General features: G+C 37.9%; 197 protein-coding genes, 1 tRNA gene, 1 other RNA gene and 1 pseudogene (2 of these 200 only partly in view). 102 read left to right on the top strand and 98 right to left on the bottom strand.

The window, feature by feature from the left end; genetic code table 11:
* From JEP40_RS01295 to sbcD, 3 genes are all read right to left on the bottom strand, one after another.
* Positions 1-265, bottom strand: partial view of a nitroreductase family protein gene (locus tag JEP40_RS01295; protein WP_109408025.1) — the 5' portion only. It extends 335 nt beyond the left edge of the window; only the first 265 of its 600 coding nucleotides appear in the window; its start codon is at positions 263-265; its stop codon lies off the left edge, out of view.
* 130 nt (positions 266-395) lie between these two features.
* Positions 396-4,124, bottom strand: a complete 3,729-nt coding sequence (locus tag JEP40_RS01290) for an AAA family ATPase (RefSeq protein ID WP_198622099.1) — start codon at positions 4,122-4,124, stop codon at positions 396-398.
* Positions 4,121-5,353: an exonuclease subunit SbcD gene (gene sbcD, locus JEP40_RS01285; RefSeq protein ID WP_198622098.1), complete on the bottom strand. Its 1,233-nt coding sequence runs from the start codon at positions 5,351-5,353 to the stop codon at positions 4,121-4,123. Before sbcD ends, JEP40_RS01290 begins: the two co-directional genes overlap by 4 nt.
* A gap of 220 nt (positions 5,354-5,573) precedes the next feature.
* Here sbcD and phoB point away from each other — a divergent pair, with 220 nt between their 5' ends.
* The 3 genes from phoB to brnQ all read left to right on the top strand — a co-directional run bounded on the left by phoB (position 5,574) and on the right by brnQ (position 9,405).
* Positions 5,574-6,263, top strand: a complete 690-nt coding sequence (gene phoB, locus JEP40_RS01280; RefSeq protein WP_036932936.1) for a phosphate regulon transcriptional regulator PhoB — start codon at positions 5,574-5,576, stop codon at positions 6,261-6,263.
* A 23-nt stretch (positions 6,264-6,286) separates the two neighbouring features.
* Positions 6,287-7,585: a phosphate regulon sensor histidine kinase PhoR gene (gene phoR, locus JEP40_RS01275; protein WP_198622097.1), complete on the top strand. Its 1,299-nt coding sequence runs from the start codon at positions 6,287-6,289 to the stop codon at positions 7,583-7,585.
* A 476-nt stretch (positions 7,586-8,061) separates the two neighbouring features.
* Positions 8,062-9,405 carry a branched-chain amino acid transport system II carrier protein gene (brnQ, locus tag JEP40_RS01270; protein WP_198622096.1) on the top strand — a complete coding sequence of 448 codons (1,344 nt, stop codon included), beginning with the start codon at positions 8,062-8,064 and terminating at the stop codon, positions 9,403-9,405.
* 68 nt (positions 9,406-9,473) lie between these two features.
* Here the strand turns inward: brnQ and ydhT are convergent, their stop codons facing one another.
* The 9 genes from ydhT to JEP40_RS01225 all read right to left on the bottom strand — a co-directional run bounded on the left by ydhT (position 9,474) and on the right by JEP40_RS01225 (position 19,839).
* Positions 9,474-10,445: a protein YdhT gene (ydhT, locus tag JEP40_RS01265; RefSeq protein ID WP_198622095.1), complete on the bottom strand. Its 972-nt coding sequence runs from the start codon at positions 10,443-10,445 to the stop codon at positions 9,474-9,476.
* Between the two features lie 25 nt (positions 10,446-10,470).
* Entirely contained in the window at positions 10,471-11,268 is a 798-nt protein-coding gene (phsC, locus tag JEP40_RS01260) for a thiosulfate reductase cytochrome B subunit (RefSeq protein ID WP_198622094.1), read from the bottom strand.
* Positions 11,265-11,936: a 4Fe-4S dicluster domain-containing protein gene (locus JEP40_RS01255; RefSeq protein ID WP_109408017.1), complete on the bottom strand. Its 672-nt coding sequence runs from the start codon at positions 11,934-11,936 to the stop codon at positions 11,265-11,267. The genes phsC and JEP40_RS01255 overlap by 4 nt, the downstream gene beginning before the upstream one ends.
* A gap of 66 nt (positions 11,937-12,002) precedes the next feature.
* Positions 12,003-12,716 (bottom strand): YdhW family putative oxidoreductase system protein, encoded by a 714-nt coding sequence (locus JEP40_RS01250; RefSeq protein ID WP_232799113.1) that lies wholly within the window; start codon positions 12,714-12,716, stop codon positions 12,003-12,005.
* 20 nt (positions 12,717-12,736) lie between these two features.
* A complete protein-coding gene (locus JEP40_RS01245) occupies positions 12,737-14,839 on the bottom strand; it encodes an aldehyde ferredoxin oxidoreductase (RefSeq protein ID WP_109408015.1) in 2,103 nt (700 codons plus the stop codon).
* Positions 14,840-14,892: 53 nt separating this feature from the next.
* Complete coding sequence (locus tag JEP40_RS01240) at positions 14,893-15,522, bottom strand: ferredoxin-like protein (protein ID WP_006535141.1); 630 nt, start codon at positions 15,520-15,522, stop codon at positions 14,893-14,895.
* 611 nt (positions 15,523-16,133) lie between these two features.
* The gene (gene ggt / locus JEP40_RS01235; RefSeq protein WP_198622092.1) at positions 16,134-17,894 is read right to left on the bottom strand and encodes a gamma-glutamyltransferase; all 1,761 of its coding nucleotides are present in this window, start codon (positions 17,892-17,894) and stop codon (positions 16,134-16,136) included.
* Positions 17,895-18,195: 301 nt separating this feature from the next.
* Entirely contained in the window at positions 18,196-18,798 is a 603-nt protein-coding gene (locus JEP40_RS01230; RefSeq protein ID WP_109408013.1) for a peroxiredoxin C, read from the bottom strand.
* 453 nt (positions 18,799-19,251) lie between these two features.
* Positions 19,252-19,839 carry an ACP phosphodiesterase gene (locus JEP40_RS01225; RefSeq protein ID WP_198622091.1) on the bottom strand — a complete coding sequence of 196 codons (588 nt, stop codon included), beginning with the start codon at positions 19,837-19,839 and terminating at the stop codon, positions 19,252-19,254.
* Between the two features lie 106 nt (positions 19,840-19,945).
* Here JEP40_RS01225 and queA point away from each other — a divergent pair, with 106 nt between their 5' ends.
* From queA to thiL, 10 genes are all read left to right on the top strand, one after another.
* Positions 19,946-21,019, top strand: a complete 1,074-nt coding sequence (gene queA / locus JEP40_RS01220; protein ID WP_198622090.1) for a tRNA preQ1(34) S-adenosylmethionine ribosyltransferase-isomerase QueA — start codon at positions 19,946-19,948, stop codon at positions 21,017-21,019.
* 183 nt (positions 21,020-21,202) lie between these two features.
* Positions 21,203-22,345, top strand: a complete 1,143-nt coding sequence (tgt, locus tag JEP40_RS01215) for a tRNA guanosine(34) transglycosylase Tgt (RefSeq protein WP_109408011.1) — start codon at positions 21,203-21,205, stop codon at positions 22,343-22,345.
* 85 nt (positions 22,346-22,430) lie between these two features.
* On the top strand, positions 22,431-22,766 hold the full coding sequence (gene yajC, locus JEP40_RS01210; RefSeq protein WP_006535133.1) for a preprotein translocase subunit YajC: 336 nt from the start codon (positions 22,431-22,433) through the stop codon (positions 22,764-22,766).
* Between the two features lie 32 nt (positions 22,767-22,798).
* Entirely contained in the window at positions 22,799-24,646 is a 1,848-nt protein-coding gene (gene secD / locus JEP40_RS01205) for a protein translocase subunit SecD (RefSeq protein ID WP_198622089.1), read from the top strand.
* 10 nt (positions 24,647-24,656) lie between these two features.
* Positions 24,657-25,625, top strand: a complete 969-nt coding sequence (gene secF, locus JEP40_RS01200) for a protein translocase subunit SecF (RefSeq protein ID WP_194951853.1) — start codon at positions 24,657-24,659, stop codon at positions 25,623-25,625.
* Between the two features lie 116 nt (positions 25,626-25,741).
* Positions 25,742-26,191 carry a transcriptional regulator NrdR gene (gene nrdR / locus JEP40_RS01195; RefSeq protein ID WP_006535128.1) on the top strand — a complete coding sequence of 150 codons (450 nt, stop codon included), beginning with the start codon at positions 25,742-25,744 and terminating at the stop codon, positions 26,189-26,191.
* A 70-nt stretch (positions 26,192-26,261) separates the two neighbouring features.
* The gene (ribD, locus tag JEP40_RS01190; protein ID WP_198622088.1) at positions 26,262-27,416 is read left to right on the top strand and encodes a bifunctional diaminohydroxyphosphoribosylaminopyrimidine deaminase/5-amino-6-(5-phosphoribosylamino)uracil reductase RibD; all 1,155 of its coding nucleotides are present in this window, start codon (positions 26,262-26,264) and stop codon (positions 27,414-27,416) included.
* Between the two features lie 212 nt (positions 27,417-27,628).
* Complete coding sequence (gene ribE / locus JEP40_RS01185; RefSeq protein ID WP_036932916.1) at positions 27,629-28,099, top strand: 6,7-dimethyl-8-ribityllumazine synthase; 471 nt, start codon at positions 27,629-27,631, stop codon at positions 28,097-28,099.
* 28 nt (positions 28,100-28,127) lie between these two features.
* Positions 28,128-28,544, top strand: coding sequence for a transcription antitermination factor NusB (nusB, locus tag JEP40_RS01180; protein WP_198622087.1), 417 nt, complete (start codon positions 28,128-28,130; stop codon positions 28,542-28,544).
* A 105-nt stretch (positions 28,545-28,649) separates the two neighbouring features.
* The gene (gene thiL, locus JEP40_RS01175) at positions 28,650-29,633 is read left to right on the top strand and encodes a thiamine-phosphate kinase (protein WP_198622086.1); all 984 of its coding nucleotides are present in this window, start codon (positions 28,650-28,652) and stop codon (positions 29,631-29,633) included.
* 95 nt (positions 29,634-29,728) lie between these two features.
* On the opposite strand, the gene JEP40_RS01170 is transcribed toward thiL, so the two are convergent.
* From JEP40_RS01170 to xseB, 10 genes are all read right to left on the bottom strand, one after another.
* On the bottom strand, positions 29,729-30,064 hold the full coding sequence (locus JEP40_RS01170; RefSeq protein WP_198622085.1) for a zinc ribbon domain-containing protein YjdM: 336 nt from the start codon (positions 30,062-30,064) through the stop codon (positions 29,729-29,731).
* A gap of 383 nt (positions 30,065-30,447) precedes the next feature.
* On the bottom strand, positions 30,448-31,458 hold the full coding sequence (rbsR, locus tag JEP40_RS01165) for a ribose operon transcriptional repressor RbsR (RefSeq protein ID WP_198622084.1): 1,011 nt from the start codon (positions 31,456-31,458) through the stop codon (positions 30,448-30,450).
* A gap of 4 nt (positions 31,459-31,462) precedes the next feature.
* On the bottom strand, positions 31,463-32,389 hold the full coding sequence (gene rbsK, locus JEP40_RS01160) for a ribokinase (RefSeq protein ID WP_198622083.1): 927 nt from the start codon (positions 32,387-32,389) through the stop codon (positions 31,463-31,465).
* Positions 32,390-32,467: 78 nt separating this feature from the next.
* Positions 32,468-33,358 (bottom strand): ribose ABC transporter substrate-binding protein RbsB, encoded by an 891-nt coding sequence (gene rbsB / locus JEP40_RS01155; RefSeq protein WP_196556155.1) that lies wholly within the window; start codon positions 33,356-33,358, stop codon positions 32,468-32,470.
* Between the two features lie 41 nt (positions 33,359-33,399).
* The gene (gene rbsC / locus JEP40_RS01150) at positions 33,400-34,365 is read right to left on the bottom strand and encodes a ribose ABC transporter permease (protein ID WP_036932908.1); all 966 of its coding nucleotides are present in this window, start codon (positions 34,363-34,365) and stop codon (positions 33,400-33,402) included.
* A gap of 1 nt (position 34,366) precedes the next feature.
* Positions 34,367-35,875 (bottom strand): ribose ABC transporter ATP-binding protein RbsA, encoded by a 1,509-nt coding sequence (gene rbsA / locus JEP40_RS01145; RefSeq protein WP_198622082.1) that lies wholly within the window; start codon positions 35,873-35,875, stop codon positions 34,367-34,369.
* 7 nt (positions 35,876-35,882) lie between these two features.
* Complete coding sequence (rbsD, locus tag JEP40_RS01140) at positions 35,883-36,302, bottom strand: D-ribose pyranase (protein ID WP_198622081.1); 420 nt, start codon at positions 36,300-36,302, stop codon at positions 35,883-35,885.
* Between the two features lie 547 nt (positions 36,303-36,849).
* A complete protein-coding gene (gene dxs / locus JEP40_RS01135; protein WP_198622080.1) occupies positions 36,850-38,715 on the bottom strand; it encodes a 1-deoxy-D-xylulose-5-phosphate synthase in 1,866 nt (621 codons plus the stop codon).
* Between the two features lie 66 nt (positions 38,716-38,781).
* Entirely contained in the window at positions 38,782-39,705 is a 924-nt protein-coding gene (gene ispA, locus JEP40_RS01130) for a (2E,6E)-farnesyl diphosphate synthase (RefSeq protein WP_198622079.1), read from the bottom strand.
* Positions 39,706-39,969 carry an exodeoxyribonuclease VII small subunit gene (xseB, locus tag JEP40_RS01125; protein WP_198622078.1) on the bottom strand — a complete coding sequence of 88 codons (264 nt, stop codon included), beginning with the start codon at positions 39,967-39,969 and terminating at the stop codon, positions 39,706-39,708.
* A gap of 201 nt (positions 39,970-40,170) precedes the next feature.
* On the opposite strand from xseB, the gene thiI reads away from it, so the two are divergent.
* Positions 40,171-41,622 carry a tRNA uracil 4-sulfurtransferase ThiI gene (thiI, locus tag JEP40_RS01120; RefSeq protein ID WP_198622077.1) on the top strand — a complete coding sequence of 484 codons (1,452 nt, stop codon included), beginning with the start codon at positions 40,171-40,173 and terminating at the stop codon, positions 41,620-41,622.
* Between the two features lie 71 nt (positions 41,623-41,693).
* Here thiI and yajL read toward each other — a convergent pair whose 3' ends face one another.
* Together yajL and panE are read right to left on the bottom strand one after the other, a co-directional pair.
* Positions 41,694-42,311, bottom strand: a complete 618-nt coding sequence (gene yajL, locus JEP40_RS01115) for a protein deglycase YajL (RefSeq protein WP_198622076.1) — start codon at positions 42,309-42,311, stop codon at positions 41,694-41,696.
* Complete coding sequence (gene panE / locus JEP40_RS01110) at positions 42,280-43,200, bottom strand: 2-dehydropantoate 2-reductase (protein ID WP_198622075.1); 921 nt, start codon at positions 43,198-43,200, stop codon at positions 42,280-42,282. Before panE ends, yajL begins: the two co-directional genes overlap by 32 nt.
* 229 nt (positions 43,201-43,429) lie before the next feature.
* On the opposite strand from panE, the gene JEP40_RS01105 reads away from it, so the two are divergent.
* On the top strand, positions 43,430-43,921 hold the full coding sequence (locus JEP40_RS01105; RefSeq protein ID WP_072063676.1) for a YajQ family cyclic di-GMP-binding protein: 492 nt from the start codon (positions 43,430-43,432) through the stop codon (positions 43,919-43,921).
* 78 nt (positions 43,922-43,999) lie between these two features.
* Here the strand turns inward: JEP40_RS01105 and JEP40_RS01100 are convergent, their stop codons facing one another.
* The 7 genes from JEP40_RS01100 to JEP40_RS01070 all read right to left on the bottom strand — a co-directional run bounded on the left by JEP40_RS01100 (position 44,000) and on the right by JEP40_RS01070 (position 51,576).
* Positions 44,000-45,370, bottom strand: a complete 1,371-nt coding sequence (locus JEP40_RS01100; protein ID WP_198622074.1) for an MFS transporter — start codon at positions 45,368-45,370, stop codon at positions 44,000-44,002.
* Between the two features lie 173 nt (positions 45,371-45,543).
* Positions 45,544-46,428, bottom strand: a complete 885-nt coding sequence (cyoE, locus tag JEP40_RS01095; RefSeq protein WP_198622139.1) for a heme o synthase — start codon at positions 46,426-46,428, stop codon at positions 45,544-45,546.
* Positions 46,429-46,439: 11 nt separating this feature from the next.
* Positions 46,440-46,772, bottom strand: coding sequence for a cytochrome o ubiquinol oxidase subunit IV (locus JEP40_RS01090; RefSeq protein WP_036932891.1), 333 nt, complete (start codon positions 46,770-46,772; stop codon positions 46,440-46,442).
* Positions 46,772-47,383 (bottom strand): cytochrome o ubiquinol oxidase subunit III, encoded by a 612-nt coding sequence (locus JEP40_RS01085; RefSeq protein ID WP_072069390.1) that lies wholly within the window; start codon positions 47,381-47,383, stop codon positions 46,772-46,774. Before JEP40_RS01085 ends, JEP40_RS01090 begins: the two co-directional genes overlap by 1 nt.
* Positions 47,383-49,365, bottom strand: a complete 1,983-nt coding sequence (gene cyoB / locus JEP40_RS01080; protein WP_198622073.1) for a cytochrome o ubiquinol oxidase subunit I — start codon at positions 49,363-49,365, stop codon at positions 47,383-47,385. The genes JEP40_RS01085 and cyoB overlap by 1 nt, the downstream gene beginning before the upstream one ends.
* Before the next feature lie 4 nt (positions 49,366-49,369).
* Entirely contained in the window at positions 49,370-50,320 is a 951-nt protein-coding gene (gene cyoA / locus JEP40_RS01075) for a cytochrome o ubiquinol oxidase subunit II (RefSeq protein WP_198622072.1), read from the bottom strand.
* A gap of 494 nt (positions 50,321-50,814) precedes the next feature.
* Complete coding sequence (locus JEP40_RS01070; RefSeq protein WP_198622071.1) at positions 50,815-51,576, bottom strand: outer membrane protein OmpK; 762 nt, start codon at positions 51,574-51,576, stop codon at positions 50,815-50,817.
* Positions 51,577-51,944: 368 nt separating this feature from the next.
* Here JEP40_RS01070 and dbpA point away from each other — a divergent pair, with 368 nt between their 5' ends.
* Positions 51,945-53,318, top strand: coding sequence for an ATP-dependent RNA helicase DbpA (gene dbpA, locus JEP40_RS01065; RefSeq protein WP_198622070.1), 1,374 nt, complete (start codon positions 51,945-51,947; stop codon positions 53,316-53,318).
* Positions 53,319-53,427: 109 nt separating this feature from the next.
* Here dbpA and ampG read toward each other — a convergent pair whose 3' ends face one another.
* A complete protein-coding gene (gene ampG / locus JEP40_RS01060) occupies positions 53,428-54,948 on the bottom strand; it encodes a muropeptide MFS transporter AmpG (protein ID WP_198622069.1) in 1,521 nt (506 codons plus the stop codon).
* A gap of 55 nt (positions 54,949-55,003) precedes the next feature.
* The gene (locus JEP40_RS01055; RefSeq protein ID WP_198622068.1) at positions 55,004-55,582 is read right to left on the bottom strand and encodes a YajG family lipoprotein; all 579 of its coding nucleotides are present in this window, start codon (positions 55,580-55,582) and stop codon (positions 55,004-55,006) included.
* 339 nt (positions 55,583-55,921) lie between these two features.
* Here JEP40_RS01055 and bolA point away from each other — a divergent pair, with 339 nt between their 5' ends.
* The 9 genes from bolA (at position 55,922) to JEP40_RS01010 (ending at position 66,924) form a co-directional block, all read left to right on the top strand.
* Positions 55,922-56,236: a transcriptional regulator BolA gene (bolA, locus tag JEP40_RS01050; protein ID WP_198622067.1), complete on the top strand. Its 315-nt coding sequence runs from the start codon at positions 55,922-55,924 to the stop codon at positions 56,234-56,236.
* A 321-nt stretch (positions 56,237-56,557) separates the two neighbouring features.
* Positions 56,558-57,862 (top strand): trigger factor, encoded by a 1,305-nt coding sequence (gene tig, locus JEP40_RS01045; RefSeq protein WP_198622066.1) that lies wholly within the window; start codon positions 56,558-56,560, stop codon positions 57,860-57,862.
* 257 nt (positions 57,863-58,119) lie between these two features.
* Complete coding sequence (gene clpP / locus JEP40_RS01040) at positions 58,120-58,743, top strand: ATP-dependent Clp endopeptidase proteolytic subunit ClpP (RefSeq protein ID WP_004245088.1); 624 nt, start codon at positions 58,120-58,122, stop codon at positions 58,741-58,743.
* Between the two features lie 144 nt (positions 58,744-58,887).
* Complete coding sequence (gene clpX, locus JEP40_RS01035; protein WP_036932880.1) at positions 58,888-60,159, top strand: ATP-dependent protease ATP-binding subunit ClpX; 1,272 nt, start codon at positions 58,888-58,890, stop codon at positions 60,157-60,159.
* A 260-nt stretch (positions 60,160-60,419) separates the two neighbouring features.
* The gene (lon, locus tag JEP40_RS01030) at positions 60,420-62,780 is read left to right on the top strand and encodes an endopeptidase La (RefSeq protein ID WP_109407980.1); all 2,361 of its coding nucleotides are present in this window, start codon (positions 60,420-60,422) and stop codon (positions 62,778-62,780) included.
* A gap of 214 nt (positions 62,781-62,994) precedes the next feature.
* On the top strand, positions 62,995-63,270 hold the full coding sequence (gene hupB, locus JEP40_RS01025; RefSeq protein ID WP_036911695.1) for a nucleoid-associated protein HU-beta: 276 nt from the start codon (positions 62,995-62,997) through the stop codon (positions 63,268-63,270).
* 464 nt (positions 63,271-63,734) lie between these two features.
* Positions 63,735-65,612 carry a peptidylprolyl isomerase gene (ppiD, locus tag JEP40_RS01020; protein WP_198622065.1) on the top strand — a complete coding sequence of 626 codons (1,878 nt, stop codon included), beginning with the start codon at positions 63,735-63,737 and terminating at the stop codon, positions 65,610-65,612.
* Positions 65,613-65,906: 294 nt separating this feature from the next.
* Entirely contained in the window at positions 65,907-66,272 is a 366-nt protein-coding gene (locus tag JEP40_RS01015) for a ComEA family DNA-binding protein (protein WP_420094334.1), read from the top strand.
* 247 nt (positions 66,273-66,519) lie between these two features.
* Complete coding sequence (locus JEP40_RS01010) at positions 66,520-66,924, top strand: acyl-CoA thioesterase (protein WP_198622063.1); 405 nt, start codon at positions 66,520-66,522, stop codon at positions 66,922-66,924.
* A gap of 148 nt (positions 66,925-67,072) precedes the next feature.
* Here JEP40_RS01010 and queC read toward each other — a convergent pair whose 3' ends face one another.
* Entirely contained in the window at positions 67,073-67,771 is a 699-nt protein-coding gene (gene queC / locus JEP40_RS01005) for a 7-cyano-7-deazaguanine synthase QueC (RefSeq protein WP_198622062.1), read from the bottom strand.
* A 158-nt stretch (positions 67,772-67,929) separates the two neighbouring features.
* Between queC and JEP40_RS01000 the strand changes: the two genes are divergently transcribed.
* The 5 genes from JEP40_RS01000 to amtB all read left to right on the top strand — a co-directional run bounded on the left by JEP40_RS01000 (position 67,930) and on the right by amtB (position 73,845).
* Positions 67,930-68,391 carry an Lrp/AsnC family transcriptional regulator gene (locus tag JEP40_RS01000; protein WP_036911686.1) on the top strand — a complete coding sequence of 154 codons (462 nt, stop codon included), beginning with the start codon at positions 67,930-67,932 and terminating at the stop codon, positions 68,389-68,391.
* Between the two features lie 55 nt (positions 68,392-68,446).
* The gene (locus JEP40_RS00995) at positions 68,447-70,192 is read left to right on the top strand and encodes a SmdA family multidrug ABC transporter permease/ATP-binding protein (RefSeq protein WP_198622061.1); all 1,746 of its coding nucleotides are present in this window, start codon (positions 68,447-68,449) and stop codon (positions 70,190-70,192) included.
* A complete protein-coding gene (locus tag JEP40_RS00990) occupies positions 70,179-71,966 on the top strand; it encodes a SmdB family multidrug efflux ABC transporter permease/ATP-binding protein (RefSeq protein WP_198622060.1) in 1,788 nt (595 codons plus the stop codon). The genes JEP40_RS00995 and JEP40_RS00990 overlap by 14 nt, the downstream gene beginning before the upstream one ends.
* A gap of 235 nt (positions 71,967-72,201) precedes the next feature.
* Positions 72,202-72,540, top strand: coding sequence for a P-II family nitrogen regulator (locus JEP40_RS00985; protein WP_072069375.1), 339 nt, complete (start codon positions 72,202-72,204; stop codon positions 72,538-72,540).
* Between the two features lie 12 nt (positions 72,541-72,552).
* Complete coding sequence (gene amtB / locus JEP40_RS00980) at positions 72,553-73,845, top strand: ammonium transporter AmtB (protein WP_198622059.1); 1,293 nt, start codon at positions 72,553-72,555, stop codon at positions 73,843-73,845.
* Between the two features lie 44 nt (positions 73,846-73,889).
* Here amtB and tesB read toward each other — a convergent pair whose 3' ends face one another.
* A complete protein-coding gene (gene tesB, locus JEP40_RS00975; RefSeq protein WP_198622058.1) occupies positions 73,890-74,765 on the bottom strand; it encodes an acyl-CoA thioesterase II in 876 nt (291 codons plus the stop codon).
* A gap of 320 nt (positions 74,766-75,085) precedes the next feature.
* On the opposite strand from tesB, the gene ffs reads away from it, so the two are divergent.
* An RNA gene (ffs, locus tag JEP40_RS00970) (signal recognition particle sRNA small type) lies at positions 75,086-75,182 on the top strand.
* Positions 75,183-75,540: 358 nt separating this feature from the next.
* On the opposite strand, the gene JEP40_RS00965 is transcribed toward ffs, so the two are convergent.
* The 4 genes from JEP40_RS00965 to JEP40_RS00950 all read right to left on the bottom strand — a co-directional run bounded on the left by JEP40_RS00965 (position 75,541) and on the right by JEP40_RS00950 (position 81,143).
* Complete coding sequence (locus JEP40_RS00965; RefSeq protein ID WP_006535062.1) at positions 75,541-75,744, bottom strand: HHA domain-containing protein; 204 nt, start codon at positions 75,742-75,744, stop codon at positions 75,541-75,543.
* A 46-nt stretch (positions 75,745-75,790) separates the two neighbouring features.
* Positions 75,791-76,153 carry an Hha toxicity modulator TomB gene (gene tomB / locus JEP40_RS00960; RefSeq protein ID WP_198622057.1) on the bottom strand — a complete coding sequence of 121 codons (363 nt, stop codon included), beginning with the start codon at positions 76,151-76,153 and terminating at the stop codon, positions 75,791-75,793.
* Positions 76,154-76,785: 632 nt separating this feature from the next.
* Positions 76,786-79,935 carry an efflux RND transporter permease subunit gene (locus JEP40_RS00955; protein WP_198622056.1) on the bottom strand — a complete coding sequence of 1,050 codons (3,150 nt, stop codon included), beginning with the start codon at positions 79,933-79,935 and terminating at the stop codon, positions 76,786-76,788.
* Positions 79,936-79,949: 14 nt separating this feature from the next.
* A complete protein-coding gene (locus JEP40_RS00950; protein ID WP_198622055.1) occupies positions 79,950-81,143 on the bottom strand; it encodes an efflux RND transporter periplasmic adaptor subunit in 1,194 nt (397 codons plus the stop codon).
* A gap of 124 nt (positions 81,144-81,267) precedes the next feature.
* On the opposite strand from JEP40_RS00950, the gene acrR reads away from it, so the two are divergent.
* From acrR to mscK, 3 genes are all read left to right on the top strand, one after another.
* On the top strand, positions 81,268-81,912 hold the full coding sequence (gene acrR / locus JEP40_RS00945) for a multidrug efflux transporter transcriptional repressor AcrR (protein WP_198622054.1): 645 nt from the start codon (positions 81,268-81,270) through the stop codon (positions 81,910-81,912).
* 28 nt (positions 81,913-81,940) lie between these two features.
* Positions 81,941-82,294: a DsrE/DsrF/TusD sulfur relay family protein gene (locus JEP40_RS00940; RefSeq protein WP_072069368.1), complete on the top strand. Its 354-nt coding sequence runs from the start codon at positions 81,941-81,943 to the stop codon at positions 82,292-82,294.
* A 126-nt stretch (positions 82,295-82,420) separates the two neighbouring features.
* Positions 82,421-85,843: a mechanosensitive channel MscK gene (gene mscK / locus JEP40_RS00935; protein ID WP_198622053.1), complete on the top strand. Its 3,423-nt coding sequence runs from the start codon at positions 82,421-82,423 to the stop codon at positions 85,841-85,843.
* On the opposite strand, the gene rsmS is transcribed toward mscK, so the two are convergent.
* Together rsmS and priC are read right to left on the bottom strand one after the other, a co-directional pair.
* On the bottom strand, positions 85,840-86,007 hold the full coding sequence (rsmS, locus tag JEP40_RS00930) for a pleiotropic regulatory protein RsmS (RefSeq protein ID WP_198622052.1): 168 nt from the start codon (positions 86,005-86,007) through the stop codon (positions 85,840-85,842). The genes mscK and rsmS overlap by 4 nt on opposite strands.
* Before the next feature lie 11 nt (positions 86,008-86,018).
* Positions 86,019-86,561 carry a primosomal replication protein PriC gene (gene priC / locus JEP40_RS00925; RefSeq protein ID WP_198622051.1) on the bottom strand — a complete coding sequence of 181 codons (543 nt, stop codon included), beginning with the start codon at positions 86,559-86,561 and terminating at the stop codon, positions 86,019-86,021.
* A gap of 137 nt (positions 86,562-86,698) precedes the next feature.
* On the opposite strand from priC, the gene apt reads away from it, so the two are divergent.
* The 11 genes from apt (at position 86,699) to yjiA (ending at position 99,882) form a co-directional block, all read left to right on the top strand.
* Positions 86,699-87,250, top strand: a complete 552-nt coding sequence (gene apt / locus JEP40_RS00920) for an adenine phosphoribosyltransferase (RefSeq protein ID WP_036932856.1) — start codon at positions 86,699-86,701, stop codon at positions 87,248-87,250.
* 251 nt (positions 87,251-87,501) lie between these two features.
* A complete protein-coding gene (dnaX, locus tag JEP40_RS00915) occupies positions 87,502-89,475 on the top strand; it encodes a DNA polymerase III subunit gamma/tau (RefSeq protein ID WP_198622050.1) in 1,974 nt (657 codons plus the stop codon).
* A 53-nt stretch (positions 89,476-89,528) separates the two neighbouring features.
* On the top strand, positions 89,529-89,858 hold the full coding sequence (locus tag JEP40_RS00910; RefSeq protein WP_036932854.1) for a YbaB/EbfC family nucleoid-associated protein: 330 nt from the start codon (positions 89,529-89,531) through the stop codon (positions 89,856-89,858).
* Positions 89,858-90,463 (top strand): recombination mediator RecR, encoded by a 606-nt coding sequence (gene recR, locus JEP40_RS00905; protein WP_072069364.1) that lies wholly within the window; start codon positions 89,858-89,860, stop codon positions 90,461-90,463. The genes JEP40_RS00910 and recR overlap by 1 nt, the downstream gene beginning before the upstream one ends.
* A 243-nt stretch (positions 90,464-90,706) precedes the next feature.
* Positions 90,707-91,375, top strand: a complete 669-nt coding sequence (locus tag JEP40_RS00900; RefSeq protein WP_227336451.1) for a vWA domain-containing protein — start codon at positions 90,707-90,709, stop codon at positions 91,373-91,375.
* A complete protein-coding gene (locus JEP40_RS00895) occupies positions 91,375-92,130 on the top strand; it encodes a PP2C family serine/threonine-protein phosphatase (RefSeq protein WP_198622049.1) in 756 nt (251 codons plus the stop codon). Before JEP40_RS00900 ends, JEP40_RS00895 begins: the two co-directional genes overlap by 1 nt.
* Complete coding sequence (locus JEP40_RS00890; RefSeq protein ID WP_198622048.1) at positions 92,124-93,599, top strand: DNA-binding protein; 1,476 nt, start codon at positions 92,124-92,126, stop codon at positions 93,597-93,599. The genes JEP40_RS00895 and JEP40_RS00890 overlap by 7 nt, the downstream gene beginning before the upstream one ends.
* A 15-nt stretch (positions 93,600-93,614) precedes the next feature.
* Positions 93,615-96,125, top strand: coding sequence for an energy transducer TonB family protein (locus JEP40_RS00885; protein WP_198622047.1), 2,511 nt, complete (start codon positions 93,615-93,617; stop codon positions 96,123-96,125).
* A gap of 336 nt (positions 96,126-96,461) precedes the next feature.
* Positions 96,462-98,612: a carbon starvation CstA family protein gene (locus tag JEP40_RS00880; RefSeq protein ID WP_198622046.1), complete on the top strand. Its 2,151-nt coding sequence runs from the start codon at positions 96,462-96,464 to the stop codon at positions 98,610-98,612.
* Between the two features lie 60 nt (positions 98,613-98,672).
* Positions 98,673-98,879, top strand: coding sequence for a YbdD/YjiX family protein (locus JEP40_RS00875; RefSeq protein ID WP_004245057.1), 207 nt, complete (start codon positions 98,673-98,675; stop codon positions 98,877-98,879).
* A gap of 22 nt (positions 98,880-98,901) precedes the next feature.
* Positions 98,902-99,882, top strand: a complete 981-nt coding sequence (yjiA, locus tag JEP40_RS00870; protein ID WP_198622045.1) for a GTPase — start codon at positions 98,902-98,904, stop codon at positions 99,880-99,882.
* A gap of 183 nt (positions 99,883-100,065) precedes the next feature.
* On the opposite strand, the gene JEP40_RS00865 is transcribed toward yjiA, so the two are convergent.
* The 3 genes from JEP40_RS00865 to pepT all read right to left on the bottom strand — a co-directional run bounded on the left by JEP40_RS00865 (position 100,066) and on the right by pepT (position 104,612).
* Entirely contained in the window at positions 100,066-101,388 is a 1,323-nt protein-coding gene (locus JEP40_RS00865; protein ID WP_198622044.1) for a serine dehydratase subunit alpha family protein, read from the bottom strand.
* Positions 101,389-101,994: 606 nt separating this feature from the next.
* Positions 101,995-103,362 (bottom strand): C4-dicarboxylate transporter DcuC, encoded by a 1,368-nt coding sequence (gene dcuC / locus JEP40_RS00860; protein ID WP_198622043.1) that lies wholly within the window; start codon positions 103,360-103,362, stop codon positions 101,995-101,997.
* On the bottom strand, positions 103,359-104,612 hold the full coding sequence (gene pepT, locus JEP40_RS00855; protein WP_198622042.1) for a peptidase T: 1,254 nt from the start codon (positions 104,610-104,612) through the stop codon (positions 103,359-103,361). Before pepT ends, dcuC begins: the two co-directional genes overlap by 4 nt.
* Positions 104,613-105,151: 539 nt before the next feature.
* Here pepT and JEP40_RS00850 point away from each other — a divergent pair.
* Positions 105,152-106,141 carry a hypothetical protein gene (locus JEP40_RS00850; RefSeq protein ID WP_198622041.1) on the top strand — a complete coding sequence of 330 codons (990 nt, stop codon included), beginning with the start codon at positions 105,152-105,154 and terminating at the stop codon, positions 106,139-106,141.
* Between the two features lie 57 nt (positions 106,142-106,198).
* Here the strand turns inward: JEP40_RS00850 and JEP40_RS00845 are convergent, their stop codons facing one another.
* Entirely contained in the window at positions 106,199-107,539 is a 1,341-nt protein-coding gene (locus JEP40_RS00845) for an MATE family efflux transporter (RefSeq protein ID WP_198622040.1), read from the bottom strand.
* A gap of 200 nt (positions 107,540-107,739) precedes the next feature.
* On the opposite strand from JEP40_RS00845, the gene JEP40_RS00840 reads away from it, so the two are divergent.
* Positions 107,740-108,639, top strand: a complete 900-nt coding sequence (locus tag JEP40_RS00840) for a diaminopimelate dehydrogenase (protein WP_198622039.1) — start codon at positions 107,740-107,742, stop codon at positions 108,637-108,639.
* 86 nt (positions 108,640-108,725) lie between these two features.
* On the opposite strand, the gene JEP40_RS00835 is transcribed toward JEP40_RS00840, so the two are convergent.
* Together JEP40_RS00835 and JEP40_RS00830 are read right to left on the bottom strand one after the other, a co-directional pair.
* Positions 108,726-109,553: a phosphoenolpyruvate hydrolase family protein gene (locus tag JEP40_RS00835; protein WP_072069350.1), complete on the bottom strand. Its 828-nt coding sequence runs from the start codon at positions 109,551-109,553 to the stop codon at positions 108,726-108,728.
* A 16-nt stretch (positions 109,554-109,569) separates the two neighbouring features.
* Positions 109,570-110,781 carry a Tm-1-like ATP-binding domain-containing protein gene (locus tag JEP40_RS00830; RefSeq protein ID WP_198622038.1) on the bottom strand — a complete coding sequence of 404 codons (1,212 nt, stop codon included), beginning with the start codon at positions 110,779-110,781 and terminating at the stop codon, positions 109,570-109,572.
* Positions 110,782-111,012: 231 nt separating this feature from the next.
* Between JEP40_RS00830 and JEP40_RS00825 the strand changes: the two genes are divergently transcribed.
* Together JEP40_RS00825 and JEP40_RS00820 are read left to right on the top strand one after the other, a co-directional pair.
* Positions 111,013-111,645 (top strand): TetR/AcrR family transcriptional regulator, encoded by a 633-nt coding sequence (locus tag JEP40_RS00825; RefSeq protein WP_072069348.1) that lies wholly within the window; start codon positions 111,013-111,015, stop codon positions 111,643-111,645.
* A 64-nt stretch (positions 111,646-111,709) separates the two neighbouring features.
* Positions 111,710-112,342, top strand: coding sequence for a helix-turn-helix transcriptional regulator (locus tag JEP40_RS00820; protein ID WP_006535016.1), 633 nt, complete (start codon positions 111,710-111,712; stop codon positions 112,340-112,342).
* A gap of 254 nt (positions 112,343-112,596) precedes the next feature.
* On the opposite strand, the gene JEP40_RS00815 is transcribed toward JEP40_RS00820, so the two are convergent.
* Complete coding sequence (locus JEP40_RS00815; RefSeq protein WP_198622037.1) at positions 112,597-113,007, bottom strand: GNAT family N-acetyltransferase; 411 nt, start codon at positions 113,005-113,007, stop codon at positions 112,597-112,599.
* 111 nt (positions 113,008-113,118) lie between these two features.
* Between JEP40_RS00815 and JEP40_RS00810 the strand changes: the two genes are divergently transcribed.
* Positions 113,119-114,171, top strand: coding sequence for an AbrB family transcriptional regulator (locus JEP40_RS00810; protein WP_198622036.1), 1,053 nt, complete (start codon positions 113,119-113,121; stop codon positions 114,169-114,171).
* A gap of 129 nt (positions 114,172-114,300) precedes the next feature.
* On the opposite strand, the gene JEP40_RS00805 is transcribed toward JEP40_RS00810, so the two are convergent.
* The gene (locus JEP40_RS00805) at positions 114,301-114,651 is read right to left on the bottom strand and encodes a YacC family pilotin-like protein (RefSeq protein WP_198622035.1); all 351 of its coding nucleotides are present in this window, start codon (positions 114,649-114,651) and stop codon (positions 114,301-114,303) included.
* Between the two features lie 213 nt (positions 114,652-114,864).
* Here JEP40_RS00805 and cueO point away from each other — a divergent pair, with 213 nt between their 5' ends.
* Together cueO and hpt are read left to right on the top strand one after the other, a co-directional pair.
* Entirely contained in the window at positions 114,865-116,445 is a 1,581-nt protein-coding gene (gene cueO / locus JEP40_RS00800; RefSeq protein WP_198622034.1) for a multicopper oxidase CueO, read from the top strand.
* Positions 116,446-116,604: 159 nt separating this feature from the next.
* The gene (gene hpt / locus JEP40_RS00795) at positions 116,605-117,147 is read left to right on the top strand and encodes a hypoxanthine phosphoribosyltransferase (RefSeq protein WP_198622033.1); all 543 of its coding nucleotides are present in this window, start codon (positions 116,605-116,607) and stop codon (positions 117,145-117,147) included.
* 71 nt (positions 117,148-117,218) lie between these two features.
* Here the strand turns inward: hpt and can are convergent, their stop codons facing one another.
* Entirely contained in the window at positions 117,219-117,872 is a 654-nt protein-coding gene (gene can / locus JEP40_RS00790; RefSeq protein ID WP_072070989.1) for a carbonate dehydratase, read from the bottom strand.
* 849 nt (positions 117,873-118,721) lie between these two features.
* Here can and JEP40_RS00785 point away from each other — a divergent pair.
* The 4 genes from JEP40_RS00785 (at position 118,722) to JEP40_RS00770 (ending at position 122,113) form a co-directional block, all read left to right on the top strand.
* Positions 118,722-119,657: an ABC transporter ATP-binding protein gene (locus JEP40_RS00785; RefSeq protein ID WP_198622032.1), complete on the top strand. Its 936-nt coding sequence runs from the start codon at positions 118,722-118,724 to the stop codon at positions 119,655-119,657.
* Entirely contained in the window at positions 119,654-120,424 is a 771-nt protein-coding gene (locus JEP40_RS00780) for an ABC transporter permease (RefSeq protein ID WP_109407947.1), read from the top strand. The genes JEP40_RS00785 and JEP40_RS00780 overlap by 4 nt, the downstream gene beginning before the upstream one ends.
* Before the next feature lie 187 nt (positions 120,425-120,611).
* Complete coding sequence (locus JEP40_RS00775; protein WP_198622031.1) at positions 120,612-121,844, top strand: MFS transporter; 1,233 nt, start codon at positions 120,612-120,614, stop codon at positions 121,842-121,844.
* Between the two features lie 86 nt (positions 121,845-121,930).
* The gene (locus tag JEP40_RS00770) at positions 121,931-122,113 is read left to right on the top strand and encodes a DUF2526 family protein (protein WP_109407946.1); all 183 of its coding nucleotides are present in this window, start codon (positions 121,931-121,933) and stop codon (positions 122,111-122,113) included.
* A gap of 98 nt (positions 122,114-122,211) precedes the next feature.
* Here JEP40_RS00770 and htpX read toward each other — a convergent pair whose 3' ends face one another.
* From htpX to JEP40_RS00745, 5 genes are all read right to left on the bottom strand, one after another.
* Positions 122,212-123,177 carry a zinc metalloprotease HtpX gene (gene htpX / locus JEP40_RS00765; protein WP_198622030.1) on the bottom strand — a complete coding sequence of 322 codons (966 nt, stop codon included), beginning with the start codon at positions 123,175-123,177 and terminating at the stop codon, positions 122,212-122,214.
* Positions 123,178-123,254: 77 nt separating this feature from the next.
* The gene (locus tag JEP40_RS00760; RefSeq protein WP_198622029.1) at positions 123,255-123,815 is read right to left on the bottom strand and encodes a LemA family protein; all 561 of its coding nucleotides are present in this window, start codon (positions 123,813-123,815) and stop codon (positions 123,255-123,257) included.
* A gap of 290 nt (positions 123,816-124,105) precedes the next feature.
* On the bottom strand, positions 124,106-124,924 hold the full coding sequence (locus JEP40_RS00755; RefSeq protein ID WP_198622028.1) for a dimethyl sulfoxide reductase anchor subunit family protein: 819 nt from the start codon (positions 124,922-124,924) through the stop codon (positions 124,106-124,108).
* A 2-nt stretch (positions 124,925-124,926) separates the two neighbouring features.
* Positions 124,927-125,478: a 4Fe-4S dicluster domain-containing protein gene (locus JEP40_RS00750; RefSeq protein WP_198622027.1), complete on the bottom strand. Its 552-nt coding sequence runs from the start codon at positions 125,476-125,478 to the stop codon at positions 124,927-124,929.
* Positions 125,479-125,480: 2 nt separating this feature from the next.
* Positions 125,481-127,817 carry a molybdopterin-containing oxidoreductase family protein gene (locus JEP40_RS00745; protein ID WP_198622026.1) on the bottom strand — a complete coding sequence of 779 codons (2,337 nt, stop codon included), beginning with the start codon at positions 127,815-127,817 and terminating at the stop codon, positions 125,481-125,483.
* Positions 127,818-128,048: 231 nt separating this feature from the next.
* Between JEP40_RS00745 and JEP40_RS00740 the strand changes: the two genes are divergently transcribed.
* Positions 128,049-128,738 (top strand): IclR family transcriptional regulator, encoded by a 690-nt coding sequence (locus JEP40_RS00740; RefSeq protein WP_198622025.1) that lies wholly within the window; start codon positions 128,049-128,051, stop codon positions 128,736-128,738.
* 65 nt (positions 128,739-128,803) lie between these two features.
* On the opposite strand, the gene efeB is transcribed toward JEP40_RS00740, so the two are convergent.
* From efeB to JEP40_RS00710, 6 genes are all read right to left on the bottom strand, one after another.
* Positions 128,804-130,069 (bottom strand): iron uptake transporter deferrochelatase/peroxidase subunit, encoded by a 1,266-nt coding sequence (efeB, locus tag JEP40_RS00735; protein ID WP_198622024.1) that lies wholly within the window; start codon positions 130,067-130,069, stop codon positions 128,804-128,806.
* Positions 130,059-130,982 carry an EfeM/EfeO family lipoprotein gene (locus tag JEP40_RS00730; protein WP_198622023.1) on the bottom strand — a complete coding sequence of 308 codons (924 nt, stop codon included), beginning with the start codon at positions 130,980-130,982 and terminating at the stop codon, positions 130,059-130,061. The genes efeB and JEP40_RS00730 overlap by 11 nt, the downstream gene beginning before the upstream one ends.
* Positions 130,972-131,808, bottom strand: a complete 837-nt coding sequence (locus JEP40_RS00725) for an FTR1 family iron permease (RefSeq protein ID WP_198622022.1) — start codon at positions 131,806-131,808, stop codon at positions 130,972-130,974. Before JEP40_RS00725 ends, JEP40_RS00730 begins: the two co-directional genes overlap by 11 nt.
* 2 nt (positions 131,809-131,810) lie before the next feature.
* On the bottom strand, positions 131,811-132,158 hold the full coding sequence (locus JEP40_RS00720) for a cupredoxin domain-containing protein (RefSeq protein ID WP_109407937.1): 348 nt from the start codon (positions 132,156-132,158) through the stop codon (positions 131,811-131,813).
* Between the two features lie 69 nt (positions 132,159-132,227).
* Positions 132,228-132,785, bottom strand: a complete 558-nt coding sequence (locus JEP40_RS00715) for an iron transporter (protein WP_198622021.1) — start codon at positions 132,783-132,785, stop codon at positions 132,228-132,230.
* A gap of 302 nt (positions 132,786-133,087) precedes the next feature.
* Positions 133,088-133,375: a helix-turn-helix domain-containing protein gene (locus JEP40_RS00710; RefSeq protein ID WP_036932801.1), complete on the bottom strand. Its 288-nt coding sequence runs from the start codon at positions 133,373-133,375 to the stop codon at positions 133,088-133,090.
* Between the two features lie 598 nt (positions 133,376-133,973).
* On the opposite strand from JEP40_RS00710, the gene gss reads away from it, so the two are divergent.
* Positions 133,974-135,851: a bifunctional glutathionylspermidine amidase/synthase gene (gss, locus tag JEP40_RS00705; RefSeq protein ID WP_198622020.1), complete on the top strand. Its 1,878-nt coding sequence runs from the start codon at positions 133,974-133,976 to the stop codon at positions 135,849-135,851.
* Between the two features lie 90 nt (positions 135,852-135,941).
* Positions 135,942-136,295, top strand: a complete 354-nt coding sequence (locus tag JEP40_RS00700) for a hypothetical protein (RefSeq protein ID WP_198622019.1) — start codon at positions 135,942-135,944, stop codon at positions 136,293-136,295.
* Positions 136,296-136,383: 88 nt separating this feature from the next.
* On the opposite strand, the gene JEP40_RS00695 is transcribed toward JEP40_RS00700, so the two are convergent.
* The gene (locus JEP40_RS00695) at positions 136,384-137,040 is read right to left on the bottom strand and encodes a hypothetical protein (protein ID WP_198622018.1); all 657 of its coding nucleotides are present in this window, start codon (positions 137,038-137,040) and stop codon (positions 136,384-136,386) included.
* A gap of 16 nt (positions 137,041-137,056) precedes the next feature.
* Positions 137,057-138,001 (bottom strand): DNA-binding transcriptional regulator DsdC, encoded by a 945-nt coding sequence (dsdC, locus tag JEP40_RS00690; protein WP_198622017.1) that lies wholly within the window; start codon positions 137,999-138,001, stop codon positions 137,057-137,059.
* A gap of 223 nt (positions 138,002-138,224) precedes the next feature.
* Here dsdC and dsdX point away from each other — a divergent pair, with 223 nt between their 5' ends.
* Together dsdX and JEP40_RS00680 are read left to right on the top strand one after the other, a co-directional pair.
* Positions 138,225-139,562: a D-serine transporter DsdX gene (gene dsdX / locus JEP40_RS00685; protein WP_109407932.1), complete on the top strand. Its 1,338-nt coding sequence runs from the start codon at positions 138,225-138,227 to the stop codon at positions 139,560-139,562.
* A gap of 12 nt (positions 139,563-139,574) precedes the next feature.
* On the top strand, positions 139,575-140,903 hold the full coding sequence (locus tag JEP40_RS00680; RefSeq protein ID WP_198622016.1) for a D-serine ammonia-lyase: 1,329 nt from the start codon (positions 139,575-139,577) through the stop codon (positions 140,901-140,903).
* A 242-nt stretch (positions 140,904-141,145) separates the two neighbouring features.
* Here the strand turns inward: JEP40_RS00680 and fbpC are convergent, their stop codons facing one another.
* The 14 genes from fbpC to sfsA form a co-directional block, all read right to left on the bottom strand.
* Positions 141,146-142,186, bottom strand: a complete 1,041-nt coding sequence (gene fbpC, locus JEP40_RS00675) for a ferric ABC transporter ATP-binding protein (RefSeq protein ID WP_198622015.1) — start codon at positions 142,184-142,186, stop codon at positions 141,146-141,148.
* Positions 142,187-142,201: 15 nt separating this feature from the next.
* A complete protein-coding gene (locus JEP40_RS00670) occupies positions 142,202-144,280 on the bottom strand; it encodes an ABC transporter permease (protein WP_198622014.1) in 2,079 nt (692 codons plus the stop codon).
* Positions 144,281-144,354: 74 nt separating this feature from the next.
* The gene (locus tag JEP40_RS00665; RefSeq protein WP_198622013.1) at positions 144,355-145,386 is read right to left on the bottom strand and encodes an ABC transporter substrate-binding protein; all 1,032 of its coding nucleotides are present in this window, start codon (positions 145,384-145,386) and stop codon (positions 144,355-144,357) included.
* A gap of 2 nt (positions 145,387-145,388) precedes the next feature.
* Positions 145,389-146,741: an MFS transporter family glucose-6-phosphate receptor UhpC gene (gene uhpC, locus JEP40_RS00660; protein ID WP_332873022.1), complete on the bottom strand. Its 1,353-nt coding sequence runs from the start codon at positions 146,739-146,741 to the stop codon at positions 145,389-145,391.
* A 67-nt stretch (positions 146,742-146,808) separates the two neighbouring features.
* Positions 146,809-148,365 (bottom strand): MASE1 domain-containing sensor histidine kinase, encoded by a 1,557-nt coding sequence (locus JEP40_RS00655; protein WP_198622011.1) that lies wholly within the window; start codon positions 148,363-148,365, stop codon positions 146,809-146,811.
* Between the two features lies 1 nt (position 148,366).
* Positions 148,367-148,999 (bottom strand): response regulator transcription factor, encoded by a 633-nt coding sequence (locus JEP40_RS00650; RefSeq protein WP_072070962.1) that lies wholly within the window; start codon positions 148,997-148,999, stop codon positions 148,367-148,369.
* A gap of 226 nt (positions 149,000-149,225) precedes the next feature.
* Positions 149,226-149,606, bottom strand: a complete 381-nt coding sequence (panD, locus tag JEP40_RS00645) for an aspartate 1-decarboxylase (protein WP_064719124.1) — start codon at positions 149,604-149,606, stop codon at positions 149,226-149,228.
* A 25-nt stretch (positions 149,607-149,631) separates the two neighbouring features.
* A complete protein-coding gene (gene panC, locus JEP40_RS00640) occupies positions 149,632-150,486 on the bottom strand; it encodes a pantoate--beta-alanine ligase (RefSeq protein WP_198622010.1) in 855 nt (284 codons plus the stop codon).
* A gap of 42 nt (positions 150,487-150,528) precedes the next feature.
* Positions 150,529-151,320, bottom strand: coding sequence for a 3-methyl-2-oxobutanoate hydroxymethyltransferase (panB, locus tag JEP40_RS00635; protein ID WP_198622009.1), 792 nt, complete (start codon positions 151,318-151,320; stop codon positions 150,529-150,531).
* A gap of 363 nt (positions 151,321-151,683) precedes the next feature.
* A complete protein-coding gene (gene folK / locus JEP40_RS00630) occupies positions 151,684-152,178 on the bottom strand; it encodes a 2-amino-4-hydroxy-6-hydroxymethyldihydropteridine diphosphokinase (RefSeq protein ID WP_198622008.1) in 495 nt (164 codons plus the stop codon).
* Positions 152,171-153,508: a polynucleotide adenylyltransferase PcnB gene (pcnB, locus tag JEP40_RS00625; RefSeq protein ID WP_232799117.1), complete on the bottom strand. Its 1,338-nt coding sequence runs from the start codon at positions 153,506-153,508 to the stop codon at positions 152,171-152,173. The genes folK and pcnB overlap by 8 nt, the downstream gene beginning before the upstream one ends.
* Positions 153,509-153,818: 310 nt before the next feature.
* A complete protein-coding gene (gene gluQRS / locus JEP40_RS00620) occupies positions 153,819-154,730 on the bottom strand; it encodes a tRNA glutamyl-Q(34) synthetase GluQRS (RefSeq protein ID WP_198622006.1) in 912 nt (303 codons plus the stop codon).
* A gap of 54 nt (positions 154,731-154,784) precedes the next feature.
* Positions 154,785-155,240 (bottom strand): RNA polymerase-binding protein DksA, encoded by a 456-nt coding sequence (gene dksA / locus JEP40_RS00615; RefSeq protein ID WP_023580786.1) that lies wholly within the window; start codon positions 155,238-155,240, stop codon positions 154,785-154,787.
* Positions 155,241-155,436: 196 nt separating this feature from the next.
* Positions 155,437-156,147 carry a DNA/RNA nuclease SfsA gene (gene sfsA, locus JEP40_RS00610; RefSeq protein WP_198622005.1) on the bottom strand — a complete coding sequence of 237 codons (711 nt, stop codon included), beginning with the start codon at positions 156,145-156,147 and terminating at the stop codon, positions 155,437-155,439.
* Positions 156,148-156,232: 85 nt separating this feature from the next.
* Between sfsA and hrpB the strand changes: the two genes are divergently transcribed.
* Both hrpB and mrcB read left to right on the top strand, forming a co-directional pair.
* Complete coding sequence (hrpB, locus tag JEP40_RS00605; protein WP_198622138.1) at positions 156,233-158,665, top strand: ATP-dependent helicase HrpB; 2,433 nt, start codon at positions 156,233-156,235, stop codon at positions 158,663-158,665.
* Between the two features lie 116 nt (positions 158,666-158,781).
* A pseudogene (mrcB, locus tag JEP40_RS00600) lies at positions 158,782-161,100 on the top strand (bifunctional glycosyl transferase/transpeptidase); the annotation flags it as partial.
* Positions 161,101-161,193: 93 nt separating this feature from the next.
* Here mrcB and hemL read toward each other — a convergent pair.
* Entirely contained in the window at positions 161,194-162,480 is a 1,287-nt protein-coding gene (gene hemL, locus JEP40_RS00595; protein ID WP_198622003.1) for a glutamate-1-semialdehyde 2,1-aminomutase, read from the bottom strand.
* A gap of 275 nt (positions 162,481-162,755) precedes the next feature.
* On the opposite strand from hemL, the gene erpA reads away from it, so the two are divergent.
* Complete coding sequence (gene erpA / locus JEP40_RS00590; RefSeq protein WP_006534944.1) at positions 162,756-163,100, top strand: iron-sulfur cluster insertion protein ErpA; 345 nt, start codon at positions 162,756-162,758, stop codon at positions 163,098-163,100.
* A gap of 278 nt (positions 163,101-163,378) precedes the next feature.
* On the opposite strand, the gene btuF is transcribed toward erpA, so the two are convergent.
* Positions 163,379-164,206 (bottom strand): vitamin B12 ABC transporter substrate-binding protein BtuF, encoded by an 828-nt coding sequence (btuF, locus tag JEP40_RS00585; protein ID WP_198622002.1) that lies wholly within the window; start codon positions 164,204-164,206, stop codon positions 163,379-163,381.
* Positions 164,207-164,309: 103 nt separating this feature from the next.
* Positions 164,310-165,005, bottom strand: a complete 696-nt coding sequence (mtnN, locus tag JEP40_RS00580; protein ID WP_198622001.1) for a 5'-methylthioadenosine/S-adenosylhomocysteine nucleosidase — start codon at positions 165,003-165,005, stop codon at positions 164,310-164,312.
* Between the two features lie 127 nt (positions 165,006-165,132).
* On the opposite strand from mtnN, the gene dgt reads away from it, so the two are divergent.
* The 7 genes from dgt to JEP40_RS00545 all read left to right on the top strand — a co-directional run bounded on the left by dgt (position 165,133) and on the right by JEP40_RS00545 (position 176,766).
* Positions 165,133-166,641, top strand: coding sequence for a dGTPase (dgt, locus tag JEP40_RS00575; RefSeq protein ID WP_198622000.1), 1,509 nt, complete (start codon positions 165,133-165,135; stop codon positions 166,639-166,641).
* 389 nt (positions 166,642-167,030) lie between these two features.
* Positions 167,031-168,356 (top strand): 23S rRNA (uracil(1939)-C(5))-methyltransferase RlmD, encoded by a 1,326-nt coding sequence (gene rlmD / locus JEP40_RS00570; protein WP_198621999.1) that lies wholly within the window; start codon positions 167,031-167,033, stop codon positions 168,354-168,356.
* Between the two features lie 55 nt (positions 168,357-168,411).
* Positions 168,412-170,649 (top strand): GTP diphosphokinase, encoded by a 2,238-nt coding sequence (gene relA, locus JEP40_RS00565; protein WP_198621998.1) that lies wholly within the window; start codon positions 168,412-168,414, stop codon positions 170,647-170,649.
* 102 nt (positions 170,650-170,751) lie between these two features.
* Complete coding sequence (gene mazG, locus JEP40_RS00560) at positions 170,752-171,549, top strand: nucleoside triphosphate pyrophosphohydrolase (RefSeq protein WP_198621997.1); 798 nt, start codon at positions 170,752-170,754, stop codon at positions 171,547-171,549.
* A gap of 511 nt (positions 171,550-172,060) precedes the next feature.
* Positions 172,061-173,698, top strand: coding sequence for a glutamine hydrolyzing CTP synthase (gene pyrG / locus JEP40_RS00555; RefSeq protein ID WP_072070733.1), 1,638 nt, complete (start codon positions 172,061-172,063; stop codon positions 173,696-173,698).
* Positions 173,699-173,760: 62 nt separating this feature from the next.
* Entirely contained in the window at positions 173,761-175,062 is a 1,302-nt protein-coding gene (eno, locus tag JEP40_RS00550; protein WP_072070732.1) for a phosphopyruvate hydratase, read from the top strand.
* Between the two features lie 321 nt (positions 175,063-175,383).
* Positions 175,384-176,766, top strand: a complete 1,383-nt coding sequence (locus JEP40_RS00545; RefSeq protein ID WP_198621996.1) for an SLC13 family permease — start codon at positions 175,384-175,386, stop codon at positions 176,764-176,766.
* Positions 176,767-177,001: 235 nt separating this feature from the next.
* Here JEP40_RS00545 and mltD read toward each other — a convergent pair whose 3' ends face one another.
* The gene (mltD, locus tag JEP40_RS00540; RefSeq protein WP_198621995.1) at positions 177,002-178,336 is read right to left on the bottom strand and encodes a murein transglycosylase D; all 1,335 of its coding nucleotides are present in this window, start codon (positions 178,334-178,336) and stop codon (positions 177,002-177,004) included.
* A gap of 75 nt (positions 178,337-178,411) precedes the next feature.
* Positions 178,412-179,167: a hydroxyacylglutathione hydrolase gene (gene gloB / locus JEP40_RS00535; RefSeq protein WP_198621994.1), complete on the bottom strand. Its 756-nt coding sequence runs from the start codon at positions 179,165-179,167 to the stop codon at positions 178,412-178,414.
* Between the two features lie 38 nt (positions 179,168-179,205).
* Here gloB and JEP40_RS00530 point away from each other — a divergent pair, with 38 nt between their 5' ends.
* Entirely contained in the window at positions 179,206-179,922 is a 717-nt protein-coding gene (locus JEP40_RS00530) for a methyltransferase domain-containing protein (protein ID WP_198621993.1), read from the top strand.
* 6 nt (positions 179,923-179,928) lie between these two features.
* Here JEP40_RS00530 and rnhA read toward each other — a convergent pair whose 3' ends face one another.
* Positions 179,929-180,414, bottom strand: coding sequence for a ribonuclease HI (gene rnhA, locus JEP40_RS00525; RefSeq protein WP_198621992.1), 486 nt, complete (start codon positions 180,412-180,414; stop codon positions 179,929-179,931).
* A 65-nt stretch (positions 180,415-180,479) separates the two neighbouring features.
* On the opposite strand from rnhA, the gene dnaQ reads away from it, so the two are divergent.
* The 13 genes from dnaQ to fbaA all read left to right on the top strand — a co-directional run bounded on the left by dnaQ (position 180,480) and on the right by fbaA (position 191,486).
* Positions 180,480-181,232, top strand: a complete 753-nt coding sequence (gene dnaQ, locus JEP40_RS00520) for a DNA polymerase III subunit epsilon (protein ID WP_198621991.1) — start codon at positions 180,480-180,482, stop codon at positions 181,230-181,232.
* Between the two features lie 123 nt (positions 181,233-181,355).
* Positions 181,356-181,432: transfer RNA gene (locus JEP40_RS00515), tRNA-Asp, on the top strand.
* Between the two features lie 174 nt (positions 181,433-181,606).
* Positions 181,607-182,002, top strand: coding sequence for an immunity 22 family protein (locus JEP40_RS00510; RefSeq protein ID WP_198621990.1), 396 nt, complete (start codon positions 181,607-181,609; stop codon positions 182,000-182,002).
* Positions 182,003-182,035: 33 nt separating this feature from the next.
* A complete protein-coding gene (locus tag JEP40_RS00505; RefSeq protein ID WP_198621989.1) occupies positions 182,036-182,581 on the top strand; it encodes a nuclease in 546 nt (181 codons plus the stop codon).
* Between the two features lies 1 nt (position 182,582).
* On the top strand, positions 182,583-182,936 hold the full coding sequence (locus tag JEP40_RS00500; RefSeq protein ID WP_198621988.1) for a hypothetical protein: 354 nt from the start codon (positions 182,583-182,585) through the stop codon (positions 182,934-182,936).
* Positions 182,933-183,262: a hypothetical protein gene (locus JEP40_RS00495; protein ID WP_198621987.1), complete on the top strand. Its 330-nt coding sequence runs from the start codon at positions 182,933-182,935 to the stop codon at positions 183,260-183,262. The genes JEP40_RS00500 and JEP40_RS00495 overlap by 4 nt, the downstream gene beginning before the upstream one ends.
* Positions 183,263-183,276: 14 nt before the next feature.
* A complete protein-coding gene (locus JEP40_RS00490; RefSeq protein ID WP_198621986.1) occupies positions 183,277-183,627 on the top strand; it encodes a hypothetical protein in 351 nt (116 codons plus the stop codon).
* Between the two features lie 72 nt (positions 183,628-183,699).
* A complete protein-coding gene (locus JEP40_RS00485) occupies positions 183,700-184,158 on the top strand; it encodes a hypothetical protein (protein WP_198621985.1) in 459 nt (152 codons plus the stop codon).
* Between the two features lie 33 nt (positions 184,159-184,191).
* Entirely contained in the window at positions 184,192-185,277 is a 1,086-nt protein-coding gene (locus tag JEP40_RS00480) for a hypothetical protein (protein WP_198621984.1), read from the top strand.
* 544 nt (positions 185,278-185,821) lie between these two features.
* The gene (tkt, locus tag JEP40_RS00475; RefSeq protein ID WP_198621983.1) at positions 185,822-187,816 is read left to right on the top strand and encodes a transketolase; all 1,995 of its coding nucleotides are present in this window, start codon (positions 185,822-185,824) and stop codon (positions 187,814-187,816) included.
* Between the two features lie 257 nt (positions 187,817-188,073).
* Positions 188,074-189,093: an erythrose-4-phosphate dehydrogenase gene (gene epd, locus JEP40_RS00470; protein WP_198621982.1), complete on the top strand. Its 1,020-nt coding sequence runs from the start codon at positions 188,074-188,076 to the stop codon at positions 189,091-189,093.
* 86 nt (positions 189,094-189,179) lie between these two features.
* Positions 189,180-190,343 (top strand): phosphoglycerate kinase, encoded by a 1,164-nt coding sequence (gene pgk / locus JEP40_RS00465; RefSeq protein WP_198621981.1) that lies wholly within the window; start codon positions 189,180-189,182, stop codon positions 190,341-190,343.
* A 63-nt stretch (positions 190,344-190,406) separates the two neighbouring features.
* Positions 190,407-191,486, top strand: a complete 1,080-nt coding sequence (gene fbaA / locus JEP40_RS00460; protein WP_198621980.1) for a class II fructose-bisphosphate aldolase — start codon at positions 190,407-190,409, stop codon at positions 191,484-191,486.
* Between the two features lie 261 nt (positions 191,487-191,747).
* Here fbaA and dtpB read toward each other — a convergent pair whose 3' ends face one another.
* Together dtpB and hpaC are read right to left on the bottom strand one after the other, a co-directional pair.
* Positions 191,748-193,235: a dipeptide/tripeptide permease DtpB gene (gene dtpB / locus JEP40_RS00455; protein WP_198621979.1), complete on the bottom strand. Its 1,488-nt coding sequence runs from the start codon at positions 193,233-193,235 to the stop codon at positions 191,748-191,750.
* A gap of 598 nt (positions 193,236-193,833) precedes the next feature.
* Complete coding sequence (gene hpaC, locus JEP40_RS00450; protein WP_198621978.1) at positions 193,834-194,352, bottom strand: 4-hydroxyphenylacetate 3-monooxygenase, reductase component; 519 nt, start codon at positions 194,350-194,352, stop codon at positions 193,834-193,836.
* 592 nt (positions 194,353-194,944) lie between these two features.
* Here hpaC and hpaR point away from each other — a divergent pair.
* Positions 194,945-195,382 carry a homoprotocatechuate degradation operon regulator HpaR gene (gene hpaR / locus JEP40_RS00445; RefSeq protein ID WP_198621977.1) on the top strand — a complete coding sequence of 146 codons (438 nt, stop codon included), beginning with the start codon at positions 194,945-194,947 and terminating at the stop codon, positions 195,380-195,382.
* Positions 195,383-195,448: 66 nt separating this feature from the next.
* Here hpaR and betT read toward each other — a convergent pair whose 3' ends face one another.
* Together betT and JEP40_RS00435 are read right to left on the bottom strand one after the other, a co-directional pair.
* Positions 195,449-197,452: a choline BCCT transporter BetT gene (gene betT / locus JEP40_RS00440; RefSeq protein WP_198621976.1), complete on the bottom strand. Its 2,004-nt coding sequence runs from the start codon at positions 197,450-197,452 to the stop codon at positions 195,449-195,451.
* Positions 197,453-197,817: 365 nt separating this feature from the next.
* A complete protein-coding gene (locus JEP40_RS00435; protein ID WP_198621975.1) occupies positions 197,818-198,453 on the bottom strand; it encodes a hypothetical protein in 636 nt (211 codons plus the stop codon).
* A gap of 267 nt (positions 198,454-198,720) precedes the next feature.
* Here JEP40_RS00435 and JEP40_RS00430 point away from each other — a divergent pair, with 267 nt between their 5' ends.
* Positions 198,721-199,395 carry a DUF421 domain-containing protein gene (locus JEP40_RS00430; protein ID WP_198621974.1) on the top strand — a complete coding sequence of 225 codons (675 nt, stop codon included), beginning with the start codon at positions 198,721-198,723 and terminating at the stop codon, positions 199,393-199,395.
* Between the two features lie 85 nt (positions 199,396-199,480).
* Here the strand turns inward: JEP40_RS00430 and rnz are convergent, their stop codons facing one another.
* Together rnz and rtcR are read right to left on the bottom strand one after the other, a co-directional pair.
* Complete coding sequence (gene rnz, locus JEP40_RS00425) at positions 199,481-200,398, bottom strand: ribonuclease Z (protein WP_198621973.1); 918 nt, start codon at positions 200,396-200,398, stop codon at positions 199,481-199,483.
* A gap of 9 nt (positions 200,399-200,407) precedes the next feature.
* Positions 200,408-202,000, bottom strand: a complete 1,593-nt coding sequence (gene rtcR / locus JEP40_RS00420) for an RNA repair transcriptional activator RtcR (protein ID WP_198621972.1) — start codon at positions 201,998-202,000, stop codon at positions 200,408-200,410.
* 552 nt (positions 202,001-202,552) lie between these two features.
* Here rtcR and JEP40_RS00415 point away from each other — a divergent pair.
* Positions 202,553-203,692: a slipin family protein gene (locus JEP40_RS00415; protein WP_420094333.1), complete on the top strand. Its 1,140-nt coding sequence runs from the start codon at positions 202,553-202,555 to the stop codon at positions 203,690-203,692.
* Positions 203,689-204,912 carry an RtcB family protein gene (locus tag JEP40_RS00410; RefSeq protein ID WP_198621970.1) on the top strand — a complete coding sequence of 408 codons (1,224 nt, stop codon included), beginning with the start codon at positions 203,689-203,691 and terminating at the stop codon, positions 204,910-204,912. The genes JEP40_RS00415 and JEP40_RS00410 overlap by 4 nt, the downstream gene beginning before the upstream one ends.
* 435 nt (positions 204,913-205,347) lie before the next feature.
* Here the strand turns inward: JEP40_RS00410 and mrpI are convergent, their stop codons facing one another.
* The gene (mrpI, locus tag JEP40_RS00405; protein WP_198621969.1) at positions 205,348-205,908 is read right to left on the bottom strand and encodes a phase variation DNA invertase MrpI; all 561 of its coding nucleotides are present in this window, start codon (positions 205,906-205,908) and stop codon (positions 205,348-205,350) included.
* 676 nt (positions 205,909-206,584) lie between these two features.
* On the opposite strand from mrpI, the gene mrpA reads away from it, so the two are divergent.
* The 10 genes from mrpA to JEP40_RS00355 all read left to right on the top strand — a co-directional run bounded on the left by mrpA (position 206,585) and on the right by JEP40_RS00355 (position 216,312).
* Positions 206,585-207,112, top strand: coding sequence for an MR/P fimbria major subunit MrpA (gene mrpA, locus JEP40_RS00400; RefSeq protein WP_109409403.1), 528 nt, complete (start codon positions 206,585-206,587; stop codon positions 207,110-207,112).
* A 95-nt stretch (positions 207,113-207,207) separates the two neighbouring features.
* Positions 207,208-207,756 carry a fimbrial protein gene (locus tag JEP40_RS00395; RefSeq protein ID WP_198622137.1) on the top strand — a complete coding sequence of 183 codons (549 nt, stop codon included), beginning with the start codon at positions 207,208-207,210 and terminating at the stop codon, positions 207,754-207,756.
* A 21-nt stretch (positions 207,757-207,777) separates the two neighbouring features.
* A complete protein-coding gene (locus tag JEP40_RS00390) occupies positions 207,778-210,393 on the top strand; it encodes an outer membrane usher protein (RefSeq protein ID WP_198621968.1) in 2,616 nt (871 codons plus the stop codon).
* A 55-nt stretch (positions 210,394-210,448) separates the two neighbouring features.
* Entirely contained in the window at positions 210,449-211,207 is a 759-nt protein-coding gene (locus JEP40_RS00385) for a fimbria/pilus periplasmic chaperone (protein ID WP_198621967.1), read from the top strand.
* A 13-nt stretch (positions 211,208-211,220) separates the two neighbouring features.
* Entirely contained in the window at positions 211,221-211,766 is a 546-nt protein-coding gene (locus JEP40_RS00380; protein WP_198621966.1) for a fimbrial protein, read from the top strand.
* A gap of 11 nt (positions 211,767-211,777) precedes the next feature.
* Positions 211,778-212,263, top strand: a complete 486-nt coding sequence (locus JEP40_RS00375; RefSeq protein WP_198621965.1) for a fimbrial protein — start codon at positions 211,778-211,780, stop codon at positions 212,261-212,263.
* A 10-nt stretch (positions 212,264-212,273) separates the two neighbouring features.
* A complete protein-coding gene (locus JEP40_RS00370; protein ID WP_072070702.1) occupies positions 212,274-212,822 on the top strand; it encodes a fimbrial protein in 549 nt (182 codons plus the stop codon).
* A gap of 21 nt (positions 212,823-212,843) precedes the next feature.
* The gene (locus JEP40_RS00365; RefSeq protein WP_198621964.1) at positions 212,844-213,671 is read left to right on the top strand and encodes an adhesin; all 828 of its coding nucleotides are present in this window, start codon (positions 212,844-212,846) and stop codon (positions 213,669-213,671) included.
* Positions 213,672-213,692: 21 nt separating this feature from the next.
* On the top strand, positions 213,693-214,013 hold the full coding sequence (locus tag JEP40_RS00360) for a helix-turn-helix domain-containing protein (RefSeq protein WP_109409410.1): 321 nt from the start codon (positions 213,693-213,695) through the stop codon (positions 214,011-214,013).
* Between the two features lie 724 nt (positions 214,014-214,737).
* On the top strand, positions 214,738-216,312 hold the full coding sequence (locus JEP40_RS00355) for an AbgT family antimetabolite efflux transporter (RefSeq protein WP_198621963.1): 1,575 nt from the start codon (positions 214,738-214,740) through the stop codon (positions 216,310-216,312).
* Positions 216,313-216,366: 54 nt separating this feature from the next.
* On the opposite strand, the gene JEP40_RS00350 is transcribed toward JEP40_RS00355, so the two are convergent.
* Positions 216,367-216,756, bottom strand: coding sequence for a DUF1992 domain-containing protein (locus JEP40_RS00350; protein WP_198621962.1), 390 nt, complete (start codon positions 216,754-216,756; stop codon positions 216,367-216,369).
* Positions 216,757-216,889: 133 nt separating this feature from the next.
* Between JEP40_RS00350 and JEP40_RS00345 the strand changes: the two genes are divergently transcribed.
* Positions 216,890-217,228 (top strand): carboxymuconolactone decarboxylase family protein, encoded by a 339-nt coding sequence (locus tag JEP40_RS00345; RefSeq protein ID WP_198621961.1) that lies wholly within the window; start codon positions 216,890-216,892, stop codon positions 217,226-217,228.
* Between the two features lie 363 nt (positions 217,229-217,591).
* Positions 217,592-219,238 carry a lipid IV(A) 4-amino-4-deoxy-L-arabinosyltransferase gene (gene arnT / locus JEP40_RS00340; RefSeq protein WP_198621960.1) on the top strand — a complete coding sequence of 549 codons (1,647 nt, stop codon included), beginning with the start codon at positions 217,592-217,594 and terminating at the stop codon, positions 219,236-219,238.
* A gap of 461 nt (positions 219,239-219,699) precedes the next feature.
* On the opposite strand, the gene JEP40_RS00335 is transcribed toward arnT, so the two are convergent.
* The 6 genes from JEP40_RS00335 to JEP40_RS19025 form a co-directional block, all read right to left on the bottom strand.
* Positions 219,700-221,049, bottom strand: a complete 1,350-nt coding sequence (locus JEP40_RS00335) for a TolC family outer membrane protein (protein WP_198621959.1) — start codon at positions 221,047-221,049, stop codon at positions 219,700-219,702.
* 2 nt (positions 221,050-221,051) lie between these two features.
* Positions 221,052-222,380, bottom strand: a complete 1,329-nt coding sequence (locus JEP40_RS00330) for an HlyD family type I secretion periplasmic adaptor subunit (RefSeq protein ID WP_232799109.1) — start codon at positions 222,378-222,380, stop codon at positions 221,052-221,054.
* 13 nt (positions 222,381-222,393) lie between these two features.
* Positions 222,394-224,133: a type I secretion system permease/ATPase gene (locus JEP40_RS00325; RefSeq protein ID WP_198621958.1), complete on the bottom strand. Its 1,740-nt coding sequence runs from the start codon at positions 224,131-224,133 to the stop codon at positions 222,394-222,396.
* 165 nt (positions 224,134-224,298) lie between these two features.
* Entirely contained in the window at positions 224,299-225,726 is a 1,428-nt protein-coding gene (locus JEP40_RS00320; protein WP_198621957.1) for a serralysin family metalloprotease, read from the bottom strand.
* A 335-nt stretch (positions 225,727-226,061) separates the two neighbouring features.
* A complete protein-coding gene (locus tag JEP40_RS00315; protein ID WP_198621956.1) occupies positions 226,062-227,855 on the bottom strand; it encodes a M10 family metallopeptidase C-terminal domain-containing protein in 1,794 nt (597 codons plus the stop codon).
* Positions 227,856-228,034: 179 nt separating this feature from the next.
* Positions 228,035-228,229, bottom strand: coding sequence for a hypothetical protein (locus JEP40_RS19025; RefSeq protein ID WP_232799108.1), 195 nt, complete (start codon positions 228,227-228,229; stop codon positions 228,035-228,037).
* 568 nt (positions 228,230-228,797) lie between these two features.
* Here JEP40_RS19025 and JEP40_RS00305 point away from each other — a divergent pair.
* Positions 228,798-229,682 carry a helix-turn-helix domain-containing protein gene (locus JEP40_RS00305; protein WP_198621955.1) on the top strand — a complete coding sequence of 295 codons (885 nt, stop codon included), beginning with the start codon at positions 228,798-228,800 and terminating at the stop codon, positions 229,680-229,682.
* Here JEP40_RS00305 and JEP40_RS00300 read toward each other — a convergent pair.
* Positions 229,676-230,686, bottom strand: the 3' portion of a protein-coding gene (locus JEP40_RS00300) for a Zn-dependent hydrolase (RefSeq protein WP_198621954.1). It continues 246 nt past the right edge of the window; the window shows 1,011 of its 1,257 coding nt (coding positions 247-1,257); its start codon lies off the right edge, out of view; its stop codon occupies positions 229,676-229,678. The genes JEP40_RS00305 and JEP40_RS00300 overlap by 7 nt on opposite strands.

Raw genomic sequence — 230,686 nt, 5'->3', positions numbered from 1 at the left:
AGCTATTAATTTTTGCTTCAGTTGCACTAAATGCTTCTGCTGGTACTAATTTTTTCAGGGTATTTTTAACGATATCCCACAGCTTTTGATGTTGTTCACCAAACAGAACAACAACACGAGATGTTTGTGAGTTAAATGCAGTTGGGCTCTCTTTAACCGCTTCTTTGATAATCGCCGTGACTCTGTCTTCGCTAATTGGAAGTTGATTACCTAAATGATAAATTGTTCTACGTTTTTTCATTAAATCAGTAAATGCGTTAGACATGATGTCTCCTTGATAAATTTAAGCGCTTAAAGCGTGTCTTAGCTTGGGCTAATCTATGGACATACTATAGGGGCTATTGGTGATTTATTGATATATAAAAAATTTAATCAGTTACGTCAAAATATTCGACCTAGTTTTTAACTGCTTGATTTAGATTCTGTTTATCTTCATATCTAAACTCAGGAGCAAGCTGGCTAATACCTAATCCACCGGCTTTCTTCACTTTGATCTGTACCGGAATACGTTCTTTCATGGCTTCTACGTGACTAATCACACCTATAATTTTGCCAGAAGCATTAAGGCTATCGAGAGCATCTAGTGCGATATCTAGCGTATCAGGATCGAGTGTGCCAAAGCCTTCATCTAGAAATAGCGATTCAATCTGTGTCTTATTACTGACTAAATCTGAAAGTGCTAAGGCGAGCGATAAACTGACTAAGAAACTTTCTCCGCCAGAGAGAGTACGTGTATCTCGCAACGCATCTGCTTGCCATGTGTCTGCAATTTGCAGTTCAAGGCTTGCTGGTGTTTTACGTTGTAAGAAATAACGTCCATGCAGTTTTTCTAAACGGCGATTGGCTAAATAAATCAAATGATCGAGCGTTAATCCTTGAGCAAAACGACTAAATTTATCCCCTGAGGCAGAACCCACCAACTCGTTTAAATAACTCCAGTCATCAAAGTGAGCCTGCTGCTTAGCAATATGGCTAAGTAGGCTTTGTTGCTCTTTACGCTTTTCTTCATCAGTTCGCAGTTGCTCTTGAATACGAAATTTTGTCTCTTGTAATTGAGTTATTTGTGTTTCTAACAGCAATAATTGAGCATTAATTTGTTCGATATTTTGCTGTGTTGCCAATAATGGCTGTTGTGATAAATGTTGTTGATATGACTTTTCTTGTGTATCCAAACGTGTTTTTTCTTGCAGTAGCTTATCAAGTCTTTGTTTTTGTTGCTCTTGTAAACGATTTCTTTCTTCGACTGATAACAAGGATACTAAAAATGCATTTTCGTCATCAAAGGGGCTATTTTTTAACGTATTGTGATATTGTTCAATAATGCTTTGTGAAAGTGTATAAAGCCGTTGTAATGATTTTTTGTTTTCTTGATATTGACCAATAAGTTGATTTAGACGAACTTCGAGTTGGTTTTTTTCTTCGCTATATTGCTCAATATGTTTTTGTAATAACTGACTTTTTTGCTCTAATTCATTACGTGCATCTTCAGTGGATTGTGTCCCGAATAAAGCTTGGCGTTGTACTTTCAACTGTTCTTGTTGTTGATGCAGTTGTTTAAAGAGAATTAAAACACTCTCAAATTCTTTTTGAGTTTCAGCTAAATAGCGTTTTCTCTCTTCTTGCGTTAATGACAATTCACGAATTATTTGCAGTAATTCCTGATGTGCTTTTAATGTCGATTGATATTGTTGACTCTCTGTTTTACGCGCACTAAGCCATTGTGTTTTTTCTTCGAATTGGCATAACTGATAGCCTTGTTGCTCAACACGAGATTGGATCTCTTGTGCTAATTGTGTCTGTTGTTGCAGATATTGCGCTGTTTGTTGCTGTTTATTGGTGACTTCTTTTTGTTGTTGAGTAAATTCATTTTGTTGATGAAGAATAGCTTGCTGTTGTTGACTAAACTGCTCCTTAGTATCAGATAACAGTTTGTATTCTTGCTGAATTTTGGTTTCTAATGCGTCATAACTGGATTTTTTTTGTGTTAGTAAAGTCTCTTCTGTCTCAAGCTTCGCTTCTAATTTAGTCAAAGCATCTTCTTCGCAGTCCGCATCAGGCAATGCGTGTGTTTGTGCTAAGATCCGCCATTGTTGTTTTAATGTCGCTATATCTTGAGTGAGTTGTTCACAGTCTTCATTGAGTTTTTTGTTTTGAGCTTGATAACTAGCGCATTGTGTTTTTTGTTCCACTAACTCTATTGTTAATGCATGAACTTGTTGCGTTAAAATATCTAATCGTGTTTTTGTTTCGTCTGGTTTAATTTCTTTATATTTTTCAACATAAGGATGTTCCGTTGAACCGCATACAGGACATGGGTTGTCTTTAACTAAACGTTGTCTCTCTTCTTCGTATTCTGCTAACTTTCGTATTAAGAGATAATTATCATTTAAATCTTTAAGATGTTGTTCTTTCTCTTTTAAAATAATGTCATTTTTGTGGATACTTTCAGTCAGCATAACTATTTTTTGCTGATTTTCTGACTGAATTTTTTTATGTTGATGTTCTGTTTTTATCGCTCTCTGTAATTGGGCGTATAATCCCATTAGTTTGGCGAGGGCATTTCTTTGTTGTGATATTTGCTGTAAACGAGAGGGGATATCTGTAATTGCATCAGCTTTATTTTGTTGCTCAAGTTGTGTTTGTAACTCTTTTAATTGCTGTTGCTGTAAATTGAGACTGTGCTGTTGTTGCTCTAGTGCTTTAGTTGCTTTTTCTAAGGCGAGTTTGAGAACGTGTTCTTTTTCTTGCTCTGTATTTTCACTCTTTTGGCTAATAAGATATTTTTCAGTGACTTCATCATATTGCTCAAAATAGCGTTGCCACAAAGGTAGATTTTCAGCAAGTTGAGCATAAGTCGTATGTTGGCTTAAATAATCATTTAATTCACTGGCTTGTTTTTGTGATGTTGTTAGTTGGTGTGCTGTTGATTGAATTTTTTCCAGATATTCTGATTGTGTCTTTTCGAGTGCATTTTTTTGTTGTGTTTTTGCTGAAATATCTTGTTGTAGCAAGGCTAATTGATTATCTAATGGCGCCACTTTTTCACGAATAAGTTGTAATATTTGCTGTTTCTTCTCATCGTGTTGTTTAAATGTGTCACGTGCTTCGATTAAATGCTGATTAATGGGTTGGCTTTGCTGCTCAATAAGCTGTTTTTCTGCTTTTAGTGCTGAGAGTTGTGACTCAATATAGGCTTGTTCTTTTAATAGGCGATTTTTTTCATCATAAATTGGGCGAATTTTCTCTGCAGGCTCGCTATTTTCAAGTCGTTGAATATCAGGTTTTGCAGCAACTAATGCTTCTTGTGCTAAGTTAACCTCAGTTTGCGCTAGCGCTTTGTTTTTATTGAGTTCAATTTCTTTTTCTTGCCACTGTTTTGCTACTTGATATTCCTGTTGTTCTTTTTGTAATAGGCTTTCTTTGGCAAAAAGATCTGTTTGTTCTGTTAATAAAGCTTGGCGGGCATTTTCATCTAACAATGCCATCATTTCAGCCTGTTGCTTGAGTGTTTTTAACGCTTGCTCTTCTTCACGCCAATGTTTAAAGATTGATTGGGAAATATGACGATAAATATCTGTACCAGTGAGTTCTTCGAGTAACTCTGCGCGAGATTTGTCATCTGCATTAAGAAATGCTGCAAATTGTCCTTGTGAAAGCAACATTGATTTAGTAAATCGGTCAAAATCCAGCCCTGTAATATTAATGATCATCTCTTTTACTTGGCTTATCTTACTCGCTAATATTTTGTCTTCACCTCCAGTGATATCTATTTTGACGAGTTCAGCCTGTGGTGCCTGAAGATTGCCATCTTCTTTATAGTTAGCACGGCGTTGCTCCCAAAATGCACGATAAGGGATACCTTTGACTTCAAATTCAACTTCCGCCAAACATTCCGCAGTATGGCGTGTCATTAATTCATTTTGAGATTGTGTGACTTTATCTAATCGTGGCGTTCTATGATAAAGCGCTAAACTAATGGCATCTAAAAGGGTTGTTTTTCCCGCACCGGTAGGGCCTGTAATCGCAAACAATCCGTTGCTAACAAAAGGCTCTTGGTTAAAGTTAATTTTCCATTCACCTTTTAAGGAGTTAATATTTTTAAAGCGCAGACTTAAGATTTTCATTTTGCTTCGTTATCCTCTTGTTCTGCCATTTCAACTGCTTGTTTAAACAATGTGGTTAATCGCGTTTTAGTTTCTTCGGAATCAAACTTATGCTGTTCTAAACGTCTTTCAAAAACATCATAGACCGTTAATTCTGTCAGTGTTTCTTTTTCATTTTTAGTGAGAATTTGGCGTTGTTTTCTGGATCTTCTTAATAAAACCACATCAAAAAGTGGGTCGTTAGTTAGCTCTTGAATTCGAGTTTGTATATCACTGAGATAATCTTGTGTAGAAACTTCGATATCCAACCAGATGGTTGTATCTGGTTCAGCATATTGTTTTTTTAAATTTTCAAGCTGTGTGGCTATTTCCTTTAATGAGCCTGTAATTGTGCGTAATAGCTGAAATTCGGGAATAGGGAGTAGCGTAAGCTCGGCTAATTTATCTTGCTCAAAATTGATGAGGCAGACACTTTTTTGTTGCCCACTTTCATCAAAACTCAAAGGAATAGGCGAACCACTGTAGCGAATATGTCCTGATTTATTCACCACTTGAGGACGATGAATATGGCCAAGAGCAATATAATCAAATTCAGGAAACAGGGTTGCAGAGAAGGCTTCTAAAGTACCAATATATATTTCACGTACAGAATCGGTCACACTTGCACCAATCGTTGTTAGGTGACCTGTCGCAATAATAGGGATCTTGACGTTCAATTGTTCACGTAAATCAAAAGCTGCTTGATATTGAACTTGATAATAATCAGCAATCGCTTCTTTTAGGGCGTTTTGTTTTTCAGCACCGGATTGCCCACTTCGGCTAGTTATCATATCTCTAGGACGTAGATAGGGGATTGCACACAGTAATGCTCCTGGTGCGTTATCTTTTTGACGAAGAATTAGCGGTGCTTGTGGTGTTTCGGTATGAACATTGGCAATAACAGTGGTATTTAAACACGCCAATAGTGATTTAGATTCATTGAGTGTTGCGACAGAATCGTGATTGCCACCTAAAATAATCAATTGGCATTGTGTGTCTCTCATTGCAACAACAAAGCGGTTATACAGCTCTCTGGCATAACTTGGGGGCGAACCAGTATCAAATATATCACCAGCAACAATTAGGGCATCGACTTGATGAACCTTGATTTGTAATAATAGCCAATCAAGAAATTGTTGATGTTCTTGTGCGCGGGTTTTAGTGAAAAAATATTGCCCTAAATGCCAGTCTGAAGTGTGAATAATCCGCATTGCTATCCCTCTTTTTTATTTGCTCAGAGTATAGCGCACCTTGCTTTTTTAGTGAAAACTCAACAATAAGCCTTTTTTTTGAGCCATATCTCACCGAAAAATGATTTATTTACCTTAACAACACAGTGGTATTTCAGTAATGTTAAGGTTAGTCATAAATCTGTCATAAAACTGCATCATAATCATTTTGACCCTCTATATACATTACACAGGATAGAGTATGGCAAGGCGTATTCTTGTTGTTGAAGATGAAACCGCAATTCGAGAGATGATCTGTTTTGTTTTAGAACAAAATGGTTTTCAACCAATTGAAGCAGAAGATTATGATTCTGCATTGAGTTTTCTTATCGATCCTTACCCTGATCTGGTTTTATTAGATTGGATGATCCCCGGAGGCTCCGGTTTACAGGTAATAAAACAGATGAAGCGAGAAAGTAATACTCGTGATATTCCTATTATTATGTTAACGGCAAAAGGGGAAGAAGAAGATAAAGTCCAAGGCTTAGAAACGGGTGCTGATGATTATGTTATCAAGCCCTTTTCACCTAAAGAGCTTGTCGCCCGTGTGAAGGCGATTTTACGGCGTTTATCACCAATGTCAGCGGAGGATATCATTGAATTCAATGGATTAGCACTTGATCCCGTTTCTCATCGAGTAACTAGTCAAGATAAGCCGATTGATATGGGGCCTACCGAATTTAAACTTCTGCACTTTTTTATGACACATCCTGAACGCGTGTATAGCAGAGAACAACTGCTAAACTATGTTTGGGGAACGAATGTTTATGTCGAAGACCGTACTGTGGATGTGCATATTCGTCGTTTACGTAAAGCCATTGAAGAAGATGGTCATGACCGAATGATACAAACAGTACGTGGAACGGGATATCGCTTCTCTGCCCGTTTCTAAGTCAATATGGGAGTAATCGTCAGGTGTTAGAACGACTATCATGGAAAGCCCTCGTTTGGGGGCTATGTCTATTTTGCTTACCTGCCTTTGTATTATCGCTTTTTATCGGGCATCTTCCTTGGTTGCTGGTGGCATCGCTACTCAGTGCGCTTGTGTGGCATGCTTATAACTTGATGAAATTGTCTAAATGGTTATGGTTAGATCGCTCTGTATTACCACCTGAAGGAAGAGGGGGATGGGAGCCTATTTTTTATGGAATTCGACAAACACAGAAACGCAATCGTAAACGACGTCGAGAATTAGGAGACTTAATTAAGCGCTTTAGAAGTGGGGCTGAAAGCTTACCCGATGCGGTTGTAATGATGACAAATGAAGGTAATATTTTTTGGTGTAACAGCTTAGCTCAACATCTATTAGGTTTCCGATGGCCGGAAGACAACGGGCAAAATATTTTTAATTTATTACGTTACCCAGATTTCTTACACTATTTTACCGCAGGCGATTTTAGTCACCCTTTAACGATTTCTCTTAATAATAGCTCTATTGTGGAATTTCGCGTGATGCCATACAGCGAGGATCAGCGTTTAATGGTGGCGCGAGATGTGACAGAAAAAAATAAACTAGAAAATGCACGACGTGACTTTTTTGCCAATGTGAGCCATGAATTAAGAACACCTTTAACCGTTATTCAAGGCTATCTCGAAATGATGGAAGAAAATAGTGCAGAAAACCCCGCAGAACATAAAGCGATAATGACAATGCAGGGACAAGCTAAACGGATGGATACGTTAGTAAAGCAGCTCTTACAACTTTCCCGTATTGAATCAGCCCCTCATATCGATTTAAATAAAATTGTTGATATACCTGCTATTTTAGCCTTATTACAACAAGAGGCAAACTCGTTAAGCCAAGGCCAGCATCACATTACCTTTGATATTGATGAACACTGGGCTGTACGTGGTAATGAAGAGCAGTTGCGTAGTGCCGTTTCTAATTTAGTCTATAACGCGATTAATCACACAGAAGAAGGTACTACAATAAAAGTCAGTTGGAAAAAAATTCCTCAAGGTATGTTATTTAGTGTCTCTGACAACGGTTCAGGGATCAGTGCTGAACACTTAACACGTTTAACCGAACGTTTTTATCGTGTTGATAAAGCACGCTCTCGCTATTCTGGTGGTACAGGATTAGGGCTGGCAATTGTGAAAAAATCACTGCTTCATCATCATTCTCAATTGAATATTGAAAGTAAAGTTGGAAGTGGAAGTACGTTTTCTTTTATTTTGCCTCAAACCTTACTATCTGCTCAAAAAACACACTAATCAGCTTTTCTATTTAAAGCCTTTATCACAGAACGTTTAATCAGTGATAAAGGCTTTTGTCTCTATCACTTTTCTCGATGTCAATAAAAACTAATATCGTAGCGTTAAATTTTAATATTATTAATTAATAAGAACTTTAAATATTGCTGATGACCAATATTATTGGTGATAAAATGCACAAATCATATCATGTATATTCGGTGATATATGATAGTTATAACTAGCGCTGAAAAATAGTTTAGATGATTATTCTGGTTTTTGGATTGGCTATTGCCTTTTTTCATTATAAAAGTTTTACTTGTGCCTAGTTATCGGCGATTTTTTCTATTTGATACCTAATTGCTCTGCATGAAATGATTATATATGGATATTATCCTGAATAATGATGATATGAGCTCAAATAGATATTGTTGATTTTATGTTGCGCCATCTTGGCGCTATTTAACCATTATTGTAACTACATATTAACAAAACTTATGGCACATAGATTAACTTCCAGAGATATTCTGGCATTAGGGTTTATGACCTTTGCCCTTTTTGTCGGTGCTGGCAACATTATTTTTCCTCCCATGGTGGGATTACAATCCGGTGAATTTGTTTGGACAGCCGCAATTGGCTTTCTTATTACTGGTGTTGGTTTACCTGTATTAACCATTGTTGCATTAGCTAAAGTCGGTGGTGGCATTGAAGCATTAAGCACACCTATTGGTAAATCAATGGGGCTGTTATTAGCAATTGTTGCTTATCTTGCTGTTGGCCCTCTTTTCGCAACACCACGTACTGCAACCGTCTCTTTTAAAGTGGGTATTGCTCCTTTAGTGGGTGATACTGAAATGTCATTGTTGATTTATAGTATTGTCTATTTTTTAATTGTTATTGGTATTTCGCTTTATCCGGGGAAATTACTAGATAGCGTTGGCCATATTTTGGCACCGATTAAAATTTTGGCATTAGCGGTATTAGGTGTTGCCGCAATATTTTGGCCTGCTGGTGGTGCTATTCCTGCTACTGAAGCTTATCGAGATATGGCATTAACTCAGGGCTTTATTAACGGTTACCTCACCATGGATACATTGGGGGCTATGGTTTTTGGTATCGTGATTGTTAATGCCGCTCGCTCTCGAGGTATTGATAATTCATCACTATTGACGCGTTACACTATGTGGGCGGGAATTATTGCAGGTATATTATTAACTGCGATTTATTTGAGTTTATTTAAATTAGGCTCTAGCAGTGGCAGCATTATTCCGGGTGCACAAGATGGTGCTGATATTTTACATGCCTATGTTCAATATACGTTCGGTAACTTTGGTAGCTTCTTCTTAGCCGTACTGATTTTCTTAGCCTGTATGGTGACAGCTGTCGGGTTAACCTGTGCATGTGCGGAGTTCTTTAGTCGCTATTTACCTATCTCTTATCGTACATTGGTGTTGATTTTAGCGATATTCTCAGCTGTTGTTTCAAATTTAGGATTGAGCAAACTGATCGCGTTTTCTATCCCTGTGCTGATTATGATTTATCCACCTTGTATTGTGATTATTTTAATGAGTTTCACATTACGATTGTGGAATAATCCAAGCCGTATTATCGCACCTGCAATGGCGGTTAGTTTGTTTTTCGGTATTTTTGATGCCATTAAAGCCTCTGATTATTTGAAGCATTTATTACCAGAATGGGCGACAAAACTGCCGTTAAGTGAGCAAGGTTTAGCTTGGTTGATCCCAGTATTAGTGACGATTGTTGTCTGTGGCATTTACGATAAAGTGGCAGGCTCACAGAGTAAAAAAGTGATCCATACTGAAGCTATCAATAAGCAATAAAGCACATTGATTTGAAAAGTAAAAAGGGAAACGAAAGTTTCCCTTTTTACTGGTATATTTTTGAGATATTAATTAATAGAAGTAGAGCTCTGTTTTATATCCGCAATAGGATGCTGATCTTCATCTAAATAGTAATGAACTCCAGCGACAATATTATCTTCACCTTCATAGAAGATCTTAAAACGAGTACGATTGCCATCATGATAAGCAATCACAGCACTACCGCCTTTTCCTAAGCAGAATTGATGAAGATGACCTGTTGAGATACAAATACTGTTGTCACCAGATACCGTGACTTTACAGTTATCGCCTGTATTAATTGCAACAGAGTGTTTTCCAGTAACATTGATTTGCGCTAAATCACCTGTATTAGTGACTTTTGCTCGATCTTGAGAAGCTGTAATAAAGTTACGCATACCGCTATTGGCGATATGAACACCATTGCCTGAGGCATAAATTTTGACATCATTGCCACTATTACAAATGCGAGAGCGTCCACCTAAACTACCAATACGACACTGATTACCCGTATTGCATACTTTTCCTGCAAAACCCGTATTCATTAATTGGTTGCTATAACCAGTGTTGGAAATGCTGTTTTCATCACCAGAAAAAGCCACGATGTTATTATTACCACACAAAGCGAGATCTGTGCTTAATTGCTGGCTTTTTAAGATCAATTGATGCCATTCGGTAGAAAATTGAATATTTTCAGAGGTTGGCAAAGTATTGTGATAGGGCAGACGTTGTAATGTCACGCCTTGCTGTTGCTCATTGCCGAGCAGGAACAAGATGTTTTCCATCACTTCTTGTTCCTGTTTGGCAAAGGATGCTTCACTAAAATGACGTAAATAAATATATTGAATAAAGCTTTCTATCCACTGTGTACGGCGCTGTTTTATTAACTCACTATGAATAGCACTGTAAGTGCCTCCATCAGGAAAATAACGTAAAAACCAACGATAAAGCGAAGTTGAAACATGCAGTTGTCGTAAGTCTTCTTTTGTTAATCTGATATCTTCCTTTGAAGGGACTGACATATAAGCTCCTTAATCCATGTATTAATTAGTGTCTATGGTAACCGTCAACCATACTGCGAAATGTTTGGAATGGTGTTTTTCCTGTTGTACACAGATAAAGGTGACCAATGATAAAAAAGACACTACATACAGCTAATATTTGGTGTGCAATTAATAACCAAGCTTTAAACATTACGGCATCAGCAGGAATAAACGCTGGGTTTTGAAGTAAAACACCCGTTATCAAAAGCAGTGGAACTAACGCATACATCACACCTAAATAAGCCATTTGTTGCAGTGGATTAAACTTAACATTAGGTGTTGCTGGGAAGGGATGGCCTTCTCCTTTGATAATACCGTAGAGATAAAAACGAGTTTGCATAAAGGCGCGTTGAAACCAGTTTTTGCTATCAATGCGGTAAAACTTGCCATTACCACCAACAAGATTAATAAGAACAAAGGACAACCAGCAAACCAAGAGTAGATAACCACAGATTTCATGCACACTGACTAATAACGCGGTATCGTGGGCTGAAAGTAGGGCGAAATGGTTAATGCCACCACTTAGAAGTAACAGAATAAATAAAGAGGCATTACTCCAGTGCCACAAACGAACAGCTTTAGAGTAAAGATAGAGTTTCTCTTCTTTATGCGATTCACCATGAGGTGTGGCAAAGCGATAACGTAAAAAACCATGCAGTGCGAGAACAAGTAGCATGCCAATAAATAATACGCCTGCAACAATGAGCCAAAGAGGTAAATAGTCAGGTGTATAGATTAAAACATACTCTTTTAGTGCGGCTTGGAACTGAGCACTGTCTGGCATTGTATTGACGATACTCATACTTTACCCTCCTCTTGAACATGAGGCCCTACACGGCGATAGAGATGGGGCTTTCCTACACCATCAAGTTGATAAATATAATAATCGTGTGTTTTAAGCCATTCTTGAATTTGAGGGCTGTCTTCTCTACCAAATAACAAGGCATTTTGTGGACAAGCACTCACACAAATTGGTGGGAAACCTTTTTGTAATCGAGATTCAAGACAAAAATCACATTTATCAGCAACATGTGTCACAGGGTTAAGATAACGTACTTGGTATGGACATGCTGATATACAGTAGCTACAGCCAATACATTTCTCTTTATCTACACGCACAATGCCGTTGGTTTCATCACGCCAAGACGCACCTGTAGGGCATACAGGAATACAAGGAGCGTCTTCACATTGCTGGCAAGAGTGTCTAAAGAAATGGTACTTATCGTTGTCTTCTTTTAGGCTCAATGGAATATGAGCAATATCCATTCTTGCCATTCCAGTTGGAACTTTATTTAATCGACGGCATGCAGTGGCACAAATATTACAGCCATTACAAAGTGTCTCATCATGGATCATGGCGTAACGGATTGGTTTCTTTTCAGCAGTTGCTGCAAGTGCGCTTCCTAATGGCGCACTGAAAAAAATGACCGATCCCATGCCTGCTACAAATTTACGGCGAGAAACACGCATTATTTTTGCTCCTCAGTCTGATGATGTTGTAATACCCACATGACATTTCGTGGATAAGATAGAACGTTAAGGATTTTCATGTTGTTCTACCTCTATCCATTCAGTTAAGCCTCGTGCTTTGCCATAACTCATTAACGTATTGCTAAAGAGATAAGGGGCATCGTTAGATGCTAAAACTTGCTGAATATCTTGAAAGTCAGGGTGGTTTTTCATCAGTGTCAGCGCATCTTCAATCTCTGAAGCCGTGTAATGAAAGGGTTCAGACATCAACATGCTTTGTTTCAATGGACGAGGATAGGTTTCGCACTCAAATCGAACAACACCTGCAATTGCGGTGCAAATATCAGCGTGACGATTTAATAATTGCAGTTGTGCGAAGTTATCTGACATAAATTCATCAGAGTAAAAATAATCCTCACCATTGAGACTTAAATGGGCGATATCAATAAACTCGTCGCTTTTTAACGCGGTTTCTAACTGCACAATATCTTCTTTAGTCAGAGAATAGGGCGCATCATACAGCGTTGAAATAGCTAGCAGTTCACCTTCTTTTGAACATTGACGTATTGCATTCGCTAGATGTTGTTCAGCAGATAATTCTGCGATTTCTTCAACTTGTTCTTCCTTAAGCGCCGTTGTGGTGTTAGCACTGCGTCCAACACCTGTTTCTGATAGTGGCAGTAGCCAACGGCGACGAGAAATATCAGGTTGCTCTAACGCAATATCTGCATCATCAGCAATATCGGGTGGTATAGAAGCTGATGCATTTTGTTCTATCATCATTATCTCCTTTTTACCGATTAACTTGGTAATAAACCACGAGATGCTAAATCGTCAGCAATATCTTGCAATCCAAGGCGAACCAACGTTTCTTTTGTTGGGCAACCTAACTGCGGATCCCAGCCCATTTCTTCATAGAACATGGTGAGAGAAAGCTGCATATCTTCTCTGTCCATTTTATCTGTACCTTCAGTAAAGACAGGAATATCAGGATCTTTATCGAATACCCATGAGCAAATTTGGTCATGTTCGTTACGCATATCCATGGTATTCATTAATTTAACGGTATAAGCACGGTGTAAAGTGAAGATACGCTCCGAAGCTAAATCCAGATCTTTAGAGGTTGTCGGTTCACCTGTAATAGCGGTAAAGAATTTAGCTTCCATTTCTAAGTCGCCACGATAATTGCGGCTTTTATGAGGTGAAACCGTCATTGGCCAGACCCAGTTACATAAAGTGACTGCATCATGTAAGCAACTACGTAAAATTGTCCATTTGGTGTAAGCAATTTTTGCTTTATTGATTGGTGTGTAGTTTTTGGTTTCATCAAAGGCATCACCAGAACCAAATAGCTCACCCGCAATCTCTTTTTGCAGTTTCAGAGGTAAACCACTGCCAATATAGTTGATATGGGTATGTGTCATCGCATCGCGGTTAAACATACAGTTAACGATAGAACCGACTTGGGCAGAGGCTTCATTGGCATGATGAATAGGGAAACCCATTGGTGACCAGAGTTTATTTTTCTTGTTCGCCCAATACTCTTCACCTAAGTTCCAGCGTTGTGCAATTAGGTAAGAGCCATCAGCTAGGTGACTAAATTCACCTTTACGATGTGCTAAGCGATAATAGAAATCTTTGATAAATTCAGGATTGCCTTCTTCAAGCTTATCCCAAGGAATATCATTATATTCCTCTTCAGAAAGAACGCGTTTAAAAACACCGTGCGTGTAGCAATAAGTGAAGTCACGGTGAAGTTGGCCGTAGTTGCACCATAAACCCATATCATCAAAAATATTAAGACCCACTAAGTTACCAACAACGTTACCATCCCCTTTTTTCTCTACATCTTTAGGGCCATTAGGGAAGATAGTTGTGTGGACAAAGTTAGCGACACAAGTGTTACCACCTGTTTGTGGCACACCAAATTTTTTCGCTTGTGGAACGTTAAGTTGAGCCATACAACGGATAGGGCAAGAGTGACATCCCCCCATTTTCACAGTATATTCTTCTGCTTCAGGGCCTAAGTCGAAGGTGGACTTCATGGTTCTGAAGCCGACAGTATTGATATCACCTGGAGGAATTTCACCTGTTTCAATTGGGCCACCTTCAGCAGCTCCCCAATACAGTCCTTTACGTGCAGTCCAACGAGAGCCTGGATCTGAATATTCAGCCCAAGATTGTGGTGTACTTGGTACAACGTGGTTGTTATTAGAGCCAATTAGTTGCGTCATCATGTAGTCGTTAAGCTCTTTTAATGCTTTACGATCAGCAACGTTAACGCCACGACTACCTTCTACCACAATGGCTTTTAATTTTTTAGAACCTAATACGGCACCCACACCAGCACCACCACTGTGGTTACGGCTATTAATAATGCCAGATAAAGGCACGAGGTTTTCACCTGCGGGGCCAATGGTTGCAACACAAGCTTCTGGGCTTGTTTGAGCACATAACTCTTCTGTGGTTTGACGAACGCCTTTACCCCATAAGAAAGAGGCATCTTCAATAGAAACTTGGTCATCATCAATATGGATCCAAACAGGCTTATCTGATTTACCTTCAATAATCAGAGAGTCGTAGCCTGCAAATTTCATCCATGCTGCAAAAAAGCCACCCATATGAGCATCAACAACAAGATTGCCACGAGTAAAAGTGGAAAGAGAGGTGATATTGACGCGAGAGCTACAAGGTGCACCTGATCCAGTTAAAGGCCCCACAGCGAAGACAACTTTGTTTTCTTCATCAAAAGGTTTAACTCCAGGACCAACTTCGTCATACATAATTTTATAACCAAAGCCCATACCACCAATTAAGGATTTAAATTTACTTGAGCTTTCACGAGTGATGGCACCGGTAGTTAAATTGATTCTTAGAATATTTCCAGTCCAGCCGTTAATCATAATATTGCTTCCTAATCTAAATGTGGTTCAGTGATGTGATTGTATGGATTTTATTAAACAGTAATTTCTTTCCATTCAATGATTTGCAACGCACCTGTTGGGCACGCTGATGCACACTCACCACATAAATTACATTTGCCGGATTTTTTAGTTTGTGGATTGACAGTTGCCATCATCCACGGGCAAGCCGTTGTACAGGCAGCACACCCAATACAGCGACGTGTATCTACGACAATACAGCCAAACTCTTCTTGATAACGGATAGCTTTTACAGGACAAACCTTCATACATTCCGGATCTTTACATTGACGACAAGTATCCGTTGTAAAGTTTAAATCGCCATAAAGCCCACCACCGGAGCCAATACCTTTATCACCAAAATAGAAATGGCGATGAATTTTTGTTCGAGAGAAGAAGGAACCAACACTTCCATCATTCCATGTTGTACATGCTGTCTCACAACGGTGGCAGCCTGTACAGCGTGCTCGATTAGTGACTAAAACGCCTTTAGGTGTTGTGGTTAATTGAATGATGCCGCTGTCTATTTCTTCTTGCTTACAACCTAAAAGAGAAAGCAATGCGGGTGCTATAGTGATCCCTGCAAGCCCTTTACCGGATATTCGCAGAAACTCTAGTCTTGATAGCCCAATATCTAATATTGGACGATGATGTGTATCAGACATTAATATTTATCTCCGCTTAACTAATTTAATAAGAAATAAGTTGTGATGATAAATTATTTATTTATCCGCTTGCCTTACCGTTATATAAAAAATATAATAACGATATCATTAAGGGATACATTATAAATTTCAACTCTTTTTATGAAAAAAATATATTATGATGAAATGTTAAATATTTGTATTTACAATGTGTTATCTCCACTTTTTACGTATTTTTATTATCCTCTTTGATAGTGTGGGTATTAATAAATTAATTCTGTGACTGCTATCATAGAAATAAAAATAGCGAGTGTTATTAATTTAATTTGATTAAATGATTATTATTTTTATCTGTAATTAAGAAAGAGAATAAATACCATTTATATATATTCTATTATTGAAATTAAATTAAAAGTTATTTGCTCTTATATTCTATCTAATATTATTTCTTTAATAATAAATTGATATTTGATGTTAATTATTTATTTAATCAAAAATTGATATTGATTATTATTAATAGAATAATATATGAATAAATTGTAAAACCGTGATTAGATCATTTTTATAAAAAAAGAAACCTTTTCTAATTAAGAGAAGGTTTCTTTTTTCAGTTATATCATGTGGTTTTATGGTTAGTAACCTACGGCTTTACCTGCTGGGCGACGAACATCATTTGATCCATAAAGATAACCTTCACGTACCGCGCCAGAAACAGCAGAATCATTACCTGATGATGTAGGGATAACACCCTCTTCTCCTGGAAGCCCAACCATAATAAGTTCAGCAGCTCCCCATGGGGTTTGTTCTACCATTTTATATCCCATGGCAGAGAGTTTTTCTAAAGTGTCTTTTGATAATCCTCGTTGCTCATAATAAACCTCATCTGGTAACCATTGATGGTGAATACGAGGGCTATTAACCGCTTCTTGTGGGGACATACTAAACTCGATGATATTAAGTGCCGTTTGTAAGGTGATTGAGATAATACGTGAACCTCCCGGTGATCCTAAAATGAGGAAAGGTTTGCCTTCTTTAGTCACAATAGTTGGACTCATTGATGATAGTGGGCGTTTTAATGGTGCAATGCTATTGCGTTCGCCTTGTACTAAACCATAGAGATTTTTTTCACCGACTTTGGTTGTAAAATCATCCATCTCATTATTGAGAAAAAAGCCTGTGCCAGGGGCAATAACAACAGCACCAAAACGACCATTAATGGTGTAAGTGGTCGAAACTGCATTGCCATCTTTATCCATAACAGAATAGTGTGTTGTTTCAGGGCTTTCATGAGGCGCAATGCCGGGTTGTACATTTTCTGATAGTGTTGCTTTATTTGGTTTAATTTGTTGGCGAAGTTCAGTGGCGTAGGCTTTACTTAACAACTTTTCTGTTGGGTTTTTAATAAATTGAGGATCACCAAGAAAGGTGTTTCTGTCCATATAAGCATGGCGCATTGCTTCTGTCAGAGTATGAACATATTCAGCGGAGTTAAAGCCCATCGATTTAAGATCGTAACCTTCTAAAATATTCAACGTTTGGCAGATAGTGACGCCTCCTGAACTTGGAGGTGGTGCAGATATAAATTCATAACCTCGATAAGTACAGGTAATAGGTTTGGTTTCTGCGATCGTGAAGTTAGCAAAATCTTCTTGAGTTAACAGACCATTATGTTGTTTCGATGCTTCTTCAACTTTTTTAGGTATTTCACCTTGATAGAATGCATCAGCACCTTGGTTTGCAATTAGTTCAAGTGTATTGGCTAAGTCAGTTTGAATTAGACGATCACCTGGTTGCCATGGTGTTCCATCTGGTTTTAAGAAAATTTTTGCCGATTCAGGATCTCGCTTAAAGCGCTCTGTTGTCGTTTCTAATACATCCGTATCAGCACGCGTTAAAATATAGCCTTCTCTTGCAAGCTTAATGGCAGGTGCCATGACTTCTTGGCGTGAGAGTGTACCGTATTTTTCTAACGCATAATCAAGGCCTTTGACTGTACCGGGTACGCCTGACGCAAGATAACCGTATAAACTGGCATCTTTAATTAAATTGCCTTCTTTATCTAAATACATATTTTTAGAAGCCGAAGTTGGTGCTGTTTCCCTAAAATTAATAAAGGTATTTGTGCCATCAGCAAGGTGTATTGTCATAAAGCCACCGCCACCAATGTTACCACAGCAGGCATTTACCACAGCTTGTGCATAACCAACTGCAACGGCCGCATCAATTGCATTCCCTCCTTTTTGTAAAATACCACTTCCTACTTGAGATGCTAAATGTTGAGAAGAAACAACCATACCATGTTGTGCTTCAACTGCAGGCTCATAGGCTGCATAAAGTGAATGTGAAAAAAGGGCAGTGAGTAACAGAAGGTGAGTTCTTTTTATAATAATCATTATTATCTCCATTAATAACAGTAAGTTATCTTGAATAGAAACAAGTAAAATAGGAGTGTTATACGCTGTTATTAATATTAATTAACAATTGCGTAACAATAAGTATAGAGAGCGGTTATTAGTGAGGAGATTTTTTTTTGATGTGATGATCACAAAATTCTCTTTAAGCAGGCAAATAATAAGATTATGAATAATTGGTAATGATAATGAGGGAATGATCCAAGAATAGGTAAGTGCTGCAATAATAAATAAAAAAGCCTGTTTTCACAGGCTTTTAGAAATGCTTTAGCTTACTGTTAAATTACAGTTTTCCAGAGTTTGCTTTCAGGTATTTAGCAACACCGTCTGGAGATGCGCCCATACCTTCTTGGCCTTTTTCCCACTGAGCAGGGCAAACTTCGCCGTGTTCTTCGTGGAATTGTAGTGCGTCAACCATACGGATCATTTCATCAATGTTACGACCTAATGGTAGATCGTTAACAACCTGGTGACGAACAATACCTTCTTTGTCAATCAGGAATGAACCACGCAGTGCAACACCAGCTTCTGGGTGTTCAATACCATAAGCTTTGATGATGTCATGTTTGATATCAGCAACCATTGGGTATTTAACTTCACCAATACCACCGTCATCAATAGGGGTTTTGCGCCATGCGTTATGAACAAATTCTGAGTCCATAGAAACACCGATGATTTCAACACCACGTTTTTTGAATTCTTCAAAACGGTGATCAAATGCAATCAGCTCTGAAGGGCAAACAAAAGTAAAATCCATTGGCCAGAAGAAAATAACAGCAGGTTTGCCTTTGATAAATGAATGCAGGTTGAAATCATTAACAATTTCGCCATTACCTAAAACGGCAGCAGCGGTGAAATCAGGGGCTTTGCGAGTAACCAGAACCATAATGTACTCCTGTAAATTGAAAGAGTTTATACTCGTCATATTTCAAGTTGTAGCGTTGTTGACTACGTTCATTCGCACTAGTCACATACTTTTGTATGCTTCCTAGCGACTCATTTACTTGTCGCCTAGCTACACCTCGACTATTTAGAGTAAATTCAGGGGGTATATCCTGTTTTTAAATGATACATACAGCATAAATAATCAATCGCTATTGATAAAGTTAAACAGAACAATCTATTTGATAGATTATAGCTATCAACTTAATACAACAAAGTAGGATTATTTATGACTCCTGTATAACCATTCATTCTAATCAACTTTGAAAATGAATACTATGCTTGTTAACAAATCGTTACGAATAATATGATAAATTGACTTAGCATCTCTTTGATATATCAAGTGTAATCCTATGATATGACAAAAAGATGAAACTCAAAATAGCGTTTAAATGTATCAGTTATCAAGTCGATGATGCTGTGCTCTTTCTAGCAATTGTGGATAAAATTGCCAGAAAATCTCACTTAATTCATCATAATGAGTTTCAAGTGCAATATAAGAGCCGGCTAGCGCACTTAATCGTGGCCTTCTTCTCGCCATTCCTTTTAATGTTTGAGCAATATAAGCTTTATCAGCGTAACGAATTAACCAAGATTGTGACCACAAATATTCGTTGAGTTCTTGGAATTTTTCAGGTGTTTGCCATAAATCGGGCTCAATAATATTTCGTGTTTTAGTGATAAATTCAGTTAAAGATATGTTTGATTCGAATTGAGCCCAATTCAAGGATAGGAAGTGATCCCAAAAAATATCTAAGGTTATAGGGGCGACTCGGCGATATTCAGCAGGGAATAACAGACGTGCTTGTTTAACTAACGGGTGAGAATCAGTGAGCACATCGATGCGCCTATGCATACGAATGCCCTCAATAACAGCTTGGCTGTAATCAGAGCTAGGCGTACCTTTGACGTAATCTGCCATCATATTGCCTAATAAAGAGCTTTTTGCTCTAAAGGCCAGATGTAAGTGAGCGAGATAATTCATTGCATCATCATAGCGCTTTTTGAATAAAAAAGGGCTTCTTTGTTGCACTGATAAGCTGGCAGCACTAGACTAGTCCGCCTGTTTTTATGAAAGTAGTCGTTTAATTATGCGTGTATCAGACTTTACATTTGAATTGCCAGAAGCCTTGATTGCTCACTACCCACAACCTCAACGCAGTGGTTGTCGTTTGCTCTCTTTAGACGGTGAGACTGGTGCTTTATCACACGGTATTTTTACCGATGTGTTAGATAAAATAAATACCGGTGATCTGCTGGTTTTTAATAATACTCGCGTGATCCCTGCGCGTATTTATGGACGTAAAGCGTCAGGCGGTAAAATCGAAGTGTTAGTTGAGCGTATGCTTGATGAACATCGTGTGCTTGCCCATGTTAGAGCCTCTAAATCGCCGAAAGAAGGCGCAGCTCTCGTATTAGGTGAGGATGAAAGTGTACAAGCAACTATGGTTGCACGTCATGATACGCTTTTTGAAATTCGTTTTGATGACGAAAGAGATATTCTCACTATCCTGAATAGCATTGGGCATATGCCTTTACCTCCTTATATTGATCGTCCTGATGAAGAATCGGATAAAGAACTTTATCAAACGGTCTATAACGAGCGACCAGGTGCTGTTGCTGCGCCTACTGCGGGACTACACTTTGATGAACCATTACTTCAAGCCTTAAAAGAAAAAGGTGTGGAGATGGCATTTGTCACACTGCATGTTGGTGCAGGGACTTTCCAACCCGTGCGTGTTGATAACATTGAAGAACACACAATGCATTCTGAATACGCAGAAGTACCACAAGACGTGGTTGATGCTGTATTAGCGTGTAAAGCGCGCGGTAATCGTGTGATTGCGGTAGGTACAACTTCTGTTCGTTCATTAGAAAGTGCCGCCAAAGCAACAAACGATGCCTTAATTGCTCCTTTCTTTGATGATACTCAAATCTTTATTTATCCGGGTTACCAATACCAAGTTATTGATGCGTTGATTACTAATTTCCATTTACCCGAATCAACATTAATCATGCTGGTTTCTGCTTTTGCTGGGTATAAAAATACCATGAATGCTTATAAAGAAGCTGTTGAGCAAGAGTATCGTTTTTTCAGCTATGGTGATGCGATGTTTATTACGCGTAACCCTTTAGCTATCAATGAAAAAGTCGGACAAGAATAAAGATTTATTATTCTTTTTAACGATTTTCTTCATTTTATGAAGTGTTATTTCAATTTTATGGCTTAATCTCTTTGATTAAGCATGTGTTTTTGTTGAAGTAACATATACAGCCGTCTAACAAATGATTAGAATATGCTGTTTTTTATTACGCATTGGACTGTTTTTCTGATGCTTGGAGGATGAGTGAAATACGAATTAGATAAAACCGACGGTAATGCTCGTCGCGGTCGCCTTATTTTTGAACGTGGTGTTGTTGAAACACCTGCATTTATGCCAGTGGGCACTTACGGTACTGTAAAAGGAATGACGCCTGAAGAAGTAAAAGCGACAGGCGCACAAATTCTTTTAGGTAATACCTTCCACTTATGGTTACGCCCAGGCCAAGAAATCATGAAATTACATGGTGATTTACATGATTTTATGCAATGGCAAGGCCCTATTTTAACAGATTCGGGTGGTTTCCAAGTCTTTAGTTTAGGCGCAATGCGTAAAATTAAAGAAGAAGGAGTTCACTTTCGTAACCCTATTAACGGCGAAAAGATTTTCTTAAGTCCAGAAAAATCAATGGAAATTCAATACGATTTGGGCTCTGACATTGTGATGATTTTTGATGAATGTACGCCATATCCTTCAGACTGGGATTACGCAAAAAATTCAATGGAAATGTCATTACGTTGGGCTAAACGTAGTCGTGAACGCTTTGATGAACTCAATAACAAAAATTCATTATTCGGTATTATTCAAGGTGGTGTTTACGAAGATTTACGCGATATCTCCGTAAAAGGGCTAGTCGAAATTGGTTTTGACGGTTACGCTGTCGGCGGCCTTGCAGTAGGTGAACCTAAAGAAGATATGCATCGTATTTTAGAGCATGTTTGCCCTCAAATTCCTGCAAATAAACCGCGTTATTTAATGGGTGTTGGTAAGCCAGAAGATTTAGTTGAAGGTGTGCGTCGCGGTATTGATATGTTTGACTGCGTTATGCCAACACGAAATGCACGAAATGGTCATCTGTTTGTGACTGATGGTGTGATTAAAATTCGTAATGCAAAACATCGTTCAGATACATCAACATTAGATGAACATTGTGACTGCTATACTTGTAAAAATTATAGCCGTGCCTATTTACATCATCTTGATCGTTGTAACGAAATTTTAGGCGCAAGGCTGAACACTATCCACAACTTGCGTTATTATCAGCGTTTGATGGCTGAAATTCGTCAGTCTATTGAAGACTCGCGTTTTGAAGAGTTTGTACACGAATTCTACGAACGTATTGGAAAACCCGTACCACCGCTAAATGGCAGTGCGAGTAAGTGTGATTAATGTATACGAGAAAGCCCAATTCTGTGTATGATATTGGGCTTATAACTTGAATATCGTCGATATCGACAACAATGAGGAAAAGTGAATGAGTTTTTTCATTTCTGATGCTGTTGCTTCTGCTGGACAAGCAGCACCTGAAGCTAGCTTTATGTCTATTTTACCGATGTTAGTGATCTTTATTCTGATTTTCTATTTTATGATCCTACGTCCACAGCAAAAACGTACTAAAGAACATCGTAAACTGATGGATTCTATTGGTAAAGGTGATGAAGTTTTAACAACGGGTGGTTTAATCGGTCGTGTTGTTAAGGTTTCAGATAACGGCTATATCGTTGTTGCTCTGAATGAAACAACTGAAGTAACTATCAAACGTGACTTTGTTGCCGCTGTATTACCTAAAGGCACAATGAAAGCTATTTAATTACATTTCCCCAAAGGGAAAAGGGAACTGCCGTGCTAAACCGTTATCCTTTGTGGAAGTACCTGATGTTGATAGCCGCTATCCTCATCGGTCTGCTTTACGCACTTCCTAACCTATATGGTGAGGATCCGGCTGTTCAAATCACTGGCGCGCGGGGAACCGCCGCCAATGAGCAAACACTGGATCAAGTTCGATCTTTATTAGATAAAGAAAACATTGAAGCGAAATCTATTGCACTTGAAAATGGTGCGATTTTGGCTCGTTTCGGTAACCCTGACATTCAGTTACGTGCTCGTGAAGTGTTGTTGCCTGCATTAGGCGACCAATTCATTGTTGCGCTTAACCTTGCACCGGCAACACCAAAATGGCTAGAAGCTATTGGCGGTGAGCCGATGAAGCTAGGGCTAGACTTACGTGGTGGTGTTCACTTCCTAATGGAAGTTGATATGGAAACTGCGTTAGGTAAACTTCAAGAACAAAATGTTGAAAGTCTACGTACATTATTACGCGACGAAGGCATTCCGTATTCTTCTATCCGTAAAACGGATAGCTATGGCGTTGAAATCCGTTTCCGTAACTCGGATGATCGCTCTAAAGCTTCAGATTACCTGACTCGTCGTAACCAAGATCTCATTTTTAGAGATGGCGCAAATAACTCATTGAGAGCTATTTTTACTGACGAACGTTTACGTGATGCGCGTACTTATGCGGTACAGCAAAATATTACTATCTTACGTAATCGTGTTAACCAGTTAGGGGTTGCCGAGCCATTAGTTCAACGCCAAGGCGCTGACCGAATTGTTGTTGAATTACCGGGTATCCAAGATACCGCACGCGCTAAAGAAATTTTAGGTGCAACAGCAACATTAGAATTCCGCTTAGTTAATACTACCGTTGATCCTTCTGCTTTAGAGACTGGCCGTATTCCGGGCGACTCAGAAGTGAAATATACCCGTGAAGGTAGACCAACTATTCTTTATAAACGCGTTATTTTAACGGGTGACCACATTACTGATTCAACCTCTCAGGCTGATGAATATGGTCAACCTCAAGTGAATATTTCACTTGATAGTGCGGGTGGTTCTATCATGTCTAACTTTACGAAAGATAATGTCGGTAAGCCGATGGCGACTCTTTTCGTAGAGTATAAAGACAGCGGTAAACGTGATGAGAACGATCGCGCAGTATTGGTGAAAAGTGAAGAAGTTATCAACGTTGCGAACATTCAAAGTCGTTTAGGGAATAGCTTCCGTATTACAGGCATTTCGAATGCGAATGAAGCACGTCAGTTATCACTGTTATTACGTGCTGGTGCGTTGATTGCACCTATTCAAATCGTTGAAGAAAGAACGATTGGACCAACCTTGGGTCTGCAAAATATTACCCAAGGTTTAGAGGCATGTTTATGGGGTCTGATTGCATCTGTTGCCTTTATGATAATTTATTATCGTAAATTTGGTGTGATTGCGAGTACGGCATTAATGGCAAACCTAGTGTTAATCGTTGGGGTAATGTCACTATTACCTGGCGCAACACTCACCATGCCAGGTATTGCAGGTATCGTCTTAACACTTGCCGTCGCCGTCGATGCCAACGTACTGATAAACGAACGTATCAAAGAAGAGTTACGTAATGGTCGCTCAGTACAACAAGCAATCCATGAAGGTTATAAAGGCGCCTTCTCCAGTATTATTGATGCGAACTTAACCACACTGATCACAGCGGTGATCCTTTATGCAGTCGGTACCGGCTCGATTAAAGGCTTTGCTATCACCACTGCTATCGGGGTTGCAACTTCCATGTTTACCGCTATCGTCGGTACTCGTGCGATTGTAAACCTGCTGTATGGTGGTAAACGCGTTAAGAAACTGTCTATTTAAGGAGCACGTTGTGGCACAGGATTATACTGTTGAACAATTAAACCATGGTCGTAGAGTCATTGACTTTATGCGTTGGGACAACGTCGCCTTTAGTATTTCGTTTCTGCTTTTGATAGCGTCAATTGCTATCATTTCCGTGAAAGGATTTAACTGGGGACTGGATTTTACAGGTGGTACAGTAATTGAGATTAATCTCAGTCAACCAGCCGACCTTGATAAAATGCGTGATAGCCTAGATGCTGCAGGCTTCAAAGATCCTCTGTTACAAAACTTTGGTAGCAGTCGCGATATTATGGTGCGTATGCCTCCTGTTGAAGGACAGGCTGGCCAAGAATTAGGTAAGAAAGTTATCGATGTTATCAATGCTGAAGTTGATAACGATGCTGTGGTAAAACGTATTGAATTTGTTGGGCCAAGTGTGGGTAGTGAATTGGCTCAAACAGGTGCAATGGCGTTATTATCTGCACTTATCTGTATTCTTATCTATGTTGGATTCCGTTTTGAGTGGCGTTTGGCACTAGGTGCTGTTATCGCACTTGCGCATGACGTAGTTATTACGCTGGGTGTGCTTTCACTGTTCCATATAGAGGTCGATTTAACCATTGTGGCATCATTGATGTCTGTTATCGGTTACTCACTGAACGATAGTATCGTAGTATCAGACCGTATTCGTGAGAACTTCCGTAAAATTCGTCGGGGTACTTCATATGAAATTATGAACGTTTCACTGACACAGACATTAAGCCGTACCATCATGACATCAGCAACAACATTATTGGTTGTATTAATGCTGTATATCTTTGGTGGTTCAATGCTTCAAGGTTTCTCTTTAGTTATGTTAATCGGTGTTTCAATCGGTACTATTTCTTCTATTTATGTGGCTTCTGCATTAGCACTGAAAATGGGAATGAAACGTGAGCACTTGATTGTACAAAAAGTGGAAAAAGAGGGTGCAGATCAGACAACACTCTTACCATAATAGAGCGTTTTTCTGATAAAACATCGCAAACACCCTGCCAGTGTATACTGACAGGGTGTTTTTTGTTCATTGAACAGGTACACTGTTTATGAGTATTGTCAAAAGTAGGAATAACTATGCATTGCCCATTTTGTGGAGCCGTAGATACCAAGGTAATTGATTCCAGACTTGTTGGTGATGGTTCACAAGTGCGCCGTCGTCGCCAATGTCTTGTTTGTCATGAACGTTTTACTACCTTTGAAGTAGCAGAGCTTGTGATGCCTCGTGTTGTGAAAAGTGATGAAATACGGGAACCTTTTGATGAAGAGAAACTTCGTCGAGGTATGCTTAAAGCATTAGAAAAACGTCCTGTTAGCTCGGATGATGTCGAAGCTGCGATAAGCCATATCAAATCACAATTAAGGGCAACAGGTGAAAGGGAAATACCTTCAAAAGAAATTGGCAATTTTGTTATGGAACAACTAAAGAAACTCGATAAAGTGGCTTATATTCGCTTTGCTTCTGTTTATCGTAGTTTTGAAGATATTCGTGATTTTGGCGAAGAAATTGCAAAATTACAGGATTAATATATTAATACTGTGCTTTATTTAATGATTTGAAAAATAACGATAAATAATAAAATAACATGTAATTATTATGACAAATAACAACAGCAACAACCAACACGAAAATGAAAGCCTAAACGATGAATACTACATGCGCCGAGCTATTGAGCTTGCTGCATTAGGTCGCTTTACAACATCACCTAATCCGAATGTAGGCTGTGTGATTGTTAAAGAGGGAGACATTGTTGGCGAAGGTTATCATCATCATGCTGGTGGCCCACATGCAGAAGTTAATGCGTTGAAAATGGCAGGTGATAAAGCAAATGGGGCAACAGCTTATGTTACGCTTGAGCCTTGTAGCCATTTCGGTAAAACACCACCTTGCGCTGATGCTTTGATTAATGCCGGGGTAAAACGTGTTGTTGCTGCGATGCAAGATCCTAATCCTCAAGTTGCAGGTCGTGGATTGCACAAATTACTATCAGCGGGAATTGATGTCTCACATGGCATATTAATGCAAGAAGCTGAAAAATTGAATGTTGGTTTTTTCAAACGTATGAGAACAGGTTTCCCTTATATTCAGTTAAAACTTGGTGCATCTTTAGATGGTAAAACAGCATTAGCATCAGGTGAAAGCCAATGGATAACATCTAAAGCATCCCGCCGAGATGTGCAAAATTTCAGAGCTCAAGCAAGTGCTATTTTAACCACTAGCGCGACAGTATTAACAGATGATCCCTCCATGAATGTGCGTTGGGATGAGCTTTCAGATGAAATCAAAGCTATTTATCCTAAAGAAACACTACGCCAACCTATTCGTATTGTCACTGATAGCCAAAATAGAGTAACTGACAATCATAAAATTACTCAATTGGAAGGTGAATGCTGGTTAGCGCGTACAAAATCACAGCCAAGTGATTGGCAAGGCAACGTATCAGAAATTCTATTACCAACGAATGGTAAAAATAGTGGCGTAGATTTAGTATTACTAATGATGCAATTAGGGCGACGTAATATTAATACTGTATGGGTTGAAAGCGGGGCACAATTTGCTGGAGCCTTATTGGAATCCGGGCTTGTTGATGAACTTATTATTTATATCGCACCTAAAATTTTAGGGGATGATGCACGAGGTTTATTTGCACTTTCTCCCCTTTCATCATTATCCGAAGCTCCTGAATTTACAGTAGATTCACTTCAACAAATTGGCTCTGACATCAGAGTTTGTTTAAAACCTCGTTATTAATAGACGCAAATAAGTGTGTCTACGGCGCTATTTGTAGTAAAATAGCGCCGTGTGTGTTATTTCCTGTCGTTACGACATCGTTATCAGCCAACTAAATGCCTTGATTTATCAAGGGTTTTTGGCTCCTTTACTGTGTAATAATAAAACAGAGCGCAGTAAGGGAAAGAATATGATAAAATCCGCGCCCCGCGGATAGGAGAAAAAGGTAACCTATGAACGTAATCAAAGGTGTTGTCGCGGCGCCAAACGCACGCGTAGCAATTGCAATTGCCCGTTTTAATAATTTCATCAACGACAGCTTATTAGAAGGTGCGGTTGATGCATTAGAACGTATTGGACAAGTTTCCTCTGAAAATATTACCGTCGTTTGGGTTCCAGGTGCTTACGAGCTACCGTTGACAGTTAAAGCTTTAGCTGAAAGCGACAAATACGATGCAGTTATCGCGTTAGGTACTGTTATCCGTGGTGGAACCGCACATTTTGAATACGTTGCTGGCGAATGTAGCTCTGGTTTATCTCAAGTTGCAATGCAAAGTGAGATCCCTGTGACTTTTGGTGTTTTAACCACTGAAAATATTGAACAGGCTATTGAACGCGCAGGGACCAAAGCGGGCAACAAAGGTGCTGAAGCTGCAATGACAGCACTTGAAATGATCAATGTACTTAAAGCCATAAAAGGCTAATCATCTGTTTTAACTAAAGGGGAATTTTGTGAAACCTGCTGCTCGTCGTCGTGCTCGTGAGTGTGCTGTTCAGGCTATCTACTCATGGCAATTATCCGGAAATGACATCGCGGATGTGGAATTGGAGTTTTTATCCGAGCAGGATACCCAAGGTGTAGATATTGCTTATTTTCGTGAGCTTTTAGTGGGTGTTGCCATTAATGCAACACGTTTAGATAAGGCAATGGAGCCTTATTTATCCCGCCAACTTGAAGAGCTTGGTCAAGTTGAAAAAGCAATTTTACGTTTAGCAATGTTTGAACTAAGCTTCCGCGAAGATGTTCCTTACAAAGTTGCGATTAACGAAGCGATTGAACTGGCTAAGGTATTTGGTGCTGACGATAGCCATAAATTTGTTAATGGCGTGCTTGATAAAGCGGCACCAACAGTACGACGTAAAAAATAACGTTTTTCACGTTTCCTCTATGGTAAATAATTCAAGGCCGGTATTTTTCCGGCCTTTTGTTTAATAAAACGAGTTTAGTAGGCACAGCTAAATAGGAAATTGATAATGCCTTGTGGTGAATTCTCCCTTATCAAACAATATTTCACGTCACAGCCAGTAAAACGAAAAGACGTAAGTACAGGTATTGGTGATGACTGCGCAATATTGACAGTACCTGAAAAGCAGCAAGTTGCGATTAGTACCGATACTTTAGTCAGTGGCATCCACTTCCTTCCTTCTATCTCACCTGAAGATTTAGCCTATAAAGCGTTGGCTGTAAATATTAGTGATTTAGCTGCCGTAGGAGCTGATCCCTCTTGGGCATCGTTAGCATTAACATTACCTGATACAAACAGTGAATGGCTTGAGGCTTTTAGTCGTTCTTTCTTTGCATTAGCAGATTATTATGCAATTCAGTTAATTGGTGGTGATACCACTCGAGGTCCTTTAAGCTTAACAATCACAATACAAGGACTGGTTCCTCAAGGAACCGCATTATTGCGCTCCGGTGCTAAAATTGGCGATTGGATTTATGTTACTGGCTTTTTAGGTGATAGCGCCGCAGGGCTTGCCATACTACAAAATAGATTACAACCAACAGAAAAAGAACATAGCGACTATTTTGTCGCAAGGCATTTGCGCCCTCAGCCTCGTTTATTACAAGGTCAAGCATTGCGCCATTTAGCGACATCTGCGATTGATATTTCTGATGGACTTATTTCTGATTTGAACCATATTCTTACGGCAAGTGGTTGTGGTGCGCGCTTAAATTTAGACGCATTGCCTTACTCGCCAGCGATGAAAGCGCAAGTGAGCGAAGAACAAGCGGAGATTTGGGCATTAAGTGGTGGCGAAGATTATGAATTATGCTTTACGGTGCCTGAAATCAATCGTGGCGCGCTAGAGATTGCATTAGCGCATACTGGAGCCGATTTTCATTGTATAGGGCAAATTATGCCGATTGCTGAAGGGATCCGTTATTTACGTGATGGTAAAGATGTACACCCTAATCTTAAAGGGTTTGATCACTTTAGTGACGTTAACGAGTAGCTTAGCTTGAATTTTAAAGGCGCTTTGTTAGCGCCTTCGATGGTATTGATAATATCTAACACTATGTTTAAAAAGATTATTAATAATCTATTATCTTAGCTCTTTTTCACAAATTCAGATTTCAATTTCATTGGTCCAAAACCATCAATTTTACAATCAATATTATGGTCGCCCTCCACTAAACGGATACCTTTTACTTTAGTACCGATTTTTAGCATAGTTGAGCTACCTTTGACTTTCAGATCTTTAATTACAGTCACTGAATCGCCATCAGCTAATAAATTGCCGTTAGCATCTTTAACTACTAACTCATCGGTATCAATGACAGGTTCTGCATCGTTCCACTCATGAGCACATTCAGGACAAACATACATTGCACCGTCTTCATAGGTGTACTCTGAATTGCACTTAGGGCAAGAAGGTAATGACATAATAATACTCTCAAATTTTATCAAAATGGGAAGTGATTAATCGTCAAAATGAGGATAACACTTGCCCCATAAATTAAAGGACACATTATCGTTTAAGCATGAAAATTTTAAAGTAATGCCTTAAATGACTTAGCATCAGATAATGCGAAAGGGCGATAGTATAATAGATTTTATGAAAATTTGCATCTTTCACTAGTTATGACATAACGAATGAGAAAAAGTAGGTTAAATATAGAGAATTAAATAAGGAAAAAAGATAAATAGGTGTAGTTTGATTTTTATTTAACTTATTGATATTAATTGTTTAATCTTATATAGATAACTAAAAATAAATGCCCTCACCTTAAAAGAGAGCATCAGCAATAATAGTATTAATCTTCTTGTTATGACTTTACAAAATTACTCACTGATCCACGCTCTATAAGTTTGGGGGTAAGAACCAAAACATTGTCATCAGCATCGATATTTTTCATACGATGTAATAATTGGCTGACAGCAAGTTTACCTAATTCATCTTTAGGTTGGTGAATAGTAGAAAGAGGAGGGATCATATAAGTGGCTAGATCGATATCGTCATAACCCATGACGGAAATATCATCAGGTACGCGCAAGCCTTTTTGATAAATGGCTTGATAAGCACCAACAGCCATCGCGTCATTACAGGTAAAAACCGCTTGTGGTAATACAGGAAGTGAGAGTAATTTTTGCATGGCGCTAAACCCACCTGCAAATTCAAAATCACTGGTTAACACAAACTCTTCTCGAATAGTGAGTCCAGCTTTTTGCATCGCATTGTAATAGCCTTGCAAACGATGTTTGGCTGGGAGTTTATCTTGTGGGCCTGCAATACATGCAATTTCTGTAAAGCCTTTTTCAATCAGATAATTGGTGGCGATTTCTCCTCCAAGTAGGGAGTTATCTTGTATAATATCTCCGCCGTATTCAAACGGAGACCAATCCATCATGACCATAGGTAAACGAGGATAACGATTTAGCACCTCATGAGAGGGCGCTCTAGCTTCTGTTGACATCAATAATAAGCCATCGACACGTTTTTGTAGCAAGGTTTCAAGGCTACTATCCATACGTTCGTAATCCCCTTCGGTATTACATAGGATCAAACTATAGCCTTTTTCATAGCAACTACGTTCAACACCTCGCACAACTTCTGCATAGAATGGGTTGCTACTGGCTGTCACTAGCATACCAATAGTGTGAGTACAGTTCATTTTTAAACTGCGCGCTAAAGCAGAAGGCGCGTAATTTAAGGTTTCGATAGCATCGTTAACCTTTTTACGAATACCTTCGCTAACATAACGATTGTTATTGATAACGTGAGAAACAGTTGATGTCGAAACGCCCGCCAAACGGGCGACATCTTTCATTGTTGCCAAAGTACTATGCTCGCTCTGCTAAAAATGATTCGATTTCATGACGCCAAGGAACAGATGATTGCGCACCATGACGTGTAACTGCAATGGCAGCTGCTGCGTGAGCAAAACGGATAGCCTCAACGGAAGGCTTCCCTTCTAATATTGCAGTGACAAATGCACCGTTAAATGTATCACCTGCGGCAATGGTATCAACAGCTTCAACACGAAACCCAGGAATTATTATGCCTTTCCCTTGTTCACTAAACCATACACCACGGCTACCCAAAGTGATAAGCACTTGTTTGATACCTTTTTGATGTAAAATATCGGCAGCTTTTGCTGCACCCGCTTCATCATGCACAGAAACGCCGGTTAATATTTCGGCTTCCGTCTCATTTGGAGTGATAACATCAATAAAACTCAGAAATTCATCAGATAAAGGTTGAGCTGGCGCTGGGTTTAAAATGACTTTTGTATGATGTAATTTTGCCAGTTTAGCGGCTTCAAATACAGTATCCAACGGTGATTCTAACTGCATTAATAAAGCATCAGAATGTTCAATAACGTGATGATATTGCTGAAAAAGTATAGGCGTTAGTGCGCCATTTGCACCTGCAACAATGCTAATTACGTTTTCACCTTGTTCATTAACAAGGATCATTGCAACACCGGTTGGTGTTTGTGGAATAATGCTAATTGCATCAATATGAATATTATCTGTTTTAAGTTGTGAGATTATCTCACTGCCAATCGCATCATCACCGACACAAGCAATAAAGGTAATATCGGCGCCACTGCGACCACAAGCAACGGCTTGGTTTGCACCTTTACCACCAAAGGCTATTTTGTATTGATGACCAATAATGGTTTCACCTGGTTTTGGAAATTGTGAAATATTCATAATGTGGTCAACATTAATGCTACCTAGAACAGCAAGGCGAGGTGTTGTCATAGCCTTTATCCTTGTGAAAACGTGTTTTAATGATCAAATCCACCACGGAGCAACATCACTCCGTGGTATTTATTGTTGTTATTTCTTAATAACTAACTCAAGTTCGACAGGGATTGTTGCATCCACTTTTTCGCCTTTGAGAATTTTATCTGCTGTTTGAATGCCGATAATACCAATTTGATCTGGGCGCTGAGCGATGGTTGCACCTAACATGCCACGGTTTACCGCTTTAATACCATCGTCAGTGCCATCGAAACCAATCACTAATACATCGGTACGACCCGCAGTTTGCAATGCACGCAATGCACCTAATGCCATTTCATCATTTTGTGCGAAAACAGCTTGGACAGCAGGGTAAGCTGTTAATAGATTTTGCATCACGTTAAGACCTTTAGTGCGGTCGAAATCAGCCGGTTGGCTTGCTAGTACATTTAGTTTATGGGCATCTACAGCTTGTTTAAAGCCTTCACCTCGTTCACGAGATGCAGAGGTTCCAGTGATCCCTTCTAGTTGAATGACTTTGGCATCATTAGCCACTTTTTCAGCAATATAATCACCGGCCATTTTACCGCCAAGGCGGTTATCAGAAGCAACATGGCTGACGACTTCACCTTTGTTTGCAACGCGATCTAAAGTGATAACTGGGATCTTAGCTTTATTCGCTAAAATAACTGCATTACCTACAGCATCTGAGTCTGTTGGGTTAATGAGCATTAAGCGTGTGCCTTTTACGGTTAAATCTTGCACATTAGCAAGCTCTTTAGCTGGATTATCCATCGAGTCGAGCACAACTAAGTCGTAACCTAAGCGATTTGCTTCTTTTTGTGCACTGTCTTTCATGGTGACAAAGAATGGATTATTAAGTGTAGAGATAACAAGCGCGATAGATTCTTTTGCAAACGCATTAGCGCTGATTGTGGCGCTTAATGCAACAACAGAAAGAAGTGTTGCCATTTTTTTGAGTTTCATAATATAAATTCCTGTCGGGTTCGGATTAAGAGAATAGAGAGTTATTTTTTGTTATCTACCAAAACAGCAAGTAAGATGACCACCGCTTTTACTATCATTTGATAATTTGATGATATTCCTAATAAGTTCAATGCATTATTTAAAAAACCTAGAATAAGGGCACCAATTAATGTACCGATAATACGGCCTTTACCACCCGCAAGACTGGTGCCACCTAAAACAACTGCAGCAATGGCATCTAACTCGTAGCCATTACCTGCCATCGGTTGTGCCGATGAAAGGCGAGCAACTTCAATCACGCTAGCAAGGGCCGCTAATAAACCACACAGTGCATAAACAATAATTTTGATTTTATCGACGCTAATGCCAGATAAACGTGTTGCCGATTCATTTCCCCCAAGCGCATAAATATAACGACCTAAACGGGTATGATGTAATAAATACCATGCGCTCAAAAAGACAATCATCATGAGCCAGATTGGGGTCGGAATACCAAACGGACGGCCAATACCAAACCAGCTAAAGAGATCAGCATTATCGCTAAAGCCAGTATTAATTGGGCTACCATCGGTATAAACACGGGTAACGCCGCGCAGTAGTAGCATCATGACTAACGTAGCAATAAAGGCTTGAACTTTACCTTTAGCAACGATAATCCCTGTCACACCACCAATAGCTGCACCAAGTGCTAACGCACCGACAACTGCAACAAGGGCATTAACGTCAGCACCAACCATAGACGCTGCCACAGCCCCAGTTAACGCAAGTAATGAACCCACAGATAAGTCGATACCAGAGGTTAAAATAACAAGAGTCATACCAACAGCCATAATGGCGTTGACGGATGTTTGTTGGAGAATGTTGAAGATATTATTTAAGGTAAAGAAATTAGGGCTGAGTGTGGAAACGACAACAATCAGAAGTAGCAATGCAATCAGTGATTTTTGTTCTAATAGCCATGCTTTTGAGAACCAACGTTTTGACGCTGGAATTGAATTTGTGCTCATATCAAACTCCTACCTTAGCGTCATATTGTTTACCAACAGCAGCTGCCATTAGCATTTCTTGTGTGACATTGTGAGCTGAAAACTCACCGCTAATACGACCTTCATGCATCACCAAAATACGGTCACTCATTCCCATTACCTCAGGCATTTCAGAAGAAATTAAGATGATGCTTAATCCTTCTTGTTTAAATTTATTAATTAGCTGATAAATTTCTTTTTTAGCACCAACATCTACACCACGAGTAGGTTCATCAAGAATAAGCACTTTAGGGCGAGTCATCAGGCCCCTTGCTATAGCCACTTTTTGTTGATTTCCCCCTGATAAAAAGCCAATAGTTTGATTCATTGAAGGGGTCTTTATATTGAATAATTTAATAAAATCACCGACAGTGAGTTGCTCTTCTTTATGATTGAGCACACCCATGCCACGGCTAAAATAACGAAGTGCGGTCAGTGACATATTCTCTTTCACTGACATACCTAGCACTAAGCCATCTCGTTTTCTGTCTTCAGAGATATAAACAATACCTTGTTCTAATCCTTCTACCGGCTTTCTGATTTGGCAGGGTTTACCATCTAGTTCTACGGTGCCATTGGTTTTGGGTAATGCACCATAAATAATTTTCATTAATTCTGTACGACCAGCACCCATTAAACCTGAAATACCGAGAATTTCACTTTCATGTAATGAGAAACTGACATCGTGAACATCTTCACCACTGAGGTTAATGACATTGAGTTTGGTTTTGCCTTGGGGGATGTTGATACGAGGATATTGGTCTTCTAACTTACGGCCAACCATCATTTCAATGAGCGTATCTTCTTGTAATATGCTAACGGGCTTTTCACCAATAAACTGACCATCTCGCAGTACGGTGACATCATCACAAATCTCAAAGATCTCTTTTAAGCGATGTGAGATATAAACAATGCCACAACCTTGATCTCTTAGTTCACGAATAACACTAAACAGAGATTCAGTTTCTGTATCGGTTAATGCATCTGTTGGTTCGTCCATAATAATGACTTTAGAGCCAAAACTGAGGACTTTGGCGATTTCCACCATTTGCTGATCACCAATCGATAATTCAGACACTAAACGGTGACTACTATAAGCGAGGTTTAATCGAGCTAATAACTTATCAGCCTCAGCATACATTTTCTTCCAATCGATAGCCCCAAAAGCACGCGTAAACTCACGGCCTAAGAAGATATTTTCTGCAATGGTTAATTCTGGGATAAGGTTAAGCTCTTGGTGAATAATGCCTATTCCAGCTTCTTGTGATGATTTAGGACCATTGAAGGAACAATGTTCACCTTGATAAATAACTTCACCCGCATCTTTTTTATAAATGCCGGTAAGCACTTTCATCAATGTTGATTTGCCAGCACCATTTTCACCCACTAAGGCCATCACTCGGCCGGGATAAATTCGCAGAGTAGCGCCTGATAGTGCTTTTACACCAGGGAATGACTTATCAATAGCTTTAAGTTCGAGTAAAGGTTCCATATTGTCCTCAGAAAGTCACACCAGAAAACAACACAATATTGGCATAAGGTGTACATTCACCTGTTCTAATAACAGCTTTATTTTCAGTAAGTTGCTTTTTGAATGCTTCATGTGAAACATATATGATTTGAATGTTTTTTTTCTGTTCTTGCTCTAATAAATTAAGATAAGAGACTATCTCATTAAAAAGGATGGGATTAATGATCTTAATTTCTTCCGCCAGCATCACGGCTTCAACTTGCATCTCGTGAGTGATTGTTTGCAATACCGACATAAAGTCAGGAATACCCTGTGTTAGCGCGAGATCAATACGTTCAACAGAAGAGGGAATGGGTAATCCGGCATCTGCAATAGTGATTTTGTCAGTGTGTCCTAAACGTGAAATTACGCTAGAAATAGGACTATTTAGTAATACGCCTTTTTTCATATTTCCTCCTCAGCGAAACGTTTCGCTGTTTATATAGTAGAAAAGAAAAAGGGGAAAACAAGTTTGATTTATTCAGATTGTGAGCATGATCGAAACGTTTCGTTGGTAAATAAAAAGAAAGAAAAATCTAACTGATTGAATAAATTCACGCTGAATGGATTCAAGAAGAGAATATTTTAATTGCAGTAATTTTCATGAAATATGAGTTATAGGCTACATATTATAGAGAGGAGTTTGAGTAATAATAATACTAGGTTTAATTTATTATTAAGTTTTCCTTATGTAAGGGGGCTGTATGGGATGGATAATTGGTATCATTATTTTTTTTGCTCTTGTGTCAGCTATTTTTAAACCTAGTCATTGTGATGTCTGTAACCTTAGTTTTAAAAGGAAATATTACACATGGACTATCGATGGTAAGAAACAGCACTTATGCCCAAATTGTAATTCAAAAATGAATAGAAGAATTAGTAATCAAAGATTTAATAGCCGTTTTGGTAAGTAATGAGCATAGAAAAATGCCCGTTTAAAACGGGCATTTAAGGCGCTATTTAGCTAGATAATCCGTAATAGATTTTTCAATACCAACGGCATCAAGTCCTAAGTCAGCTCTGATCTCTTCTTGTCCACCTTGTGGCACAAATAAGTCAGGAATACCTAGGTTTAAGACAGGTACTAAGCAACGCTCTTGCATGAGTAACTCGTTTACGCCACTGCCAGCACCACCCATAATGGCATTCTCTTCGAGTGTTACCAACATATCATGCTGTTCAGCCAGAGAAAGGATAAGTGATTTATCAAGCGGTTTGATAAAGCGCATATCCGCAACAGTTGCATCTAGTTTTTCTGCGACTTCTAATGCTTCTGGCAGTAATGTACCAAAGTTTAAAATAGCAATCCCTTTACCTTGACGGCGAATAATTCCTTTACCCATAGGCAGTGCATTAAGTGGTTGTAATGGTGCACCAACACTTGAACCTCTTGGATAACGTACGGCAACAGGACCATCTTGATAATGATAACCTGTATGAAGCATTTGGCGACATTCGTTTTCGTCGCTTGGTGCCATAATAACCATATTAGGAATACAGCGTAAGAATGAAAGATCAAATGCGCCTTGGTGAGTTTGACCATCTGCTCCCACAATACCGCCACGATCAATGGCAAATAAAACAGGCAGTTTTTGAATGGCAATATCGTGGATCACTTGGTCGTAAGCACGTTGCAAAAACGTTGAGTAAATAGCAACAATAGGCTTATAACCACCAATGGCTAAACCTGCTGCAAAAGTAACGGCGTGTTGTTCTGCGATCGCAACATCAAAATATTGTGATGGATACTCTTTTGAGAAACGCACCATACCAGAGCCTTCGCGCATAGCAGGGGTAATTGCCATCAGTTTTCGATCGGTTGAGGCTTCTTCACATAACCAGTCACCAAAAATTTTGGAAAACGTAGGTCGTGCATTAGGGCTTTTAGGTAATGTACCTGCTTGTGGATCAAATTTAGGTACCGCATGCCAACTAATAGGATCACGTTCTGCAGGGGCATAGCCTCGACCTTTTTTGGTCATAATATGCAGAAGTTGAGGGCCTTTTAGATCACGCATATTAGCGAGTGTTTGTACTAACGCAATAACATCATGACCATCAACAGGGCCAATATAGTTAAATCCTAACTCTTCAAACATGGTGCCTGGAACGACCATGCCTTTGATATGTTCTTCTGTCTTTTTCAGTAATTCTTTTATTGGTGGAATACCAGAAAAGACTTTTTTTCCACCTTCACGCAAAGTGGTATACAGTTTGCCAGATAATAATTGTGCAAGATGATTATTCAATGCACCAACATTTTCTGAAATCGACATCTCGTTATCATTAAGTACAACGAGCATATCAGGCTCAATATCACCTGCGTGATTCATCGCTTCAAAAGCCATACCCGCAGTAATTGCACCATCACCAATAACACAAACTGTTTTTCTATTCAGTTTTTCTTGTTCGGCGGCAACAGCCATGCCTAAACCTGCACTGATAGAGGTTGAGGAGTGACCGACACAAAGTTTGTCGTATTCGCTCTCTTCACGCCAAGGGAAGGGATGTAACCCATTTTTTTGGCGAATAGTATCAATACGGTCACGGCGACCCGTTAAGATCTTATGGGGATATGCCTGATGACCTACATCCCAAACGAGATTATCAAAGGGGGTTTTATAAACATAATGAAGAGCAACCGTTAACTCAATAGCACCTAAACCTGAGGCGAAGTGACCACTTGAGCGGCTGACACTGTTAAGAAGAAATAGCCTTAGCTCATCACAGAGTTTAGGTAAACTCTCTTTTGGTAATAGGCGTAAATCTTCAGGTGTTTCAACCAACGCCAATGTGGGATATTTTTCGATATCAATGCTCATGTGATGCCTATTAATTAATCACTTGTAATAGGGAAAGAACAGGTAAGCTGCTCTCTTTATTTTTTATTAGTTTTTCCGATCGACGATAAAACTCGCTAATTGTTTAAGCGTGGTTGTATCGTACTCGTATTGCTCAAGAAACGCTAAGGCATCCAGTGCTTCGTTATACAATTCCTGTGCTTTCTTTTGAGCTTGTTCTAAACCCAAGAGAGCTGGGTATGTACTTTTTCCTGACTCTTGGTCGCTACCTTGCCGTTTTCCAGTTTCTTCAGTGCTTCCGATGACATCTAAAATGTCATCTTGCACTTGGAATGCAAGGCCAATAGAGTGAGCATATTTGTCTAATGCAGGTAATACATCATGACCTTTAGAACCTGCACTATATGCACCTAAACGAACAGCTGCACGAATTAATGCGCCTGTTTTGTGTAAATGGATTTTTTCAAGGGATGCAAGATCAATTGATTTATCTTCGGCTTCAAGATCAAGAGCTTGACCACCACACATACCTGAAAGACCACTCGCTGTGGCTAATTCAGCAATCATTGCAACGCGATCAGCCATTGAGACATCGGGCATTGGTTTTTTTGCTAAGATCTCAAAAGCCAGAGTTTGTAGTGCATCACCCGCTAAAATAGCGTTGGCTTCACCGAATTCGATATGACACGTTGGTTTACCTCGGCGTAGATCATCATCATCCATCGCAGGTAAATCGTCATGAATAAGGGAATAAGCGTGAATACATTCCACTGCAGCTGCCGGAGCATCAAGGTTTAGTGCTGGGACTTTAAACATTTCGCCAACAGCATAAACAAGGAAAGGACGTAAGCGCTTGCCACCTAAAAGAGCGCCATAATGCATGGCTTTACCTAGAGGCATGTCGGTAAATGGTAAAGCTGATAGCGCTTGGTTTAACGCATCATCGACACGCTGGTGGGCGGAATCTAATTTATGACGGAACGCATCCGTATTTGAAGTTGCGTTACTCAATTATTCTGCCTCTTGGATAAAATCATCAGGAGTTGCATTATCGTCTTCTTTTAGAAGAATACGAACACGCTGTTCAGCATCTTGTAATGTTTTTTGTCCAACACGGGCTAGACGAACGCCATGTTCAAACTCATTAAGCGCTTCTTCTAAAGGGAGTTCACCGGATTCTAAGCGGTTTACGATTTGTTCAAGTTCTTGCATGGATGCTTCGAAACTTGGTGTTTTTGCGATGTCTTCGTTAATTGATGTCGTTTTCTTAGCCATAATATTTTTGATAATAAAGCATGTTAGCGCTGAATAATAGCGATCATCTTACTACAAGTAAGATGAAAATTTCTTATTCAGTCGATGATTTTTGCGGGTGAGCCCTAAATATTGGTGATATACTTTGTGACTTTTATAAACTCCAGTCAATTTACATCACTGTAGTTTATGTTTCTACTTAATAACCTATGACCATTGACTATGAAGTTTATTATTAAATTATTCCCCGAAATTACGATCAAAAGCCAATCTGTTCGTATACGTTTTATCAAAATCCTCACTAGCAATATCCGTAATGTATTAAATGCAATCGGCGATGAGATCACTGTTGTCCGTAATTGGGATAACATTGTGGTTGTGAGTAAAGATGAAAGTAAAAGTGAAGCAGTATGTGATGCATTAACACGTATTCCTGGTATTCATCACTTTTTACAAGTAGAAGAGCATCCTTATACCGACTTACATAATATTTTTGAGCAAACTTTTGCAGCATTTAAGCATTTAGTTGAAAACAAAACATTCTGTGTTCGAGCCAAACGTCGTGGTAAACACAGTTTTACTTCCAATGAGGTTGAGCGTTACGTGGGTGGTGGTTTTAACCAACACGTTGAAAGCGCAAAAGTGAAGTTAACACGTCCAGATGTCACCATTAATTTAGAAATTGAAGACGACAAGCTTATTTTAGTCAATGCGCGCTATGAAGGTATTGGTGGTTTTCCAATTGGCACACAAGAAGATGTTTTATCGCTGATTTCTGGTGGCTATGACTCAGGTGTATCAAGCTATATGCTAATGCGTCGTGGTAGCCGAGTTCACTATTGTTTCTTTAACTTAGGTGGCTCTGCGCACGAAATTGGTGTTAAACAAGTCGCCCATTATTTATGGAATCGTTTTGGTCGTTCTCATAAAGTGCATTTCGTTGCGGTTGACTTTGAGCCTGTTGTCGCAGAAATCTTAGAAAAGGTTGATGATGGCCAAATGGGCGTTGTGCTAAAACGTATGATGGTACGTGCAGCATCAAGAGTCGCAGAACGTTATGGTGTTCAAGCGATTGTAACGGGTGAAGCATTAGGCCAAGTTTCTAGCCAAACCTTAACTAATTTGCGTTTAATTGATAATGCGACAGATACCTTAATTCTGCGCCCTCTTATCACACATGATAAAGAAAATATTATTAATATCGCTCGTCAAATTGGTACAGAAGATTTTGCTCGTACGATGCCAGAATTTTGTGGGGTAATTTCAAAAAGCCCAACAGTGAAAGCCGTTAAAGCGAAAATTGAAGCGGAAGAAGAGAAGTTTGATTTTTCTATTCTTGATAGCGTTGTTGAAAATGCCAAGAATATGGATATTCGCCGTATTGCAGAAGAAACTGTACAACAAGTTACAGAAGTAGAGATGGTATCTGAATTTGGCGCTAACGATGTTATTCTGGATATTCGCTCACCAGAAGAGCAAGAAACATCGCCATTAAAAATGGATGGTATTGATGTTAAAGAATTACCTTTCTATAAACTCAGTACGCAGTTTGGTGATTTAGATAAAGCAAAAACCTATTTACTGTATTGTGATCGCGGAATGATGAGCCGTTTACAAGCATTGTATTTACGTGAACAAGGTTTTGAGAACGTTAAAGTGTATCGTAAGAAATAGTATATAACGCTTATATTTTTGATAAAACTAGAACCGCTTCAACGATATTATATCATTGCGGTTCTATCTATTTATCTATCCCCGAACCCAGTAAACTCATCTTGGTAATTATAAATCCCCGGTGGCAATACTAGTTGTTTGGCGACATCAGCCGCGGCTTCTTTGCCTTTTAAGCGTTCGATAATTTTTAGTGCAAAATCGATAGATGTTGCGGGCGCTTGGCTAGTAATTAAATTAACTCTTTCATCATAATAGACACGATAATCTACCCATTTTTTAGGTGATATTTTATCTTTTAATGCAGGGAAGCCTGTCATATTCCCAATAGGGAAAATATTATGAGTTTCAAGAATTATTGCAGGAGCAGCACAAATCGCCGCCACAAGTTTATTTTCACTGTGCATGCGACGTACTTTTTCAACCACTAAAGGGCTATCTCTTAATGTTTCAGTGCCTTGCAATCCACCGGGGAGAATAATAACGTCATAGTGATGATCAACAACACGAACTAAAGGCGCATCAGCGATAAGTTTAATACCACGAGAACAAGTGATTACAAGATCATCAACATCATCTTCTGCGCTGGCGAGCACAACATGAATACCGGCCCTTACTAATAAGTCTACCGTGGTTACGACTTCGGTTTCTTCACTTCCATTAGCTAGGCAGATGATCGCTGATATGGTCATAATTACCTTCCTGTTGTTTGATAAATTGAAAAAGATGATTATTTCCCGGCAAGACAAGGCCTTGCGCTGACGCCCGACGTAATAAATAACCAGTAATATAGTCGATCTCTGTATGGCGTTGATATTTCACATCTTGATACATAGATGAATAATTATTTGCTGTTTGTTCTATGGTATCAATAATGTAGCCATGTAGATGTGTTTTAGAAGTAGGGACAACACCTTCACGCTCCATCACTTGATAAACTTCATCACAAATTTTGTGAATGTGCTCAGGATAGCGTAATAAATCCCCATTGCGACACTGATAATAAACAGTTAATGGATTAATAACACAGTTTACGGCTAATTTTAGCCAACTAATGGTATGGATATCATTGTGCCAAGCAACATCGGGTAATGCATGATGTAGTATTTCTGCTAAATGACTGTATTGCTGAGCAACACTATTTAATGGGCCAATATGTGTTATACCTGTGGCTGTATGAATAACGTCTTGGCCTTGTTGATAAGCGCCATGAGTAATAATGCCTTGCAAAATTGGCCTAGTTATAGAGTGTTGTGTTGCTGTTAGTTCATCAACAGTTCCCATACCATTATGAATTAATAAAATAGGACATTGTGCAGATAAATAAGGTAGAAGTGCATTTACAGCATCTGAGACTTGCCACGATTTTAAGCAAACAATAAGTAAATCGCTTTGTTTTAACCATTCAAGCTGATTCGTGATAATACGCTGATAAAAAGGCTCACCATTAATATTATCGACACTTACATCTAAAAAAGGTTGGGGCACTCTTAGCCAGCCTTGTACTTCGTGAGCTTGAAGTGTTAATGCGGCGACCCAAAGTTTACCTATTGAACCACATCCTAAAACGGTAATTTTCATTGTGCCTCTTCTTTTGAAAATCGTAATAGAGTAAGGCGGTGACTTGCGCTGTCACTAGACTATCTTTCTGAAATTATAACATTGATTGTGCTTCTCTGTTTAAAGTATGTTTGCTCTTTACTATCATCATGAATTTGAGTGATAAAGTCGTTATTGAATGTGCAATGCTTTTTTGCAACCCTAAAAGAAGCTATTATTTGAGTTGTATTTATTTATTGAGGAAGAAAGAATGCCATCTTTTGATATCGTATCTGAAGTTGACTTACATGAAGTGCGTAATGCGGTGGAAAACGCACAACGTGAACTGACTACTCGTTGGGATTTTCGTAATGTCGAAGCCAGTTTTGAATTAAACGAAAAAGCAGAGTCAGTGAAAACGACCAGCGTATCTGAATTTCAGGTTCAGCAATTATTAGATATTCTGCGTGAGAAAATGGCAAAAAGAGGGATTGATGGTGCAGTATTAAATATCCCTGAAGAAATGACTCACAGCGGAAAAATGTACAGCGTAGAAGCAACTTTAAAACAAGGGATTGATACTGCATTAGCGAAGAAAATTGTTAAGCTAATTAAAGACAGTAAATTAAAAGTACAGGCTCAAATTCAAGGCGAACAAGTTCGTGTTACAGGCAAATCCCGTGATGACTTACAAGCGGTGATGAAATTAGTCCGAGAAGGTGAGCTAGGACAGCCATTTCAATTTAATAACTTCCGTGACTAACAGTTTATTCATTTAGTCATAAAAAGTGCGCTGAATAAACAGCGCATTTTTGTTTTCATTCTACAAACTGATTGTGAGTTAAACTGAAGGGATTAAAGATTCTAATGTTGCTCTCGACGTTTGTTTTGTGTCCACTTTGATATAAGCACTTTGCTCATCAGTAATAATCACAACCTCATTAACACCGGGTTGTTGTTTAAATATTTGTTGTAGTTTTTGTTGCTGACCTAAAGATAAATTAGGCGGTAATTCAATACGTAAACTACTAACATAAGCGGGCTGACGTAAGGTTAAACTAATCAAAAACCAAATAATGCCAATCACTAAACAGCCTAAAAATACGATTTGTGCATCATAATGCTGATAAAGCCATCCACCTAAAATACCACCCAATGCCACACCTAAAAATTGGCTGGTGGAATAAATACCCATTGCCGTACCTTTATAGCCAGCGGGTGCTTCTTTACTAATTAATGAAGGTAGTAATGCTTCCATAATATTAAAGCCAATAAAAAAGACCTGAATGCCAGCAATAATTAGCCATAAACTAGAGCCTGAGCTCATTAAAATAACTTGAGCGATAATTAGTAAAAAGATACAGAATAAGAAAATCTGTTTCATTTTACGTTTTTTTTCTGCGTAGATAATAAAGGGTAATACGCTAATAAAGGCGACAAGCATAGTGGTAAGATAAACAATCCAATGCTTTTCTTTTGCTAAGCCCGCGCTACTCATAACTAGAGGAAGTGCAACAAATGCCGCCATTAATAAAGTATGTAGTGAAAAAATACCAGTATTCAGCTTAAGAAGCTGTGCATCAAATAAGACCTTTTTTACATTGCCACGGACAAAACCAGATTCTCGATTAAGAATATGATGTTCACTATTGGGAACGGTAAAAAGCGTAATAATAATTCCACCAAAGGCGAGTAGGGCTATTCCCCAAAAGAGCCCATGTAAACCAAAAATATGTGTTAAGACAGGCCCTAAAACGAGGGCTAAAGCAAAAGTTATCCCAAAGCTGATACCAATAAAGGCCATCGCTTTTGTTCTATTTTGTTCCCGAGTTAAATCGGAGAGTAAAGCCATAACTGCGGCTGATATAGCTCCAGCACCTTGTAGCGCTCGACCAATAATAATGCCGTAAATATTGTCACTAAGAGCTGCAATAAGGCTTCCGGCAATAAAAATAATTAGACCGAAAACAATCATAGGTTTTCGACCCAATTTATCAGAGAAAATACCAAAAGGAATTTGGAATACCGCTTGTGTTAATCCATAAATACCGATGGCTAATCCAATGAGAGATTCTGTTGCATGTTGTAGTTGAAGCCCATAAGTGGTCAAAACAGGGAGTACCATAAACATGCCAAGCATGCGAAGAGAAAAAACAGTACCTAGTCCCCATGTTGCTTTGCGCTCTAATGGGGTCATTTTATTATCATTCATGGATTACCTCGTATTACTGATACCCCATTGTAATGGCATTTTATAACGAGGTTAATCAATAAATGGGATGCAAAAAAGTCAAAACTGTACTGATATATTCTTTAGTCGCAAAACAGGATAAAAAAAGACCAGTCAGAAGGCTGACTGGTCTTTCGGTTACTTTAATAAATACATTATCTTAAATAAGCAAAGACAGTTTCTGTTGAGCTTGTTGGATCAACCGACATCATTACACTTAATGAAGTGATTGCCACAATAGAGAAAATAAATAATTTTCGTGCCCATACTTTATCATTGGTTGCTTTATAACCGGATAAAGCCATGCCCAACCACCAAATACTGACGGCAGAAGCGACTATTAGATATTTATAGCCCGCATATCCAACTAATGTCAGCATTAAGGTTGCGATCATAAATGCCAGAATATAAAGAATGATATGGCGTTTAGCGACTGAGATCCCTTTAATAACCGGTAATACAGGAATATTAGCTGCTTGGTAGTCTTTAAAACGGAAAATTGCAATGGCATAAGAGTGAGGCATCTGCCACAAACTAAAGATAAGTAATAGGATTGCCGCACCTGCATCAAATTCACCGCTAACGGCACAATAACCGATAACAGGGGGAGCAGAGCCAGATAAACTTCCAATCAGCGTGCCATAAACAGATTTACGTTTCATATAGAGGCTATAAACCCCAACATAAATAATAAAACCAAATACAGCGATAAGCATAGCAAGCGGGTTGGCTGCTACATAGAGCAGCACAACACCTGCGATACCTAATACTGAGGCATAAATCAGGCTAATTCGAGGGTCAATTAATCCTTTAACTAATGGGCGATTCTTCGTTCTTTCCATGATACGGTCAATATCACGGTCAATATAGTTGTTAAAAACACAACCAGAAGCAACGACCAGAGACACCCCAAGTAGAGTCGCGACAAATAGGGGGTAGTCAATCTCACCTTTGGAGGCGAGAAGAAAACCACCTATTACAGAAATTAAATTTCCGAAAATAATTCCTGGTTTGGTGACTTGTAGGTATTGCTTAATCATAGCGACAACTCTTAATCCATCATCATATTGATGTTCAGGTTGTACATAATCCACAACGAGCCTACGACAACAATGCCGATAATAAGCAGTGTGAACAGGAATGCAACGACGTTCCAGCGCTCTTCTGATGACGTATTCATATGTAAGAAGCAGACTAAATGAACAATAATCTGCACAACTGCCATACCGACAACGGTCCATAGAATAGTTGCTGGTGTCGCGGTTCCTTCCATTACCATCCAAAATGGAATAACGGTGAGGATAACAGACAGAATAAAGCCAATCAGGTAAGACTTCATGCTGCCATGGCTTGCGCCTGAAGGAGAAGTATTTGGATGACTCATTACATCGCTCCCATCAGATAAACTACGGTGAACACACAAATCCAGACAACGTCAAGGAAGTGCCAGAACAGACTTAAACAGCTTAAACGAGTACGGTTAACTTCTGTTAAACCACGACGTGATACTTGGATCATTAAGATCACAATCCAAATCAAACCTGCTGTTACGTGAAGACCATGCGTTGAAACTAATGCAAAGAATGCAGATAAGAATGCACTGCGATCTGGGCCATAACCTTCTGCAATCAATTCATGGAATTCGTAAACTTCCATGATGACGAACCCTAAGCCGAATAAGAAAGTGACAAATAACCATAGATTAACTTGGCTAACACTGCCTTTATTCATGCTCAGCATAGCGAAACCAAAAGTGATACTACTAAATAGTAGTAAGAAGGTTTCAACTAAAACAAAAGGTAAGCTAAAAATTTCTTTACCAGAAGGGCCATCAGCAATCCCGTTAACAAGCACCGCATAAGTGGCGAATAAGCTGGCAAACAGGATAAGGTCGCTCATTAGGTAGATCCAGAAGCCGAAAACTTTCGTCGCTCCTGCATCGTGGTGCCCATGATGCTCATGGGCGTTTGTGTTATTTACAGTTTGAGTAGACATTATTTCACACCTGCTTTTTTCAGTTCTTCATAATGCTTATTCTCGAGAGCTTCAATTTCAGGTACTTGGACATAGTAATCCACATCTGTATCAAAGCTTTTCACGATCCAAGTGACAATCATGCCAGCGAAACCAACGATAGCTAACCACCAGATATGCCAGATCATGGCAAAACCAAGGACTAAACTGAATGCCGAAATAATCACACCTGCACCCGTATTTTTAGGCATATGGATTGGTTCGTATTTGGTTGGACGCTGATAAGCGGTACCTTTTTCTTTCTGATCCCACCATTCATCACGAGTTTGGACATTTGGTTCAACAGCGAAGTTGTAGAATGGTGCTGGTGAAGAAATTGACCACTCAAGAGTACGTCCACCCCATGGATCGCCCGTTAAATCACGGTTTTGATCACGGTCACGAATACTCACGTAAATTTGAATAACTTGGCAAGCGATACCGATAGCAATCAGTGCTGCTCCCCCTGCTGCAACTAGCAACATTGGGTTAAATTCTGGATTGATATTTTGGCTTAAACGACGAGTCATGCCCATAAAGCCAAGAATATACAGTGGCATAAAGGCCATAAAGAAGCCGATAAACCAGAACCAGAATGCACGAATACCCCATTTTTCATTCAATGTGAAACCAAATGCTTTAGGGAACCAGTAAGTCATACCTGCGAAACAGCCGAATACCACACCACCGATGATAACGTTATGGAAGTGAGCAATTAAGAATAAGCTGTTATGTAAAACAAAGTTAGCACCCGGAACTGCCAACAGAACCCCGGTCATCCCTCCTACAGAGAAGGTAATTAAGAAACCGATAGTCCATAGCATTGGGCTTTTGTACTCGATACGGCCTTGATACATCGTAAACAGCCAGTTAAAGATCTTAACCCCTGTCGGTATGGCGATGATCATGGTGGCGATACCAAAGAAGGCGTTTACGTTAGCCCCTGAGCCCATAGTAAAGAAGTGGTGTAACCAAACGATAAATGACAATACGGTAATAACAACAGTTGCACCGACTAATGAGGTGTAACCAAATAACCGTTTTTTAGAGAACGTTGCCGTGACTTCAGAGAACACACCAAATACAGGCAGAACAAGAATATAAACTTCTGGATGACCCCAAGCCCATACGAGATTGATGTACATCATCATGTTACCGCCCATATCATTGGTAAAGAAGTGCGTACCAAGATAACGGTCTAATGTTAACAATGTAATCGTAACGGTTAAAATTGGGAATGCTGCGATAATCAGGACGTTAGTACATAAAGCGGCCCAAGAGAATACAGGCATTTTCATCATGCTCATACCTGGCGCACGCATACGCAAGATAGTCGCGAAGAAGTTAACCCCTGTTAGAAGTGTACCAATACCCGATATCTGTAAACTCCATATCCAGTAATCGACCCCGACCCCAGGGTTATACTCTAAGCCTGAAAGTGGCGGATATGCTAACCAACCTGTTTGTGCAAATTCACCAATACCTAAAGAAAGGTTGATAAGTACCACACCAACGACAAAGAACCAGAAGCTTAGTGAGTTTAGGAAAGGGAAGGCCACATCACGAGCGCCAATTTGTAAAGGCACAACGAGGTTCATCAGACCCACAACGAAAGGGGTTGCCATGAAGAAAATCATGATAACACCGTGTGCGGTAAAAATCTGATCATAGTGATGAGGAGGTAAGAAGCCCGCTTCACCTGCTGAAGCTAGCGCTTGTTGGCTTCTCATCATAATGGCATCGGCAAAACCACGGAACATCATGACCATTGCAACGATGATATACATAATACCAATTTTTTTATGGTCAACACTGGTTAACCATTCGCTCCATAACCACTTCCATTTACGAAAATAAGTTAGTGCGCCAACAACAGCAAGTCCGCCCAGAACGATACCGAGTAAAGTTACTACGATAATAGGTTCATGTAACGGGACTGCATCAAGAGTTAATTTTCCGAACATGCCTTTATTCCTCTGCTCCTGCATGCGCCGCATGGCTCATGTTCATATTCATTGTTGCATCAGCATGTACTGTCTGATTGCTACTTGTGTGAGCACCATGACCAGTGTGACCAAATTTAGAAATGGTCTCTTGGAATAACATTGGTTTCACGCTTGAATAGTAGGTCACTGGATTTTTCTGGCTTGGTTTAGCAAGTTCATTAAATGCAGCGGTAGTATTTAACGTATCTGATGATTGTTTTACTTTCTCAACCCATGCATCAAAACCAGCACGATCAGGCGTTGCTATTGCGGTAAATTTCATATCCGAGAAACCATGTCCGCTATAACTTGCTGACATACCTGGATATTCACCTGGCTCATTAGCGATTAGGTGAAGTTTGGTCTGCATTCCTGCCATCGCATAGATTTGACCACCTAAGCGAGGGATAAAGAATGAGTTCATGACTGAGTCAGACGTGATTTTGAAATTAACAGGCACATTAGCAGGGAAAGCCAATTCATTGACCGTCGCAATACCTTGTTCTGGATAGATAAATAACCATTTCCAATCCATTGAAACAACTTCAATGGTGACTGGTTTTTCTGAGGACTCTAAAGGTTTGTAAGGATCAAGCTCATGGGTTGTTTTCCATGTGATGCTTGCCAAAATCACAATAATGATAATTGGCACCGTCCAAACAACGAGTTCAATTTTATTTGAGTGAGCCCAGTTTGGGCGGTAAGTGGCTTTTGTATTGGATTCGCGGTAACGATAAGCGAAAACAATCACCATCAGTATTACCGGTATCACAACAATCAACATTAAACCAAGTGCAATAAGGATTAATGTTTTTTGCTCAGCGCCGATAGCGCCTTTGGGATCCATTAACGCCATGTCGCAACCACTTAATAAAAGCGTGGCTACTAATAGCGAGAGTGTCCCAATACTTTTTATGTATTTCATAAGTCTCATCCAACGACCTAAATGACAAAGGTTCTATTGTTGTTTCATCAGTATCAGTAAGGACATTTTACGGTAAGGTTGCGAAAGTGTAAACAATTGTAATGGTAAGTGAGTGGTTGGTTGTTCTTTTGTGTTAATGTGATCACAAGTAATTAAATTATTAAATAATTGTTAATTTAATAATTGGATATTAACGATAATTTCATAAAGTATCATATTTCTAAAATAAATACATATTTTTACAAATAAAAATGTAATAAAAAATGTAAGAAAACGTATTTTGATTAAAAAGTGACAACGATGAGGTCTGAGGAGAATTTATGAGATAAATTCTTCTTATTCTAATGTTTAATGTCTTAATTTGTCTTCTGTGTAATTTTTAATGTTGATAATAGATCATTTGTTGAATGTTTGTATTCAATGAGGATTTTTTCATTAAATAAGAAAAAAAGATTACAGCGGATAAAAATCGATCCGCTGTAATAAAAATTAACAATTTGTTATCAGAAGTTATATTTCAAGCTATATACAATGCCGTCTTGTAGAAAACTTTCTCCTAGCTTTTTATAAGCATAACGATATTGAATTCCTGTAGTAATAGATGTGGTCGGATGCCACCAAATGGCTAAAGCACCATTAATGCCATTTTTACCTCCATTGCCATAACGTTTGTGTCGCTGAAATTCCATCTCATGCCAGTTTGTTAGGCTAAATTTTTGATTTTTTATATTAAAATCATATCCAGCAACCCAACCCGCCACATAACCGTTGTTACCTGAATATTTAGATTGATCGACATAATGAAGGGCAATAAAAGGTTTAAACCATAAATTAGCAATTTGTGTGTTATAGCCAAAGCCGTAAAGTGTATTCACTTCATGGAAGTTACCACCATATTTTTTACCGGGGAGTGACCATGTACCATAAACATGCCCATACAAATTAAAGTTACTTTTGCCTAAATAAATACGAGCAGTACTTTTAATGGTATAGCGCTGATTATCTCCCGGATGAGTTTCTCTTTTATTAAAGGGATTCTCTAAATCGAAAAAGCCATAAAACTCCCCCCATGAAAAATTGGCAGCACCTTCAAGTTCTAAATAGGTAAAATCATCTTTATGTGAAGTTTTGCCTGTTTTGTGTGTTGTATGTGTCGTCCAATCCAAGTAGTTAATACTTGTGCTGGCGAATCCCCCTAAATAACTTGCTTGAGAAGATAAAGAGAATGTTGTTGCGATGACAAACAAAAATGGTTTTTTGATCATAAGTTATCTCTATGGTTTATGGCTTATTATGATTGCGGTGAATGTTTAGCTTTTCTTTTTTATTAGAATTATAAACTATAAAGATCCATTTTATAGAAATTTAAATTTTAAATAAGATCTGTTTCTAGAATTTTGATATTAGTTTAAAAAATAGGAAGTTTTGTATATTTTTATTTATTCTTTCAAGTTAATAGTCAAAATAAAAAAAGAAATTTTTGATAAGAAGAGGAAATTTAAGGAGATAATGATAGAAAATGGCGCTTAGATTAAAAAGTAATATGAACAGTGCAAAAATACCTCACGACACAAGAATAAAGGGATAGTATCATTAGCTCATATTTGCTTTTACTTTACTTGGAACTTTCATTGTGACCTCATTTGCTGAACTTAACGCCCTTCCTGCAGAACAACTCGCTAACCTTAATGAACTCGGGTATTTAACTATGACTCCAGTTCAAGAAGCCGCTTTACCCGCTATTCTTGCAGGAAAAGACGTCCGTGCTCAGGCAAAAACAGGGAGTGGTAAAACAGCTGCTTTTGGTTTGGGTGTATTGCAACATATTGATGCAAAACAATTTAATACCCAATCATTAATTTTATGCCCAACGAGAGAGCTTGCCGATCAGGTTGCAAATGAATTACGTCGTCTTGCTCGTTATTTGCCTAATATTAAAGTATTAACTCTATGTGGCGGAGTTCCCTTTAGTATTCAACGTGACTCATTAATTCACGCTGCACATATTATTGTGGCAACACCGGGTAGGTTACTTGATCACCTGAAAAAAGAGACAGTCAATTTAGATGATATAAAAACGTTAGTGCTTGATGAAGCTGACAGAATGCTGGATATGGGATTTTTTGATGATATCAATGATATTATTTCTCGTATGCCAATGGTTCGCCAAACCCTGCTTTTTTCCGCAACATGGCCAAATGAAATCGCTGCAATCAGCCGTAAAATACAGCAAAACCCTATCACTATCGAAATAAATTCAGTTGATGAGCTCCCAGCTGTTGAACAGCAATTTTATGAAATATCTCGTCATGGCAAGATAGGATTACTGCAAAAACTGTTAAGCCGTGAACAACCTGCTTCCTGTGTGGTGTTCTGCAACACAAAAAGAGATTGCCAAGATGTGTATGAAACACTGACAGAAAGCAATCAAAGTGTGCTTGCTTTACATGGCGATATGGAACAAAGAGAACGGGATCAAACTTTAATTCGTTTTTCGAATGGGAGTTGTCGTGTGTTAGTTGCAACGGATGTTGCGGCTCGCGGGCTTGATATTAAAGCGTTAGAAATGGTGATCAATTACGAATTATCATGGGATCCTGAAGTGCATGTTCACCGTATTGGGCGTACAGCAAGGGCGGGCGAGAGTGGGTTAGCTATTAGTTTTTGCGCTCCTGAAGAAATTCAACGAGCTAATGCTCTAGAAGAAATGCTTCATATGAAGATAAATTGGTTACCTGTTCCTACAGGTCTGCAAATTACGCCACTTGAAGCAACGATGGCAACATTATGTATCGATGGTGGTAAAAAAGCCAAGATGCGTCCAGGTGATATTTTAGGCGCATTAACGGGAGATATGGGCTTTAATGGTGCTGATATTGGCAAAATTATGATTAATCAGACTCATGCTTATGTTGCGGTAAAACAATCAATTGCTAAGCAAGCTTGGAAACAGTTACAACAAGGTAAAATTAAAGGTAAATCGGTCAAAGTCAGACTATTTAGATAATTTAAATAATCAGTAACTGTTTTTACTAATACTAAAATTAATATAAACATAAAGAAAAAGGACAGCTTAAACTGTCCTTTTTTCGTTAACCGCCCAAAATATAACGAATTTAACGTGTTGTTATTTTGAGTGCTAAATAATCTAATATTGTGCCTACAACGAGGCTTATTGCACCAACAATCACACCATATAAAAATAGTGATGAAGCCCAATGGCCTAATAATTCAGTATCTATTGACTGAATAAAATCAATGGAGTGGAACATTTCTAAACCTGGTAATGAATTGGTAATAACCAGAATTAAACTACAAATGAAGAAGAGAACGGCTAGCACTAAACCATAGAGAGCAAAACGGTATTGTTTAATAAATTGTGTTCTTCTAAGAAATTCGCCCGTTTTTTGCGTATATATAAGCGTATTTTTTGAAATCATTAGCAAAATAAGGCCAGGAACTGAAGCCACGATAGAGAAAAGATAAAACGCTTCCCAACCATGACTTTCGACATACCAACCTGCAATTGGGCCAACATAAACACGACCAATAGCAGATAAAGCGGAAAGAAGTGCGAATTGTGTTGCTGAAAAAGAAAGATGACAAAGTGTCATTAAAAGTGCAACGAATGCAGCTGTACCCATACCTCCACAGATATTCTCAAAAGCAACCACGGCACCCATGCTATAAATGCTTTGTTCTGAAATAGCGAGATACCAATAGCCAATATTTGAACCACCTTGCAATATTCCAAAAATCATCAGAGCTTTAAATAAGCTCCAACGACGCATCAATAAGCCGCCTAATAAGGCACCAAGAATTGTGGCAGCAAGTCCTAATGTTTTGTTGACTAGACCCACTTCTCCAGCATCAAAGCCGGCACCACGAATAAGGAATGTGGTACTTAAACTCAGTGCAAAAGCATCCCCCATTTTATATAGAACAATGAGGAGTAAAATAAGCCAAGCATTATTACGAGAGAAGAACTCAGCTAAGGGTTCAATTACTGCTTCATAGAGTGTACGAGGGGGTTTTACCGCTGTTTCTGGCTCTTGGGCGAGTAGGGTGGCGATAATACCAATCCCCATTAAGGCAGCCATTAACCAGTACATGTTTTGCCAGCCAATATATTTATCAGCAAGCCAAAGTGCCATACCACCAGAAACAAGCATTGCAATGCGATAACCTAATACAGAAACGGCCGCTCCAGTGCCACGTTCATCGGCTTTTAAAATATCTGTTTTATAAGCGTCGAAGACAATATCTTGTGAAGCTGAACAAAAAGCGACAATGACGGCCAAAGAAGCAAGCCACCATAAATGATCATTAGGGTTTAAAAAACCCATTCCTGCAATACCGACAACCAACCCTATTTGGGTAAGTAGCATCCATCCTCGACGGCGTCCAAGAAAAGAAGGGGTATAGCGATCCATAAAGGGTGACCAGAGGAATTTAAATACATAAGCTTGTCCCACCAATGAGAAGAAACCAATGGTTTTTAAATCAATGTTTTCTACTGTCATCCATGCTTGTAATGTACCCGCGGTTAATGCAAGTGGTAATCCAGAAGTAAAGCCAAGTAACAGTAAAATAAATGATTTGTACCAAGTGGTTTGTTTGAAGGCGGGCTGAACCATGCAAGAATTCCTTTCAACGACCTGTCTAAGATAACAGGTCGTTTATTCTAATAAATTAACGGGCGTTAGATTTGATAAATTGACTGACTGAAGCGTCTTTTGCCATATCACTAACAAGTTCACTTAAGACATTATTAATTGCAGCCTCAATTTTCTCATTGCTTGCACCAAATGGTCCCTGAACATTGTAGCTAGTACGGAATGTTTTGGTGTTAGAGCTGCCACTTGGCAAGGTGACAATTACTGAGATATCTGCTTTCGCACTGATATTATGGCGAACACTTCCTTCACCTACGTCAGCGTTGAGTTTATTGATAACAATGATCACATCAGCGCTAGCAGGAGAACCTACCATAAAACCACGAGCTGTCATTTGTTTTTGCAATACTTCTTGCATTAAAAATGCAATATCACGAGTTGGAACAAGCACCTCCAGTTTTCCATTACGGTTAATTTCCGCTAGATTTTTGGATGTACGTTTATCTTGGCTTGAAATATTCAGTGATATTGGGCGCATAGTAGGATCGGCCGCAGGAACTGACATTACAGGCTCAATAGAGAGTTTGTTACTAGGAGTTGCACAACCTGAAAGCAGTGTTAATGCAAAAACAGCACAGAGTAAATTTTTAATCATGAGGTAATCTCGGTTAAATATGTCTGTTGTGTTAACAAGTAGAATAGGCTTCAAACTTTAGCCTATCATATCACTGCTAATAGGTTGCTAATATCCCTTTAACGAACGAAATTATCTGATTTTATCAATTGATTTTATTTCAAATTAACTTCATTTTTGCTCATTGATTTGACAATATTTGGTCAATGATTTTACTCAAGATGAAAAATAAGCGATTATCATCAGCAAAATAAAAAAGAATGAGCTCATCATTTTGTATTGATAAAGACTTAATCAATATAATCTGGTTGACTTATTTTTTGTTCGCCATGGTATAAAGGCAGAGTATTAGGGGCAGAGATGATCCGTGATAATATTGAGAATAAGCTGATTTCACGCTTTTCACCGCATTTTTTACAAGTAATAAACGAAAGCCATCGCCATAATGTGCCTGAAGGCTCTGAAAGCCACTTTAAAGTCATTATTATTAGTGATGAATTTAATGACAAACGCAGTGTTTCACGCCATCGTGATGTATATCAAACCTTAGCTCATGAAATGGAAAATGGTGTTCATGCTCTCGCATTGCACACTTTTACGTTGAGTGAATGGAATGAACAACAGGATAAGGCATTACGTTCTCCTGGATGTCGCGGTGGAAGCCAAGAAGATTAACGATCTTATCGTTAATCGTGAATAAATAGATCTTAAGATGCGTATTTTTTGTTCTTTATAGAGGGAAAAAGAGGCGACTTACTCGATTTTATGAAAAAATTGAGGAATAAAACGGCTCTTTCTCGACTCAACCCCTCTAGATCGTTATAATGTCGCGTCTAATTTTCAGTAAGGTTTCGGGATGCTTCTGATATCAGGGATCCTCGTTTTTTTAAATGTGGCGGCCCCGGTTCTGAAAGGAAAATAAATCTAAATATGTCAATGTCATATTAGTTTCTTTTAAAGTAGACCGAGCACTAAAACTTATTTTGAGGTAACAAGATGCAAGTTTCTGTTGAAACGACTCAAGGCCTAGGGCGTCGTGTCACAATCACCGTACCAGCCGCCGATATCCAAACTGCTGTAGACAGTGAACTGAAAAAAGCTGCTAAAACTGTTCGCATTGATGGTTTCCGTAAAGGTCACGTTCCAATGTCTATGGTTAAACAGCGTTACGGTATGTCTGTACTAAATGATGTTCTTGGTGATTTAATGTCGCGTAATTTCATTAACGCAATCATCGAAAACAAAGTAAACCCAGTTGGCGCGCCTGACTACAAACCAGAGCAATACAAAGAAGGTGAAGACTTTGTTTACTCTGTGGAATTCGAAGTTTTCCCAGAAATCGAACTGAAAGATCTGGAAAGCATTGAAGTTGTAAAACCCGTTGTCACAGTTAAAGACGAAGACGTTGATAACATGTTAGAAACACTGCGTAAGCAACAAGCAGAGTGGAAAGACAAAGACGGCGAAGTTGCAGCAGAAGATCGCGTGACTGTTGATTTCAACGGTTCTATTGACGGTGAAGAGTTCGAAGGCGGAAAAGCTGAAGATTTCGTACTGGCAATGGGTCAAGGTCGTATGATCCCAGGTTTTGAAGAAGGCGTTATCGGTCATAAAGCTGGCGAAGAATTCACAATTGATGTGACTTTCCCAGAAGATTATCACGCTGAAAACCTGAAGGGTAAAAAAGCACAATTCGCTATCAACCTGAAAAAAGTTGAAGAGCGTGAACTGCCAGAATTAACTGAAGAGTTCATCAAGCGTTTTGGTATTGCTGATGGTTCTGTTGATGGTTTACGTGCAGAAGTACGTAAAAATATGGAACGTGAACTAAAAAATGCAATCCGTACTCGTGTTAAAACACAAGTTATTGATGGCTTAGTTAAAGCAAACGAAGTTGACGTACCTGCAGCCGCTGTAGACAGCGAAATTGAAGTTCTGCAACGTCAAGCTGCTCAACGCTTTGGTGGCGACGAGAAACAAGCTCTGCAATTACCACGTGAACTGTTCGAAGAACAAGCTAAACGTCGTGTAATCGTTGGATTACTGTTAGGTGAAGTGATCAATAGTAATGAACTGAAAGCAGAAGATGAGCGTGTTAATACACTGATCGACGAAATGGCTTCAGCTTACGAAGATCCATCAGAAGTTGTTGAGTTCTACAACAAGAACGAAGAACTGATGAATAACATCCGTAATCTTGCATTAGAAGAGCAAGCGGTAGAAAAAATCTTAGCAAATGCTAAAGTAACTGAAAAAGAGACTAACTTCACTGAACTGATGAACGAAGTTCAAATGGGTTGATTCTTAACCGCGAATATCGGTTTTAAGCAAAAACCCGTGGTTTTTACCACGGGTTTTTTTCAGTTTGTATATATTTATCAAAATTAGCCTTGAAATCTGAGCGATTATCTCCAGATAATTCTATATTCTCTTTATCACTCCTCGCGAGGCGCCTTGAATGTCTTGTGAGAGATTAGATCATTAGAAATGGTCATGATCAATTATCTCAAGTAAAATTGTTGTCATTGGCACCAATAAGAATGCAATAGGAGACAGACATGTCATTTAACGACACACAGGAACAATTCGCACCTAATATGGCTCTGGTGCCGATGGTTATAGAGCAAACTTCGCGAGGAGAGCGTTCTTACGACATTTATTCACGTTTATTAAAAGAACGTATCATTTTCCTGACTGGCCAAGTTGAAGATCACATGGCTAATCTGATCGTCGCTCAAATGCTATTTTTAGAAGCAGAAAACCCAGAAAAAGACATCAATCTATATATTAACTCACCAGGTGGTGTAATTACTGCGGGTATGTCTATTTATGACACCATGCAGTATATCAAAGCAGATGTCAGCACAATTTGTATGGGACAAGCGTGTTCAATGGGCGCTTTCTTATTATCAGCTGGTGCAAAGGGTAAACGTATTTGCTTACCTAACTCTCGTGTGATGATCCACCAACCATTAGGTGGCTACCAAGGTCAGGCAACAGATATTCAAATTCATGCGCAAGAAATTTTGAAAGTAAAATCGCGTATGAATGAATTAATGGCTCAGCATACGGGTAAATCTATTGAAGAAATAGAAAGAGACACTGAGCGTGATCGTTTCTTATCCGCTAACGAAGCGTTAGAATACGGATTAGTGGATAAAGTCTATACACAACGTAGTTAATTACAGAATGTTGTAATAGCAAATGAATTAATAGATTTTCTTTGTTAGCCTTTAACCCAACGGAAATGGCTAGCAATATCTATGTAAAAAAGTCTTTCTTCTTCTTATAAATTGATAAGAAGAATAACTAAGTGAGGTTGACTGATGACAGATAAGCGCAAAGATAGCTCAGGGAAGCTTCTGTATTGCTCTTTCTGCGGTAAAAGCCAGCATGAAGTAAAGAAATTGATTGCTGGTCCGTCGGTTTATATCTGTGATGAATGTGTTGATCTTTGTGTCGATATCATTCGTGAAGAAATAAAAGAACTGGCGCCTCATCATGAACGCAGTGAATTGCCGACGCCACATGAAATTCGTAAGCACCTTGATGACTATGTTATCGGTCAAGAATTGGCTAAAAAAGTTCTGGCTGTTGCCGTTTATAATCACTATAAACGCCTGCGTAATGGCGATAAAGCCAATGGTGTTGAGCTAGGAAAAAGTAATATTTTGCTGATTGGACCTACTGGTAGTGGTAAAACACTATTAGCAGAAACATTAGCACGCTACCTTGATGTACCTTTTACTATGGCAGATGCCACAACGCTGACAGAAGCGGGTTATGTGGGTGAAGATGTTGAAAACATTATTCAAAAACTGCTACAAAAATGCGATTACGATGTGCAAAAAGCACAACGTGGTATTGTTTATATTGATGAAATTGACAAGATCACTCGTAAATCTGAAAACCCATCAATTACACGCGACGTGTCTGGTGAAGGTGTACAGCAAGCATTATTGAAACTAGTTGAAGGAACGGTAGCTTCGGTTCCTCCACAAGGTGGACGTAAGCACCCACAACAAGAGTTTTTGCAGGTTGATACCTCTAAAATCCTCTTTATTTGTGGTGGTGCATTTGCTGGCCTTGATAAAGTTGTTGCACAACGTTTAAATACACACTCTGGTATTGGTTTTGGTGCAGAAGTCAAAAGCCAAAAAGAAAAAGCCAGCGAAGGTGAGTTATTAGCCCAAGTCGAACCAGAAGATCTGATTAAATTTGGACTTATTCCCGAATTTATTGGACGTTTACCTGTTGTTGCGACATTAGGTGAGTTAAACGAAGATGCACTGATCCAAATCTTACAAGAACCTAAAAATGCGCTGACAAAACAATATCAGGCATTATTTAAGTTAGAAGGTGTGGATTTAGAATTCCGTAAAGAAGCGCTGACTGCAATCGCGAAAAAAGCCATGGTACGAAAAACAGGTGCTCGTGGTTTACGCTCAATTGTTGAAGCTGCATTACTTGATACGATGTATGACCTTCCTTCATTTGAAAATGCAGAGAAAGTTGTTATTGATGAAGGTGTCATCAATGGAAAATCTGAGCCGTTGATTATTTATAGTCAACCAGAAAACCAAGCATCAGGTGAATAATGCATCGTAATTTGGCAATGTCTCTTATCTGACATTATCTGTAATTCTCTCCTAAATAGACGAGAAATTTAAGATAAAGCGTGCCAACGCAATAAAAATGAGGGAATTTTCCCTCATTTTGTTTTTTTAATGGGTAAGGCTATTGAATGTCAGAAAAGTGCCCTTATATATTTTGACAATCCGTGGAATTAATTTTATTTGGTGACATGCGAATAAAATTACCTGTAAAAGCGTTAAGCTAAAAACGAAGAGAGAGCTCTATGAATCCTGAGCGTCCAGAATGTATTGAAATACCTGTATTGCCACTACGTGATGTTGTTGTATATCCGCATATGGTAATCCCGTTGTTCGTTGGTCGTGAAAAATCAATTCATTGCTTAGAAGCGGCGATGAACGACAACAAACAAATTATGCTGGTTGCGCAGAAAGATGCATCTACTGACGAACCAGGTGTTAATGATCTTTTTTCTGTTGGTACAGTAGCGTCTGTTTTACAGATGCTAAAATTGCCTGATGGAACAGTAAAAGTCCTTGTTGAAGGTATTCGTCGTGCCAAAATTACGATGTTATCTGACAATGGTGAGTACTTTCAGGCAAAAGCAGAATACCTTGAAACGCCAGCTGTTGATGAGCGTGAACAAGAAGTCTTAAATCGTACAACGATTAATCAGTTTGAAGGTTATATCAAGCTGAATAAAAAAATTCCGCCAGAAGTATTGGCCTCATTACACGCTATCGAAGAATCAGCCAAATTAGCAGATACCATTGCTTCTCATATGCCGCTGAAACTGAAAGATAAGCAAGCTGTACTTGAAATGTCTGATGTGACTGAACGCCTAGAGTACTTAATGGCGATGATGGAATCAGAAATCGATCTGTTACAAGTCGAAAAACGCATTCGTAACCGCGTTAAAAAGCAGATGGAAAAAAGTCAGCGAGAGTATTATCTCAATGAACAAATGAAAGCGATTCAAAAAGAGTTAGGTGAGATGGATGATGCACCTGATGAAATGGAATCGCTAAAACGTAAAATCGACGCTGCAAAAATGCCAAAAGAGGCAAAAGAAAAGACAGAAGCGGAACTTCAGAAATTGAAAATGATGTCGCCAATGTCAGCAGAAGCTACGGTTGTACGTAGCTATATCGATTGGATGGTTCAAGTTCCTTGGAATAGCCGTAGCAAAGTTAAAAAAGACTTAGTGAAAGCGCAAGAAGTGCTTGATACTGACCATTATGGTTTAGAACGTGTTAAAGAGCGTATCCTTGAATATCTCGCGGTACAGTCTCGTGTTAGCAAAATTAAAGGGCCAATTCTGTGCTTGGTTGGGCCTCCAGGTGTGGGTAAAACCTCACTGGGGCAATCTATTGCTAAAGCGACAGGTCGTAAATATGTTCGTATGGCGTTAGGTGGTGTACGTGATGAAGCTGAGATCCGTGGACATCGTCGTACTTACATTGGTTCTATGCCAGGTAAATTAATTCAGAAAATGGCAAAAGTTGGTGTGAAAAACCCACTTTTCCTATTAGATGAAATTGACAAGATGTCATCAGACATGCGAGGCGATCCGGCATCTGCACTGCTAGAGGTGTTAGATCCAGAACAGAATATCGCATTTAACGACCATTATTTGGAAGTTGATTACGATCTGTCTGATGTTATGTTTGTGGCGACATCTAACTCCATGAATATACCGGCACCTCTGTTAGATCGTATGGAAGTTATTCGTTTATCGGGTTATACCGAAGATGAAAAGCTAAACATTGCTAAACAGCACTTGTTACCAAAACAGATTGAACGTAATGCATTAAAGCCAAGTGAGCTGACAATCCATGACAGCGCCATTATGGGCATTATTCGTTATTACACTCGTGAAGCGGGTGTACGTAGTTTAGAACGTGAAATTTCTAAATTATGCCGTAAAGCAGTGAAACAACTGCTGATGGATAGCACAATCAAACATATTGAGATTAACGAAGATAATCTCAAAGACTATTTAGGTGTTCGTAAAGTGGACTACGGTCGTGCTGATACAGAAAACCGAGTAGGCATGGTAACAGGACTTGCATGGACAGAAGTCGGTGGTGATCTACTGACAATTGAAACAGCGAGTGTACCAGGTAAAGGCAAACTAACATTCACTGGTTCGTTAGGTGAGGTTATGCAAGAGTCTATCCAAGCGGCAATGACGGTTGTTCGTGCCCGTGCGGATAAACTGGGTATCAATAGCGATTTCTATGAAAAACGTGATATGCACGTACACGTTCCTGAAGGTGCAACACCAAAAGATGGTCCAAGTGCGGGTATCGCAATGTGTACTGCATTGGTATCAAGCCTAACAGGTAACCCTGTTCGTTCTGATGTTGCTATGACGGGTGAAATTACGTTACGCGGACAAGTATTGCCAATTGGCGGACTGAAAGAAAAGTTACTTGCTGCACATCGTGGTGGAATTAAGACAGTTCTTATCCCAGATGAAAATAAACGTGATTTAGAAGAAATTCCTGAAAATATTGTTGCTGACCTGGATATTCACCCGGTGAAAACAATTGAGGAAGTTTTATCGTTAGCCCTACAAAATTCACCGTTTGGCATGGAAATTGTGACTGATAAATCGCACTAAAAAGTGATGCTAGTCATAAATTATAGCTAAAAAAAAGGCTGGATAAGTAATAAAAGCTTGCCAGCCTTTTTTTGTGTCGCTAATTTAATGGGGATTTTAATTAATAATGCTGTTTTATCGGTCTTGCTATATCTAAAAAGGCTTGATATAACGACGTTTGCAAAATTTACCATTAATGGTGAAAAATAACGCATAAAATTATGGGGATGAAAGCGTGAATAAAACTCAACTGATCGACAAAATTGCTGCAAATGCAGATATCTCAAAAGCGGCAGCAGGTCGTGTTGTAGATGCTCTGGTTGCTTCTATCACTGAATCTTTACAAAAAGGTGATGATGTAGCATTAGTAGGTTTCGGTACTTTTACTGTGCGTGATCGTGCAGCTCGTACTGGCCGTAACCCACAAACTGGTAAAGAAATTCAAATTGAAGCTGCAAAAGTTCCTGCATTCCGTGCGGGTAAAGGCTTAAAAGACGCAGTTAATCAATAATAGTTGAACGAACTTTCTGCCAAAAAGTTATTAATTTAACGCTATGGATAAACAGAAAACGACTCAATTAAAAAATGAAGCGCATCTTTTTGAGATGCGCTTTTCTTTTTTTAGGTGTTAAATCACGATTAAACCTTGAATTCTCTGGCGATAAGACGTGAAACTAAAGTAGTCATTTGATAGAATGTCGCGTTGTTCTATAACTGAAATAGACAACAATGAATGATTCAGTGGTTAGTCAAATCAATGAATCAAATAATGCTGTTTAGTTTTTTCAGTGATAGAAAGTGCGTGTTTAAGACTGCACATTGAATACGGGACTGGCTGTTTTTAATGATTGTCGCGTGTCGCGATATTTTGATATTAAGCCAGCATGGGCATATTATCTTTTCGCTGTGCTCAAAATAGTCGTGTAACACTCATAAAAATAATTTTTATTTCACCAAACGGAGCCTCGTCTCGTTATGATGGACAACATTCGTTCAACTGCTAATAATCCATTTATCAAGATATTATTAGCTGTGATCATCCTCTCTTTCGTCCTAACTGGTGTGGGCGGATATCTCTTTAGTTCTGGCGTTAATGATGCTGCTGAAGTTAACGGATATAAAATTAGCCGTTCTCAATTAGAGCAAGCTTACCAGCAACGTCGTGCTCAGTTACAACAAGATATGGGTGAAAACTTTGCTGCTCTTGCCTCATCTGAAGAAGGCCAGAAACTGATCCGCCAACAATCACTTGATTTACTTATTAATCAAGCATTACTTGATCAATTTGCACAAAATCTTGGTATTTCAGCGGGCGACCAACAAATTAGAGATGCAATTTTTGCGCTTCCTTACTTTCAAACTGATGGCAAATTTGACAATAAAAAATACGTCGATTTATTGAAAGGCAATAATATTGATGCAGATGCGTTTGCAGAAGGGATCCGCCAAAATCTTATCAATCAGCAATTAAGATTCTCTATCCAAGGCACTGATTTTGCCTTAGACAGCGAAGTTAAAGAATTTGCGGGACTGATGCTGCAAAGTCGTAATGTACGCTTAGCGTCATTAGATATTCAGCCATTCCTTGAAAAAGAAACGGCATCAGATGACGAAGTGAAGGCGTTCTATGAACAAAATAACCAAATGTTTATCGCGCCAGAGCAATTTAAAGTGAGTTATATCCAATTAAATGCTCAAAAAGATCTTAATAGTATTAATATTACTGATGATGAAGCAAAAGCGTATTACGATAGCAACATCGATGAATTTACTGTCGCAGGACAGAAACAATACAGCATCTTAGTTTTAGCTGATGAAGCTGCTGCTAAAGTAGCAGAAGAAGAACTGAAAAAAGGTGCTGACTTTGTTACGTTAGTCAAAGAAAAATCAGTTGATGCTTTCTCTGCAAAACAGAATGGTTCTTTAGGTTGGATAACTATCGGACAAGAATTACCAGAACTGGCTAATGCAAGTTTGACAGAAAAAGGCCAGCTTTCTGCGCCTGTTAAAATCAGTAATGGTTACGCAATTTTCCGTCTTGATGATATTAAACAATCTGTCGTAAAACCGTTTGACGAAGTAAAAACAGATTTACTCGCAAAAATGCGCGAAAACAAGGCTATTGATGATTTCTTTGCATTACAACAACGTGTGAGTCAGGCTGCTTCTAATGATAACGACACATTAGCACCTGCTGCTAAAGCGGGTAATGTGACAGTTGTTGATACAGATTGGTTTGATGAAAATACCGTACCAGCACCATTAAATAATGAAAAACTAACCCAATTAATTTTTGGTGGCTCATTAGTTGATGAGAATGGCCCTACGGGCATGAACTCAGATATGGTGACATTAGGTAATGATAGTGCATTTGTGGTGCGTGTAGAGGGTTATAAGCCTTCTGCAAGCCTACCGTTAGATAAAGTGCGTGATCAAGTTGTTATGCTGGTCAAACAGCAAAAAGCATCGCAAGCAATGAATACACAAGCGCAGAAAATTTTGGCTGCGTTAAAAGAAGGCAAAGGTGATGAAGCACTAAAAGCAGCTAACCTTTCTTTTGGTGATGTGGAAAGTATTGTTCATTCCTCTGCGACAGATACAGTTCAAACCGCTATTTTTGCTATGCCTAAACCTGCTGACGGTAAAAAAGAATATGGTATGACTAATGTGCCGGGTACTAAGGTTGTCTTTATTCAATTAGATAGCGTGACAGATGGCAAACCAACATCAGAGCAATTAGAGTTTATGGCTAACCTCTATCGTGCACAGATGGGTGAAGAAGCCTTACAACTGATTTTACGTGACTTAAAAGACAACGCTAAAATTGAGATCTTCGACAAAGATTATCAATAAATTATCTTTAATTCTTCATAAAAACCCAGCTTAGGCTGGGTTTTTTTATAGGTATCAAATATTGATATGGAGTATTGATATCTATTTTTTCTTAAAAAAGAATATTTGAGAACAATCCCTATAATTTTGTTGTAACGCAGCCTTTGTTCATTTTATTTTTCTTATTATCTCGACATTTTATTTTTATGTAATTGCAGTATTATCAATACGTTGTCATTATTTTCTTGCATTCAGAAAACACTGTTTGCTATTGAATTTAAAATTATTTTATAAAAGGAAATTATGATTATGACGATGGATAAAAAAGCGTTATCAGGATTTATGGCTTCAATCTGCCTTGCTTTAGGACTAGGACTTTCACCGCTTTCTTACGCAGAAGAAACACCTGTTTCAACTCCCTCGATTTCTATTGAAACGAGCACATCTGTTGATAAAGAAGCGAAAGAAGTAAAAGCAAATGTAGAGGGTAAAGTTGATTTAAATACAGCGACGGTTGATGAGTTAATGGGACTTAAAGGCATTGGTAAAGCGAAGGCTCAAGCTATTATTGATTACCGTGAACAATTGGGTCGATTTACCTCTATTGAACAACTTGAAAAAGTATTTGGTATAGGGATGAAATTAGTCGAACAAAATCGTGATTTTATCGTCATAAACTAATGTGCTAACTTGCATTTTATAGTGTATGTAGCACGTTTACCGAAAAGATAAATATTGTTTTAATAACTCGTGTTTCTCTTTTTAATAAGAGAAACACGTTTCCATTGAATTGATTCGCTAAATGGAGTGAATGATAAAAGAGCTAAATTGAGACATAACTAAATTTATTTTTTGACTATATTTACTGTATCGCAAAGAAACGTTATCAAAAAATCTCACTATAATAATCAAGAGGTAATGGATTGATATGAGTACATTAATTAAAGTTTATGGTTTTCATTTAGATGTTTTTGAACATGTAAATAATGCACGTTACCTTGAGTTTTTAGAACAAGCCCGATGGGATTGGATTGAACAACATTTAGATTTTGCTTGGTTTAAGCGCAATGGATTGGCGTTAGTGGTCGCTAATATCAATATTAATTATCGCTTACCTGCAAGTCTTGGTGATGAATTAATTATTGACTGTGAAGTTGCTGAAGTTGGAATTAAAAGTGGCGTACTGTCTCAAAAAATAGTCAGAAAAAAAGATGGTGCGCTTATCTCTGATGCATTAATCACTTTTGTTCTTGTAGACATTAATACCAAAAAAGCACTGACCTTAACGGAGCAGTTAAGAGAAAAACTAGAGTATGTACGTCAGTCATCATAATACACAGAGAGTTTGTATTACAAATAATGTGATACAGTCAAGATGAGTTAACTTAACGTAATTTAAGGCAGTGATAATGCATGTATGGTTATCACTGCTTAAGCCAATAAGTTGCAGTGATAACGATAAGTGGGCGATATGAGAATAATTATTTTAGTCCAACTTTCTGTTTCATTGTCTGCATAATTTGCGTTTTGTCAGCTAAATAAGTAGTTAATCCGCGCTGTCTTAAATGGCAAGCAGCACATTCGCCACAACCATCACCTTGAATACCGTTATAGCAAGTTAAGGTTTTATGACGAACAAAGTCCAATTTTTGGTAATAATCTGCTAATGCCCAAGTTTCAGCTTTATCTAGCCACATTAATGGAGTGATGAATTTAATATCACGCGCAATACCTAAATTAACTGCATGATTTAATGCTTTGACAAATTCATCACGACAATCAGGATAGCCAGAAAAATCCGTCTCACAAACTCCCGTAATGACACTTTCAGCCCCAATTTGGTAAGCGTAAATGGCGGCTAAGGTGAGAAAAAGAATATTTCTACCCGGTACAAAGGTACTTGGAATGTCACTTTCTTCACTTTCTTTGAAATCAGGAACAGGTATATTGTCGCGAGTTAAGCTACTGATAGCGAGTTCATTGAGTAAATTTACATCCAAAACTTTATGCGCAGTAGCTCCCAGTAATTGACTTACTTTTTGTGCTACCTCAATTTCTTCTTTATGACGTTGCCCATAATTAAATGTAATGCAATGTACTTCATCGTACTTTTCTTTTGCTTGAATAAGGCATGTTGTCGAATCTTGTCCACCGCTAAAGACAACGACCGTTTTTTTCATCGGAATACTCCTGAAAATTGAATTTACATAAGGATTAGTACGCATAAAAGTACATATATTATGACAATTTATTACCGATTTATCATTAGATGATTACTCTTATAGTAAGGGGCAGGTTATCATTATTTTTTGTAGGGGCATATTTTGAAGGAGTATCTATGTTAGATAAGATTGACCGTAAATTATTAGCGCTATTACAGGAAGATTCAAGCCTCTCACTGAATACTTTGGCTGAGGCTGTTAACCTAACCTCAACACCTTGCTGGAAACGATTGAAACGACTTGAGGATGAAGGGTATATTCGTAAGCGAGTTGCCCTACTTGATAGCGAAAAAATTGGGCTAGGTCTAACAGTTATTGTTATGATTAGAACACAGCAACATAATAGCGAATGGTACGAACAGTTTGTTTCATTTGTTAAGCAAATGCCAGAAGTACTGACATTCTATCGAATGGCGGGTGAGTGTGATTATCTAATGCATGTTGAAGTAGTGGACATGAAAAGTTACGACTTGTTTTATAAGCGTATGGTAAATGGTGTACCAGGCCTTATTGACGTGACTTCTAACTTCGCAATGGAAAAAATTAAATACACAACGGCAATGCCGATACCTGAATAAGGTTCATCTTTACCAACTGGCACTTTTATTTTTGTATAACCTTAGGATTTAAGGCGTGGCTCTATTTTCACAGCTCAGTTGGTATTTCCTCAGTGAATGGCGTCGTTATGTCGGTGCTATTTTCTTATTGATGGTTATCGCAGTATTACAGGTGATCCCTCCTAAAATTGTAGGGATCATTGTGGATGGTGTTGATAACCATAGTCTGTCGTTTAGCCAAGTAATGAATTGGGTTGGCGTGATGGTGTTAATTGCCCTCGCGGTTTATCTTTTGCGTTATTTTTGGCGGCTTTGGTTATTTGGTGCCTCTTATCAATTAGCCGTAAAACTGCGAATGCAGATTTACCAACAGCTTAATCAGCAATCCTCTTCTTTCTATCACCGCTATCGTACTGGCGATCTGATCGCTCGTACCACGAATGATGTTGATAAAGTCGTTTTTGCGGCCGGAGAAGGGGTTCTAACTTTAGTTGATTCAATGGTGATGGGACTTGCTGTACTTGTGATGATGAGCATCCAATTAAGCTGGGAACTAACACTAATTTCACTATTACCTATGCCACTAATGGCCATTTTAATTAAACGTTATGGTGATAAGTTACATAGTCGTTTTAAAACTGCGCAGGCACTTTTTTCTTCACTGAATAATCAAGCTCAAGAAAGCCTTAGCAGTATTCGCATGATCAAATCATTCGGGCTTGAACAACAGCATGCTTCCCGTTTCGATGATGTTGCAAAAGAAACTGGGCGCCAAAATATGCGTGTCGCGAGAATTGATGCTTTGTTTGATCCCACTATTTTTATGGCGATCGGTTTTGCTAATTTACTCGCAGTTGCTGGAGGGAGCTATCTGGTACTCAATGGCAAAATGACATTAGGTGAATTAACCAGTTTTGTTATGTATTTAGGACAAATGATTTGGCCTATGTTGGCGCTAGCATGGATGTTTAATATTGTTGAACGTGGTAGTGCTGCCTACAGTCGAATTAATAGTTTATTGAATGAAAAACTCGATATGATTGATGGTGATTTATCACCGAAACAAGGTCGAGGGGTATTATCCGTTAATATCGACCGCTTTCAGTATCCTGAACAAACAACAGATGTGCTTAAAAATATTCATTTCACCTTATCTCCCGGTGACATGTTGGGAATTTGCGGAATGACAGGAAGTGGAAAAAGTACACTACTTACCGTTATCCAACGACTTTACGATGTGACTGAGGGTGAAATTTGTTTTCAATCCGTACCTATTTATCAATTAAAACTTGATGAATGGCGAGCGCGTTTAGCTGTAGTTAATCAAACACCTTTTTTATTTTCAGATACCATTGCAGGAAATATTGCATTAGGACGTCCTAATGCAACTAAAGACGAAATTGAAGCAGTAGCTAAACTGGCAAATATTCATGACGATATTCTGCGTTTACCTGAAGGGTATCAAACACAGGTAGGTGAAAAAGGCGTGATGTTATCTGGCGGGCAAAAACAGCGTATTTCTATTGCACGAGCGCTACTCTTAGATGCGGAAATTTTATTATTAGATGACGCATTATCTGCAGTTGATGGACAAACTGAATATCAAATTTTACAAAATTTGTCACAATGGCGAAAAGATAGAACGTTGATTATCAGTGCGCATCGTTTATCTGCTTTGGTTGGTGCCACTAATATTCTAGTGCTAAAACAAGGTGAAATTGTAGAACAAGGTACACATCAACAATTGATTTCAATACCTGGTTGGTATCAAGATATGTACCATTATCAGCAATTAGAGGCCGCGCTGGATGACGATGAGTAAAAATAAATCCGTTAAAGCGCTATTTCCTGCATTAAAGCGTCTTTTAACTTATGGTAAGACCTATCGCAAACCTATGACATGGGGCGTTATTATGTTGTGGATAGCCGCAGTTGCAGAGGTGGGAGGCCCATTAATTGTTGGTTATTTCATTGATGAGAAAGTGGCTACAAATAATGTTGAATTAACATCCTCATTAGGTTTGGCATTGGTGTTTATTCTTTTACAAATAATTGCCGCGACACTTCATTATTATCAGGCGATTGTGTTTAATCATGCGGCTGTTGGAGTTGTGCAACAATTACGTACAGATGTGATGAGCGCTGCACTGAAACAGCCATTAAGTGCTTTTGATAATCAACCCGTAGGCCAATTAATTTCTCGTGTAACGAATGATACCGAAACAATTAAAGATTTATTTGTTAACGTTTTACCGACATTGTTCCGAGCCATTGCATTGGTGGTTGTTATGTTAATTGCCATGTTCTTATTAGAGTGGCAAATGGCACTGGTGGCGATGACTATCTTTCCTGCTGTTATTGGTGTGATGATGCTTTATCAGCGACTCAGTACACCAATAGTCCGTAATGTGCGCCATTTTCTTGCCAATATTAATGATGGTTTCCATGAAGTTATCAATGGAATGTCTGTGATCCAGCAATTTAGGCAACAAGCTCGATTTGGTCAAAGAATGTCTGATGATAGTTGGCAGCATTATCAAGCCCGCATGAAAGCATTAAAACTCGATGGACTGTTATTACGTCCTTTGTTAAGTATGCTCTCTGCGTTGGTTTTGTGTGGCTTATTGATGCTATTTGGCTATCAAGGCAGTACGGTTATCGGTGTTGGGGTGATTTATGCGTTTATTAGCTATTTGGGGCGATTAAATGAACCGTTAATCACATTGACATCGCAACAGTCTATTTTGCAACAAGCGGTTGTTTCAGGTGAGCGTGTTTTTGAATTGATGGATGCACCTTTGCAACATTACGGCTCATCATCACATATCATTACTCAAGGTAATATTGATGTTAATTCCCTATGGTTTGCCTATCGTGATGAACAATGGGTATTAAAAGATATCAACTTAGCTATTCCTGCTCGTCATTTTGTGGCATTTGTTGGCCATACAGGGAGCGGTAAAAGTACGTTAGCAAGTCTGTTGATGGGAAATTATCCTTGGCAAAGAGGGCGTATTTACTTAGACGGGCAACCTTTAGAGGATTATTCTCATTATGCGTTGCGTAGTGGTATTGCAATGGTACAGCAAGATCCCGTTTTATTATCAGGTTCGTTGTATGACAACATTACATTAGGGAGAGAATGTGATGAGTCACATTTATGGCAAGTGTTAGAAACAGTACAACTTGATCAATGGGTTAAAGCATTACCAGAAGGATTACAAACAGAACTTGGCGAACAAGGTAGTCGATTATCTGCGGGGCAAAAACAGTTACTTGCGTTAGCTCGAGTATTATTAATACCACCTCGTATTCTTATTCTTGATGAAGCAACAGCAAATATTGATTCAGGAACAGAGCAAGCTATACAGAAGGCATTAAAAGTAGTAAGAGAGAAAACAACCCTTATTGTTATTGCTCATCGACTTTCTACAATTATTGAAGCCAATGAAATTGTAGTGCTTCATCGTGGTGCAATTGTTGAGCAGGGTGATCATGCGAAATTACTCTCTCAAAAAGGACGATACTATAATATGTACCAATTACAGCAGGTTAGAGAGTCTTTACAAGAACAAGATCCTGCTAAAGTAGAATAATTGACTAAAAATTAACATCTGATTTTTTTAGAGGGCACATAATTTAATGTGCCCTTTTTTATTTCCCAACTATCTCGCTTTTATCAAAATAGTAGGCTTATGTTTGCACCAATGCGGTGAGTTTATTGGTTTTATTTTTTAATAATTTAAATTTTTATTTAAATATCAATATATTAAAAAATGGCATGTCTTTTGCTTTATAAGCGTTGTTCTTTCTCTCATCGACGAGGTTTATATGAAATATATCATCGCCATAATTAAGCCATTTAAATTAGAAGAGGTCAGAGAGTTACTTTCTGAGTTGGGTATAAAAGGGATGACAATCAGTGAAGTAAAGGGATATGGGCGACAAAAAGGGCATGCTGAGCTTTATAGAGGGGCCGAATACGAAGTCAATTTTCTTCCTAAGGTGAAAATAGAACTCGCCATCAGCGATGAGCAACTTGAGCCCGTTATGCAAACGATTATGCAAGCGACAGATACGGGCAAGGTGGGTGATGGCAAAATTTTTGTTTTGGAATTATTACAAGCCGTTCGTATTCGTACGGGTGAGTTTGGTGATGAGGCTCTTTAAAGGAGAATTTCGATGAAAAGCTTACTTTCTTTATTATTAATGTTAGTGCTTACAAACTTTTCTTTATCAGCATTTGCCTCTGAAGTTTCGGTTATCGATAAAGCCGATAATGGTTTTATGTTGATTTGCACTGCATTGGTCTTTTTTATGACTATTCCTGGTATTGCCCTGTTTTATGGGGGGTTATTGAGAAGTAAAAATGTACTCTCGTTGATAACTCAAGTAATGATGATCTTTAGTGTCGTGGTCATTCTTTGGATAACTTTTGGCTATAGCTTAGCTTTTACTGCAGGTAATAAAGTGTGGGGTGGGTGGTCACTTACTTTTTTGAGTAATGTTTCTCTGGAGTCTGTTTCAGGTTCAATTAATCAATATGTACACATTGCCTTTCAAGGCTCCTTTGCAGTGATAACGATTGCATTAATTGTTGGAGCTCTGGGTGAGCGTGTCCGTTTTTCTGCGTTGGTTATTTTTACGGTTATTTGGTTTACGTTTTCTTATATTCCGATTGCTCACATGGTATGGGGAGAAGGTGGCTGGTTAATTGATGATGGCGCACTTGATTTTGCAGGCGGAACAGTGGTTCATATCAATGCGGCTGTTGCTGCTCTTGTTGGCGCTTACTTACTCGGTAAGCGACGTGATTACGAATATACTGCCCTTAAACCTCATAATTTACCGATGGTATTTATTGGAACGGCCGCGCTTTATATTGGTTGGTTTGGTTTCAATGCAGGTTCTGCAGGAAGTGCAAACGCAATTGCAGCCTTAGCATTTTTGAATACGGTGATTGCAACTGCGGGGGCAGTGCTTTCTTGGACTTTATCTGAATGGCTAGTTAGAGGAAAGCCATCAATGTTAGGCAGTTGCTCTGGTTGTATTGCTGGATTGGTGGCGATTACGCCAGCCGCGGGCACTGTTGGTATTATGGGCGCATTATTTATTGGTATAACAGGTGGAATTATCGGGCTTTGGGGTGTTGTTATTTTAAAACGTTGGCTAAAAGCGGATGATGTTTGTGATGTTTTCGGTATTCATGGAACTTGTGGCATTGCAGGATGTTTATTAACAGGTGTATTTACGGCTTCATTTTTAGGGGGCGTGGGCTATAACGACGGTATGACATTAAGCAAGCAAGTTTTAATACAGTTAATGAGTGTCGTTATTACGGTGATTTGGTCAGGTGTTGTGGCTTATCTTAGTTTTAAAATTGCAGATAAGCTGGTGGGATTACGAGTTTCTGAAGAAGAAGAGCATGATGGATTAGATTTAACGTCTCATGGTGAACGTGCTTATCAGCAGTAATAGTCTATTCCCCCTCTTTTTGAGGGGGGAATATGCTTATTTGATTATTTTGTATGTTTAGGGTGTTTTTGACGAATAACCCCCTCTTGAACGGATGAGGCAACTAATTGGCCATTCGTGTTAAAGAATTTACCTCTAACAAATCCTCTTCCTCCTGATGCGGATGGGCTTTCAATTACATACAGTAACCAATCATCAATGCGGAATGGACGGTGGAACCACATTGAATGGTCGATTGTCGCTACTTGAAGGCTTGGATCCATAAATCCTAAACCATAAGGCTGGAGAGCTGTGGGTAAGAAGTCAAAATCAGAAACATAGCCCAACATATATTGATGTAAAAAAGGATCTGATGGCATTTCACCACGACTACGATACCAAACATAGCGTTCAGCGGGTGCCTTAGAATAGCCAAAAGGGTTAAAGTATTGCACTGGGCGTGCTTCAAAAGGGGTTTCTCGTAATGCTAAAGATTTAATCGGCTCTGGTAATTTAGGCGCCAATTTTTTCAAAATATCATCTTGCGAGATAAGTTCATTGGGAAAAGGGACATCAGGCATTGTGTCTTGATGCTCAAAACCTTCCTCAAATTCTTGAAAAGAAACCGTCATATAGAAAATAGGTTTACCTTGTTGGATAGCGCTGACTCTGCGTGTGCTAAATGAACCCCCATCACGAATAAATTCTACATCATAAACAATGGGTTTATGGTTATCACCAGGGCGTAAAAAATAGCTGTGAAAGGAATTAATATAGCGGTTATCTGCAATAGTTTGTTTTGCTGCATACAGCGCCTGTCCTACAACCTGACCACCAAAAACTTGTGGTAATCCTAAATCTTCGCTTTGCCCTCTAAATAGACCTTCTTCTATTTTTTCAAGTGCCATTAAATTGATGAGATTTTTCAATGCTTGACTCATAGTGTACCTGTACCATTATATCGGGTTATTTTTATAAAATGATTATATACAATCCTAAGAATATAAAAAAACAATCTCCTTTTTATCTTCGGTAGCAATCTAATGATAAATGAACATAGTCAATGAGATTATTGTTTATTAGCTTATTGAATACGATCTTATGGGTTTATGAGAGGCGAAAAGAGCGCTAAAGGTAGATGAATAAGAGATAAGCCTTAATTTGGGTAATTAATCATCACTTAAGCTCACTGTCCTTGCTATTTTTGTGAGTTTAAAACATAATGCGTGACGTCTTAGCAATAAGACAATCTATGGGGTCTTGTTGGTTCTCCCGCAACGCTAACTTGTTAACTCGGTCAGGTCCGGAAGGAAGCAGCCATGGCAGGTGTCGCGTGTGCCGGGATGTCGCTGGCAAGGCCCCACCCAATTTTAGTCCTCTTAAATTTATATCTTCCGATTTTTTTCCGCTAATAACGCGTTTTGTGTGTTATTTCCCCCCATTTTTGAATATCAATATTACGTATATAGAAATAATAAATTCAATGTATGGATTCATTATTAGAAAATGAATGATGATATTTATAATATGAAAGTGGGGATTTTGGGTAAAATAATGCAGTCATGCCGTAATAAGTTAACGGCATGATGGTGTGTAATCATTCTACTGATAAGAAAACGTGAATAAAAACGATATCTAAATTAAGAATTAATAACCCTACTACTATAAAAAATAAAAATAGCAAAAATAAAACTAAGGTAATTAAATAGAACTAAATTATCTTACAAATTTCCAAACAGATGCTGGAATTTTGTCATAGAGTTTATTCATAGTGAGCTCAGCTAAACGATGATCAGCTGCTGAATAAAATAGCTCCAGCTCATCATCAGAGAGTTCGTATTTGTTTTTTTCAATTACTCGCTCTAATGTTTCGATTGAAGTACATTTTCTTAAACGCATTAGATAATCTGTCTTTGTCATGTTGTCTTTTCTCTATTATTTGGAATAAAACTAAAGGTAGTTAAATTTACTTAATATGACTTTTTGGATTTTTGTCTATAAGGGTTAAAAGCGAATGATTTAACTCTTTCCAATTATTGATATCTGAGTAAGAAATTGATGCATTACCAAATAAACGATATGTTTCTTCAAGGTACTCTTCTATAAGAGTGTTAATTACTTGTTTATCTGGGTGTTTAATCTTAAATTTCCAACTAAAGTCCATAATGTGTTCAATTAAGACATTAAGGTCAACGCTTTTTGTGCTACTCAGATCATTGTGCCAAACGGTGTTGCCTTTATCTAACGAGCCTAAAGCTTGCTGTAATAGCTCTTCACATAAAAACGACAATTCAGCTAAATCTACTTTTTCTGGTGAATATTCGTCCATAACTTATCGTGACTGAATTAATAGAAAATATTTATTAATAATGGTAAATACGTAGAGTTAGGCATTATTAATGAGACACATCACATAATTCATTAATGGATTAATAAAAAACACAAACTTGAGATTGGGCATTTATATTTACCCGTATGCTAAAAGAGTTTAATAATTATATTTATTATTTCTAACAAAGTAATAGCATATCGAAAGGCGATATCAAATACTCATTGCATACAAGGGAGTTTAAAAAACACACAATAAAATGTTTCTTTGCTTAATATAGCACTATTATCGCATAAGTCACTATCTGAACAACAGAATTTTGTCTATTTTCGTAAAAATTAATATATTCCAACCAAGATGATGATTTTTTAACATCATGATTATCTTTGTTTTTATTGTAGTTTGCATGTTTAAGCGTGTAAATAAGGTCTATTTATCGTTGTTATTTATAAATAACAGTACTGTTTGATTTTGACAAAAAGTCATATATAAGAAAAAAAATAAAATGAGTTTATTGATTAAAGAGATATTTCTTAAAAATAATATACTGGGATAAGTTTTCATTTTAAACGATATATCAATAGATAAAGAAAAAGGCCGCTTACGCGACCTTTTTTGTATTCACAGACAAATTAGTGTGAATTATTTGGATGCTCTAAATCTTCGTTTTTCTTCGCAAATCGTCTACGGATCACGACGAAGAAAATAGGAACGAAGTAGATAGCGAGGGAGGTTGCGGCAATCATACCACCGAATACACCTGTACCTACTGAGTTCTGTGCACCAGAACCTGCACCATTACTTAATACTAGAGGAATAACCCCTAACATAAAGGCCAGAGAGGTCATTAGAATTGGACGTAGACGCATTCTAACAGAGTCTAACGTTGCTTCTATGAGTCCTTTACCTTCTTTTTCCATCAAGTCTTTGGCGAATTCAACAATCAAGATTGCGTTTTTCGCCGATAACCCAATGGTTGTTAAGAGCCCAACCTTAAAGTAAACGTCGTTCTCAAGGCCTCGGAATGTGGTGAATAACAGTGCTCCAATAACACCCAGAGGAACCACAAGCATAACGGAGAACGGTACTGACCAGCTTTCATAAAGGGCAGCAAGGCAGAGGAATACAACTATCAAGGAAATGGTATACAGCGCAGGCGCTTGGTTACCAGATAAACGTTCTTGATATGACATTCCTGTCCATTCATAACCAATACCACTTGGTAATTTACTTGCAAGGTCTTCCATCATTAGCATTGCATCACCACTACTTTGACCCGGTGTTGCACTACCTTGAATTTGGACTGCAGGTAAACCGTTATAACGCTCTAAACGTGGAGAGCCATATAACCAAGGATCTTTACTTGTATCAATGAACGATGAGAATGGAACCATCTGACCGACATTGTTACGAACATAAAGATTGCCAATATCTTGTGGCAACATACGGAATTGTGATTCAGCTTGAACATAAACTTTCTTAACACGGCCACGGTCGATAAAGTCGTTTACGTAACTACCACCAAACATGGTACCTAATGTTGAATAGATATCACTGATTGCAACACCTTGAGCCTGCGCTTTTTCTAGATCGATATATAGACGATACTGTGACGTATCTTCCTGACCATTAGGACGCACACCCATTAACATTTGAGGTTGTTGTGCTGCCATTCCGAGTAATTGATTTCGTGCTTCCATGAGTTTTTCGTGACCGAGGTTCGCTTTATCGACTAACTCGAATTCGAAACCACCCGCAGAGCCTAATTCAACAATTGCTGGAATATTAAATGAGTAAACAAAGGCTTCTTTAATTTGGGATAACGCCATATTGGCGCGCCCTACAATTGCCGGAACCTTGTCTTTATCTGCTTTACGTTCATCCCAATCATTCAATACAACGAAGACTAGACCCATATTTTGGCCTTGACCACCGAAGCCGAAGCCACTGACGGTAAAGACGGATTTAACGAGTTCTTTTTCATCGGTATTAAAGTAGTCATTTACTCTTTCTAATACGTCTTGAGTCTGTTCTTGTGTGGAGCCCGCAGGTAACTGAACCATTGTCAGTAATACCCCTTGGTCTTCCTCAGGTAAGAACGATGCAGGTAGGCGAATAAACATTAATGCCATGCCCGCGACTAATAAAACGTAAATTAATAAGTAACGACCAGTACCACGAAGAGTACGGGATACGCTGTCAGTATAGTGATGGCTACTTTTTTCAAAGGTACGGTTAAACCAACCAAAGAAGCCCGTTTGTACACCATGACTGCCTTTTGGTACAGGTTTTAACATCGTTGCACAAAGTGCAGGTGTTAAAATCAATGCAACGAAAACAGACAGAACCATTGCTGATACGATGGTGATAGAGAACTGGCGATAAATTGCACCCGTTGAACCACCAAAGAATGCCATTGGAATAAATACCGCAGAAAGCACAAGGGCGATACCCACCAGCGCACTTTGGATTTGTCCCATAGATTTACGTGTTGCTTCTTTAGGCGATAAACCTTCTTCTTGCATAACACGTTCGACGTTTTCTACCACAACAATGGCGTCATCCACCAGAAGCCCGATGGCAAGCACCATTGCGAACATCGTCAAGGTATTTATCGAATAACCAAACGCCGAGAGTATGGCGAAAGTACCTAACAATACAACAGGTACTGCAATTGTTGGAATTAACGTAGCTCGGAAGTTCTGTAAGAACAGATACATAACTACGAATACCAACATGATGGCTTCAACAAGCGTTTTTACCACTTCAAAAATAGAGATCTTAACGAATGGCGTTGTATCATAAGGATAAACGACCTCTAATCCCGCAGGGAAGAACGGTTCCATTTCAGCTAATGCAGCACGTACAGCAGTTGCGGTATCTAATGCGTTAGCACCCGTCGCTAGCTTAATACCAATACCTGAAGCGGGTAGGCCATTAAAGCGAGCAATAGTACTGTAGCTTTCAGCACCCATTTCAACTACACCGAGATCTTTTAGCTTAACCTGTGAACCGTCTGTGTTGACTTTCATCAGGATGTCGCCAAATTGCTCTGCGGTATTAAGTCGAGTTTGAGCAATAATAGATACGTTTAAACGCTGACCAGGAACAGGAGGCGTGCCCCCTAATTGACCTGCTGCCACTTGGTTGTTTTGTGCTCTAATCGCACCAATAACATCAAGTGTTGTCATGTTGTATTTCACCAGTTTATCTGGATCTAACCAAACGCGCATTGCGTATTGGGTACCAAATAACTGGGTTTCACCCACGCCGGTTACACGACTTAATGGGTCTTTGATTGTTGCACCCACATAGTCTGCGATATCATCTTGTGACATTGAACCGTCATTTGAGATGAAACCTGCAACCATCAAGAATGAACTTGAGGATTTATCAACACTAATCCCTTGTTGTTGCACTTCCTGAGGTAATAACGGCATAGCAAGTTGCAATTTATTTTGCACCTGTACTTGCGCGATATCAGGATCAGTACCTGCTTCAAAGGTCAGAGTGATATTCATCATACCGGCTGAGTCACTGGTCGCAGACATATACACCATGTTATCGATACCATTCATATTCTGTTCGATAACTTGGGTAACTGTATTTTGCACAGTGGTGGCATCAGCACCAGGATAAACCGCAGAGATAGAAATCGCTGGCGGTGCAATCGTTGGATACTGGGCAACAGGCAGTTTGATGAGTGCCAGAAGACCTGCGAGCATGGTAATTATCGCAATTACCCACGCAAATATCGGTCTATCTATAAAAAACTTAGGCATGGATCACCGACTCCTTATTGAGGATTCTTAGCTGGCTCAGTTTGTTCAGGTGATGGCTTTGCATCTAAATTTTCTTCTTGAGGCGTTACTGTCATTTTTGGTTTTGCTTTTTGCAATCCAGAAACGATAACGCGCTCACCAGCCTGAACACCACTATTAACGAGCCATTTATTACCAACAGCTTGTGACACATCGATGGTACGAACTTCAACAACATTGTCTTTATTAACAACCATTGCTGTTGCTTCACCACGTGCAGTACGAATAACAGCTTGCTGTGGGATCAAAATCGCATTTTGACGAATACCATTTTCTAATTTAGTACGAACAAACATACCTGGTAATAGTTCCCCAGTAGGGTTAGGTACGATAGCACGCATAGTAATTGAGCCCGTTGTTTCATCAACAGTGACATCAGAAAATTCTAAATGACCTTTCTGTGCGTAAGCTTGCCCATTAGTCAATGTTAAATGAACAACAGGTTTGCCTTGCTCTTGACGAATAACGCCACTTTCAATTTCATTTTTAAGTTTCAGATAATCTTCACTCGATTGTGTCACATTGACGTAAATCGGATCGATTTGCTGAACTGTAGTCAGTGCCACTTGCTGACCTGGAGCGACAAGTGCGCCTTCAGTCACAGTAGATTTACCTGAGCGACCTGAAATTGGTGCTGTTACTTTTGTATATTCAAGATTAATCTTTGCAGTTGTTACGGCTGCTTCTCCTGCTCTAACAGCAGCAACAGCTTGTGCATATTGAGATGTTGCAGTATCAAAATCTTGTTTACTGACATAGTTTGTACCTAGCAGAGGTTTATAACGCTCCACAGTGAGACGAGCTATTTCAGCATTAGCTTTAGCTTTCGCTAATTCAGCTTGCGCACTATTTAAAGTTGCTTCAAAAATAGCTGGGTCGATTTGGTACAAAGATGTACCCGCTTCTACATAGCTACCTTCTTTGTAATTGCGGTTTAAAATAATGCCGCCAACTTGAGGGCGAACTTCAGCAATACGGAAGGCTGATGTACGACCTGGTAAATCAGTGGTGATTGTCAGAGCTTGTGCTCCTAAAGTCACAACACCTACAGCCGGTGCAGGAGGTGGACCTCCAGCAGACTGTTTAGCTTTGTCGTCACATCCAGCAAGAACCAAGCTGCCTGATAGCACTAACAGAGCCAGAGGCAAAACCCCTCTGTTTTTTCGCATAAGAAAACCTCTATTCAAACGTTGTTTCCCGGGATAAAAATAATTAAGTTGATGATTGACTGCGATGTATAGTACAAACATACATGAATGTATGTAAATTAACTTCAGTCAAAATCGAGGATTAATGGCACGAAAAACTAAACGGCAGGCACAAGAGACAAGACAGCAGATTATTGATGCTGCACTTAGGCTGTTTACTGTGCAAGGCGTTTCTGCCACATCACTTTCAGATATTGCGGCCGCTGCAGGGGTTACCCGTGGCGCAATATATTGGCACTTTAAAAATAAAGTGGATTTATTTACTGAAGCGTGCGAACTCACCGACTTAAAAATAGAATCTTTAGAAATAGAGTATCAAACAAAATACCCAGATGATCCACTATTTGTATTAAGAGAATTGCTTATTTACATATTGACATCGATTGTCGAAGATCCTAAACATAATGCACTTTTAGAGATATATTTCCATAAATGCGAATTTGTTGGTGAAATGACACCAATTGTTGAAATTCGTAGAGAATTGTGTGCAGCAGATTACTCTAGAATAGAACAATCTTTATCTCGTTGTATTGAAAAAAAACAACTTCCATCCAACCTTAATTTAAGAAGGGCGGCCATCATGTTAAGAGCCATGATGACTGGGCTTGCCGAAAATTGGTTATTTTCACCAGAAAGTTTTTCTATCAAAGATGAAAGTCAATATTTGGTTGATAGCTTTATTGATATGATAAAGCACAGTGCAAATATGAGAATATCTGCGTCCTCTTAATTTATTATTAAACAAAAGGAAGACATTTATGAGTAAGGTCTTAGTTATTGCTAATGGTGCTGCTTATGGTAATGAGTCATTATTTAACGCACTACGTTTATCTATTACATTAAAAGAACAGCACCCAGAAACTCAATTAAATATCTTTTTAATGTCAGATGCTGTTACGGGAGCTTTAGCTCGTCAACAGCCTAAAGAAGGTTATAACTTACAACAAATGCTGGAAATTTTAACGGCGCAAAATGTTCCCGTTAAATTATGTAAAACATGTACAGATACTCGTGGTATCAGTGATTTACCATTAGTTGATGGTGCAGAGTTAGGTACATTAGTCGATTTGGCGCAATGGACGCTTGATGCGGATAAAATTCTAACATTCTGATTATCATTCTATTTTCTCAGGCGAGAAACAACTCAAGCAACTTGTTCTGTTTACACTGCCAATTGAACGTAATTGGATTATACTAATAAACAGTTTTTCAATATTAATTGAACAAGTTGCTTAACCATGCGGATACAAACTTTTTTCTCTCAATTCAATAATCGAATGACGACGATTGTCGCCGCCACTGCTATTATTTTTATTCTTTGGAGCCTCTCTATCACATCAGTTTTAGCTGCGGTTCCCAGTAATTTACCTACTCAAGAAAACATTCAAAATCAGCTGAATTTATTAAACAAACGTAGCGAGTTAAGTGCAGAAGATAAATTAACAATTGCGGATTTAGAGCAATCTCTTTTATTGCTCGACAATATTCAACAGTTAGAAAAAAAATCAGTAAATTATAATAAAACGGTAGAGCAACTACCTGAAAAACTGCGTAGTACGCAATATCAACTTAATCAATTAAAACAAAAAGTCGCCAATAAAGAAGTGGATGACTACCAAAAATCATTGGAAGCGTTACCATTAGCAACATTAGAATCACAATTAGAAAGTGTTCTACAATCCTTACAAAAATCCCAAGATGATTTGGCTAATTACAGTAATGAACTTATCGTATTACAGACACAACCTGAAAGGGCGCAATCTGTTTTATTTAATAATTCAGATAGATTGCAACAAATAAGGATATTGCTGAATAAAAGCAGTGCAGATAAAGCGCAAATGCGGCCTTCTGCTGTGCAGTTATTACAATTAGAGCAATATTACCTTCAACAACAAAATAATTTTCAAAAGCGTACATTACAGTCAAATGTGCAACTACAAAGCTTGTTACAACTTCAACGTGACTATAGTTCTGTGTATATCGACCTTTCACAGGAACGCGCACAATTGCTTCAGGAAGCCATCAGTGATAAACGCCTAGACAGCTCAGAAGAAACTGCTAAAGAAGCACAAAGCACAGAACTTGATAATCAAGCCATTAATAATGATCCATTTTATTTAGCGCAAACAGAAATCAATAAGCATCTTAGTGATAAGTTGATTGTTACAACACAAAATAATAACGAATTAAATCGCCATAGCTTAATGGTGAAAAACCGCTTAGATAGAGCTATTCAATCTGAACGAAACCTAAAAGAACAAATTGATGTATTAAAAGGAAGTTTGTTACTTTCTCGAATTTTATTTGAAGAGCAAGTTGATTTGCCTGATGGTATTTTTATTAATAATTTACCTGATAAAATCGCTGATTTGCGATTAGAGCAATTTGAAATTAATAAGCAACGTGATCAGATAATACAACCCAATATCTATATTGATCAGTTGATGCAGGAATATCTAAGCGCTCATCCTGAAGTCACCGATGCTAATGCACAAAAAGAGTTACGTAGTGCATTGGAATTACTTGTTGATGCGCGTCGGGAATTGCTTGATAAACTCAATAATCAATTAGGTAATCAAATTTCAGGTTCGATTAACCTGCAAATGGATCAGCAACAATTACGCAGTGTCGTAAGCTCACTAGAAAGTACATTAGCACAACAAATTTTCTGGGTGAGTAGTAATAAGCCTATCAATCTCAATTGGTTTTCAACGTTTCCTTCTCAGGCAGTAGCTGAATTCCAAAGTTTTAAATTGAATTGGTCAAATGAAAATCTGTTGATCGGGGCTAAGAAATCACTCCCTGTCCTTATTGCATTGATTCTGTTTGGGTTAGTACTGATTTGGCAACGTAAAAAACTTGATACGCAGTTTGAAAAACTTAATGGGGATATTAATAAGCTCAATAAAGATTCTCAGTTACATACACCACTGGCGTTAGGTATTGTTTTCTTAAAAACATTGCCTCTTTCTTGTTTTGTTTTAGCGATTGGCTATTGGTTAATAAATAGTTTTAACGTACAACAAGAGTTTATCTGGTCTTTTGCTTGGCAATTTGCGGTATTTTGGCTGATGTTTGAATGGTCTTATCGTTTAATGTCTGATAATGGCGTTGCTGTAAAACATTTTAAAATTCCGGTAGAGCGAGTTCAGCAAAATCGTAAACGTTTATTGCGCCTTTCTCTTCCTATGTTGCCGATTATTTTACTTTCTGCTTACGGTATTAATAACCCATTATCGCTGGTGGGTGATGTTATTGGGCAATTGGTTGCGATTATTTCACTATTTTGCATTAGTTTATGCGCATTGCCATTTTGCCGTGAAATGTGGCAAGAAAAAGGCAATCATGTTGTTAGAACGGTGGTGATCACCCTATTAACCTTCTCGCCTTTAATTTTAATGGGATTAGTGATTTTAGGTTATTACTATACGGCATTGCGTTTAGCAAATCGCTGGATTGATAGCTTATATCTGCTTATGTTGTGGTTTATTGCTTATCATGCCAGCTTGCGGGGATTAACTGTGGCGGCTCGAAGACTTGCTTACCGTCGAGCACTTGAGCGTCGACAAGCGATGCTAAAAGAAAAAAAAGAGAGCGAAGATAATAGTCTGGAGCCTATCCAAGAGCCACCAATGGATATGGATCAAATCAATCAGCAATCATTAAGACTGACAACAATGATTTTATTTATCATTTTTGCGTCTAGTTTCTACGGGATTTGGTCCGATTTTATTACTGTATTTACCTATTTAGACGGTATTTCACTCTGGAGCTATACATTACCCACTGAATTGGGAAGTGTTGTTAAAGCCGTCACTGTGGCGGATATCTTATTGTCTGTTTCTATTATGGCGATTTCTTGGTTTATGACGCGAAATTTACCGGGTTTATTAGAGGTATTAATTTTATCGCGCATCAAACTGCAACAAGGTGCTTCTTACGCTATTACAACTATTTTAACCTACGTCATTATAGCAATAGGTACCATTGTCTCTCTGGGAATATTAGGTGTAGCATGGGAGAAATTACAATGGTTAGCGGCGGCTTTAACGGTAGGGTTAGGGTTTGGTTTACAAGAGATATTCGCAAACTTTGTGTCTGGTTTAATCATCTTGTTTGAAAGACCAGTCAGGATTGGGGATACAGTCACTATAGGAACATATTCAGGTACAGTGAGCCGAATTCGAATTAGAGCAACGACAGTGACTGATTTTGATCGTAAAGAAGTGATTATTCCCAATAAAGCCTTTGTAACAGAACGACTTATTAACTGGACATTATCAGATACTGTCACACGCATTATTATTCAGGTGGGGGTGGCATATGGTTCGGATCTTGATAAGGTCAAAGCTATCTTAATGAAAGCCGCGAAAGAGAATGCCAGAGTGATGACTGAACCTGAGCCTGTCGTCTTATTTACTGAGTTCGGTGCTAGTACTTTAAACCATGATTTACGTTTTTATGTTAGAACATTAGGTGATAGAAGTATTGCAATTGATGAAGTGAATCGTGCAATTGATAAGCTTTGTAATGAAAACAATATTAATATTGCGTTTAACCAACTTGATGTTTATTTGCATAATAAACAAGGTGATGAAGTACAAGAGGTAAAACGTCCTCTTGATGGTTCAACACCTGAAGCCAATACTCCTTTTGCTTAATTAAAGGGCGTGTTTGTTGATTGTGTCGCCAATTTGTTTTCATAATCTTGGCGCACAATCTCAAGGGCTTCTAGTGCTGTTTGAGGATCAATATGGTGGCTTTCAAGTAAATAGATAAGATCTACAGCCAACTGAACAGATTCTGGTGCTTCTTTTAAACTCATAATTATTATCTTTAAAATTTATCTTCTTGTTTTTCAATGCTCTTTTCAATAGAGAAAAGGGCGTTTTTACAACGTGCTAGGCGATTCTCAAGTGTAGCAATCTCTTTTTGCAACTCTTGTTGTTGCATAAAACTTTGTGCTTGCGTTAATGAAAGCTCTCTATCTTGGATCATGGCGTATAATCTGCGTTCATAATCCTGATGTTGGGCAAGTTTTTGGTATAAATCGACACTTTTTTTTCGTTGAGTAAGCTGGTTCTCTTGCTTTCTTAGTGTTTGTGTCGATAATTCACGAGTTAATGCTTCTATTTGTTGTAGGATTTGTGTGGCCAGAAATTTAACCTGCTGGCTTCGTTGTGCCTCAACACAAGCGATTAACTGGGTAAAATTATCGCGGATCTGTTGCATGTAGCCGCCAAGTGAATCACTTCGGCGGTGGAACAATGCTGTGTCGAAGCAAGGTGCTGCAATTTTTTTGTTTGCAATAGGCGCCAGTGTTTCGGCAAGATTGTCTATCTGTTTTTTAAACAAGCTTAAAGGATCGGGTTTATTCATCTGGTTCTTGTTCCTGTTTTGATAAAAACATGAATTGACTTAAAGCAACAAAAAAGAGTCGTTAACTGGCTTTCTGTTGCATTTTAACGGCATATTGCATAGATTCTATCGTTTCGTTTTTTATTATGGCACTGATTATGACTGCTAACGCGCAACAACTGCAATTTATTAAAGACAGTATTGAAACCATTCCTGATTATCCAAAAGAAGGGATATTATTCCGTGATATCACTACATTATTGGATAATCCTGCTGCATATCAGGCAACCATTGATTTATTGGTAGAACACTATCAAGGTCAGGGTATCACTAAAGTCGTGGGTACCGAAGCTCGCGGTTTCCTATTTGGTGCTCCTGTTGCTTTACGCCTCGGCGTTGGTTTCGTTCCTGTTCGTAAAAAAGGTAAATTGCCTCGCGAAACGCTCAGTGAAACTTATGATTTGGAATACGGCACAGATACTTTAGAGATCCACAAAGATAGCATTACGGATAAAGACAAAGTATTAATGGTTGATGATTTACTGGCAACAGGTGGCACCATTGAAGCAACTGCACGCCTTATCCGTCGCTTGGGTGGAACCGTGACAGAAGCTGCATTTATTATCTGCTTACCTGATTTAGGCGGTATTGAACGCTTAGAAAAGCAAGGTGTTCACAGCTTTACTCTGGTTGATTTTCCAGGACATTAATTTCTTCACTGTTTAGAATGTGGTGATACACGCCATTATTTTAAACATGAGTAATAGTGCGGGTGCTTTTGTGTTATTTATAATGTGATATATAAATATCGATGGCCCGCACAATTGATTTCCCTCCTTGACACATTTCAAATATTTGACGGTTCTTTCATCAATATCTCATTTGTTTCTGACAAATCTCGCTCAATGGGGCGTCCCTGTGTTAGCATAGAGATAAATCTCGTTCAAATTTAGCGGAATCAATGAGCTATCAGGTACTTGCCCGTAAGTGGCGCCCACAAACTTTTAACGATGTTGTCGGTCAACGTCATGTGTTGACGGCTTTAGCTAATGGTCTTGATCATCAGCGACTTCATCACGCCTATCTTTTTTCTGGCACACGAGGTGTCGGAAAAACCACTATTGCCCGATTATTTGCCAAAGGGCTCAATTGTGAAACAGGCATTACGAGTAAACCTTGTGGTCAATGCGCAAATTGCCTTGAAATAGAACAAGGGCGTTTTGTCGATTTAATCGAAATCGATGCTGCATCGCGTACCAAAGTAGAAGATACCCGTGAACTGCTTGATAATGTTCAATATGCGCCAGCACGTGGACGTTTTAAGGTCTACTTGATTGACGAAGTTCACATGCTTTCACGTCACAGTTTTAATGCGCTATTAAAAACATTAGAAGAACCACCAGAGCACGTTAAGTTTCTATTGGCGACAACCGATCCACAAAAACTACCTGTCACGATTTTATCGCGTTGCTTGCAATTTCATTTGCGCGCATTAGATATTGACCAAATTGCGACGCAGCTTGAAAAAGTGCTTACTGCCGAACACATTGAAAATGATGTAAGAGCACGCCAGCTTATTGCTCGTGCCGCCGATGGTAGTATGCGAGACGCTTTAAGCTTAACAGATCAAGCTATTGCAAGTGGTGAAGGTGTTGTCACCGCAGACGTTGTAAGCCAAATGCTCGGTACTATTGATGATGCACAGCCTTTAGCACTGATTGAAGCTCTGGTAAAAGCAGATGGTCAGCAAGTGATGTCGTTGGTCAATGAAGTGGCTTCAAGAGGAACTGATTGGGAAAACTTCTTGGTTGAAACTCTTTCATTATTGCATCAAATTGCTATGCTACAATTATTGCCAAGTGAGGATAATCCCCAAGAACAATTTACCCAAGAGCGTTTACGTCTATTGGCTAAATCTGTTTCACCACAAGACTTACAACTCTATTATCAAACCTTATTAGTTGGACGAAAAGAACTAGCTTATGCGCCAGATAGACGCATGGGCGTTGAAATGACGTTATTAAGAGCGTTAGCTTTTCATCCCAAAACAGTGATTGATGAAGTTTCTTCTGCGCCATTAGCGCAAACTTTGCCTTCTACGTCATTGCCAACGAATCGAGTACCTGAACGTCATGCGCAACAATTACCTCAGACTCATTCGCCACAAAATACACGTTCTTCTTCGCCCATGGACAATGCCTCGTTAGGTAATAGCCCAGCGGCAAAACTTTTAAGAGCACGGCAGGCGATAAAGGGGACAGAACAACAAACCCCGCCAAAAAAGTCTGAACCGGCGACGCCAAATCAGGCTAAGCCGGCTGCTAGTGCATTAGAACGGCTAGCAGCCGTGAGTGAAAGACGCCAGCAAGTTACTAAGCGTCAACCTAATCCTAATGCACCTGAAAAAAAGAAAAAAGAAGCATATCAATGGCGCCCACAAAATCCTGAGTTGATGTCAACGCAAGAGGCCGTGTCTTCGCCTAAAGAAATTAAAGAAGTTCTCGAATACGAAAAAACGCCAGAGTTAGCGGCAAAAATTGCGAAAGAATCACAAGAAAGAGATGCGTGGGCTGCTGAGATTGAAAAAATGCCATTGCCTAAATTGGTGCAACAACTGGCATTAAATGCGTATAAAGAGACAGTAAGTGAAGAAAACGTGATTTTGCATTTACGAACTAGACAGAAACATTTAAATTCAGCAAATGCGTTACGCACACTCACAAATGCATTAAGTGAATTGCATGGAAAAGCAATTTCACTCACAATTATAGAAGATGATAATCCAGCGGTAAAAACGCCGTTGGAGTGGCGACAAGCCATTTATGATGAAAAATTGGCGTTATCGCGTCAATCGATTATTACGGATAAAACAATTCAAACATTACAGCAATATTTTGATGCTGAACTGGATGAAGAGAGTATCCGACCTGTTTAATCGCAACATATTGTATGACTTCATACTGTGTGGCTTTACAAAGAGAGACAATTATGTTCGGAAAAGGTGGTTTGGGCAATCTGATGAAGCAAGCCCAACAAATGCAAGACAAAATGCAACAAATGCAAGAAGAGATCGCAAACTTAGAAGTGACCGGTGAATCTGGTGCTGGCTTAGTCAAGATCACTATCAATGGTGCTCATAATTGCCGTCGTGTTGAAATCGATCCTAGTCTGTTAGAAGATGACAAAGAGATGTTAGAAGATCTGATTGCTGCCGCCTTTAATGATGCTGCGCGTCGTATTGATGAAACGCAAAAAGAGAAAATGGCCTCTGTTTCTAATGGTATGCAATTACCACCAGGCTTTAAGATGCCATTCTAATGCAAACTAGCCCACTTCTTGAATCATTAATGGAAGCGTTGCGTTGTTTACCCGGTGTAGGGCCTAAATCAGCGCAACGAATGGCTTTCCAACTGCTTCAGCGTGATAGAAGCGGTGGTATGCGACTTGCACAAGCGTTAACGCGTGCAATGTCTGAAATCGGTCATTGCTGTGATTGTCGTACTTTTACTGAAGAAGAACGTTGCACCATCTGTGCCAATGCTCGTCGTCAGCAAAATGGACAAATTTGTGTTGTGGAAAGTCCTGCAGATATTCATGCTATCGAGCAGACAGGGCAGTTTGCGGGTCGATACTTTGTTTTAATGGGGCATTTATCCCCTTTAGATGGTATCGGACCTATGGATATAGGTTTAGATAGACTTGAAGAGCGTTTGAGTCAGGAAACAATTTCAGAAGTTATCTTGGCCACAAACCCGACCGTGGAAGGTGAAGCGACAGCCAACTACATTGCTGAGATCTGCGCTCAGTATGATATTACAGCAAGCCGAATTGCTCACGGGGTTCCTGTGGGGGGCGAGCTTGAAATGGTTGATGGTACAACGCTTTCACACTCTATTGCTGGACGCCAAAAAATCCATTATTAATAAAATAAATATTTTATTTAAAAAGCACCTTTTACTTAATGTAATAAGGTGCTTTTTTCATTTAATATTATGAAAAATAGCGCAATTCTAATTTAAAATAATATTTTTAAATCCTAAAACCTACTTTTTTTAAGAAATATCTCTATCTTCAATTTATCGTTTTTTTCTTTCTGATGAATTTTGCATCTTTATGTTACATTAATCATTATCATGAAAAATAATAACCGAATGATGGAGCATCTTATGATCCCTGATGTAGCCTTAGTTGATAATAGTGAACAACGTACTCCTTTGATCTTAGTGTTAGATAGCTCCGGCAGTATGTATGGTCAGCCGATTCAACAATTAAATGAAGGCCTTAAGCTACTTGAACAAGAGCTAAAAAATGATGTAATTGCCGCAAAACGTGTGCGTATTTTAGTGATTGAATATGGTGGATATGACCAATGCACTGTGCATGGTGATTGGAAAGATGCTATGGATTTTACGGCTCCTGTTTTAGAAGCAAATGGCACAACCCCGATGGGACAAGCTATAACGCTGGCGCTTGAAGAAATAGAAGCAGAAAAACAGCGTTTTAAACAAGCCGGTGTTGCTTATACTCGTCCTTGGCTATTTTTAATGTCTGATGGTGTGCCAACCGATCAGTGGGAACAAGCTGCACAGCTTTGTCGTCAAGCAGAAGAAAGCCAAAAAACAGCAGTATTTCCTATTATGGTTGATGGAGCATCAGCAGAAGTGATGGGAAGTTTTAGCCGTAATGGTGTTAATGGTGTGAAAATGCTTAAAGGGCTACAATTTAAAGAATTATTCTTATGGTTAAGTGCCAGTATGCAAGTGGTTTCTCAATCAACGCCGGGAGGCACTGCACAATTACCTTCAACAGATTCTTGGGCGAGTGTACCTGTTTGATGAACGATTGGTTAGCTTATGGGGCATCGGTGACAGGGATTGCCCATCAGGAACGTCAAATTCCTTGTCAGGATGCTTATTTTATTCGTCGTAAAGGTGAGTATCTTATCGCGGCTGTTTGTGATGGTGCTGGCTCCTCTCGTTATAGTGAGCAAGGTGCTCAACTTGTGGCGAGGCTATTTACGCTACGTATCACAGAGTGGCCAAACATTGATTTGTTAACTGAAAAACAGATAACACAAGGCGCAAAACAACTTATCGAAGATATTCGCCTCCAACTGGCTGAATATGCAGAAATAAAGCAGTGTGCACTTAATGAATATGCATCTACACTGGTTGCATGTTGGATTGGTGATGACAGTGGCTATTTATTCCATTTGGGTGACGGTATTGCAGTGGTGGAATATTGTGATGGTACCCGTTATGTATCACAGCCTGAAAATGGAGAATATGCCAATCAAACGTGGTTTGTGACGTCAGAAAGTTGGGAAGCTCATTTACGTGTTATTCCTCTAAGTAAGCCGATAAAACAAGTTATTTTGATGTCTGATGGTGTACAGCCTTTTGCCATGAATAAAGCGTGTGATGCCCTTTATGAGCCGTTTATCACTCCAGTGATCCGTTATTTAAAAACAGTATCTGAGGACAGTGGAAGTGAAGCACTCGCGGGAACATTGGCAGATCCTCGTACACATTCAATTACGGGTGATGATAAAACCTTAGTGATTTGTATCAGGGATGAAGAGTTGTGGTAAAAGCGAGAAAAAAAGGGATAGCGATATCTGGGATAACACAACTGCAAGATGAAAATGGTAAGATTTATCAGATTGGTGATTTGATAAAAAGCGGAGGCGCAGGAAGTGTTAGTCACATTAATAATGCCCCCTTCCAAGTATCAAAAGTTTACCATGATAAAATTGATAAAGCCTATTATCTGAAAAAAATTACCGCAATGCAGAAACTAGAGCCCGCATTAAAGCCCGTTTCTGTCAATGATACCCCAATAATTCAACTCGCATGGCCTCAAGCACGTTTATACAATAGCCAAAAGGAATTTGTTGGCTTTGTGATGCCTGAACTCGATGTGAAAAACACCATAGAGTTAGAATATATTCTTCAAGAGCGTCAAGCTAAAGCCCATAACTTACCCACTGGAATGGGTGCTAAAGTTAGCCTTGCTTATAATCTTTGTTCATTAATCGATGCATTGCATCAACAAGGACATCGTATTATTGATATGAAGCCATTAAACCTACGGTTTTATAAATCAAGTTTGTATATGTCTCTGCTTGATTGTGATGGTTTTAGTATTCAAGGAGAAAACATACGCTATCCCGCAGGACAATTTACTGTTGAATATTTAGCTCCCGAATTTCAAGCAAAACAAACTATTCCACAAGATCAAGAAGAGCAACAAGACCGATTTGCCTTAGCTGTTATTATTTTTCAACTACTTAATTTTGGTATCCATCCTTTTAGCGGTCGACCTAAAAACGACACGGTTCCTACGGATATTCCAAGACGTATTGCTGGTCGTTTTTATGGTTATGGCGTAAAGGCGCATAATTTAATTACCCCAAATGTTGCTAGTGGACATAAACAATTACCCAACAAGCTGAGAACATTATTTGATAAAGCTTTTTCAGGAAATCCAACATTAAGACCCAGTGCGAAAACATGGGCTACGGCACTGTATGAATACGCACAACCTGAAAAGCAACAAATGTTGGTATGTCAGAAAGATAAAAACCACCAATATTTTGCGGGTAAAGCCTGTGCAGCATGTGCAAGGCAAACCCAACTACAGCAAGTGGCTATTACTCAAAAGCAAAGTCAAACACAACGAGAGCAAATACGCCAAAATAGCGTCAAAAATGCCAATATTAGACATACACCTACACATACAGTTTCAGCTAAACCCATACAGCCACCCGCTATTTTTATCGCGTTAAAACAAGCAATAAGTAAAGTTCCAGCTGTTATTTTTCACACCGCTATTGCCATCATAGCGCCGATTATTTTCGGATTACTGTTGATGTATTTTATTCCGCAAGGAACAAGTGGTGATTTAGGCTTTACTTGGATTTCTGACTTAATAAAAGCGAATTATATTGAGCAGCTACTAATAACAATGCTAAGCGTAATTTTTTTAATGATGATAGCCATTATTATACTCATCATTTTTATTCTCCCTTCATTACGTATTTTGAAAAGAAAACCTTAATGAGAGGGAATTCATATGAATAAAACAATTAAACCGATCCTAATTATTATTGGGATCGCCACACTCTTATTTCCTTTTTGGTTACCTGCGTTATTAGTTTCAATCATTAGTACTATCGACAGCATTAGTATCAAGATCCTTCCCTCATCAGTTCGTTTCGATGAGCGTAATTTCTTATTGGGATTATGGTTAGGCTCTCTCATTATGACAATTGTCATGTTATTACAATCGTGGCGCGCTAAAAATATCTTCTATTTTTTTGGGAGTGGTGCTGTTCTTCTAATGACTTTTAGTCTTTCATTTTCAATGATCCCTCATAGTGAATTAGAAGATCGTCGCCGCTTTGTTTTACAAAATATAGAACAATCGCAGTGGAGTGATTTTCGTTATAGCGTGATTAATGCTGAAGATAACATCATTAAAACAATCGTTGTTAATCAACCTAAAACGTTGGGGTATCTTAAAGAGCTTGAAAAGAAACGCACCGAATTACCGGGGCTTGTTTATTTAACGGATGATGTAACTTCCGCAATGCAAGCTAAAGAGACGTATCTGGCTCATGCAAAAGGAACACCAGAACAAAAAGAGGCAATTAAAACGCTCTCTTTTTATGGTGACTGGTTACTGAATCAACCCGAAATTATTACTGCTCAAGCATTATCATCGCTTCTTACAAGTAGTAATGAAAAATTAGAGCAATCAGGTATTAACGCTATTACTACTGCACCATTAGCCCCTGAAGCATGGCAAACATTAGCATTAACCTACATTGCTCATACACCACCCAATATACAGATAGAAAAAGCAATGGCCGCGTTAATGGTTGCTGATACGCTAAAATATGACAAATTGGGGCGCCATAATCCTTCATTACAACCACTTATTGAAAAAGCAATTTCTGAATTGACAGAAAACCAACGTCAGATTTATCAAATCCTTCAAGCTCGGGTGATAGAAGATCGTTTATATCGACAAAAAAATGCAGTTCCTGAAGAGATCGCTACATTGGCAGGAAAAGTACTGCCTGTTACTCATGCAATAGCGAATAACAGTGAGACTTATGTCGAATGGAAATCAATGATGAATGATAGGGAATATCCGGGGATAGTGCTTGTTGATTCACCAAATAAAATACAGAACTGGACGGAAATTCATTACCCATCTGTTGGGCAATATATTCCTATTGCAGAAACTGTTTTATCCGTTGATGTTGATCCTCAAGGACGCGTTTTAGGTCTTTGGGTACAAAAAGGTAGTGGATATAATGTATTTGATACCAAAGCATTAAGTGATGCTCGTGGTTGGCGTTTTATGCCAACAAAAGAGGGTTATCATCAGCGTGTTACCGTTCGTTTTCAAAGCACACGTCTTGGCTGGAATGACTATGCTATTAAGCAACAACCTATGTTAATCACACTGGCAAAAGCTTATGCAAGGCAAGACATTAACGGTATTGCAAGTACTGAAAAGGAGTTCATAAATTTACAAAAGCAAGCACCAGAAAAAGAGTCGAGTAAATCATCATCGCATTCTACCTATGAACCCTATTCATCTATTTATTCAAAACGCGCACAACAACAGCAAGAAGAACGAGCGGTATTACAAAATATTTTAAAAGAGCTCCAAACATTATCTAATGGAAAAAATAACCACGAAAGTTGGGATAATAGTCTACGTTTCTTAAACGAAAAATTGGCACTTCATCAAGATAATGAAGATGTTGTAAGAATGGTCGCCCGTTTTGAATTGCAATATTACAATGTGGGAACAAATAATTTATCTCAATCTCCTGATATTTATCCACAACATGAAGAGTATTGGCAAAACTTGTTATCACAAGCACGTCACCATTTTGGGCAAGCTATTGCACTAAATCCAAATCGCGAAGATGTTTGGTTAGGTTGGGGGATAACCTGGCTAGATGAAGATCCTGAAATTGCAGCAGGCGCATTTGCGAAAGCAACACAGCAAAAATCACAAGAAAGTATTAGTTCTATCATGCAAATGTTGGAAATGAGAATGGTGATAAATACCCTTGAAGGTGCTCGTTTAGAACGTTACCAAACTTTGAGAGCAAGAATGGATATGCGCTATCTACCTGAAGGTATTGAAGTTAAGCCTTCGGATGATTATCTCAGTGATGACTTAACGCAAATTCAATTGGCTCAACGTGCGATACCTGCATCAGATCCGAATAGCAAAGTGGTCCGCTCACTTTTAAATACAGACAAAACAGAGCAATCAAACTGTACCTTTAGTGTTGATTTTGCATCGGCAAATATCAAAGGTAGTACTCAACTATTACCGAAAGTAAATGCCTCAAATACGGCACCTAAAACGGGCGATATGATTTTACAGCTTGATGTTGATCCTCAAGGTGTTCCTACTGTGGTGATGCTAAAAACCAGTAGTGGTGATATGAATATTGATAATGCAGTGATTGATGTTGCTTATCAGTGGCGGTTTAATGGCTCACCATCTCGAAAAGGTAATGTACTTTTGATATCTGTTCAATTTAGTCAATAATCTTACTTTGTTTGAATAATGTTATTAAAAAACGCCTTTTTTGTTGATATTGAGGCGTTTTTTTATTCTTTTCTTATCCTCTAACTTATTGAAAGACATAAAATTGTTATCTTGATCACAAAAAAAACGCCTTTTGAAAACAGTAAAACCACTTAACTGAGAAAACAGACCGCTTAATTCGGTATACAACCGCTAAGCGATTTAATCACACTATTCCTGTGTCAAAATTCTTATTATGTAGCTGCGGGCAGTTATCTCTCATATTCGCTCAAATCATTCTTTGCTGTCCCGCATTACTCTTTGGCTGTTCGGTCTTGCCTGAAAAAAAGGTGTCTCATGAACAAAAATGCATTTTTAAAGCACGTACCTTGGGTGATCCTCGGGATTATCGGTGCTTTTTGTCTTTCAGTGGTTGCACTTCGTCGTGGTGAACACGTTAGTGCGCTATGGATAGTTGTCGCTTCTGTTGCCGTCTACTTGGTTGCTTATCGTTATTACAGTTTGTATATCGCTCAAAAAGTGATGAAGCTTGACCCAACGAGAGCGACACCTTCTGTTATTAACAATGACGGTTTGAACTATGTTCCGACCAACCGTTATGTCTTATTTGGTCATCACTTTGCAGCTATCGCTGGTGCAGGTCCTTTAGTCGGTCCTGTTCTTGCTGCTCAAATGGGGTATTTACCCGGTACACTTTGGCTATTAGCAGGGGTTGTGTTAGCGGGTGCGGTACAAGACTTTATGGTGTTGTTTATTTCTACACGCCGTAATGGTAACTCACTTGGTGAGATGATAAAGAAAGAGATGGGGCCAATTCCGGGTACTATCGCTTTATTCGGCTGTTTCCTTATCATGATCATCATTCTTGCTGTACTTGCACTTATCGTTGTTAAAGCATTAGCTGAAAGCCCATGGGGTGTGTTCACTGTTTGTTCAACAGTACCAATTGCCCTGTTTATGGGGATTTACATGCGCTATATCCGCCCAGGTCGTGTGGGTGAAGTGTCAGTTATTGGTATTGTCTTACTAATTGCGGCGATTTGGTTTGGTGGTGTTATTGCTCACGACCCATACTGGGGCCCAGCGTTAACCTTTAAAGATACAACAATTACCTTTGGCCTTATTGGTTATGCTTTTGTGTCTGCATTATTACCAGTATGGTTAATTCTTGCTCCACGCGATTATTTAGCAACTTTCCTGAAAATTGGTGTTATCGTTGGTTTAGCTGTGGGTATTGTGATTTTAAACCCTGAACTGAAAATGCCAGCGGTTACTCAATACATCGATGGTACTGGGCCATTATGGAAAGGGGCTTTATTCCCATTCTTATTTATCACAATCGCTTGTGGTGCCGTTTCTGGTTTCCATGCCCTAATTGCTTCAGGTACAACACCTAAGCTTATCGCAAATGAAATGGATGCTCGTTTTATTGGTTATGGTGCAATGTTAATGGAATCATTCGTTGCGATCATGGCATTAGTCGCTGCATCTATCATTGAACCAGGTCTGTATTTTGCAATGAATACCCCACCAGCAGGCTTAGGCATTACGATGCCGAACCTACATGAATTAGGTGGTGAAAATACAGCTGTTATCATGGGGCAGTTAAAAGAAGTTACCGTACATGCAGCTGCAACAGTCAGTTCATGGGGCTTTGTTATCTCTCCAGAAGAAATCTTACAAACAGCGAAAGATATTGGTGAACCTTCTGTATTAAACCGTGCTGGTGGTGCGCCTACCTTAGCGGTTGGTATCGCGATGGTATTCCATAAAATTATTCCTGCTGCGGATATGGGCTTCTGGTATCACTTTGGGATCTTGTTCGAAGCGCTCTTTATTTTAACCGCGTTAGACGCAGGTACACGTTCTGGTCGCTTCATGCTTCAAGACTTATTAGGTAACTTTATTCCTTACTTGAAGAAAACAAATTCGTTCATTCCAGGTGTTATTGGTACAGCGGGTTGTGTCGGCTTATGGGGATATCTGTTATATCAAGGAGTTGTTGACCCATTAGGCGGAGTTAAGAGCTTATGGCCATTATTTGGTATCTCAAACCAAATGTTAGCAGCTGTTGCACTGGTATTAGGTACGGTTATCTTAATTAAGATGAAACGCACTAAATATATTTGGGTAACTGTTGTTCCAGCGGTGTGGCTATTAATTTGTACAACATGGGCATTAGGTCTGAAACTTCTTAGTGATGATCCACAAATGGAAGGTTTCTTCTACTTAGCAAATGAATACAAAGCGAAGATCTTAGCAGGTGGTGCCGATTTAACTGCGGCAGAGATTACTAATATGAATCATATTGTAATTAATAACTACACCAATGCGGGCTTAAGTATTCTATTCTTAGTGGTTGTTTACAGCATCATTTTCTACGGCTTCCGTACTGCAATGAAAGCGCGTAAAAACCCAGAAGAAACAGCACAAGAAACACCGTATGTTCCTATGCCAAAAGACGTTAAAGTGTCCTCAGGTCACTAATCTTAGGTAAATAGTTTAACCCCGTACTGGTTTAGCTGGTACGGGGTTTAGGAGAAACTTATGTTTGGCAATTTAGGACAAGCTGGAAAATATCTAGGACAAGCCGCTCGTATGCTGATAGGTATTCCTGATTATGATAACTATGTACAGCACATGAAAGATAACCATCCTGATAAACCAGTAATGACCTATAACGAGTTTTTCCGTGAACGTCAGGAAGCCCGTTATGGTGGTGGTGATGGTAAAGGCGGTTTTCGCTGTTGCTAATAATCTGTAAAGGAGACACATAATGGAACCTATTGCAGTGACGATATTGACTGGTTTTTTAGGATCAGGAAAAACAACGCTTTTGCGTCATATGCTTAATGAAAAGCATGGTTATAAAATCGCTGTTATTGAAAATGAATTTGGTGAAGTGCCTATTGATGATGAAATCATTGGTGATAGAGCCACTCAAATTAAAACACTTACCAACGGTTGTATTTGTTGTAGTAAATCTAATGAGTTAGAAGACACATTATTAGACTTATGTGACAGTCTTGATCGTGGTGAAATTAAGTTTGATAGATTAGTTATTGAATGTACTGGTATGGCTGATCCAGGCCCAATTAGCCAAACATTTTTTTCTCATGAAGTGATCTGTCAACGCTATTTGTTAGATGGGATTATTACTCTTGTTGATAATATTCATGCTCAGCAACAACTGGATCAATTTACTATTGCACAATCTCAGATTGGTTATGCTGATCGCATCTTATTAACAAAAACTGATGTTGCACCGGCATCACCTGAATTAATGGCACGATTAAGACGCATTAATGCGAGAGCCCCTGTTAATACCGTTATTCATGGACAAATTGATTTAGGTTTATTGTTTAATGTAAAAGGTTTTATGTTGAATGATAACCTTGAAGTAAAACAGCCTATTTTCCGTTTTCAGCCTGAAAAACAAGATGATATCCATTCTATTGTACTGAAATTTGATTATCCCGTTGAGTTACAAAAAGTCTCTGATGTAATGGAAAAATTATTATTAAGCTTTGCTGATAATCTTTTACGTTATAAAGGGATATTAAATATTAAAGATCAACCTAATCGCTTGTTATTCCAAGGTGTACAACGTCTTTATAGTGCTGATTGGGATAGAGCATGGCATGAAGATGAAGTCCGCGAAAGCACATTGGTCTTTATTGGTATTCAATTACCAGAAGATGAGATAAGAGCCAATTTTGATGCATTAAACCCAAGTACGCAAGAAAATGCACATTAACCCAATACCCTGTAGTGAGTGTTAGAAAGTAGTACGAAGTAAGTAGTAGAAGTAACCGTAGTATAGCCGTAAATAGTAGTAACGAATATTGATAAGCTCCTGACTTGAGGAGGATCCTGTTCCTAGGATCTTATATTTCACCCCATAATAACTATTATGGGGTGCTTTTTTTAATCGCTGAAATTAGCCATTAGCAACGGCTTTATATTCCATGATCTCAATAATTTGGATATCGGTATGCTGCATTGCTCGGCTCGCTAATGCACATAAGTTTTCAATCGTTGAGTCAACATCATGCGCTACAATACCGTCATTACCTGTCACAAATGTATTATCAAGAGCCATTAATACCGCTTTATAAGCAGCACTTGCACCGGTTGAAACTTTCATAGCACAGCTATTTGAAGCACCATCACAAATCACACCACTAATATCACCAATCATGCTACTAATCGCCATTGCCATGGATTCATAGCGTTCATCCATTAGCCATGCAATTGCACCTGCAGCACCCATTGATGCGGTAGTTGCTGCACATAATGCAGATAGAGCAGGGAATTTATGGTGAATATAGATGGCTAGTAAATGGGAGAGCATTAATGCTCTAGCCATTTTCTCTTCGTCGACTTGCAAGTATTCGGCGACAACGACCACAGGCATGGTGGCAGCAATGCCTTGGTTACCTGAGCCAGAATTACTCATTGCAGGTAAAACAGCGCCACCCATACGAGCATCAGACGCCGCAGAAGTCCGGATCATGATCTCTGATAATAGATCTTTTGCTAATAGGCCTCGTTGCTGCTGACGTTGTAAAGTTTGTCCAATATGTAAACCATAACTATTGTTCAAACCTTCTTTTGATAGCGCATCATTTAAATGTGCTGATTCAAGAATAAAAGAAATTTCGTCTACTGGAACTTGCGTGACAAATTGATAAATTTCTTGAGTATTCGTTTGGGTCAGTGTTTCTTTTATTTCGCAAGGTGATGCAGATTGTTCTGCGCCATCACAAGTGTTATCAAGAACAACATTATCATTATGAATGATTTTAACGATATTGGTGTGATTGCCAGCAATAATGACAGTTGCACTATTTTCACCGTCCTCAACAGTGACTTCGCTATAAAGTACTTCTTGGCACGCTTTTTTAATAGACACAGTAACAATACCAGAAGCTAACAGCGCTTTGCTTTGTTCTACATGTTCTGGTGTGGCATTTTTTAATACCTCTAAACCCGCTTTACTATCACCGCCGACAGCACCTAAGCTAGCAGCGATAGATAGTCCCACCATTCCGGTTCCTGGTACGGTAACGCCCATACCATTTTTCATTAAATTCGGGGAAACTTCAGCACTAATCCGAGTGATCGCGTGTTTAAGATAACTTGCAGCAGTAGCAGCCGCTAATGCAAGTGAGATAGGCTCTGTACAACCTAAAGCGGGTTTGACTTGTTGTTTTACTGCCGCTATCAATATTTTCCAACGAGAAGATAATTGTTCTTTCATTGTATGCACCCAATAAACAGTATGAAAATTCAATAGGTTATTCTATTTTTATTCTCTTCATCATACTGAATTTATGAGAGAAAGTTTTTTCTGAATTTACTAGCGTTGGATAAAATTTGAGAAAATATTACCCCTCTTGTCTTTGGTGTTAGTATTTTTTTCTACTTTAGAGAAAAACACACAAATTGGCTTTGTGATTGTATTTATTTACATGAAAAAAGAGTCTGTTGCTTATTCATTAAAATGATTTAATGAAAGAATAAATGAGTTAGATAAGTTAATTTTATATTTATAAATTAACTAAAAAAGCAATAGAACGAAGACACGATCCTATTGCTAGTATAATTATCATACTTAAAGTGGGCTAATCTGAATAGTTAAAATAAAGAGTGATGAATGCTAATTAAATATCACATCATTATTTTAACAAAGAAAATAGTAGGCTTTTTATTTTTTGAAGTATAAGAATAACTCCCTATTATTTTGTTCATTTTCTCATGTTGATATTAATTATTATTTTTAATATAAATTCTGATTACTAATCAAATATAATGTTTATTATTTGAAAATAACCTGAAGTAAGAAGTATTACTTCAGGTATATTTATTAATAATAGAAGATAGCAATAATAGCACTATGGAATACAAAACCGACCATAAGCGGAATTGCTGTCCTTTTTACAACATCAAACGGTTGTAATTTAGCACCACTAGATACTGCAATAATAACACCTGCTACAGGGGACATACCTCGCCCCATATGTGACGCTTGTTGCATAGGTAAAATCATCGCAATTGGGTTAACACCCATGCTATGTGCAATTTGTGGAATAAGTTCAACGAATGCAAGGAAAGGAGCATTACCTGAACCCATAATAACTGCAGCCGCTAATGTCACGATAGCAAAGACCAACGCCATGGCAAATGGCGGTAAGCCTACAGATTCCGCCATCACAATTAGACTATCTATAGCTCCACTGACTTTAATACCATGAGCAAAGACACCTGCTGCAACTAATAATCCCACAACGTTACTAAATGCAGAACCCATACCCTTTAAGAAATGCTGGAAGCCCGCACACACTAATTTAAAATCACGTAAGCGTAATGTTTCAATTAGCATACAAATCGCCATTGAAATCAATACAATTGTGACCACATCAAGGTGAATACCTTCAACAAACAGGCTTGATGAGCTTACTGCCATAATGATTGGTAACATTGGAAGTAAGGCATAAAAGCCGGGTACGTTTTTATCACTCTTTGTTTCTTCAGACATTTTGCCTAATTGAGGCACAAATCCGGCTTTGCGGTCACAGTGGCGTTGCCAGAAGATATGCGTAATACCAACAGCAAGTACGGTTGCAATCGCTGCAGGCCCTTGGTAATAAAGCACATATTCAACGACCCCTAAATCAACCGCTTTTGCACCACGAATGGCATCAATTGCTGTTGGGGTGTAAGCAACACCTAATGAGGTTGCAATCACACCGGCAGCAGATGCTGGAGATAAACCAAGTCCTATCATAATTGGAAACATGGTTCCCATTAATAGAACCGCCAATCCAGTCGCTGAAGGAATAGCAAGTTGCAAAATACTCGCGAGTAAAAAGGAGAAAAATAGTAACACATAAGGTGAGCGCATATTTTTCAATGGGCGAGTTGCAACCCGTACAACGGCCTCATTGGCACCAATATGATCCATATAATGTGCGAACCCCATCAGTGCCATGATCATTAAACCGAGATCAGCAGCACGACTACTAAAGAGATCACGCATTACTTCAAAAGGATCTAACCAGCCAATACCTGTTGTTTTGACATTTTTAGGAAGAATATCTCCCCAACCAAACATCATTGTTAGCGCCATTAAGGCTAGACCAGCGACTAATAAAACAGGTTCTGCTTTATACCCTTTCAAGATCATCCTAGCGACAATAACAACGACGACTAAGACCGCAAGAATTTGGATCATGCTTTAGCTCCAGGTGTAAAGCGTTCAGCAGTGATCTTCACTACCGATTTTAAGACATCACTGGCGGCATAAAGGGATTTAACAGGCAGATATTCATAAATAGAATGGAAATTATGAGCACCAGTAAAGATATTTGGACAAGGTAAGCCATTTTGAGAAAGGGCTGCACCATCATAGCCACCACGCATCGGAATTGGGCGAGGAGTAATACCATTCGCTTCATAAGCGGCAATCGCAATATCAATAGGGTAGCGATTATCACCTTGTAGGCTATTAAAGACGTTGGCATAACGGTCAGCAAGTTTACAAGCTACAGATCCTTCACCCCATAAACCTTCACAATACTCTGAAAGTTGTTTTAAAAACGCCATGCGGTGGGCATAACCTTTTTCAGTGAAATCACGCACATCCATTTTTAATACGGTACGCGCACTATTACCCGCTAGTTGTTTTACCCAATAATAACCTTCACGACCTTCAGTATATTCAGGTGCTTCGCCACCCGGTAACATAGCAACAAATTTATGTGCCATTAACAATGAGTTTTTTAATTTTCCCTTAGCTGACATTGGGTGTGCAGAAGCTCCCGTAAAGGTAATTTCGACATCACCTGCATTCCAGTTTTCATACACTAATTCACCAATACCACAGCAATCTAAGGTATAGGCAAAGTCAGCACCAAATTCTTTAGTATCAAAGACTTTTGCACCACGCAAACCTTGCTCTTCATCTGGTACAAAACCAATTTTTACTGTACCGTGTTTAACTTCAGGATGTTGTTTAAAGTATTGCAACATATCCATAATTGAAGCAATTGCGGCTTTGTCATCCGCACCTAATAAACTGGTGCCATCTGTCACGATAATATCGTCACCAATATAGTTTTCTAATTCTGGGAATTCACTTTGACGTAGATAAATATCAAGCTCTTTGTTTAAGCAAAGGTCACCACCTTTATAAGGCAGGATTTGCGCTTTGGTATCATTGGTTTGTTCTGCACTGGTATCTAAATGACCAAAGAAAGCAACAGTAGGTACATCATAATCAAGGTTGGAAGGGAGTGTTGCGGTAACAATTGCAGTATCGCGAATTTTGATATCTTCAACACCTAACGCCTTGAGTTCTTCAACTAATTGTAGTGCTAGGACTCGCTGACCTTCTGAAGAAGGCATAATACCCGCAGCGCCATTTTCCCTATTTGTGGTGGTGTTAACTTTTGTATAAGAAATAAACCGTTCAACAAGATTCATGACAAGACTCCATTGTATTTTTAATTGTATTCTCTGTATCGATGCGTAGTGATCTCATTTATTAGAAAAGACTAACACTTACTTGTATCATAAAAAAAACAATAGGGAATTAGAGAAAAATAATTATTTTTATAAGAAAAGTTTAATGTTGATTAATATTTAATTTTTGGTTTTTTCTTTATTAAAAAAATTAGTGTTTTTTGTGGGTGAGGTTATTTTTATTTAGCTTGTTGAGATGCTTTTCTGTGATCTGAATCATAAAAAAGAGATATTGAAAATAATATTTTTTAAGAAGATAAATAAACTCATTACTTATTTTAATGGTTCGATGTCCATAATAATTATATTTTATTGATTGTTTTTGTGCGGTTTCAATAAAAGTGAAATCTAAAAAATAACACCGATTATTGGTAGGAAATGACGACAAACTAAAATGTTAACTTTATGAAATAATTAAATTTATAAATGGTAGATAAATGATAGTGGAGGGAATGATAAATTATAGAATATGATCATGATAAATTAATAGGATAATAATGATGTGTCCTGCAAGTATAAATACTCAATTACAAAGAAGTTCTTCTGTTTTATCAAATAGTTCAGAAAATACAGATATCTACATGGAATATAATCCAATTTTATCAATAAAAAACTCAACAAATGAATTTATCAGTCATACAGATCCGATAATTAACTCAACAGATAGTGAAGGATCTGATTATATGGAAATGGGGGGAGGAATTAATTATTTGACAAAAGATATTGATGATATTTATTCAGAACATGATTATGAGGAGATTGATAGCTCTGACTTTGACTCTGACTCTGACTCTGACTCTGACTCTGACTCTGACTATGTCAATTTTGATGAATATTATGGTTCTTCTAAGGTAAATAAGAAAAATTGCAATGTGGAACAATATTCCACTAATACAAATAGTGATATAAAAAATAATAGAATATCCACATTATTTGAGCATCAATATAAAATCAGTGAAAAAAATAATTTGGTAACAAAGGAAACAATAATTAATGAATTAATTATGGATGAAATCACGGGACGTGAGGAAATAATAAATGATGTTAGTCATAAAGGATTAGATAATAGAAATAAAAGTAAAATTGATGGATTTTTTTCTTTAATTGAACTAGTAAATCAAACTAGTGAAGCTATATCTCCAAAAGTAAAAGAACTGCTTAATAAAGAAATTAATATATTAAAAAATGAATTGGAAAGTGACTTTTTAAAAGTAAAAACAAAAATAATAATAAAACTATCGGAACTAATTAATCATCCTAATTTTAAAAATAGACTTTTTTTAGAGACAAATAAAATTTCACTAAATGACTTAATTAGAAAAGAAAATAGGGATGATTATTATTTAACGACGCTTTTTTCTAAGCTGGCAAAGGAATATCATAAGAGAATTAATTTATCTAAAATTAAAGAAATAGAAAAAATTAATGATATATCAAACTCAATAATTAGTTTGGCGTTAACTCAATATGATAAAGAAGGGATTATTTAAATTTTAGCAGAATATCAATTTAACAGCCTGATAGTAATATTATCAGGCTGTTAAGTCTTATATATCCAAACGCTTAGCTTGCCATCTACGAGAGCGCCAACGCCATGCGTTCGTTAAGCCTCGTAACCATTCATCACAAAGGAAACCAATCCAGATACCAATTAATCCCATTTCCATCTTAATACCAAGGAAATAACCAACCGGAATTGCCACACCCCACATAAAGCAAATTGCTGTCATAAGCGGGAATTTAGCATCGCCGGCTGCACGTAAGGCATTCACCATTACGATATTAAAAGTACGGCCTGGTTCTAAAAAGACCGACAAAATAAACAGAGGAATTAATTGGTCAATAATACGTTGATCTTCTGTAATGGAATACAAAATAGGATCACGCATAAACCAATAAACAATAACCACCCCAATCGTGAATATCACACCCGTTTTTAAACTTTTCCAACCACGATTAAATGCATCATCAAAGCGTTTAGCGCCAACTAAATGTCCCACAAGAATTTCATTACCAATACTAATTGCAATACCAAAGAGCATTAAAAATAATGACAATTGGAAATAGAGAGTTTGTGCTGCAAGAGGGACTTCGCCCATCAAACCAATAAAGGCAGATGCAGTCATGTAATGTAAGATCCAAACTAGATTTTCACCAGCGGCCGGTAAACCAATATGCAGGATTTTTCCCAACATATTTTTGGACCAGATAAAGAGTTGTCTTGCTTGAAATTTAATACGTAAGCCGTAGAACAATAATCCACATAATAAAATAACGGCAATAATACGACCAACAACAGTAGACCAAGCAACACCGACCAATCCGTATTGTGGTAAGCCAAAGAAGCCATAAAGCACAATCATATTACCAATAACAGTAATAATGTTAGCGATCAATGTGACATACATGGCGGCTTTTGATTTGCCATAAACTCTTAAACAAGCTGCAAGAATAATTGAAATTGCCTCAGGAATAAGACAAATACCAATAATATGCAAGTAATCGTAGCCATCTTGAACCAAGTGAGATGGCGTATTCATTAAATTAAGGATGTTGTAGCCAAAAAAGAGAATAATTACAGCACTACTTATCCCCAGCAATGAGTTAAATGCAATAGAGATATGGATCGCCTGACTGGCTTTTTCTTTTTTACCTGCACCTAAATATTGGGCAATAACAACGCTACATCCCACACTGATAAAGCTAAAAATAGTGATGAAAAGATCAAAAACTTGGTTACCGACGCCCATAGCGGCTAAGTAAGCGGTGGAAACGTGGCTTACCATGTAAGTATTAATTAATAGTGTGGCTAGATGTAGGAAAATATCTATAAATATTGGCCAACTAAGAGAGAAAAGCGAGCGATCCGCTACATCAGACTGATGCATTGAAAACCTTCTTAAAAACAGAGTGAAATCGATTTATAAATATAAACGTGTCGGAAGAAAGGGGATTCTACAAGGTTTATTTATAAGGGAATAGCGCAAATAATGTTTATCTGGCAAAAAAGATATTTATATGGTTTATTCATTGATAACTAATCACTATTATCATTAAGAGATGATTAACGTTAAAGTCAGGGGAATTAATGAATACTAAAATAAAAGTGGCCATTGTAGGTTATGGCAATATTGGTCGATTTGCATTAGAAGCGGTTCAAGCTGCTCAAGATTTTGAATTAATGGGTGTTGTTCGTCGTGATATAAACAACATTCCAGAAGAACTGCAAAATATTACCGTAACTAACGATATTAAAACATTAGGTAATGTTGATGTTGCTCTCTTATGTTCACCAACTCGTGCAATTAAAGAGTTAGCTAAATCTATTTTGAGTTTAGGCATTAATACAGTAGATAGTTTTGATGTTCACAGCGAGATTGTGTCATTAAAAACAGAATTAGATGAAGTAGCTAAAAAGCATGACCGAGTTGCTGTTATTTCAGCAGGTTGGGATCCAGGTTCTGATTCTATTGTTCGTACATTAATGTTAGCTATGGCACCTAAAGGCATTACTTACACAAATTTTGGACCAGGTATGAGTATGGGGCACAGTGTTGCAGCTAAAGCTATTGAGGGTGTAAAAGATGCACTTTCAATGACTATTCCATTAGGCACAGGTGTTCACCGCCGTATGGTTTACGTGGAATTAGAAGCGGGTGTAGATTTTAATCAAGTAGAGCAAGCGATTAAAGCTGATAGCTATTTCTCTTCTGATGAAACCCATGTGAAGCAAGTCGATTGTGTCGATAGCTTAAAAGATGTTGGGCATGGCGTTCATATGACTCATAAAGGTGTTTCGGGTAAAACGCATAACCAATTATTTGAATATTCAATGCGTATTAACAATCCTGCATTGACGTCTCAATTTATGGTTTCAGCGGCAAGAGCCAGTATGAAACAACGTGCGGGTGCTTACACCGTTATTGAAATTCCACCTGTTGATTTCTTAGCGGGTGATTTAAATACATTAATTGCAAAACTAGTCTAATTTGAATTAGGATCCTTTGCATAAAATATTGCCCACATAATGTGGGCAATATGGATTAACGCTTAGGCAAACTTGATGATTTTGAATTAGCGTTTAATACTTTTAAATTCTTTTGTTGTTGCGGTTAATGCCACTTCTGTTGGTAAGCGTTCCATTGAACTTGCACCATAGAAGCCATGACAATCAGGGCAATTATCTAAAATATATTGTGCATCTTCTGGTGTTGCAATAGGACCACCATGACAAAGCACAATAACATCAGCACGTACTGCTTTCGCTGCTTTTGCCCAGTCATTAATTAAAGGAACACAGTCCGCTAATGTTAATGCAGTTTCTGCACCAATGTTACCGCCAGTAGTTAATCCCATATGTGGCACAATAATATCTGCACCAGCTTCAGTCATTGCAATGGCATCTTCGCGACTAAAGACATAAGGTGTGGTTAGTAGATCTTTTTCGTGAGCTTGGCGGATCATATCTACCTCAAGCCCATAACCCATACCCGTTTCTTCTAAATTTGCACGGAAATTACCATCAATTAAGCCAACAGTTGGGAAATTTTGTACGCCTGCAAAACCTGTCGCTTTGACATCATCTAAAAACTTATCAAAGTTACAGAATGGATCTGTACCATTTACTCCTGCGAGCACAGGCGTATGTTTAACAACAGGTAATACTTCTTTTGCCATATCCATAACGATTTCATTAGCATTACCATAAGCTAATAAACCCGCTAAAGATCCTCGACCTGCCATACGGTAACGACCTGAGTTATAAATAACAATGAGGTCGATACCCCCCGCTTCTTCACATTTAGCTGAAAGGCCAGTACCTGCACCACCACCAATAATCGGTTCATGGCGTGCAATCATTTCATTGAATTTTTTTAGTAACGTTTCACGTGAATGAGTCATTCTTCTTTCTCCGTGGTTAACAAATAAGTTCCTGGTGTAAATCATAAATTTGCTGAGTAAACTCAGCTGAGTTTATGTGATAAGGACTGATGACTAATTGACGAGTCTCTGTCTCTTTAAATGTTGTTATAAATGCATCAAAAAACGCTTGGTTTGCTTTTGGATCCCAAAAAGGACCCCCTTCGATATCCAGAGCAGAAAAACCGCCCTGTGGTATTACAAATCGCAATGGGCCTTCACACTGATTCATTTTTTCAGCGATCCAAATTCCCAATTGACGGTTTTCCTCTGGTGTTGTGCGCATTAAGGTGACTTGTGCATTATGGTGATAAAATTGACGCCCTTTATATTTCTCAGGAACACTAGAAGGGCGTCCAAAGTTCACCATATCTAATGCGCCACAAGAACCGATATAAGGGGTTTTAGTACGAGCGATTGCACCAAAACGATCTTCATCACAGGGCAGTACACCATTAAACAAGTAATCACACACTTCGGTAGTTGTAAGATCTAACACACTATGAAGCAGGTGACTGTCTGCCAGTTTTTCCATGGCTTTACCACCACTTCCTGTTGCATGAAAAACAAGGCAGTCATAATTATTTTCAAGTTTTTGTGTGAGTTGTTGTACGCAAGGTGTGGTTACACCAAACATTGTCAGTGCTACCGCAGGCTTATCAACAACATGCTCTTCTTGGTAAAAATAAACAGCGCCAGCGATTTGATTCGCTGCATTTCTTAAAACTTTACGAGAAATACGATTTAAGCCTGATACATCTGTAACGGAGTACATCATTGAGATATCACTTGCCCCGATATAGCCTGAAATATCGCCAGACGCCATCGTCGATACCATCAATTTAGGTACACCAATTGGCAGAGATTGCATTGCTGGTGTAATCAGTGCCGTTCCCCCTGAGCCGCCTAGTCCAAGAACGGCTAAGACATCATCACAGTGAGTTAAATAGTGTTCAAAAGCGATTGACATCGCTTCTATTGCTTTTCCTCTATCACCACAGAAAACAGCCTCTTGACCATCTGGATGAAAGCGTGCAACTTCTGCTGCTGTGACATCCGCTTCTCGTGCGAGTGTCGTGGGTTTGGTTGTCAAGTCAACGGTTTTAACAGGAAGGCCTGCTTTTTTAATTAAATCACTGATATAAAAAATCTCAGCACTTTTAGTATCAAGCGTTGTGGCAATATAAATAGAACCAGCATACTGTTTCATAAGCCTTCCCATACCTTTTATAATTATCGACGGATAGATTATAATCATAATGAGACTTGAGTTTCATTTATCATAACACTATTTTGAGACACGTGTCTCATTATTTTTATTTTTTGCACATTAAAGGTCGATAAGGTGTAATTAATCACCTAAAGTAAACGTTAAGTGTTGTAAGTATTTAGCTTAAGATAAGCCCAAAGATAAAAGTGTAGGAATAACGAAGGATTTTCTATGAGTTACAGTGATGAAACGGATGCCATGTCCGGTACACGAAAAAGAACCTATCAACTATTGGTGACAACGGCATTGGGGCTTTTTGAGCAAGGAATGTTACCGACAGTGTCGGAATTAGCCGCACATGCAGGTGTTTCGAGAGCAACCGCATATCGTTATTTCCCCACACAAAGTGATTTAATTAGTGCCACGGTTGATGCAAGTTTAGCGCCGATCATTGCATGGACACCAACTCCCGAAGATAATACGCAACAACGCATTACTGAGTTGCTCAATCTTGCCTATCCTCAAATGTTTAAACATGAAGGCGCACTGCGTGGTGCTTTGCAAGTTTCATTACAGCAATGGGCAAAAGAGAGACAATCGAGTGAATATGCAGAAAAACGATTTATTCGCGGTCACCGTAAAGAGATTTTGCTCAAAGTTATTGAACCTTTAAAAGCACACTATCCTCAAGAAATGTGGGATAAGGTGATTAAATCGTTCTCTTTAATTTATGGGTCAGAAGTCTTTTTGGTAATGAAAGATATCTGGAAAATGGATGATCAACAGGTCATTGATATGACTCAGTGGATGGCAAAAGCTATTCTAAATCAGGCAAAATCTGATTATCCTGCAGATAACGATTAATTATTTGAATAAATCGGTTAAAATTGTATAAATCATTTACGTTTTAGCTATTGCAGGGATCGTTATGTCACACAAAACAGAAGACCAAGAGTGGCTGGTAGAACAACTACAATTTATTGCACAAGGCATTGGTAAAACATTATCGCCTTTCTGTGAGGTTGTACTTCATGATCTAACTGATAGTGAAAATACCATTATGGTCATTGAAAATAATCTATCAGGTAGAAAAGTTGGGGATAGAGCAACAGAATTGGGAATGGCACGTATTGAGTCGTCCGACTTTCCGCAAATTGTGGCTAATTACCCCAATCAATTCCCTGATGGTAGAACCGCAAAAAGTACGTCTATCGGCATTAAAGATAAACAAGGGAATTATGTTGCGGCATTATGTTTAAATATTGATATTTCAATGATCAAAGGGTTGCAAATGGTACTTAACCAATTTGCAACCCTTGAAGAAGGTAATGACATTATTGAAACCTTTAGCTCAGTGACAGAAGATTCGCTGAAAAAACGTATTGACGAATTTTCTGCAACTTATTCTGTTACACCAAGAGCATTAAAACCGCATCAGCGACGTGAATTGCTACTGTGTTTACAGGATGAAGGTTATCTTTCACTGCGTAAGGCAATGGAAATCACTGCACAATATCTTGGTGTTTCAAGAGCGACTGTGTATAACGATCTAAAAGAGTAGTCATTGAATAACGGCTGTTAAGTTGTATTTAAAGGTTAATTCTTTTAAGTACTGCCAATAAATAAAATAAAAAAGATATCATTTAATGATATCTTTTTTATTTATTTTTATGGCATTTTATAATGTATCTTCTTAAAAGTAGTTAATTGATTTCTATTGTATGAATTTTAAATTAATGAATAACGTTAAAAATGATGAGTTCAATAATAGCTTAAATAAAAATAAATTAAGAACACTGAGAATAGTTTAAAATATTATAAACTTTTTCTTAAATAATACTTTTTATCGCTAATAGGATAATTTTCTAGTGTGCCAAATATTTCAAATCCCTGTTTTTGATAAAAAGGAAGGGCTTGAAAGCTAAAGGTATCAACTTCCGCATATTTAGCCCCTTTCTCTTTGGCTGCATTTTCCATTGCGTGTAGTAATTCGGTGCCAATATTTTTTCCTCGATGAGCTTTATCTACCCATAAATAGCGAATACGTAACCAATTTCCTAAAATATCACCCGTGATCCCACCTATTTTTTTATCATTATCTTCTTTAAAGACGGCAAGGGGCGTGTATTGATCCATATGAATATAGCGAAGGTTATGCGTTAATAAGCCTTCATAAATTTCATTGATCTCATTATGTGTAGGATGAGTGGTAATTTTTAACGACATAATTAGCTCTTAATATTAAGAAAAGTAATAATTACATTATCACTATTTGGTTATTAAATATTTGTATAAATGATAGGATAAACCATAATTAAAAAAGCTGAGTAACACAACATGTCGTTTTTAAAAACTTTACCAGGTATTTTTTTCTGTGCTTTAATTGGTGGTGCTCTCACACTTTCTGGCTTACCTATGGCTTTGATGTTTGGGCCAATTGTCGTTGTTATTATTGCTTATCGTTTTAAATGGGAGCTTGCAGTTCCTAAGCATACATTAACATTTATTCAGCTTACTTTAGGAACATCGGTTGGTTTGATGTTTAACCAAGTACATTTAGGAAGTGCTGATAATTTAATTATCCTTTTACTCACTCTTGTTGTTTGTTTAGCTATTCAGTTTTTTGTGAGTTATTTTTGGTTCCATCGCCATATTGGCTGGACGAAAGAAGAGTCAATGTTAGGCGCTGTACCTGGTGCTATGGCTGCTATTTTGGCATTGACTGATCACACTAAAACACCACCACAAAAAATTGTTATTTCTCATACCATTCGTTTAATGGTGTTGATCATTCTAGCGGGTTTTATTGTGGGATCAGATAAAGCCAATATGCCTGAGTTTGCTATACCCGAAATGACGCTGGTTTCATTATTGTGGTTATTATTGATTGTGGCTTTAGGGTTAGGTGCAGGGCTTTTATTACAGAAAATCCGATTCCCAGCCCCCTTTATGTTGACTTCATTAGGCAGTGCAATACTTATTCAATCTTTTATCGGTGAACCTATTGCTTTTCCAATGCTACTTAATGAATTGAGTATGGTTTTAATTGGTATGAATATCGGGGCACATTTTGTTGTTTTCCCATTTTCCTCACTAATTAAAAATGCTTTCTCTTCTGTTCAAGTGGTTATTATTAATGTGATCTTAACGGTGATAGTGGCATATGGGGCGGCTTATCTAACGGGAGTTCCTTGGGCAACATTAGTATTAGCATGGGCACCGGGCAGTATGGAAGCCATGACTTTTGCTGCTATCACAATGAACGTGGATGCTGCTTTTGTGATGTCGAATCATATTTTTAGGATGTTGATTATTCAAAGTATTCCTTCTGTGGCTCTGTATTGGAATGAATATAGGCAGAAGAAAAATAATCAGCACAAAGAAGAATAAAAAGTAGGGAAAGAAAATTAGTATCTTTGATAACCTCTATTTAGTTGCTTTATATGGTTCTTGTTAATAAGCAAGCTATTCCAAGAGGTTATCTTTTTCTATTTATCTCAACGTTACTCAACAAATATATTAATAATTTAATAAACTTAATGACTTATTCGCGAGTAGCTGACATTTTTTATTATGTGACACTTCAATACCTTTTAAATCATTGTAACTGTCTTCATTTAATTGGCTCATCGGTAACGTTGAATAATTACTTACATCCCATTGTTGCGAGCGAGAAAAGACCATCAAGGCTCTTTCAATTTTAGATTTTGATATTTGTTCATAACCACAATCTTTATTCAAAAAAAGGTAGATAGCGGTTAAATCTGCCAAGTCTTCTGCTTGCGTGTAGGTTAGCGCTTTTGCGCCCGAAGAAAAGAGCATAAAAAAAGAAAGCGTTAGCGTGCAGAACAAGGCGAACATTTTTTTCATTAGGTGTGTTGTTCCTTTGTGTGATGATTTAGCAAGTTTTGTTATTTGGCTTAATGTAGTTAAAAGTTTTGCAAAGACCCGCTATTTTGTTGGGTTTTTAATTGACCTTCCAGTAAGGGGAAACTTTAGCATCGGTAATAGTTTACAAGGCTTCTTTACTCATCTTATTTCAATAAAGGCGGAATAATTTGTTTTTATTCAAAGGAATATATTATGCAACGTCGCGATTTTTTAAAATTAAGCGCCACATTAAGTGCTGTAACATTATTACCGAGCTGGAGCCGTTTTGCGTTTGCCCAAAGTAACACGCCTTCATTGGCGATTCCACCTCAAATTACCCCAGACGCTCAACAAAAGATTGTTCTTAATATTCAACAAGGTGTTTCCCAATTTATTCCCACAGCAAGCACAACCACATGGGGCTATAACGGCAGTTTATTAGGCCCTGCACTGAAGCTTAAACGAGGCCAACCAGTCACTATTAATATCAATAACCAATTGCCTGAAACTACAACGGTTCACTGGCATGGTCTTGAGATTAGTGGTGAAGAAGATGGTGGCCCACAAGCCATGATTGAACCTGGAAAATCTCGCACAGTAACTTTTACACCTAATCAAGCGGAGTCAACGTGTTGGTTCCATCCTCATACTCATGGTGTTACTGGACAACAAGTTGCTATGGGATTAGGTGGATTGGTCATTATTGAAGATGATGAAACTGCCAACCGTAAATTGCCTAATCGTTGGGGTATTGATGACTTACCCGTGATTTTACAAGACAAACGTTTAGGCAGTGACGGACAAATAGATTATCAACTTGATGTAATGAGTGCTGCAATTGGTTGGTTTGGTGACATAATGTTAACTAACGGTGCTATTCAACCACAACATATTGTGCCAAAAGGTTGGATCAGATTACGCTTCTTAAATGGTTGTAATGCGCGAAGTTTAAATCTTGCCACAAGTGATGGCAGACCAATGTATGTTATTGCCAGCGATGGGGGATTGTTAGCGGAACCAGTCAAAGTGACTGAATTACCGATCCTAATGGGTGAGCGCTTTGAAGTTTTAGTGGATACTTCTGATGGGCGTGATTTTAATATTGTTACTTTACCTGTACGCCAAATGGGGATGGTTTTAGCACCATTTGATAATGTACTCCCTGTGTTGCGTTTATTACCATCAGCAGAAAAAGGGCAAGGCTTATTACCTGAGCAATTAGCGCTTATTCCAGCACTGCCAACACTCAGCAATCTTTCAACGCGGACATTACATTTACGTATGGATATGCGTTTAGATATGCAAGGTATGATGTTATTAACAGAACGTTATGGTGATAAAGCATTAGCGGGTATTCATCATGGAATGAGTCATATGCGCCAAGGCAACGGTAATGGCATGATGGGCGGAGGGATGAATTGTGGTCATGGAAATGGCGATTTAGATATCTATAATGCTAACAGTATCAATGGTATTCCATTCTCAATGACAGAACCTGCATTTGATGTGAAGCAAGGTATTTATGAAAGATGGGTTGTATCAGGTCGTGGCGATATGATGCTACATCCATTCCATGTGCATGGTACACAGTTCCGTATTTTATCTGAAAACGGCCGAGCACCAGAGAAACATCGCCAAGGTTGGAAGGATATAGTGAAAGTTGAAGGACAATTTAGCGAAATTCTTGTGAAATTTGACCATTTAGCGACAAAAGAGCACCCATTTATGGCACACTGCCATTTATTAGAGCACGAAGACACAGGTATGATGGCAGGATTTACCGTTAGTAAATAATCTATCACTGCAAAAGCTATTAATATCAGTAATATAAATTGATAAAGGGTACTGAATTAATATTTTGTGCCCTTATTTTCATTAAATCAGATCATCGCATGATGAGGGAAGTTCTGGTACAATCGTTTGCTTTCCCCGTTAACCCAATCGAAATTAATCATGAAACATATTGTTGATGTCATGATCTCTGAAAAAGAGATCAAACAGCGTATTGCTGAGCTAGGTCGTGAAATCACAGAACATTACCGCCCACGCCAAGGTCAACATGATCTTGTCTTAATCGGCTTGTTAAAAGGTTCTTTTATTTTTATGGCAGACTTATGCCGTGAAATTGATGTGAACCATGAGGTCGATTTTATGACTGTATCAAGTTACGGTAATGGTATGACGTCAACGCGTGACGTTAAAATCATTAAAGATCTTGATGAAGATATCCGTGGTAAAGATGTTCTGATTGTTGAAGATATTATTGACTCAGGTAATACCTTAAATCGCGTTAAAGAGATTTTAAGCTTACGTGAGCCAGCTTCTATTTCTATCTGTACTTTATTGGATAAGCCATCTCGTCGTGAAGTGGATGTACCGGTTGAGTGGATTGGTTACTCCATTGAAGATAAATTCGTTATTGGTTACGGTATTGATTACGCACAACGTTATCGCCATCTGCCTTATATTGGGCATGTAACATTATTAGATGAGTAATTTATTTACTTAAAATAGAAGTGAAAAAACCCGCTTTAGGCGGGTTTTTGTTATTGAATAGAATGTGCTTATTAACGTGGATGACTCAATTTTGCCATCGCTTGACGATAAGAAAGCTCAAGTTTTTCACGGCTATCTGAGGTGACATCGAGATCGTGTAATTCACCATTATTTAAACCGTAAACCCAACCGTGGATCATCACTTTTTGCCCACGTTTCCATGCGGCTTGCATAATAGTTGAGTGGCCTAGGTTATACACTTGCTCAATAACGTTTAGCTCACAAAGTAGATTTAATCTATCATGAGGAGCAAGTTCACCTAGCATTGAACTGTGTTTGTACCAAATATCGCGGATATGTAATAACCAGTTATTAATAAGTCCTAATTCAGTTCCTTCAATAGCCGCTTCAATACCACCACAACCATAGTGACCGCACACAATAATATGTTCAACTTGCAATACATCAACGGCGTACTGGATAACAGAAAGGCAGTTTAAGTCGGTGTGGATCACTAAGTTCGCCACATTACGGTGAACAAATAGGTCACCAGGTGCCGCATTGATCAATTTTTCTGCTGGAACGCGGCTGTCAGAGCAACCAATCCATAAAAAATGGGGTTTTTGGCCTTTACAGAGATCTTTAAAAAACTGGGGATTTTCTTCAGTAACAGATTCTGACCATTGCTTGTTATTGGCTAACAGCTCTTCAATTTTTCTCATCATGACGTGACTGCCTGTAAATTCGGTTTCTCACCATTTGCGCTGACAGTACGCCAACACGAAATAGCACTGTGTTATTGTTGGATGCGAGAGATCCACTAAGAAAGGGTATTTTTATACCATTACTTTTGAATTAATCAGAGGGCTTTTTAAAGCCAAGTGACAGATAATTGTCTGTATTTTTTCGCTTTCAAATAAGATAGATCTTTTTATAGCATTTGTTTAATGAATTTATCAATACATTCTTTGATGTAAATCAAATGTATAAAAAGATAACTAATTGTTAAGACTGCCATTATATTATTTAAAAATAGATTTATTGAAAAATATCATAAATAAAACTTATGCTTGTGATTTTTTTACTTTTTGATGCAGGTTAATGAAGGGATGATAAAAATAGATAGTCAGCATTGAATGAGATAATAAATGGCGAGATAATATCTATCAGTAAGATTGAGGAACAAGGGCAATAATTTTATTGCTATCAGCTAGGCTAAATGATTACATTAAGGGATGAGTTGATTAATACATTAGGAATATAAGCAAGAAATAACAGTATATAGCATCTTCGTCTCTGATTTTTTCTTACACTAAGTTTTATTCTTATTAACTGTAATAGTTAAAATAAATTTATTTATTCATTTGTGTCATGAGCCTTAAAACGGTTTATTTACGATCTTGTTTTCTCTAGAATATCCTTATTCCATTTTGATCCTATTGAACTAAGCTTATTTTCTAATTCTAGGCGTGTGAGCAATACGTAGCGTTAGTAAGGCTTAGTTGAATAGCTATTTTCTGATTTCAGCTCAGTCAATGCTGAATAATGCAGTTGATAAAAGGTAATTCCCACTTATGACGTATGCATTGGAGTTAACGGAGTTAACGAAAACTTATCACAATGGCGTAAAAGCGCTAAAAGGAATTAATCTTACCGTGGAAGCGGGAGATTTTTATGCTTTATTGGGCCCTAATGGTGCAGGAAAATCGACCACCATTGGTATTATTAGCTCTTTAGTTAATAAGAGCAGTGGCAAAGTTAAAGTCTTTGGCTATGACACAGATACCGATATGGTTAATGCAAAGCGCCAGCTAGGATTAGTGCCACAAGAATTCAATTTCAACCCTTTTGAAACCGTATTACAAATCGTCCTCAATCAAGCAGGTTATTATGGTGTTCCTCGTAAATTAGCATTAGAGCGTGCTGAAATTTATTTAACTCAGTTAGATTTATGGGAAAAACGTGATGATAGAGCACGTTTTTTATCTGGGGGAATGAAGCGCCGTTTAATGATTGCTCGTGCATTAATGCATCAGCCGAAATTACTTATTCTTGATGAACCAACAGCGGGTGTTGATATTGAATTACGTCGCTCAATGTGGACGTTTTTGAAACAATTAAACGCTGAAGGGACTACCATTATTTTAACGACACACTATTTAGAAGAAGCTGAAATGTTGTGTAGGAATATTGGTATTATTCAACGTGGTGAACTGGTCGAAAATACTAGCATGAAGGCTCTATTAAGCAAATTAGAGTCTGAAACCTTTATTTTAGATTTAGCACCAAAAAGTCCATTGCCTGAATTACAAAATTATCAATATCGGTTAATGGATACTTCGACATTAGAAGTCGATGTTAAAAGAGAGCAAGGTTTAAATAGTGTTTTTGCTCAACTTAATACACAAGGTATTCAAGTGTTAAGTATGAGAAATAAAGCTAATCGCCTAGAAGAATTATTCGTTCATTTGGTTAATGAAGAGCATACAGTAGAAGGAGAGAGGGAATGATTCAGCTGTATTGGGTAGCTCTCAAAACAATTTGGATTAAAGAAGTTACCCGTTTTGGACGTATTTGGGTACAAACATTAATTCCACCTGTAATAACCATGTCTCTCTATTTCGTTATTTTCGGTAACCTCATTGGTAAACGAATTGGCGATATGGGAGGGGTTGATTATATGCAGTTTATTGTTCCTGGCCTGATTATGATGGCAGTAATAACAAACTCTTACGCCAATGTTTCCTCTTCATTTTTTGGTGCTAAGTTTCAGCGTAGTATCGAAGAGTTATTAGTTTCACCAGTACCAACGCATGTTGTTATTGCAGGCTTTGTTGGTGGTGGTGTGGCCCGTGGTGTTTGTGTTGGCATATTAGTGACTTTAGTTTCACTGTTTTTTGTGCCTTTAGAAATGCATTCTTGGACAATGGTGGTGGTGACATTACTGATGACTTCCATTGTGTTTTCACTCGCCGGGTTATTAAATGCAATTTTTGCGAAAACCTTTGATGATATCAGCATTATTCCAACGTTTGTTTTAACGCCATTAACCTATTTAGGTGGTGTGTTTTATTCACTTTCACTCTTACCTGAATTTTGGCAAGGCGTATCTAAGCTTAACCCAATCGTTTATATGATTAGTGGCTTCCGCTACGGTTTTCTGGGCATTACGGATGTCTCTTTAACCGTAACGATTAGTGTTTTGTGTCTTTTCATCGCCGTGTTTTATGTTATTGCATGGTACTTGATTGAAAAAGGCAGAGGTTTAAGAAGCTAATCAAAAAAGCAAAATAGAAAGTTATAAAAGTTGAAATCGGTATCTTAATTAGAGATATCGATTTTTTTTAACTATTTTTTTCAGTATGAATGTTAATTTTTCTTTAAATTTACGCTTTGCTATTAACAAAGTGGTTTTTCTTGTTTAGTATACTAAACACTTTGATAGGGGACAGAAAGGAAATGTAATGACAACGGCAAGCCAAACAGGCAAAGCGCCTGAGGCAATCTCTCGCAATAAGCTTTTATGTATCGCTGGTATGGGTTGGACTTTTGATGCAATGGATGTCGGGCTACTTGCTTTTTTACTCACCGCATTAAAAGAAGATTGGGGATTAACTGCATCACAATTAGGCTGGATTGGCAGTGTAAATTCAATTGGAATGGCTGTCGGTGCTTTTGTATTTGGCATTATTGCTGATAGAAAAGGACGTAAACCTGTCTTTATTTTTACCTTGTTACTGTTTAGCTTGGGGTGTGGATTAACGGCCTTGGCGAGCTCTTTAATGGTCGTTCTTGTATTACGCTTTTTTATTGGTATGGGATTGGGGGGAGAACTACCTGTTGCCTCAACTCTTGTTAGTGAAAGTGTTGAAACTCATGAGCGAGGTCGAATTGTTGTTTTATTAGAAAGTTTTTGGGCTGTCGGTTGGTTAATTGCGGCTTTGATTGCTTATTTTATTATTCCTGATTATGGCTGGCGTATGGCAATGTTATTAAGTGCATTACCTGCGGTATATGCTCTTTATTTACGATCAAAATTACCTGAACCAACTTCATCTCATATTTCACAGAAAAAAACACGTTTATCGATCCGCCAATCAATGGCATTAATTTGGTCACCTCAGTATCGACGTTCAACGCTAATGTTATGGATCTTATGGTTTTGTGTCGTTTTCTCTTATTACGGTATTTTCTTATGGCTACCAAGTGTGGCGATGTTAAAAGGCTTTAGTTTAATAAAAAGCTTTCAATATGTACTTATTATGACATTAGCACAGCTACCTGGTTATTTTACCGCAGCGTGGTTAATTGAGCGTTATGGGCGAAAATTTGTGTTAGTCACTTATTTAGCGGGAACCGCCATTAGTGCCTATTATTTTAGTGTGGCAGATACTACGACAACGCTACTTATTTTTGGCATGTTGCTGTCATTCTTTAATTTAGGGGCTTGGGGCGCTTTATATGCTTATACGCCAGAACAATACCCAGATGGAATACGGGCAACAGGTGCCGGAACAGCAACAGCAATAGGGCGTATTGGTGGAATATTGGGACCTTTAATGGTGGGATATTTAGTCCAATATCAATTTGAAATAAGCTCCATATTTCTTATTTTCAGTTTTTCAATTGTTATTGGGATATTGGCAGTGATGTTATTGGGTAAAGAGACAAAGAATAAACCGCTTAACTCAATTTAATCACACTTTATGTGACTAAAAATACAGAAATCCCCTTACTTGTAATATGATAGCGATTAAGAATTTTATGAAGAAAGGGGATAAAGATGTCTCATTATGATGAGGTGGTTAAACAGGTTGATGATGCTATTGCGACAACCAGTATTGAAACCATGAATGAACTTTTAGTGGAATTAGGTAAAGATAAAACGATTGAATTTCCACTACGTTATGAGCAACAAGAGCGTTTACGCACGGCTATTTTCCATCACGGTGAAAAACATCGTTAATCGGATTTTTGCTAAAAAGTAAGAATTAAAAAAGCGTTTGTACACTATCGAGGAATAGTGATAAGCGCTTTTCTCTTTAGTTAATTACATCGATATTTTTAAAAAGTCTTTTTACCTTCAAGTACCGCAATTCTATTTTCAATAGACGGATGCGTTGAGAAAAACGAGTCTCCTTTATTAAAAATAAAGGCTGCTTTACGATAAGCACGCCCCGTTGAACCATCTTCAAAATTTTCAGTATCATGCTGTGCTGAAATTTTCTTTAGTGCACTAATCATTGCTTGATTATCTTGAGTTAAATCAACAGCGGCGGCATCAGCCATATATTCACGAGTTCGGGATAAATAGAAATAGAGCACTTGCGTAATAATCGGTAAAACAAGGTTTAACACAATTAAAATTAATCGCGCTTTACTCGCCGCATCATTACTTTTACCGCCTCGACTACCAGAAGCAATATATAAGCGACTACCGAAGATGTTCGTAACCGTTAAAATAACGTTAGCTAATATGCCAACATATAACGTTAGTCGTGAATCACCATGAATAATATGTCCTGTTTCATGGGCTAAGACCGCTTGAACTTCTTGGCGGTTAAGACGATTTAATAACCCTGTAGTTACACCAATAAAGGCATTTCTTTCTGACCAGCCCGCAGCGAAAGCATTGGCTTCTGGTGTATCAAGAAGATAGAGCTTGGGAATATAGCCTAGCGTGGCACTTAAACTCAGTTCTTCCACAATATTGAGTAATTGGCGCTCTTGTGCATTTGATGTTTCATCTGGGCTAATTAATTTAGCATTCATTCCTGTCAGCATGATTTTGTGCCCTTTAAAATGAATAAAAAGAAGCAATAAAATCGAGATAGCTAAAATAATGAGCGAAGCGATGGGGATAGATTGGAAAGTCAGAAATGCCAACATATTATCAGTGAGATCTAGATAGGGATTTGCTCCAATAGCGGTATCTACCAGCAAACCGATTATCAGCATTAATAGTAAATAAGTTGCTATAACAAAACGTGTTCTAATAGCATTTTTTCGTAGAACATTTCTGAAATCCATTAGTGACTCCAAACAGCACCGCTAAGTGCTGTTTTTATCAATCAAGAAGGAATAAATATCTTTTTATTACTCTAAAATTAATCGAAATTAATGCGACGAGCTTCTTCTGTTTTAATAGTCCCTTCATCAAGACGCCAGTACTCTTTATCAATAACTAAGCTTGGGAAAATCTTGACAATAAACACCGCAGGAATAGAGGCAATAAAAGCGCGATATTGTTCTAAAGTACGGTTATAACCGCGTTTTGCAAAAGAGAGTTTATTTTCAGTTGAAACAATCTCTTCTTGTAAATTCGCCATAATGGTGTCGGATTTTAATTCAGGGTAATTTTCAACCGCAACATTAATTGCACCACTTGAAACAATTTTTGATAATTCGTCTTCAGCTGCTTTGGCTTCTTTACCATTGGCACTTTGAGTTTGTGTTCTTAATTCAGTAATTTTAGTAAATACATCAGATTCATGGTTGAGATATTTTTTTACTGTAGCTAATAAACTATCAAAAACTTTACCACGACGATCTAACTGTACTGAAATTTCGGTTTCACTTGAGATAACAGCTTCACGCATAGAGATAATACGGTTGTAATAATAAAAAATAAGACCCAATAGCACGATAGTAATAATTAATCCAGTCATGGTGAAGTGCTCTCTTTTCTAATAGTAAACAGGAAATTGTGTTAAGTCGTTAATGTTAATTTTGCCTATTATTGATAAAGATAGCTAGATGATTATTTCATCAAAAACAAAAAGAATGTGAATAAAGTAAAATTAATGGTATTGGATGAGATAAAAAAATACCCCGAATAAATTCGGGGTAAAATTAAAGGTAATGCTAGGGCAAATAAAAAATATCAAGTGAAACATAGGGGATAAATCTGAGTTAAATAAGCATGTTAACGCGACTATTTAACTCAGAGGTAAAATATTTAGAACCAAGGTGCTTGCGCCATTACATTGCTATAAAACAGCATCCTTCCCGTGATTTCGCCACTAAATAACATCAAAATAGTGATAATAGAGAGCGAGGTTTTGGTAAATGACGAGTTGTGAGACAAAGTAATAATACAGACTCCAATAATCAAACTAGCAATGATTTGCCACCATAATAATAGGTTTGCAATATCCGCACCGGGTATTTGTGCTCTCATTACCAAGCCTACTAGCACTAATAATGCACCGACGAAGGTTCCTACTTTTAATGAATTGCTAATGGTTTTATTTTGTAGGCGTAACCAAGGGATCATCGAGCCAAAACCAAGCAATAGTGCTGTGCCAATAAAGCTAATTTGTGTTGCTGGTGTATGCCAAAGAGGATGAGCCTGCATTTGGTAATAGATTTGTGCTGTAATCAAAATAACAGGTAAACCAATTACGCCACAAAACAGCCCAAACAGACTATTACGGCGAATAGCATGAGGTTGTACCCAACTGACTAGCGCCCATAATGAAATAAAGCCATTTAGCATCACAAAGGCAATTGCTTCTCGACTTAACCAAGAGTGAGCAATACCTAATACAGAACGATAAGCACCAAGCGGATCACCTAAGTGCCCCATCGACATTGATGAACCCACAACTTCAATTAGCCAAATTAGCGCAATGGTTGTTCGTAACGCTTTGGTACTTAGCATTGCAACATTTTGCGTTTGGTTTTGCCATTGATACAGTGAAAGTGCCAATACTGCACCAATACCCCATTGGCTCATAACCGTAAACAGGACTAACGGCAGTTGATAATCATGCATGATTAATCCTCCATACCAATAATGACAATATTAGGGTTACTGATGGTGTGATCTGGTACACCATAGCGTTTTTCTAATAAAGCCCAATTTGTCGTGTGTTTTTTACGTAGATCTTCTATTTCACCAAACTCAATGGCACCAGTAGGGCAAGATTCAACACAACGTGGTTTCAAGCCTTCATCAAGTCTATCCGCACACATATTGCATTTACTGGTTTTCCCTTCTATCGGATCATAAACCGGAGCGTTATAAGGGCATGCCATGATACACATTTGACAACCGATACATTTGTCATGATCTTGCACAACAATACCGTCTTCACGTTTGGTATAAGTATCAGCAGGGCAAACTTTTAGGCACTGTGGATCATCACAATGGTTACAAGACATGGTAATAAAAGCTTGTGCATTGGGTTGGTCTTCGTTGAATTCACGAACTCGACGCCACAACACACCTGGTGGTGTGACGTTTTCAGATTTACAGGCCATCGAGCAAGTTCGGCAACCATAGCAATCTTTGGTATTTATTAGAAAACCATACTGTTTCTTCGCCATGATCATGCCTCCCGTCTTACGTTAACTAAGGTGCTATTACAACAATGACCGTTACCTAAAGGTTCAACGTGGTCATTGGTGACATGGCTACTGCTTCCGCCTTGTTGTTCCCACCATCCATTGTCTAATGAGACTACTCCTTGCTTAATATGAGTAGTCACAACGGCAATCGCGCGGTGCTCTCCTCGATCATTAAACGCAATAGCCCATTCACCGTCTTTAATTCCTCTGTCTAAGGCATCATTAGGATGGATAAGAATATTAGGTTGATTACGCTGTACCTCTAAGATCCACTCATTCATACCATGGCTAGAGTGAACACTACGAGCGAGCTTGCGTTGTACTGCCATTAATGGGTATTTTTTAGCAAGTTCAGGTGAACCTTTTGTCGATTCTTTTACGGGATAATAGGTGACAACAGGAGAAAAGTTTTTATCCTGCCACTCTTCAATAAAGAAGTGTGCTTTTTTCGTTGAAGTACGGAAAATGCCATCTTTAAAGGGGATCCAATCGCCTTCAACTGGGCGTACAGGGCCTTTTTCTAACATTTCACGAGTAATTCCGGAGCCTTTAAGGCAAGCATCAATATAGTGTTCAATAGGTTGGTTAAAAACGTCACCAAAGCCAAAACGTTCGGCAAGACGAGCAAAGATCCAATAATCAGGTTTTGCTTCTCCCGGTGGCTCAACCGCTTTTTCCATTAATTGTACATATTGACTACGAACACCAGCCATTAAACTAGTATCTTCAAAAATAGTAGTAACTGGGAGTACAAGATCGGCATAAAGTGCAGTAGATGACATCAAGTTATCGGCGACAACGACAAAAGGCACTTTTTTCAGTGCGTTACGTACCATATTGGTGTTGGGTAATTGCGTCATTACCCCCATGGTCATGATCCACCAAAAGTTAATTGGGTGTGGTCTTTCATTGACAATCCAATCACCCACTTTCGCTACAGGGATAGGTTTAATGGGTTTTGCATTAGGTGCTGGCGGAATAATTGGACTAAATTTCGCCATTTGACGAGCACCACCAGCATCACAAATTCCAGCGCCTTTTTTACCGATATTGCCGGTTAACAATGCAAGATAAAATTGGCTAGCAGCCACATAAGCACCAAATTCTGTTCGTTGAGCACCGGACATATTTTGCACAATCATAGCCGGTTTGGTGGTGGCATAATCACGCGCTAAACGAATAATAGTTTCTTTGGGGATATCCGTTTCTTGGCTTGTTTTTTCAAGAGACCAAGGTTCAGCTTGTTGGTAAATTTGCTCAAAGACAGTCACATAATCAGCATTAGCAGGTAGTTCATCATGAGTTAACGCAGGAACAATATTCGGTGTCTCATGGTGAACCAGTTGCTGGCTTAAAGTATCAAAAACGAGATAACTATCTTTATCATCATCAGATTGGCGTAATAGTTTTTGTTGTGAGTTAACAAGGTAAACGGCACCTGTATGCGCACGCAAAAAAGGCTTATCAGTGAGATTTTCTTCAATGATAATTTTGATCATACCTAACGCAAGTGCCGTATCAGTACCGGGAACGATAGGGATCCACTCATCGGCTTTAGCCGCTGTTTCATTAAAGCGAGGATCAATAACCACCATTCTGGCGCCATTTCGGCGAGCTTGGTTGTAGTTTTTAAAATAGGCCTGCATGGTAACGGCAGGGTTATTGCCCCAACAAAGAATATAGCGACTATCTTTTACCGTATCACGAGTATCGGCATAACGTAGACCCACCATTGGGATCATTGCCGCGGTTACCGCAGAGCAACAAAGAGAGCCTGCTTGTTTTGTTGAACCGCCTAAGTAATCGAAAAAGGCTTTACCCATATCATTTTTAATTGAGTCCATATTGCCTGCATGAGTGGAGATAAATAATCCCTCATTACCAAACTTATCAATGGTTTCTCTAATATTCTTTTCAATGAGATCGAGCGCTTCATCCCAACTAATAGGTTTGAACTCCGCTTTTCCTTTTTCACCTACACGCAATAAAGGTGTGGTTAAACGATCTTTATGGTATACCCACTTAGTTCGACTCATACCTCGTAAACAGCATTTCACATTAAAGCCTTCAGTGGCTTCAATTTTGATGAGTTGCCCCTTATGTGTAAAAGCTGTTAGGTTACAGTGCAAACATTCCATCGCACAGGTTGAACGAAAGGTTTTATATTCGGATAATTTTATCCGTGGTTTCTGGTTAAATATGGGTTTATTTTCATTAACTAGACTGAACGCGTTAGGAGAAAGAGCTGCCACGCCAATGGCACCCATTCCTTTTAACAACGTTCTTCTATTTAATTCCCACTTTTGATTTTTAGACATAGACATTCTCACGCACAAGAAAAGTTAACTATATATAAACTCAATTCATATATAGTTAACCTTGAGGTAGATCATCTAAAAATAGACAAAGAAAATAATCGATAGAAAATGGCTAAAAAGTCACATTTAAAATAAGGTTTTAGTGAAATAAACTAGTAATAATGACAAAAAAAGAATATTGGGATATCGTCATAAAATAAAGTAAATAACGAATAGGTGTGAAAGAAATAAATGCAGAATTCTCAAGGAGTTAACTCGGTTGATATCGCTATTACCATTCTCGAATTTATTGCGTCGAATGGAGGTGTCGCCCGATCGTCAGATATTGCAAAAGCCTGTTCGCTTTCAAAAAGTCGCTTACATAAATATTTAGTTTCACTTTGTCGCTCTGAAATGTTGTATCAAGAGAGTGGCGGAAGTCAGTATTGTTTGGGGAGTAAAATTCTCTTTTTAGCGCATGCGACACCAAAGCCACAATCCTTTGTAGATGAAATTAATCAATTATTATGTGAGTTTAGAGATGAATATAATATGTCCACCGGATTGGTGATTGCGCAAGGTAACCAGCTTTTTTTAACACGATATAATCGTAGTTTTAAACATGTGGATATTGATTTTTTACCTGATACACCAGTGCCTTATAAAATTAGTGCCGCTGGCTCTATTTTTGCTGTTTTTAGTGATTTAGAGATAGATGCAGGCTTATCAGAAAAACAGCAGAATACTATTCGACAACAAGGTTTTGCTATTCGCCATGAGCCAGCTGAAGGTATTCCTGGTGCACAATCTATTTCATGTCCAGTGTTTAGTAAGAAGGGAAATATGGTCGCTGCTGTATTAACAATGGGCTTTATTGAACCTGATAGACAAATAGAACTTGGTAATGCATTAAAAGCGAAAATGACATTTTTTTCACATTAACCAAATAAAATCATAATATTAGGCACTTTAGCAGGAAAAGAAAAGTGCCTAATATGAGAGCAGAATTAATCAAATAGCCCTTTTGCAAGGGTATCATCTTGGTGTGAAATGCCGGGTATTACAAAGTAGTATCCACCGCCAAAAGGCTTTATATAGCGCTCTAAGGGTTCTCCGTCTAAGCGTTTTTGGGTATCAATAAAGCCTTTTTTAAGGTTATTTTGAAATGAGATAAAAATTAGTCCCATATCTAATTGACCTGAAGGTGTTAAACCTAATGAATAGCTGTAACTGCGTCGGCGTAGTTTTGCACTGTAACGCTCTGGATTTCTTGGTTCAGCTCTTCGCATATGAGAATCAAACAGCACTCGGTCGCCATGAGGATCTTTTTCAAACTGTGGATCGTCCATCTCCTGCTTCATACCTATTGGGGCACCCGTTGATCGATGACGACCAAAGTTATTTTCTTGATCTTCAAGAGGTGTTCTATCCCAAAATTCCAATGCAAACCGAATAAGGCGCACTGCTTGATAGCTTCCGCCTAAACACCATTGTGGCTCTTTTTGTTCTTCCGTGATCCAGACAAGAGAGTCCATCAAGCTATTATCAGATGAAGGGGCGTTGCCTGAGCCATCTTTAAAACCAAAAAGGTTAATCGGTGTTTGGTGATTATCAATATCGCGAGCAGGAAGAAAACCATCAATTTTCCACACGGCATAAACTTGACCAGAAAGATATTTTAAAATATCTCTTAACGCATAAATGACGCTTTCTTGGCTATTAGCACAAAATTGGAGTAGAACATCACCGCCACACCATTTTGGATCTAATCGGTCATTAGGAAAGGGTTTCATGGGTTCTAAGCGTTTGGGTTTTTTAGGTTGGAAACCAAAACGATTATCAAAAAAGCTATCACCTAACGCTACTGTGACGGTTAATTCATCAGGGTGTAATTGAGTGCCCAGAATACCTGACTCAGCAGGAGGAAGATGTGGGTTTGCTCTCTGCTCTAGTTCACGAGGTTGCGTTAAAAATGCAATTCGTTGTGTCAGAGTCGCGAATATTTTTTTTACTTCATCAACAGTAGTGACTGTGAGATTAAGAGCAATAAATGAGGCGTGTTTTTGTTCAGGAGTAATAACACCTGCTTGGTGTTTACCTAAATAAGCAATCGCACGTTGATAACGGGGCACGGATGAAGCACTTTGTTTTTGTTGTGCATTAGCCCCTATACTGGCGAGTAATAAGCTCCCACCTAACCATTTTAACGTTGTGCGTTTATCGAGGTTAACAGGACTTTTTAATAACGGTTTAAAGAGAGTTTTATTTTTCATCACTTGCTTCTTTATAGTGATAGTAAACATCAATATTGAGCGTGCTACGTAAATTTGCCACTTGCTCTGCTAATTGTGTTACTTGAGAGAAAAGCCAGCTTTTTTCTGTTTCAGGAAGTACATTTAAAGACTGGAATAAACCTTCATCACGCTGATATTTTAAAAGCAGAGCACCAATATCATTATATTGCTTGATCAGAGATTGATATTCAGTAGGGGGAATATGCTCGGATAAGATCTCTACAATTAAGCGTGATCCAGATAAATTTGCATAACTATCACCTAGATCGCTATTTGAGTATTGGTTTTCAATTCCTGCTAATTTATCCGTTAAAATAAACTCCAAGCTATCGCCCGCTGATTGGACTAATTTGGGAATGGGGATATCTTCAATGGCTAAACGCTTTTTTAGATCACTAATACTTCTTAATAGCACTTTTGCGGACTCTGTGGCTTTTTGCGTATCTCTTAATTTAAAGAGTTGATATTCAACTAAATGAAACCCTGAAAAACGAGGTGAGTTTTCTCTTTCAAGAAAGAAATCAGCTCGGTTATTTAATAAACGTTCGCTTGATCCAAAAAGCGCAATAATAGGGCGAATAACTTCATAGTGATAATGTGCTTGTTGATAAGCATTTTGAGCATTAACAAGTTGATTTTTTTCGCTATTTACTATTAATTGAGTAAGTGCTTTTTCAACTTGGGTTAATTGCTCAACGGCTTTTTCTCGGTACTTTAAAATATCAGTTTTAAATTTTTCAGGAGTAGGGATATCTCCTTTTGCAACGATGATATTCTCGCTATCTTGAATGATTCCTTGGATGATTTTTTCAGCATAAATAGGTAGAGAAAATAGTAATGTAAAGAAAAATATAGCAATATTTTTACTTTTAAATTTTGCGTTATTTCGCATGCTGAGCCCCCCGCTTGAATAACAGTGCAACAATTACCCAATAGACAACAAATGTCACCACACTTAAACCAATGGGTTGAGAGCGATAAGCGAAGAATGAGACTAAGAAATTACCAAAGACACTTGAGTCATCCAGAATATGACTGATATCCCAAAGCGGATATATCAAGAAATCAGGTAATTCAAAATCCATTTCAATCAGTAGATTTGCAATCTCTTCTACGGCTTTTAATAGTAAGGAAACAGCAAGGAATAACAGTAAAAATCCCGTTACAGTAAAGAAATAACGCCATGAAATGACTTTTGAGGTCAGTAAAAATAGCCATAGAGTGAATGCTGCGACAAGTAAACCAATAAAGACTTCAATAAAGAAAGGCAGTGCTGTTTGTGCATTGAGAGCCATAATATGGCTAGAAAGGAAGACAACAACTTCACTGCCTTCTCTGGCAATTGCAATGGCAATAATCAGCAAAATACCCCATGCACTTTGTTGGTGTGTTTTTTGTGTGAGTTCATTTTCTATATTGGTTTTTAATGACTTTCCTTGCCCATTCATCCAATAAACCATTTGAACAATAAGCACACAGGCGAGGATCTCCATTATTATCATAAATAGAGACTGCCACATATCTTCGAGTGAGCTAAATACACCATAAATGCTTAGAGCCAAGATAACAGCAAGAAACAGCCCAAATATAACGCCACTCCACAAGTATTTCATACCTTGTTTTGGTGCTGGAGAGCGTTTTATCCAAGCATAAATAATGCCAATTACCAGTAGCGCTTCAAAACTTTCTCGCCAAACAACAAACAGAACTTGTCCCATATTTACTCTGCCTTTTCAGTTGCAACAATTTCACCTTGAGGGTGAGAAAGGTGAAAATCATCAAAGAAGGTGTAACGACCGGGTTTTAGTGGTGCTATCACAACGACAGAATTTGCGCCGGGAGCTAATACTTTTTCTTTACGTAACTGTGTACTTTCAAATTCAACAGGGCTGGTGCCTGTATTACGGATTTTTATTCTAATGGGGGTTTTGGCAGGTACTTCGAGCACTTGAGGAATAAGTTCACCATCTTTCATTTCTAATTCAACGGTGTATTTCTCTGCAGCAAAAACAGAGCTTGTTATCATTAATAGCAGTAATAACGTGTATTTATAGAGATGTTTCATCATCAGCGTTTCACTTAAAAAAGAGAAAAAGGATAAACCCAATTTTGTTGGGTTTATCCGTTATCAAGCTAATTAATAACTACCTTTACGACCTGTACCGCTATAGGTGAAATCCCATGAAACTTCAAAGGGTTCAAACCAAGGTGCAACACCAGTTTCTTTGTCGATATGGCGACCAAATGTAATATCTTTATTGTATGAAGGTGGGTAAATCTTGTAAGTAACGTTATATTGACCATTACCGTCGAGTTTTAGGTTTTCGCCATAGTGAGGGCCATCGTTAGCAACCATTGCCATAAAAATGCCTTGCTGTTTTTTCTCTGGCGCATCTGATTTTGTCACAGTGTATTCAACAGTGAGGTAAGGGATCCAGTCACCTTCTGCAAAGCCATTAGGATTATCTTCAGTAGCATGGATATCGGCTTCTAAATGGATATCGGATTTATCAGCTGCGAGATGGTTCATCGCATGATGACCTTCTTCGGTATCCATAGTGATAGGTTGAAGGTAAACACCTTGAATTTCCATGCCATTTTTAATGATAGGATGGCCTACTGGGTACTCTAGAGCAAAAGCAGAGGTTGAGAGAAATGATAATGCAGTAAGAGAGAGTGCATAGCGATATTTCATGTTTAACCCTTATTTCAAATGATAATTGTTATTATTCTTAATTAGGTTAACACAATTTTTATTAGAAATAGGAGATAATCTATACGAAAAATATCGCTTAAGTTTACGAAAGAAACAGTGAAAAATGTATTAACATTTTCTTTTATAAAAGAAAAAAATTTGTTGGTTTAAGATAGAAAGGATAAATAGAATTGATAATTATAGGTGATAATACTTATTGTAATCATCAAGTTAAGAATGATATATGGAAATCTTATTTATCTTAATAAGAAGACAAAATAGAGATTTCCATACCAAGAATATTAAATCTGGCTTTGAGCACTCCAAAACTGTTTGGATTGTGTCAGTGCAATTGCAGAAACTTGCTCTTCATTAGGGGGTAAAAAAAACGCAGGTGTCACTTTTAGCTCTTGAGCAATATGAAAGAGCATATCAACATCAATTTTACATAGTCCATTCTCATATCGTGAAAATTGTTGTTGGCTAATACCCACTCGTTCAGCGACAACCTTTGCTGATAAGCGAAGTTGCTGGCGTTGCTTACGAATTTTATGCCCAATAATTTGAGAAATGGGATAAATCTTTGACATTAGTGACCTCATTCTTCCTATCAACCACCAATAATATTCAATAATTTGAATATCAAGTTTCTGTGATGGATCTTCAAAGTAAACAAGCACTCCGGCTTGAATGAGTAAAATCCATTCTATAGTGTTATCGGTTAATGGGATGAATTATTTATACCCGTCAGGCTATAAGATGATATTAATTTTTATTAAGCTATTTTGATATCCTTCTTTTTTCTAGCAGGATAATCGAGAAAAATTTGATAAACAGTGCTATATCTTGTCTAAATGCGATTTTATCCATTATTTGTGCTCGCATTTATGATTGATAAAGAGTAAATAATGAAGCTATAACAAAAAAGATAAAGCCCTCTTTGACTGTGTTTATACTCGAAAATACCTTTTATATATTTTTTATGATGGGTTATTTTTGAGTTTTTTTTTATTTGGCCAAATTTTCCTTCTTAAATAGCACTAAAGCTAAACACCTCTTTTTACTTTATTGAAATTAATAAAATTACATTCACTTCTAATAGTCTATGGCGTTAAGATTGTTATCTATAATACTAAGGTAGATTTAAGTATTACGGGTAATTATCTATTTATCGTCAAGGTCGAGATTATGAATGTAAAAGATATCATTCGTCATGAACCATTTGGAACATTGCTAGGTTATGCGCCTGGTGGTGTCGCGATTTACTCTTCAGATTACAGTAGTATCGATAAAGAAGACTACGCCGCTAATGATTCATTCCGTAGTTATATTGGTAATGAATATATGGGGCACAAGTGGCAGTGTGTTGAGTTTGCTCGTCGTTTTCTTTATCTGCATTACGGCGCTGTATTTACTGATGTGGGAATGGCTTATGAGATTTTCTCATTACGTTTTTTACGTAAAACCATTGATGACGATATATTACCTCTCCAAGCGTTTGCTAATGGCAGTAAGCAGGCGCCAACTGTTGGCGCCTTACTGATTTGGCAAGAAGGTGGTGAGTTTAAAGTGACCGGTCATGTTGCGGTGATCACAGAAGTGCTTGAAGATAAAATCCGTATTGCAGAACAAAACGTTATCCACACTAGATTACCTGTAGGCCAGCAATGGACACGAGAATTACCTCTTTGTGTGAGTGATGACGGCTACTTTGTTCAAGATACTTTTGATAACACAACGCTTTTAGGTTGGATGATCCAAACTGAACCTAATGCTTATAGCCTTCCTAAGCCTAAAATTACACCTGAACTATTAAATATTCATGCCGAAAAACTTGAAAATAAAGGTCAATTCGATGGGAAATGGCTAGATGAAAGCTCACCTCTAGAAAAAGCTTATGTTCTAGCGCAACACGGTCATATCATCAATCAAAACAGCTATGAATACTTCACCATTTCAGAAAGCGCCGAACAAGAACTTATTCGTGCAAGTAATGAGATGCATTTGATGTATTTACATGCAACTGAAAAAGTGTTGAAAGACGATAATTTATTACGTTTGTTCGATATTCCTGAAGTGTTATGGCCTCGCATCCGTTTGTCATGGCAAAACAGGCGTCATCAAATGATCACGGGACGATTAGATTTTTGTATGGATGAACGTGGTGTCAAAGTTTATGAATATAATGCAGACTCCGCCTCTTGCCACACAGAAGCAGGTCTAATTATTGAAAAATGGGCGCAACAAGGTGGAATTAAAGAAAGTTTTAATCCAGGTGAACGCTTATTCGATGCATTAGCCGATGCTTGGAAACACAGTGATGCGAAGCCTTTTGTGCATCTTCTTCAAGATGATGATAGTGAAGAAGATTACCATGCACTCTTTATGCAACAATCACTGACCCAAGCGGGTTATGAGAGCAAAATCCTACGTGGATTAGATGAACTTCATTGGAATAATCGTGGTCAATTAATTGATGCAGATAAACGTGTTGTTGAATGTGTGTGGAAAACATGGGCTTGGGAAACGGCTTTAGATCAATTAAGAGAAGAGAGTGAACAACAAGCACTGATCCCTATTCGTACAGGGCATCCTGAAGGCGAAGTCCGCTTGGTCGATGTGCTTTTACGTCCTGAAATTACAGTTTTTGAGCCTCTTTGGACACTTATTCCTAGTAATAAAGCTATTTTACCCATTTTATGGCAATTGTTCCCTAATAACCCTTATTTGTTAGATACAGATTTCACAGTGACACCTCGTCTTGCACAAAGTGGTTATGCAGTTAAACCGATAGCGGGTCGTTGTGGTAATAACATTGGCTTAGTTGATCATAAAGAGAATGTGTTAGATGAAACCCATGGTCAATTTGCTCACCAAGAAAATATTTATCAGGAATTATGGTGTTTACCAAAAGTAGCAAATCGTTATATTCAAGTTTGCACTTTTACTGTTGGTGGGCATTACGGTGGTTGTTGTTTACGTTCTGATCCTACACTGGTGATTAAAAAAGAGAGTGATATAGAACCATTGATTGTGGTTGAAGATAAACACTTTTTAGCAAAATAAGATCATAGACGTTTAGAATTAATAAATAATAGCCCGCCTTATTGGCGGGTTTGTTTTAAATAACAGTCGATGTTGAGGTGAATAATAAAAATGATGAAAACATTCTTAACCCTTGATGAGTTATTAGCATCACTTTCAACGCTTGAATCTAATGAGTGGATTTATACTGAAATTGCAACATGGAATAGTCATCCTGAACAGGCCATTTTTTATTACATTCCTTGGGATTACCTCCAAGAATTACCTGATGATGAGATCTACCTTGATGATGAAGATATGGAAATGCCAAAGATTGTAGAAGATAAAAACTTACGAGGCTGGATGGTTATTGATGATCTAGTATTGTTTTATCAAACACAGCAAGCACAACAAAAAACGTTACAGTGGGTTATCGACGAGATTAACTATTACCGAGAAAATGATGCATTCCGATGTTTGAGTTAGATTTTTATATTTTACTTTTAACAATAAAATATAAAATCATTAATTTTAATCTATTGATGAATAATGATTTTATATGTATTTATTAGTTTTAATAAAGAATATTTTCAATATTAGGCCAGTCATCAGCATAATGATCTGTCATTAATAAAAAACATTCAGCAATAGCACGATTGAGTGATTTGTGTTCAATTGTGTCATTTTCTACTGAAGTGACAGACCACACTTTGTTCTCTTTGTGATAAGTGCATGCCATTTCGCAATCTTCTAATAAAGAGAGTGCATCATCGGCATTTTTGAGTAAATCGAATGGCGCACCATCAGGATCTAAAGAGCTCCAAACTTTTTCGGTTTCTGTATCAAATTCGATTTCATAACCATAACGACGATAGATAGCGGTTAGGTTTATTTGAAAATCTGTGTAGTGACTATAACGATGAACAGGTGGCTGGTAGGTCTCTGGATCTTGGGCTTTTCGATTATTTTTATAGTCTTGGATTTGTTTTTCTCGAGCCTGAGCGCGTTGATAGCCCTCGTCGCCAAATTCTAAAATACGTGCTTTACGATAAACGTCACTAAAATCTAGCACTGCAGCGCCATAATAAAGCCCTTCATCTGTTTTCACATCCAATAAGTCAACTAAGATATAACGTTTATTTTCAGTGAGTTGCCCTTTATTTAAGATGATTAAACCTGCATATTCTGCAATAGCGACTATCTGTTGTGTTGAAAATGTCATTTCTTTCATCGGGTTTACCTTAAAATTACATACTTTCCTTGATTTGTTTTTTCAGCCACTGAATGAAAAGTTGTACTTTAGCATTATTTTTTTCATTTCGAGTGACAAGGTAATAACGCTGAGCACAAAAAAGCTCACTATGATCAAAAGGGATAATTAATTCTTTATTGGCCAGTTGTTTTTGTACTAAACGCTTTCTTCCCATCGCTACACCAGAATGATTAACGGCAGCAATCACCGCAAGATCAGAGCGGTCAAAACAGATATTACTGCGATTAGGGAAAAGCGAAAGTCCCATATATTCACTCCAAGCTCGCCATTCATCAAAATCAGAATTGTTACTCCATGCTTGTCTATCATGTAGCAATGTGCAATTAGAAAGATGATGAATATTATTTATAAGCTCATGTTTTTTAGCGTATTCAGGACTGCATACAGGAATTATTGATTCTGAAATTAAGTTTTCGCAATAAAGATTTTGCAGTTGTTTATCATCAAAATAGATTGCGAGATCAATACCATAGCCTCGAAAATTAATGTCATCATTTCCTGTAAGTAGATTTAATTCAATAGATGGGTAACGTTCAGTAAAATCTGAAATACGAGGAACTAACCAACATTGAGCAATGGAAGGGCGTGAATAAACGGTAAGTACACCAGAGACTTCTTGGTTATGGATATCTAAAATTTCTTGGTTAATATCTTCTAATGTTTTTTTAAGTGCCCAATAAATACGTTCACCTTCTTCTGTTAGCTCAATTCGGCGATGAAAGCGGTTAAATAGCTTAATACTCAACTCTTCTTCTAGTGTATTAATACGATGGCTAATAGCACTGGGAGTTAATGACAGCTCTTCTGCCGCTAAAGCAAATGAAAGGTGTCGACCTGTTGCTTCAAAAGTGTGAAGTCTGGCTAATTGATAACTGGATAATCGTTTATTTCTTAAAATTACGCTAGAAGATTCAAACATTCTTTTATTCTCATTTTATTGTTGATAGTAACGTCAGTTAACAATCAAGGTAATGTTAAGATGAAATACCATGCTATCACTCATCAAAATGTGATTATTTGTGGTTGAGATCACTTATTTGAGTTAACTGGGTTCATCTTAGTGTAAATTTTCATCATTTGTAAGTGCCGAATGATTAATATTCAATATGTTTAACAATAAATAAAAGATTTGGGATGGATATATGGATTCAACATTATGGGTACTAGGTACTCTTATAATTAGTATCTTGCTCATTGTTTTTACTATAATAAAACTTAAGTTTCACCCGTTTTTAGCCTTACTGTTGGCCAGCTTCTTTGTAGGGACTGCAATGAAGATGAACCCTTTAGAAATGGTGAATGCGATTGAAAATGGTATTGGCGGTACACTCGGATTCTTAGCTGCAATTATCGGTTTAGGTACTATTCTTGGTAAGATGATGGAAATATCAGGTGCCGCAGAACGCATCGGTATTACATTACAAAAGTGTCGTTGGTTATCTCCAGACGTTATTATGGTATTGGTTGGTCTTATTTGTGGTATTACACTTTTTGTTGAAGTGGGTGTGGTATTACTTATTCCACTTGCTTTCTCTATTGCGAAAAAAACAAATACATCATTATTAAAATTAGCTATTCCTTTATGTACGGCATTAATGGCCGTTCATTGCATTGTTCCACCTCATCCAGCCGCGCTGTTTGTTACTAATGAATTGGGCGCAGATATGGGAACAGTGATTGTTGCCGGACTTGCTGTTGGTTTAGCTGCATCATTAGTCGGTGGCCCATTATTCTTAAAAGTATTAGGTGAGCGCTTGCCATTTAAAACCGTACCTGAAGAATTTTCAGATATGGAAGTTCGTGAAGAAAAAGATTTACCTTCACTTGGTGCCACTCTCTTTACGGTATTATTGCCAATTGTTCTGATGCTGATAAAAACAGCCGCAGAATTAAATATGACAAAAGGTACTTCGCTTTATACTGCATTACAGTTTATTGGTAACCCAATTACTGCGATGTTTATTGCTGCTTTTGTCGCTTATTATGTTTTAGGTATTCGCCGTAATATGGGCATGAATATCTTATTGAAGAAAACAGAAGATAGTTTTAGCTCTATTGCCAATATTTTATTAATCATTGGTGCTGGTGGTGCTTTTAATGGCATCCTAAAAGGCAGTGGTTTAAGTGAGTCTTTAGCGTTAATTCTTTCTAATCTAGATATGCATCCTATTTTATTGGCTTGGTTAGTCGCCATTATCCTTCATGCTGCCGTTGGTTCTGCAACGGTTGCAATGATGGGTGCTACTGCAATTGTTGCACCATTAATGCCTTTATACCCAGACATTAGCCCTGAAATTATTACCTTAGCGATTGGTTCAGGTGCTATTGGTTGTACCATTGTCACAGACTCACTGTTTTGGTTAGTGAAACAGTATTGTAATGCAACTTTAAGTGAAACTTTTCGTTTTTACAGTGTCGCGACCTTTATTGCCTCCTTTGTCGCATTAGGCGGTACATTTATGCTTTCTTTTGTCATATAAAAGAGAACGACTATGAGCCATATAGATATAAATAAATTAATAAGTAATTTTCCACTAGTTCGTGACTTAGTGGACTTAAAAGAAGTGGTTTGGTTTAACCCAAAAGTGACCACCACTGACCAGGGACTTCCATATGTTGGTTTAACGCAAGATGATGTAATTGATGCACAAGCACGGTTACAACGTTTTGCGCCTTATTTAGCTAAAGCATTTCCAGAAACGGCGATTACTCAAGGAATTATCGAATCAGAATTGGTTGATATTCCTAAGATGAAAGTTGCTCTTGAAAAGCGTTATCACACAACCATTAGCGGTCATTTGCGTTTGAAAAAGGATAGCCATTTACCTATTTCAGGCTCAATTAAAGCGCGAGGTGGAATTTATGAAGTATTAACGCACGCTGAGAAATTGGCGATAAATGCGGGAGCACTAAGCACAGATGATAATTATGAAAAATTATTCTCTGATGAATTCCGTGAATTTTTTAGCCAATACAGTATCGCGGTTGGTTCAACAGGCAACTTAGGTATGTCTATTGGGATCATGAGTGCGAAATTAGGCTTTAGTGTAAGCGTTCATATGTCTGCTGATGCACGCCAGTGGAAAAAAGACAAATTACGCTCCCATGGCGTTAATGTTGTTGAATATGAACAAGATTACAGTATTGCAGTAGAAGAAGGTCGTAAAGAAGCAGAAAAAGATCCGAACTGTTTCTTTATTGATGATGAAAACTCAAAAACCTTGTTCTTGGGTTATGCCGTTGCCGGATTACGTTTGAAACGTCAATTTGAAGAACAAGGTGTTCGTGTTGATAGTGAACATCCTCTGTTTGTTTATCTGCCTTGTGGTGTTGGTGGTGGCCCTGGTGGTGTTGCATTTGGGCTAAAACTGGCGTTTGGTGATGCAGTGCATTGTTTATTTGCTGAGCCAACACATTCGCCTTGTATGTTATTGGGAGTTTATACCCAGTTACATGAAGGTATTTCAGTCCAAGAAATTGGTATTGACAACGTGACTGCCGCTGATGGTCTGGCTGTCGGTCGCGCATCAGGCTTCGTGGGGCGTGCAATGGAGCGCTTAATTGATGGTTATTACACTATTGATGATCAAGAGCTTTATGATTTGCTAAGCCTGTTAAATAAAGAAGAGGGTATTAAGTTAGAACCTTCAGCATTAGCAGGAATGGCGGGAGCTGTACATGTCACTCAAGCTAAAGATTATCTGCAAGGTTTATCACTAGATAGTCAAAAAATGCAAAATGCAACGCATTTAGTATGGGCGACGGGTGGTGGTATGGTTCCAGCAGATGAAATGCAAAAATATCTCGCTCAAGGAAAATAGAGCGTAGATCCGGGGCGATAAAGTTTATCTTTATTGTTCCATATAAAATAAAAGGGAGTAGTGCGAGTATCCAATAATTATTATATAAAACAATAATATAGTAACAATGGATTAAACCAAGTGTTACATCAAACATTCACACCAGGATGTCACACCAGGGGAAAATGTCGTAGTATTATAATTATAAAAAAAGAGGCACCCATAGGGTGCCTCACTCATTGATACCGTTAGAATGTTTCTGTTTATTCTAAAATAAACATGCCATAAGGATGGATTTGTAGATAGTAGCTGTCACCTACATTTGGTTGAAGCTGTGTGGCATTGACTTGTAATAGCAACGTCTGATTTTGCCATTCGACGGTTACCTCATACTGAGGACCCATATAAGCCACATGCACGATTTTACATTGCTGGCAGGCATTGCCTTGTTGAGATAAGGTGATGGCTTCTGGTCTAACGCCAACTCTAACGTCTGTTTTAGTGGTATTAAATGTATCTGGCTTTGGTAGGCGATATTGGAAGATATCAACATAATCTGAGCCTAATGTGGCTGGGAATAAGTTTGCATCTCCCATAAAGCTGGCCATAAATTCAGAAGCCGGTTGGCGATAAAGGGTTTGTGGTGAGCCTAATTGCATTATCTTGCCTTTATTCATCACCAATACCATGTCCGAAACCGCAAATGCTTCACTTTGATCATGGGTTACGTAAAGAGAAGTGATATTAAACTGTTGTTGTAATTCACGAATTTTTTCTCTCATGCTACGACGTAAATTAGCATCAAGGTTACTAAGTGGTTCATCAAAAAGCAGTACTTTAGGTTTTAAAATTAAGGCACGAGCTAATGCAACCCGTTGCTGTTGACCGCCTGAAATTTGGTCAACAAAACGATCTTCAAAACCCGCTAAATCCACCAGCTCTAAAGCTTCAGTCACTCGTTGCTTGATTTCTGCTTTAGGACGCCCAAGCATTTTTAAGCCATAGCCAATGTTTTCCCCTAATGACATATGCGGGAAAAGGGCATAAGACTGAAACACCATACAGATATCGCGTTGTTGGATTGAGCGTTCAGTGACATCTTCACCATCAATAAAAATTTTACCTTCTGTCGGTTTTTCTAACCCGGCAACTAAGCGTAAAACGGTCGTTTTACCGCAACCTGAAGGCCCTAATAATGAAACCATTTTGCCTTGTGGAATAGACAGACTGAGATCTTCAATGACCGTGTTAGTGCCAAAACGCTTAATTACATTTTTCAGTTCAACGAAATGTTGTTGTGTCATGGTTTATACTCCGTATTACTGTGCATTTTTGGCTTTAGAGCGTGAAACACGGGCTTCGCCAATCAAATAGTCAAATAAGAAAATAATTGCCAACATGACGACGATTAAAATCGAACCGTAGGCAATTGCGACGCCGTATTCACCATCTTCAACACGGTTTAAAATATAAGCGGTTGCAACACGTGTATCTGGTGTAACAAGGAAGACGATGGCACTGACTGTGGTAATGGCACGCACAAAGCTATAAATCAGTGCAGACAAAATAGCTGGGCGTAATAACGGTAATAGTACATAGAAAATCGTTCTCATTGAATTTGCTCTTAAGCTTAAAGAGGCTTCATCAAGCGATTTATCAATTTGTCCTAATCCTGCAATACCTGCACGTATCCCTACTGGCACGTTACGCATTGTCATAGAGATAATCACAATCGCCGCAGTGCCCGTTAAATAGAATGGTGAGTCGTTAAATGCAAGAATATAAGAGACACCAGCAACGGTTCCTGGTACGGCGAAACAAAGCATTGTTGTGAATTCAATACTTTTCTTACCTTTAAAGTCTTGGCGCACGACGATATAGGCAATTAACAATCCAAGAATAGCTGTAATAGGTGCCGCGATACCCGCATATAACAAGGTATCTAACAATGAAGGCCATGCACCATCACTCATTCCTTGACCAAATAACTTGATAAAGTTATCAAGGGTTAAGGTGTAATCAACACCCCAGTTAACGGTAAAGCTACCGTAGAAAATACTGCCATATAACAATATATTAAAGACAATCCAAATGCCGAGAACGGTTGTTACAAATGCAATCAATGACGATGGTAGAGGTTGAACATCACCACGATAGGATTTACCTGATACGGTGACGTAAGAGCGTTTACCAATCCACATATACTGCACACAGAATACTAATAGTGAGAAAACTAAGAGTGATGCACCTAATGTACTGGCTGATTGATAATCCAGTTGAGAGCCTGTGATATAGAAATAAATTTGTGTTGCAATAACGTCAAAGTTACCCCCTAAGACTAATGGGTTACTAAAGTCAGCAAGAGATTGCACAATAACAATTAAAAACGCATTGGCTAATGCGGGCTTAAGTAACGGCATAAAGACGTTAAAGAAGGTTTGATAACGGTTGGCTCTTAAGGTGTAAGAGGCTTCTTCTAATGAAGGATGAATGGTTTTAATGGCGCCATCTAAAATCATAAACGACATCGGAGTAAAGGCGAGCACTTGAGCTAACCAAATTCCTGTAAAGCCATATAACCAGTTGGTATTTTCAAGTCCTGCATAAGTGGCGAGAAATTCAGTCACATAACCAGAGCGCCCCATCATTAATGTCACCCCTAAACCGACAACAAAAGGAGGTGTTACGATAGGTAAGATAGAAAATACGCGACCAATAATGGCTGAACGCACAGCAATACGAGATGTATAAATTGCTAGAATTAAACCAAAGAAAGTACAACCTATCCCCACAGCAATAGAGAGCATTATGGAGTTAAGCATTACTTGTACAATATGAGCTTGGCTTAAGATAGCAACAAACTCAAATGGAGCGAAATTGCCTGCGCTATCTTTAAACATCGGAATAAAAATAGCGATACTAGGAAAGATAATAAAGGCACCAATCAGTGCAACAACGGCTATCAATGAGCCAATAACAAAACTATCACCACCAAGCCATTCTAGGCGTGTTAAGGCGGTTTTCATGATCATTCCCAGAGAAATAAAGAGGATGATCGCTGAATAACCTAAACCTCGTCCTTCAAGCGTTGCACTAACTATCGTAATAAAAGCACAAAGTAAGGCAAAACCCGCATCAAAATAGTGGCGAGAACGATTTTCACGCTTAGGTGCGGTTAATGGTCGAAAGAGCAATAAACTAGGTAATACAAACCAGAGCCAACTGATATTGACGCTACTCCAGCCATAAGAGGTGAGTAATTCATCTGCTGTAGAATCTAAAAGACCGTAATCAAGGCTCCATGACGGCAGTAACGCAAAAGCCATCCAAGCAATTAGGATCCATAAAAATATGGGATCCCGCCTCTTTTTTTCAGGTAAAGCGAGTGTGTGAGACATAAATCCCCCGAGAGTAAATGTATTTATTATTATGTGAAAAAGAGAGCGAGAAATTATCTCGCTCTGTTAATGAGCTATTTACCCATTTTTACTTCGGTTACCCACTTATTAATCAACTCTTTACGCACTTCACTATCGCCATATTTATCCATGTCGTAGTTGATGAGTTTTAAGTCTGATAATTTCAGTGCCATTGGTGAAGACTCTGCAGAGGTATTAGTCAGGATTTGGTAAGATTTACCTTCTTTCCAACTAATTTCTTGCGCTTCTTTTGAGAGTGTCCAATCTACGAATAATTTTGCATTATCCATATTACGGGCATTTTTAATGATACTGACACCACCGATTTCATAGCCTGTACCTTCACAAGGTGAAATCAATTCAAGTGGTGCGCCATTTTCAACTTCTAATGAGTAGTCATGTAAGAAACCAATACCAATGGCCGCTTCACCACGGGCTGCGTTTCGCGCTGGGGCAATACCTGATTTGGTGTATTGAGAGATGTTAGTATTAATTTTTTTCAGATAATCAAAGGCTTGCTCAGTACCCCATAACTGATCAAAGGTTGCCAGTGCGGTATAAGCGGTTCCTGAACTTTGTGGATCGGCGATTTGGATCTCACCTTTATATTCAGGTTTGATTAAATCTTTCCAACAAGTTGGAATAGCAATCCCTTTTTCTTTTAAGCGATCTTTATTAACGCCGAAGCCTAAGATACCGACATAAACCGCAGAAGAGTAGTTACCTTTGCGTTTAGCAGGATCACGAAACTGTGCCATTATCTGATCAAGATTTGGTGAAACATAAGGTTCTAACAGATCCATTTCACCCGCTTGTGAATGAGGATCCATCGTTCCACCATACCAAACGTCAGCTTGTGGGTTACGCTTTTCAGCTTCAATTTTAGCTAAAGTACTTCCCGAGCCATTGCGAACGAAGGTTGTTTTAACATCATACTTTTCGGCAAAGGCTTTTGTTTCAGCTTCACACATTGCATTTGTCGCACTACAGTAAACCACTAAGCGACCGGCAGCGTGGGTTGATAAGCTAACAGCAGAAAGTGCCAGACCAGCAGCAATAAGTGTAGAGAGGGTTTTCAATTTCATGTTCAGAACCTTTTAAATGTGTCGTCATCGGAAAATGAAAGAGGGCCTACTAAATGCTCTTGTTTGCTAACATCAGCAATCAACAATGGCATTAGCAGTAGTCCCATTAAGGCCGCAGCACTGGTCAATAATGCAAACATCCCAGTCCAACCATAATGCGCCATGACCTGACTTAATGGCCAACCTGCCATTGCTGCCCCTAAGTAGGCATACAATCCCAAGTAGCCTGTTACCGTGCCTGCTGCGTTTTTATGGCAATATTCTGTTGCAGCAAGCCCGATTAACATCTGTGGTCCGAACACGAAAAAACCGATACTAAAAAAACAGGCTGCGAGCAGAGCATAATGATGAATTGGAATTAACCAAAGTGCTGCTACTGCGGTAAAAAGTCCGAGTGAAAACAGCAATATCATTGGTGCTCGTTGGCCTCGGAATAAGAGATCCGAGCCCCAGCCTGAACATAACGCACCTAATAAACCACCCACTTCAAATAAAGAGAGGATGGCATTAGCACTCAATAAGTTGGCGCCATGTGTTTCTGATAACCAGATATTTCCCCAATCGTTTATCGCCATACGTATGAGATAAACCAAAATATAAGAAAATCCTAGCAACCAAATCATTCGGTTAAATAAAATACTCTCTTTCAAAATAGTCAGCATCGGTTTGGGTGGAGAGGCTTGCTCTTGACGTAATTCAAAAACATCGCGTCGCCATACACCAACGGTAGGCAATCCTTCTTCTACAGGTGTGCCTTTTAACCGCATACATAGCCATAACCCGATAATAATGCCGATAATACCGGGTACAAGCAGTGCTACTTGCCAACTATAATGCGTAGCTAGCCACGCCGTTAAGATGGGAAGGCTCATCCCACCAAGATTGATTGAGATATTCCATAATCCCCACCAGGATCCTCGCTCATTACGTGAATACCAGTGTGTTAACAATCTTGCACAAGGGGGCCAGCCAAATCCTTGAAAGAAACCATTTAGTGCCCAGACCAAAAGCAGTGCAGGAAACGAAAGACAATAGGCAAAAATAATATTCATGACGCCTGTCATCACTAATCCCACACCCATAAACCAACGATATCCCCATTTGTCATGGAAAATACCGGAAACAAATTTAGATAAACCGTAAGTAAGATAAAAAAGGCTGGCTATCCAACCGATATCTCCTTTATCTAAATTCAATTCAATCTGCATAACGGGCATAACAAAGTTGACGCTTTTACGTGTGAGGTAGAAGGTGGCATAACCGATAATCATCGACAGCATTAAGTTTTTGCGCCAAAAGTTATAGGTCTTATTTATTGATGCCGAATTTTTACCTGACATAACATCCTCTTTGATGTTGCAAATGTAAAAAAAATGTCGCGAAAAAGAATGAGATAAGGTTGTAGATGACTAAGACTTATTCTTAGTTTTCACTGTTTTCTTTTGAATTTGTGGGTAAGTTAACAATTATTTTCGTACCGTGATGATTTATCACTTCCCATTCTCCACCTAAAGCACGAATACGTTCTTCAATGCCACGCAATCCAAAACCGCTACTTTGCTGTGCTGATAATGATGTGGGTAGCATACCAATACCATTATCACTAATGATCAGCCGTAGGCGGTTTTTGTTTTGGGTTAATGAGACTTCAATATAGGTTGCGTTGGCATGTTTACTAATATTATTTAATAACTCTTGTACCAAACGGTAGAGAGTAAAAATAATGGTTTCGTTTTCAGGCTCTTTATCTAATGAATAATTAAAATTACAGGTGATACCATTGTCATTGAAGGCAAATTCATTAATTAAATGGTGAAGGGCTTTTTCAAGCGACATTTCTTCTAAAACTGGTGGCCGCAATTGTCGTAGAAGTTGGCGTGTAGATTGATGAATTTGCAATGCCAAACGTTCTATTTGTTCACCGGTTTGTCGCGTTTTATCGTTATTGGCCGTTTTCTTCATTAGCATCGATTGAATTTGGATTGCGGTAATGTTTTGTCCAATTTCATCATGTAATTCGCGGGCAATCGCTTTTTTCACATCTTCTTCGGTGTGAACCAGTTGCTCCATTAATTCACGTCTTGCTTGAAGTTCTTGCTCTAAACGTAATCGATAATGACGTAAGTTATGGGCTAATTGCTGTTGACGGCTTATTGCTATCCCTAAACCAATACCAATAATGGCTTGAGTGGTTAAGAACATTTCTAATTCACGTAAGTCATTAAATGCACCATTCACTTGGCGAGCGAAGGTAATAATTAAGCTTCCGAGTAATGCCGATAATACGCCACCTTGCCATCCGTAACGGTAGGCCATAAAGACGTTAGGAATAAAAACGAGAATAACTAATAAGCGTTCTATTTCTGGTGTTAAGAAAAATTGAGCGCTTAATCCAATAAGGCAAAATAGAAATCCCCACATCAATAATGACGTTCTTAATGGAGGATCAGGCGTTCCATCAGAGATTAACGCTCGACTTTGTAATTCACGAAGATATTCATAAAGTAAGAAAACAAAAGGTGCGAGTAATATGCCACCAGTGACAGAGGTCAGAAAAATTCCGCTAGTGGTATTAATAAAAAAGCCAAGAATAAAGGCTTGTAACAAACTATTAAAGCCAACAGCACCAATTAATAGGGTTAAGCGTTGCCAGTAAAGTGGATACCGCCACCAAATACGTTGAACTTCTAAGGCGACAATTAAGCTCAATAATGGAGAAAGATAAATAATTGCATGGGTAATTAACTGCTCTTGCGTTAGCCAGTAATAAAGCCCCCATTCAGCAAATAACATCGGTAGCCAAAATCGCCGCCAAAGTAAAATAATCAAGGCTAATCGCAGGCCTTGAGGTAAGAAAAGGGCTGCCTGTTGCCCATTTTTACTTAAATAGAAGCCAATCACCCAAAGTGATAGCCAAAGTAGAGAGTAGGTGAGTAATAAAAAGAGGGATTGAAGGAGAAAGCGCAGTCCTCTTTTCATATCACAGCGATCCTGTGATCAACTGATTTTTTAAGGCGAAATGAACTAAATCGATAGTTGTTTCACAGCCTAATTTACCAAGTACATTAGCACGATGAACGTGTACAGTTTTATGGCTAAGATTAAGTTGTACAGCAATTGTTTTGACATTAACGCCTTGGACTAAAAGGTTGAAAATTTCTCTTTCACGGGGCGTTAATGTATGTAAAGCATCTTCTTTCTCAGGGGTATGTCGTAATGCTTTCATGGCATCAGAGCAAAGATAACAGCCACCTTGATGTACAGCGCGTACGGCTTGAACTAATTCTTCGGGGCCACAACGCTTTGTTAAATAACCACGAGCACCTGAATCAAGTGCGCTTTGAACAAAGGCTGGGGTATCGTAAATACTTAAAATGATCGTGCGAAAATCAGGGCGTTTTTGTTTTAAACGGCTCTGCAGTTGTAAACCACTTTCTCCCGGCATAGAGAGATCCATGACGGCAACATCAATATCATCATGCGCTAAATAAGGCCATGCTTCTTGCCCATTAGAATACTCACCCACAATGTGAATATCGGGTTCTAGCATGAGGAGTTGTGCAAAACCAGAGCGCACAACAATGTGATCATCTACTAAAGCAACTTTTATCATAATTTTTTATTAGTCAGAGAGTAGTCAGATAATACTTATCTGATTTATAACAAGCTACAGGAAGATAAGCGAGGAAAAATGGAGAAGAAACCCGGTTTTGAATCTTATATCTCGTTTTTATTAAGGTGAATCGTGACAAGCAGATAATAACAATAGGTTGTTTATTGTTCTTGTTTCCCATAAGCAGGGAACCTCTGCCTATGGGAAGTGGGTAATATTTTATTAATTAAGCAACTTGAACCGGCACAGCTTTAGCAATGCGCTTCATTTCATTGTTGTCTTCAAAATATGCAATGTTTGGCTTATGGCTACGCGCATCGCTATCAGGAATTTGTACATAAGAGCAAATAATTAAGCGATCGCCAACAGCGGCACGACGAGCGGCGGCACCATTAACAGAAATAATTCGTGAACCTCTTTCTGCACAAATGGCGTAAGTTGAAAAACGTTCGCCATTATCAACGTTATAAATATCGATAGCTTCATTTTCCAGAATACCAGCGGCATCCATAAAATCCTGATCAATCGCACAAGAGCCTTCATAATGCAGATCGGCTTGTGTCACTTTTACGCGATGAAGTTTGCCTTGTAACATAGTGCGTAGCATTGTTGTGTTTCCTATATTCTAATAATTAATCGACAAGATTAACTTGCTGGTTATCGATAAGACGAGTATTACCCAGCCATGCTGCCATTAAAATAACAGCTCGACGGCTCTCTTCATTTAATGGTGTGAGTGTATCTGCATCACAAATAAAACACTCATCTGTACGAAAACCTTGTTGCTCTAAGGTGTTTTTTGCATTTTGTAGTAACTGATTAACATCACGATCTCCAGACTTTAATTGCTCTGCGATTTCTTGTATTGCTTGATAAAGTGCTGGGGCTTGCTGTTTTTCTTTGTCAGATAATAGGCGATTACGTGAACTTAGCGCTAAACCATTTTTGTCACGTACGATAGCAACAGGAACGATGCTGATATCCATACATAAATCACTTACCATCTTCTTGATAATTTGCAGTTGTTGGAAATCTTTTTCACCAAACATAGCAACATCGGGTTGTACAAGATTAAAGAGCTTACTAACAACTGTTGTGACACCACGAAAATGCCCTGGACGGCTTGCACCTTCCAATACAGTAGATAGTACAGGTACATCAACTGTTGTTTGGTTTTCCATGCCATGTGGATACATCTCTTTCGCTGAAGGAGCGAAAATAATATCGACATTTTTATCACGGAGTAATTCGCAATCTTCTTGTAAGGTACGAGGATAATTGGCTAAATCAGCTTCTCTATCAAATTGAAGTGGGTTAACAAAAATAGATGTGATAACCACATCTGCATGAAGACGGGCTTCTTCAATTAATTTCAGGTGGCCTTCATGAAGATTACCCATTGTTGGAACCAATGCAATGCGTTTACCTTCTTGCTTTAATCGCTTGATTTCTCTGCGTAAGATAAGCGTAGTTTCAATAATTAGCACGGCGTGACTCCTTAAACGATATTTATAAATTGAGATGATAAATCAGTTAAATGAATGTTGTTCTTGTGGAAACAGGCCTTGTTCTACTTGCTGGACATAAAGGCTAACAGCACCTTTTAATGAACCTGCTTCTTGTAAAAAATCTTTTGAGAATTTAGGTGCTTGAGGTGTCAGACCTAATAAATCATGCATAACAAGAATTTGTCCATCAGTAACATTTCCTGCACCTATACCAATAACTGGCATCGTCAGCGCGTCTGTAATCGCTTTTGCTAGAGCTACCGGAACACATTCTAATACAGTCAGTTGCGCACCTGCTTTTTCAAGCGCGATAGCATCTTGCTTTAATTGCTCTGCCACATCGCTTTCTCTTCCCTGAACTTTATAGCCACCAAATACATTAACAGATTGAGGGGTTAATCCTAGGTGAACACAGACGGGAACTGCACGTTCTGTCAACATATTAACAGTAGGAATTAGCCAATTTCCCCCTTCGATTTTTACCATATTCGCACCTGCTTGCATCAAAACTCCAGCAGTAAGGCAAGCTTGCTCAGGGGTTGAATAAGACATAAATGGCATATCAGCGATTAAAAAAGCGTTTGGCGCACCAGCTCTAACACAACGTGTGTGATAAGCGATTTGTTCAACCGTAACCGGTAATGTACTGCTATGGCCTTGTAGTGTCATTCCCAATGAATCACCAATAAGCATGGCTTGAATACCTTCTTGTGCAAAAAGGCGAGCAAAACTTGCATCATAGGCGGTGATCGTAGCGAATTTTTTCTTTTCTTGCTTATAGCGATTTAGTGTTGAAAGCGTTGTGGGTTTCATTATAACAAACTCCATCATTGTTGGTTTTTTGTGTGCAGATAAAATAAAATGCTTCACATAATCATTTGTTTATTAAGGAAATTTTAAATCATCAATATAAAGCCGCTTTCGATTGTAGCATTTAAGGGCTAAAAACGAAGAAAAAGTAATTAAATGAGTAATAAAAAATAATAATTAATAAGATAAGATTTTATATATCAATTAGTTAGTAATTTAAGTAAAGCGACAATTACTCAAATGGCGAGGAGATCATAAAGGTGGGGTTGTAATATATAGTGAATGTGTAGCAGTGAGATAGAGGTTGATACCATGTTTATTTTTTACAGTATCAACCTTTAGCTTTAGTTGAGGATTTGCGTGGGATCACCACTTTTCCATGCCATTTTCAGGCACTAACGCTAATCTATCTGCTAATAATTCACCATCAGGAAAGCGAAGATCTGGTGCTAATTCGGCTAATGGATAGAGCATAAATTCACGGACTTTTAGTCCGTAATGAGGCACCGTTAAACGCTCAGTTTGGATCACCTCATCACCAAATAACATGATATCGAGATCAAGCGTTCTAGGGCCCCAACGGTTACCTTCTTTTCTGACGCGACCTTGTGCCAATTCAATCGCTTGAGTGTTATCAAGTAAGACTTCTGGCGTTAAAGCTGTATCAATGGCAACGGCAACATTAAGAAAGTCTGGTTGATCTTGTGGCCCCATTGGGCGAGTACGATACCAGGAAGATTGAGCAATCAGTGTGGTTTGTGGGATTTCACTGATTGCTTTAATTGCTGAATTTACCTGTTCTTCAGGTGAATTCAAATTGCTACCTAAAATGATATAAACACGTTTTGTCTGTTTACTCATTATTGTTCTCTTGTCTTGATGCTGGTTTTGCACTTGGATGGCGAGGACGCTTACGTGGGCGAGGGCGTCTACGAACCGGTGCTTGACCTAATTCCGAGACCATTGAGCGTTGTTGTGTATTGTTAGAGGCTTGGAAATCAGCCCACCAACTAGCTAACGCTTCAAGTTCCGGATTACGTTGTACGTTGGCACGTAATTCCAGTAAGTCGAATGCTGCACGGAATTTAGGGTGCTCAAGTAGTTTATTTGCACGACGACCTTGGCGTTTAGGTAAACGTTGCTGTAATTGCCAGATATCACGCATCATGGTTGTAATACGTTTTGGAATGGCAATCGTACGGCATTGTTCATCTAAAATATCATTCATCGCCATAGCGAAAGAATCATAGTAAGAAAGACCACTTTCTTGGACTAATTTCTCTGCATGTTCGATTAATGGATACCACAACATTGTTGCAAATAAGAATGCCGGATTAACACGCATATCTTTATTAATACGATAGTCTGTATTTTTGAGAACTTGATCCAGTATTCTCTCCATCGGTGTATCATGTTGCTCTGTCATTTTTGATGCTACTAGCGGGAACAGTGGTTCAAGCAACTGATGGCGACACATGAGTTTGTATGTTTTATAGCCTTGCCCTGTTTGTAATAATTTCAGTGACTCTTCAAAGAGACGAGCTGATGGAATATTACGTAATAATGGCGCAAGTCTGCTAATCGGCTCTGCGGTTTCAGGCGCAATTTGCATATCAAGCTTACTGGCAAAGCGAATGGCTCTTAACATTCTAACGGGATCTTCGCGATAACGTGTTTCAGGATCGCCAATCAAACGAATAATGCCCGCTTTAAGATCAGCTAAACCACCTACGTAATCACGCACAGCAAAATCATCAACACCGTAATAGAGGCTGTTTAATGTAAAGTCACGACGGATGGCATCTTCTTCAATGGAGCCAAAAATATTGTCGCGAAGTAACATACCGCTTTGTGCTTGCTGTGATTGGTTGTTATCTGAAATTTCATGATCTTCATGAGAACCTCGGAAAGTAGCAACTTCAATCACTTCAGGGCCAAACATGATATGTGCAAGACGAAAACGACGACCGACTAAACGACTGTTGCGGAATAATCGACGTACATCTTCAGGGGTTGCATTTGTGGCGATATCAAAATCTTTTGGTTTTTTTCCCAGTAATAAGTCACGGACACCACCACCGACTAAATAAGCCTGAAAACCAGAGTTATTTAGGCGATAAAGCACTTTTAATGCATTGTCACTGATGTCTTTACGTGAAATTGGGTGTTGATCTCTTGGGATCACTGTCATTGGCAAATCACTCCCGTTCGCCTTTTCTTTATTACTCTTTTTCTTACGGGGACGGTCTGCGGATATAGCAGGACGCCGACGCACAGGTTTCTGTGTTTCTTGTATTGGTCGGTCAGATGCAGTTGTGACTGGCCTTTCACTTGCTACCGGTTGTGTGTCTGATGACGTTGTTTGTCGCCCTAGCAGATTACGGCAGAAATGTGCTACTCGATTAAAAATGTGACACCTCGAATAATAAATTCTAATAATTAAAAAAATTAAGCGGCTAATCATAGCCTACTGAACATTTTTTGAGAATGCTTTGTGTGGTTTATTCGTATCCTTGTTGCTGATGATTTTGTTTTAAAATCTCAGAAGGTGACCACTGCGCAATCGCAATCTCTAATAATGATGCTAACGAATAATCCTGCCAGCCAGCGATAATCGGCTGATTAAGAAATTGTAAAGCATCGATAATGACGGGTCTTGGATCAGAATCCGGCAATGCATGTGCATGATTTTGCTTCGATAATTTATTACCGTCATGATTTATTGCTAAAGGCAAATGTGCATAACGCGGAATAGGTAACTTCAGTTGTTTATGTAAACTGATTTGTCGCAATGTGGGATCAAGTAAATCAGCGCCTCTTACCACTTCGGTCACACCTTGATAACTGTCATCAATCACCGTTACTAGATTATACGCAAATAAGTTATTTTTTCTGTGAATAATCATATCTTCTAGTACGATAGATGTACTTTTAGAATAATACGTACCTTGAATAGTGTCTTCAAAATGATAAACAGGGTGCTGCTGGATCAGCCGCCATGCACTGTTTTTATCAAAAGGTGTCTCGCTATTTGCTAACGGTGCGTAGTGACGACAGTGATTATCATACACACCACCCAAATCATGTAAACGATGACGGCTACATCGGCAGTGATAGCAGACGCCTTCTCGCCAAAGTGCGGACAGTACTTCATGATAAGCATCATGGCGTTGTGATTGATAAAGAATATTACCATCCCAAAACAATCCATAACGCTCTAATGTGCGAATAATTAAGGATGCCGTGCCAGGAGGTTCTCTAGAAGGATCGATATCATCGATGCGAAGAAGCCAACGCCCGTGGTGTGCGCGAGCTTGAAGGTAACTACCAAGTGCAGTAACCAATGAGCCAAAATGAAGTTGACCCGTTGGCGATGGCGCAAAGCGCCCAATATAGTCTGTAATCTCGTGCATCGAAAGATTCAGATAAACGCCTCAACGTATTAGGTTGAGGCGTTGGCCCATCAATTAGCCAGCCATCTGCTTTTCACGGATTTCAGCTAATGTTTTACAGTCGATACATAAATCGGCGGTAGGGCGAGCCTCTAAACGGCGGATGCCGATTTCAACGCCACAAGATTCACAGAAGCCGAAGTCATCATCTTCAACTTTTTTCAGTGTTTTCTCGATTTTCTTAATGAGTTTACGTTCACGATCACGGTTACGCAGCTCAAGGCTGAATTCTTCTTCTTGTGCAGCACGGTCAACGGGATCGGGGAAGTTTGCCGCCTCATCTTGCATATGAGTAACGGTGCGGTTGACTTCATCCCTGAGCTGATTGCGCCAAGATTCAAGTATTAGCTTAAAATGCGCTAATTGGGCTTCGTTCATGTACTCTTCGCCCGCTTTTTCCTGATATGGCTCAACGCCAGCAATAGCGAGAATGCTCATGGACGATGTTTTACGCTTTTGCCCTTCTTGCATAATGCTTCTCCTACATACGCATTTCTGAATAATCCCCACCTTCAAAACAGGAAGGGGAAAAAATAGGGCGCTATAAATAGCAGATGCCCGCGAGGATAGCAATTATTCCTTTAATAAGTTTTCTCATGGTGTGAAGGCACGCAAGTAAATGTCCCTTTTTAGTTAAAAAATGCTTAACTAAAACCATGAAAATCAATTAACCATTTGAAATAAAAGGTAATTGCTGTCCAATTGTTAAATTGTATTCACTAATATTGATGCGATAACACAAGATTTCAACCCCTGCGTCATGTGCTTCTTTTAGCAATGAAGCATAGTCAGGGTCAATCTCTTTAGCAACAGTCACTTCCGTAATGCCAGTATGGGGAACTGCGTAGAATAAGACAGCCCTTAAACCCAATTTTGCGATAGCCGTCAACTCTCGAAGATGTTTCTGACCACGTTGTGTTTTGGCATCAGGAAAATAACCCATCCCGTTATCTAACAATGTGACTGATTTCACTTCAATATAGCAGTCAACTTTATGATTTGATTTAAGTAAAATGTCAATACGGCTATTCTCATTCCCGTATTTGACTTCTCGTTTTATCTCTTTATATTCAGATAATTCTGGAATATCACCCGCTTCAATGGCATCCGCAACAATATCGTTCGCTCTTAATGTATTTACACAAATCCAATCATCAGTTTGAGTTTGTGTAAGTTCCCAACTGTGGGGATATTTTCTTTTTGCATTTGAAGAGGTGGAATACCAAACAGTATCACCGGGAGTCGCACATCCTGTCATTGCCCCAGTGTTGGCGCAATGAAGCGTGAATTCTTCCCCATCAGGGGTAACAACGTCTGCTAAAAAACGCTTATACCGTTTTAGTAAAGTGGCAGATTGTAGTGGTTGCTCAAATTTCATGACAACTCCGATGAAAATACGATCTTTAATAAAGCGCTAATGCTACAATGCCAAGCCGAGAAAGTTAATGAGTCATGGAGCCTGTGTGCATTTATTGCCAATTTTTGAAGTAACGGAAAATATCGTTACTGCGTTAAAACAATCCCCACAAGTCTTACTTCATGCGCCAACAGGTGCAGGTAAATCAACAGCGCTTCCCCTCTATTTACTTCAGCAAAACCTTTTCGACGGCAAAATTATTTTATTAGAGCCAAGACGAATAGCCACTAAAAGCATTGCGTATCGTTTAGCAAGTCAGCTTAATGAAGAAGTGGGTCATACGATAGGTTATCGTATGAAAGCAGAAAGCAAAGTGAGTCAGCACACTCGACTTGAAGTGGTAACAGAAGGTGTATTAAACCGCATGTTACAGCAAGATCCAGAACTGACTGGTGTAAGCCTTGTGATGTTAGATGAATTTCATGAACGCAGTTTACAGGCTGATTTAGCTCTGGCTCTATTACTCGATGTCCAAATGGGATTACGCGATGATTTGCGTGTTTTGATTATGTCAGCAACCTTAGACAATCAAAAACTCACGGCATTATTACCTGAGGCGCCCATGATCAGCGCTCAAGGGCGCAGTTACCCGGTCGAAAGAGTATATTCTCCTATTAATACGCATCAACCTTTTGAGCAAGAAATTGCCACCATGGCTTTGCGATTACTGGCGCAAGAAGCGGGCTCCATGTTGATATTCTTGCCAGGTAGTGCAGAGATTATGCGCGTTACTGAAATACTAAAAGATAAAGTGGATAAACATGTGTTGTTGTTTCCACTGTATGGGGCGTTGTCATTAGCGGAGCAACAAAAAGCGATTGAACCTACAGAAATAGGCTATCGAAAAGTGGTACTTGCGACCAATATCGCAGAAACCAGCTTAACAATTGAAGGCATCCGCCTTGTATTGGATAGTGCGATTGAGAAACGCGCTCAGTTTGATTTAAAAAGCGGTGTCACCAGCTTGTTACGCCAGCGAATTAGCCAATCATCACAAATTCAAAGGGCAGGACGTGCGGGTCGCCTTGAGGCTGGAATTTGCTGGCATTTAATGAGCCAAGAACAATCACAAAGAATTGCCTCTCATCAAGTACCAGAAATTTTAAGTAGCGATTTATCCTCATTATGGCTTTCCGTATTGCAATGGGGATGTCGCGATATTAATCAGTTGAATTGGCTAGATACACCCTCGCCACAAGCATTGAATGCAGCTAAAGATTTATTATATCGTTTAGGCGCTATTGATAAACAAGATGGGTTAACACCGCGTGGCTTGCGTATGGCGCAATGGGGAATAGATCCTCGACTCGCGGCAATATTAGATTATGCTAGCGAACAAAGTGACAATCATCTTGCTACGGCTTCTCGCTTATGTGCAATCCTTGAAGAGCCACCACGAGGACAAGAAATTAATCTAGAGTGGATTACTCAACAAAAAAATACTTTCTGGGCACGGCGTGAAAAGCAACTTTCTCAACATCGAAAAGGGACTTTTTGTCCGGAATTGTTGGGTTCATTATTAGCTGTCGGGTTTCCTGATAGAATTGCTAAAAATCGTGATAATCAAGGTCGTTTTCGTTTAGCTAATGGGCAGGGTGCAATGATGGACGACACTCAATCAATAAGTGGTGCACCTTGGATTTTAGCGCCGTTGTTGCTTCAAAGTACACATTATGCTGATGTGCGTATCTTATTAGCGCTGCCTATTGATATTGATGAGATATCAACGACTTTTTCTGAACTTATTGAAGAGAATACCACGGTTGAATGGGATGAAAAACGCGGTACATTAATCACTTGGCAACAACGTCAATTAGGGCGATTAACCTTAAGTCAGCGTCAATTAGACAAACCTAATAAACAACAAATGCAACAAGCATTATTGAACTGGTTGAGAGATAACGGCTTAAATGTATTAGCCCTTAGCGAAGAGACTCAACAGTTTTTTATACGGCTTTCTTTAGCGAAAAAATGGTGCCCAGAAGCCTTATTACCCGATTTAGATGGATCTGCATTACTTGAAACTTTAGAAACATGGTTATTGCCCGAATTGGGCGAAATTCAGACATTAAAAGCATTACAACAAATTGATATTAATACAATTATTAAAAACCAATTAACGTGGCATGAAAATCAGTTGCTACAAAGTTTATTTCCAACGCATTATTTAGCGCCAACAGGTACAAAAGTGGCGATCCAATATGATTTAGAGTTACCACCGGTTATCGCGATCCGCATCCAAGAAGTTTATGGTGAGAAACAAAGCCCTATTGTAGCAAATGGTCAATTACCCGTTGTAATGGAGTTATTATCACCAGCTCATCGACCTATTCAAAAAACACAAGACTTAGCAACGTTTTGGGTTGGAAGTTATAAAGAGGTGCAAAAAGAGATGAAAGGGCGTTATCCAAAACATTTGTGGCCTGATTCACCCGCGAATACTGCACCTACACGGCGAGTAAAAAAATATAGCCAATAAATAAATGTAAGTTTTACCCTAGTGTTATTTATATTTGAGAGCTTTCTTGTGTGATCACACAGAAAAATAGCGACAATGTTAGGCTTCTTTATCCCGTGATAAAGGGGTTTTAATGAGAGATACAGTTCATGAGTAGAAAGAAAAGACCAGCAAAGCAAGCCAAAAGAGGTCGTTTTTGGTTTTGGTTATTTGTTAAAATTGCGGTTGTCGTTGCGGTTTTAATGGGCATTTATGGTGTTTATTTACATTCTCAAATCAAAGAGCGCCTTGATGGCAATGTTTGGGAATTGCCTGCTGCTGTTTACGGACGCACCGTCAACTTAGAGCCAGGCATGAATTATAGCCAAAAAGAGATGGTGAGCTTACTTGAAGGCATGCAATATCGTAATGTCAACAAAATCACACGTCCCGGCGAATTTGTGGTAAGAGGCAACACGATTGAGATGTTGCGCCGACCTTTTGATTTTCCTGATGGGCGTGAAGAGCAAATTTTGGCTAAGTTGACCTTTGAGCAAAATTCTCTTGTTAGCATCACAAATATGGGAAATCAGCGTCAGTTTGGTTTTTTCCGTCTTGATCCTAAATTAATTACTATGATGCAATCTGCCAATGGTGAACAACGTTTATTCTTGGCAAGAGATAAATTTCCACAATTATTAGTGGATACATTAATTGCAACAGAAGATCGTCGTTTCTATGAGCATGACGGTATTAGTTTTTATTCTATTGGCCGTGCAGTATTAGCGAACTTTACTGCAGGTAAAGCGGTTCAAGGTGGTAGTACTTTAACGCAACAGTTAGTGAAAAACCTGTTTTTGACTAACGAAAGAACGTTAAAAAGAAAGCTAAATGAAGCCTATATGGCCATTATTATGGATGCGAGTTATAGCAAAGATCGCATTCTAGAACTGTATCTTAATGAAGTCTTTTTAGGGCAAAGTGGTGATGAACAAATTCGAGGTTTTCCTTTAGCTAGCCTCTACTATTTTGGTCGCCCCGTTGATGAATTAAGTCTTGATCAGCAAGCACTTTTAGTGGGTATGGTAAAAGGTGCATCTGCTTATAATCCATGGCGTAATCCAAAGGCAGCATTAGAGCGCCGTAATGTGGTATTAAAACTACTGCAAACCCAAGAGATAATCGATCAAGAACTTTATAACGTATTAAGTGCACGTCCTTTAGGTGTAAAGCCTCGCAGTGAAGCGTTAACGCCTCAACCTGCATTTATGCAATTGGTTCGCCAAGAATTACAAACAATTTTAGGCGATAAAGTAAAAGATTTATCAGGTACGAAAATTTTCACTACATTAGATCCAGTTTCGCAAGATGCAGCTGAAAAAGCGGTTGAAGTGGGTGTCGCGGATATACGTAAAGTTCGTAAAATTGACGATCTTGAAGGAGCGATGGTTGTTGTGGATCGCTTAAGTGGTGAAGTTAGAGCCTTAGTGGGAGGCTCTCAACCACAATATGCGGGCTTTAACCGTGCATTATCAGCCCGTCGTTCAATTGGTTCTTTAGCAAAACCAGCTACCTACTTAACGGCATTAAGTGAACCAGAACGTTTTCGCTTAAATACCTGGCTTGCGGATGAACCTATTTCTGTGCCTATTCCCGGGGGTAAGCCTTGGCAACCGCGTAACTACGATCGTGGTTATAAAGGTAAGTTAATGCTGGTGGATGCGTTAGCAACATCGCGCAATATACCTACTGTGAATCTTGGTTTAGAGGTGGGATTAGACCAAGTGATCAAAACATGGATTAATTTGGGCGCACCAGCGGAAAATCTGGAAAAAGTCCCAGCGATGCTTCTTGGGGCGTTAAACTTAACACCAATGGAAGTCGCTCAAACATTCCAAACGATTGGTAGTTTAGGTAACAGAGCCAAAATATCGTCATTGCGTTCGGTTATAACTCAAGATGGTACCGTGCTTTACCAAAGTTATCCTCAAGCTGAAACGACGGTTTCGCCTCAAGCTGCTTATATGACGTTGTTTGGTATGCAACAAGTGGTTAATTCAGGGACAGCATGGCGTGTATTAAAACCAAAATATGGTAATTACAACCTTGCAGGTAAAACAGGTACAACTAACGATTTACGTGATAGCTGGTTTGCGGGAATTGATGGTAAAGAAGTCACCATTGCATGGATGGGACGTGATAATAATGGTCCAACAAACTTGACAGGTTCAACAGGGGCGTTGTTGCTGTATCGTAACTATTTAGAGAATCAGGCTCCGCTGAAATTAACGCCATCTGTGCCAGAAGATATTGCTGAAATGTCTGTTGATGCTCAGGGCAACTTTGCGTGTTATGGCGGTGGTGTTCGTACTCTACCTGTGTGGACAGCAAACCCCGATGGATTATGCACCCCCCTTCAGGAAGATACCGATGAAAGTGGTGCACCAAAATGGTTACAAGATCTGTTTTCTGAGTAAGTGATCAGGTGGTTAGATAAAATAAAAACGGCACATAAGGTGCCGTTTTTTTGTTTATTTACATATTATTTTTATTAAAAAAATAATGGGGTATTAACCCTTCATTTGAGCAAAAGCATATTCCGCAGCATCAATAGTGCGCTGAATATCCTCTTTGGTATGAGCAATAGACATAAAGCCGGCTTCAAATGCTGAAGGTGCAAGGTAGATGCGTTTTTCTAGCATTAAATGGAAGAATTGTTTAAAGCGTTCAACATCGCAGTTCATCACATCTTGATAGCAAGTGACTTCTTTTGCATCCGTAAAGAACAGACCAAACATACCGCCAACATGGTTGATAACCATTGGGATACCCGCTTGTTGTGCTTTTTCAAGTAAGCCATCCGCCAGCATTGTTGTTAGTTCATCTAATGTTTGATGAACACCTGGTTGTGATACTTCATGTAAACATGCTAGACCTGCAGCCATTGCAATTGGGTTACCTGATAAAGTCCCTGCTTGATAAACAGGGCCAATTGGCGCAAGTTTAGACATCACTTCCATATGTCCACCAAATGCACCCACTGGCATACCGCCACCGATGATTTTACCTAAGCATGTTAAGTCAGGATCAACGTCGTAATAAGCTTGTGCGCCCCCTAATGCCACGCGAAAGCCTGTCATAACTTCATCAATAATCAGTAGTGCACCAAATTCATCGCATAATGCACGCAAGCCCGGCAGGAAGTCTGCTTTTGGTGGTACGCAGTTCATATTACCCGCAACAGGTTCAACAATGATACAAGCGACTTCTTCAGGGTAGTTTTCAAATGCTTGGCGTACAGAATTTAAATCATTGTAAGTACAGGTTAAGGTGTGTTTGACAAAATCAGCCGGTACACCTGGTGAGTTGGGTTGCCCCATAGTCAATGCACCAGAGCCCGCTTTTACTAATAGGCAATCGGCATGGCCGTGGTAGCAACCTTCGAATTTAATGATTTTGTCACGACCAGTATAACCACGGGCAAGGCGGATCGCGCTCATTGTTGCTTCTGTACCTGAGTTCACCATGCGAACCATGTCCATTGAAGGTACAAGTTCAGTGACTAAGTTTGCCATTTCAACTTCAGCCGCCGTTGGTGCGCCAAAACTGAGGCCTTTTTGTACCGCGTCAGTGACTGCATGACGAATGGAAGGGTGGTTGTGGCCTAAAACCATAGGTCCCCATGAGCCGACATAGTCAAGATAAGCACGTCCATCAGCATCATAAATATACGCACCATTAGCACGTTCAATAAAAAGAGGGGTTCCACCTACACCGTTAAATGCTCTAACAGGTGAGTTGACACCGCCGGGGATCACTTGTTGTGCGAGATTATAAAGCGTTTCAGACTTGCTCATGTCAGACTCCTAATGATGGGTGAGCGTAAGATTAAGGCGTATTCTAAAGCACCACGCAGATGAAGCCAAATACACGACAACAACATTTTGATTTATCACTGTTATTGTAAGTAAGTGGTTTATCGTAAAAAGTGATAGGTAGCAAAAAGTGTATTTTGTCCACAACAAACTTGAAGGTTATGAGCAGGTATTAGATAATCACCATATTATATCAGCAAGAAATATAAATTTTTGCTGGCTGTTTTTTTGCTGGAATACCCAGTCTGGAGTGAACAATGAGTGATGATATGGCTCTGCCGTTACAATTTACTGACGCGGCTGCAAATAAAGTAAAAGATTTGATTGCGGATGAAGAAAATCCAAATCTGCGTTTACGCGTTTATATCACAGGTGGCGGTTGTAGCGGATTCCAGTATGGTTTTACCTTTGATGATGCAATGAATGAAGGTGATATGACCATAGAAAAACAAGGCGTTGCATTAGTGGTTGATCCGATGAGTTTGCAGTATTTAGTCGGTGGCTGTGTGGATTATACAGAGGGGTTGGAAGGGTCGCGTTTTATTGTGACGAATCCTAATGCTAAGAGTACGTGTGGTTGCGGTTCTTCTTTCAGTATCTGATCCTTCTTTTGCGTCGTGGCAGTGCAGTAGTGCCACGGCGTTATAGCCGTGCTCGTAATGTTCACATACTAATGTATGCTCCGCTTACTGTTCGCTGTCTGCCTTGTTGCACTGCTTACTCGCTCACAACTCTTGTCTGTGGGTGATATCTTTGTCTCTACTCAAATGGATCTTCTGCGATGCGCTAAATTTTAGGTGCGGATTTTTTGTCCTTTGAGAATGAAATTGGTTGTTTAAAGGGCTGTGTATTAGTGACTATTGGGTAATTAGTTATATTGCTAATTGTTCGTTGCTATTGCCTCGCAAATTTGCTGTACCGCATTAATAATACGCGGTGCAGGTCGGCTAAAACTGCTTTCATCAATAGCAATAACGGGTACAGTAAGTTGAGGTTGCCAAAATGCTTTTACTGTAGGTACTTGATCTGCTTTACCACTGAATATGATCAAATCAGGTTGCTTTGTAAGTACTTGCTCACGACTTACTTGAGGCCATGCTACCGAGCTGTTAGCGAAGATATTTTCACCGCCACAAAGTTCAGTAATATGACTCTGTAATGTGTTATTTGATGTAGTAAATAACGGTTGCATCCCAAATTGAATAAATACTTTTTTCTTGGGTTGATTTGATTTATTTGATGCATATTGTTGCTGCAACGCTTGGTATTGCTGGAGCAATTGTTGGACGTTTTTTATTGCAATATCAGGATGATGGCTATAATTGGAAAGGGTAACGAGATCGTCTGCTATCTCTTCGATACTTTGTGGATCAGAATAAATAATAGGAATACCCAAAGCTTTTAACTGATCTAATGGGCGTTGTGGATTACCGCCTTGCCATGCAATAACTAAATCGGGTTTTAATAATAGAATGCGCTCGATATTAACCCCCTGCCAATTAGCGACTTGTTCAATATTTTTGGCATCTTCTGGATAATCAGAATAAGCACTAACTCCAACAATATTATTCCCCATACCTGCGGCATAAGCCATTTCAGTGGCTGACGGCGATAGTGTAATAACACGATCAGCCGGCGTGAGAGCAATAGAAAAATTGAGCCAAAATAATGAACAGAACAATAATCCAAGATTGATAAATAAACGCATTACTTTTCCAATAGCAAAAATACCCACCTATTTTTTATCTTAGAATAAGCAAAAAATAAAGGTGGGGTATTGATAAAGGGATATTAGGATCATTTCGACTTAATTAGTCTTTTAATTTCTCCAACATCGCTGTCACCATTAAGCTTGATTGTTCTGCTGCAACAGATAAAAACTCATCAAAACTTAAATGCGATTCTTTATCGGCCACATCAGAAATAGCACGAACGACAACAAATGGTGTGTCGAATTGATGGCAAACATGGCCAATCGCAGTTGATTCCATTTCTACGGCAACAACGTCTGGGAATGTACGACGAATACGGGCTAAAGGTTCTGCACCATTAATAAATGCATCACCACTACAAATTAAACCACGCACGGCATTTAATTTTAGCGATTCAATACACTCTTCAGCGATGTTAATAAGTTTAGGATCTGCAATAAAAGCAGGAGGGCATTGTGCCATTTGGCCAGGTTCGTAACCAAATGCAGTAACATCGGCATCGTGATAGCGAACTTCTGTTGAAACAACGATATCACCGACATTTAATCTTGAGTCTAAGCCACCCGCAGAGCCAGTATTGATAATGACATCAGGACGAAAATGCTCAAGTAATAATGTTGTGCCAATTGCAGCCGCAACTTTACCAATACCTGATTTTAATAATGCAACATTAACACCGTTGATTGTGCCTGTATAAATTTCACAACCACCACGCGATAAGATTTGGCAATCTTCAATTTTCTCACGCAGAAGTGTGACTTCTTGCTCCATTGCACCTATTACGCCAACTCTCATTGTGTCATACTCACTTGTAGGTTAATAATAAATAGAAATTTAAATAGAGTTTAACATCTATCGGAAAAACACGATATAACACAAAGAATAGAGAATTCGTTTCATCGAAACCAGAAAGAGGACAGAAATGATCGATTTTAAGCTGAAGTTAAATTATCAACGCAAATATAACAGCAGTGATATCGATATTAACGATGAAATACAGGTTTCTCGTCAATTTGAAAGTGATCGTGGGCGTATTATTAACTCTGCTGCTATTCGTCGTTTACAACAAAAAACGCAAGTCTTCCCTTTAGAACAAAATTCCGCAGTTCGTAGCCGTCTTACTCACTCTCTTGAAGTTCAGCAAATTGGTCGTTATATCGCTAAACAAATTATCGGTGAATTAAAAAAGCAAAATAAGCTTGAAACTTATGGATTAATTGATCGCATAGACAGTCTTGAAAGTTTAATTGAGATGGCGTGTTTAATGCACGATATTGGTAATCCACCTTTTGGTCATTTTGGTGAAGCTGCAATTAAGCATTGGTTTGAAAAGGTATTATCGCCAGAGGCCAGTGCTGAGTTTGATTGTTGCCTGTTTATTCCTATGCAGTACTCGGCTAAAGTGCAATTAAATGAATTGAGACAAACCTTGCGCCAAGATTTATGCCAATTTGAAGGCAATGCTCAAGCTATTCGAATGGCGCATCATTTGCTTAAATTGAATTTAACTTATGCACAAATTGGCTGTGTATTGAAATACACTCGCCCTGCTTATTGGCAAGGGGAAGTCCTCAAAGAATATAGCTATTTAATGAAGAAACCAGGGTATTACTGGTCTGAATTAGCATTCGTAAAAGAGGTTCAAGAAAAATTAAATATGGGTGAGTTTTGTCGCTTTCCACTTACTTATATTATGGAAGCTGCCGATGATATCTCGTATTGCATTGCTGATTTAGATGATGCAGTAGAAAAGGGGATTTTTGATATCAACCGCCTTGTTCACCTTTTACGAGATGCTTGGCGTGAAAATGGTGATGTGACTGAAGGTGATTTATTCGATATAACCGTTAATCGGGCTTATAAAAAAGTTGATCAAAATGAAGCCAAACGTAGTATGCAAGATCAGTTTTTTATGTATTTGAGGGTTTATATTACAGGAAAGTTAGTCCCTTACACGGCACATCGATTTATAAAAAATCTTCCTCAAGTCTATGAAGGAAGTTTTAACCATGCCTTATTGGAAGGGAATAGTGCAGAGCATCGTTTATTAACAACATTAAAAAGTGTCGCTAAAAAATGGGTGTTTAGCCATCCTGAAGTTGAAGAGCTTGAAATGAAAGGATATCGTGTGATCAGTGGATTACTCGATATCTATAAACCCTTGCTTTTATTATCAACTGAAGATTTTTTAAGATTGCATAAATATAACGAACATCCTAAATATGTAATTGAGACTCGTTTATATCATAAACTTTCTGTTAAACATAAACTGGCTTATAACGAAATGTTAGAAAAGCTAAATGATATAAATACTGAAAAAGGTAAAATCTTAGAGTTTTATTATCGTACAAGATTAATTCAAGATTATATCAGTGGAATGACCGATCATTATGCTTATGAAGAATATAGAAAATTAATGGTTTGTGATTGATTTGTAATCATTAAGCGAAACGCTATCTAATTGATTGATTATAATTTTTAGACTTTTCTTAGTGATAATAAAGATTTATTAAAATAACAGAAAATAGATGTTATTAATTGTAAATATATTCAATATAAAAGTTATATATAATATTTGTTAGTTATAGAACAATATAAAATCCATAAAGCGAGTGTCTTAGGTTGTTATCATTAAAACTTTTCTAAAATTAATAAAAATATTGCTTATATCAGTTAAGTAAATAACTTGTTCGATGTTATACTCTTCCCATGTTTTCTTCTGAAATGCATAGTCATTCATGTAACGCTGAAAAACATACAGCGTATTCTAAAACGATGTCATTTCACTGTTAATCCGTCATTGAAACTTAATTTAATACTATGGTGCAGTTTTATTCCCCTAAAAAACGCCCTGTGAAAAAACAGGCAACAACGTTGGAAGTGACCGCCAGTGCATTGGATGCAAATGGTCAAGGTATTGCTCATGCTGAGGGCAAAACAATTTTTGTAAAAGGATTACTCCCACAAGAAACTGCTCGAATTCGTTTAACAGAAGAAAAACGCCAATTTGCTAAAGGCGAAGTTATTAAGCGTTTAACAACCAGTGAACAGCGTATAGCACCTCATTGTGAATATTATGAACGTTGTGGTGGCTGTCAACAGCAGCATGTACCGATTACATTACAACGAACAACAAAGGCGAGTGTGTTATCACATCTTATTAAACGTGAAACTGGTGTGGTGATTTCAGCCGAGCCTGTGATTGCAGGCGCTGAATATGGTTATCGTCGTAGAGCAAGATTGGGATTACGCTATCAACCTGAAAAAGGTTTGATAATGGGCTTTCGCCAAGAGCGCTCTAATGACTTGGTCATGATAAAAAAATGTCCAGTGTTAAAACCACAGCTAAATGATTTATTAACGCCTCTTTGGGCATGCCTAAAAAAATTAATATCAGTACGTGATTTAGGGCATGTTGAAATGGTACTCGCTGATAATGGGCCATTGGTCATTTTACGTCATTTATCACCATTGCCTGAGCATGATAAACAAAGTTTGCGTGATTTCTCTCAAACACATCAAGTTACGATGTATCTTGCAGGTGATAATAGCGAGATAGCACGATTAACTTCAATTGAGAAGGAACCCTTCTATCAAATAGAAGGTCTTAATTTACGTTTTGCACCCACTGATTTTATTCAAGTGAATGATGAAATAAATCCTAAGATGGTTGCTCAAGCCATTGAGTGGCTTGATTTATCGCCAGAAGATCGCGTATTAGATCTGTTTTGTGGTATGGGGAATTTTACCTTACCTATCGCGAAACGAGTTAATGGCGTAGTGGGTGTAGAAGGTGTGCCCGCTCTGGTTGAAATGGCGAAACAGAATGCAAAACTAAACCAATTAGGTAATGTGCATTTTTGGCATGCAGATTTATCGGCTGATTTTTCTGCGATGTCGTGGTCGAAAGAAGGATTTAATAAAGTGTTGTTAGATCCAGCAAGAGCAGGAGCTTTGGAGGTAATGTCACATATTGTGAAGTTATCCGCAGAAAAAATCGTGTATGTCTCCTGTAATCCGACCACGTTAGCCAGAGATAGTAAGATATTATTAGATTCTGGATATCAGTTAACTGGTTTAAAAATGTTGGATATGTTTCCACAAACGGGTCATCTGGAATCAATGGCACTGTTTAGTCGAAAATAAACAGTTAGCCAGTAAATAAGTCGCAAATAAGATTTATACCGTGTAGGGAGAGAATATGGTTGCAGTAAGAAGTGCTCACTTAACACCTGCAGGAGAGTTTGCTGTTGATAAATGGGTCAACAGCTTGAACTTAACCCATGTCAATGCGGGTAGTGAAATCATGCAAACCTGGGAATACTGCCATCGTACTGTTCAAGGGCGTGAAGATGCCGAACTGTTATTGTGGCGTGGTGTTGAAATGGTTGAGCTTCTTTCGACACTAAGCATGGATAAAGACAGCATGAGGGCGGCGCTCCTTTTCCCGCTTGCTGAAGAAAATCTTATTGATCAGGAAATCGTTACTGAACATTTTGGTGATGCTATTTGGAGCTTAGTACGCGGTGTTATGGAAATGGATGCCATTCGCCAATTAAAAGCGACACACACCAATGAAACAAGTTCGGTTCAGGTGGATAACGTGCGTCGTATGTTGTTATCCATGGTGGAAGATTTCCGTTGTGTGGTCATCAAACTTTCAGAGCGTATTGCCCATTTACGTGAAGTGAAAGATGCCACAGAAGATGAGCGCGTACTGGCTGCCAAAGAGTGTTTTAATATTTATGCGCCATTGGCCAACCGATTGGGTATTGGTCAATTAAAATGGGAATTAGAAGATTTTTGTTTCCGTTATCTTCATCCTGATGAATATAAAAAAATAGCAAGCTTGCTTCATGAGCGTCGTATCGATCGCGAGCAGTATATTGATAATTTTGTCAGTACCGTACGCGGTTATATGAAAGAAGAGAATGTCGATGTAGATATCTATGGGCGTCCCAAACATATCTATAGTATTTGGCGTAAAATGAAGAAAAAGAACCTCGCATTTGATGAGTTATTCGATGTGAGGGCTGTTCGTATTGTCGTTGAACGTCTTCAAGACTGTTATGCCGCATTAGGGATTGTGCATACGCATTTCCGTCATTTACCTGATGAATTTGACGATTATGTTGCAAACCCAAAACCTAATGGTTACCAATCAATTCATACCGTCGTGTTAGGGCCTGAAGGCAAAACGGTTGAAATCCAAATTCGTACTCGTCAAATGCATGAAGATGCAGAATTAGGTGTGGCTGCGCACTGGAAATATAAAGAAGGTGCAACAGGTGCTGCAACGAAAGGCGGTACAGGTAGTTATGAAAACCGTATTGCATGGTTACGTAAACTGATTGCATGGCAAGAAGAGATGGCGGATTCTGGCGAAATGTTAGATGAAGTCCGTAGCCAGGTTTTTGATGATCGAGTTTATGTCTTTACACCAAAAGGTGATGTAGTTGATTTACCTGCTGGCTCAACACCACTTGATTTTGCTTATCATATTCATAGTGATGTAGGGCACCGTTGTATTGGGGCGAAAATTGGTGGACGTATTGTGCCATTTAGCTATCAGTTACAGATGGGCGATCAAATTGAAATCATCACACAAAAACATCCTAATCCAAGTCGTGATTGGTTAAATCCTAACTTAGGTTATGTCACCACAAGTCGTGGGCGTGCAAAAATTCACAATTGGTTCCGTAAGCAAGATCGCGATAAAAATATTCTTGCGGGGCGTCAGATTTTAGATAACGAATTGGCACATATGGATATCAACATGAAAGAAGCAGAAAAACTGCTGATTGCACGTTATAACGTGCATAGTGTTGATGAAGTATTAGCTGGTATTGGTGTCGGTGATATCAGAATTAACCAGTTAGTGAACTTTATTCAAAGTAAATTAAATAAAGCCACTGCGGAAGATGAAGATAAAGAAGCACTGAGAACACTCGAGAGTAAAACACCAGCGCCAAGAACCACAGGCTCAGGGAGTAGTATTGTCGTTGAGGGTGTTGGTAACTTAATGCACCATATTGCACGTTGTTGCCAACCTATTCCAGGCGATAATATCGTTGGATTTATTACCAAAGGGCGTGGTATTTCAATTCACCGAGCAGATTGTGAACAGCTTGCGGAGTTACTTTCTCACGCGCCAGAACGTATTGTTGATGCGGTATGGGGAGAGAATTATTCTAGTGGTTATTCATTAGTCGTCCGTGTTGTTGCTAATGATCGTAGTGGATTATTACGTGATATCACCACTATCTTAGCGAATGAAAAAGTGAATGTACTAGGCGTGAGTAGCCGTAGTGATGTGAAGCAACAAATTGCGACAATTGACATGAATATTGAGATTTACAATCTCCAAGTATTAGGTCGTATTTTGGCAAAACTTAATCAGTTGCCTGATGTGATAGAAGCGAAACGCTTTTCTCACTAAAACATTAAAATGATAAGATGCCGAGACAACTGTTCTCGGCATTTTTTTATCTAAAAATGTGTTAAACAGGATAAAGCTCACTCTTATTTAAAAGGCAATATGATGTCAGAAAATCGTGAAATCTTTCGTTTATTAGAAATTATGGCGCAGTTACGTGATCCTGATACGGGATGCGAATGGGATAAAGTGCAGACTTTTGACACTATCGCGCCTTATACCTTAGAAGAAACGTATGAGGTGTTAGATGCTATTGCTCGTAAAGATTTTTCTGATTTAAAAGAAGAGTTAGGCGATTTGCTTTATCAAGTTGTTTTTTATTCACGAATGGCGCAAGAGCAAAAATTATTTGATTTTAATGATGTTTGTGAAGCGATTAGTAATAAGCTAGAACGTCGTCATCCTCATATTTTTGCTTCTGAAAGCGAGAACAATTTATTAGCAGAAAAACATCGCTGGGAAAAACTGAAAGCGCAAGAGCGTGAGGCAAAAGCACAATTTTCATTATTAGATGATATTCCCGCCACATTACCTGCCTTGATGAAAGCAGAAAAAATTCAGAAACGATGTGCTTCTGTCGGATTTGATTGGAATGAACTTGAACCTGTTTTAGGTAAAGTGTTTGAGGAAATTGATGAAGTGATAACTGAGGTGAAAAAAACACCTCAAGATGCGTCTAAAATTGAAGATGAATTGGGTGATTTACTGTTTTCAGTTGTAAATTTATCCCGGCATTTAAAACAAAAACCAGAACAAGCATTAAATCGAGCATGTCGCAAATTTGAACAACGTTTTCGCTTTGTTGAAAAAATGCTCTTAGAAGAAGGTATAAACATAGAAAATGCCTCATTGGAAGAGATGGAGATCTGTTGGCAGAAAGCTAAAATACAATTGATTGAGTGAATTGTGACTCGCAAATAGTTATTGGTGTGACATTTAGTGCGATAAAAAGAATAGCAAAAGCCATTGTTTTTTATCTTGTTTTATAAAAAAATGAAAAAGGCGAAATTATAAAAAATAATTTCGTTTTTTTGTTTTCGGGTGATTTAAAATATTGTCATTTCATTTAATTGCACTAAAAGTGTGATTGACCTCAAAAAAATTAAACGCATGATCAGAAGCAAAATATCGCGCTAGAAACCTGCTACACTTAATATCGTGAAAAAAATAAAGCATCTCTTCTGTAAAAGTGATATCTTAGCTGAAAGGATTAAGCTAAAATGCTTGAGAAATATTTTCACGGGTTTAGTTTATTGAATTTTTACTGTTTTTTCGTGTTTAAACGGATAAGTGGCGTGATGAAAAAGAACTTTATACTACTAAGAATGTTTGTAGCGAAAATAAGGTTCGGGTATACTGTGTTCCCGTCCAGTTATATCCATCATCCTAATACACCTAAACTTTCAGGTTCAGCATGAAAACGAATTATATTTTTGTGACCGGCGGGGTCGTATCCTCTCTGGGTAAAGGCATTGCCGCAGCCTCTCTGGCGGCTATACTCGAAGCCCGTGGACTCAATGTCACCATGATGAAGTTGGATCCGTATATCAACGTCGATCCAGGTACTATGAGCCCAATTCAGCACGGGGAAGTCTTCGTTACTGACGATGGTGCTGAAACTGATCTCGACTTAGGACACTATGAGCGCTTCATTCGCACGAAAATGACTCGTCGTAATAACTTTACGACAGGTCGCGTATACTCTGAAGTATTACGCAAAGAGCGTCGTGGTGACTATCTTGGGGCTACAATTCAAGTTATTCCTCATATCACTAATGAAATTAAAGAACGCATCATCCGTGGTGGCGAAGGCCATGATGTCGTTTTAGTTGAAGTCGGCGGGACCGTTGGTGATATCGAATCTTTACCTTTCTTAGAAGCGATTCGCCAAATGGCAGCAGAAGTGGGCCGTGAGCATACATTCTACCTGCATTTAACGTTAGTGCCTTATTTAGCCGCTTCTGGTGAAGTGAAAACCAAACCAACTCAGCATTCTGTAAAAGAATTACTATCGATCGGTATTCAGCCTGATGCGTTGATTTGCCGTTCAGACCGCGTTATTCCTGCAAATGAACGTGCCAAAATTGCACTGTTCTGTAATGTGCCAGAGAAAGCGGTTATTTCATTAAAAGACGTCGATTCCATTTATAAAATCCCTGCACTATTGAAATCTCAGGGATTAGATGATTATATCTGTAAACGATTCAGCTTAGATTGCCCAGTTGCAAATCTTGCAGAGTGGGAACAAGTTATTTATGAAGAAGCTAATCCTGAAGGCGAAGTAACCATCGGTATGGTTGGTAAGTATGTTGAATTACCAGATGCCTATAAATCAGTGATTGAAGCATTAAAACATGGTGGTTTCAAAAGCCGTGTTACTGTAAATATCAAATTAATTGATTCACAAGACGTTGAAACCCGTGGCGTAGAAATGCTTAAAGGGTTGGATGCAATTTTAGTACCGGGTGGTTTTGGTGAACGTGGTATTGAGGGTAAGATTATGGCCGCTCAATATGCGCGTGAAAATAAGATCCCTTACTTAGGCATTTGCTTAGGTATGCAGGTTGCTATGATTGAATTTGCACGTAATGTTGTTGGTATGGAAGGAGCGAACTCCACTGAATTTGCACCAGATTGTAAATATCCAGTTATCGCATTAATTACCGAATGGCGCGATGAAGACGGCAACATTGAAGTACGCTCAGATGATAGTGATTTAGGTGGCACGATGCGCCTCGGTGCTCAGCCTTGCCATTTAAGTGGTGATAGCTTAGTACGTACACTGTATGGAAAAAACACCATTACAGAACGCCATCGTCACCGTTATGAAGTAAATAATCTACTTTTAAAACGTATCGAAGATGCGGGTTTACGTATTGCAGGTCGTTCAGTAGATAACAAGCTGGTGGAAATTATTGAAAATCCAAACCATCCTTGGTTTGTTGCTTGTCAATTCCACCCAGAGTTTACCTCAACGCCGCGTGACGGCCATCCGTTATTTGCAGGCTTTGTGAAAGCAGCCTTTGATAACCAAAAAGGTTTGCTGAAATAGGATATATGAGAAGAGATAGGGTATCTCTTCTCGGAAATTTAACTTGTACAGAGGAAAACCGAATGTCCAAAATCGTTAAAGTACTTGGTCGTGAAATTATTGATTCTCGTGGCAACCCAACTGTTGAAGCTGAAGTTCACTTAGAAGGTGGTTTTGTTGGTATGGCGGCTGCTCCATCAGGCGCATCAACAGGTTCTCGTGAAGCATTAGAATTACGTGATGGTGATAAATCACGTTTCTTAGGTAAAGGTGTTCTGAAAGCGGTTTCAGCTGTTAATGGTCCAATCGCTAAAGCTATCCTTGGCCAAGATGCAAAAGACCAAGCTAACATCGATAAAATCATGATCGATTTAGATGGTACTGAAAACAAATCAAACTTTGGTGCAAACGCAATCCTAGCGGTTTCTTTAGCAAACGCAAAAGCAGCGGCTGCTGCAAAAGGTATGCCTTTGTACGAGCACATTTCTGATCTGAACGGTACTCACGGTCAATATTCTATGCCTCTGCCAATGATGAACATCATCAACGGTGGTGAGCACGCAGATAACAACGTTGATATCCAAGAATTCATGATCCAACCTGTTGGCGCACCTTCACTGAAAGAAGCTGTACGTATGGGTTCAGAAATCTTCCATCACTTAGCAAAAGTGTTAAAAGCAAAAGGTATGAACACTGCTGTTGGTGACGAAGGTGGTTATGCACCAAACTTAGAATCTAACGCTGCTGCATTAGCTGCTATCAAAGAAGCCGTTGAGAAAGCTGGTTACGTTTTAGGTAAAGACGTTACTCTAGCTATGGACTGTGCAGCTTCTGAGTTCTACAACAATGAAACGGGTAACTACGAACTGAAAGGCGAAGGTAAAACCTTCACTTCACAAGAGTTCACTCATTACTTAGAAGAACTGACTAAACAATACCCAATCGTTTCTATCGAAGATGGTTTAAACGAATCTGACTGGGATGGTTTCGCATACCAAACTAAAGTTCTTGGTGACAAAATCCAACTGGTTGGTGACGACCTGTTTGTAACTAATACTAAGATCCTGAAAGAAGGTATCGACAAAGGCATCGCTAACTCAATTCTGATCAAATTCAACCAAATTGGTTCATTGACAGAAACTTTAGCTGCAATCAAAATGGCGAAAGATGCAGGCTACACAGCTGTGATCTCTCACCGTTCTGGTGAAACTGAAGATGCAACTATCGCTGACTTAGCAGTTGGTACAGCAGCTGGCCAAATCAAAACGGGTTCTATGAGCCGTTCTGACCGTGTTGCTAAATATAACCAACTGATCCGCATCGAAGAAGCATTAGGTAACAAAGCGCCTTTCAATGGTCTGAAAGAAGTTAAAGGCCAAGCATAATCTTGCTTGTTTGATTAAAAAATCTTATTGATTTGAAAGGGGAGAACCTTAGGTTCTCCCCTTTTTTTTTGATTTTCTTCAGAAAAAACAGAATATTTATTATTAATATCTTTGAAAAAGTGTGATGTGTAAGAGAAAATAGTGTTCAATTATTACTCTTTTATTAATAAATTGGTTAATTCTCGTGGATGAGATCCCAATTATTAGTTTTGCGCATTTTCAATGACGAGAAATGTTTTTATATTTCACATATAACCTATTTCGTTAACAATTATGGCTTAGTGAACCCAATGTTCATATCAGCTAATGTGGAGTATTATCATGGACGCGTCCAATTTAGCCCCATCGGCGAAGTCGAGCCCGATAAACAAACGAGGGTTAATCATTCTGGCAATCGATGTAGTTTTATTATTACTTTTGCTAGAATTTTTACCTTATGATCCAAAGGCCAATGCAGGTTTAGCATTAATGGTGTTTGTGGGTGTGTTATGGCTGACAGAAGCTATTCACGTTACGATAACCGCATTATTTATACCTATTTTAGCCGTTGTACTTGGGCTAATGAATACCAATGAGTCATTAAAATCATTTGCGAATCCTATCATTTTCTTATTCTTTGGTGGCTTTGCGTTAGCGACAGCACTCCACATTCAAGGGCTAGATCGCTTAATTGCTAACCGCTTGTTGATGATTGCAAAAGGTAAACTTTCAATCGCCGTATTGCTGTTATTTGGTGTAACTGCATTACTCTCAATGTGGATCAGTAACACAGCTACAGCTGCGATGATGTTGCCTTTAGTATTGGGTATTTTATCTAACTTAGATATTCGTTCAGAACGTAATACTTTCGTATTCGTGTTATTAGGTGTTGCTTATAGTGCGAGTATCGGTGGTTTAGGTACGTTAGTGGGTAGTCCACCAAATGCGATTGCTGCTGCTCAATTAAACTTAGATTTTATTACATGGATGAAGTACGGTATTCCAATCATGTTGGTATTATTACCTATCATGTTTATCGTTATGTATCTGATGTTGCGTCCTAACTTAAAACATAAGTTTGACCTAAAATTAGAAGTGTTAGAATGGAATAACAAACGTGTTATTACCATGATCATCTTCTTAATTACTGTAGTATGTTGGATCTTCAGCTCATTCATCAGTAGTGCTTTTGGTGGTGTAAAAGATTTAGATACCGTGATTGCGGTCAGTGCAGCAATTGTTATCGGTGTAACAGGTGTAGCAAGTTGGAGTCAAATTCAAGAGAACACAGAGTGGGGCGTATTAATGCTGTTTGGTGGTGGCTTAACACTGAGCGCAATTTTACAATCATCTGGTGCAAGCCTAGTTATGGCTGACTTTATGAAAGATACCTTTGGTAATAGCCACTGGTTTGTCATCATCCTTGCAGTAACGACCTTTATCATCGTATTAACTGAATTTACCAGTAATACAGCGAGTGCGGCGTTATTAGTGCCAATCTTTGCAACAGTCGCTCAAGCATTAGGTATGCCAGTAATGGCGTTAACGATGATTATCGGTATCGGTGCATCTTGTGCGTTCATGTTGCCTGTTGCAACCCCACCAAATGCGATTGTCTTTGGCTCTGGTTACATCAAACAAAGCGAAATGGTACGTGTCGGCGGTGTGCTGAACTTAGTGTGTATCTTAGTTATCTCTCTGTTTGCTTGGTTCTTCTGGTTGTAAGCTAATACGCTAAATTAACCTTGATGAGATAAAAATAGAGCGCTTGATAGTTATATCGGGCGCTTTTTTATTGCCATTTTTTTATCTGTTATTTTGATTGGCATCCTAGTTATTATAGGGATTGCTCTAGAAAAAGGAGAGATGATATGACTTTTATGGGCTATAAAAAAACCATCAATATTAAGACGAAAAATGTCATAACATTGATGGCTATTTAAAATAGAAAATAAATTAATTATTTTGTGTAAAGTGTAAGTTGTGTACCCGGCTTTAACATTTTAATGTCTGAGTTCCAACTCATTAATAATTTAAGGTTAATACCGTGACGACGAGCGATACTGTAATAAGAATCTCCCTGTCGAACTTTGTAATAACTCGGAGACGGTTTTGTAGGTTTTGTTACCGTGGTATTACTGATACTACCTGCATTATGAATTTTTAATGTTTGTCCTACTAATAAGGTGCTTTTTGCATTTAATCCATTAATACGTTGTAAGTCTTTTATACTCATATTGTAGCGACGAGCAATAGCGTAAAATGAATCCCCTGAGCGAACTTTATAAACACCTTCTTGTTTAATTGACTGATTTGTTTTGGCAACTGCCAAACGAATAGTCTCTAATACCGCTTCATCTTCAAAAGCATTACGGAATTGATCAAGCTTATTGCGAGGCAACATAATGACATGAGGGCCATTAGGTGCAGTTATTCCACGCTTATAGCCTGGGTTATAATCTTTCACTGTATTAATAGGTAGCTGACTTAATTCAGCAACTTTATTTAACGTAATTTGTTCACCGACATCAATGGAAGCTAATGCTTTATCGCGATAGTTGCTTTTAGGAAAAGTGATGTTTTCTTCATTTTCACGGATAACTTTACTTAAAGCGAGAATTTTAGGGACATAATTCATCGTTTCTTTAGGTAAAGAGAGTGACCAATAGTCTGTTGGTAGGTTTTTACTTTCATTTGCCTTTATTGCTTGCATAACACGGCCTTCGCCAGCGTTATAAGCAGCAAGGGCAAGTGCCCAATCACTATCAAACATCACATACAGGCGTTCAAGTAAATCAAGTGCAGCTTTAGTTGACGCCATGACATCACGACGACCGTCATACCATTGGTTTTGTGCCAAACCATAGTAATTACCGGTTATTGGAACAAATTGCCATAAACCTGCTGCATTTGCAGAAGAGGTAACATGGGGATTAAATGCACTTTCAACCACAGGAACTAAAGCGAGTTCCATCGGTAATTCACGTTTTTCGATTTCATCAATAATCGAATACATATAAGGTTCAGCGCGAGAAGCAACGCTTTGTATATGTTTTGGATTATTTAAAAAGTACAATTCTTGCTGCGAGATCCTTTCATTCTCAGGGAGATCCATTTTTAATTCACTTACTACATAACCCCATAAATTGGTTTTGACATCATATTGAGGTTGGTGAGAAGCTGAAGTCCCTTTTGTTGATGTTGGCGTTATCGCAGACAAATTAGGTTTCATGCTCTCAGATTGCTGGCAACCCGCCAATAGCAATATGGAGAGCAAAATCGCTTTTGTCTTCATAATAGAAAAATTCATCCTGTGTGTTTTTTGAACCAAATAATACTTAGTGTGCCAAAATAAAACAACTAATAGGCATTAAAAGTTGTCTTTTAATTCCCTTAATTTTGTAAATGTCTTAATTGGAGCATAAGTGTTAGTGGTTATACCCAAAATCCTTTGCAAATCAATATCGTCAGATTTCAAAAAAAGATTAATATTCTTTTCATTTTTTAGTGTTATTGGCACTGTAGGTTGTAATTCCTTACGCATTTCACTAACTTGGGCTAAATAATCGGTAATAAGTGCATTTTCTGGCATGATATGGTGTGCAAAGGTCATATTTGAAAGCGTGTATTCATGTGCACAACAAATTAATGTGTTATCAGGCAATGCACTTAATTTTTGTAATGAACTAAACATTTGTTGTGCAGTACCTTCAAATAAACGACCACATCCCCCCGAGAACAGCGTATCGCCACAAAACAGATAAGGTTCGCAATAATAAGCTACATGGCCAAGAGTATGACCGGGGGTGCCAATTACGTAAAAAGAAAAAGAGCTGACAATAATATGCTCTTGGTTGTGAATAATATTTTCAGCTCCTTTACTTTGAGTTTCTTGTGGGCCAAAAACGTCAATATTAGGGTATTTTTTTACAAGTTCAGCAACACCACCCACATGATCATCATGATGATGGGTGAGCAAAATCGCGATAGGTGTAAGCGAACGTTGTAAGAGTATTTCTATAACAGGCTCAGCTTGTGAAGGATCAACAATCACACATTCACTATTTTCATTACTCAATAGCCAAATGTAGTTATCGGATAAAGCAGGAATTCTGATAAGCTCCATATAAGTTACCTTACTTATAAATTATAAAGGGTTAAACGATGAAAGCAGCACGTTCAGCAAAACCAATTATGATGCCAGATTCTTGGCGCGATATTCCCTGGGGGGAATATTATCGCATGGCTATCGAACTACGTTTACAAAATTGGTGGCCGAAAATTTATGGCTTTCATTTATTGAAACTTGGTCAACTCAGTGCTGAATTGGATACCAAATTAAGTATCGTTTCACATCAAGTCAATGTGACATCTAACAAAACAAATGCAGATGTTATTGCATCTTTAGAGTATTTACCCTTCGAAAATAAATCGATTGATGTTTGCCTTATGGCGCATGTACTGGATTATAGTGCAGACCCTCATTGGCTATTACGAGAAGCAGATCGCGTTTTAATTGATGATGGCTGGATTGTATTAACGAGCTTTAACCCGATTAGTTTATTAGGGCTTGGGAAATGCACACCAATATTACGACAAAAACAGCCTTACTCAAGTCGTATGTTTTCACTTCGCCGCCAAATAGATTGGTTTAGTGTATTAAATTATGAAGTGATGACACAACAGAATTTCCAAATTATGCCATTTTCAAGACCAATAAAACGTGATGGTAGCCGCTATCACATCGGTGGTTGTCTAAATTTAATCATTGCACGTAAAAGAACACTTCCTTTAACACCCACGGCTATGAAATTTGCATTGCCACGCATGAGTGTAAAAGGGCGAGTTTTAGGGGCTACACGTAATCATCCAGAGTCATAAATACCACTAATCTGTGGTTTTATCTTTTTGGCTTTCGATATAACCTGTGTCTTCTTGGGTGGGGGCTTGTGCGGCTGTCTTTGCTAATTCATCACAACGTTCATTTTCATCATGACCAGCATGGCCTTTTACCCAATGCCATTCAATTTCATGACGAGTAATAGCATTATCTAAGCGTTTCCATAAATCGACATTAAGCACAGGGCTTTTGTCTGCTTTACGCCATTGGCGCTTTTTCCAGCTATGGATCCATTGTGTGATACCTTGTCTGACATATTGGCTATCTGTTGTCAGTGTAATTTTACAAGGGAATTTTAATGTTTCTAATGCTACGATAGCGGCAAGAAGTTCCATTCGGTTATTGGTGGTCATAAAAAAACCTTCACTTAGGGTTTTTTCATGTTGTTGATAGCGTAAAATAGCGCCATAACCACCGGGACCCGGGTTGCCTAAGCATGAACCATCGGTGAATATTTCTACCTGCTTGTGCATAAAGGCGATTTATCCTTTTTGATTAATACGAAAAACTAACCCTAAGTCTGACATAAAAACGGATTATGAGCACTCCAATCACACGACAAATTGTACTTGATACCGAAACCACCGGTATGAATAAACTGGGCGTTCATTATGAAGGTCATAATATCATTGAAATTGGTGCCGTAGAGGTTATCAATCGTCGACTAACAGGGCGAAATTTCCATGTGTATATTAAGCCTGAAAGATTAGTTGATCCTGAAGCGTTTGAAGTTCACGGTATTAGTGATGAATTTTTAGAGGATTGTCCTTCTTTTGCTGATATTGCTGACGAGTTTTTAGAATATATTCGTGGTGCAGAGCTGATCATTCATAACGCATCGTTCGATATCGGCTTTATGGATTATGAATTTAGAAAACTCAACCGTGATATTCCGCCTACCGAAACGTTCTGCCAAATTACCGATAGCCTTGCAATGGCGAGAGTATTATTTCCTGGTAAACGAAATAACCTTGATGCCTTATGTGATAGATACTTAATAGATAACTCTAAACGTACTCTTCACGGCGCGTTATTGGATGCTGAAATACTTTCTGATGTCTACCTAGCAATGACTGGTGGGCAAACAGCATTAGCATTTTCAATGGAAGGCGAATCAAGTAACGAACAAGAACAAAATGATATTCAACGTATCGAACGCCCAATTTCAGGATTAAGAGTAATAAGAGCAACCGCAGAAGAACTTGCTGAGCATGAGTCTCGGTTAGATTTAGTTGAGAAAAAAGGCGGGCATTGTTTGTGGCGTCCTGCATCAAACGATGAGGCTGTTTGAATATAAAAAAAGCAGAAATAGGTAGTTGAGATTAAAAACTATCCAAATGCATCTTTTTGTTAGAAAAATAGTTGACGACAAGGCAAGAGATTCGTAATATTCATCTCGTCCGAAAGGATACGCGGAGCGGTAGTTCAGTTGGTTAGAATACCTGCCTGTCACGCAGGGGGTCGCGGGTTCGAGTCCCGTCCGTTCCGCCAACATTCTAAACCCCAGCATTTATGCTGGGGTTTTTGCATTTATAGCCTCAAATAATTTTCTCTCTCCTTATTTTTCTAAGCCATTATTTCTTGCTTTCAATATTTGATATCACTATCTTAGAATTTATTAGTGATATTAATGCTATATGCAACAGCATTTCGTAGGTAATTAATATGGAAAATAAAGTACATTTATGGATTGGTAGTAATTTTTCTTCCGAAGAAGAATATATGCATTATTTTGAGTTAGATTATTCGGTGGAAGGCGGAATTGATGATCCTAATTATAGAGTATGTGGATTCTGCCAAGATCTAGATATAGTGTGGTATGACGAAGATTTTATTGGTGTTATTCCTCGTTTTGATAACAATGTTACGCTTGATGAAATTCTAGTAGATGCAGCTGTTGATGAAAGTGAAATATCGCTCATTAAAGCTAAATGTGAAGAGTTAGGAATAAAAAATGCTAATGCTATATTTTGGTATCAAGATCCTGAACTCGTTATCAAAGAGAGCGATAATCAAACCTATAATAATTTATATTATATTGGCGAATATAATGGTGATTAACTGGTTTAAAAATAAACTTAGACTGGAATGATCATGCTATTAGCGCTTGATGAAATCACAAAAGAGTTAGAAAACAAATTTTCTCCTTTAGGTGAAGATTTTGATGATTTAGTGCTTTTTAAAAGAGCAGCACCACTTACTGATTTAGATTTGTTAGAACAAAATTTAACCCTTTCCCCCCTTGATGATTTTACCTCTTTTATCTCTCTCTATAATTTAGATAATTTCTCATTATTTAATATCAGCTTTGGTTGTGGTGAAGATTATCTTGAAAGGCTATTTATGCTAAATAGCCCCAATGAGTTTACTCAGTGGTGGACTGGTGATTATAGACCTGAAAATATGATTGTTATTGCACTGTCAGATCCTTATACCATCTTATTGAATACTCAAACTGGTGATATTTTTGCAATGACAAGTGGATCACCTACGGATAGTTTTGAGCATATTGCAGCTAACTTTTTTGTTTTTTTTAGCGCAGTTGCGACACTGTTTTTAACGGATATTTCGCCGGATAGAATTATAAAACTAACATCCTCTCAAACAACCTCATTTTGGTATCAACTAAAACCTGAATAAAATGAAAAATATAAAGAAAAAAGAGCTAATTTATGATGGTTTTGAAGATGATTTTTACCGGTTAAATCATCTGATTCAGTGCCCTTATTATGATGAAAAAATGTCGATTAGCGTAACGCAATTAAACAATTTAAACAGACTAGATGAAGAGGTAAGACAGCAGGTAATAAATAAGACGAAAGGACTAACCTTAAATCTAGGAATGCACTATACCTATGATGGTTTGTCGGTAATGTACGATATCCAAAAATCAAAAAAAGAGAATATGCGGTTGCTTGGTTTATTTGCTATTGGTGAAAGACAACCTGCAAGATATCAAATCATAGTCTTGGGGATATTTAGGATTAATTTATGAACACGGAATTTTATTTACATTTAAGTATGCTATCTAAAACGCTCGAGCATTTTTATTATCAGGAATTTGAAACTGAACAAGCCGAATACAGTAAAAATAAAGAGATAAAACAAGCAATTGTTCAATTTATTCTTGAAATGAAAGAACAGGGTGAACACGCATTAATTGATGAGGCTCTAAACCTTATATTTCATAATACCGGTTGTCATATTGATTGCGAAATTTTAGATGAAATCATGCTTCCTGTTATTGAACAAAACATCATTACTCCAGAATTGATTGACAAAAATTTGAGAGAGAATTCACCTATGGGGCGTTGGTTTTAATACAAAGGAAAATAATGAAAAAAGATAAATTTGTTATTAATGAAATATACAAAGAGTTATTTGAAGATAACCTCAAACAATATAGTGAAAGGTTAAATAGGCCAGATCCAGAAAGTCACCATGAAGGTACTTTCTCTCAAGTGAATAAGATTTTTGTTAATTTATCAGAGGAAGAAAGAAACTCATTGATTAATATGATGAAAATCGTGATGACAGATACTGCATCAACAATATTCGGAACACTAGACGGCACTCATTTCGTTAATAATATTGATGAGGATTTTCGGCTTATTTATGATAACGAAGAAATACAAGGTGATCTTCAAGATCATTTTTTAGCATTAGTGGAAGATAATAATAGTTAAACTAAAATTTATTCTGAAATGTTATGTTGAAATTAAATAGAATTAACGTAGAAATAATTGAGTCTATTAGTCATGAGTTTTTTTCACGAAATCCAACAAAAAATCGGTATTACGCCTTTCTTTTCTAATATGGGGCAGGGAAGCTTTGATGATAAAAAAATTATCCATTTTCAAAGTATCCAAGCTTGTTTTGAATCGTCTTTGAATGTCGAATGGTTGCCAACTTCTCCGACTCAAACTGATCCTTTCTATATAAAACAAGGATATCCCAAAGATTTAGTTGAGATGCGATTACTTGTTAGTAAAGCCGTAATAGAGAGTCTAAAAGCGTTTCCTGTACCTGACAGTCATTTTCAGTACGATGTACATAACTTTAAAATTGCAGCAAGAAATGCGATATGTTACGCATTTAGGCAGTATCTTACTGAAAAGTATTTCAATTATGGTGACAACTGGGAAAATATCATTCAGATTTACTACCAAGGTTATTTTCCGATAGGTTTTTATAAAAAGAAATTAGTGGTAATTTAATCGCTGGCTACTTGTAAGAAGGGAGCGCAAAAAATGGATTTGAATCAATGGTTTTGCTCTTATTTAGAGCATAAATATAAAAACAAAGCGCTTCACCTAAATAGTAATGATTTTGAGTACAGCATAGACGATGATAATAACGCAGAGCTATTTTTTAAAAAGAATAAAGATAACACCGTTATTGGTTGGGATGCAGAATTACAGCCGAGTGATCCGGGGTATTCTGACAATGAAGGTAAGCAAGTCAGTTTAGAAAAATACCAAAATAAAATCACTATTTATGATGAGCAAAATTTTTATTATTTAATCATTACCATTAATTCGATGGGATATGTGAGAAAACTTAATTTTTATAATCGAATGAATGATTTTATTAAAGAGTACTGTTTCTTTCAGCTCTCAAGATTAAATAATATTAAAATGCTTAATGACAGACAAATAAATCAGCTTCACCAATTTTTATTTAAGTTTTTTCTTTATTGTCACCCTGTTAACTACGATACTTTAACATCATTTAGTGTGATAAATGGATGTGTTACCCATATCTCAAGTAAAGTAAAAGTTTCTGAATATATCGAAGATTATTACCATAACTTTTTAGTGCATTATTCATCTGTTATTAATAAAGTGGATATCAACGCTGAAGAAATTCAGGCCATAAAGGCATTATCATTACAATTGCTTAAAACGCTTGAAGGGAAAGGATTGTCAATTATTTATCCTGAAAATGATCATAGTACGTGGTTATTACATCAACTTAATCATATTGATGATTTTCTTTATGCTTATCACCATAATAATACTTATTTTTTTGAGCAACTAAGCCAAGCCTTAGATGTATTGGGCAATCGTGATTATGATAAATACTGTTTAAGCACTTTTTTACAAAATTATGTTATGTATATTCTTTTTTTTGATTTTGATGAGATAGATAAACTAACTGATTTCTTTATTAAACATAAAATGAAAAGTAAACTTTCTCGCATTATTAATAAGATGTTTTCTGACACTATTTTTCTACAAAAAATAATAAGAGAAAAGAATATTCAATTAACACGGAAAAAAGAAATTTTAAACTTAATGAAAGTCAAAACACGAAAAATATATTCTTTATCGTGACAAATTTGATAAAAACCTTTTTAAATTAACCTAATTGCTTATTTTTTAACTCGTTTTATTAAGGTAGTAAGTAACATTTACGCTACGCTGATTTTTCCTTTTAGCTATATATGATGTAAATAAGATTTTTATTACTGAATCAGCTAATTATCTGCTTTTTATCTTTTTTAAGCTCTTATAATTCTACGTCCTTGTAACAAGTTCAGTCAGTTATTAGGCTATAATTAAAACAAATACGGTATTTATTTGATTTGATGGATAATTAGGTAATGAAATTTTATCTTGATTAGTCATGTCAAGCTAAGGTTTAATAGCACGCTTCTCAATTGCGCAAATAGTTGCCTTTTTTGCTTTTTGTTGCGCAACAATGCAGTGATGTAATGTTATTTTCCGCTTTGATCGTAAAAAATGCCGTGCAAATCAAAGAACTATTGCTTTAAGCTAATTACGATAGCCCCCTTGGTGGATTTTTTATATTGCGGTTTTTTGCCTGCATTGAGAGAATCAGCTATCTAGATGCTTTTTATCCGACTTGGAGTAGAAAATGACCACTCGTAAAACCCTTGCTAATGCGATCCGTTTTTTAAGTATGGATGCTGTGCAAAAAGCGAAATCAGGACACCCTGGCGCCCCTATGGGTATGGCTGATATTGCAGAAGTATTATGGCGTGATTTTTTAAATCATAACCCGACTAACCCTAACTGGGCTGATCGTGACCGTTTCGTATTATCTAACGGCCATGCTTCAATGCTGATTTATAGCTTACTGCACCTGTCTGGTTATCAAGTTTCTTTAGATGATCTGAAAAACTTTCGTCAATTGCATTCTAAAACACCAGGTCACCCAGAATATGGCTATACCCCAGGTGTTGAAACAACAACGGGTCCTTTAGGTCAAGGTATTGCAAACGCAGTGGGTTTTGCTATTGCAGAACGTACATTAGCGGCTCAATTTAACCGTCCTGGTCATGACATCGTTGACCACTACACCTACGCCTTTATGGGTGATGGTTGTATGATGGAAGGTATCTCTCACGAAGTGTGTTCTTTAGCGGGAACATTACAGTTAGGTAAACTGATTGCATTTTATGATGACAATGGCATCTCTATTGATGGTCAAGTGCATGGTTGGTTTACTGATAACACAGCAGAACGTTTCGACGCTTATGGCTGGCATGTCATCAGTGGCATTGATGGTCACGATGCAGCAAGTATTAAAGCCGCTGTTGAAGCTGCAAAACAAATCACTGACAAACCTTCACTGCTGATTTGTAAAACCACTATCGGTTTTGGTTCTCCTCATAAAGCAGGTACTGCTGATTCTCACGGCTCACCATTAGGTGATGCAGAAATCGCTGAAACACGTAAAGCGTTAGGTTGGGAATACGGCGCATTCGAAATTCCACAAGAAATTTATAAAGAGTGGGATGCGAAAGAAGCAGGTAAAGCAAAAGAAGCTGCATGGGATGCTAAATTTGCTGCATACGCAGCACAGTTCCCTGAATTAGCTGCTGAGTTCAAACGCCGTGTATCTGGTGAATTGCCAGAAAACTGGGAAAAAGATTCCAAAGCATTTATTGAAAATCTGCAACAAAATCCTTCAAGCATTGCAAGCCGTAAAGCATCTCAAAATGCATTAGAAGCATTCGGTAAAGTATTACCAGAATTCATGGGCGGTTCTGCAGACTTAGCACCAAGTAACTTGACTATGTGGTCGGGTTCTAAAGCGCTGAACGAAGATAAAGCCGGTAACTATATCCATTACGGTGTTCGTGAATTCGGTATGTCTGCAATCATGAACGGTATTGCATTACATGGTGGTTTTGTTCCTTACGGTGCAACCTTCCTGATGTTTATGGAATATGCGCGTAATGCCGTACGTATGGCTGCTCTGATGAAGATCCGCAGTATCTTCGTTTATACTCATGACTCTATCGGTCTGGGTGAAGATGGTCCAACTCACCAACCTGTTGAGCAAATGGCAAGTCTGCGTGTTACTCCAAACGTGAGCACATGGCGTCCATGTGACCAAGTTGAATCAGCTGTTGCATGGAAATATGCAATTGACCGTAAAGATGGTCCAACAGCACTGATCTTCTCTCGTCAAAATCTTGCACAACAACCACGTACTCCAGAACAACTGGCAAACATCGAGAAGGGTGGTTACATCCTGAAAGATTGCACAGGTACGCCGGAATTAATTTTTATCGCCACAGGTTCTGAGGTTGAATTAGCGGTTAGCGCTTATGATCAACTGACTGCTGAAGGCCGTAAAGTACGTGTTGTTTCTATGCCAGCAACAGATGCATTTGATAAACAAGATGCAGATTACCGTGAAGCAGTATTACCAGCATCAGTGAAAGCTCGTGTTGCTATCGAAGCAGGTATTGCTGACTACTGGTTCAAATATGTTGGTTTAGATGGTGCGATTGTAGGTATGCGTAGCTTCGGTGAATCGGCACCTGCAAACGAATTATTTGAAGAGTTTGGTTTTACTGTTGAAAATGTGGTCACACAGGCAAAATCTTTACTTAAATAATCAATAAGTGTTAACAAGAGCACATTTTTGGGAAGAATTTCTCAGATGTGCTCTTTTTTTATCCTTCCATCTTTGTTTACTATTGCGATCTTCTCTCATTTCTCGTAATCTGATTATCAGTAAGCTGAACCGTTTCAGTTAATGCTAAAATGTCGGTGACTGCACAATTTCTAGATTTACTTGATTTATCGTTGTTGATTAGTATCTTGCTCTATTATTCTAAGCGGTTGCAAATCACAAGTTATCAAGGAAGTCACATGACAATCAGAGTCGCTATTAACGGTTTTGGTCGTATAGGGCGTAATGTATTAAGAGCGCTTTATGAATCAGGTAAACGGGCTGAAATAACGGTTGTTGCAATAAATGAATTGGCTGATGCGCAAGGTATTGGGCATCTTCTCAAGTATGACTCCAGTCACGGACGTTTTGCTTGGGATGTGCGAATTAATAACGATTTATTGCAAGTAGGTGATGATAGCATTCGTCTTTTTCATCATGTTGATATTACTGATTTACCTTGGGGTGAGCTTGGTATTGATGTTGTGCTTGATTGTAGTGGTGCTTATGGCTCTCGCGCTGATGGCGAAGCTCATATTGCACAAGGTGCAAAAAAAGTGCTTTTTTCTCATCCGGGTACAACCGATTTGGATGCAACAGTGGTTTTTGGTGTTAATCAACATGAACTTAAAAAAGAACACCGCATTGTTTCAAACGCATCTTGTACAACAAATTGCATTATTCCCATCATTAAAATGATGGATGATGCGTTTAATATAGAGTCAGGAACAGTAACAACAATCCATGCAGCCATGAACGATCAACCCGTGATTGATGCATATCATAAGGATTTACGCCGTACTCGTGCTGCAGGACAATCTATTATTCCTGTTGATACGAAATTGGCCGCAGGAATTACTCGGATTTTTCCAAAATTTAAGGATCATTTTGAGGCAATTTCTGTACGAGTTCCTACAATTAATGTGACGGCAATTGATTTAAGTGTCACTGTAAAAACGGCTGTAAATGTGTTAGATGTCAATCGGTTAATTCAAAAATCAGCAACTGGCGCATTTCGTGGTATAGTGGATTACACAGAATTGCCATTAGTCTCAACTGATTTTAACCACGACCCTCATAGTGCTATCGTTGACGGCACTCAAACAAGAGTTAGTGGGCAACACCTGATCAAGACGTTAGTCTGGTGTGATAATGAATGGGGCTTTGCTAATCGAATGCTTGATACAACGTTAGCAATGGCTACAACTGGTTTTAAATAATCATGTTTTAATGACGGTGTCGCGTAAAATACAACACACTGAACAGAAGATTACTAAATTTTAGAGAATCAATGAGAGGATTCATCATGTCTGTAATTAAGATGACCGATTTAGACCTAGCGGGTAAACGAGTTCTTATCCGTGCTGACCTGAACGTTCCAGTTAAAGATGGTAAAGTAACTTCAGATGCGCGTATTCGTGCTTCTTTACCAACAATTGAAGCCGCGTTAAAACAAGGCGCTAAAGTGATGGTAACTTCTCACTTAGGCCGTCCTACCGAAGGTGAGTACAACGAAGAGTTCTCTTTAAAACCAGTTGTTGACTATCTGAAAGACAAATTAACGGCACCTGTTAGTCTTGCTAAAGACTATTTAAACGGTGTTGAAGTTAATGCCGGTGAATTAGTTGTTCTTGAAAATGTTCGTTTTAACAAAGGCGAGAAAAAAGACGACGAAACGCTGTCTAAACAATACGCTGCATTATGTGATGTGTTCGTAATGGATGCATTCGGTACTGCTCACCGTGCTCAAGCATCAACTCATGGTGTTGCCAAATTTGCACAAGTTGCTTGTGCTGGCCCACTGCTGTCAGCAGAGCTTGAAGCATTAGGTAAAGCATTAGATAAACCAGCGCGCCCAATGGTTGCAATTGTTGGTGGTTCTAAAGTTTCAACTAAACTGACTGTATTAGATTCTTTATCAAAAATCGCTGACCAATTAATCGTTGGTGGTGGTATCGCAAATACCTTTATTGCCGCAGAAGGTCACCCAGTAGGTCGTTCTTTATATGAAGCAGACCTAGTTGATGACGCTAAAAAACTGATGGAAAAATGCGATATTCCAGTACCAAGTGATGTTCGTGTTGCAACTGAATTCTCAGAAACAGCAGAAGCTGTTTTAAAATCAGCAAGTGACATCAAAGATGATGAACAAGTGCTAGATATCGGTGATGTGACAGCTGAACGTTTAGCTGAAATCCTGAAAAATGCGAAAACTATCCTGTGGAATGGCCCTGTAGGTGTATTTGAATTCCCTAACTTCCGCAAAGGTACAGAAATCATTGCTAAAGCGATTGCAGATAGCGATGCATTCTCTATCGCTGGTGGCGGTGATACGCTGGCTGCTATTGATTTATTTGATATCGCAGACAAAATCTCTTACATTTCAACCGGTGGTGGTGCCTTCTTAGAATTCGTTGAAGGTAAAAAACTTCCTGCTGTTGCAATGTTAGAAGAACGCGCTAAACAGTAATTAAGTCAGCTCATACAGGTAGAAAGTTATTTTCTACCTGTTCCAAATATAGGATCTTATTACATGTCTAAAGTTTTTGATTTCGTGAAACCGGGCGTCATCACAGGTGATGATGTACAAAAAGTATTTGCAGTAGCAAAAGAAAACAAATTTGCTTTGCCTGCGGTTAACTGTGTAGGTACTGACTCAATCAATGCTGTGTTAGAAGCTGCTGCGAAAGTTCGTTCTCCTGTTATTGTACAGTTCTCTAACGGTGGTGCTGCATTTATCGCAGGTAAAGGTCTTAAATCTGATGTACCACAGCAAGCCGCTATTTTAGGTGCAATTTCTGGTGCTCACCATGTGCATCAAATGGCTGAATACTATGGTGTTCCTGTTATTCTGCACACTGACCACTGTGCGAAAAAATTATTACCATGGATTGATGGCCTGTTAGATGCAGGTGAAAAACACTATGCTAAAACAGGTAAACCTCTGTTCTCTTCTCACATGATTGACTTATCAGAAGAGTCATTAGAAGAAAATATCGAAATTTGTGCTAAATATTTAGCGCGTATGGCTAAAATCGATATGACTTTAGAAATCGAATTAGGCTGTACAGGTGGTGAAGAAGACGGTGTTGATAACACAGGTATGGACAGCTCTGCTCTGTATACTCAACCAGAAGATGTTGCTTACGCATATGAAAAACTGAGCGCAGTAAGCCCTCGTTTTACTATTGCAGCCTCTTTCGGTAACGTTCACGGTGTTTATAAACCAGGTAACGTTCAGTTAACGCCAAAAATTCTGCGTAACTCACAAGACTACGTATCAGAGAAATTCAATCTGCCACACAATAGCCTAGATTTCGTTTTCCACGGTGGTTCTGGTTCTACTGCTGAAGAAATCAAAGAAGCTGTTGGCTATGGTGTTATTAAAATGAATATCGATACTGATACTCAGTGGGCAACTTGGGATGGTATCTTACAGTTCTACAAAAAGAACGAAGGCTATCTGCAAGGCCAGTTAGGTAATCCTGAAGGTGCTGATAAACCTAACAAGAAATATTACGACCCACGTAACTGGTTACGCCAAGCACAATCATCAATGGTTGTTCGCTTAGAGCAAGCATTTAAAGAATTGAATGCGATTGATGTTCTGTAATTAATTCATTCTTTAAAATGAAATAAACCCGCTTATTTGGCGGGTTTTTTATGCCTGATAGAAAGTTATCAGACAGTTTGGCTATGATGATATTTATCTTTAAAAATTAGATATAAAGTTGTGTCGATAATCAATATTTTTAGTCACTATTAGAGATGTCTGAGCCTTACGAAAGAAGATTTAAAATTGAAATAAAGCAGATATAAAAAAGCGTCTATTAATGAATAGACGCTTAAATCAATTGATATATTGTTTGAAAGATTAGCCAGTGACTTTAACGCCTTTGCTTTCCTCTTTCATCATTCGGTTAAGCAGAGGCACTGTTGCCCACATAACCAGACCCACAATTAAGGTCACAATACCAATTTTACCAAACACATCGGTATAGATAGGTAAAGTCTGCAGTGGATCTGTAATGCCTTCTGGTGCTGCTGTGAAGGTCGCAACATAACCACCTAATAAATAGGCAGTTGCTTGAGTCAAGAACCACATACCTAAAATAAAGCCCATCATATATTGCGGTACGAAAGCTGCAACCATGGCCAAACCTAACGCACTGATCATTAGCTCACCTAAACTCTGGAATAAATAAACCAGAACGATAAACCAAGGAGATGTTAAGCCTTGAGCGTCTGCAAACCACATACCCGATGCAGCAGCTGTAAGGAATCCTAACGAGCACAGAAGCATACCTGCGGTAAACTTCGCTGGCATTGAGAAGTCTTTGCCTTTCGCACCTAAACGACTATATACGATGGCTAGGATTGGGCTCGCAATAATAATCCAAAATGGGTTTAAGGCTTGGAAGCTTACAGGATGGATCTCAAAACCCAATAAATTATGATGAACGTTGTGAATAGCAAAAAAGTTCAGTGAGGTTGGCATTTGAGCATAAAGGATGTAGAAAATAACAGCTTCTAACATCAGAACAAAAGCAACATACATTTTATTACGCGCAACGCGATCTTTTTGTTTAAATGCTTCACGGAAATAAATGAAGACAACAATAATAGACAGGCTGACTAAAACAATATTCGCAATCATTACATTGTGCAGTAACCATGCACAAGCAAATACCATTGCGACAGATCCTGCAATGACTAATAGCAGTTTGTTGTAATTCATTGGTAAATGGTCTGGCTCAGAACCAATATTTGCTACCATCTTACGGCAGAAGAAATAAACCAATAAGGCAATAATTAAGCCAATACCACAAATATTATAAGTCAGACCATATCCATAATGATCGGCAAGTACTGGCGCAATAGATAAAGAAATTAATGAGCCAACATTTATCGACATATAAAATAGCGTAAATGCACCATCAAGGCGTGGATCTTTAGGTGGATAGCATTTTGCTAATAAGCTTGCAGGGTTCGCTTTAAATAAACCGTTACCTACAGCGATAGTTCCTAATGCGTAGAAAATTAAATTAGGATGTATAATTGACATACCAGTCATGAAATAACCGATAGCCAGGACAATAGCACCTAAAACAATAGTTCGTTTTGTTCCTAATAAGTGATCACCAACATAACCACCAATAGAAATAAGCCCATAAACCAGCGCAGAAAATGCACCAAAAGTAATAAAAGCCTGTTCTTGAGAGAAACCGAGTTTACTAACAAAATAAACGGCAAGAATACCTTGTACGCCGTAGTAACCGAAACGTTCCCATAATTCTACAAAGAAAATCATAAAGAATGGTTTAGGCTGTTGTAATAAACCGACTTGAGCGGGTTTATCCATATCTGTAATGCCCCTAATTATTATTTATTTTTAACAACGATGTTATTTACTCAAATTTATGAGATATGTTACATGACGATAACATTATCTGCCGTATTTAGAGTGATGTTTGCAAATTTAAGAAGGTAATCAGCAAGTCGAGTAGACTAATATATTGATGGAATGACTTCTCAAAGGTTGATCACACTGTAGGGAAGATTAATACCAGATTGAAAAAAATATTCATTAATTTATTTTCAAATAAAGCCATTTAATTGGGTTTTGGTATAAAATATCACCAATGAGATTATTATTTGTTTGTATTTTAATCTAATTAAAATAAATAAAGATGCATGATGAAAGTGAAAAGAAAATATTTCTAATGATGTGACTGATTGATTATAGAAAGAATTTTTTCATTATAATTTAAAGATATTCTTTTATAACAAACAGATGTTAATAAAAGATTAATAAAGACCTAGAAATTATGAATTGTTATTTGGTGAAATAATTATTCATTTGTTTTGGATAAATATCTGCTTCTATAAAGATATTATTAACAATAAAAAACGCCCTTATTGAAAGTGCGTTTTTATCTTGAGTCAGAAATAGTCAAAGTTTAAATGGAGATAGGTACCAATTCATTTTTAATAGAATGGAAGCGACGTTTAAAATAAATAAGTCCATCACCATCTTCACGTACAGCAATATTTTTAATTTCAGCCATATAAACAAAATGTGTGCCAACTTGGCGAACATCATAAATATCGCCTTCTAGGCAGGCGAGTGCATTTGTTAATATCGGTTGTTGTAGTTGCCCGTTTTGCCATCCTGGTTGGGTAAAACGATCTGCCATCGCAAGCCCTGTCATTCCGGCAAAATGACAGGCCATTTCTTCCTGTTCATGATTCAAGATATTAATACTTAATTTCCCATTTTCTTGAAAAATGGTATTCATCTGACTTTTACTGTTGATGCAAACCATCACGGTTGGTGGATTGTCAGTGACTGAACATACCGCTGTTGCGGTTAAGCCACAGCATCCAGCGTCGCCATTTGTTGCAACGATATTAACCGCCGCACCTAAGCTTGCCATTGCATCCCGAAAAAGTGGGTTAGCCTGTTTTTCCTCAGACATTTTCTACTCCTACTGCCAGACTTCTCGTCTGTGGGCGTCTTCACTTAAAATAATGATTAGTTAAGGTCGTTAAAATATGACTTAACGACTCCGCTTAACAAAGTTGTTATGAACTTGCCGGCTTCTTTGTCGCACGAATTTAAAGGCGTAACGCTACCGCGCATAAACAAAGATAGCAATCTTTCTTTGTTACAACTTGTTAACTTTATCTCAAAAAAATGTGAGACAACCTTATCGCTACGATCATTATTCCTAATTTATGGCTAAGGTAATAGGCAAATTAGGCGACTTTTTTCAATAGATAGAGGGATAACACAAATTGCAAATTCATAATAATTGCATATATGGCAACACGTTGTGAAAAACAGTGTTAAAACAAATAAAAGTAAAGGGTGATAAATTGCACAAAGAGAATAAAATTGCAAAAATTGAGTCAACTTTATTTATTTGTTAATATGAATAATTGTAACAAATAGTCTATTCTTAGAATATAGTCATTTTATAAACTATAAACAGCGGTACTTTTTCACTGTCTATATTGAGTGATTTTTCGTCCATTCACCTATAACACCATATAAAGAGCTTCTTGATTATGCATGAATCATTAACTATCGCGCTATTGCAAGCTCGGGAATCTGCGATGGGTTTTTTTCGACCTGTTCTTAAAGAGCATAATCTGACAGAACAACAGTGGCGGATTATTCGAGTGCTTGCGGATAAGCGTTCTATTGATTTTCACGAATTAGCACAAAAATCGTGTATTCTTCGACCAAGTTTAACGGGCATTCTTATTAGAATGGAAAGAGATGAGCTTATTTGTCGATTAAAACCCGTCAGTGACCAACGAAAGCTTTTTGTTTCGCTTTCTACAAACGGCCAAAATTTATACGATAAAATTCAGCCTAAAATTGAAGAAGGTTATCAATTACTAGAGCAAAAATTTTCGACTGAGAAATTACAGCGTCTATCTGGGTTATTAAAAGAACTGATTGCGTTAAATCCAGATGATACAGAACAATCAGAGAAATAATTTATTTTAATAATAAAAAAGGAGATGCTTTTGCATCTCCTTTTTGTTGTTATGACTTAGATAATATTACTGTTTACCTAATACATGTAAGAAGTGGATGTGTTTTTCATACTGATCAAGAATATCGTGAATGATTTGTTCTTTCGTCCAACCCATTACATCGTAGTCTTGCCCACCTTCTTTTAAATGAATTTCAGCGCGATAATATTTATGTTCTTCGTCTCTTTCTTCATCACTTAATCCCGCTAAAGCAAAAGCCGGTTGAGTATAAAAACGCAGGCGAACTTCATAGAAGAAATTCATGTCATCACCTAAATCAACTTCAAAGCCAATGCGATCATCTTCATCATTATGGATGTAGCATTGAGTTGCTTGTTTGCTTAACTCAGCAGAGACCATCTCCATTGAAGGCTGAATAACTTCATCCATAAAACGTTTTACATGGGAACGTTTTGGGAAATAAGCGATATTTCTTAAACGACGTTGCCAAGGAATGGGATTACGGCTTGCTGGTGGTGCAATCGTAGTTAGCTGTTGACTATCACGTTTATACACATCAACACGTAATGCTTTTATTAGCCCATAAATAGAAGCAAGCAATACCATTGAGAAGGGAAGAGCACTTGCAATTGTCACTGTTTGTAGTGCAGTTAAACCACCCGCTAACAATAATGTGATCGCAGAAACACCCATTAATCCAGCCCAAAAAATACGTTGCCATACAGGTGTTTCACTATCACCGCCGGAAGCTAACGTATCCACAACCATTGCGCCAGAGTCTGCGGAGGTAACAAAAAACACAACCACCATCAGCATCGCAAAGAAGGATAAAACTGACGAAAATGGAAAATAATTTAAGAACTCAAATAAAGCCAATGAAACATCTTGTTGGACGATATTTGCGAGGGCTTCTGCACCTTTATCTTTTATTAAATGAATGGCGGTATTACCAAAAACGGTCATCCAAAGTAAAGTAAAGCCAGCAGGAACAAACAGAACGCCGATAACAAATTCACGGATAGTACGGCCACGAGAAATACGGGCGATAAACATGCCTACAAACGGAGACCATGATAACCACCATCCCCAATAAAGCAGTGTCCATCCTCCTAGCCAATCACTCGATTTAGGTTCATATGCGTAAAGATTAAAGGTTTTACTTACAATCTCAGATAAATATCCTCCCGTATTCTCAACAAATGATTTTAATATCAATACTGTTGGACCGAGAATGATCACCAATAAAAGGAGAATAACGGCTAAGCCTAAGTTGAGTTCGGATAAAAAGCGGATCCCTTTATCTAATCCAGAAACAACAGAAATAGTAGCAAGACCGGTTATTACAACAATTAAAATAACTTGAATAGTTGGATTAATAGGAATATCAAAAAGGTGATTTAAACCCGCATTAACTTGTAAAACACCAAAACCCAATGAGGTTGCAACACCAAAAACCGTTCCCATAACAGCAAAAATATCGACTGCATGACCAATAGGGCCATGTATACGATCACCAATAATGGGGTAAAGTGCTGAACGTAGCGTTAATGGCAAGCCATGACGATAAGAGAAAAATGCTAAAATTAATGCAACAATGGCGTAAATCGCCCAAGCGTGTAATCCCCAATGGAAAAAGGTTAATCGCATCGCTTCTTTTGCCGCTTCTATGGTTTGAGCTTCACCAGTAGGGGGCATTAAATAATGCATAACAGGCTCAGCAACACCAAAGAACATTAATCCAATCCCCATCCCCGCAGAAAAGAGCATGGCAAACCATGCAAAATAGCTAAAGTGAGGACGTGCATGATCAGGCCCCAGTTTTATTTGACCAAAACGGGAAAGTCCTAGATAAGTCACACTCAGCAAAACCAATGCTACGGCTAGAATGTAGAACCAACTTGCATTCGTGAAGAGGTTTTCCTGAAGATGACCTAATTTGTCATTAGCCAACTCTGGAAATAATGCAGAAAAGCCAACGACCAATAGAATTAATAGCGCTGAGGTATAAAAAACGGGAGGATTAATTTTCATCCTAACTTTTTGAGGGGTGATATCGTTTTGTTGACTCATAGTTAACCTATTTTTTGTTATTTTCCTAGAAAGAGACTTTTTGCTATCAACTTTCTGATTGTTATTTTAACCAGAAAAGAAAAGTTCGTAAGAAAATTTGAATAAAACATCAAATCAGAGTGATATTTTATAAAAGAACGGAAGTAAATTATTTTTTCCGTAAAGTGGAGAAAAAGAGCATTAAATCAATTGATTGACATTGTTTTGATATAAGTGCTTTCATTCTTTAATAGGTTTCTCCTGTTGAAAAAAGGAGAACATGGTTACATTTTTTGCTTAATCGATCAACCCTTGTCTTTTTTTTGCACAAAAAAAGCCAGTGTATACCCACTGGCTTTTGATTCATCAAAAATTCTGAAATCAGATTATTTGTTCTCAGCTTTTAAATCATCAATTTTTTGTTTTGCTTGATCAGTCAATTGATCCGCTTTATCAAGTGCTTTATTTTCAGTCTCTTGAGCTTGTTGCTTTATATCATCACTTGTTTTTGAAGCATCCCCTTTTAGCTGATCAACTTTGTTGTCAGCTTCTTGCATCAGGTTATCTGCAGTTTTACTGGCATCTTGTTTTAGCTCAGTGGCTTTCTCAGAGAGTTTATTGCTTTCAGCTTCTAGACTTTGCTTAATCTCTTCTGCTTTTGTTGCACTCGCATCTTTTAACTCATCAGTTTTTTGTGAAATGTTCTCTTTTAGCGCGTCTGTTTTTTCATCAGCTTGTGCTTTTAATTCTGCAGCTTTTTGTTCTGCTTTATCTTTTAGCTCTTGAGCTTGTTGTGTTAACTCATCTGCTTTTGCATCTGCATCTTCTTTTACGTCAGTGGCTTTATCTTTGGCTTGTTCTGTCAGCTCGTTAGCTTTATCTTGTGCTGTTTCAGTTACTTGAGTTGCAGTTTCTTTTGCCTTATCAATACCATCATCGACTTTTTTAGATGAATCATCACAACCCGCTGTGATAGTAACAAGACCCGCTAGAACCAATGAAGTAAGTAGTTTTTTATTCATTTTTTTCTCCAAAATGTGTGTTCAAAAACAATTCAGTGATATCCCGCGTAAGTAGTAAAAAAGGCGAGAAGCTATTACGCTGATAGTAAGAGATTACAGATAAACTATCATAATAAGTATAGTGTGAGTCTTAAAATCAACTAACCTAAGTATATTAAGTGTTTTTTCTTAGTCAAACTCCATGAAAAATAATTTGAATTTTTATCAGGATAGCGTTTTCTGCTTTATAATAATAAGAGCAGACATTATTGGAAATGTGAGATGCAAATGGAATATTACTTTCTGGTCATTATCAAATTTATTATTGGTTTTACTATCATATTAGTCCATATGAATTTATCAGGGAAAACACAACTTTCTCAATTAACACCCATTGATTTTATTGGTAATTTTGTTCTTGGGGGGATTATGGGGGGAGTAATTTATACTGACGCTATTCCTCTTTACCAATATATTATTGTCTTTTTAATTGGTGTTTGTTTTATCTCTTTACTCAATTATATCAGTAAGCGATTCAATTTTTTTCGAGCTGTTACCATTGGAAATCCCATTCCTATTATAAAGAAGGGTGAATTTATTATGGAAAATATTATGGAGAAGAAGAATAAGATAGACATTCTTAATATTACTTCACGTCTTCATGCTCAAGGCATCCATTCGTTTCAAGAAGTCAACTACGCGCAAATTGAACCTGATGGGCAAATTACGGTAGTGTGTGATGGCGCTAAAATGCCGTCCTTGATTGTGATGAAAGACGGCGTTATTCGTACTTCAGAATTAGTACAAATAGAAAAAGATGAAGCATGGTTACAAGAAGAGATGAAAAAACAGCATATTGATAAGCCTGAAGATGTTTTTTTAGCTGAGTTTTGGGATGGGAAAGTGAACTTTATTTTGCAAGATGGCAAGATAAAACGTACCGCATCATTGCAGAATGATTAACTAAAATACAAATCGATGATTAGGTGAATTGTGTAGAGTAACAATGGCGACATAATGCCGCTATTGTTACTTTGTAGTAGTAGAACTACAACTTAAACACGGTAAAATCAGACGCAATTTCAGTATGGCTAAAAACGTGTTGGCATTCATTGAGTAACTCAACACAGTCTTCTGGTAAATAACGGCTACTAATATGGGTAATAATCAACTTTTTGACATTAGCGTCCTTTGCTAACGTTGCTGCTTGTGTTGTTGTTGAATGCCCACGACTATTTGCTTGCTCTGCCATTTGATGCTTAAACGTTGCTTCATGCACAATAACATCTGCGTTATTGGCAAGTTTTAATGCATCCGGCGTGGGTTGTGTATCACCAAAAATAGCAATACAGCGTCCTTTTATTTCAGGGCCGATATACTTTTTGCCATTAATGACTCTTCCATCGGGCAATGTAATCGTTTTGCCTTGTTTTAAGTCTTGTAACCAAGGACCAGTCGGAATATTTTCAGCTTTTAGCTTCTGTACATTGAGCTTACCGGGGCTATTTTCTTCTTCTAAGCGATAGCCAAAACAAGGCACTGGATGAGAAAGCGCTTCACAACTGACTTTCATACCTTCTTCTTCAAACAGAAAACCAGCTTCGTCAATTTCAACAATATTAATCGGGTAAGTTAAATAGGAGTGACTTAATGTCAGTGATGTTTCTATAAAAGCTTTAATACCAATAGGGCCATATACTGTTAAACCTGTTTCAGTCCCCCCCATTGAGCGACTACAAAGTAATCCCGGTAAACCAAAAATATGATCACCGTGTAAATGGGTAATAAAAATTTTATTTAAACGTGGTAATTTCACGCGAGTATGCAGTATCTGATGCTGTGTGGCTTCACCACAATCAAACATCCACATACTTTTTTGTTTATTTTGTAAGTCAAGCACCATACTAGTGACGTTCCGATCCTTAGACGGAACACCGGCATTAGTGCCTAAAAAAATGAGCTCCATAATGAAATATTATTCTCCATGTTGAATTTGTTCCCAGCTTAAGCCAAATTTCGCAAGGTATTTGCGTAGGCGATCGGCGTCGTTGGGCTGCTTTTTATTTTCTCTTGATACTGCGAAAAGTTTTCTACCGGCTTCTGAGAGTGTTGATGATTGCTGGCAAGTTTTGATAACTGTATTCAGTTGGCTGAGATCGAAAAGATCAATATCAGTACTATTAAATAAAGAAGAAGAGGTTATTCCCCAATTTTGTTTTAAACGATTAATTTCTTCATCAACAAGAGGAAGGGTAATACGACCATTTTCGGCAAGTGTTGCCATTCGCGTTATACTAGCACTAAGTTCACGGAAATTACCACGCCATAATGCCTGCTCAGATGTGGCAAACCGAATATAGCGAGATTTTGCATCTGAATTAAAGCGGATCGCTTTTTGATAGAGAGTTGTAAAGTGATGCAGCTCATAATCAATATTGGGTTCAATATCCTCTTTGCGATCGACTAGTCCAGGTAATGAAAAAGACCACATATTAATCCTTGCATAGAGATCTTCGCGAAAAAGCCCTTTTACAATTTGTTTATCCATATCTCGATGTGTACCTGCTATCAACTGGAAATCACTTTGTACTTCAGTATCTGAGCCATATGGATAAAAAGATTTTTCTTCTATTGCTTTAAGTAACATAGCTTGCTCATCAAGCCCTAATTCTGCAATTTCATCAAGAAATAAAATCCCTTTATCGGCTTCTCTTAATAACCCTTGTCTAGCTTGCAATGCACCCGTAAATGCGCCTTTTACATGTCCAAATAAAGTGGACATGGCGTTATCACCGCGCAAGGTAGCGCAGTTAACTGCGATAAAATGCCCTTTTACAAAATGGCGAGATTGTCGTAATTCATAAATACGTTGGGCAAGAAATGATTTTCCTGCACCGGTTGGGCCTGTTAATAAAATAGGGGCAAAAGAACGCAACGCGACTCGTTCAATCTGAGCAATTAAGGTATTGAAACGTTCATTACGTGTGGCGATCCCCGATTTTAAAAAAGAGAGTGACTCATTATGGTAGTGCTCGAACCGGCTTGTTAATTTTGTATAACGACTTAAATCGAGATCAATAACAGCATAACTGCCAGTGGCTGACTGTATGGTTTTGACACTATCTTTATTTTCTTTTTTAGAAGATGGAGAGGTTTGTAATAGTTTTGCCGGTAAATAATGTGCTTCTGTCAGTAGAAACCAACAAATTTGAGCAATATGGGTTCCTGTTGTGATATGCACATAATATTCTTCATTTTCAGTATCAAACGGATAATTTATTGCAAAATCAAGAAAGTGGCTATAAACCTCTTCAAGATCCCAAGGATCACAAATATCAATTTCATAAGGCAACACTTCAGTATCCGGTGAGACAGTATGGATATCTTCTGTAATTTTAGATGCGAGCATTGAGTCATTAGGCTGGTGGATCATCACTAATCGGCTAACAGGAAAATCCTTTTGATGACAAATGGAAATTGTTGGGCGCCATGAGTTCCACCTTTTATGGTTTTTGCCTCTTTTATCTAATGTTGTGCCTAAAACACCAATCACGACTTTGCGTTTCATTAAGCTATCTCTACTTATTTTTTTATCTATTTTTATAAATATATAGATAAAAAGATAGGATTATATTGTTTTTAATTTAATGGATAAATATCTAAAAATCACAATTAAAATATTTTTATTAACAAAAACAATTAATTAAAAATATTTAAACTGTTTTCTTAAAACTTGGCATGATATTGGCATTGTTATTACTGTCTTGAGCAGATTTTAAATCTGGTAGGCACATAAAGAACACTCTGTGGTGTTATCTAAATGTGTTCCTCCACATCGGGACTCTGTAGGTGAAGAGGGTTATTTTCAGGTTCGATTCCTGACACCAAAACCATTACAAATCCAAATGTAAAATTAAATATAAAAAATCGTTGTGACAGCAGTACCGTCACCTTACTTATCCACCAGCAATTGCGCTGGATTGACAGCAGAAAAAGAGACAAACAAAGTATCGTTCCTCTCTTGTTTTCCTTTCAATTTCGCAAAACTTGCCCGTGGAAAAGTAAGTCACGATAAATTGCATTATATAAAGAAGAATAAAAGAAGAAGGAACGAAAAATGATAAAAACAACAATAGTGGTAAAACAGGGGCAGTTAGCACTTTTAAAGAAAAAAGATGAGTACATTGATGTGCTAACAGCAGGTGAACATAAGTTTTTTGATTTGGGGCATCAGCTTAGTGCAGATATTTTCCCTTTAAATGGTGGTGCATTAGAAAGCGAGAAGGCCGAATTTTTACGTCAATACTATCCTCAATGGGTGACTGAATATGGTTTTGATATCGTGTTATCTGATGAAGAGATTGGTCTTTTATATGAAAATGGCTCGTTAAAAGAGATCTTAGCACCAGGAACACGACGTTTATATTGGCGTTATGCCGATCGTTCTTTAGAAATTGTATCTATCGATGAACTTGAAGTATCTGCAATACTGATGAAGAAACTCCAACATCCTAAATTAAGAAATCAAGTCATAAAGGGAAGTGAAGGGGTACTCAATGTGGAGATCCCAGCTTGGCATGCTGGTGTTATTCGGATCAATGGGGAAACACAAGCCTTATTACCACCAGGATTAAAAGGGTATTGGCGTTATCAGCATAAAGTAGATGTCGAAGTGGTCGATATGCGTTTACAAACGCTGGATGTTAGTGGGCAGGAGATCCTAACGAAAGACAAAGTGACACTTCGTATTAATTTATCGGCTAACTGGCGTTATAGCGATGTACTTTTAGCATATCAACAACTGACTTCACCATTGGAATTCTTATATAAAGAGTTGCAATTTGCTTTACGTGAAGCAGTAGGAACAAGAACGCTTGATGAATTATTAGAAAATAAAAGCCTGATAGATAATTTAGTCAGTGAAAAAATCAGTGAAGTAACCCAAGGATATGGTATTGAAGTGGCTTCATTAGGGGTAAAAGATATCGTTTTACCGGGTGAAATGAAAACGATTTTAGCGCAAGTCGTTGAAGCTGAAAAATCAGCACAAGCTAATGTTATTCGTCGAAGAGAAGAGACATCAGCAACTCGTTCCTTATTAAATACCGCAAAAGTAATGGAAAACAATCCTGTCGCTTTACGATTAAAAGAGCTAGAAACGGTGGAACGTATTGCAGAACGTATTGATAAGATTTCCGTTTATGGCGGTTTAGACCAAGTATTAAATGGATTAGTCCAAATTAAAGGAGCACAAGCATGATATTGGATCACCAAATAGTAAAAGAAGCAGGGACGGCCGAAATTAAAATGTGGACAAATGGTGTACCTGTTGAAGCCGATGCTCTAAAGCAACTTATCAATACCGCCAAGATGCCTTTTATCTTTAAACATATGGCGGTAATGCCTGATGTTCACTTAGGTAAAGGTTCAACAATAGGTAGTGTTATCCCAACCAAAGGCGCGATTATTCCGGCTGCTGTTGGTGTGGATATCGGTTGTGGAATGATTGCAGTGAAAACATCATTACATGCAAATGATCTGCCCGATAATTTATTTGCGATAAGAACAGCAATAGAACAAGCTGTTCCTCATGGAAGAACGAGTTATCAATCAGGGAATGATCGTGGTTCATGGAAGAACCCACCTAAACTTGTTGATCAGCATTGGCAACAACTAGAAGGGCGTTTTAAGGTTTTAACTGATAAGTATCCACGTTTACGAAATACTAATAATTATCGTCATCTTGGAACATTAGGAACAGGGAACCACTTTATTGAATTGTGTCTTGATGAATCAGATAACGTTTGGGTAATGTTGCATAGTGGATCCCGAGGTGTTGGTAACGCTATCGGTACGTTATTTATACAAATGGCACAAGAGGATATGAGAGAACATATTGCTAACTTGCCAGATAAAAACTTAGCGTACTTAAAAGAAGGAACGCTTTTCTATGATGACTATATAGAAGCGGTCGAATGGGCTCAGGATTTTGCACGACATAATCGAGAAGTCATGATGGAACATGTGTTGGCTGCATTATCAACACAAATCACTAAACCTTTTATGACACAGAAACAAGCTGTGAATTGTCACCATAACTATGTGCAAAAGGAAATGCATTTTGGTGAAGAGGTCTTGGTAACTCGAAAAGGGGCTGTTTCAGCACAACGTGGTGAAATGGGGATCATCCCGGGTTCAATGGGTGCTAAGAGCTTTATTGTAAGAGGAAAAGGAAATGCTGAAAGTTTCTGTTCATGTAGCCATGGTGCGGGGCGTGTAATGAGCCGAACGGCAGCTAAAAAAGCCTTTAGTGTTGAAGACCAAATTCGAGCTACAGCACATGTAGAATGTCGAAAAGATAAAGATGTTATTGATGAAATTCCAATGGCTTATAAGAATATTGATGCGGTTATGAAGGCGCAATCATCTTTAGTTGAAGTTGTTCATACTCTAAGACAGGTGGTGTGTGTAAAAGGTTGATCGTACTTTTGTAAGGTAATTCATAACTATCCCCAAACGGTAACGTAGGGGATAGTGAGATATGACAGCGTGTGTATGGAATGCAAATGAATAAAAATATTAAGAATGCAATTTTCTTTAAATGAGATCCTTATTTTCTGATTAAAAAGCAAACAAAGAATGTTTAATATTTTTTATAAATAAAGATTGATATTAAACTTACAGTCCTCTAATAAAGATAATCAAAAAAAAGCATATTGATATTAAATTATTCTTTAACTAGAAAACGATTATTAATAAATTATTAATATCGGTAATTGTGATTATTTATTTAATATAAAACAATTCCTAATTTTCTTAATTAGATTGAAATTAACTTTATTCTTATTGAAAAAGTATAGCCTACTCTATTTAGTGTATTAATTTTCAGTAAGTATATTAATTATACATTAAATGTTAATTTCTTATATCCCAAATGTGAACAAAGCGTTTTGAATTGCTTGCGGTATAGATAACGGTATGTGAAATGTTTCGATGTCCCAAATAATCCTGAATTAAACGCGTATCTCTACCTAAATCAGCAAGCGCATAGCCACATGCATGGCGTAACATATGAGGATGAGGGCTTATGGATACATTAGCTTCTTTACCTAAACGGCGGAGTAATCCATACACTTGTTGACGAGAGATTGGACCTGTTTTTTGGGATAAAAAGACCCATTCTGAGTCAGATTCTCTCCATGTTTCCCTTTTTTTCAACCAGTTAACTAGCGCTTCATATTCCTCTTCTATAATTGGTTGTGTTGTTGATAATCCCCCTTTCAAGCGCCTGACATAGAGTATCCTACTTTCCAAATCTATATCGCTTAAGGTTAGTCTGCATAGCTCACTAACACGAAATCCATGTAAAAAACACATTAAAAACATACAGTAATCTCTTTCAGGGTACCGTCCTTCTTTTGCTTGCTTCAAAATAGAGTTGATCTCAAAACGTGTAAGAAACTTACGCTGCTTCATTTTCATAACCTTTTCAATGAGATAACAAGGAACAAAAGTCAATTGATACATAACTATAACAAGTAATATGCATCAATAAAGAGTTGTGTTTTTTTTATGCTTGCACTTTTACTTGTTAATTTTAAACAAGTTTATTGAAAGTTTATTTGTTTTTAGAAAATGAAAGTGATTGATTGACAAAGCGAAAAATGAGTATGGATAGGAATTCGGCCATCTTTAGAGAAATAAACAGAATACACCAAATTGTTTACTATTATTCTCTGGCTTCTCACTTAAGTCAAATTTAATATTAATCACATATCATCATTTATTTAACATATTGATATTTATCATTATTTCAAAAAACAAATATGATTAGTTACTTTGTTTAAAATCCAGAAATAATTTTTTTTACTTTTTTCACAAATTATAGTAATAACACTTAGAATTATAAACTCTTTTTCTGATATTTAAAGTTAGATTATCTAAATGTGTTTGATTTCGAGATGAAAATTTTTAACAAAACAATTTGGTGTATTTTGTTTTGTTTCTAACGAAATTTAATTTCGTTTTGGACGGGCACAAGTATACCAAAATTCAAAAACTCAATAATGAGTCATTCAATTAGGAATAATTCAATCCTAATGAATTTATTATTTTTAATGTCTTCGTCCTTTATATTTTAGGAAACAAAAAGATGAAATTAAATAAATTAGCATTAGTTCTTGGCTTAGGTTTATCTGTTGCTGCAGGTTCTGCATTTGCTGCTGATCAAGGTCACGGTACTGTTAAATTTGTTGGTTCAATTATTGATGCACCTTGTTCTATTCATCCTGATTCAGAAAATCAAACTGTTCCATTAGGTCAAATTTCTACTGCTGCATTAAAAGATGGTGGTCGTAGTAATTCTCGTGATTTCAAAATTTCTTTAGAAAATTGCACAACTGAAACTTATAAAACAGTTCAAACAACCTTCACTGGTTCAGAAGATGCAGACATTTTAGCAGGCTCTTTAGGTATTGAAGGTATCGCTAAAAATGCTGCTGTTGTTATTACCGATGCGGGTGGTAAACAAATCAAATTAGGTACACCAAGTGCAGCTCAAAACTTACGTGATGGTAATAATGATCTGAACTTCGCAGCTTACTTACAAGGTTCTGCTGCAGAAGCTGCTGTTCCAGGTGACTTCACTGCAATTGCAACTTTCGCACTGACTTATCAGTAAGAAAAAATAAGCTCTGTACATGGATGTGCAGAGCTTTGTTTCCTGTGTCTATTTTTAACGATTTTTTTCTTATGGAGAAAAATATGAATCGCAAGATGACACCACTATGGCTATGCCTTATTGCCAGCTTACTGACAACATCGGTAATAGCAAGTGATGTAAAACAAGATAAAAACATGCATCAGCGATTTGGGGTACTTAATCTTTCAGGCTCGATTTTAGAACCATCTTGCACGATTGCAGCAGGAAGTGGTGAACAAGTTATCCCACTGACTACGGTTTCTATTCCAATGCTAGTGACTGAAGGTCGAGGACCTATTGAATATTTTTCTATCCGATTAACGGAATGTACGCTAATTGAACAAAAAGGTCAGGAAGCGGACAACCCTCGTTTTATTGCAACGTTTGAAGGACCTTCTAACGAAAATGGTAATTTTGCACTTTCTGGTGAAGCTAGAGGTGCGTCATTAGCGATAGCTGATCGTTATGGTAGACAAGCTATTCCAGGGCAACCATTGCCCCCTGTTGGTATTGATTCGAAATCAATGGCGTTACTTTATCAAGCGCGGATAGTCAAAAATAACGAAATACCCAAAGCAGGGAATTACCGTACAACGCTGCGATTTAAGCTGGAATACTATTAAATGGATCGGGTTGGATAATTTATGGCGAGATCATTCAAAACCGTTGGTTTAGGGACGGAAAAAAAGAAAAAACAACATACTATTCGGCCTGTTGCTGTACTGATCTATTTAATCCTTACTGGGGCTTCCAGTATTTCAAGTTCAGCTTTAGCAAATAGTGATATTGAGTTTAATGCCGATATTCTGGATCTAAAAGATAAGCAAAATATCGACTTATCAGATTTCTCTCGTGCGGGCTATATTATGCCTGGCCGATATGAGTTTGTTGTTCGTGTTAACAATAATGAACTCCCTGAACTTTATAACATTAATTATGTAGTGCCTGCCAATGATCCTAAAGGTAGTGAACCTTGTTTACCGCCAGAATTGATCCATCAAATAGGTCTTAAACCTGAATGGGCTGAAAAAGTTAAATATCAAGATAATGGAAGTTGTCTTGATATCTCTTCTATTCCCGGAATGACGGTAAGTGCAAGTCTGGGAAGTGGTAATCTTATTCTGACTATCCCTCAAGCGTATCTTGAATATTCAGCACCAAACTGGGATCCACCTTCTCGTTGGGATCACGGTATCTCAGGCGTACTTTTTGACTATAACGTCAATGCTAACGTGACAGATCCCGCTAAAGGGAAGCAACGTCAACAAGTTACAGGTTTAGGAACCGTGGGAGCAAACTTAGGTGTTTGGCGTTTCCGTGCTGATTGGCAAGCAAGTTATCAGCATACGACGGGTCTTCCTGATAGCACTGAAAATAGTTGGAAATGGAACCAGCTTTATCTTTATAGAGCAATTACCCAATTAGGGGCTCGCCTTGTGATGGGGGAGACTTATTCACGCTCTGACATTTTCGATAACTTCCGTTTTACTGGGATTAACTTGTCTACGGATGACAATATGTTACCACCTAACTTAAGGGGATATGCCCCTGAAGTAACGGGTGTGGCAAAAACGAATGCGAAAGTGACAATTAGCCAGCAAGGTCGTGTGATCTATGAAACTCAGGTTGCTCCAGGACCATTTCGTATTCAAGACATTAATGATGCGGTAAGTGGTAAGTTAGATGTACGTGTTGAAGAGCAAGATGGATCTGTCCAAGAATTCCAAATGGATACTGCAAGTATTCCTTATTTAACACGTCCTGGCCGAGTGCAATATAAATTATCTGCGGGTAAACCGTCAGATATGAACCGTAATACAGAAGGCCCTATTTTTGGTATGGGTGAATTCTCATGGGGGATCAGTAATGGTTGGTCACTTTATGGTGGCTCATTAGTATCTGGTGATTATAACTCTGTTTCTGCAGGTATTGGTCGTGATTTGATGGCGTTAGGCGCTATCTCTTTTGATGCGACACATTCTTGGGCCAAAATTCCAAGTGATAACAAGCGTTATCACGGTGGCTCTTATCGCTTAAGTTACTCAAAACGTTTTGAACAAATAAATAGCCAAGTGACATTCGCAGGCTATCGATTCTCCGAACGTGATTTTATGAGTATGAATCAATATTTAGATCGCCGTTATCGTGGTGGTGAAGAAGATAACAATAAAGAGCTTTATACCATTATGTTTAGTAAGCAGTTCCCTGAATGGGGGTTGAGTGCTTACTTAAACTATAGTCATCAGACTTATTGGAATAAGCCTAATAATGATAACTATAACTTGTCATTAGCCAAAACGATGGATATTGGTCGCTTCAAAAATATCAATCTCAGTCTGTCGGCGTTTCGCAATAAATTTAATGGCACCAATGATAATGGTGTTTATATGAATGTCAGTATGCCTTGGAGCGATCGCGCGACCATTAGCTACAACACTGTGATTAATAAACACGGTAATTCACATAATGTCAGTTATTACGATCGTATTGATGACAATAGTAGCTATCGTGTTGGTGCAGGTTTAAGCAGTAATGGTAAACCATCCGCAGATGCCTATCTCATGCATTATGCTGATACCGCCTTAGTGACCGCCAGTGCGAGCCATATTAATGGCGAGTACACATCAGCCACATTATCACTACAAGGTGGGGCAACACTAACACCAAAAGGTGGTGCATTACACCGCACAAGTCGTACTGGTAGTACTCGTTTACTTATTGATACAGATGGTATTTCTGATGTACCAGTGAAAAGTATCGGTGCGATTACTCGTACCAATGCTTTTGGTAAAGCGGTACTGCCTGATATCAATGATTATTACCGCAGTAGTGCCAGCATCGACCTTGATCAGATGCCAGATAACGCTGAAGCATTACGCTCAATTCAACAACTAACCCTAACAGAAGGCGCAATAGGCTACCGCCACTTTGATGTGGTGTCAGGACAAAAAGCCATGGCTGTCATTCGCTTACAAGACGGAACTTATCCACCATTTGGTGCCAGTGTTACAACTGATAAAGGCCGAGAGCTCGGTATTGTCAATGATGGTGGGAATGTGTATCTGACAGGTATTAATAGTGGTGATGTATTGAGTGTGCGTTGGAATGGACAAGAACAGTGCAAAGTTCAGATCCCGACATTAGTTGAAGGAATGTTTATATCTTCATTATTACTAACTTGTGGTGATGGTAATACCGCATCATCACCAATCAATCAAAGAACCGAACCCTTACCTAAACCTCAACTGATTACACAATAAGGTTAGGAAAGAAGGGAAAGATAAAAATAATTTCAGACAAAAAGAGTAATTCAAAATGATGTTATCAAAGCGCTTATTCATTGTAACAACCACTTTATTGACTGGAATGGTCTTTACTAGTCAAGCCCTTGCTGCGATTGCTTTAGATAGAACGCGCGTCATTTTTAATGGCGCGGATAAATCGATTAGTTTAAATGTCAGTAATCAAAATAAAGAGTTGCCTTACTTAGCGCAAGGTTGGATGGAAAATGAGAATGGTGAGCGTATTGATTCTCCATTGTTGGTTTTGCCACCGATCCAACGTATTGAACCTGGCGATAAAAGCCAAGTAAAAGTGCAGTCATTGCCAGATATTGCCAAGTTACCACAAGATAGAGAAAGTGTTTTCTATTTTAACTTGCGTGAAATTCCACCCCGCAGTGACAAACCCAATGTGTTGCAAATTGCATTGCAAACTCGAATTAAGTTGTTTTATCGCCCAGCGGCTATTTATGCCACTCAAACAGATTTGACACATCCTTGGCAAGAAAAAATCATCTTAACGAAAAAAGGTGATCGTTACGAAGTAAATAATCCAACACCTTATTACGTAACATTAGTTGATGGATTGACGGGATTACAAGGAAAAAGCCTTGATGGTTTTCAGCCATTAATGATTGCGCCTAAAAGCACGGGCACGATAAACCTAAATGCTTCTGCATTTGGCGCATCACCCGTATTAAGTTACATCAATGATTATGGTGGACGTCCACAGATGAAATTCACCTGTAATGGCAATGAATGCAAAGTGACAGAAACATCAGCAGGATACTAAATAGGTCTATTTTATGAAAATGGAACAGCGGTTTAGCCCAAGCAAAGCAGTGTTGATTTTTATTCTGGCAACATTTACTGGAGGCCTAAGTTTTACTGCTGTTGCGAATTTACCCGCTAGAGCGGTGAACAATGCTATTCCAGGAATTGTTTATATCAATATCACCGGAAATGTTATTGCCCCACCGCCTTGTTTGATCAATGACGGCAAAATGATTGAAGTGAATTTTGGCGAGGTGATGAGCACGCGTATTGACGGCACCAATTATAAACAGCCAGTTCACTATACTGCAACGTGCCAAAAGATGCCGACAAATGCGATGAAGGTTTATATCACTGGTAGCGCAACTGGATTCGACTCAAATGCTCTACAAACAGATATTACGGGATTAGGGGTGCGTATTTTATATCAAGGCCAATTATTAGATTTAGGTAAAGCCATTAATTTTACCTATCCTAATTTGCCTGATTTAGAAGCTATTCCTGTTCGTGATCAGAGTGCCACATTAATTGGCGGTGATTTTGTCGCCAGTGGCACGTTGCATGTGGATTATCAGTAAGAGGTCAGAAAATGAATAAATTAAAATACATATGCCTGATTGCATTACTGAACTCTTATGCTGTCATGAGTGCAGATACTCCGAATATGAAATTATTTGGCACTTTATTAGTTCCACCACCTTGTGTTATCAGCAATAACGAACTGATTGATGTTTATTTCGGACATAACGTAGGTATTCATAAAGTGGACGGCATTAATTACACCGAATCAGTGAATTATCAACTGGTCTGCGATCCAAATTTAAAAGGATGGGACTTAGGCCTTTCTATTATTGGTCCTAAAACACAGTTTGATGAAGCAGCGCTACAAACCAACATTCCTGATTTAGGTATTCATCTCACACAAGATGGTCAGCCTTTTAAACTAAACGAACGCTTGGCGATATCACCGGATAATCCACCTGTGATCCAAGCAGTGCCGGTTAAAAGACCGGGTAGCACGCTACCTGAAGGTGCATTTGAAGTTTCAGCAACACTTCTTGCTGAATACCAATAGGAGCGCATTGATGAAAATGAAAAGATTATCGATCCCGTTCGTTTTGGGCTTAATCACATTTATGGGATTAACATCAACGGCGTTTTCTGCACCAGATAATATGTATTTTCACGGCATATTAGTTGATGAGCCTTGCACAATAAAACCTGGTGATGAAACCGTTGAATTAGATTTTGGCAATATTCCTGATAAGAATCTTTATGCATATCAAAGAACACCAAGCAAATTATTTCAAATTCGCTTATCTGAGTGTGATCTCACGATTGGTAAAAGCGTCAAAATTACATTTAAAGGTGATGAAAACCAAGCCATGGCAGGGCAAGGCTTTTTAGCGATCAGCTCAAGTAGCCAAGCGGCAGGAATTGCGGTTGGATTGGAATCTGAAAATGGAAATGCCTTACCTGTTAATAAAGAGACAGACAAACTTTCATTAAATGCGGATGACACTATTTTAAATTTTTATGCCTTTATTCAAGGTGAGCCGGATGCGATTGCTAACCAATCCATTAAACGCGGCCCATTTAGTGCAATAGCCACATTCCATTTGAATTATGACTAATTATTAGGGTTGAGGTTTTCTATGTCCATATTAAAGCGACTTCCAGCTTTATGTATTGCAATAGGTTTGCTGTTTTCAGCGCCTGCGATGGCATCTATTTTTTCTTATATTACACATTCTGAAGGTGAGCCTGCTCACGCCACTTATACCTATGTTATTCAACGCTGGGATCCTGAAGATCCCTATACGCCTAACCCTTGTTATGGCTGGAGTAAATGCTGGATAACAATTAACCATAAGCATGATGCTAATGGTTCTCCTGGTTCGGCGGTAAGAAGTATTGTTCGCGTTGAAAAAGAACCTTATTTAGCGGGTGTTCGTGATGCCGTTATGAGGGTTGAGAGTTTCCCAATACAAGGAACAGCAAGACATGATGGTGATCCTCTGACCTCAAACCAAGAGTGTGTCGGGTTGTTTTATGAATCTAAGGAAGGCGGCTGGTCTCCAAATGGACGTTTATTACCGGGATCATTATGTGGTATTGCACCGCCACCCGTTGGTGCCTGCAAAATAACAGAAGGAGCTGTAAACCTTAATTATGGTGATATTGACGAGTTCAGTTTAGAAAATGCAGCACGTGCTCAAAATATTAATGTGACTTGCAACTTAGCAATGAAAGTTCTGGTTATTGCATCAGGCTCAGACAGTGGCCGAGTTCCATTACGACCTGATAATAGCCTTTATGCTGATTTATTTCTTGATGGTTATGCTGGTGAAAAAGGCTCTGTAATTGATGTTCCTAAAAATGGAACCATACCTGTAGAGGTTAAATCAATTTTACATACCAATGGTCGCGTTGCACCAGGTTATTTCTCTGGTTCAGGTTCAATTATTTTAACGATGCCTTAATCATGATAATGGGTGAATATTATGATGAATTACGATTTTACAGATATTGATGTTAATGCGTTAGTTGGAAAGCGAATTCAGAAAAAGCGTAAAGAGTTAGGTTATACCGGTATGCAAATTGCTGAAAAAATTGGTGTAAGCCAACAGCAATTTTCTCGATATGAGCGCGGGATGAATAAGATAGATTTAAGTTATCTTGTTTTATTAGCTAGCTATCTAAATACACCTATTTATTGGTTTTTTGAAGATTGTTTTATACCAAAGTCCTCATCAGAAAATCTGCGTGTTGATAAACGTAGCAGTATCATTGCTGAAGCGACACCCGATGTTTTTTTATATTAATACATACGACTAAATAAGAGCCAAATTTTGGTTTTTTTAGTGTGTATGTTTTTCTTTGATTGATTACCAAATTGGTAAGGCAAGGGAGACCTTGCCCTTTTTTTATACTAAAAAGCATTAAATTGTGAGATGAACCTGAGCAGTTGTTAAAGATGGCAAGTATTACTTGCTTTCTATCTTTAAAAGATCAGCAATATTGTTTTTAAATATTAACTTCACAATTTTAATTGTTCCTTTCTTAGATTATCAATTTTTCATTCTATGTATAGTCATACATACAATATCTACTGCAAAACTACCTATTTATGTTACAAATAAACTAAGCTTTTAACCTATATTGACCATTTATTCGACATTATTTCCTCTTTTATAGTAATTACAACCGTTACTATCAGGTTTATCAGAGTATTTAATCGATTCTAGCTATTAATTAAAGATATTTTTAGTTATAAAAGGTTAATAAATAATCACAATAATGTTAAAAAATGTTACCTTATGCACATTTTTTAATTTTAGATATTATAAATTAATTTTAATGTAAGTGATTTGTAATTGTATAGTTTGTTTTTATCTGGTTGTTTGTTAAGGTAAAAAATATATTATTTAATAATTTTTTTGTGATATTTATCTTAAATAAGATGGTTGTAAGTAGGATTAACAGATAGTCATAATAAAAATGGTTGTGTACTGTGCCTTTTCTGTTTTTTTATAAAAAGGATAAATGATGCAAACAAAAAAACAGGGAGGCAGTCGCTTTCTACGCACAGTGGAATGGTTAGGAAATGCGCTACCCCATCCCGTTATCTTATTTATTATTTTAATTGCTATTTTACTTGTCTCTTCGGCGGTTGGTGAATATTTTGGTGTTACAGTACAAGATCCCCGACCAGAAGGCGCTAAAGGACGCGCTGAAGATGGCTATATTCATATTATTAGTTTGTTAGATGCAGATGGTATTCGCCGTATATTGGCCAATATTGTTACTAATTTTACGGGATTTGCCCCTCTAGGTACGGTGCTGGTGGCATTATTAGGTGTCGGTATTGCTGAACGTGCTGGTTTATTATCTGCAGTTATGCGTTTAGTGGTAATGAAAGCACCTCGCAAAATGACCACATTGGCAATTGTATTTGCCGGTATTATGTCTAATACAGCGGCTGAATTAGGGTATGTGGTATTAATACCGTTATCAGCAATTATCTTCCATTCGTTAGGGCGACACCCTCTAGCGGGTCTTGCGGCTGCATTTGCAGGAGTTTCAGGTGGTTACTCTGCTAACTTGCTCTTAGGTACGATAGATCCATTGCTATCGGGCATTACACAGCAAGCAGCACGTATCATTGATCCAACTTATATCGTGGGTGCTGAAGCGAACTGGTACTTTATGTTTGTCAGTACATTCCTGATTACTTTCTTAGGTTACTTCATCACAGAAAAAATCGTGGAACCTCAATTGGGGCCTTATAACGGCAATGAGCTTGATGAAGAAGAAAATGATTTAAGAAATGCGGCTGAAGTTACGCCGCTAGAAAAGAAAGCATTATGGGCTGCAACGGGTACATTTATTGTTATGGGCGTGATTTTGGCGCTAACGGTTGTTCCTGAAAATGGTATATTGAGAAACCAAGAAACAGGGCTAATTGGTAATTCTCCTTTCTTAAAATCTATTGTTGTCTTTATTTTCTTATTCTTTGCAATTCCAGGTATGGTTTACGGTTGGGTTGCTAAGACAATGCGAACAGATAAAGACATTGTCGATGCCATGGCTAATTCCATGAGTACGCTTGGGCTTTATTTAGTCATTATTTTCTTTGCAGCTCAGTTTGTGGCTTTCTTTGGTTGGACAAATATTGGTCAGGTTATTGCTGTTAAAGGCGCGGCATTACTTAACAGTATTGATATGCCAAGTGGTTTGTTATTTTTAGGGTTTATTTTAATCTGCGCCTTCATTAATTTAATGATAGGTTCTGCGTCGGCACAATGGGCGGTAACTGCACCTATCTTTGTACCAATGCTAATGCTTGCAGGTTATGCACCAGAAACAATTCAAGCAGCATATCGAATCGGAGATTCTGTCACTAATATCATTACCCCTATGATGAGTTATTTTGGTTTGATATTAGCGGTTGCTACAAAATATAAAAAAGACACGGGTATTGGCACTATGATTTCTATGATGTTGCCATATTCTGTTATTTTCTTAATTGGTTGGTCACTCTTATTCTACCTATGGGTATTTGTATTCCACTTACCAGTAGGGCCTGGTTCACCAATTTATTACACACCAACAGCAGGTTAATTCTCTGATATGACAGAAGCCTATACAGGGATGTATAGGCTTTTTTTATTCTTATTATTTTTTATCTATTTCTTTTTTATGATTTGCCAATTTCTCAGTTAATTGGGTGGCATAGTCTGCATGTAAAAAGTGAGTATCTAAACCTGCTTGTTGTAATTTTAATTCAAGCAATACTAAACGTTTTTGTAGTGATTCATGCTCTTCTTCTGTTGTACTTAGTGTGCTTAGGATCTCGGCTAGTGATAATGCTTCTTTTCTATCTTGCATTTCAGGAGGTAAGAAACCTGCATTTTTTAATAAATGATAGCTTGCTCTAAGCGACTCAGGTACATGACTATTATCATCAAGGATCAGCGGCTTACCTTCACCTTTAAGTGATGATAGTTCACCTTTTTGTAGTGCTTGTTCAATATGGCGTTCAGCCCATTCATCGATAATTGACATTGTAAACCTCATTATTTTGAGATTATTTTAAGCATAAAAGATCACGCATACTCAATTTACCTTGATCAAATTATATTATTTGATATTATATTTTTATATTATATAAAAATATATATTAATTAAGGGATACCTAATGAGTAAGTACAAAGAAATAGTAACAGACATTGCAAATAATATGGGAGCATTGTCTCAAAATATTCCGGAAGTGATGAAAGCTTTTATGAGCACCACGAAAGCAGGAAGTAAAGAAGGGGCATTAGATGCAAAAACAAAAGAATTGATCGCTATTGCAATTGCTGTTGCCAATCGTTGTGATGGTTGTATTGGATTCCATACTAAAACTTTAGCCGAACTTGGTACAACAGAACAAGAACTTGCAGAAGCCTTAGGTGTTGCTATTTATATGGGCGGTGGCCCTTCTGTTATGTATGCCGCCAACACTATGGGTGCTTTCAAAGAATTTAGTAAATAAGAATTCTATTATTATATAACTAAAATAAAATAGTCATAAGGCCAGAGTAAGTTCATTCTGGCTTTTTTATTTCTTATAGTTTGTTTATTTTCTGTTTAATTTTAAAAGCAGTAAAGTAAAAAACATCTATTATTAAAAGTAGATTAATAATAAATATAAAATATTTTTACTTAAAGAAATGAATTCTACCGATCCGTATATGTATGATTTAATAAGAAATAAATATTTCATGGATTTAATGGTCTTTAATCTGGTGTATGCTGGTTAATTATAAATTAATAAATAATAATTGAATTTCTTATAAGATAATCATTCTAACTAATTAGTTTTTATAAGGTGATTTTTTATTCTAATGAGGAATGTATGAGCGTCAACTTTGTAGAAAAATATAAATGGTTTCTACTTTTTATTTTTATATTATTAACTTATTTTATTCCTTTAGAAACACGGCTATTGTGGCAACCAGATGAAATTCGTTATGCCGAAATTAGCCGAGAAATGCTGACATCAGGTAACTGGTCTGTGCCTTATTTACTCGATATTCGCTATTTTGAAAAACCTGTTTTGGGATATTGGCTAAACAGTATTGCACAATGGTTATTTGGAAGTGGTCATTTCTCCGTTCGCATTGTTGTTGTCACTTCAACGTTATTAACGGGCCTATTTGTTTATCGAGCCGCCTTGTTAGTTTGGCGCAATCAAGCTCTGGCTTTTAATGCATTAGTGGTGTTTTTATCCTCTTTTCTGGTGTTGTCTATTGGCACTTATAATATCCTTGATCCTATTGTGACCATGTTTGTTACTGTGGCAATGTATTATTTTTTAAGTGGATTATTGGCAACAGATAAAAAATCAAAAATTTATGCTTCTTTTTTAGTCGGTATTTTTTGTGGTTTAGGATTTTTAACTAAAGGATTTATTGCTGTTGTACTGCCCGCATTAGTTTTTATGGTTACCGCAATTAGCTTATCTCGTTTTAAAGAAGTTCTTTGTTATGCACCAGTAACGCTTATCTCTATGCTTATTATTGCAGGTCCATGGGTAATTTCAGTTGCACTTCAAGCGCCAGATTATTGGTATTACTTTTTTTGGATTGAACATGTGCAGCGTTTTATCTCAAAAGGATCAGCAAGATCACAACCAATGTGGTTTTACATACCTATCATTATTCTAGGTATTTTACCTTGGTTAGGTTTTTTATTCGGTGCACTAAAATCTGCGCTTTTTTTAAAAAAAGGTACTCTCTATTTTTCATTTTGGCTATTTCTCTTCTTTGCGTTCTTTTCGGCTTCTAGTGGCAAGCTATTAACTTATATGTTGCCTTGTTTTGTTCCGTTATCAATTTTGATTGCGAGCTACATGGAAGAGTTGAAAAATAAACCAAATGAAAAAATTCATACTATTAACGCAATAATAAACACAGCCTTTGGAGTAACAGGGGGTTCTTTTATTGTTTATTTGCTTTATTCCTCTCGATTTACACTATATGAAGTAGATGAGCAATATAAAGTGATGCTAGCGATAGGGGGATTTTTTATATGGAGTATGATGGGAATTGCTTCATTCTTTAAATCAACACGCTTGTTAACTTTATTTTGTTCTGTTGGATTAAGCCTTGCTATTGGATATGCGATCCCACATAAAATTGAAAGTAAAAACACTCCTGAAAAAGCAATTAATTATTATTATAGTGAGTTAGCAAATAAGCCTTATATTTTAACTGATGAAGTCGGTATTGGAACGTCACTAGCATGGGGATTGAAGCGTACAGATATTCGTTTAACTGAGACGAAAGGAGAGCTTGCTTATGGTTTAGCATATCCTGATGTGCAAAATAAATATTATGACCTTAAGCAGCTAGTTAACTTAATTGAAGAAAATAACTATCAAGGAGTTGCTATTGTTTTGGTCAGACCTGAGCGTAAAGACATATTGTCCGTTATAAGCCGGTTAAAGATAAAACCTATTGTAGAAAAACAGGGTGATCTAACATTTGTTTTCTTTAATTAACTGATTTTAAAGTCTATTTGTATATTATGAAAGGGGGCGAAAAAAGTCATTTAAGCTTGGTCATGACTTAGATTTGATTTTTTGTGTTGTTTTTATGTGATCTAAGTAAAAAAATAGATTTTGTTGAGAAATTTATTTTGCTCTTTTCCTTTTTAATGGTAGGTTTAGAAAGTGTCCATTAAATCGGAGTTAGCTAAGCAATATATGACAAGTCACTTTACTTTATCAGAACCCCCGCCCAAACAAAATGTACTTATGAATGGGGGTAATTTATGCTGATTTTCCTAGCTGAATGTTTTATCGGTCTAGCATCAATTGCTCTTACTCACCGTGTATTAACGTTGTACGGTACTAAAAAGAAGTGATGGATCCCCGCTAGCTAAAATAAGTAATCAATGATTGCTTATAATATAGAGTCCTATATCTAACATGATGTAGGACTTTTTCTTAATATTAATATATTATTGAAAATAACCTTCAATGAGTTTTATTTTTTCAATATCCAGAGTATTGGTATATTGATGTAATAATGCCCAAGCTTGAATATAATCATATTTAGCTTTAATTAAATCTTGTTGAGCACGATATAATAACTCTTCAGCATTAAGAACATCAACCATAGTTCGCTGCCCCCCAATATAACTTTTTTGAGTTGCATCTAACTGTAACTTAGCAGAGGATACTGATTGTTCATATGCATTTAGTTTTATATTACTGGTCGTACAAATTTGATATTGATGACGTAACTCTTGTGTAATTTGCTGAATAATGGCATCCCTTTCAAAAGCACTCATTTGATACATCGCAGTAGATTGACGCATTGATGCTGTTGTTTTTCCACCATTAAATAAAGGTAAGCTGACATAAAAACCGATATTGGCGGATTGATATTTCTGATTTACCGTATTATTACTATCAGAATCACTATTAGAGTAAGAAGCATAGAGTTGTACTGTTGGAAAAAATTCACCTCTATTTTTTTCTACTTCTTGCTTTGCTATTGCCATTTCATAGCGTGCAGTTTGAATATTGAGGTTGTTTTTCATCACTTCTATTTCCCAATCCTCATAATTACTGGGGATAATTGGTTGTAATATAAATTTTTGGCTATTTAATTTTGCAATATGCTCATCATAAGGAAGTGGAGTACCAATCATTGAGCTTAATTTATTTTTGGCATTTTCTAGCTCAAGTTGAATATCTGTATATTGAGATAGAGTTAAATATAATCGTGTTTGGATTTCTGAAATATCTGTTTTTGTTCCTTCGCCTAACTCAAATAAACGTTGGCTAGAAGTAAGTTGTTTTTTATAAATCTCTTGCTGAGAAAGATTTAATAATAACTTATCTTGGGCATAGGCTAATTCAATATAATGATCTACCAATCTAATCATTAGTTCAGAGAATTTCACCTGATAGCGACTATCTGATAGTAACGTTTGTATAACTGATGATTTGTAGTCACTAAAAGCAGTGTAATCAAATAGAGGTTGGCTAATAATCGCACTAATAGAGTGACTTTGGTAATTTTGATATTCTGTTCTTTGAATTTCTCCTTGATTAGTATTAATTGGATAAACTTTACGTTGCCAATTTCGAGGATTATTTTGGTAATTAACATGTACACTAGGAAGTAACTGAGATAACCCAATATTTTCATACTCCTTGCCTGCAACTTGTTCTTTTATTGCTGCATTAAAGGTAGGGTCATTTTTTACAGCCAAAAAATAGAGATCAGATAATGTGATAGCAAAAGTGTGAAAACTGAACATCCATATCAATATAATAGTAGAAAATTTTTTTATGAACATAATTATTCTTCCGTTAAAGAAGTATGAACTCTATCTAATACAGGTTTAAAGAGATAATTGAGTAATGAACGATCGCCTGTATTAATAAATACATCAACAGGCATACCAGCCTTTAATTTATTTTTATTATCAACAAGAAGTGTATTATCTTTTACATTAATAAATACTTGATAATAGGGTTCTGTTGTTCTGTCATCAATAAGTCTGTCGGCTGAAATTAAAGTGACTTCACCTGGAATTTTAGGCGTCGTATTTTGATTAAAAGCACTGAACATTAAATCAACAGGAAGGCCGGGAGTCACTTTATCAATTAAATGAGGAGCTAAACGAGCCTCAATAATTAATTGATGATCTTGGGGAACAATATCCATTAATGTTTGTCCTGTTCTAACAACACCACCTTGTGTAAAAACAGATAAATCCATTACTGTTCCTGAAATAGGGGCAATAATTTGCATCTTAGCCAGTTTATCCATTTCAATAATAAGTTGTTTTTCCGTTTCACTTATTTGTAATTGAATTTGATTGAGTTCAGTACGTGCTGATTGATAAAAATTAGCATTACGTTGTAATATTTTTTGTTCATACTCTAGTTTTTGTTTTTCTAAGGTGCTTACTTGCCCTAATGTGTCATTAAGATGATTATTGTTTTCAGCGAGTTCACGCTCAACCTCCTGATAACGATGACGAGGAATATAGCCTTCAGTAGCAAGAGTGCGTAAATCTTTAATTTGATTCTGTAAGCTAATAATTTGATTTTGTTTGTTTTGTATCGATCTTTTTAGATGAATTAAACGATTAGAAATACCATCAATAATGGCGTTGTAGCCATTTATTTCACTATGTAATTCAATATATTTTTCATTAAGTAATCTATTTTGTAGTTGTAAGAGTTTATTTAGACTCTCTGAAGATGAATAGTATTTTTCCGTAGAGTCTAAAATAAATTCTGTTTTTTCATTGAGTTGGGCATAAAGACGTTGTTGAGTAATAAGTAAGTTATCATATTGTTCTGATAAGGATTTTACTAAGGCTTTTGATTGAATGGGACTTAATTGAACAAGTGTTTGGCCTTCAATCACACTATCTCCATTCTTCACTAAAATATCAGTAATAATACCTTCTACGGATGCTTGAACACTTTTTTTATTACCTGAAATTGAAACATTACCTGTGGTGGAGACACCTTTATCTAAAGGTGCAAATGCAGCCCAAAAAATAAAGAAAGCCAAGCCTAAAAGAATAACGGACCATCCTATTATTAAGAATTTTTTAGGATCATCGGAAATATTTTTAACTATATCGATTTCATTTTTCTCTGTGATCATCATTATTTTCTCAATATTAAGAATTACTTTGAGTAATAGGTGTACTTGATGGTGTTGGGGTGTTTTTTATTATTGATGAGTTATTTAACTCAGCAATAACAGCGGTTGTAGAACCAAATAATTTAGTGTGTCCATCAAAAAGAACTAAGAGTTTATTAGTCACTGAGAGCAATTGCTTTTGATGAGTAATTAAAATAACTGTTTTTTTATTTTTTTTGAGTATTTGAATTGCTTGTATTAATGCTTTAATACCCAAATCATCTAAATTAGAATTAGGTTCATCTAAAACGACTAATGTAGGATTGCCATATAATGCGCGAGCTAATGCAATACGTTGTCGTTGTCCTCCAGACAATCCTTCACCATGAGCGCCAATAAGAGTTTCATACCCATCAGGAAAACGTAAAATCATTTCATGAACATTGGCCATTGTTGCAGCCTGAATAACTTTTTGTGAGTCTATTTCTGAAAATCGGGCAATATTCTCAGCGATAGTACCTGGAAAAAGAGCAATTTCTTGAGGTAGGTACCCAATATATTGACCTACTTCAGTTTTATTCCATTGGTATATATCTGCATTATCAAGGCGAATTGAACCTGTTTTAACTTCCCATATACCAACAATAAATTTAGCTAAGGAGGATTTACCTGAAGCACTAGGACCGATAATACCTAACACATCACCTGGAATTAGTGAAAAATGAATATTATTTAATAGTGCCTGTTCAGTTTGAGGATATTGTGCCTGATTAATATTAACAGTTAATTCACCTTTAGGAGCAGGTAACGCCATTTTTTTATTTTCTTTAGGGTAGGTTTTTAGTAATGTCGTCAATCTTTTATAGGCTTCTTTACTACTATCCCAGTTTTTCCATACACCAATAACTTGTTCAATCGGTGCTAAAGCACGACCTAATAATATTGATCCTGCAATCATCATTCCTGGGCTAATTGTATTATCTATCGCAAGCCATCCCCCCAGTCCTAACATTAGGGATTGTAATGCCATGCGAGTGACTTTTGTTATTGCATTAACGCCAGCCGCATTATCACTTGCTTGAGTTTGTGCTTGTAGATATTTAAAGTGGGTAATTTGCCATTGTGTCCGTAAATAATTTAACATACCCATCGCTTCGATAGGTTGTGGATGTTCGAAATGATGGCCTTGTATCACTTGTGCTTGATTAGCGAACTCATTGGCTTTTTTTAATGATGTTCTAGACAAATATTCATTAAGAATAGCTAATGAAAATAAAATGAGTGCACCACATAGTGCAAATAATCCTAACCAAGGATTAAATAATGCGATAACGAGAAGATAAATAGGAAACCAAGGTAAATCAAAAAAAGCAAAAATAGCATGGCTTGTGATAAATTGGCGAATTGTCACTAAATCATTAAAAGCTAAAGAGGAATTAATACCGGGTGTTTTATTTAATCTAGCTTGATATGCGGCAGTATAAATACGTGAATTAAGTGATAAATCAAGTTTATTACTCATCCTAATTACAATGATACTTCTTAAATATTCTAGTCCACCCATAAAAATAAAGAGAGCTAACATAATAAGTGTTAGCATCAATAATGTCATTTCATTACCAGAAGGTAATACACGATCATAAACTTGCAACATATAGATTGAAGGAACTAGCATTAAAATATTTATTAGTGCTGTAAATATTCCAATAGAAAGAAATACTTTCTTTCTTTCTTTTATGATGTTTGTTATTTCATTGTTATTTGTGCTTACTGGCATAATGTTATTCCTGATTTTATTCTTATCTACTTTGTTTCTATTTATGATTTTTTATCTATATGCATGGTAATTTATATTTATTTTATTTAAAAAATATAAAAATAACTCCATATAAATAAAAAGAGGGTAGGGGAATGATATTTCTCCTACCCAATAAATCATGACTTAAACAATAAAATCAGTTTCGTAATTAACAAATCCTACAATGTCAATTTTGAAATCAGCACTATAGTCATAACCATAAGCATTGATTGCAAGTTCGCTTGAATTTGTTGAATGATCATATTTAATGGTTGCTTCACCTGAGCGGCCTGTAAAATTATCAACAAAATTAAGGAATTTATGACTGAAGGTATTTTCGATTAACTCTGAAAGATCAATTTTATCAATACCTGATTTGAAATCCATTATCTTGTCAGCAGCTGAGACTAGTGAGTCGGAGATTTCTTTATAAACAAAGGTGTTGCTACCTGTACCACCCCATAACGTATCTTGGCCACCGCCACCATACAGTATGTCGTTACCGCCACCACCGATGAGAATATTATCAGCATCATTTCCATAGATAATATCATTACCAGAGCCACCGATTGCGTTTTCTATTGTAACGCCTTGGGCAATAGAAACGTTTTTCTGTAGTCCGCCAATATCAGAGAAATGACCCTCACGTAAATCAATCACTTGATCTTGATAATATCCTGAGAAGTCAAATGTATCGTTACCACCACTGTCCCAAACGGAGAATATTAATTTATCGTTACTGCTTGTTGCTGTGTAATAATCAATACCTGTGTTTGAGTTGAAGCCGTAAACATCATCACCTGTTCTGGTTGTTGTATTTGCACCATAGAGGTATTGCATTGCTGAAATATCATGTAGTAGAGGAGCTCCAGCATAAGCACCTTGGAAGTGCGCACCGGTTTCATATTCATCCCAATAACTCATAACAGTATATTGGCGACTATCTTCAGCATAATCAGATTTTAAATATCCAGGTACATTTTGACCTGCGTTATAATCACCAGGATGCATTAAACCAAGTGCATGGCCAATTTCATGGATGATTGTTAAGCGACCATAATTACCTAATTCAGGTGTCGTATTACCCGCATAATAATAATCACTAAACCAGGCTTGCCCTGATACATCACGTCCATAATAATCAATAGTATTAGGCAAAGTGGCATAAGCTTGGAATTTACCGTAAGGATCAGTAATATTTCCAAAAGTAATATCTGATTTTACATTTGGTGCTACTTCTGTAAATTTAATATTTGCAATATCAGACCATGCATCCAAAGATTGTTTTGCATGATCTTTTTGCGCAGAATTAAATCCATAGGGATTTTTATCACCAAAGTCATTAAATTTTTTGCCCGCCCAAGTTGGGAATGAATACGTTACTTCTGCCGCTTGTCCAATAACATATTTTCCATTCCATGTGGAATTTTCGCGTGCGATATGTTTTCCTGCGGTATCATAATCAAAAGAAGGTAGAGTCTTAGCTGAGAAATTATAAAAAATTCCACTCTTATCTAATAAATCAGAAACATTAGATAATCCTACTGCTTTTTTTAATAAAGAAGAACCCATAATATCCTCCGGATATCAAGTTTAGGTTAAGTTTATTTTCATGTTGAAAATAGTTTAATTATCTGGCGAGCGCCAGCAATAATAAAGATAGCTACTTATTGATATTAATCTAGAGGGGTAAAATATGTTTTTAAATAATTGTGAAGTGAGGTGTGTTTTAAGTCAGAATAATTTAATTAAGTAAATAGATCTTAGGTTATTTTATCTGCAGGTATTTTTCATAATGTTATTATATGGTTCCGTCATGATTTTAGCATATTATATATTCCATTCTGTTATTATAAGGCTTAAGGAAATTTAAACCCTATAATATATTTATATTATCTTTTAATGCATTAAACATTATTTAGAAAAAGATCTTCATAACTAAAATTACCCATAATATCTATTGTTAATTGCTTATTTATTAGTTTATCATTATTGGTTATCTTTAATGTGGTTTTCTTATTGTCATAAGAAATCTTTACTTCATTATTTTTATCAGAAAGTTCCTTGGTTAATAATGGATTTATCAATATCTTATCTTCCGATGATTTAAATAAGATAGCATCCTCATCTTTATTAAAATCATAAATAATGTTATGACTATTATAAGTATTGCTCTCTAAATAAAATATAAAATTATCCATTCCTTGGCTACCAAACAATTTATTATTTCCTCCTTTGATAATAAAGGTATCATCATGGTATCCACCATCAAGAATATTGTCTCCTTCTATAGCGATTAATACATCATTACCTGAGCCACCATAAAGAATATCCTGACCTCTTCCACTGAAAAGAATATCATCCCCTTTTTCACCAAAAATAAGATCATCTCCGTCGTCACCGTAGAGAGTGTCATTACCAATATTACCATAAAGAGTATCATCACCATCACCGCCATAAAGGATATCATCACCTTGCTCACCATAAAGACTATCATCACCTTTTTCACCACTTAAGGTGTCATTTCCCTGATTTCCTTTAAGATAATTATCAACATGATTACCTAAAATATAGTTATCTTTTAATCCACCTAATGCATTTTCAATAACAGTACCAAAAGCAATTGAAATATTATTTTTTAATCCACCTATACTAGAAAAAGTCCCCTCATTAAGATCTATTTTTTGTTCGACATTATATTGAGAAAAATCAAGTGTATCATTACCGCCTGCATCCCAAATACAACTGATTATTACATCGTTATCTGTATTTAGAGTATAGGCTTTTCTTTCAGAGTTAGAATTAAACCCATATACAGTATCGCCTATTCGAGTTGAGTTATTTTTACCATAAAGCTGTTGAATTAAATAAATATCAATAAGCATTGGGCTCATGGGAAAATTATTATGAAAGTCAGCATATTCTGTTTTTGGCATATTGTATGCCATGACTGAATACTGGAAACTATTTTCTTTAATATCGAGATTATTATTATCATTAAATGTATGTGGTAATCCTAAAGCATGACCTATTTCATGTATATAAGTATAAAATTTATATGTTCCTTTTTTAGATGGCTCTAAATTATTTTCTAAATGAGAATTGGCATTTAAGTTTTTAAATAAATCAATTTCATCCTCACTTTCAATATAATAATATTTAATACCATCAGATTTTTTCATGAAAGCATCTATTTTAGGTTTTCTTTCTGGTGTGATATGTGATTTTTTAACTGTTTTCATATATTTTGTTTCAGAAATATTTAACCAAACTTGTCCTGATTCGCTATAGTCAGAAATACTGAAAATTTCTTTAGTTGAATATTTTTCTTTCGCAGGATATGTTGAGAAGCCTCCTATTTTAAAAGAATATTTATCATAATGTTCAAATACATTATTATAAAGACCAATTTTTATATCAGTATCATAATTTGCTTCTTTTTCTATGAATTTAACATTAGTGACATCAGCCCATAACTGTAATATCTCTTTTGCTAAATCTTGTTGGGATTTGTTTAATGTAGTTATTGTATTATATTTATCTGTTCTTAATTCAGTATATCCTGGAAAACTAAATGATATCTCTGTAAATTTATGGTTAGGATGTGACTTTTCCCATATAGCAATATCTATTCTATTTTCTTTCATTATATCAATGATTGAGTAAAATGCTTGTGTCTTTTTTATGGTGGATGTGCTCATGGATATAAATTCCTTTTACATGAAAATGTAAACTGAATTTTATATTGCTATAATTTTTAATCTTTAAAAATAAGACCAAATAAAAACACTAATAAGTCTGTCATTATCTTATTATTGTTTTATTAAATAAGAAATAGAATTAATTAAGTATGAACTACATTTCTTTTATTGATAAAAAGTTATATGCGAGTGATCACTTCACTAATAAGTTTTAAGAAGGTTGATTTTACGCGCTCTGCGGTTTTAACTACTTCATCATGGCTAAGAGGCTGCTCTAAAATTCCACAAGCCATATTGGTTAAGTATGAAATACCTATGGTATCTGTGCCTGAATGGTGAGCAATAAGTGCTTCTGGTACCGTTGACAGTCCCAAGGGTCTTATCATGCGAATTGTAGTCAGTATTTCATATGTTCGGACTGTTCACCATGCATAGACACTTTGGCGTAAAGTGATGTTTTGTTCTTTTGCAACATCAATAACAATTTGGCGTATTGCTTTGTTATAAACATCACTCACATCTAGAAAATGGACACTTAATTCAGGACTATTAGGTCCAATCAGTGGGTTATTGGCTGTTAGGTTAATATGATCCGTAATTAACTTTCTACACCTAGCACTTTCATGACACGCACCGGAAAATTCACTTCATCAAAAGATACACCTTCGTAATAATGAAAAAGGCGCTGTAATATCTATTACAACGCCTTTTAGTTTTTTATTTTTGTTTGGTTTTACTGCTTAACCCTGGTGAGGTTACCTGCTAGGAGACAGGTTTATTGATATAGACAAATTTTTTACTGCAAACTTCTTTTATTTACCTCATTGTGAGGAAGGTGATTCTTTTTATTTTTGGTTTAATTTAAACTATCTCAACTAACATCCTATTGTTGTGACGTTACTTTACCCTGGTACTTTGTGCATTTGGGAGCCAATTATAAATATGCCTTACATACCTAGAGAAAAAATAGATTATCAATCCATTGGCTATCGACTACGAGCTTATCGTATAGCCTCTTCATTAAAGGCTGAAGATGTTGCAGAAAGCTTAGGTATTTCTCGCGCAGCCGTATATCGATTAGAAAAAGGCGAAATTGTTAAGATTGAAACTCTCGATAATCTTGCTAAATTATTAAATACTTCATTAATGAGTTTATTAGGTATTAATACCGAGTATTACTCAAGTGCAAATGGTTTTTTCGAACGAATGCGCCAACTTGAGACTCAATCTTCACATATATATACTCACTTCGAACCCTTTTCTTATTTATTAACTTCAGATTGTTATGACAAAACATTGGTTGAAATGCTAACAGAAGCATCACCTTTAAATCTTTTGTCTGAAAAGCAACAAGAAGTTTTATCTATTTTAAAAGAGCGTAAGAAACATCAATCCTTACATTCACCTCATATTTACAACCTTATTAGCCAACAACAAATCGAAAAATTTCTTTATGTTGGTATGCTAGGTTCAGTTAATTTAACAAAAACATTACAACAAGAAAGAAAACAGCGAGCAAAAAGCGAAATTCTTCATTTAATTGAAAAGCTAGAGCAAAAAAATAATTATCTTAATATTGCAATTATTTCAGATACTATGCCGTCTCTCACTTTCCAATTATTTTATCAAGACAAAGTGCCTCTTTCTTTAGCTGTTAGCCCGTTCCGTTTAGGTGAGTTCCCTAATGTCAGTACGGGCATTGCCACCGTAACCTCTTCAACTGAGGCGATATTTCAATATCAATCTCTCTTTGATAAATTATGGTTAAAAGCGATCAAGGGAGATGATGCAATTAACCTTTTAAAACAAATAGTCAGTCATTATTGATTTGCTAATGTGCCTAATGTTTCTGCTAATAAATCTGCAGCGACAGCAATATCACTAAATTCGGTAAATTCATCAGGATGATGACTAATACCAGCAACTGAAGGTGTAAAGATCATCGCCGTTGGATAAAGTGACGCCATATTCATTGAGTCATGGCCAGCACCACTTAACATGGTCATATAGTCGATATCGTGTTTTTGGCATAAATTTTCAATAACTTGGCAAATTGAATCATCTAATTTGACTGGCGATTCAGCAGAAATAGGTTGAACATCAATAACAACACCAAAATCTTTTTCTGCTTTTTCAACACTGTTATTTAGACGTTGTACAACACGCTGAATACTGTCAGTATCAATACCACGAATATCAACAGAGAATTTTACTTGCCCTGGAATGACGTTCATGGAGTTCGGAACAACATTGAGTTTACCCACTGTACCTACAGTGCCATAAACAGCTTCAGTACATGCTGCGCGGTTAATATCGGTAATAATCCCTGCACTTGCCACTAACGCATCTTGGCGTTGATACATCGGAGTTGCACCAGAGTGATCCGCATGGCCATTAACAGTGACTGAAAAACGTGTCGGTGCTGCAATACCATTGACAATACCAATGGTTTTCTTGTCATTTTCAAGGCGTTTACCTTGTTCAATATGAAGCTCAACAAAGGCACTATAACGATCTTCTTTGACTAAACAGCTATCCAAATTATCGTGCTGATAACCTAATGATTTTAGAACTTCAAAGAAGTTATTGCCGTCATCATCTCTATTTTGCTCCCAACGAGTTCTATCTATTTTTCCTGTTAATACTTTACTGCCAATACATGAAAATCCGAAACGGCTAGATTCTTCTGCACGGAAAACAACAAGCTCAAGGTCGCGTTTAAGTTGTTGTGGTTTGTATTGCATTAAGGCATAAAACCCTGCAATAACACCTAAAGCTCCGTCATAAGCGCCACCTTGAGGCACAGTATCAAGGTGAGAGCCAGTTCCTAC

The sequence above is a fragment of the Proteus vulgaris genome, assembly GCF_016239305.1.
Taxonomy (GTDB): domain Bacteria; phylum Pseudomonadota; class Gammaproteobacteria; order Enterobacterales; family Enterobacteriaceae; genus Proteus; species Proteus vulgaris_C.
This window is presented reverse-complemented; position numbering and strand designations above follow the sequence as displayed.

What these genes read in the sequence shown, in the direction of transcription:
- JEP40_RS01290 (WP_198622099.1), bottom strand. Translation starts at nt 4,124, where the DNA reads ATGAAAATCTTAAGTCTGCGCTTTAAAAATATTAACTCCTTAAAAGGT.
- sbcD (WP_198622098.1), bottom strand. Translation starts at nt 5,353, where the DNA reads ATGCGGATTATTCACACTTCAGACTGGCATTTAGGGCAATATTTTTTC.
- phoB (WP_036932936.1), top strand. Translation starts at nt 5,574, where the DNA reads ATGGCAAGGCGTATTCTTGTTGTTGAAGATGAAACCGCAATTCGAGAG.
- brnQ (WP_198622096.1), top strand. Translation starts at nt 8,062, where the DNA reads ATGGCACATAGATTAACTTCCAGAGATATTCTGGCATTAGGGTTTATG.
- ydhT (WP_198622095.1), bottom strand. Translation starts at nt 10,445, where the DNA reads ATGTCAGTCCCTTCAAAGGAAGATATCAGATTAACAAAAGAAGACTTA.
- phsC (WP_198622094.1), bottom strand. Translation starts at nt 11,268, where the DNA reads ATGAGTATCGTCAATACAATGCCAGACAGTGCTCAGTTCCAAGCCGCA.
- JEP40_RS01255 (WP_109408017.1), bottom strand. Translation starts at nt 11,936, where the DNA reads ATGCGTGTTTCTCGCCGTAAATTTGTAGCAGGCATGGGATCGGTCATT.
- JEP40_RS01250 (WP_232799113.1), bottom strand. Translation starts at nt 12,716, where the DNA reads ATGATAGAACAAAATGCATCAGCTTCTATACCACCCGATATTGCTGAT.
- JEP40_RS01245 (WP_109408015.1), bottom strand. Translation starts at nt 14,839, where the DNA reads ATGATTAACGGCTGGACTGGAAATATTCTAAGAATCAATTTAACTACC.
- JEP40_RS01240 (WP_006535141.1), bottom strand. Translation starts at nt 15,522, where the DNA reads ATGTCTGATACACATCATCGTCCAATATTAGATATTGGGCTATCAAGA.
- ggt (WP_198622092.1), bottom strand. Translation starts at nt 17,894, where the DNA reads ATGATTATTATAAAAAGAACTCACCTTCTGTTACTCACTGCCCTTTTT.
- JEP40_RS01230 (WP_109408013.1), bottom strand. Translation starts at nt 18,798, where the DNA reads ATGGTTCTGGTTACTCGCAAAGCCCCTGATTTCACCGCTGCTGCCGTT.
- JEP40_RS01225 (WP_198622091.1), bottom strand. Translation starts at nt 19,839, where the DNA reads ATGAATTATCTCGCTCACTTACATCTGGCCTTTAGAGCAAAAAGCTCT.
- queA (WP_198622090.1), top strand. Translation starts at nt 19,946, where the DNA reads ATGCGTGTATCAGACTTTACATTTGAATTGCCAGAAGCCTTGATTGCT.
- yajC (WP_006535133.1), top strand. Translation starts at nt 22,431, where the DNA reads ATGAGTTTTTTCATTTCTGATGCTGTTGCTTCTGCTGGACAAGCAGCA.
- nrdR (WP_006535128.1), top strand. Translation starts at nt 25,742, where the DNA reads ATGCATTGCCCATTTTGTGGAGCCGTAGATACCAAGGTAATTGATTCC.
- ribD (WP_198622088.1), top strand. Translation starts at nt 26,262, where the DNA reads ATGACAAATAACAACAGCAACAACCAACACGAAAATGAAAGCCTAAAC.
- ribE (WP_036932916.1), top strand. Translation starts at nt 27,629, where the DNA reads ATGAACGTAATCAAAGGTGTTGTCGCGGCGCCAAACGCACGCGTAGCA.
- thiL (WP_198622086.1), top strand. Translation starts at nt 28,650, where the DNA reads ATGCCTTGTGGTGAATTCTCCCTTATCAAACAATATTTCACGTCACAG.
- JEP40_RS01170 (WP_198622085.1), bottom strand. Translation starts at nt 30,064, where the DNA reads ATGTCATTACCTTCTTGCCCTAAGTGCAATTCAGAGTACACCTATGAA.
- rbsK (WP_198622083.1), bottom strand. Translation starts at nt 32,389, where the DNA reads ATGACAACACCTCGCCTTGCTGTTCTAGGTAGCATTAATGTTGACCAC.
- rbsB (WP_196556155.1), bottom strand. Translation starts at nt 33,358, where the DNA reads ATGAAACTCAAAAAAATGGCAACACTTCTTTCTGTTGTTGCATTAAGC.
- rbsC (WP_036932908.1), bottom strand. Translation starts at nt 34,365, where the DNA reads ATGAGCACAAATTCAATTCCAGCGTCAAAACGTTGGTTCTCAAAAGCA.
- rbsA (WP_198622082.1), bottom strand. Translation starts at nt 35,875, where the DNA reads ATGGAACCTTTACTCGAACTTAAAGCTATTGATAAGTCATTCCCTGGT.
- rbsD (WP_198622081.1), bottom strand. Translation starts at nt 36,302, where the DNA reads ATGAAAAAAGGCGTATTACTAAATAGTCCTATTTCTAGCGTAATTTCA.
- dxs (WP_198622080.1), bottom strand. Translation starts at nt 38,715, where the DNA reads ATGAGCATTGATATCGAAAAATATCCCACATTGGCGTTGGTTGAAACA.
- xseB (WP_198622078.1), bottom strand. Translation starts at nt 39,969, where the DNA reads ATGGCTAAGAAAACGACATCAATTAACGAAGACATCGCAAAAACACCA.
- thiI (WP_198622077.1), top strand. Translation starts at nt 40,171, where the DNA reads ATGAAGTTTATTATTAAATTATTCCCCGAAATTACGATCAAAAGCCAA.
- yajL (WP_198622076.1), bottom strand. Translation starts at nt 42,311, where the DNA reads ATGACCATATCAGCGATCATCTGCCTAGCTAATGGAAGTGAAGAAACC.
- panE (WP_198622075.1), bottom strand. Translation starts at nt 43,200, where the DNA reads ATGAAAATTACCGTTTTAGGATGTGGTTCAATAGGTAAACTTTGGGTC.
- JEP40_RS01105 (WP_072063676.1), top strand. Translation starts at nt 43,430, where the DNA reads ATGCCATCTTTTGATATCGTATCTGAAGTTGACTTACATGAAGTGCGT.
- JEP40_RS01100 (WP_198622074.1), bottom strand. Translation starts at nt 45,370, where the DNA reads ATGAATGATAATAAAATGACCCCATTAGAGCGCAAAGCAACATGGGGA.
- cyoE (WP_198622139.1), bottom strand. Translation starts at nt 46,428, where the DNA reads ATGATTAAGCAATACCTACAAGTCACCAAACCAGGAATTATTTTCGGA.
- JEP40_RS01090 (WP_036932891.1), bottom strand. Translation starts at nt 46,772, where the DNA reads ATGAGTCATCCAAATACTTCTCCTTCAGGCGCAAGCCATGGCAGCATG.
- JEP40_RS01085 (WP_072069390.1), bottom strand. Translation starts at nt 47,383, where the DNA reads ATGTCTACTCAAACTGTAAATAACACAAACGCCCATGAGCATCATGGG.
- cyoB (WP_198622073.1), bottom strand. Translation starts at nt 49,365, where the DNA reads ATGTTCGGAAAATTAACTCTTGATGCAGTCCCGTTACATGAACCTATT.
- cyoA (WP_198622072.1), bottom strand. Translation starts at nt 50,320, where the DNA reads ATGAGACTTATGAAATACATAAAAAGTATTGGGACACTCTCGCTATTA.
- JEP40_RS01070 (WP_198622071.1), bottom strand. Translation starts at nt 51,576, where the DNA reads ATGATCAAAAAACCATTTTTGTTTGTCATCGCAACAACATTCTCTTTA.
- ampG (WP_198622069.1), bottom strand. Translation starts at nt 54,948, where the DNA reads ATGGTTCAGCCCGCCTTCAAACAAACCACTTGGTACAAATCATTTATT.
- JEP40_RS01055 (WP_198622068.1), bottom strand. Translation starts at nt 55,582, where the DNA reads ATGATTAAAAATTTACTCTGTGCTGTTTTTGCATTAACACTGCTTTCA.
- bolA (WP_198622067.1), top strand. Translation starts at nt 55,922, where the DNA reads ATGATCCGTGATAATATTGAGAATAAGCTGATTTCACGCTTTTCACCG.
- tig (WP_198622066.1), top strand. Translation starts at nt 56,558, where the DNA reads ATGCAAGTTTCTGTTGAAACGACTCAAGGCCTAGGGCGTCGTGTCACA.
- clpP (WP_004245088.1), top strand. Translation starts at nt 58,120, where the DNA reads ATGTCATTTAACGACACACAGGAACAATTCGCACCTAATATGGCTCTG.
- clpX (WP_036932880.1), top strand. Translation starts at nt 58,888, where the DNA reads ATGACAGATAAGCGCAAAGATAGCTCAGGGAAGCTTCTGTATTGCTCT.
- lon (WP_109407980.1), top strand. Translation starts at nt 60,420, where the DNA reads ATGAATCCTGAGCGTCCAGAATGTATTGAAATACCTGTATTGCCACTA.
- ppiD (WP_198622065.1), top strand. Translation starts at nt 63,735, where the DNA reads ATGATGGACAACATTCGTTCAACTGCTAATAATCCATTTATCAAGATA.
- JEP40_RS01015 (WP_420094334.1), top strand. Translation starts at nt 65,907, where the DNA reads ATGGATAAAAAAGCGTTATCAGGATTTATGGCTTCAATCTGCCTTGCT.
- JEP40_RS01010 (WP_198622063.1), top strand. Translation starts at nt 66,520, where the DNA reads ATGAGTACATTAATTAAAGTTTATGGTTTTCATTTAGATGTTTTTGAA.
- queC (WP_198622062.1), bottom strand. Translation starts at nt 67,771, where the DNA reads ATGAAAAAAACGGTCGTTGTCTTTAGCGGTGGACAAGATTCGACAACA.
- JEP40_RS01000 (WP_036911686.1), top strand. Translation starts at nt 67,930, where the DNA reads ATGTTAGATAAGATTGACCGTAAATTATTAGCGCTATTACAGGAAGAT.
- JEP40_RS00990 (WP_198622060.1), top strand. Translation starts at nt 70,179, where the DNA reads ATGACGATGAGTAAAAATAAATCCGTTAAAGCGCTATTTCCTGCATTA.
- JEP40_RS00985 (WP_072069375.1), top strand. Translation starts at nt 72,202, where the DNA reads ATGAAATATATCATCGCCATAATTAAGCCATTTAAATTAGAAGAGGTC.
- amtB (WP_198622059.1), top strand. Translation starts at nt 72,553, where the DNA reads ATGAAAAGCTTACTTTCTTTATTATTAATGTTAGTGCTTACAAACTTT.
- tesB (WP_198622058.1), bottom strand. Translation starts at nt 74,765, where the DNA reads ATGAGTCAAGCATTGAAAAATCTCATCAATTTAATGGCACTTGAAAAA.
- JEP40_RS00965 (WP_006535062.1), bottom strand. Translation starts at nt 75,744, where the DNA reads ATGACAAAGACAGATTATCTAATGCGTTTAAGAAAATGTACTTCAATC.
- tomB (WP_198622057.1), bottom strand. Translation starts at nt 76,153, where the DNA reads ATGGACGAATATTCACCAGAAAAAGTAGATTTAGCTGAATTGTCGTTT.
- JEP40_RS00955 (WP_198622056.1), bottom strand. Translation starts at nt 79,935, where the DNA reads ATGCCTAAGTTTTTTATAGATAGACCGATATTTGCGTGGGTAATTGCG.
- JEP40_RS00950 (WP_198622055.1), bottom strand. Translation starts at nt 81,143, where the DNA reads ATGCGAAAAAACAGAGGGGTTTTGCCTCTGGCTCTGTTAGTGCTATCA.
- acrR (WP_198622054.1), top strand. Translation starts at nt 81,268, where the DNA reads ATGGCACGAAAAACTAAACGGCAGGCACAAGAGACAAGACAGCAGATT.
- JEP40_RS00940 (WP_072069368.1), top strand. Translation starts at nt 81,941, where the DNA reads ATGAGTAAGGTCTTAGTTATTGCTAATGGTGCTGCTTATGGTAATGAG.
- mscK (WP_198622053.1), top strand. Translation starts at nt 82,421, where the DNA reads ATGCGGATACAAACTTTTTTCTCTCAATTCAATAATCGAATGACGACG.
- rsmS (WP_198622052.1), bottom strand. Translation starts at nt 86,007, where the DNA reads ATGAGTTTAAAAGAAGCACCAGAATCTGTTCAGTTGGCTGTAGATCTT.
- priC (WP_198622051.1), bottom strand. Translation starts at nt 86,561, where the DNA reads ATGAATAAACCCGATCCTTTAAGCTTGTTTAAAAAACAGATAGACAAT.
- apt (WP_036932856.1), top strand. Translation starts at nt 86,699, where the DNA reads ATGACTGCTAACGCGCAACAACTGCAATTTATTAAAGACAGTATTGAA.
- dnaX (WP_198622050.1), top strand. Translation starts at nt 87,502, where the DNA reads ATGAGCTATCAGGTACTTGCCCGTAAGTGGCGCCCACAAACTTTTAAC.
- JEP40_RS00910 (WP_036932854.1), top strand. Translation starts at nt 89,529, where the DNA reads ATGTTCGGAAAAGGTGGTTTGGGCAATCTGATGAAGCAAGCCCAACAA.
- recR (WP_072069364.1), top strand. Translation starts at nt 89,858, where the DNA reads ATGCAAACTAGCCCACTTCTTGAATCATTAATGGAAGCGTTGCGTTGT.
- JEP40_RS00900 (WP_227336451.1), top strand. Translation starts at nt 90,707, where the DNA reads ATGATCCCTGATGTAGCCTTAGTTGATAATAGTGAACAACGTACTCCT.
- JEP40_RS00895 (WP_198622049.1), top strand. Translation starts at nt 91,375, where the DNA reads ATGAACGATTGGTTAGCTTATGGGGCATCGGTGACAGGGATTGCCCAT.
- JEP40_RS00885 (WP_198622047.1), top strand. Translation starts at nt 93,615, where the DNA reads ATGAATAAAACAATTAAACCGATCCTAATTATTATTGGGATCGCCACA.
- JEP40_RS00880 (WP_198622046.1), top strand. Translation starts at nt 96,462, where the DNA reads ATGAACAAAAATGCATTTTTAAAGCACGTACCTTGGGTGATCCTCGGG.
- JEP40_RS00875 (WP_004245057.1), top strand. Translation starts at nt 98,673, where the DNA reads ATGTTTGGCAATTTAGGACAAGCTGGAAAATATCTAGGACAAGCCGCT.
- yjiA (WP_198622045.1), top strand. Translation starts at nt 98,902, where the DNA reads ATGGAACCTATTGCAGTGACGATATTGACTGGTTTTTTAGGATCAGGA.
- JEP40_RS00865 (WP_198622044.1), bottom strand. Translation starts at nt 101,388, where the DNA reads ATGAAAGAACAATTATCTTCTCGTTGGAAAATATTGATAGCGGCAGTA.
- dcuC (WP_198622043.1), bottom strand. Translation starts at nt 103,362, where the DNA reads ATGATCCAAATTCTTGCGGTCTTAGTCGTCGTTGTTATTGTCGCTAGG.
- pepT (WP_198622042.1), bottom strand. Translation starts at nt 104,612, where the DNA reads ATGAATCTTGTTGAACGGTTTATTTCTTATACAAAAGTTAACACCACC.
- JEP40_RS00850 (WP_198622041.1), top strand. Translation starts at nt 105,152, where the DNA reads ATGTGTCCTGCAAGTATAAATACTCAATTACAAAGAAGTTCTTCTGTT.
- JEP40_RS00845 (WP_198622040.1), bottom strand. Translation starts at nt 107,539, where the DNA reads ATGCATCAGTCTGATGTAGCGGATCGCTCGCTTTTCTCTCTTAGTTGG.
- JEP40_RS00840 (WP_198622039.1), top strand. Translation starts at nt 107,740, where the DNA reads ATGAATACTAAAATAAAAGTGGCCATTGTAGGTTATGGCAATATTGGT.
- JEP40_RS00835 (WP_072069350.1), bottom strand. Translation starts at nt 109,553, where the DNA reads ATGACTCATTCACGTGAAACGTTACTAAAAAAATTCAATGAAATGATT.
- JEP40_RS00830 (WP_198622038.1), bottom strand. Translation starts at nt 110,781, where the DNA reads ATGAAACAGTATGCTGGTTCTATTTATATTGCCACAACGCTTGATACT.
- JEP40_RS00825 (WP_072069348.1), top strand. Translation starts at nt 111,013, where the DNA reads ATGAGTTACAGTGATGAAACGGATGCCATGTCCGGTACACGAAAAAGA.
- JEP40_RS00820 (WP_006535016.1), top strand. Translation starts at nt 111,710, where the DNA reads ATGTCACACAAAACAGAAGACCAAGAGTGGCTGGTAGAACAACTACAA.
- JEP40_RS00815 (WP_198622037.1), bottom strand. Translation starts at nt 113,007, where the DNA reads ATGTCGTTAAAAATTACCACTCATCCTACACATAATGAGATCAATGAA.
- JEP40_RS00810 (WP_198622036.1), top strand. Translation starts at nt 113,119, where the DNA reads ATGTCGTTTTTAAAAACTTTACCAGGTATTTTTTTCTGTGCTTTAATT.
- JEP40_RS00805 (WP_198622035.1), bottom strand. Translation starts at nt 114,651, where the DNA reads ATGAAAAAAATGTTCGCCTTGTTCTGCACGCTAACGCTTTCTTTTTTT.
- cueO (WP_198622034.1), top strand. Translation starts at nt 114,865, where the DNA reads ATGCAACGTCGCGATTTTTTAAAATTAAGCGCCACATTAAGTGCTGTA.
- hpt (WP_198622033.1), top strand. Translation starts at nt 116,605, where the DNA reads ATGAAACATATTGTTGATGTCATGATCTCTGAAAAAGAGATCAAACAG.
- can (WP_072070989.1), bottom strand. Translation starts at nt 117,872, where the DNA reads ATGATGAGAAAAATTGAAGAGCTGTTAGCCAATAACAAGCAATGGTCA.
- JEP40_RS00785 (WP_198622032.1), top strand. Translation starts at nt 118,722, where the DNA reads ATGACGTATGCATTGGAGTTAACGGAGTTAACGAAAACTTATCACAAT.
- JEP40_RS00780 (WP_109407947.1), top strand. Translation starts at nt 119,654, where the DNA reads ATGATTCAGCTGTATTGGGTAGCTCTCAAAACAATTTGGATTAAAGAA.
- JEP40_RS00775 (WP_198622031.1), top strand. Translation starts at nt 120,612, where the DNA reads ATGACAACGGCAAGCCAAACAGGCAAAGCGCCTGAGGCAATCTCTCGC.
- JEP40_RS00770 (WP_109407946.1), top strand. Translation starts at nt 121,931, where the DNA reads ATGTCTCATTATGATGAGGTGGTTAAACAGGTTGATGATGCTATTGCG.
- htpX (WP_198622030.1), bottom strand. Translation starts at nt 123,177, where the DNA reads ATGGATTTCAGAAATGTTCTACGAAAAAATGCTATTAGAACACGTTTT.
- JEP40_RS00760 (WP_198622029.1), bottom strand. Translation starts at nt 123,815, where the DNA reads ATGACTGGATTAATTATTACTATCGTGCTATTGGGTCTTATTTTTTAT.
- JEP40_RS00755 (WP_198622028.1), bottom strand. Translation starts at nt 124,924, where the DNA reads ATGCATGATTATCAACTGCCGTTAGTCCTGTTTACGGTTATGAGCCAA.
- JEP40_RS00750 (WP_198622027.1), bottom strand. Translation starts at nt 125,478, where the DNA reads ATGGCGAAGAAACAGTATGGTTTTCTAATAAATACCAAAGATTGCTAT.
- JEP40_RS00745 (WP_198622026.1), bottom strand. Translation starts at nt 127,817, where the DNA reads ATGTCTAAAAATCAAAAGTGGGAATTAAATAGAAGAACGTTGTTAAAA.
- JEP40_RS00740 (WP_198622025.1), top strand. Translation starts at nt 128,049, where the DNA reads ATGCAGAATTCTCAAGGAGTTAACTCGGTTGATATCGCTATTACCATT.
- efeB (WP_198622024.1), bottom strand. Translation starts at nt 130,069, where the DNA reads ATGAAAAATAAAACTCTCTTTAAACCGTTATTAAAAAGTCCTGTTAAC.
- JEP40_RS00730 (WP_198622023.1), bottom strand. Translation starts at nt 130,982, where the DNA reads ATGCGAAATAACGCAAAATTTAAAAGTAAAAATATTGCTATATTTTTC.
- JEP40_RS00725 (WP_198622022.1), bottom strand. Translation starts at nt 131,808, where the DNA reads ATGGGACAAGTTCTGTTTGTTGTTTGGCGAGAAAGTTTTGAAGCGCTA.
- JEP40_RS00720 (WP_109407937.1), bottom strand. Translation starts at nt 132,158, where the DNA reads ATGATGAAACATCTCTATAAATACACGTTATTACTGCTATTAATGATA.
- JEP40_RS00715 (WP_198622021.1), bottom strand. Translation starts at nt 132,785, where the DNA reads ATGAAATATCGCTATGCACTCTCTCTTACTGCATTATCATTTCTCTCA.
- JEP40_RS00710 (WP_036932801.1), bottom strand. Translation starts at nt 133,375, where the DNA reads ATGTCAAAGATTTATCCCATTTCTCAAATTATTGGGCATAAAATTCGT.
- gss (WP_198622020.1), top strand. Translation starts at nt 133,974, where the DNA reads ATGAATGTAAAAGATATCATTCGTCATGAACCATTTGGAACATTGCTA.
- JEP40_RS00700 (WP_198622019.1), top strand. Translation starts at nt 135,942, where the DNA reads ATGATGAAAACATTCTTAACCCTTGATGAGTTATTAGCATCACTTTCA.
- JEP40_RS00695 (WP_198622018.1), bottom strand. Translation starts at nt 137,040, where the DNA reads ATGAAAGAAATGACATTTTCAACACAACAGATAGTCGCTATTGCAGAA.
- dsdC (WP_198622017.1), bottom strand. Translation starts at nt 138,001, where the DNA reads ATGTTTGAATCTTCTAGCGTAATTTTAAGAAATAAACGATTATCCAGT.
- dsdX (WP_109407932.1), top strand. Translation starts at nt 138,225, where the DNA reads ATGGATTCAACATTATGGGTACTAGGTACTCTTATAATTAGTATCTTG.
- JEP40_RS00680 (WP_198622016.1), top strand. Translation starts at nt 139,575, where the DNA reads ATGAGCCATATAGATATAAATAAATTAATAAGTAATTTTCCACTAGTT.
- fbpC (WP_198622015.1), bottom strand. Translation starts at nt 142,186, where the DNA reads ATGACACAACAACATTTCGTTGAACTGAAAAATGTAATTAAGCGTTTT.
- JEP40_RS00670 (WP_198622014.1), bottom strand. Translation starts at nt 144,280, where the DNA reads ATGTCTCACACACTCGCTTTACCTGAAAAAAAGAGGCGGGATCCCATA.
- JEP40_RS00665 (WP_198622013.1), bottom strand. Translation starts at nt 145,386, where the DNA reads ATGAAATTGAAAACCCTCTCTACACTTATTGCTGCTGGTCTGGCACTT.
- JEP40_RS00655 (WP_198622011.1), bottom strand. Translation starts at nt 148,365, where the DNA reads ATGAAAAGAGGACTGCGCTTTCTCCTTCAATCCCTCTTTTTATTACTC.
- JEP40_RS00650 (WP_072070962.1), bottom strand. Translation starts at nt 148,999, where the DNA reads ATGATAAAAGTTGCTTTAGTAGATGATCACATTGTTGTGCGCTCTGGT.
- panD (WP_064719124.1), bottom strand. Translation starts at nt 149,606, where the DNA reads ATGCTACGCACTATGTTACAAGGCAAACTTCATCGCGTAAAAGTGACA.
- panB (WP_198622009.1), bottom strand. Translation starts at nt 151,320, where the DNA reads ATGAAACCCACAACGCTTTCAACACTAAATCGCTATAAGCAAGAAAAG.
- folK (WP_198622008.1), bottom strand. Translation starts at nt 152,178, where the DNA reads ATGAGTAAACAGACAAAACGTGTTTATATCATTTTAGGTAGCAATTTG.
- pcnB (WP_232799117.1), bottom strand. Translation starts at nt 153,508, where the DNA reads ATGACAGTGATCCCAAGAGATCAACACCCAATTTCACGTAAAGACATC.
- gluQRS (WP_198622006.1), bottom strand. Translation starts at nt 154,730, where the DNA reads ATGCACGAGATTACAGACTATATTGGGCGCTTTGCGCCATCGCCAACG.
- dksA (WP_023580786.1), bottom strand. Translation starts at nt 155,240, where the DNA reads ATGCAAGAAGGGCAAAAGCGTAAAACATCGTCCATGAGCATTCTCGCT.
- sfsA (WP_198622005.1), bottom strand. Translation starts at nt 156,147, where the DNA reads ATGAAATTTGAGCAACCACTACAATCTGCCACTTTACTAAAACGGTAT.
- hemL (WP_198622003.1), bottom strand. Translation starts at nt 162,480, where the DNA reads ATGAGCAAGTCTGAAACGCTTTATAATCTCGCACAACAAGTGATCCCC.
- erpA (WP_006534944.1), top strand. Translation starts at nt 162,756, where the DNA reads ATGAGTGATGATATGGCTCTGCCGTTACAATTTACTGACGCGGCTGCA.
- btuF (WP_198622002.1), bottom strand. Translation starts at nt 164,206, where the DNA reads ATGCGTTTATTTATCAATCTTGGATTATTGTTCTGTTCATTATTTTGG.
- mtnN (WP_198622001.1), bottom strand. Translation starts at nt 165,005, where the DNA reads ATGAGAGTTGGCGTAATAGGTGCAATGGAGCAAGAAGTCACACTTCTG.
- dgt (WP_198622000.1), top strand. Translation starts at nt 165,133, where the DNA reads ATGATCGATTTTAAGCTGAAGTTAAATTATCAACGCAAATATAACAGC.
- rlmD (WP_198621999.1), top strand. Translation starts at nt 167,031, where the DNA reads ATGGTGCAGTTTTATTCCCCTAAAAAACGCCCTGTGAAAAAACAGGCA.
- relA (WP_198621998.1), top strand. Translation starts at nt 168,412, where the DNA reads ATGGTTGCAGTAAGAAGTGCTCACTTAACACCTGCAGGAGAGTTTGCT.
- mazG (WP_198621997.1), top strand. Translation starts at nt 170,752, where the DNA reads ATGTCAGAAAATCGTGAAATCTTTCGTTTATTAGAAATTATGGCGCAG.
- pyrG (WP_072070733.1), top strand. Translation starts at nt 172,061, where the DNA reads ATGAAAACGAATTATATTTTTGTGACCGGCGGGGTCGTATCCTCTCTG.
- eno (WP_072070732.1), top strand. Translation starts at nt 173,761, where the DNA reads ATGTCCAAAATCGTTAAAGTACTTGGTCGTGAAATTATTGATTCTCGT.
- JEP40_RS00545 (WP_198621996.1), top strand. Translation starts at nt 175,384, where the DNA reads ATGGACGCGTCCAATTTAGCCCCATCGGCGAAGTCGAGCCCGATAAAC.
- mltD (WP_198621995.1), bottom strand. Translation starts at nt 178,336, where the DNA reads ATGAAGACAAAAGCGATTTTGCTCTCCATATTGCTATTGGCGGGTTGC.
- gloB (WP_198621994.1), bottom strand. Translation starts at nt 179,167, where the DNA reads ATGGAGCTTATCAGAATTCCTGCTTTATCCGATAACTACATTTGGCTA.
- JEP40_RS00530 (WP_198621993.1), top strand. Translation starts at nt 179,206, where the DNA reads ATGAAAGCAGCACGTTCAGCAAAACCAATTATGATGCCAGATTCTTGG.
- rnhA (WP_198621992.1), bottom strand. Translation starts at nt 180,414, where the DNA reads ATGCACAAGCAGGTAGAAATATTCACCGATGGTTCATGCTTAGGCAAC.
- dnaQ (WP_198621991.1), top strand. Translation starts at nt 180,480, where the DNA reads ATGAGCACTCCAATCACACGACAAATTGTACTTGATACCGAAACCACC.
- JEP40_RS00510 (WP_198621990.1), top strand. Translation starts at nt 181,607, where the DNA reads ATGGAAAATAAAGTACATTTATGGATTGGTAGTAATTTTTCTTCCGAA.
- JEP40_RS00505 (WP_198621989.1), top strand. Translation starts at nt 182,036, where the DNA reads ATGCTATTAGCGCTTGATGAAATCACAAAAGAGTTAGAAAACAAATTT.
- JEP40_RS00500 (WP_198621988.1), top strand. Translation starts at nt 182,583, where the DNA reads ATGAAAAATATAAAGAAAAAAGAGCTAATTTATGATGGTTTTGAAGAT.
- JEP40_RS00495 (WP_198621987.1), top strand. Translation starts at nt 182,933, where the DNA reads ATGAACACGGAATTTTATTTACATTTAAGTATGCTATCTAAAACGCTC.
- JEP40_RS00490 (WP_198621986.1), top strand. Translation starts at nt 183,277, where the DNA reads ATGAAAAAAGATAAATTTGTTATTAATGAAATATACAAAGAGTTATTT.
- JEP40_RS00485 (WP_198621985.1), top strand. Translation starts at nt 183,700, where the DNA reads ATGAGTTTTTTTCACGAAATCCAACAAAAAATCGGTATTACGCCTTTC.
- JEP40_RS00480 (WP_198621984.1), top strand. Translation starts at nt 184,192, where the DNA reads ATGGATTTGAATCAATGGTTTTGCTCTTATTTAGAGCATAAATATAAA.
- tkt (WP_198621983.1), top strand. Translation starts at nt 185,822, where the DNA reads ATGACCACTCGTAAAACCCTTGCTAATGCGATCCGTTTTTTAAGTATG.
- epd (WP_198621982.1), top strand. Translation starts at nt 188,074, where the DNA reads ATGACAATCAGAGTCGCTATTAACGGTTTTGGTCGTATAGGGCGTAAT.
- pgk (WP_198621981.1), top strand. Translation starts at nt 189,180, where the DNA reads ATGTCTGTAATTAAGATGACCGATTTAGACCTAGCGGGTAAACGAGTT.
- fbaA (WP_198621980.1), top strand. Translation starts at nt 190,407, where the DNA reads ATGTCTAAAGTTTTTGATTTCGTGAAACCGGGCGTCATCACAGGTGAT.
- dtpB (WP_198621979.1), bottom strand. Translation starts at nt 193,235, where the DNA reads ATGGATAAACCCGCTCAAGTCGGTTTATTACAACAGCCTAAACCATTC.
- hpaC (WP_198621978.1), bottom strand. Translation starts at nt 194,352, where the DNA reads ATGTCTGAGGAAAAACAGGCTAACCCACTTTTTCGGGATGCAATGGCA.
- hpaR (WP_198621977.1), top strand. Translation starts at nt 194,945, where the DNA reads ATGCATGAATCATTAACTATCGCGCTATTGCAAGCTCGGGAATCTGCG.
- betT (WP_198621976.1), bottom strand. Translation starts at nt 197,452, where the DNA reads ATGAGTCAACAAAACGATATCACCCCTCAAAAAGTTAGGATGAAAATT.
- JEP40_RS00435 (WP_198621975.1), bottom strand. Translation starts at nt 198,453, where the DNA reads ATGAATAAAAAACTACTTACTTCATTGGTTCTAGCGGGTCTTGTTACT.
- JEP40_RS00430 (WP_198621974.1), top strand. Translation starts at nt 198,721, where the DNA reads ATGGAATATTACTTTCTGGTCATTATCAAATTTATTATTGGTTTTACT.
- rnz (WP_198621973.1), bottom strand. Translation starts at nt 200,398, where the DNA reads ATGGAGCTCATTTTTTTAGGCACTAATGCCGGTGTTCCGTCTAAGGAT.
- rtcR (WP_198621972.1), bottom strand. Translation starts at nt 202,000, where the DNA reads ATGAAACGCAAAGTCGTGATTGGTGTTTTAGGCACAACATTAGATAAA.
- JEP40_RS00410 (WP_198621970.1), top strand. Translation starts at nt 203,689, where the DNA reads ATGATATTGGATCACCAAATAGTAAAAGAAGCAGGGACGGCCGAAATT.
- mrpI (WP_198621969.1), bottom strand. Translation starts at nt 205,908, where the DNA reads ATGAAGCAGCGTAAGTTTCTTACACGTTTTGAGATCAACTCTATTTTG.
- mrpA (WP_109409403.1), top strand. Translation starts at nt 206,585, where the DNA reads ATGAAATTAAATAAATTAGCATTAGTTCTTGGCTTAGGTTTATCTGTT.
- JEP40_RS00395 (WP_198622137.1), top strand. Translation starts at nt 207,208, where the DNA reads ATGACACCACTATGGCTATGCCTTATTGCCAGCTTACTGACAACATCG.
- JEP40_RS00390 (WP_198621968.1), top strand. Translation starts at nt 207,778, where the DNA reads ATGGCGAGATCATTCAAAACCGTTGGTTTAGGGACGGAAAAAAAGAAA.
- JEP40_RS00385 (WP_198621967.1), top strand. Translation starts at nt 210,449, where the DNA reads ATGATGTTATCAAAGCGCTTATTCATTGTAACAACCACTTTATTGACT.
- JEP40_RS00380 (WP_198621966.1), top strand. Translation starts at nt 211,221, where the DNA reads ATGAAAATGGAACAGCGGTTTAGCCCAAGCAAAGCAGTGTTGATTTTT.
- JEP40_RS00375 (WP_198621965.1), top strand. Translation starts at nt 211,778, where the DNA reads ATGAATAAATTAAAATACATATGCCTGATTGCATTACTGAACTCTTAT.
- JEP40_RS00370 (WP_072070702.1), top strand. Translation starts at nt 212,274, where the DNA reads ATGAAAATGAAAAGATTATCGATCCCGTTCGTTTTGGGCTTAATCACA.
- JEP40_RS00365 (WP_198621964.1), top strand. Translation starts at nt 212,844, where the DNA reads ATGTCCATATTAAAGCGACTTCCAGCTTTATGTATTGCAATAGGTTTG.
- JEP40_RS00360 (WP_109409410.1), top strand. Translation starts at nt 213,693, where the DNA reads ATGATGAATTACGATTTTACAGATATTGATGTTAATGCGTTAGTTGGA.
- JEP40_RS00355 (WP_198621963.1), top strand. Translation starts at nt 214,738, where the DNA reads ATGCAAACAAAAAAACAGGGAGGCAGTCGCTTTCTACGCACAGTGGAA.
- JEP40_RS00350 (WP_198621962.1), bottom strand. Translation starts at nt 216,756, where the DNA reads ATGTCAATTATCGATGAATGGGCTGAACGCCATATTGAACAAGCACTA.
- JEP40_RS00345 (WP_198621961.1), top strand. Translation starts at nt 216,890, where the DNA reads ATGAGTAAGTACAAAGAAATAGTAACAGACATTGCAAATAATATGGGA.
- arnT (WP_198621960.1), top strand. Translation starts at nt 217,592, where the DNA reads ATGAGCGTCAACTTTGTAGAAAAATATAAATGGTTTCTACTTTTTATT.
- JEP40_RS00335 (WP_198621959.1), bottom strand. Translation starts at nt 221,049, where the DNA reads ATGTTCATAAAAAAATTTTCTACTATTATATTGATATGGATGTTCAGT.
- JEP40_RS00330 (WP_232799109.1), bottom strand. Translation starts at nt 222,380, where the DNA reads ATGATGATCACAGAGAAAAATGAAATCGATATAGTTAAAAATATTTCC.
- JEP40_RS00325 (WP_198621958.1), bottom strand. Translation starts at nt 224,133, where the DNA reads ATGCCAGTAAGCACAAATAACAATGAAATAACAAACATCATAAAAGAA.
- JEP40_RS00320 (WP_198621957.1), bottom strand. Translation starts at nt 225,726, where the DNA reads ATGGGTTCTTCTTTATTAAAAAAAGCAGTAGGATTATCTAATGTTTCT.
- JEP40_RS00315 (WP_198621956.1), bottom strand. Translation starts at nt 227,855, where the DNA reads ATGAGCACATCCACCATAAAAAAGACACAAGCATTTTACTCAATCATT.
- JEP40_RS00305 (WP_198621955.1), top strand. Translation starts at nt 228,798, where the DNA reads ATGCCTTACATACCTAGAGAAAAAATAGATTATCAATCCATTGGCTAT.